This is a genomic window from Candidatus Planktophila limnetica (assembly GCF_002288365.1).
GTDB classification, from domain to species: domain Bacteria; phylum Actinomycetota; class Actinomycetes; order Nanopelagicales; family Nanopelagicaceae; genus Planktophila; species Planktophila limnetica.
Map to the genome: position 1 here is coordinate 169,651 of NZ_CP016782.1, position 226,604 is coordinate 396,254.

At 44.7% G+C, this 226,604-nt stretch carries 243 protein-coding genes, 11 tRNA genes and 2 pseudogenes (2 of these 256 only partly in view); 202 read left to right on the forward strand and 54 right to left on the reverse strand.

Annotation, left to right across the window (positions count from 1 at the left end):
• The 5 genes in view from rsmI to PHILAsVB114_RS00940 are tightly spaced (at most 5 nt apart) and all read left to right on the forward strand, a layout consistent with a single transcriptional unit that may run on beyond the window.
• Positions 1–174, forward strand: partial view of a 16S rRNA (cytidine(1402)-2'-O)-methyltransferase gene (rsmI, locus tag PHILAsVB114_RS00920; protein ID WP_095697542.1) — the final stretch only. 669 nt of this gene lie to the left of the window's left edge; 174 of the gene's 843 nt are visible here — the last part of the coding sequence; the start codon falls outside the window, past its left edge; the stop codon is at positions 172–174.
• Positions 171–1,748 carry a methionine--tRNA ligase gene (metG, locus tag PHILAsVB114_RS00925; RefSeq protein ID WP_095697543.1) on the forward strand — a complete coding sequence of 526 codons (1,578 nt, stop codon included), beginning with the start codon at positions 171–173 and terminating at the stop codon, positions 1,746–1,748. The genes rsmI and metG overlap by 4 nt, the downstream gene beginning before the upstream one ends.
• 5 nt (positions 1,749–1,753) lie before the next feature.
• The gene (locus tag PHILAsVB114_RS00930) at positions 1,754–2,611 is read left to right on the forward strand and encodes a TatD family hydrolase (RefSeq protein ID WP_095697544.1); all 858 of its coding nucleotides are present in this window, start codon (positions 1,754–1,756) and stop codon (positions 2,609–2,611) included.
• Positions 2,608–3,441 (forward strand): 16S rRNA (adenine(1518)-N(6)/adenine(1519)-N(6))-dimethyltransferase RsmA, encoded by an 834-nt coding sequence (gene rsmA, locus PHILAsVB114_RS00935; protein WP_095697545.1) that lies wholly within the window; start codon positions 2,608–2,610, stop codon positions 3,439–3,441. Before PHILAsVB114_RS00930 ends, rsmA begins: the two co-directional genes overlap by 4 nt.
• Position 3,442: 1 nt before the next feature.
• The gene (locus PHILAsVB114_RS00940) at positions 3,443–4,363 is read left to right on the forward strand and encodes a 4-(cytidine 5'-diphospho)-2-C-methyl-D-erythritol kinase (RefSeq protein WP_095697546.1); all 921 of its coding nucleotides are present in this window, start codon (positions 3,443–3,445) and stop codon (positions 4,361–4,363) included.
• Here PHILAsVB114_RS00940 and PHILAsVB114_RS00945 read toward each other — a convergent pair.
• Positions 4,360–4,848, reverse strand: coding sequence for a MarR family winged helix-turn-helix transcriptional regulator (locus PHILAsVB114_RS00945; protein WP_095697547.1), 489 nt, complete (start codon positions 4,846–4,848; stop codon positions 4,360–4,362). The genes PHILAsVB114_RS00940 and PHILAsVB114_RS00945 overlap by 4 nt on opposite strands.
• 95 nt (positions 4,849–4,943) lie before the next feature.
• Between PHILAsVB114_RS00945 and PHILAsVB114_RS00950 the strand changes: the two genes are divergently transcribed.
• The 5 genes from PHILAsVB114_RS00950 (at position 4,944) to pth (ending at position 8,838) form a co-directional block, all read left to right on the forward strand.
• Positions 4,944–5,015 (forward strand) — tRNA-Gln (locus PHILAsVB114_RS00950).
• A 1-nt stretch (position 5,016) separates the two neighbouring features.
• On the forward strand, positions 5,017–6,477 hold the full coding sequence (gene glmU / locus PHILAsVB114_RS00955; protein ID WP_095697548.1) for a bifunctional UDP-N-acetylglucosamine diphosphorylase/glucosamine-1-phosphate N-acetyltransferase GlmU: 1,461 nt from the start codon (positions 5,017–5,019) through the stop codon (positions 6,475–6,477).
• Positions 6,478–6,482: 5 nt separating this feature from the next.
• Positions 6,483–7,463 (forward strand): ribose-phosphate diphosphokinase, encoded by a 981-nt coding sequence (locus tag PHILAsVB114_RS00960; RefSeq protein ID WP_095697549.1) that lies wholly within the window; start codon positions 6,483–6,485, stop codon positions 7,461–7,463.
• A gap of 150 nt (positions 7,464–7,613) precedes the next feature.
• Positions 7,614–8,246, forward strand: a complete 633-nt coding sequence (locus PHILAsVB114_RS00965; protein ID WP_095697550.1) for a 50S ribosomal protein L25/general stress protein Ctc — start codon at positions 7,614–7,616, stop codon at positions 8,244–8,246.
• A 16-nt stretch (positions 8,247–8,262) separates the two neighbouring features.
• Positions 8,263–8,838: an aminoacyl-tRNA hydrolase gene (gene pth, locus PHILAsVB114_RS00970; RefSeq protein ID WP_095697551.1), complete on the forward strand. Its 576-nt coding sequence runs from the start codon at positions 8,263–8,265 to the stop codon at positions 8,836–8,838.
• Between the two features lie 3 nt (positions 8,839–8,841).
• On the opposite strand, the gene ppc is transcribed toward pth, so the two are convergent.
• Positions 8,842–11,553: a phosphoenolpyruvate carboxylase gene (gene ppc, locus PHILAsVB114_RS00975; protein ID WP_095697552.1), complete on the reverse strand. Its 2,712-nt coding sequence runs from the start codon at positions 11,551–11,553 to the stop codon at positions 8,842–8,844.
• Between the two features lie 128 nt (positions 11,554–11,681).
• On the opposite strand from ppc, the gene mfd reads away from it, so the two are divergent.
• The 9 genes from mfd to PHILAsVB114_RS01020 all read left to right on the forward strand — a co-directional run bounded on the left by mfd (position 11,682) and on the right by PHILAsVB114_RS01020 (position 20,508).
• A complete protein-coding gene (gene mfd / locus PHILAsVB114_RS00980) occupies positions 11,682–15,131 on the forward strand; it encodes a transcription-repair coupling factor (RefSeq protein WP_095697553.1) in 3,450 nt (1,149 codons plus the stop codon).
• The gene (locus tag PHILAsVB114_RS00985) at positions 15,128–15,733 is read left to right on the forward strand and encodes a hypothetical protein (RefSeq protein WP_095697554.1); all 606 of its coding nucleotides are present in this window, start codon (positions 15,128–15,130) and stop codon (positions 15,731–15,733) included. The genes mfd and PHILAsVB114_RS00985 overlap by 4 nt, the downstream gene beginning before the upstream one ends.
• A 17-nt stretch (positions 15,734–15,750) precedes the next feature.
• Positions 15,751–16,395, forward strand: a complete 645-nt coding sequence (locus PHILAsVB114_RS00990) for a nucleoside triphosphate pyrophosphohydrolase (RefSeq protein WP_095697555.1) — start codon at positions 15,751–15,753, stop codon at positions 16,393–16,395.
• Positions 16,396–16,433: 38 nt separating this feature from the next.
• On the forward strand, positions 16,434–17,711 hold the full coding sequence (gene eno / locus PHILAsVB114_RS00995; RefSeq protein WP_095697556.1) for a phosphopyruvate hydratase: 1,278 nt from the start codon (positions 16,434–16,436) through the stop codon (positions 17,709–17,711).
• 3 nt (positions 17,712–17,714) lie between these two features.
• A complete protein-coding gene (locus PHILAsVB114_RS01000; RefSeq protein WP_095698640.1) occupies positions 17,715–18,122 on the forward strand; it encodes an FtsB family cell division protein in 408 nt (135 codons plus the stop codon).
• Entirely contained in the window at positions 18,119–18,622 is a 504-nt protein-coding gene (locus PHILAsVB114_RS01005; RefSeq protein WP_236850895.1) for a DUF501 domain-containing protein, read from the forward strand. Before PHILAsVB114_RS01000 ends, PHILAsVB114_RS01005 begins: the two co-directional genes overlap by 4 nt.
• The gene (locus tag PHILAsVB114_RS01010) at positions 18,619–19,533 is read left to right on the forward strand and encodes a Ppx/GppA phosphatase family protein (protein WP_095697557.1); all 915 of its coding nucleotides are present in this window, start codon (positions 18,619–18,621) and stop codon (positions 19,531–19,533) included. The genes PHILAsVB114_RS01005 and PHILAsVB114_RS01010 overlap by 4 nt, the downstream gene beginning before the upstream one ends.
• Before the next feature lie 88 nt (positions 19,534–19,621).
• Positions 19,622–19,694, forward strand: a tRNA-Leu gene (locus PHILAsVB114_RS01015).
• A gap of 37 nt (positions 19,695–19,731) precedes the next feature.
• Entirely contained in the window at positions 19,732–20,508 is a 777-nt protein-coding gene (locus PHILAsVB114_RS01020; RefSeq protein ID WP_095697558.1) for a Bax inhibitor-1/YccA family protein, read from the forward strand.
• A gap of 7 nt (positions 20,509–20,515) precedes the next feature.
• On the opposite strand, the gene PHILAsVB114_RS01025 is transcribed toward PHILAsVB114_RS01020, so the two are convergent.
• Both PHILAsVB114_RS01025 and PHILAsVB114_RS01030 read right to left on the reverse strand, forming a co-directional pair.
• Positions 20,516–21,676, reverse strand: coding sequence for an MFS transporter (locus tag PHILAsVB114_RS01025; protein WP_204246805.1), 1,161 nt, complete (start codon positions 21,674–21,676; stop codon positions 20,516–20,518).
• 66 nt (positions 21,677–21,742) lie between these two features.
• Positions 21,743–23,341 (reverse strand): MDR family MFS transporter, encoded by a 1,599-nt coding sequence (locus PHILAsVB114_RS01030; RefSeq protein WP_095697560.1) that lies wholly within the window; start codon positions 23,339–23,341, stop codon positions 21,743–21,745.
• A gap of 76 nt (positions 23,342–23,417) precedes the next feature.
• Between PHILAsVB114_RS01030 and PHILAsVB114_RS01035 the strand changes: the two genes are divergently transcribed.
• Positions 23,418–24,374 carry an efflux ABC transporter ATPase subunit, DrrA-related gene (locus tag PHILAsVB114_RS01035; RefSeq protein ID WP_095697561.1) on the forward strand — a complete coding sequence of 319 codons (957 nt, stop codon included), beginning with the start codon at positions 23,418–23,420 and terminating at the stop codon, positions 24,372–24,374.
• Complete coding sequence (locus PHILAsVB114_RS01040) at positions 24,371–25,165, forward strand: ABC transporter permease (protein ID WP_095697562.1); 795 nt, start codon at positions 24,371–24,373, stop codon at positions 25,163–25,165. Before PHILAsVB114_RS01035 ends, PHILAsVB114_RS01040 begins: the two co-directional genes overlap by 4 nt.
• On the opposite strand, the gene greA is transcribed toward PHILAsVB114_RS01040, so the two are convergent.
• Together greA and PHILAsVB114_RS01050 are read right to left on the reverse strand one after the other, a co-directional pair.
• Positions 25,162–25,638: a transcription elongation factor GreA gene (greA, locus tag PHILAsVB114_RS01045; protein WP_095697563.1), complete on the reverse strand. Its 477-nt coding sequence runs from the start codon at positions 25,636–25,638 to the stop codon at positions 25,162–25,164. The genes PHILAsVB114_RS01040 and greA overlap by 4 nt on opposite strands.
• Before the next feature lie 44 nt (positions 25,639–25,682).
• Positions 25,683–26,030: a DUF4307 domain-containing protein gene (locus tag PHILAsVB114_RS01050; protein WP_157906132.1), complete on the reverse strand. Its 348-nt coding sequence runs from the start codon at positions 26,028–26,030 to the stop codon at positions 25,683–25,685.
• Positions 26,031–26,115: 85 nt separating this feature from the next.
• On the opposite strand from PHILAsVB114_RS01050, the gene PHILAsVB114_RS06970 reads away from it, so the two are divergent.
• From PHILAsVB114_RS06970 to PHILAsVB114_RS01075, 6 genes are all read left to right on the forward strand, one after another.
• Positions 26,116–26,253 carry a hypothetical protein gene (locus PHILAsVB114_RS06970; RefSeq protein ID WP_204246807.1) on the forward strand — a complete coding sequence of 46 codons (138 nt, stop codon included), beginning with the start codon at positions 26,116–26,118 and terminating at the stop codon, positions 26,251–26,253.
• A gap of 8 nt (positions 26,254–26,261) precedes the next feature.
• A complete protein-coding gene (locus PHILAsVB114_RS01055) occupies positions 26,262–26,954 on the forward strand; it encodes an SURF1 family cytochrome oxidase biogenesis protein (protein ID WP_095697565.1) in 693 nt (230 codons plus the stop codon).
• A gap of 9 nt (positions 26,955–26,963) precedes the next feature.
• Entirely contained in the window at positions 26,964–27,263 is a 300-nt protein-coding gene (locus PHILAsVB114_RS01060) for a DUF3817 domain-containing protein (protein ID WP_095698643.1), read from the forward strand.
• Complete coding sequence (locus PHILAsVB114_RS01065) at positions 27,244–28,041, forward strand: isoprenyl transferase (RefSeq protein WP_095698642.1); 798 nt, start codon at positions 27,244–27,246, stop codon at positions 28,039–28,041. Before PHILAsVB114_RS01060 ends, PHILAsVB114_RS01065 begins: the two co-directional genes overlap by 20 nt.
• Positions 28,042–28,044: 3 nt before the next feature.
• Positions 28,045–29,358 carry an RNA 5'-3' helicase PhoH2 gene (locus PHILAsVB114_RS01070; protein ID WP_095697566.1) on the forward strand — a complete coding sequence of 438 codons (1,314 nt, stop codon included), beginning with the start codon at positions 28,045–28,047 and terminating at the stop codon, positions 29,356–29,358.
• Positions 29,359–29,590: 232 nt separating this feature from the next.
• Positions 29,591–30,172, forward strand: a complete 582-nt coding sequence (locus tag PHILAsVB114_RS01075) for an aggregation-promoting factor C-terminal-like domain-containing protein (RefSeq protein WP_095697567.1) — start codon at positions 29,591–29,593, stop codon at positions 30,170–30,172.
• On the opposite strand, the gene PHILAsVB114_RS01080 is transcribed toward PHILAsVB114_RS01075, so the two are convergent.
• Genes PHILAsVB114_RS01080 through xseA form a run of 3 tightly spaced genes read right to left on the reverse strand, consistent with a single transcriptional unit; the run spans position 30,169 to position 33,250 of the window.
• Complete coding sequence (locus tag PHILAsVB114_RS01080; RefSeq protein WP_095697568.1) at positions 30,169–31,824, reverse strand: fumarate hydratase; 1,656 nt, start codon at positions 31,822–31,824, stop codon at positions 30,169–30,171. The two genes, PHILAsVB114_RS01075 and PHILAsVB114_RS01080, sit on opposite strands and share 4 nt — an antisense overlap.
• Before the next feature lie 2 nt (positions 31,825–31,826).
• Entirely contained in the window at positions 31,827–32,027 is a 201-nt protein-coding gene (locus tag PHILAsVB114_RS01085; protein WP_095697569.1) for an exodeoxyribonuclease VII small subunit, read from the reverse strand.
• A gap of 20 nt (positions 32,028–32,047) precedes the next feature.
• Positions 32,048–33,250, reverse strand: a complete 1,203-nt coding sequence (xseA, locus tag PHILAsVB114_RS01090; protein ID WP_095697570.1) for an exodeoxyribonuclease VII large subunit — start codon at positions 33,248–33,250, stop codon at positions 32,048–32,050.
• Between the two features lie 25 nt (positions 33,251–33,275).
• On the opposite strand from xseA, the gene PHILAsVB114_RS01095 reads away from it, so the two are divergent.
• The 9 genes from PHILAsVB114_RS01095 to PHILAsVB114_RS01135 all read left to right on the forward strand — a co-directional run bounded on the left by PHILAsVB114_RS01095 (position 33,276) and on the right by PHILAsVB114_RS01135 (position 38,372).
• On the forward strand, positions 33,276–34,229 hold the full coding sequence (locus tag PHILAsVB114_RS01095; protein ID WP_095697571.1) for a 4-hydroxy-3-methylbut-2-enyl diphosphate reductase: 954 nt from the start codon (positions 33,276–33,278) through the stop codon (positions 34,227–34,229).
• Positions 34,226–35,176 (forward strand): quinone oxidoreductase family protein, encoded by a 951-nt coding sequence (locus PHILAsVB114_RS01100; RefSeq protein WP_095697572.1) that lies wholly within the window; start codon positions 34,226–34,228, stop codon positions 35,174–35,176. The genes PHILAsVB114_RS01095 and PHILAsVB114_RS01100 overlap by 4 nt, the downstream gene beginning before the upstream one ends.
• A gap of 55 nt (positions 35,177–35,231) precedes the next feature.
• Positions 35,232–35,304, forward strand: a tRNA-Thr gene (locus tag PHILAsVB114_RS01105).
• A 37-nt stretch (positions 35,305–35,341) separates the two neighbouring features.
• Positions 35,342–35,415: transfer RNA gene (locus PHILAsVB114_RS01110), tRNA-Met, on the forward strand.
• A 78-nt stretch (positions 35,416–35,493) separates the two neighbouring features.
• Entirely contained in the window at positions 35,494–35,664 is a 171-nt protein-coding gene (rpmG, locus tag PHILAsVB114_RS01115) for a 50S ribosomal protein L33 (protein ID WP_017955317.1), read from the forward strand.
• Complete coding sequence (locus tag PHILAsVB114_RS01120; RefSeq protein ID WP_095697573.1) at positions 35,664–36,053, forward strand: FAS1-like dehydratase domain-containing protein; 390 nt, start codon at positions 35,664–35,666, stop codon at positions 36,051–36,053. The genes rpmG and PHILAsVB114_RS01120 overlap by 1 nt, the downstream gene beginning before the upstream one ends.
• Complete coding sequence (locus PHILAsVB114_RS01125; protein WP_095697574.1) at positions 36,050–36,451, forward strand: MaoC/PaaZ C-terminal domain-containing protein; 402 nt, start codon at positions 36,050–36,052, stop codon at positions 36,449–36,451. Before PHILAsVB114_RS01120 ends, PHILAsVB114_RS01125 begins: the two co-directional genes overlap by 4 nt.
• A gap of 1 nt (position 36,452) precedes the next feature.
• Complete coding sequence (locus tag PHILAsVB114_RS01130) at positions 36,453–37,343, forward strand: glycosyltransferase family 2 protein (RefSeq protein WP_204246808.1); 891 nt, start codon at positions 36,453–36,455, stop codon at positions 37,341–37,343.
• A gap of 9 nt (positions 37,344–37,352) precedes the next feature.
• Complete coding sequence (locus PHILAsVB114_RS01135) at positions 37,353–38,372, forward strand: UDP-N-acetylmuramate dehydrogenase (RefSeq protein WP_095697575.1); 1,020 nt, start codon at positions 37,353–37,355, stop codon at positions 38,370–38,372.
• Here PHILAsVB114_RS01135 and PHILAsVB114_RS01140 read toward each other — a convergent pair.
• The gene (locus PHILAsVB114_RS01140) at positions 38,359–39,555 is read right to left on the reverse strand and encodes a pyridoxal phosphate-dependent aminotransferase (RefSeq protein WP_095697576.1); all 1,197 of its coding nucleotides are present in this window, start codon (positions 39,553–39,555) and stop codon (positions 38,359–38,361) included. The two genes, PHILAsVB114_RS01135 and PHILAsVB114_RS01140, sit on opposite strands and share 14 nt — an antisense overlap.
• A 125-nt stretch (positions 39,556–39,680) precedes the next feature.
• On the opposite strand from PHILAsVB114_RS01140, the gene PHILAsVB114_RS01145 reads away from it, so the two are divergent.
• The 65 genes and pseudogenes from PHILAsVB114_RS01145 to groL all read left to right on the forward strand — a co-directional run bounded on the left by PHILAsVB114_RS01145 (position 39,681) and on the right by groL (position 90,909).
• A tRNA-Trp gene (locus PHILAsVB114_RS01145) sits at positions 39,681–39,754 on the forward strand.
• 51 nt (positions 39,755–39,805) lie between these two features.
• Positions 39,806–40,027 (forward strand): preprotein translocase subunit SecE, encoded by a 222-nt coding sequence (gene secE / locus PHILAsVB114_RS01150; RefSeq protein ID WP_095697577.1) that lies wholly within the window; start codon positions 39,806–39,808, stop codon positions 40,025–40,027.
• 9 nt (positions 40,028–40,036) lie between these two features.
• Positions 40,037–40,801, forward strand: a complete 765-nt coding sequence (gene nusG, locus PHILAsVB114_RS01155) for a transcription termination/antitermination protein NusG (protein WP_095697578.1) — start codon at positions 40,037–40,039, stop codon at positions 40,799–40,801.
• Positions 40,802–40,847: 46 nt separating this feature from the next.
• Positions 40,848–41,276 carry a 50S ribosomal protein L11 gene (gene rplK, locus PHILAsVB114_RS01160; RefSeq protein WP_095697579.1) on the forward strand — a complete coding sequence of 143 codons (429 nt, stop codon included), beginning with the start codon at positions 40,848–40,850 and terminating at the stop codon, positions 41,274–41,276.
• A 101-nt stretch (positions 41,277–41,377) separates the two neighbouring features.
• Positions 41,378–42,082, forward strand: a complete 705-nt coding sequence (gene rplA / locus PHILAsVB114_RS01165; protein WP_095697580.1) for a 50S ribosomal protein L1 — start codon at positions 41,378–41,380, stop codon at positions 42,080–42,082.
• Between the two features lie 216 nt (positions 42,083–42,298).
• Positions 42,299–42,943, forward strand: coding sequence for a 50S ribosomal protein L10 (rplJ, locus tag PHILAsVB114_RS01170; protein WP_095697581.1), 645 nt, complete (start codon positions 42,299–42,301; stop codon positions 42,941–42,943).
• A gap of 5 nt (positions 42,944–42,948) precedes the next feature.
• Positions 42,949–43,335 carry a 50S ribosomal protein L7/L12 gene (gene rplL, locus PHILAsVB114_RS01175; protein WP_095697582.1) on the forward strand — a complete coding sequence of 129 codons (387 nt, stop codon included), beginning with the start codon at positions 42,949–42,951 and terminating at the stop codon, positions 43,333–43,335.
• Positions 43,336–43,506: 171 nt separating this feature from the next.
• On the forward strand, positions 43,507–46,974 hold the full coding sequence (gene rpoB / locus PHILAsVB114_RS01180; protein ID WP_095697583.1) for a DNA-directed RNA polymerase subunit beta: 3,468 nt from the start codon (positions 43,507–43,509) through the stop codon (positions 46,972–46,974).
• Between the two features lie 14 nt (positions 46,975–46,988).
• A complete protein-coding gene (locus PHILAsVB114_RS01185) occupies positions 46,989–50,801 on the forward strand; it encodes a DNA-directed RNA polymerase subunit beta' (protein ID WP_095697584.1) in 3,813 nt (1,270 codons plus the stop codon).
• A gap of 258 nt (positions 50,802–51,059) precedes the next feature.
• Entirely contained in the window at positions 51,060–51,440 is a 381-nt protein-coding gene (gene rpsL / locus PHILAsVB114_RS01190; RefSeq protein ID WP_095675227.1) for a 30S ribosomal protein S12, read from the forward strand.
• Positions 51,440–51,910 (forward strand): 30S ribosomal protein S7, encoded by a 471-nt coding sequence (gene rpsG, locus PHILAsVB114_RS01195; RefSeq protein WP_095697585.1) that lies wholly within the window; start codon positions 51,440–51,442, stop codon positions 51,908–51,910. Before rpsL ends, rpsG begins: the two co-directional genes overlap by 1 nt.
• Positions 51,911–51,958: 48 nt before the next feature.
• Entirely contained in the window at positions 51,959–54,061 is a 2,103-nt protein-coding gene (fusA, locus tag PHILAsVB114_RS01200) for an elongation factor G (RefSeq protein ID WP_095697586.1), read from the forward strand.
• A gap of 65 nt (positions 54,062–54,126) precedes the next feature.
• Positions 54,127–55,320, forward strand: a complete 1,194-nt coding sequence (gene tuf / locus PHILAsVB114_RS01205; RefSeq protein ID WP_095697587.1) for an elongation factor Tu — start codon at positions 54,127–54,129, stop codon at positions 55,318–55,320.
• 96 nt (positions 55,321–55,416) lie between these two features.
• Complete coding sequence (gene rpsJ / locus PHILAsVB114_RS01210; RefSeq protein WP_009611834.1) at positions 55,417–55,725, forward strand: 30S ribosomal protein S10; 309 nt, start codon at positions 55,417–55,419, stop codon at positions 55,723–55,725.
• Positions 55,726–55,741: 16 nt separating this feature from the next.
• Complete coding sequence (rplC, locus tag PHILAsVB114_RS01215) at positions 55,742–56,434, forward strand: 50S ribosomal protein L3 (protein WP_095697588.1); 693 nt, start codon at positions 55,742–55,744, stop codon at positions 56,432–56,434.
• A 2-nt stretch (positions 56,435–56,436) separates the two neighbouring features.
• Positions 56,437–57,108: a 50S ribosomal protein L4 gene (gene rplD / locus PHILAsVB114_RS01220; RefSeq protein ID WP_095697589.1), complete on the forward strand. Its 672-nt coding sequence runs from the start codon at positions 56,437–56,439 to the stop codon at positions 57,106–57,108.
• Complete coding sequence (gene rplW, locus PHILAsVB114_RS01225; protein WP_095697590.1) at positions 57,105–57,398, forward strand: 50S ribosomal protein L23; 294 nt, start codon at positions 57,105–57,107, stop codon at positions 57,396–57,398. Before rplD ends, rplW begins: the two co-directional genes overlap by 4 nt.
• A gap of 40 nt (positions 57,399–57,438) precedes the next feature.
• Positions 57,439–58,272, forward strand: coding sequence for a 50S ribosomal protein L2 (gene rplB, locus PHILAsVB114_RS01230; protein ID WP_095697591.1), 834 nt, complete (start codon positions 57,439–57,441; stop codon positions 58,270–58,272).
• Between the two features lie 8 nt (positions 58,273–58,280).
• A complete protein-coding gene (gene rpsS / locus PHILAsVB114_RS01235) occupies positions 58,281–58,565 on the forward strand; it encodes a 30S ribosomal protein S19 (protein WP_095697592.1) in 285 nt (94 codons plus the stop codon).
• A 52-nt stretch (positions 58,566–58,617) separates the two neighbouring features.
• Complete coding sequence (gene rplV, locus PHILAsVB114_RS01240) at positions 58,618–58,974, forward strand: 50S ribosomal protein L22 (RefSeq protein WP_204246850.1); 357 nt, start codon at positions 58,618–58,620, stop codon at positions 58,972–58,974.
• Positions 58,974–59,792 carry a 30S ribosomal protein S3 gene (gene rpsC / locus PHILAsVB114_RS01245; RefSeq protein ID WP_095697594.1) on the forward strand — a complete coding sequence of 273 codons (819 nt, stop codon included), beginning with the start codon at positions 58,974–58,976 and terminating at the stop codon, positions 59,790–59,792. The genes rplV and rpsC overlap by 1 nt, the downstream gene beginning before the upstream one ends.
• Positions 59,793–60,206, forward strand: coding sequence for a 50S ribosomal protein L16 (gene rplP, locus PHILAsVB114_RS01250; RefSeq protein ID WP_095697595.1), 414 nt, complete (start codon positions 59,793–59,795; stop codon positions 60,204–60,206).
• The gene (gene rpmC / locus PHILAsVB114_RS01255) at positions 60,207–60,425 is read left to right on the forward strand and encodes a 50S ribosomal protein L29 (RefSeq protein WP_095697596.1); all 219 of its coding nucleotides are present in this window, start codon (positions 60,207–60,209) and stop codon (positions 60,423–60,425) included.
• Entirely contained in the window at positions 60,422–60,691 is a 270-nt protein-coding gene (gene rpsQ, locus PHILAsVB114_RS01260; RefSeq protein WP_095697597.1) for a 30S ribosomal protein S17, read from the forward strand. Before rpmC ends, rpsQ begins: the two co-directional genes overlap by 4 nt.
• Before the next feature lie 9 nt (positions 60,692–60,700).
• Complete coding sequence (gene rplN / locus PHILAsVB114_RS01265) at positions 60,701–61,069, forward strand: 50S ribosomal protein L14 (protein WP_095697598.1); 369 nt, start codon at positions 60,701–60,703, stop codon at positions 61,067–61,069.
• 3 nt (positions 61,070–61,072) lie between these two features.
• Entirely contained in the window at positions 61,073–61,384 is a 312-nt protein-coding gene (gene rplX, locus PHILAsVB114_RS01270; RefSeq protein ID WP_095697599.1) for a 50S ribosomal protein L24, read from the forward strand.
• Positions 61,384–61,941 (forward strand): 50S ribosomal protein L5, encoded by a 558-nt coding sequence (gene rplE / locus PHILAsVB114_RS01275; protein ID WP_095697600.1) that lies wholly within the window; start codon positions 61,384–61,386, stop codon positions 61,939–61,941. Before rplX ends, rplE begins: the two co-directional genes overlap by 1 nt.
• Positions 61,942–61,944: 3 nt before the next feature.
• Positions 61,945–62,130, forward strand: a complete 186-nt coding sequence (locus PHILAsVB114_RS01280) for a type Z 30S ribosomal protein S14 (RefSeq protein ID WP_024542932.1) — start codon at positions 61,945–61,947, stop codon at positions 62,128–62,130.
• A 75-nt stretch (positions 62,131–62,205) separates the two neighbouring features.
• Complete coding sequence (rpsH, locus tag PHILAsVB114_RS01285; RefSeq protein ID WP_095697601.1) at positions 62,206–62,610, forward strand: 30S ribosomal protein S8; 405 nt, start codon at positions 62,206–62,208, stop codon at positions 62,608–62,610.
• A gap of 6 nt (positions 62,611–62,616) precedes the next feature.
• Entirely contained in the window at positions 62,617–63,156 is a 540-nt protein-coding gene (gene rplF / locus PHILAsVB114_RS01290; RefSeq protein WP_095697602.1) for a 50S ribosomal protein L6, read from the forward strand.
• Complete coding sequence (gene rplR, locus PHILAsVB114_RS01295) at positions 63,156–63,533, forward strand: 50S ribosomal protein L18 (RefSeq protein WP_095697603.1); 378 nt, start codon at positions 63,156–63,158, stop codon at positions 63,531–63,533. Before rplF ends, rplR begins: the two co-directional genes overlap by 1 nt.
• Positions 63,533–64,150: a 30S ribosomal protein S5 gene (gene rpsE, locus PHILAsVB114_RS01300; protein ID WP_095697604.1), complete on the forward strand. Its 618-nt coding sequence runs from the start codon at positions 63,533–63,535 to the stop codon at positions 64,148–64,150. The genes rplR and rpsE overlap by 1 nt, the downstream gene beginning before the upstream one ends.
• Positions 64,150–64,332 carry a 50S ribosomal protein L30 gene (rpmD, locus tag PHILAsVB114_RS01305; RefSeq protein ID WP_095697605.1) on the forward strand — a complete coding sequence of 61 codons (183 nt, stop codon included), beginning with the start codon at positions 64,150–64,152 and terminating at the stop codon, positions 64,330–64,332. The genes rpsE and rpmD overlap by 1 nt, the downstream gene beginning before the upstream one ends.
• Before the next feature lie 2 nt (positions 64,333–64,334).
• The gene (gene rplO, locus PHILAsVB114_RS01310; protein ID WP_095697606.1) at positions 64,335–64,775 is read left to right on the forward strand and encodes a 50S ribosomal protein L15; all 441 of its coding nucleotides are present in this window, start codon (positions 64,335–64,337) and stop codon (positions 64,773–64,775) included.
• A 50-nt stretch (positions 64,776–64,825) separates the two neighbouring features.
• Entirely contained in the window at positions 64,826–66,121 is a 1,296-nt protein-coding gene (gene secY, locus PHILAsVB114_RS01315; protein WP_095697607.1) for a preprotein translocase subunit SecY, read from the forward strand.
• Positions 66,121–66,687: an adenylate kinase gene (locus tag PHILAsVB114_RS01320; protein ID WP_095697608.1), complete on the forward strand. Its 567-nt coding sequence runs from the start codon at positions 66,121–66,123 to the stop codon at positions 66,685–66,687. Before secY ends, PHILAsVB114_RS01320 begins: the two co-directional genes overlap by 1 nt.
• An 11-nt stretch (positions 66,688–66,698) precedes the next feature.
• Positions 66,699–67,511, forward strand: coding sequence for a type I methionyl aminopeptidase (gene map, locus PHILAsVB114_RS01325; RefSeq protein ID WP_095697609.1), 813 nt, complete (start codon positions 66,699–66,701; stop codon positions 67,509–67,511).
• A gap of 163 nt (positions 67,512–67,674) precedes the next feature.
• A complete protein-coding gene (gene infA, locus PHILAsVB114_RS01330; RefSeq protein WP_095697610.1) occupies positions 67,675–67,896 on the forward strand; it encodes a translation initiation factor IF-1 in 222 nt (73 codons plus the stop codon).
• Between the two features lie 15 nt (positions 67,897–67,911).
• Positions 67,912–68,025: a 50S ribosomal protein L36 gene (rpmJ, locus tag PHILAsVB114_RS01335; RefSeq protein ID WP_095697611.1), complete on the forward strand. Its 114-nt coding sequence runs from the start codon at positions 67,912–67,914 to the stop codon at positions 68,023–68,025.
• A gap of 124 nt (positions 68,026–68,149) precedes the next feature.
• Positions 68,150–68,527, forward strand: a complete 378-nt coding sequence (rpsM, locus tag PHILAsVB114_RS01340; protein WP_095697612.1) for a 30S ribosomal protein S13 — start codon at positions 68,150–68,152, stop codon at positions 68,525–68,527.
• A complete protein-coding gene (rpsK, locus tag PHILAsVB114_RS01345; protein WP_095697613.1) occupies positions 68,527–68,946 on the forward strand; it encodes a 30S ribosomal protein S11 in 420 nt (139 codons plus the stop codon). The genes rpsM and rpsK overlap by 1 nt, the downstream gene beginning before the upstream one ends.
• Positions 68,947–68,959: 13 nt before the next feature.
• A complete protein-coding gene (gene rpsD / locus PHILAsVB114_RS01350; protein ID WP_095697614.1) occupies positions 68,960–69,586 on the forward strand; it encodes a 30S ribosomal protein S4 in 627 nt (208 codons plus the stop codon).
• Between the two features lie 105 nt (positions 69,587–69,691).
• Positions 69,692–70,705: a DNA-directed RNA polymerase subunit alpha gene (locus tag PHILAsVB114_RS01355; RefSeq protein ID WP_095697615.1), complete on the forward strand. Its 1,014-nt coding sequence runs from the start codon at positions 69,692–69,694 to the stop codon at positions 70,703–70,705.
• A 12-nt stretch (positions 70,706–70,717) separates the two neighbouring features.
• Positions 70,718–71,071: pseudogene (gene rplQ / locus PHILAsVB114_RS01360) on the forward strand (50S ribosomal protein L17); the annotation flags it as partial.
• A 33-nt stretch (positions 71,072–71,104) separates the two neighbouring features.
• Entirely contained in the window at positions 71,105–71,941 is an 837-nt protein-coding gene (gene truA, locus PHILAsVB114_RS01365; protein ID WP_095697617.1) for a tRNA pseudouridine(38-40) synthase TruA, read from the forward strand.
• A complete protein-coding gene (locus tag PHILAsVB114_RS01370; RefSeq protein WP_095697618.1) occupies positions 71,941–73,542 on the forward strand; it encodes an ABC-F family ATP-binding cassette domain-containing protein in 1,602 nt (533 codons plus the stop codon). The genes truA and PHILAsVB114_RS01370 overlap by 1 nt, the downstream gene beginning before the upstream one ends.
• Positions 73,543–73,663: 121 nt before the next feature.
• Positions 73,664–74,116, forward strand: a complete 453-nt coding sequence (rplM, locus tag PHILAsVB114_RS01375; protein ID WP_095697619.1) for a 50S ribosomal protein L13 — start codon at positions 73,664–73,666, stop codon at positions 74,114–74,116.
• Between the two features lie 29 nt (positions 74,117–74,145).
• Positions 74,146–74,634: a 30S ribosomal protein S9 gene (gene rpsI, locus PHILAsVB114_RS01380; protein WP_095697620.1), complete on the forward strand. Its 489-nt coding sequence runs from the start codon at positions 74,146–74,148 to the stop codon at positions 74,632–74,634.
• A 27-nt stretch (positions 74,635–74,661) separates the two neighbouring features.
• Positions 74,662–76,002: a phosphoglucosamine mutase gene (gene glmM, locus PHILAsVB114_RS01385; RefSeq protein ID WP_095697621.1), complete on the forward strand. Its 1,341-nt coding sequence runs from the start codon at positions 74,662–74,664 to the stop codon at positions 76,000–76,002.
• A 4-nt stretch (positions 76,003–76,006) separates the two neighbouring features.
• Complete coding sequence (glmS, locus tag PHILAsVB114_RS01390) at positions 76,007–77,848, forward strand: glutamine--fructose-6-phosphate transaminase (isomerizing) (RefSeq protein WP_095697622.1); 1,842 nt, start codon at positions 76,007–76,009, stop codon at positions 77,846–77,848.
• A gap of 24 nt (positions 77,849–77,872) precedes the next feature.
• Positions 77,873–78,508: a phosphatase PAP2 family protein gene (locus tag PHILAsVB114_RS01395; protein ID WP_095697623.1), complete on the forward strand. Its 636-nt coding sequence runs from the start codon at positions 77,873–77,875 to the stop codon at positions 78,506–78,508.
• A gap of 19 nt (positions 78,509–78,527) precedes the next feature.
• Positions 78,528–78,875 (forward strand): holo-ACP synthase, encoded by a 348-nt coding sequence (locus tag PHILAsVB114_RS01400; protein ID WP_095697624.1) that lies wholly within the window; start codon positions 78,528–78,530, stop codon positions 78,873–78,875.
• Positions 78,872–79,987 carry an alanine racemase gene (gene alr / locus PHILAsVB114_RS01405; protein WP_095697625.1) on the forward strand — a complete coding sequence of 372 codons (1,116 nt, stop codon included), beginning with the start codon at positions 78,872–78,874 and terminating at the stop codon, positions 79,985–79,987. The genes PHILAsVB114_RS01400 and alr overlap by 4 nt, the downstream gene beginning before the upstream one ends.
• Complete coding sequence (locus PHILAsVB114_RS01410; protein ID WP_095697626.1) at positions 79,977–80,741, forward strand: ABC transporter ATP-binding protein; 765 nt, start codon at positions 79,977–79,979, stop codon at positions 80,739–80,741. The genes alr and PHILAsVB114_RS01410 overlap by 11 nt, the downstream gene beginning before the upstream one ends.
• On the forward strand, positions 80,738–81,448 hold the full coding sequence (locus PHILAsVB114_RS01415) for an ABC transporter ATP-binding protein (protein ID WP_095697627.1): 711 nt from the start codon (positions 80,738–80,740) through the stop codon (positions 81,446–81,448). The genes PHILAsVB114_RS01410 and PHILAsVB114_RS01415 overlap by 4 nt, the downstream gene beginning before the upstream one ends.
• Positions 81,449–82,345: a branched-chain amino acid ABC transporter permease gene (locus PHILAsVB114_RS01420; RefSeq protein ID WP_095697628.1), complete on the forward strand. Its 897-nt coding sequence runs from the start codon at positions 81,449–81,451 to the stop codon at positions 82,343–82,345.
• Positions 82,345–83,325, forward strand: a complete 981-nt coding sequence (locus PHILAsVB114_RS01425) for a branched-chain amino acid ABC transporter permease (RefSeq protein ID WP_095697629.1) — start codon at positions 82,345–82,347, stop codon at positions 83,323–83,325. The genes PHILAsVB114_RS01420 and PHILAsVB114_RS01425 overlap by 1 nt, the downstream gene beginning before the upstream one ends.
• 53 nt (positions 83,326–83,378) lie before the next feature.
• Positions 83,379–84,668, forward strand: coding sequence for an ABC transporter substrate-binding protein (locus PHILAsVB114_RS01430; protein ID WP_204246809.1), 1,290 nt, complete (start codon positions 83,379–83,381; stop codon positions 84,666–84,668).
• The gene (locus PHILAsVB114_RS01435; RefSeq protein ID WP_095697631.1) at positions 84,665–86,308 is read left to right on the forward strand and encodes an alpha/beta hydrolase family protein; all 1,644 of its coding nucleotides are present in this window, start codon (positions 84,665–84,667) and stop codon (positions 86,306–86,308) included. Before PHILAsVB114_RS01430 ends, PHILAsVB114_RS01435 begins: the two co-directional genes overlap by 4 nt.
• 72 nt (positions 86,309–86,380) lie before the next feature.
• Positions 86,381–86,821: a tRNA (adenosine(37)-N6)-threonylcarbamoyltransferase complex ATPase subunit type 1 TsaE gene (gene tsaE, locus PHILAsVB114_RS01440; RefSeq protein WP_204246810.1), complete on the forward strand. Its 441-nt coding sequence runs from the start codon at positions 86,381–86,383 to the stop codon at positions 86,819–86,821.
• Positions 86,818–87,378 (forward strand): tRNA (adenosine(37)-N6)-threonylcarbamoyltransferase complex dimerization subunit type 1 TsaB, encoded by a 561-nt coding sequence (gene tsaB / locus PHILAsVB114_RS01445; RefSeq protein WP_095697632.1) that lies wholly within the window; start codon positions 86,818–86,820, stop codon positions 87,376–87,378. Before tsaE ends, tsaB begins: the two co-directional genes overlap by 4 nt.
• Positions 87,378–87,836, forward strand: a complete 459-nt coding sequence (gene rimI, locus PHILAsVB114_RS01450; protein ID WP_095697633.1) for a ribosomal protein S18-alanine N-acetyltransferase — start codon at positions 87,378–87,380, stop codon at positions 87,834–87,836. Before tsaB ends, rimI begins: the two co-directional genes overlap by 1 nt.
• A complete protein-coding gene (gene tsaD, locus PHILAsVB114_RS01455; protein WP_095697634.1) occupies positions 87,833–88,864 on the forward strand; it encodes a tRNA (adenosine(37)-N6)-threonylcarbamoyltransferase complex transferase subunit TsaD in 1,032 nt (343 codons plus the stop codon). Before rimI ends, tsaD begins: the two co-directional genes overlap by 4 nt.
• A 116-nt stretch (positions 88,865–88,980) precedes the next feature.
• Positions 88,981–89,274, forward strand: a complete 294-nt coding sequence (gene groES, locus PHILAsVB114_RS01460; RefSeq protein WP_095697635.1) for a co-chaperone GroES — start codon at positions 88,981–88,983, stop codon at positions 89,272–89,274.
• Entirely contained in the window at positions 89,275–90,909 is a 1,635-nt protein-coding gene (groL, locus tag PHILAsVB114_RS01465) for a chaperonin GroEL (protein WP_095697636.1), read from the forward strand.
• Positions 90,910–90,977: 68 nt separating this feature from the next.
• Here the strand turns inward: groL and PHILAsVB114_RS01470 are convergent, their stop codons facing one another.
• A complete protein-coding gene (locus PHILAsVB114_RS01470) occupies positions 90,978–91,280 on the reverse strand; it encodes a WhiB family transcriptional regulator (RefSeq protein ID WP_095697637.1) in 303 nt (100 codons plus the stop codon).
• A 77-nt stretch (positions 91,281–91,357) separates the two neighbouring features.
• Here PHILAsVB114_RS01470 and PHILAsVB114_RS01475 point away from each other — a divergent pair, with 77 nt between their 5' ends.
• Genes PHILAsVB114_RS01475 through PHILAsVB114_RS01495 form a run of 5 tightly spaced genes read left to right on the forward strand, consistent with a single transcriptional unit; the run spans position 91,358 to position 96,822 of the window.
• Positions 91,358–92,266, forward strand: coding sequence for a MerR family transcriptional regulator (locus PHILAsVB114_RS01475; protein ID WP_095697638.1), 909 nt, complete (start codon positions 91,358–91,360; stop codon positions 92,264–92,266).
• A 56-nt stretch (positions 92,267–92,322) separates the two neighbouring features.
• The gene (guaB, locus tag PHILAsVB114_RS01480; protein WP_095697639.1) at positions 92,323–93,438 is read left to right on the forward strand and encodes an IMP dehydrogenase; all 1,116 of its coding nucleotides are present in this window, start codon (positions 92,323–92,325) and stop codon (positions 93,436–93,438) included.
• 18 nt (positions 93,439–93,456) lie between these two features.
• Positions 93,457–94,569, forward strand: coding sequence for a GuaB3 family IMP dehydrogenase-related protein (locus tag PHILAsVB114_RS01485; protein WP_095697640.1), 1,113 nt, complete (start codon positions 93,457–93,459; stop codon positions 94,567–94,569).
• Positions 94,562–96,112 carry a glutamine-hydrolyzing GMP synthase gene (gene guaA, locus PHILAsVB114_RS01490; protein ID WP_095697641.1) on the forward strand — a complete coding sequence of 517 codons (1,551 nt, stop codon included), beginning with the start codon at positions 94,562–94,564 and terminating at the stop codon, positions 96,110–96,112. Before PHILAsVB114_RS01485 ends, guaA begins: the two co-directional genes overlap by 8 nt.
• 2 nt (positions 96,113–96,114) lie before the next feature.
• On the forward strand, positions 96,115–96,822 hold the full coding sequence (locus PHILAsVB114_RS01495; RefSeq protein WP_236850900.1) for a peptidylprolyl isomerase: 708 nt from the start codon (positions 96,115–96,117) through the stop codon (positions 96,820–96,822).
• Here the strand turns inward: PHILAsVB114_RS01495 and PHILAsVB114_RS01500 are convergent.
• Positions 96,819–97,544 (reverse strand): PIG-L deacetylase family protein, encoded by a 726-nt coding sequence (locus PHILAsVB114_RS01500; protein WP_095697642.1) that lies wholly within the window; start codon positions 97,542–97,544, stop codon positions 96,819–96,821. The two genes, PHILAsVB114_RS01495 and PHILAsVB114_RS01500, sit on opposite strands and share 4 nt — an antisense overlap.
• A 26-nt stretch (positions 97,545–97,570) precedes the next feature.
• Here PHILAsVB114_RS01500 and pcrA point away from each other — a divergent pair, with 26 nt between their 5' ends.
• The 10 genes from pcrA (at position 97,571) to PHILAsVB114_RS01555 (ending at position 109,162) form a co-directional block, all read left to right on the forward strand.
• A complete protein-coding gene (gene pcrA / locus PHILAsVB114_RS01505) occupies positions 97,571–99,817 on the forward strand; it encodes a DNA helicase PcrA (RefSeq protein ID WP_095697643.1) in 2,247 nt (748 codons plus the stop codon).
• A 40-nt stretch (positions 99,818–99,857) separates the two neighbouring features.
• Positions 99,858–101,021: an ADP-forming succinate--CoA ligase subunit beta gene (gene sucC / locus PHILAsVB114_RS01510; protein ID WP_095697644.1), complete on the forward strand. Its 1,164-nt coding sequence runs from the start codon at positions 99,858–99,860 to the stop codon at positions 101,019–101,021.
• Complete coding sequence (gene sucD / locus PHILAsVB114_RS01515) at positions 101,021–101,902, forward strand: succinate--CoA ligase subunit alpha (RefSeq protein ID WP_095697645.1); 882 nt, start codon at positions 101,021–101,023, stop codon at positions 101,900–101,902. The genes sucC and sucD overlap by 1 nt, the downstream gene beginning before the upstream one ends.
• 5 nt (positions 101,903–101,907) lie before the next feature.
• Positions 101,908–103,005, forward strand: a complete 1,098-nt coding sequence (locus PHILAsVB114_RS01520; protein ID WP_095697646.1) for a cell division protein PerM — start codon at positions 101,908–101,910, stop codon at positions 103,003–103,005.
• Complete coding sequence (purN, locus tag PHILAsVB114_RS01525) at positions 103,002–103,577, forward strand: phosphoribosylglycinamide formyltransferase (protein ID WP_095697647.1); 576 nt, start codon at positions 103,002–103,004, stop codon at positions 103,575–103,577. Before PHILAsVB114_RS01520 ends, purN begins: the two co-directional genes overlap by 4 nt.
• The gene (purH, locus tag PHILAsVB114_RS01530; RefSeq protein WP_095697648.1) at positions 103,570–105,111 is read left to right on the forward strand and encodes a bifunctional phosphoribosylaminoimidazolecarboxamide formyltransferase/IMP cyclohydrolase; all 1,542 of its coding nucleotides are present in this window, start codon (positions 103,570–103,572) and stop codon (positions 105,109–105,111) included. The genes purN and purH overlap by 8 nt, the downstream gene beginning before the upstream one ends.
• 19 nt (positions 105,112–105,130) lie before the next feature.
• Positions 105,131–105,970 (forward strand): bifunctional methylenetetrahydrofolate dehydrogenase/methenyltetrahydrofolate cyclohydrolase, encoded by an 840-nt coding sequence (locus tag PHILAsVB114_RS01535; RefSeq protein ID WP_095697649.1) that lies wholly within the window; start codon positions 105,131–105,133, stop codon positions 105,968–105,970.
• Positions 105,971–106,245: 275 nt separating this feature from the next.
• Positions 106,246–107,196, forward strand: a complete 951-nt coding sequence (gene mdh / locus PHILAsVB114_RS01545; protein WP_095697651.1) for a malate dehydrogenase — start codon at positions 106,246–106,248, stop codon at positions 107,194–107,196.
• A 14-nt stretch (positions 107,197–107,210) separates the two neighbouring features.
• A complete protein-coding gene (locus PHILAsVB114_RS01550) occupies positions 107,211–108,425 on the forward strand; it encodes an NADP-dependent isocitrate dehydrogenase (RefSeq protein ID WP_095697652.1) in 1,215 nt (404 codons plus the stop codon).
• Positions 108,426–108,430: 5 nt separating this feature from the next.
• Positions 108,431–109,162, forward strand: coding sequence for a Type 1 glutamine amidotransferase-like domain-containing protein (locus PHILAsVB114_RS01555; protein WP_095697653.1), 732 nt, complete (start codon positions 108,431–108,433; stop codon positions 109,160–109,162).
• A gap of 6 nt (positions 109,163–109,168) precedes the next feature.
• Here the strand turns inward: PHILAsVB114_RS01555 and PHILAsVB114_RS01560 are convergent.
• A pseudogene (locus PHILAsVB114_RS01560) lies at positions 109,169–109,894 on the reverse strand (ABC transporter ATP-binding protein); the annotation flags it as partial.
• 131 nt (positions 109,895–110,025) lie between these two features.
• Here PHILAsVB114_RS01560 and PHILAsVB114_RS01565 point away from each other — a divergent pair.
• From PHILAsVB114_RS01565 to PHILAsVB114_RS01610, 10 genes are all read left to right on the forward strand, one after another.
• The gene (locus PHILAsVB114_RS01565) at positions 110,026–111,321 is read left to right on the forward strand and encodes a hemolysin family protein (protein WP_095697654.1); all 1,296 of its coding nucleotides are present in this window, start codon (positions 110,026–110,028) and stop codon (positions 111,319–111,321) included.
• A gap of 20 nt (positions 111,322–111,341) precedes the next feature.
• The gene (gene trpS / locus PHILAsVB114_RS01570; RefSeq protein ID WP_095697655.1) at positions 111,342–112,340 is read left to right on the forward strand and encodes a tryptophan--tRNA ligase; all 999 of its coding nucleotides are present in this window, start codon (positions 111,342–111,344) and stop codon (positions 112,338–112,340) included.
• Positions 112,341–112,517: 177 nt separating this feature from the next.
• Positions 112,518–113,573 carry a BMP family lipoprotein gene (locus tag PHILAsVB114_RS01575; RefSeq protein WP_095697656.1) on the forward strand — a complete coding sequence of 352 codons (1,056 nt, stop codon included), beginning with the start codon at positions 112,518–112,520 and terminating at the stop codon, positions 113,571–113,573.
• A gap of 132 nt (positions 113,574–113,705) precedes the next feature.
• Complete coding sequence (locus PHILAsVB114_RS01580) at positions 113,706–115,211, forward strand: ABC transporter ATP-binding protein (protein WP_095697657.1); 1,506 nt, start codon at positions 113,706–113,708, stop codon at positions 115,209–115,211.
• Entirely contained in the window at positions 115,211–116,311 is a 1,101-nt protein-coding gene (locus tag PHILAsVB114_RS01585; protein ID WP_095697658.1) for an ABC transporter permease, read from the forward strand. The genes PHILAsVB114_RS01580 and PHILAsVB114_RS01585 overlap by 1 nt, the downstream gene beginning before the upstream one ends.
• 26 nt (positions 116,312–116,337) lie before the next feature.
• Complete coding sequence (locus tag PHILAsVB114_RS01590; protein WP_095698647.1) at positions 116,338–117,561, forward strand: ABC transporter permease; 1,224 nt, start codon at positions 116,338–116,340, stop codon at positions 117,559–117,561.
• Positions 117,562–117,960, forward strand: a complete 399-nt coding sequence (locus PHILAsVB114_RS01595; RefSeq protein ID WP_095697659.1) for a cytidine deaminase — start codon at positions 117,562–117,564, stop codon at positions 117,958–117,960.
• Between the two features lie 6 nt (positions 117,961–117,966).
• Entirely contained in the window at positions 117,967–119,256 is a 1,290-nt protein-coding gene (locus PHILAsVB114_RS01600) for a thymidine phosphorylase (protein ID WP_095697660.1), read from the forward strand.
• Positions 119,257–119,275: 19 nt separating this feature from the next.
• Positions 119,276–120,364, forward strand: coding sequence for an adenosine deaminase (locus tag PHILAsVB114_RS01605; protein WP_236850919.1), 1,089 nt, complete (start codon positions 119,276–119,278; stop codon positions 120,362–120,364).
• Positions 120,365–121,558, forward strand: a complete 1,194-nt coding sequence (locus PHILAsVB114_RS01610; protein WP_095697662.1) for a cytochrome P450 — start codon at positions 120,365–120,367, stop codon at positions 121,556–121,558.
• Here the strand turns inward: PHILAsVB114_RS01610 and PHILAsVB114_RS01615 are convergent.
• The gene (locus tag PHILAsVB114_RS01615; protein WP_157906133.1) at positions 121,522–122,418 is read right to left on the reverse strand and encodes a ribokinase; all 897 of its coding nucleotides are present in this window, start codon (positions 122,416–122,418) and stop codon (positions 121,522–121,524) included. The genes PHILAsVB114_RS01610 and PHILAsVB114_RS01615 overlap by 37 nt on opposite strands.
• Before the next feature lie 23 nt (positions 122,419–122,441).
• On the opposite strand from PHILAsVB114_RS01615, the gene PHILAsVB114_RS01620 reads away from it, so the two are divergent.
• Positions 122,442–123,389 (forward strand): nucleoside hydrolase, encoded by a 948-nt coding sequence (locus PHILAsVB114_RS01620; protein ID WP_095697664.1) that lies wholly within the window; start codon positions 122,442–122,444, stop codon positions 123,387–123,389.
• Here the strand turns inward: PHILAsVB114_RS01620 and PHILAsVB114_RS01625 are convergent, their stop codons facing one another.
• Genes PHILAsVB114_RS01625 through PHILAsVB114_RS01665 form a run of 9 tightly spaced genes read right to left on the reverse strand, consistent with a single transcriptional unit; the run spans position 123,390 to position 133,184 of the window.
• Positions 123,390–124,235 carry an aldehyde dehydrogenase family protein gene (locus PHILAsVB114_RS01625; RefSeq protein ID WP_095697665.1) on the reverse strand — a complete coding sequence of 282 codons (846 nt, stop codon included), beginning with the start codon at positions 124,233–124,235 and terminating at the stop codon, positions 123,390–123,392. It abuts the gene before it with no gap.
• Positions 124,228–125,667 (reverse strand): aldehyde dehydrogenase family protein, encoded by a 1,440-nt coding sequence (locus PHILAsVB114_RS01630; RefSeq protein ID WP_095697666.1) that lies wholly within the window; start codon positions 125,665–125,667, stop codon positions 124,228–124,230. Before PHILAsVB114_RS01630 ends, PHILAsVB114_RS01625 begins: the two co-directional genes overlap by 8 nt.
• A gap of 13 nt (positions 125,668–125,680) precedes the next feature.
• Positions 125,681–126,625 carry a deoxyribose-phosphate aldolase gene (gene deoC, locus PHILAsVB114_RS01635; RefSeq protein WP_095697667.1) on the reverse strand — a complete coding sequence of 315 codons (945 nt, stop codon included), beginning with the start codon at positions 126,623–126,625 and terminating at the stop codon, positions 125,681–125,683.
• A 27-nt stretch (positions 126,626–126,652) separates the two neighbouring features.
• Positions 126,653–128,269: a phospho-sugar mutase gene (locus PHILAsVB114_RS01640; protein WP_095697668.1), complete on the reverse strand. Its 1,617-nt coding sequence runs from the start codon at positions 128,267–128,269 to the stop codon at positions 126,653–126,655.
• A gap of 4 nt (positions 128,270–128,273) precedes the next feature.
• On the reverse strand, positions 128,274–129,104 hold the full coding sequence (locus tag PHILAsVB114_RS01645) for a purine-nucleoside phosphorylase (protein WP_095697669.1): 831 nt from the start codon (positions 129,102–129,104) through the stop codon (positions 128,274–128,276).
• Positions 129,101–130,819, reverse strand: a complete 1,719-nt coding sequence (locus PHILAsVB114_RS01650) for an acetyl/propionyl/methylcrotonyl-CoA carboxylase subunit alpha (RefSeq protein ID WP_095697670.1) — start codon at positions 130,817–130,819, stop codon at positions 129,101–129,103. Before PHILAsVB114_RS01650 ends, PHILAsVB114_RS01645 begins: the two co-directional genes overlap by 4 nt.
• Positions 130,816–131,418, reverse strand: coding sequence for a Maf family protein (locus PHILAsVB114_RS01655; protein WP_095697671.1), 603 nt, complete (start codon positions 131,416–131,418; stop codon positions 130,816–130,818). Before PHILAsVB114_RS01655 ends, PHILAsVB114_RS01650 begins: the two co-directional genes overlap by 4 nt.
• Complete coding sequence (locus PHILAsVB114_RS01660) at positions 131,419–131,616, reverse strand: hypothetical protein (protein ID WP_204246812.1); 198 nt, start codon at positions 131,614–131,616, stop codon at positions 131,419–131,421. It lies immediately after the preceding gene.
• Positions 131,613–133,184 (reverse strand): acyl-CoA carboxylase subunit beta, encoded by a 1,572-nt coding sequence (locus PHILAsVB114_RS01665; protein WP_095697672.1) that lies wholly within the window; start codon positions 133,182–133,184, stop codon positions 131,613–131,615. The genes PHILAsVB114_RS01660 and PHILAsVB114_RS01665 overlap by 4 nt, the downstream gene beginning before the upstream one ends.
• Before the next feature lie 18 nt (positions 133,185–133,202).
• Between PHILAsVB114_RS01665 and PHILAsVB114_RS01670 the strand changes: the two genes are divergently transcribed.
• Genes PHILAsVB114_RS01670 through purE form a run of 3 tightly spaced genes read left to right on the forward strand, consistent with a single transcriptional unit; the run spans position 133,203 to position 135,593 of the window.
• Positions 133,203–133,976 (forward strand): biotin--[acetyl-CoA-carboxylase] ligase, encoded by a 774-nt coding sequence (locus PHILAsVB114_RS01670; RefSeq protein ID WP_157906134.1) that lies wholly within the window; start codon positions 133,203–133,205, stop codon positions 133,974–133,976.
• 5 nt (positions 133,977–133,981) lie between these two features.
• Positions 133,982–135,094: a 5-(carboxyamino)imidazole ribonucleotide synthase gene (locus PHILAsVB114_RS01675; protein WP_095698649.1), complete on the forward strand. Its 1,113-nt coding sequence runs from the start codon at positions 133,982–133,984 to the stop codon at positions 135,092–135,094.
• Positions 135,087–135,593: a 5-(carboxyamino)imidazole ribonucleotide mutase gene (gene purE, locus PHILAsVB114_RS01680; RefSeq protein WP_095697674.1), complete on the forward strand. Its 507-nt coding sequence runs from the start codon at positions 135,087–135,089 to the stop codon at positions 135,591–135,593. The genes PHILAsVB114_RS01675 and purE overlap by 8 nt, the downstream gene beginning before the upstream one ends.
• Here purE and PHILAsVB114_RS01685 read toward each other — a convergent pair whose 3' ends face one another.
• Genes PHILAsVB114_RS01685 through PHILAsVB114_RS01695 form a run of 3 tightly spaced genes read right to left on the reverse strand, consistent with a single transcriptional unit; the run spans position 135,594 to position 138,418 of the window.
• Complete coding sequence (locus PHILAsVB114_RS01685) at positions 135,594–135,953, reverse strand: CoA-binding protein (protein ID WP_095697675.1); 360 nt, start codon at positions 135,951–135,953, stop codon at positions 135,594–135,596. It lies immediately after the preceding gene.
• Positions 135,954–135,984: 31 nt separating this feature from the next.
• A complete protein-coding gene (locus tag PHILAsVB114_RS01690; protein WP_095697676.1) occupies positions 135,985–137,295 on the reverse strand; it encodes a UDP-glucose dehydrogenase family protein in 1,311 nt (436 codons plus the stop codon).
• A gap of 10 nt (positions 137,296–137,305) precedes the next feature.
• Entirely contained in the window at positions 137,306–138,418 is a 1,113-nt protein-coding gene (locus PHILAsVB114_RS01695; RefSeq protein ID WP_095697677.1) for an LCP family protein, read from the reverse strand.
• Between the two features lie 36 nt (positions 138,419–138,454).
• Between PHILAsVB114_RS01695 and PHILAsVB114_RS01700 the strand changes: the two genes are divergently transcribed.
• From PHILAsVB114_RS01700 to PHILAsVB114_RS01715, 4 genes are read left to right on the forward strand one after another with little or no spacing between them, the layout of a single operon-like run.
• Positions 138,455–139,465 (forward strand): glycosyltransferase family 2 protein, encoded by a 1,011-nt coding sequence (locus PHILAsVB114_RS01700; protein ID WP_095697678.1) that lies wholly within the window; start codon positions 138,455–138,457, stop codon positions 139,463–139,465.
• 30 nt (positions 139,466–139,495) lie between these two features.
• Positions 139,496–140,323, forward strand: coding sequence for an ABC transporter permease (locus PHILAsVB114_RS01705; RefSeq protein WP_157906135.1), 828 nt, complete (start codon positions 139,496–139,498; stop codon positions 140,321–140,323).
• Complete coding sequence (locus tag PHILAsVB114_RS01710; RefSeq protein WP_095697680.1) at positions 140,301–141,107, forward strand: ABC transporter ATP-binding protein; 807 nt, start codon at positions 140,301–140,303, stop codon at positions 141,105–141,107. Before PHILAsVB114_RS01705 ends, PHILAsVB114_RS01710 begins: the two co-directional genes overlap by 23 nt.
• A complete protein-coding gene (locus PHILAsVB114_RS01715) occupies positions 141,094–142,341 on the forward strand; it encodes a SpoIID/LytB domain-containing protein (RefSeq protein ID WP_095697681.1) in 1,248 nt (415 codons plus the stop codon). Before PHILAsVB114_RS01710 ends, PHILAsVB114_RS01715 begins: the two co-directional genes overlap by 14 nt.
• Here PHILAsVB114_RS01715 and dapD read toward each other — a convergent pair.
• On the reverse strand, positions 142,338–143,261 hold the full coding sequence (gene dapD / locus PHILAsVB114_RS01720; protein ID WP_095697682.1) for a 2,3,4,5-tetrahydropyridine-2,6-dicarboxylate N-succinyltransferase: 924 nt from the start codon (positions 143,259–143,261) through the stop codon (positions 142,338–142,340). The two genes, PHILAsVB114_RS01715 and dapD, sit on opposite strands and share 4 nt — an antisense overlap.
• A gap of 30 nt (positions 143,262–143,291) precedes the next feature.
• Between dapD and PHILAsVB114_RS01725 the strand changes: the two genes are divergently transcribed.
• From PHILAsVB114_RS01725 to PHILAsVB114_RS01765, 9 genes are all read left to right on the forward strand, one after another.
• A complete protein-coding gene (locus PHILAsVB114_RS01725; protein WP_204246813.1) occupies positions 143,292–143,834 on the forward strand; it encodes an LOG family protein in 543 nt (180 codons plus the stop codon).
• Complete coding sequence (locus PHILAsVB114_RS01730) at positions 143,824–144,273, forward strand: hypothetical protein (protein ID WP_095697683.1); 450 nt, start codon at positions 143,824–143,826, stop codon at positions 144,271–144,273. The genes PHILAsVB114_RS01725 and PHILAsVB114_RS01730 overlap by 11 nt, the downstream gene beginning before the upstream one ends.
• A 62-nt stretch (positions 144,274–144,335) precedes the next feature.
• Positions 144,336–144,527, forward strand: coding sequence for a sigma-70 family RNA polymerase sigma factor (locus PHILAsVB114_RS01735; protein WP_095697684.1), 192 nt, complete (start codon positions 144,336–144,338; stop codon positions 144,525–144,527).
• 94 nt (positions 144,528–144,621) lie between these two features.
• Positions 144,622–144,801 carry a DUF3117 domain-containing protein gene (locus PHILAsVB114_RS01740; RefSeq protein WP_095697685.1) on the forward strand — a complete coding sequence of 60 codons (180 nt, stop codon included), beginning with the start codon at positions 144,622–144,624 and terminating at the stop codon, positions 144,799–144,801.
• A gap of 36 nt (positions 144,802–144,837) precedes the next feature.
• Entirely contained in the window at positions 144,838–146,319 is a 1,482-nt protein-coding gene (locus PHILAsVB114_RS01745; RefSeq protein ID WP_095697686.1) for a leucyl aminopeptidase family protein, read from the forward strand.
• Positions 146,319–146,945, forward strand: coding sequence for an O-methyltransferase (locus PHILAsVB114_RS01750; protein ID WP_095697687.1), 627 nt, complete (start codon positions 146,319–146,321; stop codon positions 146,943–146,945). The genes PHILAsVB114_RS01745 and PHILAsVB114_RS01750 overlap by 1 nt, the downstream gene beginning before the upstream one ends.
• Before the next feature lie 13 nt (positions 146,946–146,958).
• On the forward strand, positions 146,959–148,092 hold the full coding sequence (locus PHILAsVB114_RS01755; protein WP_095697688.1) for a S1C family serine protease: 1,134 nt from the start codon (positions 146,959–146,961) through the stop codon (positions 148,090–148,092).
• Positions 148,093–148,118: 26 nt separating this feature from the next.
• Positions 148,119–148,418 (forward strand): sec-independent translocase, encoded by a 300-nt coding sequence (locus tag PHILAsVB114_RS01760; protein ID WP_095697689.1) that lies wholly within the window; start codon positions 148,119–148,121, stop codon positions 148,416–148,418.
• Positions 148,415–149,536, forward strand: coding sequence for an Mrp/NBP35 family ATP-binding protein (locus PHILAsVB114_RS01765; protein WP_095697690.1), 1,122 nt, complete (start codon positions 148,415–148,417; stop codon positions 149,534–149,536). The genes PHILAsVB114_RS01760 and PHILAsVB114_RS01765 overlap by 4 nt, the downstream gene beginning before the upstream one ends.
• On the opposite strand, the gene PHILAsVB114_RS01770 is transcribed toward PHILAsVB114_RS01765, so the two are convergent.
• Both PHILAsVB114_RS01770 and PHILAsVB114_RS01775 read right to left on the reverse strand, forming a co-directional pair.
• Entirely contained in the window at positions 149,501–150,001 is a 501-nt protein-coding gene (locus tag PHILAsVB114_RS01770; protein ID WP_095697691.1) for a DUF1003 domain-containing protein, read from the reverse strand. The two genes, PHILAsVB114_RS01765 and PHILAsVB114_RS01770, sit on opposite strands and share 36 nt — an antisense overlap.
• Before the next feature lie 2 nt (positions 150,002–150,003).
• A complete protein-coding gene (locus PHILAsVB114_RS01775) occupies positions 150,004–151,311 on the reverse strand; it encodes a magnesium transporter MgtE N-terminal domain-containing protein (protein ID WP_095697692.1) in 1,308 nt (435 codons plus the stop codon).
• Positions 151,312–151,382: 71 nt separating this feature from the next.
• On the opposite strand from PHILAsVB114_RS01775, the gene PHILAsVB114_RS01780 reads away from it, so the two are divergent.
• From PHILAsVB114_RS01780 to PHILAsVB114_RS01800, 5 genes are read left to right on the forward strand one after another with little or no spacing between them, the layout of a single operon-like run.
• A complete protein-coding gene (locus PHILAsVB114_RS01780; RefSeq protein WP_095697693.1) occupies positions 151,383–152,291 on the forward strand; it encodes a DMT family transporter in 909 nt (302 codons plus the stop codon).
• A complete protein-coding gene (locus PHILAsVB114_RS01785) occupies positions 152,284–153,129 on the forward strand; it encodes a PHP domain-containing protein (RefSeq protein WP_095697694.1) in 846 nt (281 codons plus the stop codon). The genes PHILAsVB114_RS01780 and PHILAsVB114_RS01785 overlap by 8 nt, the downstream gene beginning before the upstream one ends.
• A gap of 2 nt (positions 153,130–153,131) precedes the next feature.
• Positions 153,132–153,743: a MarC family protein gene (locus tag PHILAsVB114_RS01790; protein ID WP_095697695.1), complete on the forward strand. Its 612-nt coding sequence runs from the start codon at positions 153,132–153,134 to the stop codon at positions 153,741–153,743.
• Positions 153,740–154,528, forward strand: a complete 789-nt coding sequence (locus tag PHILAsVB114_RS01795) for an oxygenase MpaB family protein (RefSeq protein WP_095697696.1) — start codon at positions 153,740–153,742, stop codon at positions 154,526–154,528. Before PHILAsVB114_RS01790 ends, PHILAsVB114_RS01795 begins: the two co-directional genes overlap by 4 nt.
• Positions 154,525–155,211 carry a ParA family protein gene (locus tag PHILAsVB114_RS01800; RefSeq protein WP_095697697.1) on the forward strand — a complete coding sequence of 229 codons (687 nt, stop codon included), beginning with the start codon at positions 154,525–154,527 and terminating at the stop codon, positions 155,209–155,211. Before PHILAsVB114_RS01795 ends, PHILAsVB114_RS01800 begins: the two co-directional genes overlap by 4 nt.
• On the opposite strand, the gene PHILAsVB114_RS01805 is transcribed toward PHILAsVB114_RS01800, so the two are convergent.
• From PHILAsVB114_RS01805 to PHILAsVB114_RS01815, 3 genes are read right to left on the reverse strand one after another with little or no spacing between them, the layout of a single operon-like run.
• A complete protein-coding gene (locus tag PHILAsVB114_RS01805; protein WP_095697698.1) occupies positions 155,198–156,508 on the reverse strand; it encodes a DEAD/DEAH box helicase in 1,311 nt (436 codons plus the stop codon). The two genes, PHILAsVB114_RS01800 and PHILAsVB114_RS01805, sit on opposite strands and share 14 nt — an antisense overlap.
• Positions 156,509–156,766, reverse strand: coding sequence for a DUF3107 domain-containing protein (locus PHILAsVB114_RS01810; RefSeq protein WP_095697699.1), 258 nt, complete (start codon positions 156,764–156,766; stop codon positions 156,509–156,511).
• A gap of 43 nt (positions 156,767–156,809) precedes the next feature.
• A complete protein-coding gene (locus PHILAsVB114_RS01815) occupies positions 156,810–157,427 on the reverse strand; it encodes a TetR/AcrR family transcriptional regulator (RefSeq protein ID WP_095697700.1) in 618 nt (205 codons plus the stop codon).
• A 96-nt stretch (positions 157,428–157,523) separates the two neighbouring features.
• On the opposite strand from PHILAsVB114_RS01815, the gene moeZ reads away from it, so the two are divergent.
• The 3 genes from moeZ to PHILAsVB114_RS01830 are packed head-to-tail and all read left to right on the forward strand — an operon-like array spanning position 157,524 to position 159,883.
• Positions 157,524–158,705 (forward strand): adenylyltransferase/sulfurtransferase MoeZ, encoded by a 1,182-nt coding sequence (gene moeZ, locus PHILAsVB114_RS01820; protein ID WP_095697701.1) that lies wholly within the window; start codon positions 157,524–157,526, stop codon positions 158,703–158,705.
• The gene (mshB, locus tag PHILAsVB114_RS01825; protein WP_095697702.1) at positions 158,706–159,575 is read left to right on the forward strand and encodes an N-acetyl-1-D-myo-inositol-2-amino-2-deoxy-alpha-D-glucopyranoside deacetylase; all 870 of its coding nucleotides are present in this window, start codon (positions 158,706–158,708) and stop codon (positions 159,573–159,575) included. It begins immediately after the preceding gene.
• Positions 159,572–159,883, forward strand: coding sequence for a hypothetical protein (locus PHILAsVB114_RS01830; protein WP_095697703.1), 312 nt, complete (start codon positions 159,572–159,574; stop codon positions 159,881–159,883). Before mshB ends, PHILAsVB114_RS01830 begins: the two co-directional genes overlap by 4 nt.
• On the opposite strand, the gene cysS is transcribed toward PHILAsVB114_RS01830, so the two are convergent.
• Positions 159,884–161,248 carry a cysteine--tRNA ligase gene (cysS, locus tag PHILAsVB114_RS01835; protein ID WP_095697704.1) on the reverse strand — a complete coding sequence of 455 codons (1,365 nt, stop codon included), beginning with the start codon at positions 161,246–161,248 and terminating at the stop codon, positions 159,884–159,886. It lies immediately after the preceding gene.
• Complete coding sequence (locus PHILAsVB114_RS01840) at positions 161,248–162,204, reverse strand: GNAT family N-acetyltransferase (protein WP_157906136.1); 957 nt, start codon at positions 162,202–162,204, stop codon at positions 161,248–161,250. The genes cysS and PHILAsVB114_RS01840 overlap by 1 nt, the downstream gene beginning before the upstream one ends.
• A 116-nt stretch (positions 162,205–162,320) precedes the next feature.
• Between PHILAsVB114_RS01840 and fdxA the strand changes: the two genes are divergently transcribed.
• From fdxA to secA, 13 genes are all read left to right on the forward strand, one after another.
• On the forward strand, positions 162,321–162,641 hold the full coding sequence (gene fdxA / locus PHILAsVB114_RS01845; RefSeq protein ID WP_095697706.1) for a ferredoxin: 321 nt from the start codon (positions 162,321–162,323) through the stop codon (positions 162,639–162,641).
• A gap of 11 nt (positions 162,642–162,652) precedes the next feature.
• The gene (gene dapC, locus PHILAsVB114_RS01850; protein WP_095697707.1) at positions 162,653–163,723 is read left to right on the forward strand and encodes a succinyldiaminopimelate transaminase; all 1,071 of its coding nucleotides are present in this window, start codon (positions 162,653–162,655) and stop codon (positions 163,721–163,723) included.
• Positions 163,724–164,692, forward strand: coding sequence for a nucleotidyltransferase family protein (locus tag PHILAsVB114_RS01855; RefSeq protein WP_095697708.1), 969 nt, complete (start codon positions 163,724–163,726; stop codon positions 164,690–164,692).
• Positions 164,693–164,822: 130 nt separating this feature from the next.
• Positions 164,823–165,134 (forward strand): WhiB family transcriptional regulator, encoded by a 312-nt coding sequence (locus tag PHILAsVB114_RS01860; RefSeq protein ID WP_204246815.1) that lies wholly within the window; start codon positions 164,823–164,825, stop codon positions 165,132–165,134.
• 39 nt (positions 165,135–165,173) lie between these two features.
• A complete protein-coding gene (locus PHILAsVB114_RS01865; RefSeq protein ID WP_095697709.1) occupies positions 165,174–168,215 on the forward strand; it encodes a glycosyltransferase family 2 protein in 3,042 nt (1,013 codons plus the stop codon).
• Positions 168,212–169,501, forward strand: a complete 1,290-nt coding sequence (locus PHILAsVB114_RS01870; RefSeq protein WP_095697710.1) for a DUF5719 family protein — start codon at positions 168,212–168,214, stop codon at positions 169,499–169,501. The genes PHILAsVB114_RS01865 and PHILAsVB114_RS01870 overlap by 4 nt, the downstream gene beginning before the upstream one ends.
• Before the next feature lie 42 nt (positions 169,502–169,543).
• Complete coding sequence (locus PHILAsVB114_RS01875) at positions 169,544–169,909, forward strand: DUF3499 domain-containing protein (RefSeq protein ID WP_095697711.1); 366 nt, start codon at positions 169,544–169,546, stop codon at positions 169,907–169,909.
• Positions 169,910–169,918: 9 nt separating this feature from the next.
• Positions 169,919–171,283 (forward strand): phosphomannomutase/phosphoglucomutase, encoded by a 1,365-nt coding sequence (locus PHILAsVB114_RS01880; RefSeq protein WP_095697712.1) that lies wholly within the window; start codon positions 169,919–169,921, stop codon positions 171,281–171,283.
• Between the two features lie 126 nt (positions 171,284–171,409).
• Positions 171,410–172,696, forward strand: coding sequence for an adenosylhomocysteinase (gene ahcY, locus PHILAsVB114_RS01885; RefSeq protein WP_095697713.1), 1,287 nt, complete (start codon positions 171,410–171,412; stop codon positions 172,694–172,696).
• Positions 172,696–173,379: an MtrAB system response regulator MtrA gene (gene mtrA, locus PHILAsVB114_RS01890; RefSeq protein WP_095697714.1), complete on the forward strand. Its 684-nt coding sequence runs from the start codon at positions 172,696–172,698 to the stop codon at positions 173,377–173,379. Before ahcY ends, mtrA begins: the two co-directional genes overlap by 1 nt.
• An 11-nt stretch (positions 173,380–173,390) precedes the next feature.
• Positions 173,391–174,935, forward strand: a complete 1,545-nt coding sequence (gene mtrB, locus PHILAsVB114_RS01895) for an MtrAB system histidine kinase MtrB (RefSeq protein WP_204246816.1) — start codon at positions 173,391–173,393, stop codon at positions 174,933–174,935.
• A 195-nt stretch (positions 174,936–175,130) separates the two neighbouring features.
• Complete coding sequence (locus PHILAsVB114_RS01900) at positions 175,131–175,643, forward strand: ComF family protein (RefSeq protein WP_095697716.1); 513 nt, start codon at positions 175,131–175,133, stop codon at positions 175,641–175,643.
• Between the two features lie 47 nt (positions 175,644–175,690).
• Positions 175,691–178,360: a preprotein translocase subunit SecA gene (secA, locus tag PHILAsVB114_RS01905; protein WP_095697717.1), complete on the forward strand. Its 2,670-nt coding sequence runs from the start codon at positions 175,691–175,693 to the stop codon at positions 178,358–178,360.
• Positions 178,361–178,364: 4 nt separating this feature from the next.
• Here the strand turns inward: secA and PHILAsVB114_RS01910 are convergent, their stop codons facing one another.
• Positions 178,365–178,883, reverse strand: coding sequence for an Rv3235 family protein (locus tag PHILAsVB114_RS01910; protein WP_095697718.1), 519 nt, complete (start codon positions 178,881–178,883; stop codon positions 178,365–178,367).
• A gap of 124 nt (positions 178,884–179,007) precedes the next feature.
• On the opposite strand from PHILAsVB114_RS01910, the gene PHILAsVB114_RS01915 reads away from it, so the two are divergent.
• The 4 genes from PHILAsVB114_RS01915 to PHILAsVB114_RS01930 are packed head-to-tail and all read left to right on the forward strand — an operon-like array spanning position 179,008 to position 182,554.
• On the forward strand, positions 179,008–179,607 hold the full coding sequence (locus tag PHILAsVB114_RS01915; RefSeq protein ID WP_157906137.1) for a CpaB family protein: 600 nt from the start codon (positions 179,008–179,010) through the stop codon (positions 179,605–179,607).
• Entirely contained in the window at positions 179,600–180,700 is a 1,101-nt protein-coding gene (locus PHILAsVB114_RS01920) for a division plane positioning ATPase MipZ (RefSeq protein ID WP_095697720.1), read from the forward strand. The genes PHILAsVB114_RS01915 and PHILAsVB114_RS01920 overlap by 8 nt, the downstream gene beginning before the upstream one ends.
• A 19-nt stretch (positions 180,701–180,719) precedes the next feature.
• Positions 180,720–181,085, forward strand: coding sequence for a DUF6912 family protein (locus PHILAsVB114_RS01925; protein ID WP_095697721.1), 366 nt, complete (start codon positions 180,720–180,722; stop codon positions 181,083–181,085).
• Entirely contained in the window at positions 181,085–182,554 is a 1,470-nt protein-coding gene (locus tag PHILAsVB114_RS01930; protein WP_095697722.1) for a sensor histidine kinase, read from the forward strand. The genes PHILAsVB114_RS01925 and PHILAsVB114_RS01930 overlap by 1 nt, the downstream gene beginning before the upstream one ends.
• Here PHILAsVB114_RS01930 and PHILAsVB114_RS01935 read toward each other — a convergent pair.
• Positions 182,551–182,829 carry a WhiB family transcriptional regulator gene (locus PHILAsVB114_RS01935; RefSeq protein WP_095697723.1) on the reverse strand — a complete coding sequence of 93 codons (279 nt, stop codon included), beginning with the start codon at positions 182,827–182,829 and terminating at the stop codon, positions 182,551–182,553. The genes PHILAsVB114_RS01930 and PHILAsVB114_RS01935 overlap by 4 nt on opposite strands.
• Positions 182,830–183,007: 178 nt before the next feature.
• Positions 183,008–183,079: transfer RNA gene (locus PHILAsVB114_RS01940), tRNA-Arg, on the reverse strand.
• A gap of 57 nt (positions 183,080–183,136) precedes the next feature.
• On the opposite strand from PHILAsVB114_RS01940, the gene msrA reads away from it, so the two are divergent.
• From msrA to PHILAsVB114_RS01965, 6 genes are read left to right on the forward strand one after another with little or no spacing between them, the layout of a single operon-like run.
• Entirely contained in the window at positions 183,137–183,667 is a 531-nt protein-coding gene (gene msrA / locus PHILAsVB114_RS01945; protein WP_095697724.1) for a peptide-methionine (S)-S-oxide reductase MsrA, read from the forward strand.
• A complete protein-coding gene (gene msrB / locus PHILAsVB114_RS01950) occupies positions 183,664–184,068 on the forward strand; it encodes a peptide-methionine (R)-S-oxide reductase MsrB (protein WP_095697725.1) in 405 nt (134 codons plus the stop codon). Before msrA ends, msrB begins: the two co-directional genes overlap by 4 nt.
• Before the next feature lie 21 nt (positions 184,069–184,089).
• A complete protein-coding gene (locus tag PHILAsVB114_RS01955) occupies positions 184,090–185,619 on the forward strand; it encodes a phytoene desaturase family protein (protein ID WP_204246817.1) in 1,530 nt (509 codons plus the stop codon).
• A gap of 9 nt (positions 185,620–185,628) precedes the next feature.
• Entirely contained in the window at positions 185,629–186,741 is a 1,113-nt protein-coding gene (locus PHILAsVB114_RS01960; protein WP_095697727.1) for a trans-sulfuration enzyme family protein, read from the forward strand.
• Positions 186,742–186,786: 45 nt separating this feature from the next.
• Positions 186,787–186,936: a hypothetical protein gene (locus PHILAsVB114_RS06975; protein ID WP_204246818.1), complete on the forward strand. Its 150-nt coding sequence runs from the start codon at positions 186,787–186,789 to the stop codon at positions 186,934–186,936.
• Complete coding sequence (locus PHILAsVB114_RS01965) at positions 186,937–187,320, forward strand: hypothetical protein (protein WP_095697728.1); 384 nt, start codon at positions 186,937–186,939, stop codon at positions 187,318–187,320.
• Here PHILAsVB114_RS01965 and PHILAsVB114_RS01970 read toward each other — a convergent pair.
• Complete coding sequence (locus PHILAsVB114_RS01970; RefSeq protein ID WP_236850901.1) at positions 187,317–188,228, reverse strand: TerC family protein; 912 nt, start codon at positions 188,226–188,228, stop codon at positions 187,317–187,319. The genes PHILAsVB114_RS01965 and PHILAsVB114_RS01970 overlap by 4 nt on opposite strands.
• Before the next feature lie 96 nt (positions 188,229–188,324).
• Positions 188,325–188,747: a hypothetical protein gene (locus PHILAsVB114_RS01975; RefSeq protein WP_157906138.1), complete on the reverse strand. Its 423-nt coding sequence runs from the start codon at positions 188,745–188,747 to the stop codon at positions 188,325–188,327.
• 100 nt (positions 188,748–188,847) lie between these two features.
• Between PHILAsVB114_RS01975 and PHILAsVB114_RS01980 the strand changes: the two genes are divergently transcribed.
• The 4 genes from PHILAsVB114_RS01980 to argG are packed head-to-tail and all read left to right on the forward strand — an operon-like array spanning position 188,848 to position 193,283.
• Positions 188,848–189,531, forward strand: coding sequence for a response regulator transcription factor (locus PHILAsVB114_RS01980; RefSeq protein ID WP_095697730.1), 684 nt, complete (start codon positions 188,848–188,850; stop codon positions 189,529–189,531).
• Positions 189,532–189,534: 3 nt separating this feature from the next.
• A complete protein-coding gene (locus PHILAsVB114_RS01985; RefSeq protein ID WP_095697731.1) occupies positions 189,535–190,746 on the forward strand; it encodes a sensor histidine kinase in 1,212 nt (403 codons plus the stop codon).
• A gap of 16 nt (positions 190,747–190,762) precedes the next feature.
• Positions 190,763–191,920: a class I SAM-dependent methyltransferase gene (locus tag PHILAsVB114_RS01990; RefSeq protein WP_095697732.1), complete on the forward strand. Its 1,158-nt coding sequence runs from the start codon at positions 190,763–190,765 to the stop codon at positions 191,918–191,920.
• A 25-nt stretch (positions 191,921–191,945) separates the two neighbouring features.
• The gene (argG, locus tag PHILAsVB114_RS01995; RefSeq protein ID WP_095697733.1) at positions 191,946–193,283 is read left to right on the forward strand and encodes an argininosuccinate synthase; all 1,338 of its coding nucleotides are present in this window, start codon (positions 191,946–191,948) and stop codon (positions 193,281–193,283) included.
• Here argG and PHILAsVB114_RS02000 read toward each other — a convergent pair whose 3' ends face one another.
• Positions 193,284–194,024, reverse strand: a complete 741-nt coding sequence (locus tag PHILAsVB114_RS02000) for a sulfite exporter TauE/SafE family protein (RefSeq protein ID WP_095697734.1) — start codon at positions 194,022–194,024, stop codon at positions 193,284–193,286. It lies immediately after the preceding gene.
• 7 nt (positions 194,025–194,031) lie between these two features.
• Entirely contained in the window at positions 194,032–194,628 is a 597-nt protein-coding gene (locus PHILAsVB114_RS02005) for a DUF4389 domain-containing protein (protein ID WP_095697735.1), read from the reverse strand.
• Between the two features lie 22 nt (positions 194,629–194,650).
• Between PHILAsVB114_RS02005 and PHILAsVB114_RS02010 the strand changes: the two genes are divergently transcribed.
• On the forward strand, positions 194,651–195,265 hold the full coding sequence (locus tag PHILAsVB114_RS02010) for a trimeric intracellular cation channel family protein (protein WP_095697736.1): 615 nt from the start codon (positions 194,651–194,653) through the stop codon (positions 195,263–195,265).
• On the opposite strand, the gene PHILAsVB114_RS02015 is transcribed toward PHILAsVB114_RS02010, so the two are convergent.
• Positions 195,262–196,617 (reverse strand): flavin-containing monooxygenase, encoded by a 1,356-nt coding sequence (locus PHILAsVB114_RS02015; RefSeq protein ID WP_095697737.1) that lies wholly within the window; start codon positions 196,615–196,617, stop codon positions 195,262–195,264. The two genes, PHILAsVB114_RS02010 and PHILAsVB114_RS02015, sit on opposite strands and share 4 nt — an antisense overlap.
• 123 nt (positions 196,618–196,740) lie before the next feature.
• On the opposite strand from PHILAsVB114_RS02015, the gene PHILAsVB114_RS02020 reads away from it, so the two are divergent.
• From PHILAsVB114_RS02020 to PHILAsVB114_RS02035, 4 genes are all read left to right on the forward strand, one after another.
• Positions 196,741–197,628 (forward strand): thiamine pyrophosphate-binding protein, encoded by an 888-nt coding sequence (locus tag PHILAsVB114_RS02020; protein WP_095697738.1) that lies wholly within the window; start codon positions 196,741–196,743, stop codon positions 197,626–197,628.
• Positions 197,625–198,620, forward strand: coding sequence for a transketolase family protein (locus tag PHILAsVB114_RS02025; protein ID WP_095697739.1), 996 nt, complete (start codon positions 197,625–197,627; stop codon positions 198,618–198,620). The genes PHILAsVB114_RS02020 and PHILAsVB114_RS02025 overlap by 4 nt, the downstream gene beginning before the upstream one ends.
• 224 nt (positions 198,621–198,844) lie before the next feature.
• On the forward strand, positions 198,845–199,375 hold the full coding sequence (locus PHILAsVB114_RS06945) for a hypothetical protein (protein ID WP_157906139.1): 531 nt from the start codon (positions 198,845–198,847) through the stop codon (positions 199,373–199,375).
• Positions 199,368–200,297 carry a hypothetical protein gene (locus PHILAsVB114_RS02035; RefSeq protein ID WP_162287116.1) on the forward strand — a complete coding sequence of 310 codons (930 nt, stop codon included), beginning with the start codon at positions 199,368–199,370 and terminating at the stop codon, positions 200,295–200,297. Before PHILAsVB114_RS06945 ends, PHILAsVB114_RS02035 begins: the two co-directional genes overlap by 8 nt.
• A gap of 68 nt (positions 200,298–200,365) precedes the next feature.
• Here PHILAsVB114_RS02035 and PHILAsVB114_RS02040 read toward each other — a convergent pair whose 3' ends face one another.
• From PHILAsVB114_RS02040 to orn, 6 genes are all read right to left on the reverse strand, one after another.
• The gene (locus PHILAsVB114_RS02040) at positions 200,366–201,523 is read right to left on the reverse strand and encodes an exonuclease domain-containing protein (protein WP_095697742.1); all 1,158 of its coding nucleotides are present in this window, start codon (positions 201,521–201,523) and stop codon (positions 200,366–200,368) included.
• 414 nt (positions 201,524–201,937) lie between these two features.
• Positions 201,938–202,690 (reverse strand): tyrosine-type recombinase/integrase, encoded by a 753-nt coding sequence (locus PHILAsVB114_RS02045; RefSeq protein WP_095697743.1) that lies wholly within the window; start codon positions 202,688–202,690, stop codon positions 201,938–201,940.
• Between the two features lie 97 nt (positions 202,691–202,787).
• A tRNA-Lys gene (locus tag PHILAsVB114_RS02050) sits at positions 202,788–202,860 on the reverse strand.
• An 82-nt stretch (positions 202,861–202,942) separates the two neighbouring features.
• Positions 202,943–203,428 (reverse strand): inorganic diphosphatase, encoded by a 486-nt coding sequence (locus tag PHILAsVB114_RS02055; protein WP_157906140.1) that lies wholly within the window; start codon positions 203,426–203,428, stop codon positions 202,943–202,945.
• A 43-nt stretch (positions 203,429–203,471) separates the two neighbouring features.
• Positions 203,472–203,547 (reverse strand) — tRNA-His (locus tag PHILAsVB114_RS02060).
• 15 nt (positions 203,548–203,562) lie between these two features.
• A complete protein-coding gene (gene orn / locus PHILAsVB114_RS02065; RefSeq protein ID WP_095697745.1) occupies positions 203,563–204,165 on the reverse strand; it encodes an oligoribonuclease in 603 nt (200 codons plus the stop codon).
• 111 nt (positions 204,166–204,276) lie between these two features.
• Between orn and pstC the strand changes: the two genes are divergently transcribed.
• The 4 genes from pstC (at position 204,277) to PHILAsVB114_RS02085 (ending at position 208,506) form a co-directional block, all read left to right on the forward strand.
• On the forward strand, positions 204,277–205,251 hold the full coding sequence (pstC, locus tag PHILAsVB114_RS02070; RefSeq protein WP_204246819.1) for a phosphate ABC transporter permease subunit PstC: 975 nt from the start codon (positions 204,277–204,279) through the stop codon (positions 205,249–205,251).
• Complete coding sequence (pstA, locus tag PHILAsVB114_RS02075; protein WP_095697747.1) at positions 205,251–206,306, forward strand: phosphate ABC transporter permease PstA; 1,056 nt, start codon at positions 205,251–205,253, stop codon at positions 206,304–206,306. Before pstC ends, pstA begins: the two co-directional genes overlap by 1 nt.
• Before the next feature lie 56 nt (positions 206,307–206,362).
• A complete protein-coding gene (locus tag PHILAsVB114_RS02080; RefSeq protein ID WP_420021986.1) occupies positions 206,363–207,208 on the forward strand; it encodes a phosphate ABC transporter ATP-binding protein in 846 nt (281 codons plus the stop codon).
• A 116-nt stretch (positions 207,209–207,324) separates the two neighbouring features.
• Positions 207,325–208,506, forward strand: coding sequence for a substrate-binding domain-containing protein (locus tag PHILAsVB114_RS02085; RefSeq protein WP_095697749.1), 1,182 nt, complete (start codon positions 207,325–207,327; stop codon positions 208,504–208,506).
• 58 nt (positions 208,507–208,564) lie between these two features.
• On the opposite strand, the gene PHILAsVB114_RS02090 is transcribed toward PHILAsVB114_RS02085, so the two are convergent.
• Positions 208,565–208,638, reverse strand: a tRNA-Arg gene (locus PHILAsVB114_RS02090).
• Between the two features lie 56 nt (positions 208,639–208,694).
• Between PHILAsVB114_RS02090 and ettA the strand changes: the two genes are divergently transcribed.
• The 4 genes from ettA to PHILAsVB114_RS02110 are packed head-to-tail and all read left to right on the forward strand — an operon-like array spanning position 208,695 to position 212,406.
• Positions 208,695–210,362 carry an energy-dependent translational throttle protein EttA gene (gene ettA, locus PHILAsVB114_RS02095; protein ID WP_095697750.1) on the forward strand — a complete coding sequence of 556 codons (1,668 nt, stop codon included), beginning with the start codon at positions 208,695–208,697 and terminating at the stop codon, positions 210,360–210,362.
• Positions 210,362–210,772 carry an acyl-CoA thioesterase gene (locus tag PHILAsVB114_RS02100; protein WP_095697751.1) on the forward strand — a complete coding sequence of 137 codons (411 nt, stop codon included), beginning with the start codon at positions 210,362–210,364 and terminating at the stop codon, positions 210,770–210,772. The genes ettA and PHILAsVB114_RS02100 overlap by 1 nt, the downstream gene beginning before the upstream one ends.
• 39 nt (positions 210,773–210,811) lie before the next feature.
• A complete protein-coding gene (locus PHILAsVB114_RS02105) occupies positions 210,812–212,038 on the forward strand; it encodes an MFS transporter (RefSeq protein ID WP_095698653.1) in 1,227 nt (408 codons plus the stop codon).
• Positions 212,035–212,406: a globin gene (locus PHILAsVB114_RS02110; protein WP_095697752.1), complete on the forward strand. Its 372-nt coding sequence runs from the start codon at positions 212,035–212,037 to the stop codon at positions 212,404–212,406. Before PHILAsVB114_RS02105 ends, PHILAsVB114_RS02110 begins: the two co-directional genes overlap by 4 nt.
• Here the strand turns inward: PHILAsVB114_RS02110 and PHILAsVB114_RS02115 are convergent.
• Positions 212,394–212,942 (reverse strand): mechanosensitive ion channel family protein, encoded by a 549-nt coding sequence (locus PHILAsVB114_RS02115; protein WP_095697753.1) that lies wholly within the window; start codon positions 212,940–212,942, stop codon positions 212,394–212,396. The genes PHILAsVB114_RS02110 and PHILAsVB114_RS02115 overlap by 13 nt on opposite strands.
• Positions 212,943–213,060: 118 nt before the next feature.
• On the opposite strand from PHILAsVB114_RS02115, the gene PHILAsVB114_RS02120 reads away from it, so the two are divergent.
• Both PHILAsVB114_RS02120 and PHILAsVB114_RS02125 read left to right on the forward strand, forming a co-directional pair.
• Complete coding sequence (locus PHILAsVB114_RS02120; RefSeq protein ID WP_095697754.1) at positions 213,061–213,576, forward strand: HNH endonuclease; 516 nt, start codon at positions 213,061–213,063, stop codon at positions 213,574–213,576.
• A gap of 19 nt (positions 213,577–213,595) precedes the next feature.
• Complete coding sequence (locus PHILAsVB114_RS02125) at positions 213,596–213,799, forward strand: hypothetical protein (RefSeq protein ID WP_095697755.1); 204 nt, start codon at positions 213,596–213,598, stop codon at positions 213,797–213,799.
• On the opposite strand, the gene pepN is transcribed toward PHILAsVB114_RS02125, so the two are convergent.
• Entirely contained in the window at positions 213,800–216,340 is a 2,541-nt protein-coding gene (pepN, locus tag PHILAsVB114_RS02130) for an aminopeptidase N (RefSeq protein ID WP_095697756.1), read from the reverse strand.
• Positions 216,341–216,452: 112 nt separating this feature from the next.
• Between pepN and trmB the strand changes: the two genes are divergently transcribed.
• Complete coding sequence (trmB, locus tag PHILAsVB114_RS02135) at positions 216,453–217,067, forward strand: tRNA (guanosine(46)-N7)-methyltransferase TrmB (protein WP_204246821.1); 615 nt, start codon at positions 216,453–216,455, stop codon at positions 217,065–217,067.
• Here trmB and PHILAsVB114_RS02140 read toward each other — a convergent pair.
• Both PHILAsVB114_RS02140 and PHILAsVB114_RS02145 read right to left on the reverse strand, forming a co-directional pair.
• Positions 217,064–217,519, reverse strand: a complete 456-nt coding sequence (locus PHILAsVB114_RS02140) for a ribose-5-phosphate isomerase (RefSeq protein WP_095697758.1) — start codon at positions 217,517–217,519, stop codon at positions 217,064–217,066. The genes trmB and PHILAsVB114_RS02140 overlap by 4 nt on opposite strands.
• 98 nt (positions 217,520–217,617) lie before the next feature.
• On the reverse strand, positions 217,618–218,244 hold the full coding sequence (locus PHILAsVB114_RS02145) for a hypothetical protein (protein ID WP_204246822.1): 627 nt from the start codon (positions 218,242–218,244) through the stop codon (positions 217,618–217,620).
• A 223-nt stretch (positions 218,245–218,467) separates the two neighbouring features.
• On the opposite strand from PHILAsVB114_RS02145, the gene PHILAsVB114_RS02150 reads away from it, so the two are divergent.
• Positions 218,468–219,457 (forward strand): hypothetical protein, encoded by a 990-nt coding sequence (locus tag PHILAsVB114_RS02150; RefSeq protein WP_095697759.1) that lies wholly within the window; start codon positions 218,468–218,470, stop codon positions 219,455–219,457.
• Between the two features lie 7 nt (positions 219,458–219,464).
• Here PHILAsVB114_RS02150 and PHILAsVB114_RS02155 read toward each other — a convergent pair.
• Positions 219,465–219,538, reverse strand: a tRNA-Gly gene (locus PHILAsVB114_RS02155).
• A 127-nt stretch (positions 219,539–219,665) separates the two neighbouring features.
• Here PHILAsVB114_RS02155 and PHILAsVB114_RS02160 point away from each other — a divergent pair.
• From PHILAsVB114_RS02160 to PHILAsVB114_RS02190, 7 genes are all read left to right on the forward strand, one after another.
• Positions 219,666–219,741, forward strand: a tRNA-Pro gene (locus PHILAsVB114_RS02160).
• Positions 219,742–219,779: 38 nt separating this feature from the next.
• Positions 219,780–221,063 carry a trigger factor gene (tig, locus tag PHILAsVB114_RS02165; RefSeq protein WP_095697760.1) on the forward strand — a complete coding sequence of 428 codons (1,284 nt, stop codon included), beginning with the start codon at positions 219,780–219,782 and terminating at the stop codon, positions 221,061–221,063.
• A 129-nt stretch (positions 221,064–221,192) separates the two neighbouring features.
• Positions 221,193–221,819, forward strand: coding sequence for an ATP-dependent Clp protease proteolytic subunit (locus tag PHILAsVB114_RS02170; protein WP_095697761.1), 627 nt, complete (start codon positions 221,193–221,195; stop codon positions 221,817–221,819).
• Positions 221,819–222,442 carry an ATP-dependent Clp protease proteolytic subunit gene (locus PHILAsVB114_RS02175; RefSeq protein WP_095697762.1) on the forward strand — a complete coding sequence of 208 codons (624 nt, stop codon included), beginning with the start codon at positions 221,819–221,821 and terminating at the stop codon, positions 222,440–222,442. The genes PHILAsVB114_RS02170 and PHILAsVB114_RS02175 overlap by 1 nt, the downstream gene beginning before the upstream one ends.
• Positions 222,443–222,575: 133 nt before the next feature.
• Positions 222,576–223,871, forward strand: coding sequence for an ATP-dependent Clp protease ATP-binding subunit ClpX (gene clpX, locus PHILAsVB114_RS02180; protein WP_095697763.1), 1,296 nt, complete (start codon positions 222,576–222,578; stop codon positions 223,869–223,871).
• Between the two features lie 15 nt (positions 223,872–223,886).
• Entirely contained in the window at positions 223,887–226,475 is a 2,589-nt protein-coding gene (locus PHILAsVB114_RS02185; RefSeq protein WP_095697764.1) for a valine--tRNA ligase, read from the forward strand.
• 3 nt (positions 226,476–226,478) lie between these two features.
• Positions 226,479–226,604 carry the 5' portion of a bifunctional folylpolyglutamate synthase/dihydrofolate synthase gene (locus PHILAsVB114_RS02190; protein WP_095697765.1) on the forward strand. 1,221 nt of this gene lie beyond the right edge of the window, so 126 of the gene's 1,347 nt are visible here — the first part of the coding sequence; the start codon lies at positions 226,479–226,481; its stop codon lies off the right edge, out of view.

A 226,604-nucleotide genomic window follows, 5' to 3' on the forward strand; every position in this document is an offset into this window, starting at 1 on the left:
GCCGAATTAGATGCAAAATCAGTAACGACTGATGCAATGGTTGCGCGAGTTCAAGAGTTTGAATCAGCAGGTATGGATCGCAAGGGCGCTATCGCTGCAGTGGCTGAGGAATTCTCACTTCCTAAGCGTTCAGTTTATGCCGCAGTTGTAGATGCTAATAAGATAGGCAAATGAGCAACGTGAGCGATAAATCCTTCTATCTCACTACACCTATTTACTATGTAAATGATGCGCCACATATTGGTCACGCATACACAACTGTTGCCGGAGATGTTCTTACGCGTTGGCATCGTCAACGCGGTGAATCAGTCTGGTTCTTAACCGGCACTGATGAACATGGGCAAAAAGTCATGCGCACAGCAGAACAAAACAACACTGCTCCACAAGCGTGGGTAGATCGTTTAGTAGCGGATGCTTGGAAGCCGAATTGGGAAGCACTCAATATTGCAAATGATGACTTTATTCGCACCACTGAAAAGCGACATACAGAGCGCGTACAGAAATTTTTACAAGGATTAAAGGATTCAGGACACATTTACTCTGGAAAATATGAAGGCCCATATTGCGTTGGGTTCGAAGAGTTTAAATTACCGGGCGATCTCATTGATTCAAATGGTGAAAAACTCTGTCCGATTCACAGCAAGCCTGTTGAGCTTGTTAATGAAGAGAATTGGTTCTTCAAATTATCAGATTTTACCCAACCACTTCTTGATCACTACAAGAAAAACCCAGATGCATGCCAACCAGAGAGTGCGCGTAATGAGGTTGTTTCTTTCCTTGAAGGCGGAGTTTCCGATCTTTCAATTTCTAGGTCCACATTTGATTGGGGAATTCCAGTTCCGTGGGATACCAAACAAGTTGTCTACGTTTGGTTTGATGCACTTCTAAATTATGCAACCGCTGTTGGACTAACAGATGAACCAGATTCCGATGGTGGCAAGAAGTTTGCACAAACATGGCCCGCAGATGTTCATCTTGTAGGAAAAGATATTTTGCGTTTTCACGCAGTTATTTGGCCAGCGATGTTAATGGCTGCAGGACTTGCAGTTCCGAAGAAGGTTTTTGCACACGGATGGTTACTTGTCGGTGGCGAAAAGATGAGCAAGAGCAAGCTGACCGGTATTGCTCCAAGTGATATTACAAATCACTTTGGTGTGGATGCATTCAGGTATTACTTCTTGCGTGCAATTCCATTTGGAAGCGATGGATCATTTTCATGGGAAGACATGAGCGCTCGTTATACAAGCGAATTAGCTAATGATTTTGGAAACCTAGCTTCACGCCTTGCTGCAATGATTGAGAAATATTGCGATGGAACGCTCCCACAAGTTGCTCATGATAAAACACTTGAGGAAGCGCTATCTCAAACGGTTTCAAAGGCAGATCAAGCAATGTGCGCCCTTGATTTCCAAGGTGGAATTAACGCAATTATGGATTTTTGTAAGCGAGTAAATGGTTATGTGACAGAAAAAGAACCGTGGATTCTTGCAAAAGATCCTGCAAATAAAGTTGTTCTCGAAGAAGTTCTCTACAACACGGCAGAGTCATTACGCGCATTAGCTGTTCTCCTTAATTCTGTAATGCCAACAACGTGTGAGATTTTGTGGCAAAGTCTTGGCGCACCAGATGCGCTCGGTTCTCTTTCCTCACAAAAGATTTCATCAGTTGCCACATGGGGTCAGTTACCAGCCGGTGCTCGCGTTACGAAAACTCCAGTGCTATTTCCACGTCTTGAATCTGCTGAGTAACACCTGTGGCAGATCGTCATAACCGCGACCTCGATCGCACTCTTGCACCACGACCTGAACCATTATTAGTCCCAACTGTTGATGCACATGCTCACTTAGAAATTGTTACTAACGCAGCTCCTGATTCAGAAGAGGTGCGAAAAGTATTAGATGACGCACGAGATGCAGGCGTCGATCGCGTAGTTCAAGTGGGTTATTCAGCAGAGCAATCACAGTGGTGTGTGGACGCAGCCGATCATTGGAAAGGCAGAGTTCTTGCAGCTGTTGCACTGCATCCCAACGAAGCACCTGTTGTAAAAGACCTAGAACACGATTGGTCAATCATTGCAAAGCTTGCTGAGCATCCGCGTGTAAGAGCAATTGGTGAAACAGGATTAGATTATTTTCGCACTCCACCGGAGTTGCGTAAGAGACAACAAGAATCTTTTAAGTGGCATATTGAATTAGCTAAAAAACATAAGAAAGCACTTGTCATCCACGATCGTGACTCACACGATGATGTGCTCTCTGTATTACTTGAAGTTGGTGCACCGGAACAAACAATTTTTCACTGTTTTTCAGGTGATTTAGAGATGGCAAAAATTTGTATAGAGCGTGGCTACATACTCTCCTTTGCAGGCACCGTAACATTTAAGAACGCGCCGCAATTGCGTGAAGCAGTAAAGATTGTGCCTGCAGATCAATTATTGGTTGAAACAGATTCGCCATTCTTAGCTCCATCACCACACCGCGGGGCCTTAAATACACCTGCGCAGATTGCAAATATTGTTAGAGCTATGGCTGATGAGAGAAATGTTAGCGATGCCGAACTCGCCACAACTCTTAGCAATAATGCAGAACGTATTTTTGGTTCATTCGTATGACACTGCTCGGTGCAGCACAAATTCGTGAGTTAGCAGAAGAACTAGGAATTAAACCTGCTAAATCACTCGGGCAAAACTTTGTGATTGATGCCAATGTCTGCAGAAAAATAGTTCGCATCGCTGGCGTGACAAGTTCTGATGTTGCTCTAGAAATTGGACCTGGATTGGGTTCACTCACCCTTGCCCTACTTGAAGAAGCTAAATCAGTTATCGCAGTTGAAATTGATGAACGTTTAGCGACCCGATTGCCACAAACTGTTGAAACGCATAATCAAAGTACTGCGGCGTTTAGAGTTATTCATCAGGATGCATTGCAACTTCAATCACTTCCTGAATCGCCAACAGTTCTAGTGGCTAATTTGCCTTACAACGTTTCAGTTCCTGTCTTGCTACGTATGTTAGAAATATTTCCAACACTTAAATCCGGTGTTGTTATGGTGCAGGCAGAAGTGGCAGATCGATTAGCCGCAAAGCCTGGGACAAAAGAATATGGAATACCTTCTGTTAAAGCCGCGTGGTGGGCAGATCTCGGTGGCGCAGGGTCGATTTCGCGTTCAGTTTTTTGGCCAGTGCCAGGTGTTGATTCAAAGTTAGTTTCATTTACGCGCCACCAACCATTGGGTGATGAGGAGTTACGAAAGAAAGTTTTCATTTTAATTGATGCTGCCTTTGCTCAACGCAGGAAAATGTTGCGCTCAGCTCTTTCGAGTATTTACGGTTCCTCAGGGGCGGCAGAAGAAGTTCTAAATAAAGCAGGAATCGATCCGACACTTAGAGGCGAATCACTCTTAGTTAATGATTTTTGTACAATTGCACGATTAGGGTTTTAACGTGCCAATTCGATCTGTGACCGTAAGAGTGCCTGCAAAAGTTAACTTGCAACTATCGGTTGGCCCACGCGAATTAGATGGATATCACCAGCTCGTAACTGTCTTTCAAGCAATCTCAATTTTTGATGATGTGATTATAAAAATTGCTGAGCCAGGATCAGGTATTCATCTAACTATTACTGGGGATCAGACTCATGGCGTTCCAACAGATGCCACAAATTTAGTCGTGCAAGCCGCCGAACTTATTGCGCAAAAGTTTGAAATAGATATTGACGCCCACATAGAAGTTAAGAAATCTATCCCTGTTGCAGGTGGAATGGCAGGCGGTAGCGCTGATGCGGCTGCGGCCATCGTTGCAATAGATGAGTTATATAACTTAGACATGACACGAGATGAGATGCATGAGATTGCAGCGCAGTTAGGAAGCGATGTTCCATTTCTTCTCAGTGGCGGTACTGCAATTGGACAAGGCAGGGGCGATCAACTTACTGCAGCACTTTCGCGCGGCACTTATCACTGGGTTTTAGCACTTTCTAGCGTTGGACTTTCAACGCCAGCGATTTACAGCGAGTGTGATCGATTACGCCAAGGATTAGATATCAGTGAGCCACAAATTAGTGATGCGCTGATGCAAGCACTCTTAGCCGCTGATCCAAAAGGTGTTGGAAATTTACTAGTAAATGATTTACAACCTGCTGCGTGTTCTCTTCGACCTGCACTTCGTTTAATTCTAGATGTCGGACAAGAATATGGAGCACTCGGTGCAATTGTTTCTGGGTCTGGTCCAACAGTTGCATTCTTGGTATCAGATGAAGAACATGGTTTGGATTTAGCAGTTGCGCTCAGTGCATCCGGTGTTGTCGGAAGTGTTACACGAGCGTTTGGCCCAGTTCATGGAGCCAAAGTTATTGAGTCACATTAAATTTCATCTTCAAATTGAGCAGCAATAACGCTGAGCAATCGAGCAAGTTCTTTCTTTTCATCACTTGTTAATGGGGCTAAAAAGTTTCTTTCGCGATCTAAGAGTTCTTCCATTGCAGCATCTACTGCTCGCACGCCTGCTTTTGTCAGAGTTACCAGTGAACCGCGACCATCTGCGGGATCTTGCTTTCGAGTAATAAGTTCTAACTCTTCAAGGCGGTCTAATCGATTTGTCATCGTTCCGCTTGTCACCAAAGTTTCTTGCATGAGTTGACTCGGTGAAAGTTGATATGGCGCACCTGCGCGACGAAGTGAAGCTAATACATCAAAGCCCCATGTATCTAAATCAGCGAATGCATTACGTCTTTCAATATCTAAGTGTCGAGAAATTCGAGTGATACGGCTGAGGACTCCAAGTGGTGATAAATCCAGATCTGGACGCTGTGCCTTCCAAGCGGCGATGAGGCGATCTACTTCATCACGCATTTTCGCCCCACTTTCTAAAAGTATTTATTAAAATTTCTCGCGTGAGGCAACTTTAGTGGTCGAAAGTACTGGTGCGGATAAGGGAGAATATGGGTTCCGCCATTGTGTAGTGGCTAGCACATGGGCCTTTGAAGCCCAGGGTCCAGGATCGATACCTGGTGGCGGAGCATGACGCCACCAAAGGGCACAGACTCATCACTTGAGTGCGCGATTATCCTTGCCGCCGGCGAAGGAACGCGTATGAAATCTTCGCTGCCAAAAGTTTTACATGAAGTTGCTGGTCGCACATTAGTCGGACATGTTTTACACGCAGTACAAGGTTTATCTCCTCAACAGATAAGAGTCGTCGTTGGTTCAGGACGTGAAAAAGTTGAAGAACATATTGCAGCAATTTCGCCGAAAGCCGTAACTGTGTTTCAAGAAAAGCGCGGCGGCACGGGGCATGCAACACAACTGGCGCTCGCTGGAATTTCACCAAAAGGCTCTGTACTTGTATTAGCTGGAGATACTCCACTGCTCACAACACAATCACTTTCACAACTTATTTCATTTCACCACAACGGTGGGTTTAGTGCATCTGTTATGACAGCAGAGCATCCAGATCCCACCGGGTATGGCCGAATTATTCGAGCCGATGATGGCTCACTTCTTCGCATCGTAGAAGAAAAAGATGCAACGGATGCTGACAAAATAATCTTTGAAGTAAATTCTGGGGTTTATATCTTCGATGGAGCGTTACTCGCTTCGGCAATAACAAAGCTCACGGCAAATAATTCTCAAGGCGAACTCTATTTAACTGATGTTCTAGAGATCATGCGCCAAGCAGGTGGGGAAGTCGCAGCCGCCCTTATCGATGATTACGTCGAAACTCTTGGTGTTAACGATCGCGAACAGCTAGCTGAAAGTGGAGCATATTTACGCGATCGAATTAATAGCGACCTCATGCGAGCTGGGGTGACAATTACAGATCCAACAACAACGTGGATTGATGCAACTGCCACTATTGAAAGTGATGTAACTATTTATCCAGGAACAGCAATACTTGGAAATACAACTATTAAATCTGGCGCCATTATTGGCCCACGCACAACACTGGAATCCTGCACAGTCCTTGAAGGCGCTCGTGTTGTCGAATCTAATTGCCATGAAGCAGTTATTGGGAAAGATGCGCAGGTTGGCCCTTATTCATACTTACGTAAAGGGACAAAACTTGGCAGCGGATCAAAAGCAGGTGCCTTTGTTGAAATCAAGAATTCAACAGTGGGCGATGGCTCAAAAGTTCCACATCTTTCATATGTGGGGGATGCAAAAATTGGTGAAGGCACCAATATCGGGGCTGCAACAGTCTTTGTTAATTACGATGGCGTGGAAAAGCATGAAACTATCGTTGGAGATCATGTCCGAATCGGAAGCGATTCGATGTTGATTGCACCAGTGACAATTGGTGATGGGGCATACACAGCAGCGGGTTCTGTAATTTCTGAAGATGTCCCACCTGGAGCAATTGGAGTTGGTAGATCACGCCAGCGAAATGTCTTAGGCTGGGTCTTGCGTAAACGTTCTGGCACAAAATCTGCCGAAGCTGCTGCGCGTCACGCTGGCAGTGAAAACGGACATAAGAGAGGCTAAGCCCCATGAGCGAACTCCGGCTAGCATCTGAAAAACGGTTAAGACTATTTTCAGGCCGCGGATTTCCGGAGTTAGCAGAAGCAGTCGCACAAGAACTCGGTGTTCCAATTACACCAACGTCTGCTTATGACTTTGCAAATGGCGAAATATTTGTTCGCTTCGAAGAGAGTGTTCGTGGATGCGATGCATTCGTATTGCAGTCTCACTCTGCTCCAGTAAATAAACAAATCATGGAACAACTCATCATGGTTGATGCACTCAAGCGCGCATCCGCAAAACGAATCACAGTTGTCGCACCTTTTTATGGTTACGCACGTCAGGATAAGAAGCACCGCGGACGCGAACCTATTTCTGCGCGATTGATGGCAGATTTATTTAAGGCAGCTGGCGCCGATCGATTGATGGTTGTAGATCTTCACACATCACAAATTCAAGGTTTCTTTGACGGACCAGTGGATCACTTATTCGCACTTCCAATGCTTGCAGATTACGTTGGATCTAAAGTTGATCGCTCACGACTAACAATTGTTTCTCCAGACTCTGGACGAGTTCGCGTGGCAGAACGTTGGTCTGATTTACTCGGTGGATGTCCAATCGCTTTTATTCACAAAACCCGTGATCCACGCATTCCAAATGAATCAATCGTCGGACGTGTCGTCGGAGATGTTGAAGGTCAAACCTGCGTTGTAATTGATGACATGATCGATACTGCGGGCACAATTACTAAAGCAGTGGACGCACTCTTTGAAGCAGGTGCTAAAGAAGTCATCATTGCAGCAACTCACGCAGTTCTTTCAGGACCTGCAATTGAAAGACTGAGAAATTCTCGCGCAAGTGAAGTCGTTGTCACTAATACTCTGCCAATAACAGAGGAGCAAAAATTCGATAACCTCACAGTTCTCTCGATTGCACCGCTTCTTGGTCGCGCAATCCGAGAGGTCTTCGAAGATGGATCTGTTACCAGCCTCTTTGATGGCCATTCATAAGCGCGATTTGCCAGAGCAGATAATCCTTCGCTAATCTTTACCTCGTTCCGGCGAGGGTTTTTAACTTCCGTTATCGACGGTGCAGGTAAATGCTCCTGCTGGGACTTTTGTGAAGTAACCGAAAGTTTTACCTAACAGGGAGAAATTAAAATGGCTGAGATCACCATCAACGGAATTCGTCGTACTGAATTCGGTAAAGGCGCATCACGTCGTGCACGTCGCGATGGATTAGTTCCAGCTGTGATCTATGGTCACGGAGAGAAGCCATCTCACATCACTCTTCCAGCACGCGAATTAGGCGTTGCACTTAAAACTTCAAACGTACTTCTAGACATTGTTGTAGATGGCAAAACTGAACTCACACTTCCTAAAGCAATTGTTCGCCATCCAATCAAATTAACTCTTGATCACATTGACCTAGTCATTGTTCGTCGTGGTGAAAAAGTTGTTGTATCTGTTCCAGTTCACGCAACTGGTGAATACGATCGCGATGGAATTCTTGAGCACGTTAACAACACAATTGAAGTTGAGACAGAAGCAACTTCTATTCCTTCTCACCTTGACCTCGATATTGCAGGTTTGGTTGCGGGTACATCTAAGTACGCAGCAGATGTAGTTCTTCCAGCAGGAGTAGTACTAATTTCTGATCCTAAGATGATCGTGGTTCACCTATCAGAGCGTTCAACAGCAGTTGAAGAAGTTGTTGTTCCTGCAGCAGATGCTGCTGCTCCAGCTGAAGGCGCACCTGCAGCAGATGCTTCTGCTGAGAAGAAGGATGCTTAACCACTAACCTTTAGTCATGGTTTGGTTAGTAATTGGACTCGGTAATCCGGGTCCAGAGTATGCAGCAACTCGCCACAACGTTGGCCAGATGGTTGTTGACGAGCTAGCCAAACGTTATAAAGTTAAATGGTCTTCACATAAATCACGCAATGATGTTGCTGCTTTCAAAATTGGTGTGGGCGAGAATGCACAATCAGTAATCATTGCAAAATCAAAGAGTTATATGAATGAAACTGGTGGACCTGCAAAGGCGCTGGCATCTTTTTATAAAGTAGAACCTGATCACATAATCGCCTTACATGATGAATTAGATATTGCGTATTCAACAATTCGCTCAAAACTAGCCGGTGGCGATAATGGTCACAATGGTCTGAAATCTATGACATCGGCTTTCGGTAGCGCTGATTACTTCAGAGTCCGCTTAGGTATCGGTCGTCCTATGGGTTCACAAGATCCTGCAGACTTTGTCTTAAAGGCATTTTCTGTCGCTGAGAAAAAAACTCTGCCAGAATTTATAGATCGTGGATGTGATGTGGTTGAGTCCTTAATTACCAATGGCTTAGAAGAAACGCAATCACGCTTTAATAGCTAAGAATCAACCTGTATTTCGAAGGCCTGCTGCGACGCCATTAATTGTTAACAAGAGAGCACGTTGCAACATGGGATCAACTTCACCATCATGATCGCGTACCCGCTCGAGCAAATTGACCTGAAGTAGATGCAAAGGCGCAAGATAGGCATCGCGCACCTGAAGAGTACGGGCCAAAATCGGTTGATCTCCCAAGAGAGAGTCTTTCTTAGTTACTTTAAGGATTTCTTCACAGGTTAATTTAAACTCTTCTGCGATTACATCTAAGAAGTGATGTAACTCTTTTGGAACAAGTGCTTGGACATAACGCTTTGCCATCTCTAAATCAGTCTTTGCTAAGGTCATCTCAACGTTGCTAATAAATGTGTGGAAGAAGTGCCAGTTGGCCAGCATCTCTTGAATAACATCTGATTTGCCCGCTTCACGTGCTGCTTTTAATCCGCTGCCAACGCCAAACCAACCAGGAACAATTTGGCGAGATTGAGTCCAACCAAATACCCACGGAATTGCGCGCAAACTATCTAATCCGCCGGCGGCATCAGGACGTCTTGATGGTCTAGAACCCAACATCATTTCACCGAGTTGTTCAACAGGAGTTGATGCATAGAAATAAGCCGGTAAATCTGGATGATCAATTAAGGAGCGGTAGCGAGTAAAAGAATTCTCACTGATCAGTTCCATGCATGAATTCCACTTATCCAAACTCTCTTGGCTTTGACGTGGTGCGCGGTTTAGAACTGTGGCTTCAAGGGATGCTGCAAGCATCAACTCAATGTTTTCGCGAGCAAGAGATGCCAAAGCGTACTTATCGCTAATGACTTCGCCTTGTTCAGTCATTTTAATTTGTCCATCAATTGATCCCCATGGCAGAGCAACGAGTGCGTCATAGGTTGGACCACCACCGCGACCAACAGAGCCACCGCGACCATGAAATAGTCGTAACTTAACGCCGTGCTTGATTGCGACATCTCGCAACTTGCGTTGTGCTCTGTGAATTTCCCACTGGCTAGTTGCGATACCCGCATCCTTATTTGAATCGGAATAACCCAACATAATTTCTTGTAGATTTCCACGAAGCTCTACGATCTTTCTGTATCCAGGATCACTCAGCAAAGTTTCCAGAATTTCACCTGACGCGCGCAATTCGGCAACAGTTTCAAGCAGTGGAGCAAAACCAATTACCGCTGTGTTTGCAGATAGATTTACAAGTCCGGTTTGTTTAGCTAAAACAACTGCGGCTAACAAATCATCAGAACCCTTCGTCATGGAAACTATGTACGTTTCAATGGATTCTGGTCCAAAGCGTTTAACGATTTCAAAGATAGCATTAAAAGTATCTAGGGTTTTTTGAGCACGTTCATCACACTTCCCAAAATCTAAGTTCTTTGATGACGCAAGCTCACTTGCAAGCACAGCGAAACGCTCTTGATGATTCTTGCTCTTATATGAATCACCCAATGCAAAAGCGAGTGTGTGGTGATGTGCATCAGAGTGCTCACGAACATCAAGAGTTGCATGTGTAAGACCAAAGGCTGAAACCGTACGCATTGTTCGCTCAAGTAATCCAGTTGCCATAAGTTCTCCGCGATTTTCCAGTAATGAATCGCGCATCAAAGCAAGGTCTGCCAATAGTTCTGCGGTGCTGTTGTAATCGCGATGCGCAACGTGTGCGCCACCCGATGCATGACGATTACGAGTAAAACCAAGACGATGCACAATTGCAGTTGCTTTCAAACGATATGGCTCTTGAACATTTAAGCGTTTAAAGCGCTCTTCAAACTCTGGAATATGTTTGAGATCTTCTTCCACGGAATCTAATAGCGCTTTGTTCACACCGGTGATGCGGGTTGAAACAGAGAGCATCTGACGCAATTCATCCATTGCTGCAATAGTTACTCGAATCGCATGACCAACTTGTAACAACATTGCAGACTCTGTAACCGAGGCGGTGATGTTTGGATTTCCATCACGGTCTCCACCGATCCAACTTCCGAATGAAAGTGGACGAGCATCGAGTGGTAGATCCACCCCAAGTCGTTTGATTTCATTCTTAAAATCACTAAGCACTTCAGGAATTGTTAATTTGAACAAATCATCGAGGTAATACAGCGCATTCATCGCTTCATCTAGTGGCTCTGGGCGCCCCACACGTAGTTCATCGGTTTGCCATAACACGTCGATAATTTCGGCTAATTGAGTACGTTGCGCAGGAGTACTTGGTTCATCGAGAAGTTTTGCAACCCGGCCTAATTTGTTCAACAAAGAACGTCTGGCAGCTTCAGTTGGGTGAGCAGTAAATACTGGTCGCACCATTAATTCATTAATCCAGCGCGTTACATCTTCTGTTGAAAATTCATGTCCGGCTAATTTGGCACTTTGCGCGGCAGCGATTTTATCTACTGCTTTTGCCATCCAAGATCCACCTTGTGCTCTGGCATCGGCTAGAACTCTTGCACGGTGAACTTGTTCTGCAACGTTAGCTAAATTGAAATATGTACTAAAGGCACGAACGAGTTGCACGGATTGATCTATAGATAAAGTTGATAAGAGTTCGTCTCCGCCACCATCTTTAACTGCCTTGCGAACTGCTTCTACTAATTCAAGTAAATCTTGTCCTTCTTGGCGAACGAGTGATTCACCTAGTAAGTCACCGAGTTTTCGAACATCGGCGCGCAAACCAGTGCCATCATTGCCGATGGCAGCTGCGTAATCTTGCATAGTCACTGGCTAATCATGGCAGGTTCACCTGCCTTAGACTTGCCCCATTAAGCCCCCTCCGGTTCCACGGAGTTGGGGCCTAAGGCGTTTTCTCAATAGTTGATACGGCAATAGATAAGGAGGCACAAATGAAACTTATCCGCGATGTTCTTGCAGCAGATGCGCATATCTGCGATGCACTTGAATCCAAAAAACGCATCATTGCGCCGACTTCATTGCACCCATTTCTTGCATCAATTCGAGCAGCCGAGCGACCACTTTTAATTGTCACAAGCTCCAGCAGATCAAGTGAAGATTTAGTAAATGATCTCAGAGAATTACATGATGAAGTATTTGAATTTCCTGCCTGGGAAACTTTGCCACACGAGCGTTTAAGCCCTCGCAGTGACACTGTTGCACAACGCATCGCAACCTTAATTAAACTCAAGGAAAACAAAGCCCACAATCCGATTGTCGTTACTCCAGTGCGCGGACTTATTCATCGAATAATCAATTCTCTAGCCCAAACACCAGTGCGCCAATTAGCAGTGGGCATGCAATGCGATCTCAAAGATCTGATTAATCATTTAGGAGAACTGGCATACCAACGCACTGATTTGGTCGAACGTCGTGGAGAATTTGCGGTCCGCGGTGGCATCGTTGATGTGTTCCTTCCATTAGCAAATCAACCCGTTCGTATTGATTTCTTTGGTGATGAAATAGAAGACATTAGTTTCTTCGATGTTGCAGGACAACGCACAACTGGTGTTGCTACTGACAGTATAAAAATATTGCCATGTCGCGAGTTGCTACTCACTCCTGCAGTGCAAGCCAAGGCACGAGCCTTGATCAACGATTTTCCACAGGCATCTGAAATATTGGAAAAGTTATCAGAGGGCATTGCATCAGAAGGAATGGAGTCATTCATTCCGCTCTTGGTTGATTCAACTGAAAGTATTTTAGATCGCATGCCATCGAATACCGAAATAATTTTTATAGATGAAGAAAGAATTAGATCTAGAGCCGCAGATCTTCTAGCTACGAATGAAGAGTTTTATTTGGCTTCATGGCTTAACGCTGCAAGCGGTGGTGTGACACCACTACACAGTGGCGATGGCACATATATGCAGTGGGATGAGTTGAACGCAGAAATAGATAAAAACGGATTGCAACAACGAAGTTTTAACGTTTTCGGAAGTGATTTGGATAAAGAGTCAGTGTTCATAGAAGCACAAGCGATTGATCCTTTGCGAGGCAATACCGAGCGATTAGTAGATGAGTTTCGAAGCGCAGCAGATGCTGGGCAAACTTTAATTTTTGCAGCTCACGGTCATGGAATGCACGAGCGATATTCGAATCTTTTTAGAAGTGCTGAAATATCTGTTCGAGTTGTTACCTCCACAATTGCCTATGGTTTTAGCGTGCCATCTACACGGATTCTTTTCATTAGTGAGCGAGATTTATCTGGCAGCAAAGGTGCAATTAATAACACCGAAAAACTGCCATCAAAGCGTAAGACTGCTATCGATCCACTGGAATTAAAAGCAGGCGATTTTGTTGTGCACGAACAACACGGCATTGGTAGATATATCGAATTAGTTTCAAGAAGTGTTGCAGGAGTAACTCGTGAATATCTGGTTCTTGAATACGCATCTGCCAAACGCGGGCAACCAGGAGATCGAATCTTTGTTCCCACAGATTCTCTCGAGCAAGTAAGTAAATATGTGGGTGGTGAAACTCCAACTGTTCACCGAATCGGAAGTGGTGAATGGCAAAAGGCTAAGGGTCGGGCGCGTAAAGCTGTGCGTCAAATTGCTGGAGAACTTATTCGTTTATATGCCGCTCGCACTTCTTCTCCTGGTTTTGCATTCTCACCTGACACGCCGTGGCAACGCGAACTAGAAGATTCCTTTGCATATATCGAAACTCCAGATCAGCTCTCAACAATTAATGAAGTTAAAGCAGATATGGAACGTCCATACCCGATGGATCGAATTGTTTGTGGCGATGTGGGATATGGAAAGACTGAGATTGCAATCCGCGCTGCATTTAAAGCTGTGCAAGATGGTAAGCAAGTTGCAGTTTTGGTTCCAACTACATTGCTTGTGCAGCAACATACAAAGACATTCATCGAGCGATATTCCGGATTTCCAATCAAGGTCGCCGGACTATCTCGATTTAACACCGCAAAGGAGAGCAAAGAAATTTTGGCAGGTATGGAAGCCGGAGCCCTTGATGTGGTTGTTGGCACCCATCGAATTCTTTCTAATGATGTGCGCTTTAAGGATTTAGGATTAGTCGTCGTCGATGAAGAACAACGCTTTGGCGTTGAACAGAAAGAATCCCTTAAGAAACTGCGCACAACCGTGGATGTTTTAGCGATGTCCGCAACGCCAATTCCTCGAACCTTAGAGATGGCTGTTACAGGTATTCGTGAGATGTCCACGATTACAACTCCACCGGAAGAGCGCCATCCAATTTTGACTTACGTAGGAGCGCGCGATGATGCACAAATAACCGCTGCAATCCATCGTGAGTTGTTGCGAGATGGTCAGATTTTTTATATTCACAATCGAGTTGAATCAATTGATCAAGCGGCACAAAAACTACAAACACTTGTACCTGAAGCACGTATTCGTATCGCGCACGGTCAGATGAGTGAAGGCGCACTTGAAGATGTGATTCTTGCTTTTTGGAATAGAGATTTCGATGTTTTGGTGTGTACGACAATTGTTGAAAGTGGTTTAGATATCGCAAATGCCAACACGTTGATTGTGGAACGTGCTGATCTCTTTGGGCTCTCTCAGCTTCATCAACTTCGTGGTCGTGTTGGTCGTGGACGCGAACGTGCTTACGCATACTTCCTATTTCCACCAGATCAACCATTAAGTGAGTTAGCACATGATCGACTTAAAACCATTGCTGCCAACACCGAACTCGGTGCAGGTATGCGCGTTGCACTTAAGGACCTTGAAATTCGTGGAGCAGGAAATTTACTAGGTGGTGAACAATCAGGTCACATTGCTGACGTTGGGTTTGATTTATACATGCGCATGGTTGGTGAAGCAGTACATGAGTACAAATCTGGAATAATTGAAACTTCAGAACCAAACCATGAATGTAAAGTGGAATTGCCAATTAACGCTCATCTAGATGCTGCCTATGTAACGGGTGAGCGTTTGCGCTTAGATCTTTATCGTCGACTAGCAGATGTTCGAAACCGCGAAGATGTTGATGCGATAGAAGAAGAGTTGATGGATCGCTTCGGTGCACTTCCACAAGAAGCACAGACGCTTCTAGGTGTTGCCGCACTTCGTGCTTTTGCAAAGAGCATTTCATTGCGCGAAGTTGTTGCCCAAGGAAAATTTGTACGACTATCGCCCATAAGTTTGCCTGAATCGAAACAAATAACATTGGCTCGCTTGTATCCAGGATCACTCTATAAATCGGCATCATCAACGGTTTTAGTGGCTTTGCCCAAGAGCTCTGCGTGGAATCCGTCAGAAAGTACTGCTCCGATAGTGGATACTTCTCTTCTGGCTTGGGTAACACAGGTAGTTACCGAATTGGCACCAACGTCGAAAGGCAGTTCATCGTGAAAAAAGTTATTTCAATTGCGGCAGTTTCAGCAGCTCTATTGCTCACTGGTTGTTCGCAAGTTAGTTCAGCTGCCACCGTTGGATCAATCAAAATTGCTCAGGCAACTGTTCAAACGAGCATCGATGACATTATGGCTGAACGAGATACGGTCGACACCTCACAAATGCAATTGGCAACCGGGGAAGAACTTAACCGTGCACAAATGCGCTTTCATATTCTGACTGAGTTATTAATCGAAATAGGAACAAAAGTTAAAATAACTGTTTCTAAGGCAGAGATTGATACACGTCGTGCAAGCATTACAGAACAAGTCGGCGGACCAACAGGATTACCAGCTGCCCTTGTGGGTGCTGGAATTGCTGCAAAAGATTTTGATCAATACTTGCAAGGCATCATCATTGCTGAAAAATTAGGTCAAGCGTTGCAGGCAACAGGTGTAGCTGAAGATCAAATTGGTGCAGCTATTCAAAAATTAGTGGTTGATACAGCCAATGAGAAAAAAGTAACAGTTAATCCACGCTTCGGAGTCTGGGATTCTGCAACTGCAGATGTTGTACCTGCTGATTCAGCAGGATCTGCTGTCACTCCTTCTAACAAGTAAAAATCCGCGGTGACGGTATGAGCACTTCATACTTGCAACGTTTAGTTGAGGTGATGGATCAACTGCGTTCACCTGGTGGTTGCCCTTGGGATGCAGAGCAGACTCATGAGTCATTGATCAAGTACCTACTTGAAGAGTCCTATGAATTCATTGACACTGTCGCTGAATCAGATCGCAGTGGAATGCGCGAGGAACTTGGCGATGTTTTGTTACAGGTTTACTTCCACTCTCGCATCGCACAAGATCATCCAACCGATCCATTTTCTATCGAAGATGTGGCGAAGGTAATTACTGAAAAACTCATCAGCAGACACCCACATGTCTTTGGAGATACAAAAGTAAGTGGCAGCGATGAAGTAGTTGCGAATTGGGAAGAGATAAAAGCGGCGGAAAAGGGGCGCACATCTGCATTAGATGGGGTTGCAATCTCACAACCTGCTCTGTCCTTAATCAATAAGTTGCTCTATCGCGCAGAAAAATATGGCGTAGAAATAGACATGCCAACCTATCCTGAGAGTTTGCCGGCAACTTCTGAATCTGTTGGCAGTGCACTTCTTGCAGTAATTTCATGGGCGCACAAGAACGGAATAGATCCTGAAGATGCGCTACGTATGCAGAGCAAGCAAATAATGCGTGAGATTGCGCAGCAAGAGGCGCGGTAGGATTAGGCATTGCAACAACGAATTTAGAGGAGAATTAAGTGGCACTTATTGAAGCACTCGGTGCTCGTGAAATTCTTGATTCCCGTGGAAACCCAACGGTTGAAGTTGAAATTCAATTAGAAGATGGAACACAAGCTCGTGCTGCTGTTCCAAGTGGTGCATCAACTGGTGCCTTTGAAGCATCTGAACTTCGTGATGGTGGAAAAAGATATTTAGGAAAAGGCGTTGAAAAAGCGGTTGCATTCGTTAATGGAGAAATTGCCGCTGCAGTGATTGGATTAGATGCTCAAGATCAGCGCTTAGTAGATAGTGAAATGATCGCACTAGATGGAACACCAAATAAATCACGTCTCGGTGCTAATTCAATTCTCGGTGTCTCACTTGCAGTAGCAAAAGCACAAGCAGAAAGTGCCGACCTTTCACTATTTCGTTATTTAGGTGGACCTGACGCGCACCTTTTGCCTGTTCCAATGATGAATATTTTAAATGGTGGAGCACACGCTGATACAAATGTAGATATTCAAGAGTTTATGGTTGCTCCAATTGGCGCAGAAACATTTCGCGAATCACTTCGTTGGGGCGCAGAGATTTATCACGCACTTAAATCAGTGTTGAAAAAGCGTGGACTGGCAACAAGTGTTGGCGATGAGGGTGGTTTTGCTCCAAACCTAGAGAGCAACCGCGCAGCCCTTGACTTAATTATTGAAGCAATTACTTTGGCTGGATTTAAGCCAGGAAAAGAAATCGGACTTGCAATGGATGTTGCGGCCACAGAGTTTCATGAAAATGGCAAATATAAATTTGAAGGTTCAACAAAAACCTCTGAAGAAATGATTGCTTATTACACCTCTCTAGTAGACGCCTATCCACTTGTTTCTATTGAAGATCCACTGGATGAAGAGGATTGGGCGGGCTGGGCTTTGATGACTGAATCCCTCGGAAAACGCGTTCAAATTGTTGGAGATGACTTGTTTGTTACGAACCCAGTTCGATTGAAAAAGGGTATTGATTCCAACACTGCAAACGCACTTTTGGTTAAGGTCAATCAAATTGGAACACTCACAGAAACTCTCGATGCTGTAGATATGGCACATCGTGCGGATTACCGCAGCATGCTCAGTCACCGCTCAGGTGAAACCGAAGACACCACAATTGCAGATCTTGCAGTTGCAACTAATTGCGGACAGATTAAAACTGGTGCACCAGCACGCACTGAACGCGTTGCTAAATACAACCAGTTATTGCGTATTGAAGAAGAACTTGATGATGCTGCGGTTTATGCAGGTCGCGCGGCTTTCCCGCGATTTAAGGGATAAGTGATGGCACGACGTCGTCGATTAAATTTTAATAAACGACGCGGTAATAGTCGTGTGCTAACTCTTGCAACCATTCTTTTTTTGATGGCTTTAACTATTGCGCCACCAATAAAGCATTACTTCACTCAACGCGCTCAAATAAGTGCGCTTAAATCACAAGTTGAAAGTAACAATGAAGCACTCGAGCAGGCGCGCAAAGAGTTATTAATGTGGAGAGATCCCGAATATGTTAAATCTCAGGCACGTGAACGTCTGCACTTTGTCCTACCCGGTGAGCGTCAATACATTGTTACTGATTCAGCGGGACAGTACACAGAAGAAAGTGGCACAACCGTTGCAAGCAAGATTCCAGATGGACAACCTTGGTATGCGCGAATGATTGCATCGATTACGGAAACTCGAAATCAGTGAAAGATGTTCAATCCCGCGATCTTGATTGCATCCAATTTCAATTAGGTCGCACTCCAAGAGATGTGCATGCAATTGGTTACAGGTGTCCATGTTCAATGCCAGCAGTTGTGCAGACGCCTCCGCGACTCAGTGATGGCACACCATTTCCAACTTTCTACTATGCAACGTGTCCACGACTTACCGGTGCAATCTCTACTCTTGAATCATCAGGATTAATGGCAGAGATGAATGATCGCTTAGCCACTGACGCTGATTTAGCTGCTGCTTATGCAAGTGCACATAAGGCTTACTTAGCAGATCGCGACGCCCTGGGAATAGTTGTTGATGAAGTTGAAGGTATTTCTGCGGGTGGAATGCCTGATCGTGTGAAGTGTTTGCACTCACTCGTTGCACACTCACTCAGTGCTGGCCCAGGTGTGAATCCCCTAGGAGATGAAGCGTTAAGTAAATTGCCACAGTGGTGGATTGAAAATCCGTGTAATTCGGAGATGGATGCATGAGAGTTGCAGCAATAGATTGTGGAACAAATTCAATTAGATTATTAATTGCAGATATTGAAGGAACAAATTTTCGAGAAATTTATCGCACAATGGAGATTGTGCGACTTGGTCAGGGAGTCGACCAGACCAAGGCTTTTCATCCAGATGCCATTGCACGCACCCTTGCGGCGGTAGATTCATTTGCACAAGAGATTTCAAAGCGTGGAGTAGAGAAGATTCGTTTCTGTGCAACTAGTGCCACACGCGATGCCACAAATAGAGAGATATTTATAGATGGCGTGAAGCAGCGTCTAGGAATCGAACCTGAAGTTATTTCAGGAGAAGAAGAAGCAAAGCTCTCATTTATTGGCGCTACAAAAGAGTTTGCTGCAGATCAAGCACCATTTTTAGTCGTTGATATCGGTGGGGGATCTACCGAGTTTGTTTTCGGGCACTCTGACGTTGAATTCGCAAAGAGCGTGAACATTGGATGCGTGCGAATGACAGAGCGAAATATTCACTCGGATCCACCAAAATCTGAAGAAATCGAAAATACTCGAAATGACATTCAAGAAGCAATAGCGTTAGCTGCAACAATCGTTCCAATTACAAAAGCCAAAACTCTTATTGCTGTTGCTGGCACTGCAACTTCGGTGGCAGCAAGTGCATTAGAACTCGAGCAATACGACCGTCACTTAATTCACCTTGCCCGCGTTAGTGCTGAACAGACACACTTAGTTGCACTGAAATTTGAAAAAATGAATGCAGAGCAAAGATCTCATGTTGGTTTTTTACACCCGGGCCGTGCTGATGTGTTCGCTGCTGGTTCACTTGTTCTTTCAGAAATCATGAAGGCCACAGGGGCCACAGAATTTGTGGCATCCGAATCTGATATTTTGGACGGAATCGCCTGGTCTTTGGCCAGAAACTAAGGGGAATAAACCCCGAGCACTCCCTGTTTTATAAGTGGTTTCTGCGCTTGGGAAAACGGGTAGATTTGCCTACGTTGTAAAAAACGTGGCCCCTGTAGCCCAATGGCAGAGGCAGAGGACTTAAAATCCTTCCAGTGTGGGTTCGACCCCCACCGGGGGCACGAGCACTTACAAATACAAAAAGGAGAGCCACAAGTTATGCAAAGTTCAAACCCAGTACTGAACCGGTCATTTAAAAATCCGGGTTATGCAGCGGTTGATCCAAATAAACTTGAAGAAATCTATAACGCGCCGGCGGCATCATCTGCACGCACTGGTCGCATGACAATGGATGATGTTATTACTCGCACAGGAATGCTTCTTGCAGTTTTAGTTGCTGCAGGCGCAGTTTCATGGACACTAAATCTTGGTGGTGGAGTAGTTCTCATTTCACTTCTTGCAGGCTTCGCTCTTGCAATGGTCAATACATTTAGCAAAACAATTCGACCAGCTTTAATTCTTGCTTATGCTGGCGTGCAGGGCATCGCACTCGGTGCAATCAGCCACGTTCTTAACAGCGCTTATCCTGGAATTGCTGGACAAGCAGTTATGGGAACAATTTGTGCATTCGTAGGCATGCTCGTTGCTTATCGCAGTGGACGCATTCGTGTGACACCAAAGTTTACAAAGATGCTTATTGGCGCAGCAATGGGATATTTGTTGTTAGGTCTTGTCAGCATGATTGGTTCATTCGCTGGTCTGGGTGGCGGACTTGGACTCTTTGGAATTTCAGGTGTCGGTCCAATGATTGCTATTGCCGGCGTTGCACTTGCTAGCTTTTTCTTGATTTTAGATTTTGATGCGATTGAAAAGGGAGTTGCAGCAGCAGCCCCAGAGCAAGAGTCATGGCGAGCAGCCTTCGGACTTATGGTCACAATCGTCTGGCTCTATATGGAAATCTTGCGACTTCTATCTATTTTGCGTGGTCGCGACTAAATACAAATTACTTACTAGATTGCCCGAGATGCGAAGTGCGCGTCTCGGGCAATTTTGTTGCCACAGCAATTACTAAGAAGACAAGTAATGCACTAATTGCGAATGTTGCTCTGAAACCATAATGATCGGCGATGAAGCCAAGTGCTATTGGCGCAATCATTGCGCCAGCATCTCCAGACATTTGATAGAGCGCAATTACTTGCCCGCCCTTGCCTCTTAATACGTCGCCAACAATTGCTGCTGGAGTTGTTGAAAGAAAAGCCGAACCAAAGGCGCCAACAAACATAGAGAGTAGAAAGATCCAAGGATGAAAGGTGAGAACGAGAAGAACAACTGAGGTTCCAAGCAGTATGAGACCTGAGATAGCAGAGAATTTTCGACCACGCTTATCTGAAAGCCCTCCGGCTTTGAGTAAAAAAAGCCCTTGAACTACAGCTGAAATTGTAAAACCAACTCCAATAAATCCTGCAGATGATTTCATGTCTTCAACCATAAATAGTGGCAATACCGAACGACTCATCCCGAAGAGAACCCACGCTGTTACAAAAGAGATCATCAGTGCAATCACATAAGGCTTCATAGCTAGTGCATCACGGATTGATGTTTTAACAACAATAGATTTTTCTGTCGGTCTGGCAGCTAGAACAGAGTTACGAAGTAAGAAGCCACCGGCGACACTAGCAACTACAAGCAGAGCGGCATAAACAAGAAGAGGCGCTCTCAAAGAAATTGCAGTTAAAAACCCACCAATGACAGGCCCAGCCATCATGCCGACTAAGAAACTTCCGTTATATAAAGATTGTGCACGTGCCCGCTGATCATCGCTGACGGCGCGCAAAAGCATTGAACCTGCAGCAACAGAGAACATTGAAGAACCGAGTCCACCCGCAGCTCTAAAAATTAATAACTGTTCGTATGACTGAGCAAGCGCTGCGGCAAAAGAGGAGAGGGCAACGAATGCGATACCGACGGTAAAGACCAATCGCTCACCAAATTTATCAACGAATTTTCCAGAGATTAGTCCTGAAGCAAAGCGAGCAAGGGCAAATGCAGAAATGATCGAACCCACTTGAGCATTATTAACACCAAAAGATTTAGCAAAGAGTGGAATAGTCGGTGCGATAATTCCGAATCCAACTGCTACAAAAAATGAAGCAAAGACAAGCACACCAACCTCTCGCGGAAACTCCGCAAAAGGGTTGGTGAAGCCATTCTTAAACTTATTAGTCAATTGTTATCCGACTGCTTCGCCAGCGGCTTCTTCACGAGCGGCTGCATAATCTTTGTTTGTGCGAAGAGGTACTTCTCGAAGCATTAGAGCAAAGATAATTCCAAGAGCTGTAACAGGAGCTGCAGCAAGGAAAACCACGTGGAAAGAGTTCACAAATGCATCGAGTGCGGTGTTCTGTACAACTACTGGAAGATCTTTGAGAACTGCCGTATTTGAAGAAAGTTGCTTTAATTTTTCTGGGTCGAAACCGGAAACCGCGGATGGATTTGTAGCAGCCAGCTCGGTAAAACCTGATTGTAAATAATGAGTTACACGATTTGTCAGAATACTTCCAAATAGTGCGGTACCGAAAACGCTACCGAGTGATCTAAAGAATGTATTCGAACTTGTTGCAACACCCATATCTTTAAAATCTACAGAGTTTTGAAGCGCAATAACAATTGTTTGCATTGAAAGCCCAAGCCCTGCGCCGACCAGAATTGAAAAAATCGATAACTGCCAGAACGGTGTTTCGCGAGTGAGTGTGACCATAAGCAAAATACCAATGGTCATCAGGGTTGTTCCCATAACTGGGAATTTCTTATACTTACCAGATTTTGAAATTGCTTTTCCACTAAAGATTGAAGTTGAAACAATTCCGAGCATGAGAGGAATTAATTTAAGCCCTGCTTCAGTAGCAGAAGCTCCCTTAACTACCTGTAAGTACAGAGGCAACATGACAATAGCCCCGAACATTCCTGCGCCAATAACTGCACCCAAAATAGAGGTTAATGTGAACGTGTGATTTTTAAATAGCTCAAGCGGCAAGATTGGTTCTTGTGCTTTTGATTCCCAGTAGATGAAGAGAATTACAAGCACGATACCTGCAATGAAGTAAGCAATAGTTCGTGAATCTAACCAACCATGTTCTGGCCCGTAAATTGAAACGGTAAGGAGAATTGAAACTGTTGCAGCAACCATGAGAAGAGCGCCGAGATAATCGATTTTATGCTCGCGCTTAACTTTTGGAATATGAAGCACTGCAGAAGTAATAAGCAGCGCAGCAATTCCAAATGGCAAGTTAATATAGAAAATCCACCGCCATCCAGTGATACCAAGAATGGTTGCGTGATCAGAGAAAAAACCACCAAGTAGTGGACCGGCAACGGAAGAAAGTCCCCACACTGCACCGAAATAACCTTGATAGCGACCACGTTCACGTGGAGGAACGATGTCTCCGATAATCACAAATGTCAGTGCCATTAATCCACCAGCACCAAGACCTTGAAGTGCACGAGTTGCGATGAGCTGGGTCATATCTTGTGAAGCACCAGCTAAGAATGATCCGATAAGAAAAGTAACAATTGCGAATTGGAAAACAACGCGTCTTCCATAAATGTCAGAGATTTTTCCGTACAAAGGCGTTGAAGCTGTTGAGGTCAATAAGTAAGCAGTGACAACCCATGTGTAATGGTTTAAACCATTGAAATCTTCGACAATACTCTTTAGCGCCGTAGAGACAATGGTTTGATCGAGTGCTGCAAGGAGTAGGCCGGTCATTAGCCCACCAAGGATGACCATAATTTCGCGGTGTGTATGTTCTTTCGTCGGAGCATTGCTCATTTAAAAGCCTTTCAAATCATTATTTACATTGCTTTGTATGTGGCAAAGTCATCTGCAATAGCGGTAAGTTTACTCCGTGAAATCAGTAATCGCGGACAATCTGGTGAAGACCTATAACAAAGGTAATGTGAAAGCACTTGATGGTTTGAGCCTTGATGTTGAAGAAGGCACTGTTTTAAGCGTGCTTGGTCCAAATGGTGCTGGTAAAACTACAACTGTGAGAATTCTTGCAACGCTGCTCACTCCCAATTCCGGAAGCGCAACAGTGGGCGGAATCGATGTAATTAAGCATCCTGAAAAAGTTCGGCAGATTATTGGACTTTCAGGCCAGTATGCAGCAGTAGATGAAACGTTGACCGGCTGGGATAACTTAGTCATGTTCGGTCGTTTGTATCACTTGAATAAAAAAGCAGCTATTAAACGTGCAGATGAATTACTAGAGCGATTTTCTTTAACTGATAGTGCAAAGCGGCCGATCAAAACTTATTCGGGCGGAATGCGTCGCCGCTTGGATTTAGCAGCATCACTGATTGTGCAACCTAAAGTTTTATTTCTAGATGAACCAACGACTGGATTGGATCCTCGTGGTCGTCAGGAAATGTGGGGCGTCATTGAAGAGTTAGTTAAAGGCGGAGTGACCTTACTTTTGACAACCCAGTACTTGGAAGAAGCAGATCAACTTGCAGATGACATTGTTGTTATTGACCATGGAAAAGTTATTGCGCGTGGCACATCAGATGCCCTAAAGAGAGAGGTCGGCGGAGAGCGCTTAGAAGTTGTTGTTGATCACGCAGACATATCCAAGACTTTAGAAATAGTTGCTCGCGTCAGCGGAAATAAAGCAAGCCTGGATGAAGGACTTCGCAGAATTTCAGCACCTGTCTCAACAGGCTCCATGGCGCTGATGGAAGTATTGCGTTCTATGGACTCTGAAGGAATACACGCCCTCGATGTTGGTTTAAAGCGTCCATCCCTTGATGATGTATTTATGTCTCTTACTGGTCATGCTGCAGAAGTAGAGGAAGTGAAATAATGAACGCCATTAGCGATTCAATAGTTATTACAAAGCGCCAACTACTTCAGTTGGCTCGCGTTCCTGAAGTTTTAATCTTTTCAACAATTCAGCCGGTGATGTTTGTTTTACTCTTTAGATATGTATTTGGTGGCTCCATTGAAACAGGACAACCAGGTGGTTACGTTCAACTCTTAATGCCTGGAATCTTTGTGCAGACAGTAGCCTTTACATTGGCTGCAACAGCTTCTGGTCTTGCAGAAGATATGAAAAAGGGTTTAATAGATCGATTTAGATCACTTCCAATCGCGCGTTCTGCTCTCATCCTTGGGCGAACACTCGGTGATTCATTACTTAACATCGTCGTACTTGCCGTGATGGGTATTGCAGGTTTCGTTGTGGGATGGCGTCCAACCTCTGGCGTATTTAGCATTATTTTGGCCTTTTTGTTCTTACTATTTTTTGGTTACGCACTTTCATGGGTTGGTATTTACATTGGTCTTTCCGCACGAGATGCGCGCGTAGTTCAAAACGTAAGCTTCTTGGTTACTTTCCCATTAACATTTTTATCAAATGCTTTCGCGCCAACAACGGGAATGCCAAGACCACTTCAATACGTGGCAGAATGGAATCCAGTTTCAACGATGGTTGCTGCTTGTCGCCAACTCTTTGGACTTGAAAATGAATTTGGCGCGACGGCAGGATCGTTTCCCAGTGAGAATCCGCTGACGATGTCACTTATTTATATGGCAATAATTATGATTATTTTTGTGCCGATGAGTGTGAAGAAATATCAGAACGCGAGTAATTAAGAGTAATTCTCTGCGTGCTTGATTTGAACTGAAATAGTTTTTCCATTGGGTGCGGTATATGAAACGTTTTCTCCAACTTTGGCGCCCATCACAGCAGAGCCAAGTGGAGATTTCTCGCTATAAACATCTAGGTCACCGGATGCAATCTCGCGCGAACCGAGTAGAAATTTAGTTTCATCTCCAGCCACAATTGCTGTGACAACCATTCCCGCACCAACGACACCATCGGCGCTAGCCGGTGGAGTTCCGATGTGAGCATTTTCTAACATCTGCTTGAGCTGACGAATACGCGCTTCAATTTTGCCTTGCTCATCACGTGCAGCGTGGTAGCCACCATTTTCTTTTAAGTCACCTTCGGCGCGTGCTGCTTCAATTTTTTTAATAATTTCTGTGCGCGCTTCGCCTTCAAGGTGCGCCAATTCAGCAGCTAAACGATCAGCTGCTTCTTGGGTGAGCCACGTCTGAGTAGTCATAAGGGGAGTAACGGTAGCGAATGCTCCAGTAATTGTGAATTGAGTTATTTCACTCGGCAGCGTGCAACGATCGCTGTGGCTGCAGCGCTACGCGTAGGAACCTCTGTAATGCGTTCGAATTTTGCAAGGCCAGGGGTGATTTCATCCTCGATTTCGCCCACGATATTTTTCTTAATATCTCTTGCCTGCAATGTGCAGGTAGCCGCAGAGCTTGCATCATTTCGTTGAACTGCGTATCTGATTGAAACCTTTTCATCAGAGAGCACGGAGAAAGAAATAAGTGTGGTTCGAAACTCGGGTTTTGCTTGATACAAACCTGCCCAGAAAATCCAGATGATTCCGACAATGGCAATAAGTGTTGCGGGCAACTTCCATCCTTTAGATGCTCGCACCCCATACCTATCCTCGTATGAGAATTCTGAGGACCCCGTTGAATTCATGTGCACAGATTATCGTGGAAAGTGAGAGGATTTATACATGCAAAAAAGTGTTGATATGGGCCTTGCAGGCTCTCTAACGATGATTTTCTTAACAGTTGCGGTCGTGTTATTACTTCGCAATTTCTACAAACGATTTAACAGATTACAAAAAAGTAAAGACGAAGAACAGAGTTAAATTCTCCTGTGGTTAAGAAGTTTTTTGAGTACACAGCCCTTGTTCTTATCGCTGCGGTTTTTGTTGGACTCGGGTTATGGCAATTAGATCGAGCACGCGATTTAAAGATCATTCTCAATGCTCCGGCCCCTGCGATAACAGCGCCGGTGGCGCTACAAGTTCTTGCCAAACCACGCACTGCCCTAGACACCGCAGTAGATAGCAAAACAATTAGTGCCTCTGGTTTCTATGTGGCAAATTTTAAAGCTCCCAATCAAGTAGATGGCACAGGTGTTGTCAATGATTGGGAAGTTGCACTGATGCAAGTCGATACGACTGCGGCAATATTGGTAGTTCGTGGTTTGTGGTCAGAGCGATTAAATGAGCCACAACTTTCAATGTCGAATCGAATAGAACTGACTGGAATATTGCGAGCACATCAAAATGAAGATCGAGCGCTGAACTCTGCCGGTGTGATTTCCAGACTTGATAGCAGCGTCATCGTTGGGCTGACAGATCTAGATCTCTATGACGGATATGTCATAGCAGTGGATGAAAAATTACGTGATGGTGATATTTCTCGAGCACGAGTAACGCCAGAGATGCGGACTGCTCGAATACCTGGCTTTTATTGGCAACATATTTCATATGTTGTAGTTTGGTGGCTCATGGCGGCGGTGGTTCTTTACCTTCCGATATATCGTCGTAGAGTTGCGCACTAGGAGGCAAATATGAGCGGTGTATTAATGCGATTTAGAGTGATGGCGATTATTGCTGGAGTTATGTCACTTCTCTTATGGTTTGGCTATATGCCTGCTAAATACCTGCTTGATAATCCATCACTTGTAGATCTCGTGCGATGGGTACCAATAGTTCATGGCTATCTCTATCCAATTTATATTTTGACTGCAATCCAGTTTGCAGCGGTGGCACGTTTTCCACTCAAGCGCATGATTGGATTTATCTTGGCCGGAACTCTTCCAGTTGCTTCTCTGATTGCGGAGCGCCGTGTTGTTAAGCAGTTCTCGTAAATTAATTAAATCTGCACTCTATCCACTCTATGAGTGGAGACTTGTTCGTGCTCTAGATTTTTCGCAAACCCCACACCACGTCGGTGTAATTCTGGATGGAAACAGGCGATGGGCAAAAGCCAATCAATTAGATTCAACAGATATTGGTGTCACAAATTCATCCAGAGGTCACCGAGCGGGCGCTGAAAAGATTATTGAATTCTTAGGCTGGTGTGATGAAGCAGAAGTTCGTGTTGTCACTCTATGGCTGCTTTCAACAGATAATTTCAAAAGGTCAGAAGAAGAACTAGAAGCGCTGCTTCGAATCATCGGTGAAACAGTCGATGCCCTGGCTGCCACAAAGCGTTGGAACATCAAGGCTGTGGGAGCGCTGGATTTGCTGCCAGAGTGGTTAGCCAAGAAGTTAACTGATCTCAAACCATTTAGAAACGATGGCGTGGAAGTAAATGTGGCAATTAGTTATGGTGGGCGTCGAGAAATTGTTGATGCGGTAAAAACATACTTACAAACCAGCGCCGATCAAGGCAAGAGCTTGAGTGATGCCACAGCGGCTTTGGACTCAGATGAAATTTCCAAGTACTTATACACCGCAGGCCAACCAGATCCTGAGTTAATAATTAGAACATCTGGTGAACAAAGACTCGGTGGCTTCTTGTTGTGGCAGAGCGCACTTTCTGAGTACTACTTTTGTGAAGCTTATTGGCCAGACTTTCGTCGTGTCGATTTTTTTAGAGCCCTCAGAGCCTATTCTTTGCGACATAGGCGATTCGGGGGATAACGATTGACTGCTAGTAACAAAGGGCGAAAGACATATGTTCTAGATACCAGCGTATTACTTGCAGACCCGGGGGCCCTGGCTCGCTTTGCCGAACATGAAGTTGTAGTTCCCATCACTGTTATTGGTGAGTTAGAAACAAAACGCGATCATCCTGAATTGGGATATTTTGCGCGTGCAGCACTTCGCTCACTCGATGACATTCGCTTGAAATACGGTCGTCTCGATCAAGAAATTAAAATTAATGCAGAGGGCGGAACTCTCTCAGTTGAGTTAAACCACACAGACCTGAGCTCAATGCCTCACGGATTCTTACGGGATGGCACAAATGATTCACGCATTCTGGCTATTGCAAAAAACTTGATGTCAGATGGCAAAGACGTCGTTCTAGTCACAAAAGATTTGCCACTTCGTGTGAAGGCATCTTCAGTCGGCGTTGAAGCAGAAGAGTATTTAGCCGAATTAGTTTCAAATAGTGGCTGGACTGGGATCGTTGAACTCAGTGTTGGCTCAGGTGTGATTGATGATTTATATGCATCAGATTTTGCCGATCACGAAGAAGCGCATTCGTTGCCAATTCATACAGGCGTTGTCCTTCACTCTGATCGCGCCAGCGCCCTTGCCAGAGTGACACCAGATAAAAGATTGCAATTAGTCCGTGGAGATCGCACCGCCTTTGGGCTACATGGCAGAAGCGCCGAACAGAGAATTGCGTTGGATTTATTACTCGATCCTGAAATCGGAATTATCTCCATGGGTGGTCGAGCCGGTACCGGAAAATCCGCGCTCGCATTATGTGCCGGACTTGAAGCGGTCATGGAGCGAAGGGCTCACAAGAAGATTGTGATATTTCGCCCCCTCTATCCAGTTGGTGGCCAAGAGTTGGGATATCTACCTGGCAGTGAAGGCGAAAAAATGTCGCCGTGGGCCCAAGCTGTCTTTGACACTCTCGGCGCCCTGGTTAGCCAACCGATTATTGATGAAATCATTTCAAGAGGTTTAATTGAAGTGCTGCCTTTGACCCATATTCGCGGTCGCTCACTGCATGACTCATTTGTGATCGTCGATGAAGCCCAATCACTAGAACGCGGAGTCTTGCTCACCGTGCTCTCTCGAATCGGACAGGGCTCAAGAGTTGTACTAACCCACGATGTTGGACAGCGAGATAACCTTCGAGTCGGCCGCCACGACGGAGTCGTCGCAGTAGTTGAGACTTTAAAGGGCCATCCGCTCTTTGCCCACGTGACGCTGACCCGCTCAGAGCGCTCAGCGATTGCAGCCCTGGTCACAGAAATGCTGGAAGGTCCGATTTCTAGCTAAAGTTTAATCTCACACTCACATTTGCGACATTTCGGACTTTCCCAGCGCTGACCTGCGCTTTTACTTATCCCCACCTTGCGACTTTTATATGAATTTGCGACTCACGCCCGTATTAAGTTGCTCGACTCACCCCTACAAGACACTCTAAAGCCATTCCCCTTGGCATCGAGCCCTGAAATTTTCAGGGCCTTAGGCGCTGCGGGTAGAAATCGAGACAGGTAAGGAGGGCGTCATGAGAAAGACAATGCTTGCGATCTGGGCAAGTGTGGCGACCCTACTTTTCGTTACCAGCGCTCAACCAACTGCCTATGGTCTTGAATTTCCGATGACCACCAGACTTGTTCTTCCGGAATCGCCAGCGGCGACTCCTTTATTAGTCGCCGTTCCTTCAACTGCGACCTCTATCTCGGCTTCCCTGACTTCGGCCCTGGATTCCAGACGGACAGTTTTTTCACATGAGATCGCCTTGGTTTCGGCCAAGAGTCTTTTCATAGAAGCTGCTCGCGAACCAAACGGGGCTAAGCGAATTGCCAAAGAGATGATGGCCTCTGAATATGGCTGGGGCGAGAATCAATACACATGCCTTAATCGCCTATGGACAAAAGAGAGTCACTGGAATTACAAGGCACGTAACCCTCGTTCAGGTGCACACGGAATTGCCCAAGCCCTTCCTGCTACGAAGATGGAAAAAGTCGGAGCAGATTGGCGAACAAATCCAGTTACCCAAATTCAGTGGGGATTACTTTATATTTCAGAACGCTATGGCACACCTTGCGCGGCCTTTAGCAAATGGCGCAGAAGTAACTACTACTAAAGCGGCTTCTTTCCGATTGTTAGCGGCTTAGAAGTTTCTGCAAAAAAATCATTTCCTTTATCGTCAACAACAATAAATGCTGGAAAATCAACGACATCAATTTTCCAGACTGCTTCCATACCTAACTCTTCATAATCCAGGACTTCAACTTTTTTAATGCAATCTTGAGCAAGTCTGGCAGCAGGTCCGCCAATAGAACCAAGATAAAAACCACCGTGCTCTTTACACGCATTGGTCACAGGCAGCGAGCGATTTCCTTTTGCCAACATGACATATGAACCACCGCGTGATTGGAAATACTCGACGTATGAATCCATACGGCCAGCAGTTGTCGGACCAAAAGATCCCGATGCATATCCGGCAGGAGTCTTTGCGGGGCCGGCGTAATACACAGCAAAATCTTTTAGGTAAGAAGGCATCGGCGCGCCAGCATCCATCGCCTCTTTAATCTTTGCATGCGCTAAATCGCGCGCCACAACAAGGGTTCCAGAGAGTGATAGTCGAGTCTTTACTGGGTGCTTGGATAACTCTGCACGGATTTTTTCCATTGGTTGATTAAGGTCGATGTTTACAACACCATCGTTGAGATGTTCATCGTGAGTATCGGGTAAGAAGCGAGCAGGATCTCGCTCCATTTCCTCAATGAAAACGCCCTCTTTAGTGATCTTCGCTTTTGCTTGGCGGTCTGCAGAACAAGAGACAGCTATTGCGATTGGCAGTGATGCACCATGTCGCGGTAATCGCACAACTCGAACGTCGTGACAAAAGTACTTTCCACCAAATTGTGCACCGATTCCTAATGTGCGAGTGAGTTCGAGAACTTGTTTTTCTAATTCAATATCTCTAAATCCATGGCCTGTTTTGGCATCTCCTGAAGTAGGTAGTGAATCCAAGTAATGCGTGCTTGCTAACTTTGCTGTCTTGAGAGTGTGCTCGGCGCTAGTGCCACCAATAACAATTGCAAGGTGATACGGAGGACAAGCCGCAGTTCCAATTGAACGAAGTTTTTCATCCAGCCATGTCATAAAGCTTGCAGGATTAAGCACTGCTTTGGTTTCTTGATACAAAAATGATTTATTGGCGCTTCCGCCACCTTTGGCAATAAACAAAAAGTTGTATTCATCTGGGTGATCGCTATCGGCCATGATTTCAATCTGTGCGGGCAAGTTATTGCCTGTGTTTTTCTCTTCCCAGGTAGTAACTGGAGCAAGTTGTGAATAGCGAAGATTCAAAGTTGTAAAGGCGTTATAGATTCCCTTTGAAATAACCTCTTCATCTTTACTCTGCGTAAAAACATTTTGTCCTTTTTTGGCCATGACAAGTGCGGTACCTGTGTCTTGGCACATAGGCAAAATTCCACCTGCAGAGATATTGGCATTCTTCAAAAGATCTAAGGCCACGAAACGATCATTGGGAGAGCTCTCTGGGTCTTTTAAAATACTTGCTAATTGCTCGAGATGCTCAGTGCGCAAATAATGTGAAATATCGTGCATCGCAGTTGAAGTCAGCGCTTCAATAGCTTCTGGTGCGATTGTAAGGATTTCTCGGTTGCCAATTTTTTCTGTGGAAACCCCAGCAGTGCCTAAATTGCGGTACTTAGTTGAATCTTTTCCAAGTGGCAATAAATCACTATATGAAAAATCAGGTGCCATTTTTATTCTGCTTTGGGTTTCGCAGCGCTTAACTTTTTACGCGCACCATCTAGCCACTCTTGGCATATTCCAGCTAACTCTTCGCCACGCTCCCATAACTTCAGTGACTCTTCCAAGGTTGCGCTTCCGGCTTCGAGCAAGGAAACAACTTGCGCTAACTCTTCGCGCGCTGCTTCATAGGAAAGCTTTTTCTCCGTAGCCATGTGATAAATGTACTCCTTGCTTATTTATCTGTAACTGTGGCGTTGGTCTCGCCGGCTGCAAGTCGCAAGCGAAGTTTTTGACCAAATTTCAAACTCTTGGCATCTCGAGCTATCGAGCCATCTTCTAATTGCACAACTGAATAACCGCGATCCAAAGTCGCTTGAGGCGATAGCGCTCTGACGCGAGCCCGAACGTGTGTGAGATCTTCGGCTGCAAGAGTTAATCGAGATGTGAAACTGCGAACGCTGCGATCTCGTAATCCAGAAACTATTTCTTCGCGGCTCGTCACAATCACCATGGGATCACGCAAAACTGGGCGATTAGTTAAATTCTCAATTCGCGATGTTTCAAGGTCAAGGTGGGAGAGTATGAATCGCTTGGCCCGATCGCGCAGCGCTTTGATTAATTCAATCTCTTCTGCAATATCTGGAACGACTCTCTTTGCCGCATCTGTCGGCGTTGAGGCACGAACATCTGCCACTAGGTCTAAAAGCGGTGAATCCTTTTCGTGACCAATCGCGCTGACAATCGGTGTAATGCACGAGGCTGCAAGACGTACTAATGATTCATCACTAAAGGGAAGTAAATCTTCAAAGGAACCACCACCGCGCGTAATGATGATGACATCAACATCTGCCATTGCTTCTAATTCAGATAAGGCTGCAGAAACTTCAACAACTGCAGCAGCGCCTTGCACTGTTACTTCACGAATTTCAAATTCAACAGATGGCCAGCGGCGTTTGGCGTTTTCAACAACATCTTTTTCGGCATCAGTATTTCGACCGCAAATCAAACCAATTTTCTTTGGAAGCAACGGAAGCGCAACTTTTCGTTCGAGTGCGAAGAGCCCCTCACTTGCCAGCAGAGTTTTCAACTCTTCTAAACGAGCCATTAGTTCACCTATTCCAACCTGACGAATTTCACGAGCGGAAAGAGTCAGTGATCCATTTTTTGTGTACCACGATGCTTTGGCATACATAACGACTCGTGCATTTTGTGGCAGTGGTGAAACGCTAGACAAAACTGATTTATGACACATGACAGAGATGCTCATATCAACACTTGTGTCTCTAAGGCGCATGAAAGCCATGCCACCACTACGTTCATTGAGTTCAGAGATTTCGCCTTCAATCCAAATTGCTCCGAGGCGATCTACATAATCTTTGATTGCTTCAGTGACCACGCGCACTGGCGCTGGAGACTCACTTGAAGTTTCGAACATGAGGCGAGCCTAATAGACTGCGCCTATGGCCAAGAGAATTCTCCTTGCTGCGCCGCGCGGTTATTGCGCAGGCGTTGACCGCGCCGTTATTACTGTTGAAAAAGCTCTCGAACTTTATGGGGCACCCGTTTATGTTCGTAAAGAAATTGTCCATAACAAACACGTTGTTTCAACACTAGAAGCCCGTGGTGCAATATTTGTTAACGAAACTGATGAAGTGCCAGAAGGTAAAACTGTGGTTTTTTCGGCGCACGGTGTATCTCCAGCAGTACACGAACAAGCAGCATCTCGAAGTCTAAAAACTATTGATGCCACATGCCCGCTTGTGACCAAAGTCCACAACGAAGCAAAACGATTTGCATCAGAAGATGCCGAAATTTTATTAATTGGCCATCACGGCCATGAAGAAGTTGAAGGAACTGCTGGAGAAGCAGTTGGAAAAGTTAAAATTGTTGATGGATTAGATGGTGCCAGAACTGTGCAACCTACCCCTGGAAAAAAACTTGTGTGGTTGTCACAAACAACTCTCAGTGTCGATGAAACACTAGAAACAGTAAAAATACTCAAAGAGCGCTTTCCAGAAATTTCAGATCCACCCAGTGATGACATTTGTTATGCCACACAAAATCGACAAGAAGCGATCAAGGAAATTGCTCCACAATCTGATCTTGTCATCGTTGTGGGTTCTCAAAACTCTTCTAACTCAGTTCGCCTAGCTGAAGTGGCACTTGAATACGGCGCAAAAGTTTCACACCTGGTTGATTTTGCTCAAGAAATACAGGAACACTGGCTAAATGGTGTGGAAACAATTGGTCTCACAAGTGGAGCATCCGTTCCAGAGATCCTTGTCAAAGATGTTCTCGCGTTTTTATCTGAACGTGGATTTAACGATGTGCAAACCATTACTGCAAAAGAAGAGACGCTACTTTTTTCTTTACCCCCTGAGCTTCGTAAAGACCTCAAAGCAGCAGGAAAGTGAAAGCAATTCAGATCACCTCTTTTGGTGGTCCAGAAGTAATGTCCATTAGCGAAATCGCTGATCCGATTGCTGGTGCTCATGAAGAGTTAATTGATGTCTCTTCTATAGGAATTAACTATGCAGACACTCATCAAATCGAAAACGGTTACTTAGCACCACAAAAACTTCCACTGATTCCAGGACTTGAAGTTGTCGGGACAACACGGAGTGGACGAAGAGTTTTGGCATCTGTGAGCGGCGGGGGATATGCACAAAAAGCTCTTGCCAATAAAGCAGTAATGATTGATATTCCAGATGGTGTTTCTGATGCTCAAGCGCTGTGCATGTTAGTTCAAGGCACAACCGCGTGGCATATCTTAAAAACTGTTGGCCACGTCAAAGCTGGCGAAAGCGTTGTCATCCATGCTGCCGCTGGTGGTGTTGGAACGATTGCAATTCAATTAGCAAAAATGTGGGGCGCAAAAGTTATTGCAGTTACGTCATCATCTGAAAAATCAGCACTTGCAACAAAACTTGGCGCAGACGCTGTTGTGGATGCAACATCGCAGAATTTGGCAGCGGACATGCTCGCTGCAAACGGTGGCAAGCCAGTGGATTTAGTACTCGAAATGGTTGGCGGGAAAACACTTGATGCATCCTTAGAAATATTGGCACCATTCGGGCGCTTGATTACCTATGGCAATGCCTCTCGCACAGCTGCAAAAGAGATTAATCCAGGATCTCTCATGGGTGGAACAAAGACCATCACCGGATTTTGGTTGGCACATTGTTTTGGCAACAAGGCGTTACTCAACGATGTCATCGAAGAATTATTCGCACTCGTTCTTAGTGGAAAATTAAAACCAGTTGTCGGTGCAACATTTGGATTGAGCCAAGCCCGCCAAGCACATGAAGCGATGCTTGCACGTCAGACAATGGGAAAAATTACCCTCGACCCTGCGTTGTAAACGCTCTCTTTTTCATTTTTTGCACGTGAGGTTGTACGCTCACACTTCTACCACTGCCCCCCTAGCTCAGTTGGTAGAGCGTTTCCATGGTAAGGAAAAGGTCACCGGTCCGATTCCGGTGGGGGGCTCGAACATGAAATAATAAAGATGTAGAAATACATCTAAGGCGGGGTAGCTCAGCTTGGTAGAGCAAGCGGCTCATAATCGCTGTGTCGTGGGTTCAAATCCCGCCTCCGCTACTAGTAGTTCAGCGTTAATTTCGTAACGCGAAGGGCCTCAGGTAATCTGAGCCCCTCAATCGATGAAGGAGTAAGACCATGGCAAGTAAGAGCGCGGACGTTCGTCCAAAGATCACCATGGCATGCGTTGATTGCAAAGAACGTAATTACATTACAAAGAAGAACCGCCGCAACGATCCAGACCGCATGGAACTTAAGAAGTTCTGTCCACGTTGCAAATCTTCAACACTTCACCGCGAAACTCGTTAATGCTCAATCCCGATAGCGTCGGGCGCACCTTCGCGGGTGTAGATGTCATCACAGTTACCCAAGAAGAAATTAACGCCTTCGCTGCCGTTATTGGTGAAAAAAATACATCCGTTGCGCCGCCAACATTTTCAATCAGAATTTCACTTCGGGAGTTTGAAAGTATTTTGACCAAACCTGAGATTGGATTGGATTGGACTCGTCTGGTCCATGGCGATCAGAAATTCGAAATATTTCGTCCCATTGTCGCAGGGGATTGTTTGAGCACATCGGCAACTATTGAAAACTATAGAGTCGCAGCAGGAAATGAAATTGTGACTGTTCGCTCCGATTTATTCAGCGGCGCTGAAAAAGTTGTTTCATCGTGGTCAACTCTGGTGGTCCGAGCATGATTGAAGTGGGCGCAACAATTGCATCACACCAATTCGATATTGATAGGGCATTGCTGAAGCAATATGCCGATGCAAGTGGTGACCAAAACCCGATTCACCAAGATGAAGCTTTCGCTAAATCTGTTGGTCTTGCCGATGTCATCGCTCATGGAATGTTGACCATGGCACTTGCTGGAAAATACATCAGCGATTGGGCAGGCGGTCCACAGAATGTAAAAGAGTTTTCTGCGCGATTTATAAAACCTGTGATTGTTCCTGCAGGAAAAAGCGTTGATCTCACTGTCTCTGCAACTGTTATAGAAGTTACTAGCGCAGGTGTTCGACTTGAAATCTCAGCAACATCTGCAGGAGTAAAAGTATTAGGAATGGCCAAAGCATTCGTAGAGCAAGGAAATTAAAGTGAGTGCGCCAGAGAAATTGCACGAACTTGGTAGAGCCAGACAAGAAGCCCGGGCAGATAAGAATTTTGCACTAGCCGATCAACTTCGAGATCAAATTGCGCAAGGCGGATATGAAATTGTTGATGTGGCAGGTGGCTTTGAATTACATGAAAAGTCTTTAGTAATCACGATTGCTGACATTGGAAAACTGAAGAATTTACCTAAATCTGCACACCAAATCACGGTGGCAATTATTGTCAATGGATTCCATGAGGATGCAATCAAAAGCATTACTGCCATCAAAGAACATAGTTCTGCAGAGATTGTTGTCCTGGCAACCCAACCCGCCAAAGATTTAGGTGTTGTTGTTGATTCTCACACACATGTTTTTTACTTAGAAAAAGATCCAGGATGGGGCGAATGCGCAAATGCACTTCTTAAAATTGCATCCACACCGTATGTGGTCATTATGGATCCATCCACCACATTTACCGGTGATGCAATTACTCCAGTGTTGGAAGAATTAAATAAAAAAGAGTTTGTAGCAGTTGGGTGGCGCGGGGGATTAGTAAACATTGAAGATCAGTGGCGCAGTGTCGATGATAAAGGCGCAGGAGAAGTCGATGTTTTATTCTCATATTTCTTTGCACTCGATAAAGATGCCGCCCTTGCAGCCGGTGGTTTTAATGTTCGAGCAATTTATTACCGAAATGCAGATATGGAGTTTTCACTTCGATTAAAGCACGCAGCGGGCCGATTATTACAAATGGATTTACCACTGGTGCAAGGACGCCATCATGGTTATTACGACACTGAAGAGAGTTTCCGTGATGCACAATCAAAGAAGAATTATGATCGCATTCTCGAGCGCTTCCGGGGTAAAGAAGCAATTCTTAGCCCTCGTCGGTAACCTTTACCTATGGCTGAGTTATCTGATTACACATCATTGCGTGTGGGTGGTCCTGCCAAGAAATTCATAGAAGTTTCTAGTGAAAAAGAAATAATTGAGGCAATAGAAGGCGCGGCAGATTCTCCTATTTTAATTATGGGCGCTGGCACAAACATGTTGGTTAGCGATGACGGATTTGCAGGAACTGTGATCCGAATTTCAAATAACAAAATAGAAGCAGAAGTCGATGCGTGCAGTGGTGCAACCCTGACAATTGGCGCAGGTGAAAACTGGGATGAATTTGTAAAAACAACCATCTCTCGCGGTTTTGCAGGACTTGAAACTCTCAGTGGAATTCCGGGCACAGTTGGCGCTGCGCCCATTCAAAACATTGGCGCCTACGGTCATGAAGTCAGCGAATTTATTACACGAGTGCGAACCTATGACCGCCAAGTAAAAGCATTAAAGACTTTTACAAACCAAGAGTGCGAATTTTCTTATCGCAACTCTCATTTCAAAGCCCACCCTGGCAGATATGTTGTGCTTGACGTTGCTTTTCAATTACGAATTGGTGAAGTTACAACGCCAATTACTTACATTGAATTAGCTAGTGCTCTTGGAATATCAGTGGGTGAAAAGAGTTCGGTGGTTACGTGCCGCGAAAAGGTTCTAGAACTTCGATCACGCAAAGGAATGTTGTTATCAGATAGCGACCACGACTCGTGGTCTGCAGGTTCTTTTTTCACAAATCCCATTGTGAGCGCAGAAGTTGCCGCGCAACTTCCACTAGATGCACCACGGTGGCCACAAACAGATGGACGCGTAAAAACTTCTGCTGCATGGTTAATTGAGCACTCAGGAATAACAAAGGGTCAATCAATTGGCGGTGCGCGAATTTCTACAAAGCACGTATTAGCTTTAACAAATAGTGGAGGAGCCAAAGCTTCAGAGATTGCAGCACTTGCAAAATTAGCTCAAGAAAAAGTTAAAGCAACATTTAATATTGCCCTGGAACCTGAAGTGAATTTAGTTGGGCTTAACCTTCTGTAAGTAATTTCTTAATTCGCCCAATTCCTTCAACAATGTCTTCATCGCCTAGAGCGTATGAAAAGCGCAGATAACCAGAAGGTCCAAAGGCTTCTCCAGGCACTGCAGCAACTTCTACTTCATCCAAAATTATGGTTGCTAATTCAGCCGAAGTTTTAGCAACTTTGCCGCGAATTGTTTTACCTAATGCACCTTTAACTGATGGATAGACATAGAAAGCACCTGTTGGCATGGGGCATTGGAAACCGGGAACATCATTGAGCAGACCGACGATTAATTTGCGCCTGCGATCAAATGCTTCTCCCATTTTGTGAACAGCTGAAAGATCGCCAGTTAGGGCTGCGATTGCTGCGCGTTGTGAAACATTTGAAACATTTGAAGTCAGATGCGATTGCAGGTTGGTCGCGGCTTTGATGACATCTTTAGGTCCGATCATCCAACCCACACGCCAACCAGTCATTGCATATGTCTTTGCAACTCCGTTGATAATAATTGTTGAATCTGCAAGTCCAGGTACTACTACAGGCATACTGGGTGCTTTTGCACCGTCATACAAGAGATGTTCATAAATTTCATCAGCAATAATCCAAATATTATTTTTAAGCGCCCATTCACCAATTGCTTTTACTTGCTCAGGTGAATAGACAGATCCTGTTGGGTTAGATGGAGAACAAAAAAGAAGTGCCTTAGTTTTTGGTGTGCGCGCAGCCTCAAGTTGTTCTACAGAGACCAAATAGTTTTGAGATTCATCTGCAAAGACTTCGACGGTTTTGCCGCCAGCTAATTTGATGCACTCGGGATACGTTGTCCAAAATGGTGATGGAAGAATTACTTCATCGCCTGGATCAATAATTGTTGCAAATGCTTGGTAGACAGATTGCTTTCCACCATTTGTTACAAGAACTTGATCGGCAGTAATTACGTAATTTGAATCACGCTTTGTTTTAGCAACGATTGCATCGCGCAATTCTGGTAATCCAGGAGTTGGTGTGTAACGATGATTTGCAGCAACACCTGCAGCACTAGCAGCGGCTGCAACAATGTAATCAGGAGTAGGAAAATCAGGTTCGCCTGCACCAAAACCAATAACCGGACGACCAGCGGCCTTGAGTGCTTTGGCTTTTGCATCAACTGCAAGCGTGGCTGATTCAGCAATTGCTGCGATTCGGCTGGAAATTCTGCTCATAGGGGTAAGTCTGCCCTATGAGCCCTCATGCTCATGCGCGAGTTAGACCTAAGTGCATCTGTGCGTCTACACTTCTGCACTCACGAGGATTTGGTAATTCCTATGGTTTCGCCATGCTCTCGCGAAGGGCAGTAGCTCAATTGGCTAGAGTTGCCGTCTCCAAAGCGGCCGGTTGGGGGTTCGAGTCCCTCCTGCCCTGCACAGTTTTAAAGAGTTCTACTAAATATGAAACGAAGAGAAAGGAACGCAGATGAGTGAAGATCTAAAAGAAGCCGAGAAGCTCGGTCCATTTGCGCGCCTTGGACTTTATTACCGTCAAATTGTTTCTGAACTTCGTAAAGTTGTTTGGCCTACACGTAATCAACTCACAACCTATACGGCTGTGGTTTTGGTTTTCGTATCCTTTGTCATCGCAGTTGTCTCTGTCCTTGATCTCATACTCACAAAAATCGTTTTTTGGGTTTTTGGGTAAGGAAAAAATATGAGCGATGACCAGAATTTAAATACGGCGCAGCCTGATGCTTTTGAAGCAGCGCTCGCGCAATCAGCTACTGACCTTGCAACCCCACAGGTTGAAGAAGTCATCGAAGAAGTAATTACAACAACTACTTCTTCAGATTCAGATGTCGCACTCGCCTCCGATGAAGATGGCGATATCGAATCAGATGAGAATGATCCCAATGCAGAGTTTCGCCGCGCCCTTCGCGTTGCACCTGGTGATTGGTATGTAGTCCACTCTTATGCAGGATATGAGAAGAAGGTAAAGGGCAACCTCCAGAACCGAATTCAGTCACTGAATATGGAAGATTACATTTTCCAAATTGAAGTACCTGAAGAAGAAGTGATGGAAATAAAGAACGGCCAGCGCAAGCAAGTAAAGCGCAATATTTATCCAGGCTATGTTCTAGTTCGCCTTGATCTCACTGATGAATCATGGTCTGCAGTACGTAACACTCCTGGAGTAACAGGTTTCGTTGGAAATGCTCATCACCCAAGTCCTTTAAGTCTTGATGAAGTAGAAAAGATTTTGGCACCACGTCCGAAGAAGGCTTCAGACAAACTAGATATTCGAGTCGTTGATTTCGAAGTAGGCGAGTCAGTCACCGTTATGGATGGCCCATTTGCAACTCTTCCAGCATCAATTTCAGAGATCATGCCAGAGCAGGCAAAGCTGAAGGTATTGGTATCAATCTTTGGACGCGAAACTCCGGTTGAGCTTTCATTCCACCAAGTACAAAAGATTTAATTTCCACGATTTATAAATAACGAGAAACGAAAAAAGAGGAAAAGAAATGGCACCAAAGAAGAAGGTAACTGGATTCATCAAGTTGCAGATCCAGGCTGGAGCGGCAACACCTGCTCCACCAGTAGGTCCTGCCCTTGGTCAGCACGGTGTCAACATCATGGAGTTCGTTAAGGCATATAACGCTGCAACGGAATCTCAAAAGGGTCAGATCATTCCGGTAGAAATTACTGTCTACGAAGATCGCTCTTTCGACTTCATCACAAAGACTCCTCCAGCATCACGCCTTATCTTGAAGGCAGCAGGAATCGAAAAGGGTTCAGCTATTCCTCACAAGAATAAAGTTGCAAATATTTCTATGTCTCAGGTGCAAGAAATTGCAAAGACAAAGATGGCAGATCTCAATGCAAACGATATTGATGCAGCAAGCAAGATCATCGCTGGCACAGCTCGTTCAATGGGAATCACTGTCGGATAACTAACTTTCTCTTTCTCATGGTGAGAAAGAGATGTGGGAGAACCTCGCTGGTTCGCTAACCACAACCGCTAACTCTTAGAAATAAGAGAAAGAAGGATGAAATGAAGCGCTCAAAGAAGTACATCGCAGCGGCTGCAAAGGTTGATGCAGATCGTCTTTACACACCGCTAGAGGCAGTAACACTTGTCCGCGAAACATCGACAACTAAGTACGACTCAACAATTGATGTTGCACTCTGCCTTGGTGTTGACCCAAAGAAAGCAGATCAAGCAATTCGCTCGACAGTAAACCTTCCTCACGGAACTGGTAAAACTTCTCGAGTACTTGTATTTGCAAACGGAGAACGTGCCGATGAAGCACGCGCTGCCGGTGCTGACATTGTTGGTGGAGACGAACTCATCGATGAAGTGTCAAAGGGACGTTTAGATTTCGATGCAGTTGTTGCAACACCAGATCTCATGGGTAAGGTCGGTCGTCTCGGTAAAGTTTTGGGACCACGTAACTTGATGCCAAACCCAAAGACCGGAACTGTTACAACAGATGTGACAAAGGCTGTTAAGGACATCAAGGGTGGAAAAGTTGAATTCCGTATTGATAAGAATTCAAACCTTCACTTCATTATTGGTAAAGCATCATTTACTGCTCAACAACTTGCAGAGAACTACGCAGCAGCACTAGATGAAATTAACCGCTCAAAGCCAAACTCTTCCAAGGGTCGCTTTATTAAGCGCGCTGTAGTTTCAACAACGATGGGACCTGGAATCAACGTAGATCCAAACCTCGTTCGCGAAGCAGTGGCTCAATAAGAACAGAATAAATTTGACGGGGGCGGGCCGAAAGGCCTACCCTCGCCATATAACCAAAGACCGCAGGTCTTGAAACTTCCACAAGAAGTTTCGCTAAATGAGTGAAAACTCAGCCCGCGTAGGTGTGAACGTTAACCCGTGCGCTCCTATGCGTTCGGGTTTTTTACATTTAGCGGCTGTTATTGCACAACCTACGTACCAGGAAAGGTGAACCGAATGGCTCGCCCAGATAAAACAGCAGCAGTTGCTGAACTGACGGAAGACTTCCGTACAGCTACCGCAACTGTTCTCACCGAATATCGCGGTCTAACCGTGACTTCGATGAAAAAGTTACGTCGTGCACTTGGCGCAGATACAAAGTATTCAGTAGTCAAGAACACTCTTACAAAGATTGCAGCAAAAGATGCTGGCGTTGATCTCTCAGCAGATCTACTAGCTGGACCATCAGCAATTGCATTCATCAAGGGTGACCCAATCGCAGCAGCAAAGAGCATGCGTGATTTTGCTAAAGAAAATCCACTACTAATTATCAAGGGTGGAATTTACGAAGGCAAAGCAATCACGCCTAAAGAGCTTATGGAACTCGCAAATCTTGAATCACGCGAAGTTCTATTGGCCAAGCTTGCTGGCGCAATGAAGGGCTCATTCGCAAAAGCAGCTCGCATTATTGATGCACTACGTATCAAGATGGAAGCAGGCGCACCAGCTCCTGCAGTTACCGAAGTTGCGGCACCAGTTGCCGAAGCACCAGTTGCGGAAGCAGCACCAGTTGCTGAAGCTGTAACAGAAACTGCTCCAGAAGCAGTAACCGAAGAAGTAACAACCCCAGAAGCAACACCTGAAACAGAAGAGAAGGAATAACGAACATGGCAAAGCTCAACACACAAGACCTATTGGCACAGTTTAAAGAAATGACATTGGTCGAGCTCTCAGAGTTCGTTAAGTCATTCGAAACTGAATTCGATGTAACAGCAGCAGCACCAGTAGCAGTTGCAGCAGCAGGTGGCGCAGCCGCCGGCGGTGCAGCAGATGGCGCACAAGATGAGTTCACAATCATTCTTGAAAACGCTGGTTCACAGAAGATTGCAGTGATCAAGGAAGTTCGTGCACTTAACTCAGCACTTGGCTTGAAAGAAGCCAAGGATCTAGTTGATGCAACTCCAGCAACACTTCTTGAGAAGGCAAACAAGGAGACAGCGGACAAGGCAAAGGCAGCTCTAGAAGCAGCTGGCGCAACGGTCACAATCAAGTAACTTCTTCACAAAAAGACCCTTCGGCTATTGCCGGGGGGTCTTTTTGCTGTATAAGCACCCGGTTGGACAGGTGCGGGGGTGGGGCGATACCCTTCGCGTTCGCACAAAAACTTCTATGGTCAGGGCATATAGCGGCTGAGACCTAATAGTTGTGCGTTTCCGCAAAACTGTCTGGAAGGACATCTCTTGGCCGCGAAGAAAAGTTCAGTAGCTCCCCGCCGAATCTCTTTTGCAAAGATTCGCGAACCACTCGAAGTTCCAAATCTTCTAGCACTGCAAGTTGAAAGTGTTGACTGGCTTCTCGGTAACGAAAAGTGGCGTGCACGTCTATCAACTGCAGAAGCAACCAATCGTGGAGAAATTCCAACGACATCTGGTCTAGAAGAAATCTTTGAAGAGATCTCACCAATTGAAGACTTCCAAGGATCAATGAGTCTTTCATTCCGTGATCACCGCTTCGAGCCACCAAAGTTTTCAGTTGAAGAGTGCAAAGAGCGCGATACAACTTATTCGCAACCACTATTTTTAACAGCAGAGTTTACAAATAACATCACTGGTGAAATTAAGTCTCAAACAGTATTCATGGGCGACTTCCCAGTTATGACTCCTCGCGGAACATTCGTAATTAACGGAACAGAGCGCGTTGTTGTTTCACAGCTAGTTCGTTCACCTGGAGTTTATTTCGAACGCACAATTGAAAAAACTTCAGATAAAGATATTTTCTCTTCAAAGATTATTCCAAGCCGCGGTGCTTGGCTTGAATTTGAAGTAGATAAGAAAGATCTTGTTGGCGTACGTATCGATCGTAAGCGCAAGCAATCAGTAACAGTTTTCCTTAAGGCACTTGGTTGGACTGCAGAACAAATTCGTGAAGAGTTTGGCGAGTTCGAATCAATGATGGCAACTCTTGAAAAAGATACTGTCAATACACAAGATGAAGCGTTGCTAGATATTTATCGCAAGCTTCGTCCAGGTGAGCCACCAACAAAGGAAGCTGCACAAAACCTCATTGAAAACCTTTACTTCAATCCAAAGCGTTATGACTTGGCTAAGGTCGGTCGCTTTAAGGTTAATAAGAAGTTAGGTCTTGACCTTGCACTCGATGCGTCCCTTCTAAGCATTTCTGACATCGTCGCAACACTTCGCTATTTAGTAGCGCTGCACCGTGGCGATCTGACTATGGAATATGGCCGCGAAGTTCGCGTAGAAAAGGACGATATCGATCACTTCGGTAACCGTCGTCTACGTACTGTTGGAGAATTAATTCAAAACCAAGTACGTATTGGTCTCTCACGTATGGAACGCGTTGTTCGCGAACGTATGACTACGCAAGATGTCGAAGCGATTACGCCACAGACACTTATTAATATCCGTCCAGTAGTTGCATCAATTAAGGAGTTCTTCGGAACTTCTCAATTGTCACAGTTCATGGATCAGACAAACCCATTGTCAGGACTTACACACAAGCGCCGTCTTTCAGCACTTGGACCTGGTGGTTTATCTCGTGACCGTGCGGGCTTTGAAGTTCGCGACGTTCACCCATCTCACTACGGTCGCATGTGTCCAATTGAAACTCCTGAAGGACCAAACATTGGTCTTATTGGTTCACTTGCAACTTATGGTCGCGTAACAGCTTTCGGATTTATCGAAACTCCTTATCGCAAAGTTGTTAAGGGTCGCGTTACAGATCAAGTTGATTACCTAACAGCTGATGAAGAAGATGAGCACATCATTGCTCAGGCAAATGCTCCATTAACTGAAGACAGTCACTTTGCTGAAACGCGCGTACTCGTTCGTCGTCGTGGTGGAGAAGTTGAATACATCCACGGTGATGAAGTTGATTACATGGACGTTTCACCGCGCCAAATGGTTTCTGTTGCAACTGCAATGATTCCATTCCTTGAGCACGATGATGCTAACCGTGCGTTGATGGGCTCTAACATGATGCGTCAATCTGTTCCATTGATGCGCTCTGAAGCCCCACTAATTGGTACTGGCATGGAGTTCCGTGCAGCAGTTGATGCTGGCGATGTTGTTACAGCAACTAAGGCTGGTGTTGTTACAGAAGTTTCTGCTGACGAAGTTAAGGTCATGGCAGATGATTCGACATACCAAACTTATTCACTTGCTAAATTCCGTCGTTCAAACCAAGGCACTTCATACAACCAACGCGTTGTTGTTTCTGAAGGTCAAAAGGTTGAATTTGGCTCAGTAATCGCTGATGGTCCATGTACCGATAGCGGTGAAATGGCTCTCGGTAAGAACTTGCTCGTGGCATTTATGTCATGGGAAGGCCATAACTACGAAGATGCGATTATCTTGTCGCAGCGCCTAGTTCAAGACGATGTTCTTACTTCAATTCACATTGAAGAGTATGAAGTTGATGCTCGCGATACCAAGCTCGGTGCCGAAGAGATCACACGCGATATTCCAAACGTTTCAGAAGAAGTTCTGGCAGACCTAGATGAGCGCGGAATTATCCGCATCGGCGCCGATGTTGTACCTGGCGATATCTTGGTTGGAAAAGTTACACCTAAGGGTGAAACAGAACTGACTCCAGAAGAGCGTTTGCTTCGCGCAATCTTTGGTGAGAAGGCTCGCGAAGTTCGCGATACATCTCTTAAGGTGCCACACGGTGAATCAGGAAAAGTTATTGATGTAAAGGTTGTGGAGTCTTCAGAAGATTTCGAACTCGGAGCAGGCATTAACCAACTTGTTCGCGTATACGTTGCACAAAAGCGCAAGATTCAAGATGGTGACAAGCTCGCTGGTCGCCACGGTAACAAGGGTGTTATTTCAAAGATTCTTCCGCAAGAAGACATGCCATTTCTTGAAGATGGAACTCCTGTTGACGTAATTCTTAATCCACTCGGTGTACCTGGACGTATGAACGTTGGTCAGGTATTAGAAATGCACCTCGGTTGGGTTGCAAAGACTGGTTGGGATCTCAGCGGAATTGATCAGGCTTGGCAGAAGCACCTTAAAGACATTGGCGCAGAAAAGGGTGCACCAGGAACAAATCTTGCAACACCTGTTTTCGATGGTGCACTTGAAGATGAAATCACTGGTCTGCTTTCAAGCACACTTCCAAACCGTGATGGAGTTCAACTAGTTGGTAAAAGCGGAAAGGCTAAGTTATTTGATGGCCGTTCCGGTGAGCCATACCCAACTCCAATTTCAGTTGGATACATGTACATCTTGAAGCTGCACCACTTAGTAGATGACAAGATTCACGCTCGTTCTACTGGTCCATACTCAATGATTACGCAACAACCATTGGGCGGTAAGGCTCAATTCGGTGGTCAGCGCTTTGGTGAAATGGAAGTGTGGGCACTGGAAGCTTATGGCGCCGCATACACACTCCAAGAATTACTCACAATTAAATCTGATGACGTGCTTGGTCGCGTAAAGGTTTATGAAGCAATCGTTAAGGGTGAAAACATTCCTGAACCTGGAATTCCAGAATCATTCAAGGTTCTTATTAAGGAAATGCAATCACTATGTCTCAATGTGGAAGTTCTCTCTTCAGAAGGTGTAGCAATTGAAATGCGCGACACTGATGAAGAAGTATTCCGTGCCGCCGAAGAGCTAGGTATCAACTTGTCACGAGTTGAGCCAAGCAGTGTTGAAGAAGTCTGAGAGGGAAAATAACTATGTTAGATGTTAACTTCTTTGATGAATTGCGAATTGGTTTAGCTTCGGCTGACCACATCCGTGAGTGGTCATTTGGCGAAGTAAAGAAGCCAGAGACAATTAACTACCGCACACTAAAGCCTGAAAAGGATGGACTCTTTGACGAGAAGATCTTCGGACCAACTCGTGACTGGGAATGTTATTGCGGTAAGTACAAGCGCGTGCGCTTCAAGGGAATTATCTGCGAACGTTGCGGTGTTGAAGTTACTCGCGCAAAGGTACGTCGCGAACGTATGGGACACATCGAACTTGCTGCTCCAGTAACACATATCTGGTACTTCAAGGGTGTTCCATCACGTCTTGGATATTTACTAGACCTTGCACCTAAGGATCTAGAAAAAGTAATTTACTTTGCTGCCTACATGATCACAGAAGTTGATAAAGAGGCTCGCGAAGAAGATATGCCACAACTTGAAAAGAAGTTGGCAAATGATCGCAAGAAGATTGAAACACGTCGCGATAACGATCTAGACGTTCGCACCAAAAAGCTCGAGGCAGATATTGCTGAACTCGAGTCAGAAGATGCGAAGTCAGATGTAAAGCGAAAAGTACGCGAGAGTGCTGAGCGCGAACTCAAGGGACTTCGTGATCGTTCAGAGCGCGAACTCAATCGTTTAGAAGATGTGTGGACTCGCTTTAAAAACCTTAAGGTTCAAGATCTCGAAGGTGATGAAAACCTTTACCGCGAAATGCGTGATCGTTATGGAATGTATTTCAAGGGAGATATGGGCGCGGCTGCAATTAAGAAGCGCCTTGAAACTTTCGATCTTGAAACTGAGTACAAGATTCTTACCGATCTTTCTGAGAACGGAAAAGGCGCAAAGAAGACTCGCGCTATCAAGCGTCTAAAGGTCGTTAATGCATTCATGACAACAAGTAACCACCCAGCATCAATGGTTCTTGATTGCGTTCCAGTTATTCCGCCTGATCTACGTCCGATGGTTCAACTAGATGGTGGTCGTTTTGCGACTTCAGATCTCAACGATCTTTACCGTCGTGTTATTAACCGCAACAACCGTTTGAAGCGTCTTGCTGATCTCGGTGCACCAGAAATTATCGTTAACAATGAAAAGCGCATGCTTCAAGAAGCAGTTGACGCACTCTTTGATAACGGTCGTCGTGGACGTCCAGTAACAGGTCCAGGAAACCGTGCACTTAAATCACTTTCAGACATGCTCAAGGGTAAGCAAGGACGTTTCCGTCAGAACTTGCTCGGTAAGCGCGTTGATTATTCAGGTCGTTCTGTAATTGTTGTTGGCCCACAGTTGAAGTTACATCAGTGTGGTCTTCCAAAGCAGATGGCACTGGAACTCTTTAAGCCATTCGTAATGAAGCGTCTTGTTGACCTTAACCACGCGCAGAACATTAAATCTGCAAAGCGCATGGTTGAACGTGCTCGTCCAGTTGTGTGGGATGTTCTAGAAGAAGTTATTGCAGAACACCCTGTACTACTTAACCGTGCACCAACCCTGCACCGTCTAGGTATTCAAGCTTTTGAACCACAATTGGTTGAAGGTAAAGCAATTCAGATTCACCCACTCGTATGTACAGCATTTAACGCTGACTTCGACGGTGACCAGATGGCTGTTCACTTGCCGCTATCTGCTGAAGCGCAGGCCGAAGCACGTATCTTGATGTTGTCTTCAAACAACATTTTATCTCCTGCTAATGGTCGTCCAATTACTACACCAACACAGGACATGGTTCTTGGTCTTTATTGGCTCACAATGGAGCGCGAAGCAGAACTCGGCGAAGGCCGCGCATTCTCTTCAGTTGCTGAAGCAATCATGGCTCATGATCAGCACACAGTTTCATTGCAAGCAAAGGTAAAGATTCGCCTATCTACAACGGGTCAAACTCTTTCTACAACTGTTGGTCGCGCATTGTTTAATGAAGCGCTTCCTGCAGATTTTCGTTTCGTAGATGTTGACGTAACAAAGAAGCAACTAGGACAAATCGTTGACGAACTCGCTGAGTTCTATCCAAAGGTTGTCGTTGCTGAAACTCTCGATGCACTGAAGTCACTTGGTTTCCACTGGGCATCACGCGCCGGTGCAACTATTGGTATCGAAGATGTTGTTACACCTCCTCGTAAACTTGAAATTCTTGAAACCTATGAAACACAGGCTGACAAGGTTCAATCACAATACGAAAAGGGACTCATCACAGATGACGAGCGCCGTCAAGAACTCATTGAGATCTGGACAAAGGCAACAGCTGAAGTTGGTAAAGAGATGGAAGAAAACTTCCCTCGCGTCAATCCAGTGTGGATGATGGTTACTTCAGGTGCTCGTGGAAATATGATGCAGATTCGTCAGATCGCAGGTATGCGCGGACTTGTCGCTAACCCAAAGGGTGAAATTATTCCTCGCCCAATTAAGTCAAACTTCCGCGAAGGTCTTTCTGTACTTGAGTACTTCATTTCTACTCACGGTGCACGTAAGGGTCTTGCAGATACAGCGCTTCGTACCGCTGACTCTGGTTACCTCACACGTCGTCTCTGCGACGTTGCACAAGATGTAATTATTCGTGAAGAAGATTGCGGTACTGATCGCGGTCTAGTTCTTCCAATTGCATCTCGTCAACAATCAGGTGGACTTGTAAAGCATGATCACGTTGAAACATCTGTATACGGTCGAACCCTTGCTGATGACATCGAAGTTGATGGCAAAGTAATTGCAACTGCTGGTACAGATCTTGGTGATCGCGTTATCGCAGCACTTGTTGAAGCAGGCGTGGACGAAGTAAAGATTCGCTCAGTTCTTACTTGCGATAGCAAGGTCGGACAGTGCGCAGCTTGCTACGGTCGCTCACTTGCATCAGGTCAACTCGTTGCAGTTGGTGAAGCAGTCGGAATCATTGCAGCACAATCAATCGGTGAACCAGGTACACAGCTAACAATGCGTACCTTCCACACTGGTGGTGTTGCAGGAGATGACATCACTCACGGTCTTCCACGTATCGTTGAACTCTTCGAAGCACGCACACCTAAGGGTGTTGCACCAATTGCAGAAACCGCGGGTGTTGTTTCATTCCGTGAAGATGCAAAGGGCAAGAAGATCATCGTTACACCAGATGATGGTGGCGAAGAAGTTGCTTACCCAATTACACGTCGTCAGAAGTTACTTGTTGAAGAAGGTTCACGCGTTGATGTCGGCCAGAAGATGGTTGTCGGTGCGATTGATCCAAAGCAGGTACTTCGTATTCTTGGACCACGTGCAACTCAAGTTCACTTGGTAAATGAAATTCAATCTGTATACCGCTCACAAGGTGTAGGTATTCACGATAAGCACATCGAAGTAATTGTTCGTCAAATGCTCAAGCGCATTACAGTGCTTGAAGCAGGCGATGCTGATCTACTTCCAGGTGAACTCGTTGAACGCGGTCGCTTTGAGACAGAAAACCGTCGCGTTGTCACAACTGGTGGCAAGGCAGCATCTGGTCGTCCAGAACTTATGGGAATCACGAAGGCGTCCCTTGCAACTGAGTCATGGTTATCAGCTGCTTCCTTCCAAGAAACCACTCGAGTTCTAACCGATGCGGCCCTGTCTGAGAAGAGCGATCCACTTCTTGGCCTCAAGGAGAACGTCATCATCGGTAAGTTGATCCCAGCTGGAACCGGTCTTGCTCGTTACCGCAATATCCGAGTTGAGCCAACGGAAGAAGCAAAGGCAGCGGTTTATGCGGCCTATGACGAGTATGACTTCACACCATTTGAGTCAGCCGGCTCAGGTGAAGCAGTTCGCCTCGATGAAGTAGAGGTTCCTCGCTAAGTAGGGCCGAACCTCTTAAAAATAAGTATCGGCGTGTCGAAACGGGCTCTTTTACTCCATCAGGAGTAGAAGGGCCCGTTTTGACCTAATCGCCCCCGCTCAGATACCTTTCTCCTCTGCTCATTTTTGAGCGCTTGATGACGTGCCCTGATTAGAAATTTTCAGTTCACAACTGCAGTTTGGGTGCAACACACCCGAGCGCGTGGGTCGTTCATTAAGCGTAATAAATTGAAGTAGTAACGAATGGAGAAGATGTAAGTGCCAACAATTCAACAGCTAGTTCGACGTGGTCGTGCAGAAAAGACTACGAAGACAAGCACACCTGCGTTAAAGGGTTCACCTCAACGTCGTGGTGTTTGCACACGTGTTTATACAACAACACCTAAGAAGCCAAACTCTGCGCTTCGTAAAGTTGCACGTGTTCGTCTAACTAGCGGTATGGAAATTACTGCATACATCCCTGGCGAAGGTCACAACTTGCAAGAGCACTCCATTGTTCTTGTACGTGGCGGTCGTGTTAAGGATCTTCCTGGAGTTCGTTACAAAATTATTCGCGGTTCACTCGATACACAAGGTGTAAAAAATCGTAAGCAATCACGTTCGCGTTACGGTGCCAAGAGAGAGAAGAAGGCTTCCTAATGCCACGTAAAGGTCCTGCAGTAAAGACTCCTGTAATTTCTGATCCTGTTTACAACTCACCAGTTGTTACATCACTGATTAACAAACTTCTTTTGCACGGTAAGCGTTCAACAGCTGAAGCAATTGTTTATGGTGCTCTTGAAGGATGCCGCGAAAAAACTCAAGTAGATCCAATTATTACTTTGAAGCGCGCACTTGAAAACATCAAGCCAGCAGTTGAAGTTCGCTCACGTCGTGTGGGTGGAGCAACGTATCAAGTACCGGTTGAAGTTAAAGCTGGTCGCTCAACAACTTTGGCACTTCGCTGGTTAGTTGATTTCTCTCGCCTACGTCGCGAGAAGTCAATGGCAGAGCGTCTGCAAAATGAATTAATCGATGCAAGCAATGGCCTTGGCGCCGCTGTTAAGCGTCGCGAAGATACTCACAAAATGGCAGAAGCAAACAAGGCGTTTGCTCACTACCGCTGGTAACACTTAACTAAAAAGACGAATTAGACCCGACGAGAAGAGGAACACTAAGTGGCCGCAGAGAACATCGACCTAGCCAAGGTTCGCAACATTGGAATCATGGCTCACATCGACGCGGGCAAAACTACAACCACTGAGCGCATCCTTTTTTACACCGGTATCAATTACAAAATTGGTGAAGTCCACGAAGGCGCAGCAACGATGGACTGGATGGAGCAAGAGCAAGAGCGCGGTATCACTATTACATCTGCGGCTACTACTTGTATGTGGCACGACCATCTGATCAACATTATTGACACACCTGGTCACGTTGACTTCACAGTAGAAGTAGAACGTTCACTTCGTGTTCTAGATGGAGCAGTTGCAGTATTCGATGGTGTTGCAGGTGTGGAGCCACAATCAGAAACAGTATGGCGCCAAGCAGATCGTTATTCAGTTCCTCGTATTTGTTTTATTAATAAGTTAGACCGCACAGGTGCAAACTTTGATATGTGCGTTGGCATGATTAAGTCTCGTCTTAATGCTGTTGCACTAGTTCTTCAGATTCCAATTGGCAACGAAGCTGACTTCCTCGGAGTTGTAGATCTCATTGCGATGAAGGCACTTGTTTGGCCAGGAGAAACTAAGAAGGGTGAGGATTACCTCGTAGAAGAAATCCCAGCGAATCTTTTGGAAAAGGCAAAGCAAGCTCGTCACGAAATGATTGAAACTCTTGCTGAAAATGATGACACAGTCATGGAGAAGTACCTTGAAGGTATTGACCCAACTGAAGATGAAATTATTGCCGGTATCCGTCGCGCAACACTTGCAGCAAAACTCACACCAGTTCTTACAGGTTCTGCATTTAAGAACAAGGGTGTTCAGCCAATGCTTGATGCTGTTACTCGTTATCTTCCAAGCCCACTCGATGTTGAAGCAATCGTGGGAACAGATATGGATGACAAGACAATCGAAATCAAGCGCTATCCAAAGAATGACGAACCATTCTCAGCACTTGCATTTAAAATCATGTCAGATCCACACCTTGGAAAACTTACATTTATTCGTGTGTACTCAGGTGTTCTTGAAACTGGCTCATCAATTCTGAACTCAACTAAGGATCGCAAAGAACGTATCGGAAAGATTTATCAGATGCACGCAAACAAGCGCGAAGAACGCGACTCTGTTGGTGCTGGAATGATCGTGGCAGTGATGGGTCTTAAGGACACCACAACGGGTGAAACACTCTGTGACACTGCAAAGCCAGTAATCCTTGAATCAATGGATTTCCCAGCACCAGTTATCTCTGTGGCTATTGAACCTAAGACAAAGGGTGACCAAGAAAAACTCGGCGTTGCTATTCAGCGTCTGTCAGAAGAAGATCCAACATTTCACGTTAAAACTGATGAAGAAACTGGTCAGACAATCATCGCTGGTATGGGTGAATTACACCTTGAAATTCTTGTAGACCGTATGCGTCGCGAATTTAAAGTCGAAGCTAACGTTGGTAAGCCACAAGTTGCTTACCGCGAAACACTTCGTAAGGCTGTTGCGCGTCACGATTACACACACAAAAAGCAGACTGGTGGTTCTGGACAGTTTGCAAAGATTCAGATTGCAATCGAACCTCTTCCAACTGGTGTTGTTGAAGGTGGTTACGAATTCGTAAACAAGATCACTGGTGGTCGCGTTCCACGCGAGTACATCCCATCTGTTGATCAAGGGTGCCAAGAAGCAATGACCTCAGGTCCTCTTGCTGGTTACCCACTCACTGATGTACGCGTAAGTCTTCTTGATGGCGCTTATCACGATGTTGACTCATCGGAATTGGCCTTCAAGATTGCTGGTATCGCAGCATTTAAGGAAGCAGCAAAACTTGCTGATCCTGCGATTCTCGAACCAGTTATGAAAGTCGAAGTTATTACCCCTGAAGACTTCATGGGTGATGTCATCGGCGATATCAACAGTCGTCGTGGTCAAATCCAGGCCATGGACGAGCGGTCAGGTGCCCGCGTTGTTAGGGCGCTAGTTCCGTTGTCAGAGATGTTCGGCTATGTCGGAGATCTCCGCTCCAGAACACAAGGTCGCGCGAGCTACAGCATGGAGTTCGATTCGTATGCAGAAGTACCAGGCAACGTAGCGAAGGAAATCATTGCAAAAGTTCGTGGCGAATAACCCTACAAACTAACAAAAGCACAAACCCTAATAACTAAGCACTAGTAAACGAAAGAGGAACCAAAATGGCAAAGGCCAAGTTCGAGCGCACAAAGCCGCACGTAAACATCGGCACCATCGGTCACATTGACCACGGTAAGACAACTCTTACTGCGGCAATTTCCAAGGTGTTGCACGACAAGTTTCCAACACTGAATGCAGCTACTGCATTCTCAGATATCGATAAGGCTCCTGAAGAGCGTCAACGCGGTATTACAATCTCTATTGCTCACATCGAGTATCAAACAGAGAAGCGTCACTACGCACACGTTGACTGCCCAGGTCACGCTGACTACATCAAAAACATGATCACTGGTGCTGCACAGATGGATGGAGCAATCCTCGTCGTTGCCGCAACAGATGGTCCAATGCCACAGACAAAGGAGCACGTTCTCCTTGCACGTCAAGTAGGCGTTCCTTCAATCGTTGTTGCACTTAATAAGAGCGACATGGTTGATGACGAAGAAATTCTTGAACTCGTTGAAATGGAAGTTCGCGAACTTCTCAGCAAGTACGAGTTCCCAGGCGATGACACTCCAATCGTTCGCATCTCAGCGCTAAAGGCTCTTGAAGGAGACGCAGCATGGGGCGAGAAGATTATGGAACTAATGGACGCGGTTGATTCATTTATTCCACAACCAGCTCGTGAAATTGACAAGCCATTCCTTATGCCAGTTGAAGACGTTTTCACAATCACAGGTCGTGGAACTGTTATCACTGGTCGTATCGAGCGCGGCGTTGTTAAGGTCAACGAAGAAGTTGAAATCGTTGGTATCCGTGTTGACGCACAAAAGACAACTGTTACAGGTGTTGAAATGTTCCGTAAGTTGCTCGATGAAGGTCAAGCAGGCGAGAACGTTGGTCTATTGCTTCGCGGTCTAAAGCGTGAAGATGTAGAGCGTGGTCAGGTTGTTTGCAAGCCTGGTTCAATCACACCTCACACAGAGTTCGATGCATCTGCATACATCCTTTCAAAGGATGAAGGCGGTCGTCACACTCCATTCTTTAATAACTACCGTCCACAGTTCTACTTCCGTACAACTGACGTAACTGGCGTAGTAACACTTCCTTCAGGTACAGAAATGGTTATGCCTGGCGATAACACTGAGATGGCTGTTCAGCTCATCCAGCCAATCGCTATGGAAGAAGGCCTTCGCTTCGCAATCCGCGAAGGTGGCCGCACAGTAGGTGCAGGTCGCGTTACAAAGATCAAGAAGTAAATCTTGTAAGCCCGGCGGCGTAAAAAACCGCCGGGCAATCAAGGAAAAGTTTGACAATTAAATTTAAGCAGTATTACGAGATAAGAGGAGAAGCACATGGCGGGACAGAAGATCCGCATTCGACTCAAGGCATATGACCATGAGGTGATTGACACTTCAGCGAAGAAAATCGTTGAAACTGTTGAGCGCACTGGTGCAACTGTCGCGGGTCCGGTACCGCTACCCACAGAGAAGAACACGTACTGCGTGATTCGCTCTCCTCACAAATATAAGGACAGCCGCGAGCACTTCGAGATGCGCACACATAAGCGCCTCATCGACATCATCGACCCAACTCCTAAAACAGTTGATTCATTGATGCGTCTTGATTTGCCAGCTGGCGTCGACATCGAGATCAAGCTCTAAGGAAAGGACGATAACCATGAATTACACAACTCAAGCAAGCGGATCGTCCATCAAGGGCGTTCTCGGTAAGAAGCTTGGAATGACACAGGTTTTTGATGCGAACAACAAAATGGTTCCAGTAACCGTTGTTGAAGCAGGACCATGCGTTGTTACACAGATTCGTACTCCTGAAAAAGATGGATATTCAGCAGTTCAAATCGCATACGGCGCAATTGATCCTAAGAAAGTTACAAAGCCATTAGCTGGTCACTTTGCAAAAGCTGGCGTAACACCACGTCGCAGTGTTGCTGAACTTCGCACACTCTCTGCTGGTAATTACACAGTTGGACAAGAACTCGGTGCAACTGTGTTTGCCGCCGGAGAAATTGTTGATGCAACAGGAACAAGCATTGGTAAAGGAACTGCTGGTGTAATGAAGCGCCACAACTTCGGCGGTATTGGTGCATCACACGGTGTAGACCGTAAGCACCGCATGCCAGGTTCTATTGGTGCATGTTCAACACCAGGTCGCGTTTTCAAAGGTATGCGCATGGCTGGTCGTATGGGTGGAGAGCGCGTTACAACGCAAAATCTTCTTGTGCACTCAGTTGATGCAGAGCGCAATTTGCTACTCATTAAGGGATCAGTTCCTGGTTCAGATGGCTCACTTGTATTTATTCGCTCAGCTGCAAAGCATGCAGTATTTGAGACAGTAAAGGCTGGTGCATAACCATGACACTATCTATTGATGTAAAGAATTCATCTGGCGCAAAGGTTGGTTCTGTTGATCTTCCTGCAGACATCTTTGACGCACAGACAAATATTCCTTTGATCCACCAAGTTGTGACCGCACAACTTGCTGCTGCACGCCAAGGTACTCAGAAGTCAAAGAACCGTGGTGAAGTAAGCGGTGGTGGTAAGAAGCCATTTAAGCAAAAGGGAACAGGTCGCGCTCGTCAGGGTTCTTCACGTTCACCTAACCAAATCGGTGGCGGTACTGCACACGCAGTTCGTCCACGTAAGTATTTCCAACGCACACCAAAGAAGATGATTGCTGCAGCACTTCGCGGCGTTCTCTCTGATCGTGCACGTAACTCACGTATTCACGTACTTGATTCAGTATCAAATGCAGCATCAACTAAGTCTGCAATTGCCGCTGTTCGCCAATTTAGTGATCGTAAGAATTTGCTTGTAGTTGTAGCTCGCACAGAAGATCTTGCTTGGCGTTCACTTCGTAACGCTGATGACATGCACCTTCTTGTGCCTGATCAACTCAATGCATATGACGTACTAAAAAGCGATGACATTGTCTTCTCTGAAGCTGCGATGAAAGCTTTCCTCAACGGTCCTGCTAAAGGCAAGAGCGCAACAGCAGTTGCACGTGAAAGTGAGGTCTCAGCATGAAAGAGCACCGCGAAGTACTTCTAGCACCTGTTGTCTCTGAAAAGAGTTATGGATTGCTTGATGAAAACAAGTACACATTTATTGTTGCTCCAGATTCCAACAAGACTGAAATCAAGATTGCAGTCGAGAAGGTATTTGGCGTAAAAGTTGTCAGCGTTAACACCATGAACCGTCAGGGCAAGAATAAGAAGACCCGTTTCGGTGATGGAAAGCGTAAAGACACTAAGCGCGCAATTGTGCAGGTAGCAGCTGGCGACCGTATCGACATCTTTGGAGGCCCAGTTTCGTAAGGGCAACCTTATGAAACTAGGGATCTAGAAAAGGACCATCATGGCACTTCGTAAATTAAAGCCAACGACCCCGGGTCAACGCGGCGCATCTGTTCCAGATTTCGCTGAATTAACTCGTTCGACTCCAGAGAAGTCACTCGTACGTCCAATTCACTCAAAGGGTGGACGTAACGCATCAGGTCGCATCACCGTTCGCCACCAAGGTGGCGGTCACAAGCGTGCGTTCCGTCTAATCGATTTCATTCGTAATGATAAAGATGGTGTGCCAGCAAAGGTCGCACACATTGAATACGATCCAAATCGCACAGCGCGTATTGCACTTCTTCACTATGCAGATGGAGAAAAGCGTTACATCATCGCGCCAAATAAACTTGAGCAAGGTGCAACAATTGAAAACGGTCCAAAGGCCGATATCAAACCTGGAAACAACTTGCCTCTTCGTAACATCCCAGTAGGTACTGTCGTTCACGCAATTGAACTTCGTCCAGGAGGCGGCGCAAAGATTGCTCGTTCAGCAGGTGCAAGTGTTCAACTCGTTGCTAAAGAAGGTGCGTACGCGCAACTTCGTATGCCATCAGGTGAAATTCGCAACGTTGATGTTCGCTGTCGTGCAACTGTTGGTGAAGTTGGAAACGCAGAACAATCCAACATCAACTACGGAAAAGCTGGACGTATGCGTTGGAAGGGCAAGCGCCCATCTGTTCGCGGTGTTGTTATGAACCCTGTTGATCACCCACACGGTGGTGGTGAAGGTAAGACTTCTGGTGGACGTCACCCAGTGACTCCATGGGGTCAACCTGAAGGCCGCACTCGTAAGAAGAAAGCATCAGATTCAATGATCGTCCGTCGTCGCAAGTCGAATAAGAAGCGGTAGGAGCCCTAATGCCACGTAGTTTAAAGAAGGGTCCATTCGTTGATGGACATCTACTCAAGAAAGTAGATGCTCAAAATTCAGCGAATACCAAGAACGTGATCAAGACATGGTCACGCCGCTCAATGATCATTCCTTCAATGATCGGACACACCATCGCTGTACACGATGGTCGCAAGCACATTCCTGTATTCGTAACTGATGCAATGATCGGTCACAAGCTTGGTGAGTTCTCACCAACTCGTACTTTCCGTGGTCACATCAAGGGTGAAGATCGGAAGGCTACTCGTGCCTAATACAACTGATAAAGCTGTTACACCAGCGGCTCCAACGACACCTTCGGATGTGTTGATTGCTCGTGCAATTTTGCGCGACATTCGCCACACACCACAGAAGGCTCGTCGTATCGTCAATCTCATTCGTGGGCAACGCGCTGATGAAGCACTCTCAATTTTAAAGTTCGCACCACAAGCTGCAGGACAAGATGTGTACACACTTCTTGCTTCCGCTATTGCTAACGCAAAGCAGAAGAACCCAGCAATTCGTGATGCATCTGAACTCTGGGTCGTTGAAGCACTAGTTGATGAGGGACGCACAATGAAGCGTTTTCGTCCACGTGCTCAAGGTCGCGGTTTCAGAATTCTTAAGCGAAGCAGCCACATTTCAGTTGCTGTTTCAGATAACAAGAAGGGAGCGACCAAGTAATGGGTCAAAAAGTAAACCCACACGGCTTCCGTCTTGGAATTACCACTGAGTTCAAATCACGTTGGTATGCAGACAAGTTGTACAAGGATTATGTAAAAGAGGACGTTGAAATTCGTCGTCTTATGCAAAAGGGCATGGAGCGCGCAGGCGTTTCACGCATCGAAATCGAGCGCACACGCGATCGTGTTCGTATCGACCTTTACACAGCGCGTCCAGGAATTGTTATTGGTCGTCGCGGACAAGAAGCAGATCTTCTTCGTCAACGTCTTGAGAAGTTAACTGGCAAGCAAGTTCAGTTAAACATTCTTGAAGTTAAAAACCCTGAAATTGATGCACAACTTGTTGCACAAGGAATTGCAGAGCAGTTAGCTGCTCGTGTTTCTTTCCGTCGTGCAATGCGTAAGTCAATGCAGACAGCGATGAAAGCTGGAGCACAAGGTATTCGTGTTCAGTGCGGTGGACGTCTTGGTGGAGCAGAAATGTCTCGCTCAGAGTTCTATCGTGAAGGCCGCGTTCCTTTGCACACACTTCGTGCAGATATTGATTACGGTTTCTACGAAGCGCACACAACATTTGGTCGTCTTGGCGTAAAGGTCTGGATCTACAAGGGTGAAGTAATTCAATCTCGTACAGAACGCGCTGCTGAAGCACTTGCTGCAGCGCGCGCTCCAAAACCAGAGCGTCGCGGACCTCGCACCCCACGTGCACCACGCGGTGAAGTAACACGTTCTAATGTCAACGATGCAGCTCCTGTTTCAGATTCAGCAGTTGCAACTCTTGAAGCACCAGTTGCTGGTAGCGAAGGAGGCGAGGCATAAATGTTAATTCCACGTCGCGTTAAGCACCGTAAGCAGCACCACCCTTCACGTAAGGGACCTGCAAAGGGCGGAACAGTTGTTGCCTTTGGTGACTACGGTATTCAAGCACTTGCACCTGCTTACGTAACAAACCGTCAGATTGAAGCAGCACGTATTGCTATGACTCGTTACATCAAGCGTGGTGGAAAGGTATGGATCAATATTTATCCAGACCGTCCACTAACAAAGAAGCCTGCTGAAACTCGTATGGGTTCCGGTAAGGGATCTCCTGAATGGTGGATCGCAAACGTAAAGCCAGGGCGCATTATGTTTGAAATTTCTGGTGTTACAGAAGCAATCGCTAATGAAGCTATGCGTCTTGCTATTCACAAGCTTCCAATGAAGTGTCGTGTTGTTCGTCGTGAGGAGGCATAAATGGCTACTACAAATACAAATGAAGTATTACGCCAATTATCAGCAGATGAGTTAAGTGCGAAGTTGCGTGAAGCAAAGGAAGAACTTTTCAACCTTCGTTTCCAAGCAGCGACAGGACAACTCGAAAGCCATGGCCGACTCGGCGCGGTACGCAAAGAGATCGCTCGCATCTACACGATCGTTCGCGAACGTGAACTAGGAATCGGAGGCGCAGCATGAGCGCAGTAAAAGACGATCGCGGTTCACGTAAGACTCGCGAAGGAATTGTTGTTAGCGACAAGATGGATAAGACCATCTCTGTTGAAGTTTCAGATCGTGTTAAGCACGGTCTGTATTCAAAAGTTATGAGCCGTTCAAGCAAACTGAAGGCACATGATGAGAAGAATGAAGCTGGTCTCGGTGATCGCGTATTGATCATGGAAACTCGCCCAATTTCTTCAACTAAGCGCTGGCGTTTAGTTCAAATTATCGAGAAAGCTAAGTAGGAGGAAAAAATGATTCAACAAGAGTCGCGCCTTCGCGTGGCGGATAACACTGGAGCTAAAGAGCTTCTCTGTATTCGCGTACTCGGTGGCTCCTCCCGACGTTATGCCGGTATCGGAGACATCATCGTCTGTTCCGTTAAGGATGCAATTCCTGGCGGACAAGTAAAGAAGGGTGAAGTCGTTAAGGCTGTCATCGTTCGTACAGTTAAGGAACGTCGTCGTCCAGATGGTTCTTACATCAAATTTGATGAGAACGCAGCAGTAATTTTGAAAGCAGATGGCGAACCACGCGGAACTCGTATCTTCGGACCGGTTGCACGTGAACTTCGCGATAAGCGCTTCATGAAAATTATTTCCCTTGCTCCGGAGGTGTTATAAAAAATGGCAAAGATTAAGAAATCTGACTCTGTTTTGGTAATCGCCGGAAAAGATAAGGGCGTTACAGGAAAAGTTATCGATGTACTCGGTGACCGCATCCTCGTTGAAGGTGTTGCTCGCGTAAAGCGTCACACAAAAGAGCAGACTGGTGAGCGCGGCGTAAAAGTTGGCGGAATCATCACTGTTGAATCTTCAATTCACATTTCAAATGTCATGGTTGTTGATGCAGATGGCAAGGCATCACGCCTTGGCTCTCGCAAGAACGATGACGGCAAAAATGTACGCATCTCGCGTCGTACCGGAAAGGACATCTAATGTCGACGACACTTGATGTACGTCTAAAGTCTCGCTATCGCAGTGAAATTGCGCCAGCATTAAAAGCACAATTCGGTTTCAAAAACCCTATGCAGATCCCAACACTCGTAAAGATTGTTGTGAACATGGGTGTTGGTGACGCTGCTCGTGACTCAAAGCTCATCGAAGGCGCAGTACGCGACTTAACAATTATTACTGGCCAAAAGCCACAAGTAACTAAGTCACGTAAATCAATCGCACAATTTAAGTTGCGTGAAGGCCAGCCAATCGGCGCCCACGTAACAATTCGTGGCGATCGTATGTGGGAGTTTGCAGATCGTCTGCTTTCAATCTCTCTTCCACGTATCCGCGACTTCCGTGGTCTTTCACCAAAACAATTTGATGGCAAGGGAAATTACACATTCGGTCTTACCGAACAAGTTGTATTCCCTGAAATCGAACAAGACAAAGTTGATCGTCCGCGCGGTATGGACATCACCATTGTTACTACAGCTAAAAACGATGACGAAGGTCGTGCACTTCTTAAAGCGCTCGGTTTTCCATTCAGGGAGGCATAAGAGATGGCAAAGACATCGCTGAAGGTAAAAGCAGCTCGCAAACCTAAATTTAAGGTGCGCGGCTATACCCGTTGCCAGCGCTGTGGTCGTCCACACGCTGTCTACCAAAAGTTCGGCATCTGCCGTATCTGCTTCCGCGAAATGGCACACCGCGGTGAACTTCCTGGCATCACAAAAGCTAGCTGGTAATTTTTTAATCCAACAACTACGAAGTAGGTCCATTAGATAAATGGAAACCAATTCGAGAAAGGCCACAGGCCACGTATGACAATGACAGATCCGATCGCAGACATGTTGGCACGTCTGCGCAACGCGAACTCTGCCTACCACGATGCGGTTTCAATGCCGTCATCATCGGTAAAGGTTCGTATCGCAGCAATCCTTCAAGAAGAGGGTTTTATTGCTGGATATCGCGTTGATTCAAATGCAAATGGCGTAGGCAAGACATTAGTTCTTGACCTTAAGTTCGGCACTAACCGCGAACGTTCAATCGCAGGTCTTCGCCGAGTTTCAAAGCCAGGACTTCGCGTATACGCAAAGTCAACTGCACTTCCAAAAGTTCTTGGGGGTCTGGGCGTTGCAATCATCTCAACATCATCAGGTTTGTTAACTGATAAGCAAGCTAACAAGAAGGGCGTAGGCGGAGAAGTTCTCGCTTACGTATGGTAATCACAGATGTCACGTATTGGACGTATGCCAATTACCGTTCCTAGCGGTGTTGAAATAACAATTTCTGGTCAGAACGTTGCAGTGAAGGGACCTAAAGGTTCACTTGCACTAAACGTTGCTGAGCCAATTCGAGTCTCACAAGAGGGAAGCGTCATCACAGTGGCTCGCCCAAATGAAGAGCGCATTACTCGTTCACTTCACGGTCTATCTCGCACACTCGTTGCTAATTTGATTGAAGGCGTAACCAATGGTTACACACTCTCAATTGACATCGTTGGTGTTGGTTACCGCGTTGCTGAAAAGGGTAAAGATCTTGAGTTCCAACTCGGTTACAGCCACGTAATTAATTTCCCTGCACCAGCAGGAATTACATTCAAGGTTGAATCACCAACAAAGTTGTTTATCTCAGGAATTGATAAGCAGCAGGTTGGCGAAACTGCCGCAAAGATTAAAAAGCTTCGCAAGGCTGATCCTTACAAGGGCAAGGGCTTGCGACTCACAGGCGAAGTTGTTCGCCGTAAGCAAGGAAAGACAGGTAAGAAGTAATGGCTATCGGTGTAAAGGTCCGTAAAGGTTCGGCAACAAATGCTCGCGCCCGTCGTCACTTCCGAGTGCGCAAGAAGGTCTCCGGAACTTCTGCTCGCCCACGTCTAGTTGTGTCTCGCTCTGCTCGTCACTTATTCGTGCAGATCGTTGATGACTCAACTGCAAAAACTCTTGCTTATGCATCAACCATGGAAGCAGATCTTCGCAACGACAAAGGTGATAAGACTTCAAAGTCTCGCCAAGTTGGTGTGTTAATTGCTAAGCGTGGAAAAGAAGCAGGCGTTTCTACCGTTGTCTTTGACCGCGGTGGCAATAAATATCACGGTCGTATCGCAGCTCTTGCAGATAGTGCACGAGAGAATGGATTGGAGTTCTAATGGCTATTGATCCAACCTCAGCACCATCAACTGGTGGTAATGCACCAGGTAAAGGTGGTCGCGAACGTCGTGAACGTCGTGATGATCGTCAACAAGAGAAGAGCCCATACACAGAGCGCGTGGTTTTCATTAACCGCGTATCTAAAGTTGTAAAGGGTGGTCGTCGCTTCTCATTCACAGCACTAGTTGTTGTGGGAGATCAGAACGGAACTGTCGGAATTGGTTATGGAAAATCTAAGGAAGTTCCACAAGCCATTGCTAAGGCAGTAGAAGAAGCAAAGAAATCTTTTTTCGTTGTTCCTCGTATTCAAGGAACAGTTCCTCACCCAGTTCAAGGTGAAACTGCAGCAGGCGTTGTTCTACTTCGCCCAGCTAGCCCAGGTACCGGAGTTATTGCCGGTGGCCCAGTGCGTGCGGTACTTGAATGTGCAGGAATCACTGACGTTCTTACAAAATCACTCGGATCAAATAACGCAATCAACATGGTTCACGCAACCGTTGCTGCGCTAAAGATGCTTGAGTCACCAGCAGCAATTGCTGCCCGTCGTGGTCGTCCGCTCGAAGATGTTGCACCAGCTGCAATTATTCGTGCATCACAGATAACAGTAGGTGCCTAATGCCACGTTTGAAAGTTACTCAAGTACGTTCAAAGGTTGGCAATAAGCCAGAACTTCGCGAAACACTTCGCTCTCTTGGACTTAAGAGAATTAACGATGTTGTTGTCAAAGAAGATCGTCCAGAAATTCGTGGCATGGTTTACGCCGTTCGCCACTTGATCAAGGTTGAGGAGGTTGAATAAAGATGACACTAAAACTTCATCATCTTCGTCCAGCCCCTGGTGCTAAGAAAGCTAAGACTCGTAAGGGTCGCGGTGAAGCATCAAAGGGTAAGACTGCTGGTCGTGGTGGCAAGGGAACTCGCGCCCGTAACCAGGTTCGTGCAGGTTTCGAAGGTGGACAACTACCTTTGGTAATGCGCTTACCTAAGTTGCGCGGATTTAAAAACCCAGCACGCGTTGAATACCAAGCTGTCAATGTTTCTACAATTAATGCTCTCTATCCAAAGGGTGGAGATGTATCAGTTGCAGATCTCATTGCAAAGGGTGCAGTTCGCGACAGCCTTCCTGTAAAGGTTCTAGGCAATGGCGAAATTTCAGTCAAAGTAAATGTGATCGCACATGGATTCTCTGGTTCAGCAATTGAAAAGATTGCTGCAGCAGGCGGATCTACTAAGACTCTGTAATTGAACTAGTAATTAAATTAGAGATTGATTAGGAAGAGGGAGAAAATCTGATGCTTTCAGCATTCGGTATGGCCTTTAAGACCCCTGAACTACGAAAGAAGATTTTCTTCACTCTTTCAATCATGGCTCTATTTCGTTTTGGTTCTGTTGTTCCAACCCCAGGTGTTTCATACACAAACGTTCAACAGTGCCTTACTCAGGTTCAATCTGGTGGGCTCTTTGGGTTGATTAACCTTTTCAGCGGTGGAGCGCTCTTGCAGTTATCTGTATTCGCACTCGGCATCATGCCTTACATCACCAGCTCAATTATTATTCAACTCTTAACAGTTGTTATCCCTCGCTTTGAAGCACTTAAGGCTGAAGGACAATCTGGAACAGCAAAACTTACTCAGTACACACGTTATTTAACTATCGGTCTTGCGATTTTGCAGTCAACTGGCTTGATTGCAGTTGCACGCACACCTGGTCGTTTAATCTCTGGTTGCGATCTAGCAATCATTCCTGATACTTCATGGCAGCGAATTCTGACAATGATCTTTGTTATGACAGCTGGAACATCAGTAATCATGTGGCTTGGAGAATTAATCACAGATCGTGGTGTTGGTAACGGTATGTCCATCCTTATCTTCACATCTATTGCAGCTGGTTTCCCTGGAAACTTGTGGAGCATCAGATTACAAAAGGGTCTATTTGCTTTCATCTTCGTAATTTCAGTGGGAATTTTGATTATTGCAGCCGTTGTTTTCGTGGAGCAAGCACAGCGACGTATTCCAGTTCAATACGCAAAGCGCATGGTTGGACGTCAAAGCTACGGTGGAACAAGTACGTATATTCCAATTAAGGTAAACCAAGCTGGCGTTATTCCAGTGATCTTTGCATCTTCACTTCTTTATATTCCATCGCTGGTCGTGAACTTCACCAATAGCCAGGCTGGTTGGGCTGTATGGATTAGCCGTAACTTTGTTACTGGCGATCATCCAATTTATATTGCAACCTATGCCGCGCTTATTATTTTCTTCACATACTTCTATGTGGCAATCACATTTAATCCAGATGAGGTTGCAGATAATATGAAGAAGTACGGTGGTTTCGTTCCTGGAATCCGTGCAGGCCGTCCAACATCTGAATATTTACAATATGTTCTTTCACGTATTACTGCCCCAGGTTCACTTTACTTAGCACTTGTTGCAGTAATTCCAATCGGTGCTCTTATTCTCTTTGGTGCAACACAGAACTTCCCATTCGGAGGTACTGCGATCTTGATCGTGGTCGGTGTTGGTTTAGATACTGCAAAGCAGATTGAAAGCCAGTTGCAGCAACGTTCATATGAGGGGTTCTTGCGCTAATGCGTTTAGTCCTGGTTGGACCACCAGGTGCGGGTAAAGGTACGCAGGCACAATTCCTCTCCAAGCACTACTTAATTCCACATATTTCAACGGGCGATATTTTTCGTGCCAATTTAAAAGCTGGCACACCACTGGGCGTAGAAGCGCAAAAATTTATGGATGCTGGCGAATTAGTTCCAGATTCAGTAACAAATGAAATGGTTAAAGATCGCCTGACACATGCCGACACAGCAAATGGGTTTTTACTAGATGGTTTTCCAAGAAATGTGGCACAAGCACAAGTACTTTCAATTATTTTGACGGAAAAGAAGACACCGCTAGATGCTGTCCTTGAACTTAAAATCGATGATTCAGAGATTGTTGCGCGTTTGAATAATCGCAGAAGTGTTGAATCTCGAGCCGATGATGCCGAGGAAGTAATTGTTCATCGCCTGAATGTCTATCACGAGCAGACAGCGCCGATTATTGATTATTACCGCACCGAAGGATCACTGATCACAATTAGTGCAACGGGCGCAGTTGATGAAATTACAACACGCGCCATCACTGCTCTCGGCAACAAATAAGTAGTACGCACATGGCAATTCAAATTAAAAGCCTTGATGAGTTAAAAATCATGCGACAAGCAGGGTTATTAGTCGCACACACTCTAGATTTGATGCGCGAGTCAATAAAAGTTGGAATGCGCACCGATGCCATTGATGCGATAGCAGCTGCAAATATTAAGCGAGGCGGCGCAACATCTAATTTCAAGGGCTATCACGGCTATCCCGCAACAATTTGTATTTCACTCAATGAAGAAATTGTTCACGGCATTCCGGGGGATCGAATAATTGAAGATGGCGACGTTGTTTCAATAGATTGCGGAGCAATAATTAATGGCTGGCATGGAGATGCGGCTTTTTCAGTAATTGTTGGAAAGGCAAATCCAGAAGATCAAAAGATGCTCGATGTCTGCGAAGAGTCAATGTGGCGTGGTATTGCAGCGGGAAAATCTGGCGCACGATTAAGTGATATTGGTTATGCAATTGAGCAATATATTAATTCGCAAGGGCGTTACGGAATTTTGCAAGAGTACGGTGGCCACGGAATTGGCACAGAGATGCATCAAGAGCCGCATGTTCTAAACTTTGGCAAGGCCGGCAACGGACCAGAGATAACTCCAGGATTTGCACTGGCCATCGAGCCGATGATTACTCGTGGAAGTGCGAAGACTCGGGTACTCGCAGATGAGTGGACAGTTGTTTCACAAGATAATTCACGTGGTGCACACTTTGAAAACTCTTATGCAATTGCACCTGATGGAAAACCTTTTGTTCTTACCGCCATCGATGGGGGCCGGGCTAAGTTAGCCAGCCTTGGCGTTGAGATCAGCTCACTACTTTCCTAGGCTCAAGGGCGGGGAAAAACCCCAAAAACCTTGAAAGATCTATGCGTGAATAGCAAGATTTCTACCCAGATTAGGGGTATAACCCCGGATTTCCCTTAGTGGGGGCAGTGCCTTTAGACTGCACCTTCGCACTCCATGCATTAATAGAGAAGTAGGTACACGCTTGGCAAGTAAAGATGGTGCAATCGAAATCGAAGGCACTGTTGCCGAAGCACTACCTAACGCGATGTTTCGCGTGGAGCTTACGAATGGGCACAAAATTCTTGGGCACATCAGCGGAAAAATGCGAAAGAACTACATTCGTATTTTGCCCGGTGACCGTGTCATCGTTGAATTAAGTCCATATGACCTCACCCGAGGTCGAATTGTCTTCCGTCACAAGTAATTAGGAGCAGTAATAATGAAGGTACAACCAAGCGTTAAGAAGATTTGCGATAAGTGCAAAGTCATTCGACGCAAAGGTCGTGTCATGGTTATCTGCGAAAACTTGCGACACAAACAACGTCAGGGATAAATCCCTAACGAACAAAACGCGTTGTGCGACTTTCTAATTAGAAATTAATTAGCAAGACCTCTGGACCGGTAGGCCAGAGAACAGCATGACGGAGGACCTTCCGGATTAAAGAAATGGCATAAACATGGCACGTCTTGTTGGTGTCGATCTTCCCCGCGAAAAGCGCGTAGAGGTCGCACTTACCTATATCTTCGGAATGGGTTTAACCCGTTCTCAAAAAACACTAGCCGCAACTGGCATTAGTCCAGATACTCGCGTTAAGGATCTCCAAGAGCCTGAGCTTGCAAAGCTACGCGAATACATTGAGGCAAACTTCAAGATTGAAGGCGATCTTCGCCGTGAAATCTCCGGTGACATCCGTCGCAAAGTTGAAATTCAAAGCTACCAAGGCATTCGTCACCGTAAGGGACTTCCTGTTCGTGGTCAGCGCACACATACAAATGCACGTACTCGCAAGGGTCCACGTAAAGCAATTGCAGGTAAGAAGAAGGTGACTAAGTAATGGCCGCTCCTAAAGCAAAGACTGCTGCTCCAGTAAAGGGCAAAGTCAAAACGCGTAAGAAAGAAAAGAAGAATGTTGCTGTTGGAAATGCTTACATTAAGAGCACTTTCAATAACACAATCATCTCTATTACTGACACAACAGGCGCTGTTATCTCTTGGGCTTCATCTGGCCAAGTTGGTTTCAAGGGTTCACGTAAGTCCACTCCTTTCGCCGCGCAGCTAGCAGCAGAATCAGCAGCTCGTCGCGCACAAGAGCACGGACTTAAGAAAGTTGATGTTTTCGTTAAGGGTCCTGGTTCAGGACGCGAAACTGCAATCCGTTCATTGCAAGCAGCTGGTTTGGAAGTTGGTGCCATCTCTGATGTAACACCTGCTCCACACAATGGCTGCCGCCCAACCAAACCACGTAGAGTTTAAGGAGGAATAGAAAATGGCTCGTTATACCGGAGCAGACTGCAAGCGTTGCCGTCGCGAAAAAGTAAAACTATTCCTTAAGGGATCTAAGTGCGATGGACCAAAGTGTCCGATCGAATCACGCCCATATCCACCAGGACAACATGGTCGTGGCCGTGCCAAGGAATCTGAGTACCTATTACAGATGCGCGAAAAGCAAAAGTGCGCACGTATTTACGGTGTTCTCGAAAAGCAATTCCGTGGATATTACGAAGAAGCAAACCGCAAGCAGGGCAAGACTGGTGAAAACCTTCTTGTGTTTCTTGAAACTCGTCTAGATAACGTCGTCTTCCGCGCTGGCTTTGCAAAGAGCCGCGACATGGCACGCCAACTAGTTCGTCACGGACACTTCGTTGTTAATGGCAAGAAGGTAAACATTCCTTCATATCGCGTATCTGCGATGGACATCATCGATGTTCTTCCAAAGTCACTCGATCTCACACCATTTATTGTGGCAAGTGCTGAACTTGGTGAGAAATCTGTTCCTGCATGGATGGAGGTTGTTGGTTCGCAAATGCGCATCATCATTCACTCAGTTCCTGCTCGCGCAGTTATCGACACCCAAATTCAGGAGCAGTTGATCGTTGAACTTTATTCCAAGTAATTTTTAAAAGTTTAACGGCCCCCCTGGCTGTTAAACACCCGCACGATCGCAGTACCAAACAGGAGATCAAATAGAGGTTCTCCGAGAGAAGAAAGAGGAGCAACAGTGCTAATTGCACAACGTCCCACCCTCAGTGAAGAAGTAGTATCCGAAAATCGTTCACGATTCATTATTGAACCGCTTGAACCAGGTTTTGGTTACACACTCGGCAACAGCATGCGCCGTACATTGCTTTCATCTATTCCAGGTGCAGCAGTGACAAGCATTCGAGTCGCTGGAGCACTCCATGAGTTCACCACTCTTGAAGGAATTAAAGAAGATCTCACAGATATCGTTTTGAATATCAAGAACTTGGTTCTTTCATCAGATAACGATGAGCCAAGCGTTCTATATATTCGCAAATCAGGTGCTGGAAGCGTTACTGGAGCAGATATTGCAGTGCCAACAGGCGTTGCAGTTCACAATCCAGAGCTTCACCTTGCAACTCTTAATGGAAAAGCAAACCTTGAAATCGAACTCACAGTAGAGCGCGGTCGTGGTTATGTAACTGCTGTTCAGAATAAGCAAGCAGGAGCAGAAATTGGTCGCATTCCTGTTGACTCAATTTATTCTCCAGTTCTTAAGGTCACATACAAAGTTGAAGCAACTCGCGTTGAACAGCGCACAGACTTCGATCGTCTAGTCGTTGATGTTGAAACAAAGCCATCAATGAAGCCACGTGATGCTGTTGCATCAGCTGGAAAGACACTTGTAGAACTCTTCGGTCTTGCTCGTGAACTAAATGTTGACGCAGAAGGAATCGAAATGGGACCTTCCGTGATGGATGCAGCACTTGCTGCAGATCTTGCTCTTCCAATTGAAGATCTCGATCTCACAGTTCGTTCATACAATTGCTTAAAGCGTGAAGGTATTCACACTGTCGGTGAACTTGTTAACCGTTCAGAAGCTGACCTTCTAGATATCCGCAACTTTGGTTCAAAGTCCATCGATGAGGTCAAGGCAAAGCTTGTCTCAATGGGAATGTCTCTTAAGGACAGCCCAGCTGGATTTGATCCAACGAAGCACCAAAACTACAACGCAGCAGTTGACGATGATTTCGTCGATGCAGATCAGGCCTAGGAGAAATAACTCATGCCAAAACCAACTAAAGGTCCTCGTCTGGGCAGCGGCCCATCACACGAGCGTCTCATCCTAGGAACACTTGCAGAGCAATTGTTCGAGCACGGAAAGATCACAACTACTGAAGCAAAGGCGAAGCGTCTTCGTCCACTTGCTGAAAAGTTAATTACCTTTGCAAAAAAGGGTGATCTTGCAGCTCGTCGCCAAGTTATGGCAACAATTGCAAACAAGGGCGTTGTACATACGTTGTTTACTGAAATTGGTCCACGTTTCGTTGCACGCAACGGTGGATATACACGTATTACAAAGATCGGACCACGTAAGGGCGATAACGCACCTATGGCGGTTATCGAAGTATTAACTGAGAAAGATAACTAAGCACTAGCTTTCTTTACTCTTATGACTGAACCCACTCTCTATCCCGAGAGTGGGTTTCGTCGTTTACGGATAGATCTGGCTTATGACGGAACTAATTTCGCAGGGTGGGCAAAACAACCAGATCAACGCACAGTTCAAGAGTGCCTTGAAGAATCCCTTGGAAAAATTTCACAAATTAGCCCAGAAACAATTGTTGCCGGCCGCACTGATGCAGGAGTACACGCCACAGGACAAGTAATTCACGTGGATCTTCCGGAAAACCTTTCACTCGATGATTTGGTTTATAAACTCAATCGGCTCTTAGACCAAGATATTCGTGTCCACAAAATTAGTCTTGCGCCAGAAGCATTTCATGCACGCTTTTCAGCGCTTCGTCGTAAATACAGATACAAAATTCTCGATGACAATCGAGTGCTAGATCCTCTTGCTCGACTAGATGTTGCAACGTGGTATCGAGCATTAGATGTTGATGTAATGAATAAAACTAGTCAGCTCTTGCTGGGCAAACACGACTTTGCTGCCTTTTGTAAGTTTCGAGAGGGCGCAACCACGGTTCGCACATTAGAAAAATATGAGTGGATGCGTAACGCTGATGGCTTTCTTGTTGCAGATATTGTGGCCGACGCGTTCTGCTATTCAATGGTGCGAAATCTTGTTGGCGCTGTTGTTTGTGTTGCAGATGGACGATTTGATCCGCAATGGATTCAAGGAGTTCTCAATAACAAAGAGCGCGTCTCTGATTCTTTAGTTTTTCCTGCTCGAGGTCTAACGCTGTATCAAGTGGATTACCCAAATGATGAAGATCTCTTAGAGCGAGCCAAAGAATCCATCGCTCGTTGCAATGAAGAGAATAATTAATGGGACATATTGATGTCAGCGGAGTTGAATTCGCTTTATCTGATGGACGAGTACTTCTTAATGATGTTTCATTTAGAGTTGGAGATGGAGCCAAAGTCGCATTAATCGGTGCAAATGGTTCTGGTAAAACAACTTTGCTAAAAATGATTTCAGGTGACCTGCTTCCAGATGATGGAAGCGTTGCAATTACTGGTGGTCTAGGTGTTATGCGCCAGTTCATTGGTTCTGTGAGAGATGAATCAACGGTTCGCGATCTTCTAATCTCCGTTGCGCCACCAAGGATTAGAGATGCAGCAGCTCTTGTTAAAAAAACTGAAGAGTTAATGAATTCGCGCAACACTGAAAAAGACCAGATGAATTACGCCCAAGCAATAATTGATTGGGGCGATGCTGGCGGATATGACAGCGAAGTTATTTGGGATTTATGTTGCACAGAAGCACTTGGTAAATCTTTTGATTCAGTCGCTGATCGTCAGGTAAATACTCTTTCTGGTGGCGAACAGAAAAAATTAGTTTTACGAGCACTCCTTGAAGGACCAGATGAGGTGCTGCTCCTGGATGAACCAGATAACTATTTAGATGTTCCCTCCAAGCGATGGCTTGAAGAAGTTATTTCATCAACAAAGAAGACAGTTTTGTTTGTGAGCCACGATCGAGAACTTCTTGAACGTACTGCTACTCGAATCGTTACTCTCGAACAAGGTATTAGTGGAAACACAACGTGGGTGCATGGCGGAAAATTCTCAACCTGGCACGATGCACGCAAAGCACGTAATGCACGTTTTGCTGAAATATTGCTGCGATGGGAAGAAGAACACCAACGACTAAAAGACCTTGTTCGCACACTGCAAGTTCAAGCTGCAAATAGCCCAGACATGGCATCAAAGTATCGAGCAATGCAGACTCGTTTGCGCAAGTTTGAAGAGGTGGGACCACCGGAGGCACCACCTATCGAGCAAGATGTCAGAGTTGGCTTACGTGGTGGTCGTACCGGATTACGTGCACTTACTTTTGAAAATCTTGCAATTGAAAACCTTACAGAGCCATTTAATTTCGAAGTATTTTTTGGTGATCGCATTGCAGTACTAGGCAAAAATGGCACTGGTAAATCACATTTCTTGCGACTAATTTCTGGAGATAGCAACGTGAAATACACCGGAAATTTTAAGGTAGGCGCTCGTGTGGAAATTGGTTATTTTGCCCAGACACATGCCCACCCAGAGTTTGAAAGTAAGACTCTTCTTGAAATTTTGTGGCAGACATATTCATTGCAATTAGGGCCTGCAAAAAGCGTTTTACGAAAGTATGAAATACATGATCAAGCAGAGCAAAAATTTTCATCACTCTCTGGTGGACAGCAAGCACGTTTTCAAGTCTTACTACTTGAGCTCTCGGGTTCAACTTTGTTGTTATTAGATGAGCCCACAGATAACTTAGATTTAGCCAGCGCTGAAAGTTTGGAACGAGCACTAGATGAATATGAAGGAAGTGTTATTTCAGTAACGCATGATCGATGGTTCACCCGAGGATTCACTCGCTTCTTAGTTTTTGGAGCCAATGGCGCTGTTTATGAGAGCCCAGAGCCTGTTTTTGAGCATTGAATATGGGGCAAAAGGCCATTTTGACCCTACGCGAGCGCGCAGGTACCCTTTACCTCTTGCGCCTGTTCAAGGGCGCAGCACACAGGATTTAAAAGCGATATAAAAGAGAGAAGTGAAGAGCATGCGTACATATAGTCCAAAGGCTGGCGATGCAGTGCGTAATTGGCACATCATCGACGCACAAGATGTCGTTTTGGGACGTCTTGCAAGTCATGCTGCAGTTCTTCTTCGCGGTAAGCACAAAGCAACATTCGCGCCACACATGGACATGGGCGATTTCGTAGTTGTCATCAATGCCGAAAAAATTGTGCTCACTGGTCAAAAAGTTAAGCAAAAGTATTCACATATGCACTCTGGTTTCCCAGGTGGTTTAACATCAACTGTTTACGGCGAATTGATTGAAAAACACCCAACTCGCGCTGTTGAAAAAGCGATCAAGGGAATGTTGCCAAAGAATCGTCTTGGTCGTGCAATGTCAGCAAAGCTCAAGGTTTATGCAGGTGCTGAGCACCCACATGCAGCACAAGCACCAAAGCCATACGTATTCACCCAAGTTTCACAAATCATCAAGTAATCGCCGAAGAAAAAAGGGAAAAATAATTCATGTCTGAAAATACATTCGTTGACGAAGTTGATGAGAACGAGATTCCAACTTCGTACACATCAGCAACACCTGCTCCAGCGACAAACCGTCCTGCACTAACAGGACCTGGCGGCGGAGTCGGTCGTCGTAAGGAAGCTGTTGCACGCGTTCGCCTAGTTCCAGGAACAGGCCGCTGGGTTGTTAACGGAAAGACACTTGAGAATTACTTCCCAAATAAAGTTCACCAACAATCAGTTTCAGAACCATTTCGCACAGTAGGTGCTGAAGGCGCATATGATGTTTTTGCTCGCATCAATGGTGGTGGAGTTTCAGGTCAAGCTGGTGCACTACGTCTAGGCGTTGCACGCTCCCTTAATGAAATTGATGCAGAAGCACACCGTCCAGCACTTAAGAAAGCTGGATTCCTTTCACGCGATGCACGTGTGATTGAACGTAAGAAGTACGGTCTTAAGAAAGCACGTAAGCGTTCTCAATACAGCAAGCGCTAATTTCTATCGTATTTGGAGGCAATCTCCGTGGCCCTATTCGGCACTGATGGAATTCGTGGCTTAGCAAATGTTGATCTCACGGCTGAATTAGCACTAGATGTTGCTGTTGCTGCCGCCCATATTTTGGTTGAATCCTTAGGCGATAAAAGTAAACGTCCACACGCAATTGTTGGGCAAGACTCTCGTGCATCTGGTGAATTCCTTGAAGCAGCAGTTGTTGCAGGTTTAACTAGTGCTGGCGTTGATGTTTATCGCGTGGGCGTATTACCGACTCCTGCAATTGCATTTTTGGTTGCAGAAAGTGGCGCAGATCTAGGCGTCATGATTTCAGCATCACATAATCCTGCTCCAGATAATGGAATTAAATTATTTGCTCGCGGCGGAGAAAAACTCCCAGATTCACTAGAAGCTGCAATCGAAGCGCGAATGGGTGAACCGTGGCAACGTCCAACAGGTGCCCACGTTGGTCGCGTAATTGAAGATGCCAGCGCTCGCGAAAAATACATTGCGCACTTACTCAATAGCCTTGATGTCTCACTAGCAGGAATAAAGGTTGTCGTTGATTGCGCCAATGGCGCAGCCTCATTTGTGGCACCTATGGCGCTAGAAAAAGCGGGGGCAACAGTTATTGCTATCGCCAACAAACCAGATGGTCTCAATATCAACGATGGTGTTGGTTCGACTCACTTAGATTTTCTGCGAGATGCGGTACTCAAGAACAAAGCTGATATCGGAATTGCCCACGATGGCGATGCTGATCGTTGTCTTGCCATCGATGCTGCTGGAAATGTAATTGATGGCGATTTCATTTTGGCGATCTTGGCGCAAGGGTTTAAATCTCGTGGAAAGCTCAATGAAGCAACTGTTGTGGCAACCGTTATGAGCAATCTTGGTTTTCTTATCGCGATGAAAGATGCCGGAATAAATGTTGTGAAAACTGCAGTGGGTGATCGTTACGTACTAGAAAACATGCTGGAAAATAAATACACATTAGGTGGCGAACAATCTGGCCACATTATTATGCGCGAATTCGCCGGCACGGGGGACGGACTTCTCACCGCGCTCCAACTAATTGCAGAGATGGCTCGTTCGAAGAAATCTCTTCAAGAGCTCTCAAAAATTATGAATCGATTCCCACAAGTGTTAATAAATGTTTCGGGAGTTGCAAAAGAAAAACTTGATTCATCGACAGCAATAAAAGCAGCAGTTGCCAAGTATGAAGCAGAACTAGGTGATGCCGGGCGAATTCTTTTGCGCGCATCTGGTACAGAATCACTTGTTCGAGTCATGGTTGAAGCTCAAAGTGATAATATCGCCAAAGAAATTGCAGAAAAACTTGCCGCAGTTGTTAAAGAAGAATTGAGGTAGGCACGTGTGCGGAATTGTGGGTTACACAGGGCCACACAATGCAATCACGCCCTTAATCGAAGGATTACGTCGCCTGGAATATCGCGGCTATGACTCTGCCGGTATTGCACTGGGCACACCGAATAAGTTATTCATTGAAAAACGTGCAGGCAAACTAAATAATTTGGAACAATCACTTTCATCAATTCCAACCGCACGTTCAGGAATTGGCCATACGCGCTGGGCAACCCACGGTGGCCCAACAGATAGCAACGCGCATCCTCATGTTGATAACGATGGAAAATTAGCAGTCATTCACAATGGAATTATCGAAAATTATGCTGAACTAAAAGCAGTGCTTGAAAGCAAGGGCCACACTTTTTCTTCAGATACTGACACCGAATCTGTGGCTCACCTGCTCAGTGATTTAAGAAAAAAACATGGTGGAGATTTATCTGCTGCAATGCGTGAGGCAGTTAAGTCTTTACGTGGATCATTTACATTAGTTGCAATTCATGCCGATACTCCAGATGTGATTGTTGGAGTCCGTCGAAACTCACCACTGGTTGTGGGCTTAGGCAAGAATGAAAACTTTATGGCATCCGATGTTGCAGCCTTCATTGAGCACACAAAGCGTGCAATCGAATTGGGACAAGATCAGGTTGTGACTCTGACACCCACAACGGTTTCAATCACAGATTTAGATGGCAAAACCGTTACCCCAAAAGAGTATGAAATAACGTGGGATGCGAGTGCGGCGCAAAAAGGTGGATTCGCGCACTTTATGCTTAAAGAAATCTTTGAACAACCTAAAGCTGTAGCAGATACCTTGATTGCGCGGCTTAGTGATAATAAGCAGATAGTGCTCGATGAGATTGCCTTAACTGCTGCAGAGATTAAGTCACTAGAAAAAATTGTTGTTATTGCCTGCGGTACTGCCTATCACGCAGGAATGATTGCAAAGTATGCGATTGAAAAATGGGCAAAAATTTCAGTAGAAGTTGAAATCGCCAGTGAGTATCGCTACAGAGATCCAATAATTAATAAGAACACACTGGTCATCGCCATCTCGCAATCTGGTGAAACGATGGATACGTTGATGGCGCTTCGCCATGCAAAGGCTGCAGGTGCTCGAATTCTTGCAATCTGTAATACAAATAGTTCAACAATTCCACGTGAGTCAGATGCTGTGATTTATACCCACGCTGGCCCAGAAATTGCAGTTGCCTCAACAAAGGCTCTGCTGACTCAAATTGTGGCTGTGTATCTCATTGGCTTGCACTTGGCTCAAGTTCGATCACAACTTACTGATGATCAAGTTGCCGATCTTTACAATGAAATGCTTGAGCTACCAGGAAAGATTGAGCAGATCCTTGAAACTGTCGAACCGCTACGTGCGCTTACAAGAAAATTTGCTGATGCAAACACCATTTTATTTCTCGGCAGAAACATCGGTTATCCAGTTGCGCTAGAAGGTGCGCTGAAGTTAAAAGAGCTGGCATACATTCACGCAGAAGGTTTTGCAGGTGGTGAACTCAAGCATGGGCCTATTGCATTGATTGATTCAGTTTCGGCCACTCCAGTCATTGCGATTTTGCCTGCAGGCCATGAACACTCACTCGATGAAAAAATGGCGAGCAATATTCAAGAGGTCAAAGCGCGTGGTGCAAGAGTTATTGTGATTGCAGAAGAAGGTGCCAATGTTGTCGGTGCCGAATATGTCATTCGTATCCCTGTGACAAATCCGCTCTTTCAACCAATTCTTGCAACTGTGCCACTACAAGTCTTTGCTTATGAAATCGCAGTTGCTCGCGGAAGCGATGTAGATCAGCCACGCAATCTGGCTAAATCTGTAACGGTGGAATAAGTGCCTTCAATACGCAGAGAACAAATGTTTCGTGCAGTGAAGTGGTCAACCCTATTTTTTGTCGGATTTATCGTTGTCACCCAACAGGTAATAACAAATGGTCCACTGATTGCTTTAGATGCACGAATTGCAAACGCAAAGAGAGTCGATTTCCCAACGTGGATAGATTTTATCCTGATGCGAATCGATGATCTAGGACTGCGTGGCTTAACGGCTAGCGCGCTTATGATTGCCGCAATTTATATTGCACGACGTTTTAAAACATGGAGACCACTTAATTTGGCGATACTTTCAATCATTGCGCTTAACTTAATTGTTGGACTTGCTAAGTTATTAATTGGTAGAACAAAACCTCAACTCAATGTCGATCTAATTTATGCAGGTGGCCTTTCATATCCAAGCGGTCATGCTTCTAATGCGATTCTTTCGTGGGGAGTACTTGCTTATTTAATTTATAGATATGCCCACGTGGATCGTTATCGTGGGCGTCTTGCTAGCGCTGGAGTAGCACTCATTTCACTGAGCGTATGTGTGGTTTCCCTCATTAGAAATACTCACTGGCTCTCAGACTTAGTCGGTGGATTATTTATTGGCGCAGCCTTACTCGTTATGGTCATCGCAATCGATCGCTTTGTAAAATCTAATAGCCAACTCTCGTAGTTCTTATTACTATTGCCAAATGATTGAGGGCGTGGGAATCGATGTAGTAAACATCGATCGTTTCAAGGAATCCCTAGAGCGAACACCTGGATTAAGTGAGAAGTTATTTACCGAATCAGAGCGAACAAAAAACGTTCAATCTCTTGCTGCGCGTTTTGCAGCCAAAGAAGCACTTGCAAAAGCTCTCAGTGTTGGGCACGGATTACAGTGGCATGAAGCCGAAGTAATCAATCTAGAAAATGGCAAACCAGAGTTTTTATTCCGTGGTGAAATTGCAGATCTAATAAGTGGATCACGGGTGCATCTCTCGTTGTCACACGATGGAGGCATTGCCTCGGCAATAGTTGTTATTGAGGAAAAAGCATGAGTGATCGCGCAGAATTTCTCATAGATCTGAGTGCGCTCAGCACAAACATCGCACGGTTAAAAAAAGAGTGTGGCGTGGATGTGTTGGCCGTTGTAAAGGCAGATGCATACGGGCACGGTCTTATTCGCGTTTCACATGCTGCGCTCAAAGCAGGTGCATCGTGGTTAGGTGTTGCACTACTAGAAGAAGCAATCACTCTTCGAGAAAATGGCGTTGAAGCACCAATTCTTGCCTGGCTTGTTTCACCTGGTTCTGATTTTGATTCTGCAATCACCCACAATATTGATATTGGCGTTTCAAGTATTAAGGGATTACGCGAGATAAGTGAATCTGCAAAGAGAGCGGGCAAGAAAGCTCGCATCCATATCGAAGTAGATACTGGAATGAGTCGTGGGGGATTCTTAGATGAGTGGAAAGATTTACCCACAGAAGATTTTTCTCAGGTTGATGTAATAGGAATCTTTTCTCACTTTGCTCGGGCAGATGAACCAGGTGAGCAACAAAATATCGATCAAATTCAGCGCTTTCAGCAGATGGTGCAAGAGCTTGGCGATATTGGAATAAACCCACCAATAAAGCACTTAGCAAATTCGGCTGCAACGATGAAAGATTCACCTTCCTACTTCACAATGGTTCGAGTTGGAATTGCTATGTATGGGTTGACTCCAGATCTCACACATTTAGGAACAAGTAAAGATTTGGGATTGCGCCCGGTAGGACAATTGCGAGCAAAACTTCATCTTGTTAAAAGCGTTCCAGCGCATTCACCTGTTGGCTATGGTGCAAGTGCAATGACGCAATCAGATACAAAATTAGGCGTTGTTGCAATTGGATATGCCGACGGAATTCCTCGCATTGCACAAGGCGCGGGAGTTTTTTTCAAGGGTAAGAAAGCTCCAATAATTGGTCGAGTTTCCATGGATCAATTTGTTGTAGACCTGGGTTCTGATAGCACGGCGCAGTCAGGGGATTGGGTAATAGTTTTTGGTGATGGTTCTCATGGCGAATACACCGCAGATGATTGGGGACGCGCAAGTTCGAGCATAAATTATGAGATTGTCACCCGAATTGGGCCACGTGTGCCTAGAATCTACCAATCTCATGAGTACTAATTCACAGTTATTAAGCATTAAAGACCTCTCGATATCTTTCGGAGGTCTCAAAGCGCTTAACAAAGTATCAATTGAGATCAATAAAAATGAAATCATCGGATTAATCGGTCCAAATGGTGCGGGTAAGACAACTTTATTTAATGCCCTCTCTGGACTGGTAGAAATTGATAGCGGTGTTCTAGAAATTAATGGAACACAGCACGAATGGCCAAAACCGTATGAATTAATTGATCTTGGAATATCTCGCACACTTCAAGGAGTTGGACTCTTTCCTGAGTTAACTGTTTTAGAAAATGTGATGATTGGAGGGTCTAACTTTGCCCGCAGTGGATTAATCTCGGCAGCCCTTGGATTAAGTGCAAAAGATGAATCGAAGTTAAAAGCGCGCGCAATGACAGCTCTCGAGCGTGTCTATGCAACGGGCTTAGCAAATCGCCGCGCAGACACACTCGATTATCCAGTGACCAAAAGAGTTGCTCTTGCACGAGCACTCATAAGCGAACCTAAAATTTTATTACTTGATGAACCTGCTGGCGGATTAGGTCCACAAGATATTGAGTGGATGAACTCATTGATTCATAATCTTTCATCTCAGTGCTCAGTAATTTTGGTAGAACATCACATGGATGTTGTTATGTCAGTGTGTAACCGACTCTATGTACTAAATTTCGGTCAAGTAATCGCATCGGGCGATGTTGAATCGGTTAGACGCAATCCAGATGTTGTTGCCGCATACCTTGGAGCGCACGCATGACTCTCATCGTAGAAAATCTCACAATTGATCACGGTGCTATACGTGCGATTAATTCAGTCTCATTTACTGTTCCGACAGGTAATTTGGCTGCGGTTATCGGTGCAAACGGTGCTGGAAAAACAACTCTGCTGCGCGGCCTATCTGGACTAAAAGATATTAAATCTGGACGAGCCACGTGGAATGGTGAATCAATTGTTGGTAAGCGCCCAGAGAATTTAGCCCGTGCAGGAATCATGCACGTTTCAGATGGTAAATCAGTTATCGCAGAGCTCACCGTTAAAGAAAATTTGGCATTAACTGGGCTTTGGCGCAAGGACAAAAAAGATGTTGCTGCGGCTACCGAGGAAGTTCTTTCACTTTTTCCAATTTTGGGTGAACGTATGTCTCAATCTGGTGGATCACTCTCTGGTGGGGAACGTCAGATGTTGGCAATCGGACGAGCCCTTGTTGCACGTCCTCAATTACTGCTTCTGGATGAACCTTCACTTGGTCTTGCACCACTGATTATTGATCAGATATTTAAGACCATTAGAAAATTTGTCACGACCATGAATCTCACAGTTGTTCTTGTAGAACAAAATGCAATGGGCGCACTTGCCATTGCCGATGAAGGAGTCGTCCTCAATCTAGGAAGTGTTGTTGCCGTTGATCGCGCAGAGAATTTACTTAAAGACCCAGCAGTGCGCACTGCTTACTTGGGGTATTAAATGATAAAACTAATCACAGCAATTCTGACGGCTCTGACTACCGGAGCAATTTATGCGTTGATGTCGACAGCACTTGTTCTTGTCTGGCGATCAACTCGAATCATTAACTTTGCCCAGGCCGGTCAAGCAGTCCTCTCTACTTATATTGGATATGAAATTACGGTGCGCACCGGATCATTTTGGGTGGGCGTAGTTGCTGCGATGATTTTTGGTGCACTGCTGGGAGCAGTCATCGACAGATTCTTCATGCGACCAATTTTTAAGAGAATTCAAAGTGGACCAATTTTGATGATTGCACCTGTTGTTGCAACCCTAGGTTTACTTGGAATTATTCAGGCAATCATTGGGTTTAAGTGGGGATTGACCTATCAATCACTTGCAGCGCCAGTTTCTACTGATGGATACACGCTATTTGGCCGGGTAATCGCATTTAGTCCATTTAATCTTTTGGTAGTTGTCTTCGCAACTATAAGCATGCTGCTACTAACTCTGCTATTTCAAAAGACAAATATTGGTTTAGCACTTCGAGCATCTGCGCATTCACCAGAGATCGCAAGATTATCTGGAATTAAAGTTGATTTCATCAGAACTCTTGGCTGGGCTCTTGCAGGCGCAGCTGGTGGATTAGCTGGAATGCTCTACATACCTTCTTCTTATCTCTATCCAAATGCGATGGATGTATTGCTCGTATTTGGTTTCGTTGCTGCAGTAATTGGCGGGCTTGAGAGTTTATTTGGAGCAGTCGCAGGTGCGATGCTTCTGGGATTCGCAATTAGTTTTGCGACAAGTTACGTCAGTGAAAAACTGGTTTTCCCAATGGCTTTCATCATGCTAATTGTGGTTCTATTAATTAGACCGGCAGGATTATTTTCAAAGAAGAAGGGTCGGCGAGATTGATGCTAAAACTGACCCCTTCCAAGAAACGAACAATTTTCTTCATTGCAATTGGCTGGGCTTTGTTGTTAATTGGCGATCGCATTGGAGAATTGCGCCAGTATCAAGGTTCCTTCGTCGCGATGTATGCGTTAGCAATTGCTTCAATCATTTTGCTCACTGGTTATTCTGGTCAACTCTCTTTAGGCCATAGTGCCTTGATGGCCGTAGGTGCATACGCCGGTGCTCTCTCGATTAATAACTTGCATTTACATCCCGCTATTGCGCTAGTAATTGCAACATTTGTTGCAGGAATATTTGGACTTCTTCTCGGATTTGGTGTTGCTCGATTATCAGGACCTTATTTAGCAGGAACAACTCTGGCACTTGCAGTTTCATTACCAACGTTGGCCAATCAGTTTCCAATTCTTGGCGGTGAGCAAGGAGTTGTATTCGATGTCGGTTTGCCACCTGCACGTTTTGGCGAAAACTTTTCTCAATACAAGTGGTTTTTCTGGATTTCTTGCCTTGCAGTATTAATAATGCTCTGGCTTATTTCTAATTTTGTTTCCTCACGATATGGACGCACCTTCCGAGCGATTCGAGATAACGAAACGGCAGCGTCTCTGGCAGGACTCAATACCGGGCGCCTTAAGGTCCTGGCCTTTGCCATTAGTTCAGGAATGGCTGGGCTGGCCGGAGGACTGCTGGTAATGCTCATAAGCGGGGTTTCACCCAGCGCTTTTCCCCTCAGCCTCTCATTTTCTTTGCTGACGGGCGCTGTAGTTACTGGCGTGTATAGCCTCCGAGGTGTGATGCTAGGGGGGTTGGTTTTGGTGGCAATCCCTGAGATCGCCGATTCACTCGTTACCCGAATCGGAGGTTCTGAAGGATTCACCGCAACCTTGCCTGGTTTCTTGGTAAGTGCACTGCTGATCTTGGCAGTGCTATTTGCACCAAACGGACCAGGAACGCTTTTGCACAGTATTAAAAAGCACCATTAAGTAAGAACCCTCAGATAACACACGGAAGGAAATACATGATCAGAAATACTCGCATGAAACGTTTCTCAATCGTTTCAGCGGTAGTCGCACTCGGAGCAATGGTATTTACCGCGCTTCCTGCACAAGCTGCCGAACCAGGTCTGACTTCGTCAGAAATCAAGCTAGGAATTTCTACGCCACTCACAGGAACAGCAGCCCTTTCTTACGGCAAAGTTCCTGGTGCGATGAAGGCTTATTTCGACTTCATCAATGCAAATGGTGGAGTGTACGGTCGCAAAATTAAGTTAGTAGTTCGCGACGACAAATACCTTCCTACATTGGCTGCTACACAGACAACCAACCTCGTTCTCAAGGATGGCGTTTTCGCTCTAGTTGCAGCTCTTGGAACTGCAACGCACTCAAAGGCATACGCAGCGGCATCACTTGCAGCAAAGAAAGTGCCTGATCTATTTGTAAATACAGGATTTAGTGGATTTGGCAATCAAGCCAAGTACCCAACCACATTTACAGTTCTTCCAAGCTATGCGATGGAAGCAAAAATTATTTCTAAGTTCGTCAAGGACAAGTTCCCAGGACAAGCAGTTGCCCTCGTAGCTCAAGATGATGAATTTGGCGTAGATGGCGTAAACGGATTTGCTGCAGGTTCTCTAACACTTGCATCAAAGACTTTATACCCACAGAGTTCTATGACAGATGCTCGTGCGAAGGCTCTAATCACTGGATTAAGTGCTATTCCAGGAAAGCCAGTTGTCATCCTCTTTGGAACAACAGATGTAACAGCACTGATTTTCAAAGCAGCTGAATCTCTCAACCTAGTAAGCAAATTTACTTGGATCGCAGGTTCTGTTGGTGGAGATGCCAACACGCTTCTAGCACTCGGTGTAAAGGCAACAACTATCGATGGCGCAATTGCAGCTAGCTTCTTTCCTGACGCAAAAGATACAACTGATGAATACGTCAAGGAATTTAGCAAGATCAATGCCAAGTACAACCCTGGAGTCTCATTCGACAACGTGGTTCTACAAGGCATGAACTCAGCGATGCTTACAGTGCAAGCACTACGTGCAGCAGGTAAGAATCTGACACGTGCTGGGCTCATCAAGGCAATTGAAAATAAGGGAGCAACATTTGCGAGTGCAGCACTTGTTCCTCTCAACTACTCAGCCACCAGCCACATTGGTTATAACGGTTACTGGATGGGTCAACTCAACGCAAAGGGTGAGTTGAAGCCATACGGCGGAACATTGTCAGTTGTCACAACGGACTCAACAAATGGTCCGATTACACCTTCAACGTATAAGCGCTCTTCAATTCCTAAGAATGGGATACCAACAAACTCATGAAAAATATGAAAATCACTAAGGGCTTTTCAGCGCTACTAGTCACAGCACTGGTTACAACCATTGCAGTTGTAACACCATCAGCTGCGCAGGCAAACACAACCTGTACTAAGGAAGTATTTGCACCTTCAACAGGTGGAAGTGACGTCAAGTATCAAAAGTGCACAGGTACAGATTGGCAAGGATCTAAGTACGAAATTCGCATGCCTTCTAAATTTAACGGCATGATGTATTTGTACAGTCACGGTATTCGTGGAAACCACAACATGCCGAAGGTTCCTGTAATTAGACCTAATGGTTACGTAGTAGATATGTCACCAGAAGTTGCACCAGGACGCACAGCAAATGACCAACAATTGATGGCTGAAGAGCTATTGAAGCAGGGCTACGCAGTTGCAGGGTCTGGTGTCTCAACACAGGGATGGTCAGTTCCAGAAGCAGTCGATGCAAACCTTGCTCTCATCATTGAAGCTCGTGAGAAGTTCCCAAAGATTAAGAAGATTGTTTCTTGGGGAGACTCACTTGGTGGTCACATTTCTCAATCACTATCCGAGCAATATGACGTCATTGATGCTGTAGCAAATCTGCACATGGCAGGTTCTGCTGATTCTCAATACACATATGCAAATGACTTCTTGTGGATGTTTAAGACATTCTTTGATCCAACAATCAAGGGAAATGGCTATTCATCTGGAACAACTGGATACATGGAGTACATGGGAGATATCACAAAGGTATTAACAGCCTTTGGAACTATTCAGGCAGCTATTGGAGCCAACCCACTTGCACCAGCATGGCCAGCAAGTTCTACAGCTCCCGCAGCACTTAAGGGAATTCCAGTTCGAAGTGCAGTACTTCTAGTTGGATTACTTGCAGGCGTTCCAGTGCAGTCAAATACTTATGACGCATCATCTGGTCCAGCAGGTCCACTTGAAACTTCATTTGGACTAGCAATTAGCCCAGCACTTGGTGTCTTTGAAAATGCTTTCACAGCACTTGCACTCGCACTGATTGGAAACTATGACGCAGAACTTCGCTGTGGTGGAACAATTTTCGATAACACCACAACTGATTACGCTGCACGTCTTGGCGACAATGGCGATGTTTATGCTGCTGGTCTCAGCGGCAAGACAGCAACAGCTGGAATGTTGGCTTATCTCAATAAGCTCAACCCAGCTGCACCACGCGTAAAGGGCAATCCTGCTGCAATTAATTGCATCAAGAATGAACAAGCAAATTACACAGGTGCTGTAACAGTTCCAACAATTACAATCTCTCAGACTGCTGATCAAGTGACTCCAGCTGGATTCATTCAGAACTTCAAAGAGTTGTATGCATCTAATGTTGCAGCAGGTACTGCCAAGCCAGGCAACCTGCTAAATATTTGGAACAAGCCACCAGATACATATACAAAGTTTGATGCTGCTGGAAAGCCGATTACACCGGCTGTACCAACAACTGGCACAAGCCACTTTATGTATACCAATAAGGACCTTCTAATCATCGCCAAGATGCTTGCAACTGCAGGCAAGACTGGCAAGTTGCCTTCAGTAGCAAGTGCTAAGGCAGCATTTAAGAAGAACCCAAATATATTCATTGATCCAGATTACAAACCTGAATTGATGTTTGCTGATCGCAAATAACTAGCGATTCAATCGCAAAGGGCCCCAGTGAACCTGGGGCCCTTTGCTTTTGACGCTAAACTTTCGACAATCATGAAAAAGATAGCCAGCGCAACAGAGATGCACGAACTCGGTGCAAAAATTGGTGCCCAGTTGCAAGCTGGTGATTTGATTTTGCTTAACGGTGATCTCGGTGCTGGCAAAACAGTTTTAGTACAAGGCATTGCACAAGCACTTGATATTGAAGGTGTCACTTCTCCAACATTTGTTATTTCTAAGGTTTACCAAGCCCGGCTGCCACTAATTCACGTTGATGTCTATCGCCTATTGGATTCTGGTAAAGCTGCTCTGTTTTTAGATGATCTCGATTTAGATACCGACCGAGAAAATTGCGTCACAGTCATTGAATGGGGCGCAGCGGAATCTGCAAGGCTTTCGGATCAAAGATTAGAAATAACAATTGATCGAAGTGATGAAGTTCGAAAAGTCTCATTTAATTGCGTGGGCCAGCGATGGGCAGGATTTTCAGTATGAGTGCGGTATTGGCAATAGATACATCTACATCTCGCACCTCAGTCGGACTACTAACCAATAACAAATTAATTTGGTCAGCCCATGAAGATGGCGCAACCGCTCATGGCGAAGCACTTCCGCGATTAGTACACAAAGCGCTGGAAATTAATAATGAAATATCTCAGGTAATTGTTGGAATGGGACCTGGACCATACACAGGTTTGCGTGCAGGAATTTCATTTGCACAAGCATTTGCATGGGCTAGAAACATAGAAGTTTCAGGTTTTTGTTCACTCGATGCCATCGCCTGCACAGCTCCTGAATACATTGCCGCAACCGATGCGCGTCGTAAAGAAATTTACTGGGCAAAATACATTGACGGCAAGAGAGTTGATGGACCGCACGTTAATGTGCCAGCAGAAGTAAGCGGCGCCGTATTTGTTGGCGAAGGAGCACACAAGTACGGATTATGCGCAGAAGCAACGTATCCAGATGTGTCTGTATTTCATTTACTCGCACGCGTGGAACTTCCAATGTATTTACGTCGTCCCGACGCCGTGCCGACGTTGGAGCGATAATGGATATTTCATATCGCGAAGTGATGCCATTAGATCTTCCAGTATTGGTTTCAATGGAGCGCACTTTATTTTCTGATGCCCCTTGGTCAATGGGTCAGTTCAAAGAAGAGTTTTCTGGAATTCCAAAGACTCGTTATTTCGTAGTAGCCCTAGATTCAGATAAACAGATTGTTGGTTATGCAGGTGTCATGGTTGTTGCATCCGGTGTGGATGCTGATGTTCTAACAGTTGCCGTTCTTCCCGAAGCACGCAGACGTGGCATTGCTCGTCACTTCATGGATTCGCTGGAAAAGTGGTCATCAATGCGCGTTGCCCCATCGATGATGCTTGAAGTAGGTGTGAATAACTCATCTGCAATAGCACTCTATGAATCAATAGGTTATTTAATTATCAATACCCGCAAAAACTATTACGGTCCGGGCCTTGATGCTCATGTCATGAAAAAGGTGTTGTCATGAGTGCACCCCTTGTACTTGGAATCGAAACATCGTGTGATGAAACTGCGATTGGAATCGTTAAAGGTCGCACATTATTAGCAAATGAAATTGCATCTAGCGTGCAAGAACATGCACGCTTTGGTGGCGTTGTTCCAGAAATCGCCAGCCGCGCGCATTTAGAAGCAATGATTCCGGCGCTAGATCGCGCCCTAAAAACTGCCAAAGTTTCGCTTAAAGATATTGACGCTGTTGCAGTGACAGCTGGTCCTGGGCTAGTCGGTGCGCTATTGGTTGGAACATCAACGGCTGCGGCAATTGCGCTAGCCCTTGATAAACCACTCTTTGGCGTTAATCATTTAGCTGCCCATATCAGTGTTGATTACTTAACTCACGATAATCCACTTGATCCAACGATTGCGCTACTTGTTAGCGGTGGGCACTCATCTATTTTGCAAATCAATGACATCACATCTTCTGTCACATCTTTAGGTTCGACAATGGATGACGCCGCCGGTGAAGCATTCGATAAAATTGCACGTGTCATGGGATTAGGTTTTCCTGGGGGACCAGCAGTAGATCTTGAAGCAAAAAGTGGAGATGCCAATGCAATTAATTTTCCACGCGGATTAACGCAAGCCGAAGATTGGCGCACACGTCCCTATGATTTTTCATTCTCAGGACTTAAGACAGCAGTTGCCCGCTATTTAGAATCAACACCTCAATACAAACGTGCAGATGTTGCCGCTTCTTTTCAAGAAGCAATTGTCGATGTGCTTGTGCAAAAATCACTTGCTGCTTGTGCGGCTACTGGTATCGAATCTTTAGTGATCGCTGGTGGAGTCGCTGCTAATTCACGGCTTCGAGAATTAGCCGAAGAGCGATGCGAAAAAGCTGGAGTGAAATTGCGGATTCCTTCACCATTGCTCTGCACCGATAACGGAGCGATGGTTGCAGCCCTTGGTTCACTTATGAGCAGTGCGGGACGCGCAGCCTCAGCCATTGATTTGGCAGCCTCATCCAGCCTTTCGGTCACGACTGTAAGGGTTTAGCCTCCTAATTTGCGCACGGTCAATAGCCACCCGTATTCTTGGCGTTAGCACTCAAGGGTCGAGTCTGCTAATTGCGGCTCTAGACCCATCCGTCGGAAAATAAAGGAGTAATACCCATGGCTGTTGCCATTAAGCCGCTTGAGGATCGAATTGTCGTAAAGGCCAATGAGGCTGAAACAACTACTGCATCAGGTCTTGTTATCCCAGATACAGCAAAAGAGAAGCCACAAGAAGGCACTGTTATAGCTGTTGGGCCAGGTCGCTTTGATGATGGCGTTCGCGTTCCTATGGATGTCAAAGTTGGCGATGTAGTTCTTTATAGCAAGTACGGCGGAACAGAAGTTAAGTACAACAACGAAGAGTACTTAGTTCTATCTGCTCGTGACATTCTCGCTGTTATCGAGAAGTAAATGGGAAAGATTCTAGATTTCGACGAGCATGCTCGTCGTGCGATGGAACGTGGCGTCAACATTCTTGCTGACACCGTCAAGGTAACGCTGGGACCCAAGGGTCGAAACGTTGTTATCTCTAAGGCCTATGGCGCTCCAACTATTACAAATGATGGCGTAACAATCGCCAAAGAAATTGAATTATCTGATCCAGCTGAAAACATGGGCGCACAGCTCGTTAAGGAAGTTGCTACCAAGACCAACGATGTCGCTGGTGATGGAACAACAACTGCGACAGTTCTTGCTCAGGCAATGGTTAAAGAAGGACTACGTAACCTTGCAGCTGGCGCGCAACCTATGGATCTTAAACTCGGCATTGAAGCCGCAGTTGCTGCAGTATCTGAACGCCTTCGCGCAAATGCCACTGTCGTCAATGACAAGGCACAGATTGCAGATGTTGCAACAATTTCAGCACAAGATCGCAGCATCGGAGACCTCATCGCAGAAGCGATGGATAAGGTCGGCAAAGATGGCGTGATCACAGTTGAAGAAGCATCAACTACTGCACTCGAACTCGAATTCACAGAGGGTATGCAATTTGATAAGGGTTACATCTCTCCATACTTCGTAACAGATCAAGATCGCATGGAAGCAGTTCTAGAAGATGCTTATGTGTTGATCGTTGGAAATAAGATTTCAGCGCTCGCAGACTTGCTTCCAATTCTTGAAAAAATTGCACAGGCTTCAAAGCCATTATTAATCATTGCTGAAGACGTTGAAGGAGAAGCTCTTTCTACTCTGGTCGTAAACCGCATGCGTGGTGTATTTGCTTCGGCTGCAGTTAAAGCACCTGGCTTTGGAGATCGTCGCAAAGCGATGCTCGAAGACATTGCAATTCTGACCGGTGGAACTGTTATCTCAGCAGAAGTTGGAATGAAGCTAGATCAAATCGGAATCGAATCACTTGGTAAGGCTCGTCGCATAGTAATTTCTAAGGATGCCACCACGATTGTCGATGGCTCTGGAGATAAGAAACTTGTTGCAGCTCGTGTACAAGAAATCCGTAATGAATTAGCCACCACAGATTCTGAATGGGATCGCGGCAAGCTTCAAGAGCGCGTTGCAAAACTCGCCGGTGGAGTCTGCGTAATCAAAGTTGGCGCACATACAGAAGTAGAGCTCAAGGAGAAAAAGCACCGCCTTGAAGATGCTATTTCAGCTACTCGCGCAGCAGTTGAAGAAGGAATCGTTATCGGAGGAGGCGCAGCACTTGTGCACGCAGCCGATTCACTCGAAGGCGATCTTGGATTTACTGGCGATAAAGCAGTTGGCGTGCGTCTTGTTCGCAAAGCATGCGATGAACCACTTCGCTGGATTGCAGAAAATGCAGGACTTGAAGGCTACGTAGTTGTAGCAAAGGTTCGCGCAATGAAAGCACACGAAGGATTTAATGCTGCAACTGATGTCTATGGCGATCTTGCAAAAGATGGTGTCATCGATCCAGTCAAAGTAACTCGCTCTGCTCTTGCAAATGCTGCATCAATTGCGGCAATGTTTATTACAACAGAGGCGATTGTCTATGAGCGTCCAGCAGATCAAGCACCTGATGCTGGCGGCCAAGGTCATTCACATGGCCCAGGTGGACACTCACATTAAGTAAATAGATTAGGTTGAAATAAAAAACCCCTTCGCATTACGCGAAGGGGTTTTTTATTTCTAATTATTTAAGAAGCGTGAGAAACCTCTTTTGTAATTTCTTTTCCGATAATCGCTAAGCGATCATCTTCAGAAAGACCGCCCCAAATTCCGTACGGCTCTTGCACTGCCAGTGCATGTGCGCGGCAAGCAGCAAGAACTGGGCAGCTTGCACAGACAGCTTTGGCCGCATTTTCACGGTTGCGACGGCGGGGGCCACGTTCTCCATCAGGGTGGAAAAACATTTCTGATGGCATGGTGCGGCATGAACCCTCGTATTGCCACTCCCAATGATCTGCGATCGGTTGGGGTAAACGTGAAATTTCAGCCACACAGGTACCGTACAACCGTTGCATAGGTTGTTCAAGTATCGGCTCGTAATAATCGCCCAAAAGGGGCGTTCCAAGTGGTGAGTTGGCTCTCATCACGCCACGATAAGCCTGTGGAAGAGCTTCTAACCGTTGCAGCCGTGGCTAGACGCCTTGGCGTTGCCCCAGCGACTCTTCGAACGTGGGCCAGACGTTATGGCCTGGGCCCAACAGATCACGAGAGTGGTTGCCACCGTCGATACAGCGCACAAGATTTAGCAAAGTTAACAACGATGCGTCGTTTGATCATTGCAGGCATGCCTCCGGCAGAAGCGGCAGCAAAAGCATTAACAGATCGAAGTCATGTCACATTACAAAAAATGGTTGATGGTTTTTCTGATCGACCTGATTCAGTCGAGATTTTACTAAGTGCTGCATTAGCACTTGATAAGAACTTTATTGAACGAGCGCTGCGCAATGACATTGATAAAAATGGCGTTATTCACTCATGGCAGGAAGTTATCGTGCCTGTCCTTGTTTCACTCGGCAAAATGTGGAAAGAAACAGGAGAAGGAATTGAAATCGAACACTTCTTCTCAGAAATCCTAAAAACTGTTTTACGCGAACGTGCATCAAAAATTACAAGCCCAATTAATCCGCGTCCAGTACTGGTTGCATCCGTTGGAGAAGAGATGCACTCACTTGCGATTCACGCTTTAGAAGCAGCTCTTGCCGAACGAAATATTGAGTGCCATTTCCTCGGAGCCAGAACACCTTTTGCAGCCCTTGAAGCAATGGTCGAAAAATTCGCGCCGCCAGCAATTTTCTTGTGGGCGCAATTAATTGAAAATGCCGACCCAACTTATTTCAGAGATCTACCCACCGTTCGGCCAGCACCACGAATTCTTTTGGGTGGACCCGGATGGAGCGAAAGTGATTGCGCACATATGACTAAAACCCCTGATTTGAACTTCGCATGCGAGGAAATCACGCGGGCTGTAGGGGCATAAAGCACCGATAGACTCTGACCTTCTTACATAGCGTCTAATGGTGAAGGAGGGCAGCGATGAGTAGCGATACTGAGAAAATCGCAATGCTCGGCCTGACTTATGACGATGTTTTACTTCTGCCGGATGCTTCTGAAGTTGTTCCCAGTGAAGTAAATACAGGTACATGGCTCACTCGAACAATTTCGCTTTCTGTTCCTTTAGTTTCATCTGCAATGGATACCGTGACTGAATCTGCAATGGCAATTGCAATGGCAAAAGCTGGTGGAATCGGCATCATTCATAGAAATTTACCAATTGAAGAACAAGTCGCTCACGTTAAATTAGTAAAAAATGTTGGGCTTGCAGGAGCTGCAGTTGGTGTGGGCGATGACGGCTTTAATCGCGCACAAGCTTTAATTGAAGCCGGAGTAGATGTTGTAGTCGTTGACACAGCACATGGTCACCATCGCGCGGTGTTAGATGCGATCACTCGTATTAAGAAATTCTCTCCTACCACTCAGGTAATTGGCGGAAACGTTGCAACACGTGCAGGTGCTCAAGCACTTATTAATGCCGGCGCCGATGCTGTAAAAGTTGGAGTGGGACCAGGTTCGATTTGCACTACTCGAGTTGTTGCAGGAGTTGGTGTTCCACAAATTACAGCAATCATGGAAGCAAGTAAGGCGTGTGCAAAAGCTGGCATTCCACTTATTGCAGATGGTGGATTGCAGTATTCGGGAGACATCGTTAAAGCAATAGTTGCCGGAGCGCACTCAGTAATGCTTGGTTCATTACTTGCAGGATGCGATGAATCTCCAGGAGAGCTCATTGAAATTGATGGACGCAAATATAAGTCCTATCGCGGAATGGGTTCCCTTGGCGCGATGCAATCTCGCGGAGATAAAAAATCGTATTCAAAGGATCGCTACATGCAAGATGATGTACTTTCAGAAGATAAATTAGTTCCAGAGGGCATCGAAGGAAAAGTTTCATACAGTGGATCGGCTGCAGATGTTGTGCACCAATTAGTTGGTGGATTGCGCTCTGGTATGGGATATGCAGGAGCGCCAGATATTGAAACACTTCGACGTGAAGGTCGACTGATTCAAATTACTGCAGCCGGTTTACAAGAGAGCCATCCGCACGATGTTTTCCACGTTGCAGATGCCCCTAATTATTCGCAGAAGAACTAAGGCACCGAAAGGATCATCATGAGCGATATTGAAATAGCTCCCGGCAAGAGAGCCCGTCTGGCTTATTCTTTTGACGATATTGCCATCGTTCCAAGCCGGCGCACACGCGATCCATTGGAAGTTTCAACATCATGGCAAATTGATGCGTATAAATTTGATTTGCCAATGATGGCTGCTCCAATGGATTCAGTTGTCTCACCAGATACCGCAATCGCAATTGGAAATCTGGGCGGACTCGGAGTTCTTAACCTGGAAGGTTTGTGGACTCGCTATGAAGATCCTCGAATTCCACTGGGTGAAATTGCGTCCATGCCTGATAAGCATGCAACCAAACGTATGCAAGAAATTTATCTAGAACCAATCAAGCCAGAGTTGATTAAAGAACGAATTAAAACAATTAGAGATGCCGGCGTGACAGTTGCTGCATCTCTTTCACCAGCGCGCACTGCTGAATTACACAAAGCAGTTATTGATGCCGGTGTAGATATTTTCGTCATTCGTGGAACCACCGTAAGTGCTGAGCATGTGGCTGATGAAAGTGAAGCACTTAATCTAAAGAAGTTTATTTACGAACTAGATGTTCCAGTAATTGTTGGCGGCGTTGCAACTGCAACTGGTGCTTTGCACTTAATGCGCGCAGGAGCTGCGGGTGTCCTAGTTGGATTTGGTGGCGGATCTGCGCACACAACACGAAAAGTATTAGGTATTGAAGTTCCTATGGCATCTGCAGTTGCAGAAGTTGCATCCGCACGTCGTGAGTATTTAGATGAATCAGGTGGACGCTACGTTCACGTTATTGCAGATGGTTCCGTTGGACGAAGTGGTGATATTGCTAAAGCAATTGCATGTGGCGCCGATGCGGTAATGATGGGTTCACCTCTTGCAAAAGCCTCAGAGGCACCAGGACTTGGTTGGCACTGGGGATCAGAGGCACACCACCCAGAACTTCCACGCGGTGAAAGAGTTGCAGTTGGAACTTCTGGAACATTGCAAGAAATTCTGCTTGGACCTTCACATGCAGCCGATGGGTCAATGAATCTATTTGGCGCGCTACGTCGTGCGATGGCAACTACTGGTTATTCAGATGTTAAATCTTTCCAGCGAGTAGAAGTACTTATACATCGTGCCTAATCCTCACGGAGTTTTGGTTGTTGATTTTGGTGCGCAATACGCGCAACTCATCGCACGCCGAGTCCGTGAAGCAGATATTTATTCAGAGATAGTTCCATCATCGATTACTGCTGCCCAAGTTAGTGCTAAAAATCCTGAAGCAATCATTCTCTCTGGTGGGCCATCGAGTGTGTATGCAGAAAATGCACCATCTGTAGACTCTGCAATCTTTGCTTTAAACATTCCGATTTTCGGTATTTGTTACGGTTTCCAAGCAATGGCAGCTGCCCTTGGTGGCGTTGTTAGCCAGACAGGTAAATCTGAGTTTGGACGTACGCAATTAAAAGTTAGTGCTGGATCAAAAGTATTTGCATCATTGCCAACAGAGCAACGAGTATGGATGTCACACGGGGATGCTGTAACTGAAGCACCATGTGGATTTAGCGTGACGGCGAGTACGAGTGATACATCAATTGCAGCATTTGAAAGTGCGAATGCACAGCTATCGGGCGTTCAATTTCATCCGGAAGTATTGCATTCAGAGCACGGACAAGAGATTCTAAAGAACTGGCTTGTAAACATTGCTAAGTGTTCTCCAACATGGACAACAGCAAATATTGCACAGACAGAAATTGAAAAAGCTAAAAAACAGATTGGAAGTAAAAGAGTAATTTGCGGACTTTCAGGTGGCGTCGATTCAGCTGTTGCTGCTGCAATCATTCAAAAAGCGGTTGGCAATCAACTTACATGCGTCTTTGTAGACCATGGATTGCTTCGAAGCGGTGAATCAGAACAAGTTCAAAGAGATTTTGTTGCATCTACTGGTGTAAATCTTGTTGTTGTGGACGCCGTAGATCAATTCTTAGATGCTCTCAAAGGCGTTAGCGATCCTGAAACGAAACGAAAGATTATAGGACGCGAATTTATAAGATCTTTTGAAAAAGCTGCCCGCGATATTGCAAGTGGTGGGGAAGTCGAATTCTTGGTTCAAGGAACTCTTTATCCCGATGTTGTTGAATCAGGTGGCGGCACAGGGACAGCAAATATCAAATCGCATCACAACGTTGGTGGATTACCTGATGATCTTAAATTTAGTTTGGTTGAACCACTGCGCGCACTCTTTAAAGATGAGGTTCGAAACGTTGGTATTGAATTAGGGTTGCCCGAAGAAATTGTGTGGCGCCAACCATTTCCAGGTCCTGGTCTAGGCATTCGAATTATCGGAGAAGTAAACAGGGATCGTTTGGAAATTTTGCGGGCTGCAGATCTCATCGCTCGTGAAGAATTAAAAGCAGCAGGGTTAGATAGAGATATTTGGCAGTGCCCAGTTATTTTGTTAGCAGAAGTGAGAAGCGTGGGCGTGCAAGGAGATGGACGCACCTATGGTCACCCAATCGTTTTGCGTCCAGTCTCTAGTGAAGATGCCATGACTGCGGATTGGTCACGAGTTCCCTATGAAGTTCTTGAGAAGATTTCGACACGAATTACTAATGAGGTGCGCGAAGTAAATCGAGTCGTGTTAGATGTAACCAGTAAACCGCCAGCAACGATCGAGTGGGAGTAAAAATGTCACGCTTTAAAAAGGTTTCGGTAATGCTGCTAGCGATGGTTGCAATATCTTTAACAGGATGCGGTAGCAACAGCAGTACCGATAGTGCTGATAGTGCTGACCCAATCAAAGAGGAAGCCTCACAATCTGCTCCATCCTCAGCCGATGGAGTTACCTGCACTGAAACAAAAGCGAGTGGCCATGATCCAAAAGAGATTCCAACTCCATCTGAAGTACTAACTAAATTTCCAAAAACCTTCACCCTTGTTACCAATTGTGGCAATATTGTGATTAGCACTGTCGGATCAAAGGCACCATTTACGATGACATCAATTGCAGCTCTTGCAAAGGGCGGTTACTACGATGAGTCACTCTGTCATCGATTAACAACGCAAGGATTATTTGTTTTGCAGTGTGGAGATCCAACAGCAACAGGAAGTGGCGGACCACAATTCACATACCCTGATGAAAATTTGCCAGAAAATACTGACAATAATTATCCAGAAGGCAGTGTTGCAATGGCTAACTCAGGTCCTAATACAAATGGAAGTCAATTTTTCTTGGTTTATGCCGACACAACGCTTGCACCTAGTTACACAATGTGGGGGACCATCACGTCGGGTCTAGATATTGTAAAAGCGATTGCTAAGGCTGGTGCAGAAGGTGGCGCAGCCGATGGTAAACCAGCTAGAACTATTGCAATCCAGAAGGTGTTAGTAAATTAATTTGTATTTACTATTTTAAACGCTTCAGCAAGTCGTCCTTCAGCAAATCCGGCTGCAGCTGCATTTCGTCCGCCCCATTCGCGAACCATTTTGTCTAAATCTGGATTGTGAGATGTTTGAGACGCATGAGCATGAAGCGCTTTCATTTTAAGATCAAAAGTTTCAGTAACATCAACAAAGTGATCAGGATGCGCAAACCCCATCACCCATACTTCACGAACTCTCCACGGTTTTAGGTTTTCTTTTTCTAATAAATCTGTGAAGGCAAAGGGATTACGCGCATCCGGATAGACAGCTTGAATTGCTGCTTCACCAGCGGCAAGGTGATCTGGATGGCTAGCGCCAATTCTTTCCCAATTGCGTTCTGGGCTCTGGCACAGCATTCGGTCTGGTCGCACGCGGCGAATTTGGCGCACGATATCTTTTCGAAGTGCAATCGTTGATTCAAGGTGACCATCTACATAATTTAAAAACGTAATATCTGTAACGCCAATTACTGCTCCTGCTTCGCGTTGTTCACGCTGGCGAACTTCTGGCATATCTTCTTTAGCGATACCGGATTCTTCTCCGCCTTGATCTCCGTTTGTGCAGAACACGTATGAAACTTGTATTCCTTTTTTAACCCACTGTGCAATGGTTCCTGATGCTCCAAAATCTGAATCATCTGGGTGGGCGTTAATAACAAGTACGCGCTTGATTTCGCTATCGGCGATCGGTTCCATATCGCAAGCCTAATAGACTCACCGCCATGGAAAGTACCGACCCCTTACTAGAAGGGCTTAATCCGCAACAGCAAGCAGCTGTTATTCATAGCGGCGGTCCACTTCTTGTAGTCGCAGGTGCTGGTTCTGGAAAAACTCGCGTTCTTACTCGCAGAATTGCATATCTCATGGCCCGACGTGGTGTCGCTCCATATGAAATATTGGCAATTACTTTTACAAATAAAGCAGCGGGTGAAATGAAAGATCGCGTTGGCGCTTTAGTTGGCCCTGTTGCTAAATCTATGTGGGTCTCCACATTTCACTCAGCCTGTGTTCGCCTACTGAGGCAAGAGGCAGTGCGATTAGGTTATGGGAATTCATTTAGCATTTATGACTCAGCAGATAGTTTGCGCCTCATTACCATTGTTGCAAAAGAGCTCAACTTGGATCCCAAGCGTTATCCCGCTCGCCAATTTCAATCCATTATCTCCAATGCAAAAAATGAACTCATGGGTCCACATGACTACGTCAATGCAACTAAGAATCAATTTGAAGAAGTTGTGGCAGATGTTTACAGTATTTATCAACGTAGATTGCAACAGGCCAATGCCATGGATTTTGATGACCTGATTCTAAAAACAGTCGAAGTTTTACAAAAGTATCCTGAAGCCAAGGCTCGATTGCGTTCACGTTTTAAGCACGTCTTAGTCGATGAGTATCAGGACACAAATCATGCTCAATACATATTGGTTAAGGAGTTGGTGGGAAATGCTCAGGAAGACTTGCCACCAGCTGAGTTATGCGTTGTTGGTGATGCTGACCAATCAATTTATGGTTTCCGTGGCGCAACGATTCGAAATATCTTGCAATTCGAATTGGATTACCCAAATGCCACAACAGTCTTACTCGAACAAAATTATCGTTCCACACAAAATATTCTTTCAGCAGCGAACGCGGTAATTACAAAAAATGAGAGTCGCAAAGAGAAGAATTTGTGGTCCGAGGAAGGCGCTGGTGCTCCACTAGTTGGTTATGTCGCAGAGTCCGAACACGATGAAGCAGAATTTGTAAAAGATGAAATTCGCGAACTGCAACGAAGCGGTCAATCTGAGCCAGGGGACACTGCAATTTTTTATCGCACCAACGCGCAATCCCGTGTTTTCGAAGAAGTCTTCATGCGTTCTGCGCTGCCATACAAAGTAGTGGGTGGGCTCCGCTTCTATGAGCGAAAAGAAATTAAAGATCTCTTGGCTTACTTACGCGTCTTGGCGAATCCAGAAGATGAGATATCGCTTCGAAGAGTTATTAATGTTCCAAAGCGCGGAATTGGCGATCGCGCAATTGAGTGTGTGGATTTGCATGCGCAAACAAATAATCTTTCATTCTGGAGTGGCTTGTCTCAATGTGATCAAGCACCCGGGATGCCAAATCGTGCGGCACAATCTGTCAAAGAGTTTGTATCTATGATGATTGCACTTCGCACATTGGTTGAGGCTAAGACTCGACCTTCTGTAATTATCGAAGCAATTCTTGAACAATCCGGATTACTTGCAGAGCTATCTTCGAGTACCGATCCACAAGATGAGGTGCGGGTTGAAAACCTTAAAGAACTCGTAGCTGTTTCCATGGAGTATGAAGAAAGACCATTTGACGAACTCGGCGAAGATGAAGAAATCTCACTTGCAGGTTTCTTAGAAAAAGTTTCACTAGTTGCAGATGCAGATGAAATTCCAGAAGGCGAAGACCATGGTGGCGTCGTAACGCTTATGACACTTCACACTGCAAAAGGTTTGGAATTTCCCACTGTCTTTCTCACAGGAATGGAAGATGGAATCTTTCCGCACTCACGAACATTGGGTGAGAAAGATGAGATAGAAGAAGAACGTCGCTTGGCTTATGTCGGACTTACTCGCGCAGAAAAAAGACTTTATATATCTCGCGCCGAATATCGATCATCATGGGGATCGCCAACATATAACCCTGCTTCACGTTTTCTAGATGAAATTCCAGAAGGAGTTATCGAGTGGCGAAATCAAGGTGGAACGTCATCATCGCTTTCTCCATCTCTGACACGTAAACCACGAGTTGCAACAACGGCGCCACCTCGGGCAACAGGAAAGAAAAGCACTGCAATGCAATTGGCAGTGGGTGAGCGTGTGTCACATGACACATTCGGACTCGGAACTGTTGTGGCTATTGCAGGTGAAGGAGATAAGTCTGAAGCCACCATAAACTTCGGACAGTACGGTGAGAAGCGATTACTGCTGCGATATGCACCAGTTGAGAAGCTCTAGTATTAGCAAATACTTTTTTTCGATATGACTGGAGTTTTTCGTGGATCTCTTTGAATACCAAGCTCGAGATCTCTTTGAAAAATATGGACTTCCTGTCCTGCCTGCTGCAATAGCAACTACTTCAGAACAAGCTCATGATGCTGCAGCAAAAATTGGTGGCAAAGTAGTTGTTAAAGCCCAGGTAAAAGTCGGCGGTCGTGGCAAAGCTGGCGGTGTAAAAGTTGCAGCCGATGCTGATGATGCAAAAGAAAAAGCTAGCGCAATACTTGGAATGGATATCAAAGGTCACACAGTTCGAACCGTGATGATTGCCCAAGCTGCGCCCATAGATTCTGAATACTATTTAGCAATTTTATTAGATCGTTCAAACCGTACTTTCTTAGTTATGGCCTCAGTTTCTGGTGGAATGGATATTGAAGAAGTTGCACACACTGCTCCAGAAAAACTTGCCAAAATCCCAGTGGATGCAAATAGAGGAATCACAGCGGCTAAGGCGAAAGAAATTATCGCTGCAGCAGCTTTTCCTGCTGACATTGCTTCACAAGTCGAAGAAGTGTTATTAACCCTCTGGAAAGTTTTTCAATCCGAAGACGCCACACTTGTGGAGATTAATCCGTTGGTAAAAACTGTTGATGGAAAAATCATTGCCCTAGATGGCAAAGTAACTTTAGATGACAATGCTGGATTTAGACATCTAGATCACGAAGCACTTATAGATCACGCGCAAGCAAATGCGTTAGAAGCTGCCGCAAAAGAGAAGGATCTCAATTACGTAAAACTTGATGGCCAAGTTGGAATTATTGGTAATGGCGCTGGACTCGTTATGAGCACCCTCGATGTCGTTGCATACGCTGGTGAAAAATTTGGCGGAGTACGCCCGGCGAACTTCTTAGACATTGGTGGTGGAGCATCCGCGCAAGTGATGGCAGATGGGCTTTCAATTATCTTGGGTGATACCGATGTGAAGAGTGTTTTTGTTAATGTATTTGGTGGAATTACAGCCTGTGACGCAGTTGCAAATGGAATTGTTCAGGCGCTCGAATTACTTGGCCCCAAAGCTACAAAGCCAATCGTTGTTCGCTTAGATGGAAATAACGTTATTGAAGGTCGCGCAATATTAAAAGCTGCCGCTCATCCACTTATTGAGCAAGTAGACACCATGGATGGTGCAGCAAATCGTGCTGCGGAATTGGCGGCTAAGTAATGTCTATTTTCATAAATGAAAAAAGTGTTGTGATCGTTCAAGGAATGACGGGCGCTGAAGGAACAAAACACACAAAGCGGATGCTCGCATCTGGCACAAAAATTGTTGGTGGCGTGACACCTGGCAAAGGTGGTCAAAGTGTTGATATTGATGGACACACATTGCCAGTTTTTAATACTGTTGCAGAAGCCATGAGCGCAACGGGTGCAAACACTTCAGTTGTATTTGTTCCACCAAAATTTGCAAAAGCAGCCGTTATCGATGCAATTGATGCGGCTATGCCACTTGTTGTTGTCATCACTGAAGGAATTCCTGTTCATGATTCGGCGAGTTTTTATGCTCATGCACAAAGTAAAGGAACCACACGAATTATCGGACCAAATTGTCCTGGGCTCATTAGTCCCGGTAAATCAAATGTTGGGATTATTCCTGCAGACATTACCAAGAGCGGACCAATTGGTTTAGTTTCAAAATCAGGAACATTGACGTATCAAATGATGTATGAACTGCGCGATATTGGTTTTAGCACCGCTGTCGGAATTGGCGGAGATCCAGTTATAGGAACAACTCATATTGATTGCTTGCGCGCGTTTCAAGATGATCCCGATACACAAGCAATTGTGATGATCGGTGAAATTGGTGGCGACGCCGAAGAGCGCGCGGCTGCATTCATTAGCGAATATGTCACGAAACCAGTCGTAGGTTATGTAGCAGGATTTACAGCTCCTGAAGGCAAAACAATGGGACATGCCGGTGCAATAGTTTCTGGATCTTCAGGAACGGCGCAAGGTAAGAAAGATGCACTTGAAGCTGCTGGGGTCAAAGTTGGCAAAACACCAAGTGCGAGCGCGCAATTAATGCGCGCAATATTGGGGCGCTGATTCTGATGTTTCAACGTGTCCTGTGGGTCTCGTTGTCACAAGTTCTTCGTAGCATCGCACTTGTATTGCTTCCTATTTCATTTTTAACTCTGATTGCATGGGCAACAGCCGGAAGCATCACCGGAAATACTTCAGATCCAATTCGCGCAGCGATGTGGGTCTGGTTGGGTATTCATCACATCCCATTTTCATTAAGCCTGCCACCTGCAGCCGTTGAAGGTTATCTTTCATATTTGCCGCTGGGAGCGTTGCTCTTTCCATTTTTGGCAATTAGAAGTTCATTTTCACGTGTTGTTGAAAAACTGGATAAAGAAACTCATTTAGTAAATATCGCCCGTGTTCATTTCACAATAATCTACTGCCTTATCGCTGAGCTCTTAATACTTGCCTCAAAGACAGATGCAATTCGTCCAGTTTGGTATGTAGCAATTGCAATTCTAATTCCGGCCGTTTATCTCACAACATTAACAGTGGGTAAATCAGTCACACTTACCCAACCTTTAAGCTTTGGCACACGCATAGTTGCGCTACTTCTGGGCGTTAGCGCATTATTTCTGGCACTTTCACTCTTCATTCATGTTTCAACAGTCAGGGACTTAATAACTGTTTTGCGGCCAGGAGTCTTTGGTGGGTTCTTACTCCTGTTGATAAACATTGTGTATTTACCAAATGCAGCCGTTTCATCGATGGCATATTTAAGTGGCACAGGCTTTGGGGTTGGAAGCAATACCTTGGTTTCCCCACTAGAACATAGCGTGGCACAAATCCCAGCTCTGCCGATTCTTGGAGCACTCCCAAGTACTGAACACCCACAATTTTTATTTTCAATATTCTTCTTTGTAATGGCCGGCGCGCTATTAGCAAGTTGGACAATTACCTTAAGTACTAGGATTTTGTGGCAGAGTTATTTTGTAACTCTTTCGCTCATTTTCCTTCTTACTTTTTTTGCAAGTGGATCTTTGCTCACAGAAGAGATGTCAGCAGTTGGTCCTTCATTATGGAAATTTCCCCTCAGCGTTGCAATTGAAATGGGAATAGGTATTGCCTTGGCGATATTTATTCCGCAAATATCGCTACCTACTCGCAAGGCAAAAATAAAGTGAGCAAAAGCATTCTGATTCTGGCATCAGGCACAGGTTCGCTAGCGCAGGCAATAATTGTGGCAACGCAGAGCGGACAAATTTCGGGAAACGTTATCGGCGTCTTAACAGATCAACCAGAGGCGCAAGTTGTTGCAAAGTGCGCCGTATTAGAAGTTCCAATAATTACCCACCCTATGAATAGTGATCGTAAAAGTTGGGATGAAGAACTTTTTTTGATTACGCAATCACTGAACCCCGCACTTGTCGTCAGCGCTGGGTTTATGCGAATTCTGGCACCTGAATTTGTTTCAACATTTAAGGTGATTAATAGTCATCCTGCTCTTTTGCCAAATTTTCCTGGTGCCCATGCGGTTCGAGATGCGTTAGCAGCGAAGGCAGCAGTAACGGGGGCAACAATTCATTGGGTTGATGCGGGCATGGATACTGGAAAAGTTATTGCCCAGCGTGAGGTGCCGGTGCTCGAAGGTGACACCGAAGCACTTTTGCATGAGCGCATTAAGATTGTTGAACGCGGTCTCATCGTTGCGACCATTTCAGATTTGTTGGCATCAATGGAGAATAATCATGAGTGATCGCAAAAAAATTCGCAGGGCACTCATTAGCGTTTATGACAAGAGCCGTTTAGAAGAAATTGGCAAGGCTCTTAGTGCAGCCGGCATTCAAATAGTTTCAACAGGATCAACGGCAAAAACACTTGCTGCAGCAGGCGTTAAAGTAACTGAAGTAAGTACCGTCACTGGATTTCCAGAAATTATGGGCGGAAGAGTCAAAACTTTGCACCCAATAATTCACTCTGGAATTCTTGCAGATCAAAATAATCCTGAACATGTTTCTGCAATCAAGGATTTAGGTATCGAAGCATTTGATCTTGTAATTATCAATCTATATCCATTCGCAGAAACAATTGCATCCGGTGCATCGTTTGAAGAAAGCATTGAACAAATCGATATTGGTGGTCCATCAATGCTGCGGGGAGCTGCAAAAAATCATGGTTCAGTCGGTGTTATCTGCAAAACAGATCAATATGATCACTTAATTACTGCAATTGCTGCAGGTGGCTTTAGTGCACAAGAGCGTCAGAGTTTGGCCTTAGAAGTTTTTAGAACAACTGCCGAATATGACTTAACTATTGCTAACTGGCTTGGTCAAAATCAGAATTCGGTTTTGCCAGAGTGGTTTGGAAGAATCTTCAAGCAAGAAAATATCTTGCGATATGGGGAGAATCCGCATCAGGCTGCAGCAATTTATAGTGGTGGTCCAGCAGGAATAGTTGAATCAAAACAATTACATGGCAAAGAAATGTCATTTAACAATTACACCGATGCAGATGCCGCATGGCGCGCCGCGTTTGATCACACAGAACCATGTGTGGCAATAATCAAGCACGCAAACCCATGTGGAATTGCAATTGGAAAAGACATTGCAACTGCTTATTCAAAGGCACATGAATGTGATCCGGTTTCGGCATTCGGGGGAGTTGTGGCTGCCAATCGAATTGTTAGCACAGAAATGGCGCAAGCACTATCAGAGATATTCACAGAAGTTGTAATCGCACCGGGTTATGAAAGTGGGGCACTGGAAATTCTCTGTCAGAAACCTTCCATACGTATTGTGCAATGTGATGTAACAACATTAAATGCAATTGAAATGCGGACTGTAAGCGGCGGTATTTTGTTACAAGAGTTAGATGCGATTGATGCTCCCGGGGATTTGCCGTCATCGTGGAAGTTGGTCGCAGGGCCACGTGTATCTCCTGAAACTTTGAAGGATCTTGAATTTGCCTGGCGCGCAGTTCGTGCAGTTAAAAGCAACGCAATTTTGCTGGCAAAAGATGGAGCAAGTGTTGGTGTTGGTATGGGTCAGGTAAATCGAGTTGATAGCGCCGAACTTGCGGTAAAGCGCGCAGGTAATCGCGCTGTGGGAAGTGTTGCTTCCAGTGATGCTTTTTTCCCATTTGCCGATGGGTTACAAATATTGATTGCCGCAGGAATTTCTGCAGTTGTTTCACCAGGTGGAAGTGTTCGAGACGAAGAGGTTATTGCAGCGGCAGAGCAGGCTGGAATCAGCTTGTATTTCACCGGCACACGTCATTTCTCACATGCATAAATTCCAATAAGATAAGAACATGAGCGCAACTATTCTCGATGGCAAGGCTTTAGCTGCAACAATTAAAAAAGATTTAGCTGTGCGAGTTATTGAATTAAAGAAAAAAGGAATCACACCAGGACTGGGAACAGTTTTAGTTGGCGATGACCCTGGTTCACATTCATATGTTGGCGGCAAGCATCGTGATTGCCAAGAAGTCGGAGTCACATCAATTCGTGTTGACCTTCCAGCTTCTGCCTCACAAGCAGATATTCTGGCAGCAATTAAAGATCTCAATAATGCAAAAGAGTGCACTGGTTATATTGTGCAATTGCCTATGCCAAAAGGAATTGATACACAGGCAATTCTTGAGGCGATTGATCCAGCAAAAGATGCCGATGGATTGCACCCAATGAACTTAGGAAGATTAGTAGCTGGATATGACGCACCACTTCCGTGTACACCTCGAGGAATTGTTGCTCTGCTACAGCATTACAACGTTTCACTTAAAGGAGCTGAAGTCACTGTTATTGGTCGCGGACTAACAGTTGGCCGTCCCCTTGGTTTGTTACTTACACGCAAACAAGAAAATGCAACCGTAACGTTGACTCACACGGGCACTAAAGATTTAGGACTACATACTCGCAATGCAGACATTGTTGTCGCAGCTATCGGTCAGGCACATTTTCTTAATGCATCAATGATTAAAGCCGGAGCAGCAGTTATTGATGTTGGAATTTCACGAACAGATGCAGGATTACTTGGAGATGTTCACCCAGATGTAATGGATAAAGCTGGATTTGTTGCACCGATGCCAGGTGGAGTCGGCCCGATGACACGAGCAATGCTAGTTACGAATGTTGTAGACGCGTGTTCTTAGATTCGCGAATAATTAAAATCGCTAGTTACGCATTGGTTGTGGTTGGCGTTATTTTGGGTGCCCTGAGTTTTGTCCGATCCGGATCGCTTCTTATTGCCTTAGGAACATTGGGAATTGCATTTCCTGCACGGCACGTACGTACAATTGAGTTCTATTTCCCCGTGGCAATTGCAGTCGGACTCTTCGTCCTGGCAATTTCACTGCCGCATGGGTTGTAGAGTTGTCTTGATATCAAGGCATTATTTCCACCAAATATTGAAAGAAGGATGCAATCCATGGCTGGCAAAGTAACCGTCGTTGGCGCAGGTTTTTATGGTTCAACAACTGCAATGCGATTGGCTGAGTACAACATCTTTGACACGGTTGTATTAACTGACATCCTTGAAGGAAAGCCAGAAGGTTTGGCATTAGATATGAATCAATCTCGCTCGATTGAGGGATTTGAAACTAAAGTTATTGGTGCAACCACAACTGCTGATGGTGCCGGTTATGAAGCAACTGCAAATTCTGATGTTGTCATCATTACTGCTGGATTACCTCGCAAACCTGGCATGAGTCGAATGGATCTCATCGGAGTAAATGCTGGAATTGTTCGAGGGGTTGCCAAAAATATCGCAAAGCATTCACCCAAGGCAGTCATAATCGTGGTTTCAAATCCACTCGATGAAATGACAGCGTTAACGCAAATTGCTACAGCTTTTCCTTATAACCGCGTAATGGGTCAAGCAGGCATGCTTGATACTGCGCGCTTTACAGATTTTGTTGCTGAAAAACTCAATGTTTCTGTCTCTTCTGTAAAGACATTAACTCTGGGTTCACATGGCGAAACGATGGTCCCAGTTCCAAGTCGCTGCACAGTTGGCGGCGTTGCGCTGAGTCAGAAATTATCGCAAGCAGAGATTGATGAACTAGTTGATCGCACAAGAAATGGTGGCGCAGAAGTTGTTGCACTACTTAAAACAGGTTCTGCTTATTACGCGCCATCAGCAGCTGCAGCGCGCATGGCAAAAGCTGTAATCGAAGACTCTGGAGCAACCATGCCTGTGTGTGCATGGGTTGATGGCGAGTACGGAATATCTGGTGTTTATCTTGGCGTTGAAGCTCAGATTGGCCGCGACGGTATTAAGAAGGTTGTTGAAACTAAACTTACTGATAGCGAATTAGCGGCGCTAAAAGTTGCTGCCGAAGCAGTTCGTGCAAAACAAGCAGACGTACTAACACTCTAAGGGGAGCGCAGAGCATGTCCAAGATCAAAGTTGAAGGAACTGTCGTTGAATTAGATGGCGATGAAATGACTCGCATCATTTGGCAGTTCATTAAAGATTCGTTGATCCTTCCTTATCTAGATGTAAATCTTGAATATTACGATCTGGGTATGGAAAACCGCGATGCAACAGATGATCAAGTAACTATTGACTCAGCGCGGGCAATTCAAAAGCACGGAGTTGGAATTAAATGTGCAACCATCACGCCAGATGAAGCTCGTGTTGAAGAATTTGGCTTGAAGAAAATGTGGAAATCTCCAAATGGAACAATCCGTAATATTTTAGGTGGCGTAATTTTTCGCGAACCAATCATTATTAGTAACGTTCCGCGCTTGGTTCCTCACTGGACCAAGCCAATTGTTATAGGTCGCCATGCATTTGGCGATCAATATAAAGCCACAGATTTTAAAGTTCCAGGACCGGGAAAACTCACTCTTTCATTTGTTCCAGAAGATGGTTCAGCTCCCATGGAATTTAACGTATTTGATTTTCCTGCTGCAGGTGTTGCAATGGGCATGTACAACCTTGATGATTCAATTCGTGACTTCGCTCGAGCATCACTGAATTACGGTTTGAATCGAAAATACCCAGTTTATCTCTCAACTAAGAACACAATTCTTAAAGCATACGATGGACGCTTTAAAGATATTTTCGAAGAGATTTACCAAGCAGAGTTTAAATCAGCATTTGATGCTGCTGGTATTTGGTATGAACACCGTTTAATCGATGACATGGTGGCAATGTCACTTCGAATGGAAGGTGGTTATGTCTGGGCTTGCAAAAACTATGACGGAGATGTTCAGTCAGACACCGTTGCTCAAGGCTATGGCTCACTTGGATTAATGACATCAGTGTTGATGACACCAGATGGCAAAATAGTTGAATCAGAAGCTGCGCATGGAACAGTTACACGTCACTATCGCGATCATCAAGCAGGTAAGGCAACATCTACAAATCCAATAGCATCGATTTTTGCATGGACTCGCGGACTTGCTCACCGAGCAAAATTAGATAGCAACAAAGAGTTAGCTCAATTCTGCGAAACTCTGGAACGTGTATGTGTTCAAACCGTTGAGCAAGGAAAGATGACAAAAGACTTGTCACTTTTGATTTCTAAGGATGCGCCATGGCAGACCACACAGGAGTTCCTCAATTCAATTGATGAAAACCTCAAGAAGGCAATGGCTTAATCTTTATGAATTCCGAGCGGGGTGCGCTAGCACTTGTTGGCTCAGGTGAGTACTTAATCCAGATGCAAGAGATTGAATCTGATCTGTTGCAACGTGCTATTTCTAAAGGCAAGTCCAATACGTATATACAAATTCCTACGGGGGCCGGCCTTGAAAGTGCTGATCGAATTGAATTCTGGAAAGAACGCGGAGCCGCACAAGCCAAACGAATAGGCGCCCAATGCCGATTCCTACCAATATTAAGTAGAGAAGATGCCTTTAAGGAAGAGTACATCTCTGAAATTTCTAATGCTGGATTGATTTATTTTTCAGGCGGCGATCCTGGTTACATCACCGAAGTATTTAATCAAACTCCACTCTGGGAAAAAATCAGAAGTGAGTTTAATTCAGGAACTTCACTTGCCGGATGTTCAGCTGGTGCGATGGCCTTTGGTTCAAAAATAGTTGGTATCAGAAAATCACATGCTCAAAGTGGTCTTGGATTGATTTCTAATATTGAAGTAATTCCGCATTACGACAAATTTCTCGGATGGGTTCCAGATCGAATTGCATCAATTGCACTAAGAAGTGATGAAGGTGCGTACTTAATTGGAATAGATGAAGACACAGCACTTGTCCTTACTGATACATGGCAAGTTCAGGGCCGTGCAAAAGTCCATGTTCTTAGAGGACTAGAAAATTCACCACACACATTTACAAGCGGTGAAGAGATTGCCTTAGTTCAGAATTTTACGTGATTATGAATTCAAGGGTGCTACACCAATAAAATCTGCGACAAAAGCATTTGCTGGATTGTCATACAGATTTTGAGGTGTATCGACTTGCTGAAGGACTCCATCTTTTAGCACCGCCACACGATCACCCATTGTCATAGCTTCTACTTGATCATGGGTTACGTAGACAGTAGTAATCCCTAAACGACGTTGTAGCGCTGCAATCTGAGTGCGAGTTGCAACGCGCAATTTTGCATCTAAATTTGAGAGTGGTTCGTCCATGAGAAATACCTGTGGTTCGCGAACAATCGCGCGCCCCATTGCAACTCTTTGACGTTGTCCACCAGATAATGCCTTTGGTTTACGATCTAAGAATTCTTCAAGATCGAGCAGCTTTGCGGCTTCTAGGACTCTGCGCTCACGCTCTTCTTTTGCAATTCCTGCAATCTTTAGAGCGAAACCCATATTTTCTGCAACACTCATGTGTGGATATAAAGCATATGATTGAAAAACCATTGCGACATCGCGATCTTTTGGAGCAACATCTGTGACATCTATGCCACCGATTAATATGCGCCCGCTATCAACTTCTTCTAATCCGGCAAGCATTCGAAGTACTGTTGATTTACCGCACCCTGAAGGTCCGACAAGAACTAAGAATTCGCCATCTTTAACTTCAAGAGTTAAATTATTTACAGCCGGAGTTGTTGAACCGGGATAAATACGTGAAGCTTTTTCAAATGTAACTGTTGCCATGAGAGATTTCTCCTTCTCCGGGCAGGTACGTGCCCGACGATCCGAGGATGAAGGTGATGAGCCCGGTTGGACCCAACGTAGGTAAGTTTAGCGGGTATAGACAAAGCACATTCCTGTAGAGTTGCACCCTTATGGAGCCCCACTCGTTCGGCGGATTAATCGCAGCCTTATTTACAATTGCAGGTCTGATACTCCTAGGTTCTCTCTTTGTCGCAGCTGAAATTGCTCTTATCTCACTTCGCGAAAGCCAAATTCGACAATTGGCAACTAAGGGTAAACGTGGAAAGCGCGTCGCTTTACTCTCAGAAAACCCGAATAGATTTTTAGCGGCAGTTCAGGTTGGTATAACGCTGTGTGGATTTTTATCCGCTGCTTTGGGTGCCGAAAAGCTTGGAGACTATGTAATTCCATGGCTTGAAAGTCTGGGAGTTAACGACTCACTTAGTTCGATCACATCACTAATCGGTGTAACTATCATCATCGCTTATTTCTCATTAGTCTTTGGTGAGCTCGTTCCAAAGCGTTTAGCACTATTTCGTACAGAACAGATTTCTCTTGCACTTGCTCCAATAATTGAAGTCGTAGCAGTGCTTTTCCGACCAATTATTTGGTTGCTCTCACACTCGACAAACGCTGTTGTTCGAATTTTTGGTGTTGATCCAAAAGAGCAGCGCACCGCAATGTCTGAAGAAGAATTGTTGGATTTAGTCGCAGGCCACGCTGCATTAACTGATGAAGAACGTGACATCGTTGAAGAAGTATTTAACGCATCCGAAAAACAAATCCATGAACTCATGGTGCCCCGCACAGAAGTCGATTTCATGGATGCATCGCTGACTATTTCGAAAGCAATTGCTCTCGCAGTTGATAAGGCTCACTCTCGTTACCCAGTTGTCCGTGGCTCTACGGATGAAGTAATTGGATTTATTCACGTGCGTGATTTGCTGGACACATCTTTGGTATCAACTGGTGGCAAAGTACAAGAGCTAGTCAGAAATATTATGTTTATGCCGGGCACAAAAGGCGTTCTGCCTGCATTGACTGAAATGCGTAATCAAAGACAACACCTTGCAATTGTTCTGGATGAATACGGTGGAACTGACGGAATTATTACTATGGAAGATCTCGTTGAATGTCTTGTTGGAGACATTCGAGATGAGTATGACTCTGATGACATGGAAGTTCAGATTGAGTCGCATACGGGAGATTTTGAAGTTGATGGACTTATTTCGATTGAAGACTTGCGCGAACAAACTGGCCTTGAAATTCCAGAAGGTCCATATGAAACTGCGAGTGGATTTGTGATGCACGTCCTTGGTCGAATTCCAGCATTAAATGATGTTGTCAGCATTAATGGATTAAGAATCACGGTTTTAACGCTAGAAGGTAAGCGAGCAGGTCAACTATTGATCTCTCAAAACGCCTAGTCCGTGCGAGAATTAAGACCATGAGCACAAAGCGAGTTTTGTCAGGCATTCAGCCAACAAGTGACTCCTTTCACCTTGGAAATTATCTTGGCGCCGTTAAGCAATGGGTTGAATTACAAGATGGTCACGATGCTTTTTATTGCATCGTCGATCTACATGCATTAACTGTTGAAACAGATCCTGCATTAATGCGTAAGAGAACCTTGGTTTCTGCGGCCCAATTGTTGGCACTTGGAATCTCACCTGAAAAATCTACGCTCTTTGTGCAATCACACGTTCCAGAACATAATCAATTGGCATGGGTCATGGAGTGCATTACAGGATTTGGTGAAGCAAGCCGAATGACTCAATTTAAGGATCGAAGTGCAAAAGGCGGAACTGATTCAACAAAAGTTGGAGTGTTCACTTACCCAATGTTGATGGCTGCAGATATTTTGTTATACCAAGCAGATTTAGTTCCAGTCGGTGAAGATCAACGTCAACATATTGAACTTACGAGAGATTTAGCAGAGCGATTTAATTCACGTTATGGAGCTACTTTTAATATTCCCTCAGGATTCATCCTTAAGCAAGGTGCCAAAATTTATGATTTGCAAAACCCAACTGCAAAAATGAGTAAGTCTTCTGATTCAGTCTCTGGGCTTATCGAAATCCTTGATTCTCCCGAAATTAATGCAAAGAAGATTAAGTCAGCAGTTACTGATGCTGGGCGAGAGATAAAATTTGATGAAAAAGAAAAACCTGGAGTGAGTAATTTATTAACAATTCACAGCGCGCTATCAGGTCAAAAGATCTCTGATCTAGAAAATCACTTTTCAGGTAAAGGTTATGGCGACCTTAAAGGTGAAGTAGCCGATGTAGTAGTGGAATATCTCAAACCAATTAGAGAGAAAACCCTTGAATTGTTATCTGATGAGGCGCATCTGCTGGCAATGCTCTCCAAAGGGGCGGCAAAGGCCCATGAAGTCTCATCCACAACCCTTGCTAAGACCTACTCCAACTTAGGTTTGGTGCGCTAAGTAGCGTAAGAGTTTCAACGTAAGGTTGAGAGTTTTTTATAAAACTTTGTTCAGAAACGGCGCCCCGTGAATTCCTAATATTTTTGTGTTTCTGGCTGTAAAAATACTAGGCTCACCCATAACGACAACCCTTGGTTATATGTAGAAAACATACAACTGGGACCCCTTGGAGGAAAATTGAAGAAGTCAATTCGTATTGCGGCACTCGTCGCAGCTGCAACTCTCGCTGCTGGTGCACTCGTTGCTCCAACTGCAAATGCAGCAACCAAAGTAAAGGCAGCAATTGCCTATGACATCGGTGGACGTGGCGATAAGTCATTCAATGACTCAGCCGCAGCCGGTCTAGACAGAGCTAAGAAGACTTTAGGCGCAACAGTTAAAGAAGTAACAGTTACACAAGGAACTGATTCAGAGCGCGAAGACAAACTACGTCTTCTTGCAAAAGCTGGATATAACCCAATCGTCGCAGTTGGTTTCCTCTATGCAGGACCACTGAAGAAGGTTGCAACAGAATTTCCAAAGATCCAATTCGCAATCGTTGATGATTCATCAGTTGCACTTCCAAACGTTTCATCACTCGTATTCGCTGAAGAGCAGGGTTCATACCTTGCTGGCGTAGCTGCTGCTCTTGCATCAGTAACTGGTGAAATCGGATACATCGGCGGCGTACGTATTCCACTACTTCAGAAGTTTGAAGCTGGATTCGTTGCAGGTGTAAAGGCAACAGATAAGAACGCAACAGTTGACGTTAAGTACGTTACAGAGCCACCTGACTTCGGTGGATTCAATGACCCTGCTAAAGCAAAGGTTATTGCGAACGGAATGATCGATAAGGGTATCGATGTTATTTACTCAGCAGCAGGCGGTTCAGGTGCGGGTAACTTCGCAGCTGCAGTTGATTCTGCTAAGTACGGTAACAAGGTATGGACTATCGGTGTTGACTCTGATCAGTACCTGACAGCATCAGCAGCAGAACAGAAGAACATGCTTACATCAATGCTAAAGCGCGTTGACAATGCTGTTTATGACGTTCTTGCAGCAGCAAGTGCTGGCAAGAAGGTTAATGATGCACTAGGTGGCGGAGCATTTGGCCGTACCTATGGCTTGAAGCTTGGTGGAGTTGGAGTTTCATACTCTGGCGGATACATCAACAAGTACAAGTCAAAGATTGATGCAGCTGCTAAGGCAATTACTGCTGGAAAAATTAAGGTACCAACAACTCCAGCGAAGTAATTTCAAGCAGTAAATCTGTAAAAACTTAATAAAAGTAGTGGCGCTCGGTCCGAAAGTGGAGTTAGATTCACTTGTAGGACCGGGCGCTTCTCTTTAACGGTAGTGAACCAAAATGAATAGGAGACTTTTGTAGTGGCGATAGCAGTTGAGCTTCGACATATAAGCAAAAGATTTCCAGGGGTAGTCGCAAATAAAGACGTCTCCATCAAGGTTGAATCTGGATCAGTTCACGCGCTCATTGGTGAAAATGGTGCTGGAAAATCAACTGTTATGAAAATTTTGTATGGAATGCAACGCCCGGATAGTGGCGAAATTTTGGTTGCGGGAAAAACAGTGCACTTTAAGAAACCTGCAGATTCCATTGATGCTGGAATCGGGATGGTCCACCAACATTTTATGCTCGCTGATAATTTTACAGTGTTAGAAAATATCGTTCTTGGATATGAACCATCACATGGTGGAGTTATAGATTTTAATCAAGCACGAATAAAGATTAATGAAATGGCTGCGGCCTATGGCCTCACCGTGGATCCTGATGCTCTTGTGGCAGATTTAGGCGTTGGCCAACGCCAACGTGTGGAAATTCTCAAGGTTTTGTATCGCGGAGCAAAAATTCTGATCTTTGATGAACCAACTGCGGTTCTAGTCCCACAAGAAGTTGATGAACTCTTCCAGGCGCTGCAAGGTCTGCGCAAAGAAGGTTTAACAGTTATTTTCATTACTCATAAGCTTGATGAAGTTTTACGTGTAGCAGATGACGTCACAGTAATCCGAGCTGGATCCACAGTTGCTGAAGTAAAAGCTTCTGGAGTAAATGCTAAAAAATTAGCTGAATTGATGGTTGGAAGTGAGTTGCCTTCACCAGAAATTCATGGAAGCGCAAAGAGAAATGAAGTCACACTTTCACTAAAGAATCTAACTGTTGCCGCTGAGTCTGGTGCGCGAAATCTAGTAACTGATGTGAGTTTTACTCTGCATGCCGGTGAAGTACTTGGAATTGCAGGTGTTGAAGGAAATGGTCAGAGTGAATTAATTGAGGCAATACTTGGTTTACGTGATTACACGGGCACTGTAGTTTTTAAAGGTGAACCACTTGATAGTGAATCAGTTTCTGATCGTCGAGATATGGGCATTGGCTTTATTCCCGAAGATCGCCAACGTCAGGCGCTCTTAATGGCATCTCCATTGTGGGAGAACAGAATTTTGGGACATCAGCGCGGAAAGCCAGTTATGAATGGTGTACGCATTGATCGCAAAGCAACAATGGCTGACACGATTCGAATCATGCAAGAGTTTGATGTTCGAGCTCCGGGTCCAGATACTTTGGCACTTGCCCTTTCAGGGGGAAACCAACAAAAATTTATTGTCGGTCGCGAAATGAGTGGATCGCCATCATTGCTTTTGGCATCACACCCAACACGTGGCGTAGATGTTGGTGCGCAAGCCGCTATTTGGAATGAATTACGTGCAGCGCGCGAAAAAGGAATGGCAATTGTTTTAATTAGCGCCGACCTCGAAGAACTCATTGGTTTATCTGATCGATTGGTTGTGATGCTTCGTGGATCAGTCACCGCCGAATTAGATCCTGCAAAGACGACTCCAGAAAAACTCGGTTCTGCAATGACAGGTGCGGCGTAATGAGATTCAAACCTGGCAAAATCGCACTTTCTATCGCAGCTCCAGTTTTTGCTACCGTCTTTAGTTTGGCTGTTTCAAGTGCATCTTTACTGGCAACAAATAAATCACCTCGCGAAGCTTTTGCAATCATGTGGGAATTTGGTTCTGGCGCGGGATCATTAATGGAAGCTGTAAATCTTGCCACCTCTTATTACATCGCTGCGATTGCAATTGCTCTGACATTTAGAGCCGGATTATTTAATATCGGCGTCGAAGGTCAGCTTCGCTTGGGCTCGCTCTTTGCTGCCTATTTCGGAGCAATGATTGCGTTGCCACCGGTGCTGCACATCGCTGCAATATTTTTCATTGCAATGTTTGTCGGAGGATTATGGGCTGCAATCGCGGCCTATATGAAAGTAAAGCGTGGTGTGAGTGAAGTTATTTCAACAATCATGCTTAACAGTATTGCTGGTGGATTATCTGCATACCTGCTCTCAAAACACTTTATGGTCAAAGTTGAAGGCAGCAATGACTTAGCGACTAAACCACTTGCACCTAGCGGACAATTCCCGGATTTAATGCCGGTGCTCAAAAAACTTGGAGTCGAAGAACAGCCTGGTGGCGGCGTTTACGGAATGTTGATCATCGCGATAGTTTTAGGAATCGGATTCTGGTTTGTTGTTAATCGCACCAGGTTTGGTTTTGAATTGCGATCAACTGGTATGAATCCGATTGCAGCGCGAGTCAGTGGTGTTGATTCAAAGAAGATGACTTTTATTGCACTCGTTGCAAGTGGCGCGATAGCCGGTCTTGCGGGTTTGCCAACATTGCTAGGTGATACTCACAGTTACACATTAGGTTTCCGCGGTGGCGTTGGTTTTACGGCCATTGCAATTGCACTGCTAGGTCGCAACTCGGCTGTAGGAATGGCAATTAGTGCTTTGTTATTTGGTTTCTTGGAAGTAGCTTCGCGAACACTAGAACTGATTGATATCGCACCAGAGACTTATGTGATTATGCAGGGTTCAATTTTACTTAGCGCTGTTATTGCATACGAAGTAGTTCGCCGATACCAGCTCACACTTCAAAGTCAGGCTTTTGCTAAGGAAGGTGACAAGTAGTGTTAGAAAAAGGAAAGCTTTCAGGCATGCGCCGCATAATTGTGATTTTCTTTGGGATAATTGCGATACTTTCAATCATCCGAATTGCAACAGGTGCATCAGATTTAACGAGCGTTGGTACCGCAAAGGCTGCACTCTTACTTTCAGTTCCGATTGTTTTGGCAGCCCTGGGTGGTTTATTTGCTGAACGTGCAGGAGTTGTAAACATTGGTCTTGAAGGCATGATGATCATGGGTGCATGGGCTGGTGGATTTATTGGAAGCATGCACGGCCCATGGATGGGATTAGTAGGAGCAATTATTTTTGGGGCAGTTGGTGCTTTGGTGCACGCTGTTGCAACAATTACATTTGGTGTTGACCATGTGGTCTCTGGTGTTGCCATCAATATTATTGCCGCCGGTTTAGTTCGATACATCTCAACAATCCTGGCTCAAGGTGGATCCTGGCCAGGACCATCACAATCACCAGATGTTGAACCAATTGGGCAAAATGGATTACCAATTCTTTCGGCCGGAAAGTATTTTGGTTGGCAAAGTCCTGATTTGCTTGGTGCAATAGGTGAAAAGAATTGGTTCTTGATTTCAGATATTTCTCGAGTGCTACGCGGATTAACGGGCGAACTTTCTTACGTAACAATGATTGCAGTTGCCCTTGTTCCGCTGAGCTATTTCATCTTGTGGAAGACATCATTTGGATTGCGTCTGCGCAGCACAGGTGAATCACCAATTGCTGCTGAATCACTCGGTGTAAATGTTTATGCAATGAAATATTGGGGAGTTTTACTCTCTGGTGGATTTGCAGGTCTTGGTGGCGGATTCTTAGCAATCGTTGCAGCAAATCACTATCAGGAGAATCAAATAGGCGGCCGCGGATATATTGGATTAGCTGCAATGCTCTTTGGTAATTGGCGTCCAGGCGGATTATTTGCAGGTGCTGCGCTCTTTGGATTTGCCGATGCGCTACAACTGCGAGACTCCACCGCAATTCATGCGCTACTTCTTCTAATTGTTGCATTCTTACTCTTCGCATCATGGCGATCATTTAAGAAGGCGAAAATGATTGGCGGATTAGTAGCCCTTGCAGTTGCTGCATTTTTTGCCTGGTTCTTTATAGCCTTCGATGAACTTCCTGGTCAGCTAGTTACGATGACACCTTACTTAGCAACATTGATTGTCTTATCTTTTGCTTCACAACGATTACGAGGGCCTGCCGCTGCAGGATTCCCATATAGACGTGGTGGATTGAAATAAATGACACTGACTCCTGATTGGCAACTCTTACATTCAACTGCAATTGCTGCGAGTAAAAAAGCGTATGCACCATATTCAAATTTTCCGGTGGGTGTTGCAGGTTTGGTCAATGATGGACGAATTATCAGTGGCTGTAACGTTGAAAATGCGAGTTACGGACTTGGATTGTGCGCGGAATGCAGCATGACATCAGAGCTAGTAATGAGTGGCGGCGGCCGTTTGGTTGCTGTTCTGTGTGTTGATGCACAAGGTGATTACTTGGCCCCGTGCGGACGATGCAGGCAACTCTTATTCGAACATGGTGGCAATGAGTTACTACTTATGACACCTGATGGACCTATGAAAATGTCTACGATTTTGCCTTGGGCATTTGGTCCTGATGATTTAGATCGTAAATAGTTTTAGATGAGTGCGTTAGAACCCTTTTCGGCAGTAGAAATCATTGCTGCTAAACGCGATAAAGCAGTTCTCACAAATCCACAGATCGATTGGGTAATCGATGCATATACACGTGGAGCAGTTGCCGATGAACAAATGTCTGCATTGTTGATGGCAATTTTACTTAATGGAATGAATTCACAAGAAATATCTCGCTGGACTAATGCCATGATAAATAGCGGTGAGAAAATGAATTGGTCAATGCTTGATCGTCCCACAGTAGATAAACACTCAACAGGAGGAGTTGGTGACAAAATAACTTTGCCATTAGCGCCCCTTGTTGCAGCATGTGGTGCTGCGGTTCCACAATTATCTGGACGTGGATTGGGTCATACTGGTGGCACATTAGATAAGTTAGAAGCGATTGCAGGCTGGCAAGCATCTCTTAGCAATGAAAAAATGCTACAAGTTTTGCAAGAGTGTGGAGCGGTTATTTGCGCCGCAGGTGCTGGTTTGGCTCCGGCGGATAAAAAGTTGTATGCACTACGTGATGTGACTGCAACGGTTGAAGCAATTCCACTTATTGCATCATCGATTATGAGTAAGAAAATCGCAGAAGGTACGAGTGCGCTGGTTCTAGATGTTAAAACTGGCTCTGGTGCATTTATGAGCGATCCATTAAAGGCTCGTGAATTAGCACAAACAATGGTTGGCCTTGGAAAAGACGCTGGAGTAAAAACTCTTGCGTTGGTAACTGCGATGGATGTTCCCCTTGGCCTTACAGCTGGAAATGCACTGGAAGTTCGGGAATCACTAGAAGTTCTAGCAGGCGGCGGTCCAGCAGATGTTGTGGAGTTAACAATTATTTTTGCCCGTGAGATGTTGGAACTCGTTGGCATTAAAGGAAAAGATCCCGAGCGTGCTCTTAAAGATGGTTCTGCAATGGATGTGTGGCGAAAAATGATTAGCGCTCAGGGCGGAAATCCAGATGCACCGCTGCCGGTTGCAAAAGAGAAATTAACAATATCTGCCGATGCAAGCGGCACCGTTTTGTCTATGGATGCAATGTCAGTTGGTGTGGCTGCTTGGCGCTTAGGAGCAGGGCGCTCACGTCAAGGAGAGAGTGTGCAATCTGGCGCTGGAATCGAAATTCATAAGAAACCTGGCGAAAAGATCGTCGCAGGAGAGCCTTTGTATACCCTTCATACCGATACGCCTGAACGATTTGCACGAGCGCAGGAAGTACTAGAAGGTAGTGTTGCAATTGGTAGCACAGATGTGAAGCGACTTCCGCTTATCGTGGAACGAATTAATTGAAATTGGTGAAAAAGTGAGTATGCAAAGTATTCCAACGATCGAGCAGATTAAACGTGTTCCAAAGGTTTTATTACACGATCACTTAGATGGTGGATTACGCCCACAAACAATTATTGATATCGCTAAGAAAATTGGATACACCGCTCTACCCACAGATAATGCAGAAGAATTAGGCGAATGGTTTCGTGAATCGTGCGATTCTGGATCTTTGGTGCGCTACCTAGAAACTTTTAGTCACACCATCGCAGTCATGCAAACCCGAGAAAATATTATTCAAGTTGCGCGTGAATGCGCACTCGACCTTGCTCGAGACGGAGTTGTCTACGCTGAAGTTCGAGGAGCGCCCGAGCTATTTACTGAGCAGGGACTCTCACTCGATGACGTTATCCAAGCAACTTTAGATGGCTATCGCGAAGGTGAAGAGTTGGCACGTAAAGAAGGATTCACAATTCGCGTGCAATCTCTCTTATGTGGAATGCGACAAAATAATCGATCTCAAGAAGTTGCCGAATTAGCAGTTAAGTATCGCGATAAAGGTGTTGTGGGATTTGATATCGCAGGCCCTGAAGATGGCTTCCCACCTTCTAATCAACAAAGCACATTTGAGTATCTTCGTCGTGAAGATGCACACTTTACAATTCACGCCGGTGAAGCCTACGGACTGCCATCTATTTGGGAAGCTATTCAATTATGTGGAGCAGAACGCCTAGGTCACGGCGTAAGAATTATTGATGACATTGACGTAAGCAGCGGCGAACCTAAATTAGGTCAACTCGCTTCATATATTCGTGACCGAAGAATTCCACTAGAACTCTGTCCAACATCGAATTTACAAACGGGGGCTGCGAAAAATATTGAGCAGCATCCCATTGGAATTTTGGCAAAACTGCGCTTTCGAGTAACGCTAAATACGGATAATCGCTTAATGAGCCAAACTTCCATGACTCATGAAATGACAGAAGTAGTTCGGGCATTTAAGTGGGATTTCGCTGATTTACAAAGAATTACAATTAATGGGATGAAGAGTGCATTCATTCCTTACCCAGAGCGGCTAGAAATAATCGAAAAGATTATTAAGCCAGGATATGCAGCGATTGCATCTGAATAAATGATTGATTTTCTAGACAAAGACTTCATAGAAAATCCATATCCAGCGCTTGAACAATTACGGGCAGAAGGTAAACCCATCTGGCATGAGGGTGTTCAGATGTATCTGGCAGCTAGATACGAGGATGCAAATGAAGTATTGCGAACCAAATCTTTAGGACGTATTTTTAAGCCGAAAGATCCCGAATTTGAATGGGATGTATTTAACTGGTTACACGCTGATTCAATTCTAGATAGTGAACCACCTAAACACACTCGCTTGCGTTCACTGGTTGCCAAAGCATTTAATCGAAACAAAATCGAAAGCCAGCGCCCTGCCATAGAAAAAATCACTAATGAGTTACTGGACGCTATTGAGGTAAAAATTCACGCTGGACAGACTTTTGATGTCATCGCAGATTACGCGGAGCCACTTCCAGTAAAAGTCATCGCTGCTTTATTGGGATTTCCGCAGGAAGATGAGTATTTGTTAAGGCCGTGGTCTCAATCAATAGTAAAGATGTATGAAGTTAATCCAACTCTTGAACATCAAAACGAAGCCAAAGAAGCTGCAAGAGAGTTTGCTGATTATGTTCATGGACTAATGCTGGATCGCAAGAAGAATCCAGGCACTGATTTAATCAGCGACCTGGCCGCAGTTGAAGAGAGCGGTGAAAAGTTAAGTGCCCACGAATTAGTAGCCACGTGCATTCTTTTACTAAACGCCGGCCATGAAGCAAGTGTTAATGCTTTTGGAAATGGAATGGTTGCTGCACTCTCACGTCCTGATCAAGCAGCGTTACTGCGCACCCGAGCGCGCGAGATTGCAGAAAGTGCAGTTGAAGAATTCTTACGTTTTGATGCTCCGCTTCATCTATTTGAGCGAACTGCGACAGCCGATACAACCATCGGGGGAGTAATAGTTAAAGAAGGTCAAAAAATTGCATCCTTGTTGGGCTCTGCTAACCGTGATGAAAAAATCTTTGAACGTTCAAATGAGATGGATCTCTTGCGAAATCCCAACCCACACATTGGTTTTGGTGCAGGTATACATTTTTGCCTAGGAGGCCCACTTGCTCGTCTTGAAATGGGAATTTCTTTACCGGCTCTTTTTGAAAGATTTAAAGATATTGAATTAGCAAGTACTCCAAAGCGACGTCCAACTTTTGTTTTACGTGGTTATGAAAGTGTTGAAATTTCAGCTGCACGTGGATAAGAAGATTGCGCGCCTTTTCTTGTCACGCTAATTGATGCAATACGACAAGCAAATTGAGCCGCTGAGGATGGATCTAATCCACGACCGAGTGCATATGAAAAGGATCCTATAAAGCAATCGCCAGCACCAGTGGTGTCAACTGCATTAACTGACTCTGTCGGAATTCGTGTAATTGTTCCTGATTCCGAAATAAGAATTGCACCAGCGCTTCCCACAGTGATTACAGAGTTCTTCCCTTCTCGAAACTTCTCTAGATTAAAGCTCTCTGGAGCAGATCCAGTAAATTGCTTGAACTCCACCTCATTGGGAATTAACCAATCTGTAACTTCTAATAACTCAGCACTTAACTCTTCAAAAGGAGCAGGATTCAAAATCGTTGTACACCCACGCTCTTTGGCTGCTTTAAATGCAGCTGTTGTGACAGCTTGTGGAATTTCGCACTGCCCAATAACTATCGAAAGTTCTGGAATAGAGTTGATGGCACCCACCGCATGCTTGGCGTTAAAGTCATGATTAGCACCTGAGACAACAATAATTCTATTTTCACCTGATTTATCTACCCAAATATGTGCAACACCTGTTGGCAATTCTGAAATTTTTACGAACTCTGAATTGATTTTTTGGCTGGTGAAATTTTCTTTGTAGGATTTTCCGAAGAGATCATCTCCGATGCTGCCAACCATATAAACATCAGCACCAGCTAGGGCTGCCATGACTGCTTGGTTCGCACCTTTTCCACCAAAGCCGGTTGCAAATAGATTTCCGAAAAGGGTTTGCCCGGGTGTCGGTAAAACGTCTGCATAACAAGTCAGATCCATGCAGGTACTGCCTACTATTGCGATCACTGGTGCTTTGGCCACGAAATAGATAATAGGCTAACTCCATGAATTCCACACCAGTAATACTTGATGTAGATACAGGAATCGATGATGCCTTTGCGATTTTATTCGCTGCCCGTCATCCATCAATAAAATTACTTGGGGTTACGTGTGTGGATGGAAATACAAATGTTGCCCAAGTTGTGGCAAATACACTTCAAGTACTAGATGCTGCTGGGGCTGGCGATATTCCTGTTGCTCGCGGGGCGATACGACCACTTCTTGGACAATCTCAATACGCTGAATATGTTCATGGTGAAGATGGAATGGGTGACTTAGGTTTACCGCCATCTCGTAGAAGTGTTGACTCTCGATCTGCAATCGAACTACTTCGCGATTTAGTTGATCAATCTAAAGAACCCGTGACACTAGTTCCACTAGCACCGCTGACAAATATTGCGTTGTTCTTGCGAGCATTTCCCGAGAGCGCAAAAAAACTTAAGCGAATTGTTCTCATGGGCGGTTCTGCATCAGCAGGAAATGCAACACCTGCCGCAGAATTTAACGTCTGGCATGATCCAGAAGCTGCCGCCATTGTTTTCCAAAGTGGTATTCCGATCACAATGTATGGCCTTGATGTTTTTATGCGTCCATGTGTAAGTGCTGAAGAAGCCGCAAAACTTTCTAAGTCATCAGATCCGTGTGCGCAATTTGCGGCACGATTGATAAGTGCATTTATTGAGCGCATTGGCTCACCGGTTACATTGGGTGATTATGGAGCGGTAGCAAGTGTTATTGCACCTGAATTAATCACAACTGAGAGATTTGATGTAGTAGTTGATACTTCTTCAGGTCCAGCTAGAGGTCAAACGATTGTTGATCGCAGACCAGCACTTGAATTAGAAATAGAACCACTTCGCTTAGAAAATGCAGCCAAAGTCGATGTCACCTTAGATTTAGATGTTGAGGCAATGCGCCAGCTGTGGCTTAAAACTATTGATCCGAATTTCTAATTACACACCGATTGGGTGCCAGACAGTCTTTGACTCCATGAAAGCCAAGATTCGCCCAGGTGTAGCAACTTCTTTGAAAGCGTGAATTCGCTTTAAATTTTGTGCTCCAGCGACTTTTACTTCAGCAACCAATTTAGAATCTAATCCGGTGATATCTAGGCCATCAATATCCATATGAGATGCAAACCAAGGCGCTAATTCTGCAGTTTTTCCTGTCAAAATATTTACAACTCCAGCGGGTACATCACTAGTTGCAATCACTTCTGCAAGGCTCATTGCAGGAAGCGGAGCACTTTCACTGGCAAGTGCGATGACCGTGTTACCACTTGCAATAATTGGTGCAATTCCTGCGATAAAGCCAAGCAGTGCTGATTTCTTTGGAGCAATAAAACCAACAACACCGAGTGCTTCTGGAATCGTGAAGTTGTAATAAGGGCCAGCAACAGGGTTTGTGGCACCATCTAGTGCGCTGATTTTATCTGTCCAACCCGCATACCAAACAAGCAGATCGATACTTGCTTCAACTTCATCACTCGCCTTTTTCGCGGCAACGCCCGTGAGTTCTGAAATTTCAGAGATGAATTGTTCGCGGCGACCTTCTAGCATTTCTGCAATGCGATAAAGAATTTGTCCGCGGTTGTAGGCAGTTGCTTGAGACCAACCACTTTGAGCAGAGCGTGCCGCAACAACTGCGTCCTTAAGATCTTTACGCGAAGCCATACATGGGTTTGCAATGAAAACTCCTTTAGAGTTTTTCACTTCATATGTACGGCCAGATTCAGTGCGTGGGAAAGCCCCACCAATGAATAACTTGTAAGTTTTCTTCACATCAATGCGCTTACTCATATGAAACTCCTTTGAGATAAGCAGTTAAGCCGTGGCGACCACCTTCGCGACCCCAGCCAGACTCTTTGTAACCACCGAAGGGACTTGTTGGGTCAAATTTATTAAATGTATTTGCCCAAACAACTCCGGCCTTTAACTTTTGGGAAGCCCAGAGAATCTTTGAACCTTTCTCACTCCAGATACCTGCAGAAAGTCCGAAAGGAGTGTTATTTGCCTTATCAATTCCTTCTTGCGGAGTACGAAATGTGAGTACTGATAAAACTGGACCAAATATTTCTTCACGCGCAATTCGATGAGATTGCGTGACACCGGTAAATATTGTTGGAGCAAACCAGAAGCCTTTATTTGGCAGAGCACATTCAGGGCTCCAGCGTTGCGCACCCTCTGCATCTCCGGCAAGGGAGAGCTCCTTAATTATCTCTAACTGCGCGCGTGAATTAATAGCGCCTAAATCAGTGTTTTTATCGAGCGGATCTCCCACACGAATCTTTTCCATGCGCTTTTGCAACTTCTTAATAAATTCATCAGAAATACTCTCTTGAATTACAAGTCGTGATCCAGCGCAGCACACATGTCCTTGATTAAAGAAAATTCCATTGACAATTCCTTCTACGCTTTCATCAATCGCAGCATCTTCAAAGACGACATTTGCAGCTTTGCCACCTAGTTCTAAGGTCACACTCTTTGAAGTTCCGGCAACAGCTTGAGCAATGATCTTTCCAACTTCAGTAGATCCTGTGAATGCGATTTTGCTTATGCCTGGGTGGTTAACAATTAACGCACCTGTTGAACCATCTCCAGTGACGATATTTACAACACCTGCTGGTAATCCAGCTTGCTCACATACTTCTGCAAAGAGCAGAGCTGTCAGTGAAGTGGTCTCCGCCGGCTTTAGAACTACAGTGTTTCCAGTTGCAAGGGCAGGGGCAATTTTCCAAGCAAGCATAAGCAAAGGAAAATTCCAAGGAATAATCTGACCGACGACTCCGTGTGCTTTTGTTTTTGTACCAACACCTGCAAATTCAAGTTTATCAGCCCACCCTGCATGATAGAAAAAGTGCGCAGCGGCAAGAGGCACGTCAACATCACGAGATTCTCTAATTGGTTTTCCATTATCCAAACTTTCCAGCACAGCAAATTCACGAGCGCGCTCTTGCAATATGCGCGCGATTCTAAATAAATACTTACCACGTTCACGGCCTGAAAGTTTTGACCAGTGAGCATCTAGAGCTTTCTTGGCAGCTTTGACTGCTGCATCAACATCTTTTTTGCTGCCTAGAGCGATTGAGCTAAGAACTTCTTCAGTAGCAGGATTAATTGTTGGAAAATGTTTTTCTCCGGCTACAAATTTTCCACCGATGTAATGCCCATATTTAGGCTTAATGGAGACGCTGGCGCGTGATTCCGGCGCCGGTGCATATTCGAATGTCATGCGAAATTCTCCATTAATCGATCGTTACGTACTGAGGGCTAGCGTAGTAGCCATCATCCATTTTCATACGCTGCATCAATAGGTCATTAAGCAGTGCGCTAGCACCAATTCTAAATAGCTTTGGAGTTAGCCATTCAGGACCTGCAGTCTCATTTACGAGCACTAGTTGTTTGATCGCATCCTTGGTATTTCGGATGCCACCAGCTGGTTTAACTCCAATTCGCACTCCAGCCATCTCATAAAAGTCTCGAACTGCCTCAAGCATCACAAGCACAACTGGTGGTGTTGCCGCTGGAGCAATTTTACCGGTAGAAGTTTTGATGAAATCTGCGCCAGCGAGCATTGCTAAGTAGGAAGCTTTTCGAACATTGTCATATGTGACAAGTTCTCCTGTTTCAAAGATAACTTTAAGGTGGGCTTTGTCCCCGCATATTTCTTTGATAGCAACTATTTCATTGAAAACTTCAATATATTTTCCAGACAAAAAAGCCCCACGGTCAATGACCATATCTATTTCTGCAGCACCTGCGGCAATCGCATCCTTCGTATCTTGAATTTTAACTTCCATAGAAGCACGTCCAGATGGGAAAGCAGTTGAAACCGCTGCAACAGGAACATGTGTGCCACCAATTAAATCCAGATGAGTTCGCGCAATAGAGACCATGTCGTTATAGACGCAGACTGCTCCCACACTTGGAACGCTGAGATCTGTTGGATCTGGGCGAACTGCTTTTGCACATAATGCTTGCACTTTGCCTTGTGTGTCAGCACCTTCAAGTGTTGTTAAATCAACCATAGATATCGCGGTATCAATTGCCCAGCGCTTGCTAGTTGTTTTAATGCTTCTAGTTGCAAGCATTGCTGCGCGACTATCGGCGCCGACGGCATCAACGCCGGGCAAATCAGTAAGAAATTTCCGAAGTGAGGTGTCAGTTCCATCGGTGAGGCCGTAATACATCTCGCACCTCATCCAATCTCTCGGTTGTTAAGAAAGCAATTCTCTCAGTGAAGGGCGCAATTGTTCAAGTAGCGAATGCGCAATTGATTTATCTGAAGTGACTATTTCAACGTAGCACTTGATTTTTGGCTCTGTTCCACTTGGGCGAATAATGATCCGAATATTGTTTTCAAGCACAAATCGCAGACCATCGGTTGGGGGCAACGCATTACGAGGTTTTGATAAATCATCAGAAGACAAAACTTTAAATCCTGAAATTTCACTCAGAGGATGCGCCCTTAATTTGCTCATGATGACTGCAATAGAAGATATATCTGCAACACGGATAGAAATTTGCTCAGTCGCATGAAAACCATAGACAGCCCAAATTTCATCTAAGAAATCTAAAAGAGTCTTTCCTTGGCCATGTAAATCTGTAGCTATTTGAGCAATAGATAGGGCAGCAGATATTCCATCTTTATCATTGACAGTCGTTGCATCAACGCAAAACCCAATTGCTTCTTCGTATCCAAATGCAAGATGTGGAATTTTTGCAATGTATTTAAAGCCAGTTAAGGTTTCTTGAAAATCTAATCCATGGTGTGCTGCTATTTTGGAGAGAATTGAGGAGGAAACTATTGAGTTAGCTAAAGTTCCTGATTTAGTGTTTCGTGCAATTGATTCACCCAATATCGCGCCAATTTCATCACCCCGAAGAGCTCTCCAAGTTGCGTCACGATCCTTTACCGCGATTGAACAACGGTCAGCATCTGGGTCATTGGCAATTACTAAATCTGCATCAAATGTTTGGGCAGTTTCAAATGCTAAATCTAAAGCACCGACTTCTTCAGGATTAGGAAATGCAAGCGTTGGAAAATCTGGATCAGGTTGTGCCTGAGCTGCAACAAGAATTAATGAAGGAAAACCCGCACGATGAAAAACGCGTTGCAATGTCTTTGTTCCGACTCCATGCATTGCGGTATAAACAATTTTTAGATCTCCAGGACGCGGTGCTAATACTTTAGTTCGATCGACATATTTTTCTACGATATCTTCGCTGAGAATTTCCCATGTGTGCGCTCGTGGAATTGAACTCAAGCTCTCTATTTTCTCAATTTCAGCTGATATTTCTTTGTCAGCAGGGGAGATGATTTGTGAACCACGATAGTTCACTCCATCAACAGTTCCGCCTAAGTAAACCTTGTAACCGTTATCACTTCCCGGATTATGGCTAGCCGTAATCATAATTCCCACGTCAGTACCTAATTCGTTGATAGCAAATGCTAAAACTGGAGTTGGTAGGGGTCGTGGCAATACAAAAACCTTAAAACCGGCGCCGGCAAATATTTGAGCACTTAACTCTTCAAAGACATTAGATCCATGCCGTGCATCTCTTCCAATGACAACTGAAGTAAGTGATCGAGCTTTCATATATTGCACAATGCCAGCTGCTGTTCGTCCAACTACGGCTTGATTCATACATGAAGGACCTGGACCTAGTGGGCCACGCAAACCTGCAGTGCCAAATTGCAGGAAACCCGAGAAATATTTTCGAAGAGTAATTTCATCGCCTGATTCAATGAGCGCAATTAATTGTGCAGCAGTAACAGGATCGGGGTCATCTGCGACCCATGCTCTTACTTCAGTTAAAAGTTTTGAATCCATAAACTTAGAGTAACTTCGGAATAACTTCCTTGAGAAGAGTTCCCATGCGAGTTGCTGCAGCCTTTCCAGCAGCTATCACTTCTTCGTGATTGAGTTTTTCACCTGTGACACCTGCAGCAGCATTTGTTACCAAAGAAATGCCAAGAACTTCGGCTCCGAGAGCATGAGCCGCGATTGCTTCAGGGACTGTGGACATGCCAACTAAATCTGCACCCAGTGCTCTCATCATCAAAATTTCCGCAGGTGTTTCATACGTTGGCCCGCGCCAATGAACATAGACACCCTCAGCTAAGGAGTTATCGGCAGCTTTTACAATTGCTCTAATACGTTTGCTATATAAATCTGTGAGATCAACAAAATGCGCACCAATTAGGGGAGAGGTAGCAGTAAGTGAAATATGGTCTCGAATAAGAACTGGTTGGCCAACTGAATAACTCGTGTTGATGCCACCGCACGCATTTGTAAGGATGACGACTTTGCAGCCTGCTTTAACCGCTGTTCTGACGCCATGAACTACTGGCTCGATTCCTTTGCCTTCATATAAATGTGTGCGGCCAAGAAATACGAGTGCACGCAGGATTTTATCTCCGCTTTTAATTGAGTAGGAACGAATTTTTCCAGAATGACCCTCAACTGCTGGAGGTAGAAAGCCTGTAATTTCATCAGCGTTACATTCAAAATCTGGTGAACCCAAAACTGAAACTGCATCGACCCAACCTGAGCCCATAACTAGTGCAATGTCGTGGGAGAGCACACCTGTTCGTTTTGCAATTTCAGATGCTGCTTGCTCTGCAGCCTTTAGCGGATCGCTATAAAGCAGTTGGTTACTTGTCATGCATCAATAATGTCACAAAGTGTGCTGCCACTTGAAACTGTTTCGCCAAGAATTGCACTCAGATTTGCGATTACTCCATCTCGATGCGCGCTCAACGGCTGCTCCATTTTCATCGCTTCTAAGACGACTATTAATTCACCAGCTACAACCTTCTGACCTTCTTTAACGCTTACTTTTACAACAGTTCCTTGCATCGGGCTTGTTACTGCAGTACCGGTTGATGCACCACTTGCGCCCTCTTTTGCACGGTGGCGCTTGTGGACAGGTTCGGGAGCATGAACAAATATCTCAAAACGTTTTCCATTGACTTCTGTGACTAACTGTTCTGGGGCTGCATGTGTTTGAGATCCAAGTGCCGATTGTGCAAATGGTGGAATCTCGTTTTTAAACTCATTTTCGATATAGCTTGTGTAGATACCAAAATTTTCAGTAAAGGCAGGATCTTCCATAATTGCACGGTGAAATGGAATAGCTGTTGCTAATCCACCAACAATAAATTCAGATAACGCGCGCCTTGCCCGCTGAACTGCTTCTTCTCGCGTAGCACCAGTAACGATTAACTTTGCTAAGAGTGAGTCAAAGTTTCCACCAATTGTGTCGCCATTTTTAAAACCTGCATCTACTCGAACACCAGGACCCGTTGGTATCTGCCATTGTGTAATGCGACCTGGAGCGGGCAAGAATGAGCGTCCTGGATCTTCTCCGTTAATACGAAATTCAAATGAGTGCGCACGAATTTCTGGATCATCAAAACCTAGATCTTCACCCATTGCGATTCTAAATTGTTGGCGAACTAGGTCAATTCCAGTTACTTCTTCACTGACAGGATGCTCTACCTGAAGGCGTGTATTGACTTCTAGGAAGGAAATTGTTCCATCTGCGCCAATGAGGAATTCACATGTTCCAGCTCCGATGTAGCCGGCTTCTTTCATAATCGCTTTACTTGATCGGTAAAGCTCCTCGATTAGTTTTTCACTCAAAAATGGTGCAGGAGCTTCTTCAACTAGTTTTTGGTGACGTCGCTGCAAAGAACAATCTCGAGTACTAACAACGACTGCATGCCCGCTCTTATCAACTAGTACTTGCGTTTCTACGTGACGCGGTTTATCTAGGTAGCGCTCAACAAAACATTCACCACGACCAAAGCCAGCTATCGCTTCTCGAACAGCCGATGCATACGCCTCAGGAATTTCTTCCAGTGTGTGTGCAATTTTTAAACCGCGACCGCCACCACCATGTGCAGCTTTTATGGCAACAGGCAATCCATGTTCTTTGGCGAATGCAATGATTTCATCAGCATTTTCAACGGGATCTGCCGTTCCGGCAACAAGTGGAGCGCCAGCTTTTGCAGCAATTTTACGTGCTGAAACTTTATCTCCGAGTGCCTTAATTGCAGAAGGTGGTGGACCAATCCATGTTAATCCGGCATCGATAACGCTCTGTGCGAATAGGGCGTTTTCAGATAAAAAACCGTATCCAGGATGGACTGCATCAGCCCCAGATTCTTTTGCAACTTCAATAATTCTTGGAATATTCAAATAGGTTGATACTGCAGATGTGCCACCTAGCGCATACGCATGTGTCGCCATTTGTGCGTGCATTGAATTTCGATCTTCATCAGAATAAATCGCAACACTTTCAAGACCATGATCTTGGCACGCTCTAATTACGCGCACGGCAATTTCGCCGCGATTGGCTATGAGTACACGCTTCATTTCATCAACTTTACTTCTGGCCAGCTATATCCCAATTGAGTCATTGCACTTCTTAAAAATGGCATTGAGATGCCAACCACGTTTGTGTAGTCACCTTCGATTGATGGAATAAACGGAGAGCTAAATCCGTCGAGTGTAAAACCACCAGCAACATGTAGAGGTTCACCAGATTCGATGTAATCATCAATTTCAGCATCGGTCATATCTGTGAAAGTTACCTTGGTTGTAATTCGATCACTAATTTCTCGTTCTTGCTCCGTATCGATTACGCAATGACCTGTGTGCAGATATCCAGATTTTCCACGCACTCTTTGTGCTCGTTCCTTAGCAACGTGCGCCGTACCCGGCTTGCCAAGTGATTGACCTTCAAATTCAAATGTTGAGTCACATCCAATAATGATTGCAGGGTAGTTAACTTGCTCACGAACTGTGTGGGCCTTGGTAATTGCCAAAGCAATGACCATATCTTCAGGTGTCATTGCATTGAAAAAATCAGTTTCTTCATCGACGTTACTGACCATAATCGTGGGCTTAAGGCCGGCTGACTCTAATAGTCGGCGCCTTGAAGCTGATTGTGAAGCAAGGACAAGCGTTGGCATTTAGTTATTTCGTCCTGGCCCAAATTTAATGTGCTGTGGCAAAGCCGAGCGCAATACAGGTTTTGCCCAGACACTTCGCTTTACAACTGGTTTGAGCACTTCATGTTTGTGGTGGGACATCGCAAATTTAATAGCAGCTAATTCATCTGAAGTTGGATTTCCAAGCACGATGTCATATTTCACTTTGTTTGGGGTCATAGTGGAATGTTTCCGTGCTTTCGTGGAGGCAATGTGTCTCTCTTAGTTTTTAGAGTTCTAAATGCCTTTGTGATGTATTCACGACTTTGATTTGGTTCGATGACAGCATCAATGAATCCACGCTCTGCTGCAAGGTATGGATTTGCCAGTGTCTCGTTATATTCAGTGATCAATTCAGCACGTGCCTTATCTGGATCTTTAGCCTCACTGATTTCGCTTCTGTACAAAATATTTACCGCACCTTGTGCACCCATCACGGCAATTTCAGCTGTTGGCCAAGCTAAATTAATGTCGGCTCCAATATATTTTGAACCCATAACGATGTAAGCACCGCCGTATGCCTTTCGGGTAATTAAAGTAACCATTGGAACTGAAGCTTCTGCATATGCATACAATAATTTGGCACCGCGTCTAATGATTCCGTTCCACTCTTGTTCTGTGCCAGGCAAGAATCCAGGTACATCTACCAAGGTTAAAATGGGAATATTGAATGCGTCACAAAAACGCACAAATCTCGCCGCTTTTTCACTTGAATCAATATCTAATGTTCCTGCTAATTGATTTGGTTGGTTAGCAATAATGCCTACGGATTCACCTTCAATTCGTCCGAAACCAACAACGATATTTGGGGCAAAAAGTGCGTGCACTTCAAGAAATTCTGCTTCATCTAGAATCGCAGTAACCACACTCTTCATGTCATACGGTTGATTTTGGCTATCTGGAATCAATGCATCCAGAGCAAGATCTGAAGATTTCTTATCTAAAGTTTCTGTTGGTGGTAAATGCGGTGCACCATCCATATTATTACTTGGAAGATATGAAAGCAGTGCCTTTACATAATCAATCGCGTCATCTTCACTCTGAGCTAAGTAGTGGGCGTTACCACTTTTAGTGTTATGTGTGCGTGCTCCACCAAGTTCTTCCATGCCAACATCTTCACCAGTGACAGTCTTAATCACTTCAGGACCGGTAATAAACATATGAGAGGTTTCATTGACCATGACAGTGAAATCTGTCAGCGCTGGTGAATAGGCAGCGCCACCGGCGCATGGTCCAAGAATGAGTGATATCTGTGGAATTACTCCAGATGATCGAGTGTTTAATCTAAATATTCGCCCGTAACCACTGAGCGATGCAACACCTTCTTGAATACGTGCCCCACCTGAATCACTAATTCCAATGAGTGGAATTCCATTCTTTAAAGCGAACTCGGCAATCTTGACCATCTTCTCAGCAAAAACTTCTCCGAGACTTCCGCCCATCACCGTAAAGTCTTGTGAAAAAAGTGCAACGGAGCGAGCATCCACAGTTCCAAATCCAATAACAACGCCATCACCGTATGGTCGATTTTCCTGCATTCCAAAATTAGTAGAACGGTGACGTGCAAATTCATCGAGTTCGGTAAATGAACCTGGGTCTACGAGTTTTTCAATCCGCTCGCGCGCGGTCATCTTTCCTTTAGCGTGCTGCTTTTCGATGGCTCGTGCCGAGCCAGCATGAACGGCTTCATCTAAACGATTACGAAGATCCTGAATTTTTCCGGCAGTTGTATGCAGATCACGGTCCATACCCCTACGGTACTAGCCGTGGGCAATGAATTGCATCGTGCGGCACTACGCGAATCAGAACTGCACGCAGATCTTTCTCCTTACTGGCGAGTAAGCGTGGTTGATGTCACTGGATCTACGCAAAATGATTTGGCAGAGAGCATCTATGCAGATACTGCGCACGATGGAGATGTATTAGTTGCAAATTATCAACGTGAAGGCAGAGGAAGACTTGATCGTGAATTTATCGCAGCGCCCTCATCCGCACTTTTATTTTCACTCTACAAAAAAGTTACACGCCCTCGCAGTGAGTGGAATTTCATAGCGCTACTAACGGCACTCGCTATTACAGATGCGCTCGCTGAACTTGATGCTAATGTGAAGTTCAACGTGAAGTGGCCAAATGATATTTTAGTAAAAGAGAAAAAAATTGCAGGACTTTTGTGTCAAGCAGTAGATAGCGGAGTAATAGTTGGTGTGGGATTAAATGTATCTATGCAAGAAGAAGAACTTCCTGTGGCATCTGCTACATCCTTATTTCTTGAAAATTACTCCGAGCTCGATCGCAATGAGATCCTAAAAAGAATTCTTCAGAATTTTGAAAAGAATTTTACTATCTGGCAAAAGCAGGGAAGTGCTGCTTTTATCTCGCCATACCAACAACAGTGTTCCTCACTTAACCGAGACATCCAGATTATCTCGCCAACAGGAGAGTCAACGGCTGCTGTGGCAACGGGTATCTCTGCACTGGGAGAACTAATACTTAGCAGCGGAGCGCTCGTGAATTCCGGAGATGTGCTTCATCTAAGATGACTGCTGTGAAATCTGAATTCCCGGTTGTAGGAGTAATTGGTGCGGGCCAACTCGCACGAATGATGATTGCTCCCGCAACGGCGCTTGGGATTAAATTATTACCATTTGCATCAAGTGCCAGTGATAGCGCTGCTCAAATTACTCCGTGCATCATTGGGGACTACACAGATCTTGATGCAGTAAAGAAGTTTGCAGAATTATGCGATGTGGTTACTTTCGAACACGAACTTATTCCACTGAGCGTAATCAAAGCGCTGGAAAGTGCAGGAGTCACAGTTCGTCCATCGTCAGATTCCTTTATTTATTCACAAGATAAAGAAGCAATGCGCAAGAAACTCGCACACTTTAATTCACCCCGGAGCCAAGTTGTATCCACAAGTTCAGAAGTGAGCGAATATCCTGTCATCGCTAAGGCGATCTCTGGTGGGTATGACGGCCGCGGAGTCTGGAAAGTTAGCTCACCAGATGAATTGCAAGCATTATTGAGAAATAATCCGAAACTACTTATTGAAGAACTCATTGATTTTGATTACGAAATCGCAGTCATGGTTGCCAGGTCACCACATGCTCAGGCAACCTCATGGTCGCCTACTCAAACAATTCAAAGCGATGGAATTTGCACGATGACAATTACACCTGTTCCAGAGATGCGCAATGATCTGCGTGAGAAAGCCCAAAAAATAGCGCTAGAGATCGCTGCAGAAGTTAAATTAGTTGGAGTTATGGCCGTTGAAATGTTTGTTAAAGGTGATGAATTATTTATTAATGAACTTGCAATGCGTCCTCATAATTCAGGACACTGGACAATCGAAGGATCAAGAACGAGCCAATTCGAACAGCACCTACGTGCAATTCTTGATCTTCCACTGGGGGACCCAGCAATGACGCAAGATTTTGCCGTCATGGGAAATATCTTAGGTAAGAATAAAACTGACATGTATCGACCCTATTTACACCTCATGGCTAGAAATCCATCTCTGAAATTTCATATGTACGCAAAAGAAGTCCGACCTGGGCGCAAAATCGGCCACGTTAACATTATTGGAAAAGACCTCGTAGAATTACGAACAGAGATCGAGCACGCGGTTGATTACATGAGCGGAGAAATTGATGAGTGATGTAGCGATCATCATGGGCTCTGACTCCGATTGGCCGATTATGGAAGAAGCAGCCAAAACTTTAGAAAAATTCTCAATAAAATATTCTGCAGAAGTTTTATCTGCACACCGCATGCCTACTGAAATGGTTGAGTTTGCTCAGGGTGCGCAATCTGCTGGATATAAAGTCATTATTGCTGGAGCCGGTGGCGCAGCACATTTACCAGGAATGGTTGCATCGCTGACCACGTTGCCAGTTATTGGTGTTCCTATTTCCCTAAAGAATTTAGATGGAATGGATTCACTTCTTTCAATAGTCCAAATGCCTACTGGGATTCCAGTTGCAACAGTGGCAATTGATAACGCGGCAAATGCTGCAATACTTGCTGCAAGAATTTTAGGAATTAGCGATGCATCAATTTCACAAAAAGTTGCCTCAGAACTCAAAGCGCTTAACGAAGTGGCCAAAGAAAAAGGTGCAAGTTTACAAAGTCGACGAAATCAGAAAACTGGTTTTTAACTAACCTTTGTTGTACTCAATAGCAGGGCATCTATCCATAATTGCAACTAGCCCAGCTGCCTCTGCTCTATCAACTCCTTGCTGATCTATTACTCCCAGCTGTAACCAGATGGCTTTGGCTCCGATTGCAATTGCGCGATCAACATTTCGGCTGACTAACTCTGAATTGATAAAGAAATCTACGACGTCTACTTTCTGGGGGATCTCCTCAAGGGAGGCATAACCTTTTTCGCCGTGCACTGTTTCAGCTTTTGGATGGACAGGAATAATTGTGTGACCTTTTTGCTTGAGTAGCGCAGCAACCGAGAATGCGGCTCGATCAGGATTATTGCTTAAACCAAGAATTGCCCACGTTTTCAACTGCAGAACGTTTTCAATTTCTTCTTGGGTATTAATCAGACCGACCTAACGCATGAAACTTCCAACCAGCAGAGCGCCACTTGTCGCGATCGAGTGCATTTCTGCCATCTATAACTATTTTTTTCTTAACTAGTGCTGCTAAAGCATTTGGATCTAATTCTCGATATTCGCGCCATTCCGTTAGGTGCAAAATCAAATCTGAATCCTTTACACACTCCTGAACATTTGCGGCAAAACCCAATTTTGGGAAGCGTTTACGAGCATTTTCAATGGCCTTTGGATCGTGAACTACAACAGATGCACCAGCTGCTTGTAATTGTGCAGCGATATCTAATGCAGGGGAATCTCGAACATCATCGCTATCAGGTTTAAATGCTGCACCAAGCACAGCGATTTTGTATGAAGTGAGGTCATCTGTGAGTTCGGCACGTACAACATCTATAACGCGTTGGCGGGCACGTAAATTGATTGCATCAATTTCACGCAGAAATTCGAGTGCTTGCTTTGCACCTAATTCTTCAGCACGTGCCATGAAGGCACGAATATCTTTAGGAAGACAACCGCCACCAAAACCAATTCCGGCTTGCAAGAAGCGATTTCCAATTCGTGGGTCATAACCAATTGCTTTAGCGAGCACCGTTACATCGCCACCGGCCGCTTCGCATACTTCAGCCATTGCATTAATAAAAGAGATCTTGGTCGCGAGGAAAGAATTAGCTGCAACTTTTACTAACTCTGAAGTTGGAAGATCTGCCCTGATCCACGGCGTGCCCAAATCAATTATTGGTTTATAAACTTCTTTTAGTATTTCTTCTGCGCGGTCATTGGCGACACCTACAACTAAGCGATTCGGAGTGAGCGTATCTTCCACAGCAAATCCTTCTCGTAGGAATTCTGGGTTCCATGCCAAGTCGGCTTGCGGTGCGCTCTGCGCTAGTTGCTCACGCAAACCTTGCGCAGTTCCAACTGGAACAGTTGATTTTCCAACAACGAGAGAACCTTTTTTCAGGTGAGGAGCTATCCCTTGAACTGCAGATTTAACATAGGTCAGATCTGCAGCCAATCCATCTTTGCTCTGTGGAGTACCAACACAAATGAAATGGACGTCAGCATCGGCGACTGCTGAGAAATCTGTGGTGAAAGTTAGTCGACCTGTTTTAATCTCGCTAGCTAATAATGTGTCCAGCCCAGGTTCATAAAAAGGTAGTTCACCTTTAGATAACATCGCAATTTTTTCAGGGTCAGTATCAACACCTATAACTTCGAATCCAAGGGATGACATGCATGCGGCGTGAGTAGCGCCCAAATATCCGCAACCAACCACAGAGAGTTTTAGTGCCATAGTCGTGATTCTATTTCAGTTCTCCGCATGGATTTTCATCAGCGGTACGTGTCTTGAATTTATCAATCAACGTTGTCTTTGGTTTTTCTGTACTAGAAGCGCTTGGTGAGGGGGTTACCTCATCGACTATCGATAGGTCATCACGTAATCTTTGAAAAAGTTCAGGCGCAAGTACTGGATCCCACGTGACAACCGAACCAACGCCAGGTTCGTAGGCATTTACATTTCCGAGAGGCACAGTCAATGTTCGAACTTTACTTGCGGATAGATTTTTTAATTGCTTAGCCAATGTAATCAGATCTGATTCATTGAGACCAGAATCCATCTTCACTGTTGCAATTGCCGCATTAAAGAAATTAACGAGTTTAATCGGATTGAGCAAGACTCCGGTGCTTGTGGCTTTTCTAAGAACTGAACTCATAAATTGTTGCTGACGTTGCATACGTCCAATATCGCCACGTCCGTCAAAGTCTCTTGTACGAACATATTTCAGGGATTCAACTCCATTGAGTGTATGTACTCCAGCCGCCAAGACCAAGTGACTCTGTGGGTCATCAATATCTTTTTTTGTACACACTTCGATGCCACCGAGTGCATCAACAATTCCAGCAAACCCAGCAAAGCTAACTTCAATGTAATGATCAATACGTAATTGCGTCGCCAACTCAACAGTTTCAATTAAAAGTGGTGCTCCACCCCAGGCAAAAGCAGCATTAATTTTAGATTTGCTCACACCAATATCTTTAGTTCCATCCGTACTTCGATGAGCCGGGATAGTTACCAGTGAATCTCTAGGTAATGAAATGATCATTGCCTTATCTCGAGCCTTACTAATATGAACAAGCAACATCGTGTCAGAGCGACCACCCGCAGCCGTTTTAGTACTACCAACTCGCAACAATTTCATCTGTGCTCTTGTTAAGCCTTCTCGTGTATCTGAACCGACCAGCAAATAATTCAAAGCAGTCGAAGATTTTTCTGGTCGTGAATCTAATTTTCCAAATACATCGATTCGCTTGATAGATCCACTTACCTGTCCAAGGCCCAGCCACGAGATTGCAGATACAAGTACAACGCTGACTGATAAAACAGTAAGGGTTCGAATTCCTCGCGTAGTATTCACGGGTAGAGCGTACTTGGACGATAGCGTGTAGGGGTTATGGCGACATCAGGAATTGAGTTATCTCTCTCACCGGGATCACAGTTGCCCGCTGTTTCTGTCGTACTCCCAGTCCTAAATGAAGAATTACATTTAGCAAATGCTGTTCAATCCATTCTTTCTCAAGATTATGCGGGAGAGCTAGAAATCATTTTGGCACTAGGCCCCTCCAAAGATAAAACTAATGAGATAGCAGAACGGTTGGCATCAGCAGATAAGAGAATTTTGCTGGTGAAGAACCCGAGCGGCAGAACTGCAGCGGGATTAAATCTGGCCTTAAACAAATCAACTAATCCTGTAATTGTCAGAGTTGATGCACATGCACAAATTCAACAAAACTATATTTCACTTGCAATCGAAATAATGAAATCTAGTGGCGCAGTAAATGTCGGTGGAATCATGGGTGCACAAGGCGTTTCAATCTTTGAAAAAGCTGTTGCCCGAGCCATGCGCAGTCCGTTAGGCGTGGGTGCATCGAGATTTCACACAGGCGGTGAGTCAGGATATGTCGATACGGTTTATCTCGGAGTATTTCTTCGCGCTGCAGTTATTGCACTGGGCGGTTTCGATGAGAGATTTATCCGGGCACAAGATTGGGAATTAAATTACCGCTTACGCCAAGCAGGAGGAAAGATATTTTTTGATCCTCGATTACACGTTATTTATCGCCCACGTTCATCAGTGAAAGCTTTAGCAAAACAGTATTTTGAGTACGGAAGATGGCGCAGAGTTGTTTCTCGCAGACATAAGGGAACGATTAATTATCGTTATTTAGCGCCACCTTTTTCATTAGTTACAGCCTTGATGTCAATTGTTTTGGCATTGACATTGAATAAATTATTTATTATTCCAGCGGCCATTTATGGAATTTTCTTAATACTGGCATCGTTACTAACAGGCAAAGGAATTACTGAAAGAATTCTTTTGCCAATCGTTTTGTTCACTATGCAGATGTCGTGGGGCCTTGGATTTCTCACATCACCCAAGACTCTTGCTCCTTCAGAACGCTGAGAAAGTACTGGCTGATGTAGCCTGTACTCCGTGAACACGCCATTGCAGGTATACGAACCATTTAGAGCAGGCCTGCCACCACTTCGTAAATATTGGCGTTCACTATGGGCTCGCAGAACTTTTATTTCGGAATATTCTCGATCTGAATTGCGAGAGCAGCACTTCGATTCAATCTTTGGACAACTCTGGCTTGTTCTAAATCCACTGATGCTTTCAGCAGTTTATTTCTTGTTGATTGTCATCATTGGCGGCTCAGGTGGATCGATTCGATACGGGCATCTCACAGCCAGTCTTTTTCTCTTTTATTTAGTTAGCAATAGCTTAAGCGGGGGAGTTAAATCCGTAACTGCTGGACAACGATTGATTCTTAACACAGCCTTTCCACGGATGATGTTGCCTATCTCTGCAACAGTTATTGCGTTTTTTAAATTTATTCCAACCTTGCTGGTCTTCATGATCATGCGAACATTGCTCAGCTTGCCTTTTGGTTGGGAAATGTTGTGGTCAATTCCAATAATTCTAATTGCGCTGATTTTTTCTTTAGGTGTAGCTATTCTTATTTCAACAGTAAATGTGTATTTCCGAGACATTGCAAGCTTTTTGCCTTATCTGACCAGAACTTTTCTTTACTTGTCTCCAATTCTTTATGAAGCATCAGCACTTAAACCTGAATTCAGGGTGTTCCAATACTTTAACCCACTATTTTCGATTCTAGAATCCTGGTCTTTATCCATCGTGCATGCACAAACTCCTCAGCTATCTAGCATGCTCACTGCACTTGCTTGGGCGTTAGGTGTTTTACTTGTTGGAACTTATTTCTTCTTATCTAGGGAGCGTGAGTTCGCTGTCCGCCTCTAACGCAATTCATAAAACAGGTGACCTTGCTGTTTCAGTTCAAAACTTAGGTCTTACTTACACAACTGCTATCGATCGCAGGCCAACACTTAAGGCACGAGTTAAAGCAGTAGGTCGCGGTACAAAACAAACTCGCGTTGTTCAAGCTTTGGAAAATGTAAATCTGGATGTCACATACGGCCAAGTGCTCGGTGTGATCGGCACAAATGGAGCTGGTAAATCCTCTCTGATGCGCACAATCGCTGGAATTATTCCGCCATCAACTGGTCGCATTGAAGTATTTGGAAGTGTGAGCACATTGTTGGCCCTTGGAGTTGGATTTAATCCTTCCTTATCCGGTCGAGCAAATGTTTATTTGGGCGGCTTGGCCGCAGGAATGACTCGAAAAGAAATTGAATATCACTTTGATGAAATTGCAGAATTTTCTGAGTTAGGCGATGCCATAGATGCTCCTATGCGTACATATTCTTCTGGAATGTATGCACGACTTGGATTCTCAGTTGCTGCAACAGTTCAGCCAGACATTTTAATTGTTGATGAAGCGCTCAGTACGGGAGATGCGCACTTTAAAGAAAAAAGCTTTAACAGAATTAAAGAGCTACGAAGCGAAGATCGTGCGTTGATATTAGTAAGCCACGCCATGGGTACGCTGCGCGAAATTTGTAACGACGTAGCCTGGTTACATAAAGGCAAACTCGTTACACGCGGAAATCCGAACCAAGTTATTGATGAGTATCAAGAATTCTTGCATCTAGGAAAGAGCTCTGCAATTGATGAGGATTTCTAAAACCCTCTTAGTAATCTTTACACTCCTGCTTTCGATTACTCCTGCCAAAGCAATTGAAGTTCCAGCAACATTTAATTTTCAAGGAACCGGATATGGGCATGGAGTGGGTTTAAGCCAAATCGGAGCACGCGGTAAAGCACTAGCTGGAGAATCAGCGAATTCAATACTTTCATATTATTACTCTGGTACTCAGATTGTTTCGCTCTCCGATAATCAGAACATTCGGGTCAACATTGGGCACTTGCTGCCACAAGCAACACTTAAGTCTGGTGTCCAAGGTTCTGTACTTAATCTATATGTAGGCGATGTTGGCGAAGACCTCCTTGCAATTCCCGCCGCATCTCTCACATCAAAATCTGGTATTTCATTTATTCAACAAGGCTCGAAAGTTTCTGCCTATATTGTTACGGGAAAAAACTCTCAACTAATTGGAACAAGTCCAACATGGAGTACTCGTTGGTCAGGCACGCGTTATTTGGAAGGTGCGCCATCAACTGTTTCATTAAAAGTAAATTCAAAGAGCGTGAAATACAGATACGGCCAAATTCAAGTTAAATCCGTGAAAGCACCAATAATTGGTCACAGAATGGAAATCACAAACACTGTTCGAATTCATGATGAGTATCTCTTTGGAATCAGTGAAGTTCCTTCATCGTGGCCAACGCAAGCTTTAATTGCGCAGGGCATCGCTTCTAGGTCCTATGCATTAAGTAAAGTTGGAATACCAAAGCGAGCGTGTGACTGTAATGTCTATAACAATATTTCAGATCAAGCATTTGTAGGTATTTCAAAAGAAATCGAACCCATTTATGGGCCAATGTGGAAAGCCGCTGTCCAAGCTAGCTCGACATCTGAAAGTACAGGCGAAGTGATTACATTAAATAACTTACCTATCACGGCGTTTTTTACCTCATCTAGTGGAGGGCAAACAGAAACAAGTGTGAACGCATGGGGCCAAGAAAGAAGTTTTACTACTAGCGTTGCCGATCCTTATAGCCAAGACCCTGTACTTAACCCTCGGTTTTTCACATGGAATCGTGCCTTAGATCAGGCAATTCTTGCAAAAGCATTCTTACTCATAGATGTTGTCTCACTAAGCATTAATTCTCGAAATACCACCGGAACTGTTGCCACAATTACAGCAACATCTAGCGATGGAAAAACTTCTACATTACGTGGAGAAACTTTTAGAAGCAGAACGCAATTGCCATCTGCATGGTTTAACTTAATTTAATTAGAGTGTAAAACTGAGTTCAATCCGCCCCATGAACCACTTCGCATAATTGCCTCAAGGCAGCCATCGAGTGAGTTACGTCTAAACAAAAGATCATTGGCCCCCGATAACGTAGAGGCTTTAACTATTTCGCCATCAGGCAATCTAACTTTTGCAGCAGCTGTTATATATGTTCCTGCTTCAATTACACAGTTATTACCAAGTGAAATGCCAAGTCCAGAGTTTGCACCGAGTAGACACTTTTCTCCTACAGAAATAATTTCTTTTCCACCACCGCTAAGAGTGCCCATGATTGATGCCCCGCCGCCAACATCGGTTCCATCACCAACTACTACTCCAGCTGATATGCGTCCTTCAACCATTGACGTTCCAAGGGTTCCGGCATTGAAATTAACAAATCCTTCATGCATAACAGTTGTGCCTGAAGATAGGTGAGCACCGAGTCGAACTCGATCGGCATCGGCAATGCGTACTCCTGATGGAATGACGTAATCAACCATTCGTGGGAATTTATCAACAGCTAAAACAGTTATCGCGCCATATTTTTGCTTGAGCTTTGCACGTGTGATTTCGAAATTTTCAACAGGACATGGTCCAACGGAAGTCCAGACCACATTATTTAGAATTGCAAAGATGCCATCAACATTCGCACCGTGAGGTTTAATCACTCGATGAGAAAACAAGTGGAGTCGAAGGTAGGCATCACTAACAGATTCGGGCGCTTTATCTAAATCAATTTCAAGTGAGACAACTTCACGCTTTACTCCGCGGATCTCATCAACACCTGCGAGGGCGGAAAGGAATGGAAGAACTGGGTTTGAAAGATTTCCCAACATCGGTTCTGGAAACCAGGTATCCAAAACGGCTCCGCTGAGAGAAATCGTTGCGAGACCGTGACCCGATGCTATGCGTTGTGACATGGGCTAAGCGTAACGCCTATTCTTGCGTCCATGCCATTGCGAATTTCTGTCTATTGCTCATCTTCTCCAACGATTGATAAGAAATATCAAGAGTTAGCATTCGAACTCGGAGAAGCAATAGGCGCGCGTTCTTGGAATCTAGTTTCCGGTGGTGGACACATTTCAATGATGGGCGCAGTTGCGCGTGGAGTAAGAAAATCTGGCGGCCACACCATTGGCGTAATTCCACAATTACTCGTAGATATTGAATTTGCCGATAAAGATAGCCATGAACTTCAGGTGGTTGGATCGATGCGTGAGCGCAAAGGCAGGATTGAAGAGTTAGGTGATGCATTTATTGCATTACCTGGCGGCCTCGGAACCCTAGAAGAGTTATTTGAAATATGGGTTGGGCGTTTCTTAAATTTTCACCAAAAACCAGTGGTCGTTCTTGATCCATTTGGTTTGTATGACCCACTTAAAACGTTGATAGATCATCTAGAAGTCGAAGGCTTTGTGAAACCTGGTCAACGTGAGTTACTACATTGGTGCACAACAATCGATCAAGCATTGGACATTTGTGGTGGCCGATAATTACATTGCTTTAACACTTACATTACCTTGCGATGCCCAACGCGCATGGTATGAAATAACTGATTGGAATAAGCAAGGCAAGTGGATGCTACAAACATCTGTGTGGCTAACTTCTGAAATTGAAAGTGGACCCGGTACCGAGATTGCGGCATTTACTGGTCCATTTCATAAATTTTTTCCGCGATTAAAATTTCTCGGAGTTTTAGACACCATGGTCGTGACTAACTGGCAACCACCATTTATATGCGATGTTTTACATACGGGTAAAATTATTAAAGGCACTGGAAGATTTGAAGTAGTTGCAATAAATGATCAGAAATCTCAATTTAATTGGTCAGAAATCATCTGGGCGCCACGTGCAATATTTTTGATACTTAAACCTGCTCTCTACGTTGGAGTATGGATTTCTCTGCGTAGATTCGCTCGAACTCTTAGATAACTCTCACGATAAGTTGGCTATATGCGGGGGATTGCTGCCCGTCTGCACAGTAAACTTGGCGTATGAGCGAACCCAAAACTTTGTCAGAAGTTCTGTCTTCGCTGCCGGAGGAAGAAAGAATTATTTTGACGATGCATTATTTGCGGTCAATGTCACCGAGTGAGATTGCTCAAAAATTGGGCGTTCCTGAGCGCTCTGTTACGGCTGTGATCGCCATTGGAAAGGCCCGCCTGAGCAAAACTCTGGGTTTATAAGCCTGCTTTCTCGATTTCATATATTCGCTCTAAATACGAGATACTTCTCCTCTTACAGAACACTCTTCGATTTATTTCCCTAAGGAGTCTCCAGATGGCAGCTATGAAACCCCGCACTGGTGATGGTCCTATGGAGGTCACAAAAGAGGCTCGCTCACTCGTGATGCGTATTCCTCTTGAAGGCGGCGGACGTCTCGTAGTTGAAATGAATGCAGAGGAAGCTAATAACCTCAGCGCTGCATTACATGCCGCAGTTTCCCTCGTCAAGAAATAAGACGCATTTCTACCTTTTTTAGTTAGCCTTTGCGCTATGCCTTACGCCCAACTCAATAGCATCGAACCTTCGCTAGAAGACATTGTCAGCGCAGATGCGATTGCAGTTGGATTTGTTAAGTCCGAAGACTCCACATTTGAATTAGTTGGCAACATCAACGCGATATCTACAATCGAAAAATTCTTTGACATTGATCTCATTGATGAAATTTCATTCTTTCAACCTGGTGGCAAAGCTGGAGAAATTCTAGAAATTCCAATTAGCCAGAAGGCAACAAAGGCAGATCGAGTTTTCGTTATTGGTTTAGGCGATCAGAGTAGGCAATCTCATCGACTAGCAGCAGCAAGCCTTGGAAGAAAATTACGCGGCAAGAAGATAACTGTTTCAACTTTACTCGCGACAGACTCTGCAGATATTAGAGCCCACGCTATTTCGGTGGTTCTGGGTGCCTACACATGGACACTCAAAAGTGACTCCACTTCAGATCAACCAACATTTAATATTGTGAGTAAAGACGAAAAGATAATTCGTAGAGCCGAAGTTATTGCTTACTCCGTTTGTCGCGCTCGCGACTTAGTCCACACGCCTTCGAATATCAAAAATCCTTTGTGGATGGCTAATCAGGCACAAAAGGTTGCCAAAGAAGGCAAACTTTCAATCAAAGTTTTAGCGGGCAAAGAGCTTGCTCAATTTGGCGGGTTACGAGCAGTTGGTAACTCTTCCCCCAAGCCAGGACCGCGATTTATTCAAATAACTTATTCACCAAAGTCAACTGGTAAACGAATTGCCCACGTAGTTCTTGTGGGTAAAGGAATCACATTTGATACCGGTGGTGTTTCACTCAAACGTCCATACGATCTGATGATGGCAATGAAGAGTGATATGGCTGGCGCAGCTGCAGTTCTAAATGTTGTTGGCGCGTTGCCAGAATTAAAACCACGCGTCAAAGTCACAGCTTTATTGATGTGTGCAGAAAATGCTCTCTCTGGAACTTCACAACGCCCCAGTGATGTTATTACTCACTACGGCGGCACCACCGTAGAAGTACTAGATACCGATGCTGAAGGTCGTTTGGTTTTAGCTGACGGATTGGCATATGCGGATGCAAAACTCAATCCAGATTATCTAATAGACATTGCAACGCTAACGGGTTCGGCAACACTCGGACTTGGGCGCCAATATGGTGCCATGTACACACGTGATCGTGCTCTAGCATCTGAGTTAGTTGCTGTCGGTGAATCATCTGGAGATCGTTTGTGGCACATGCCGCTCATTGATGATTACCAAGATTCACTCGAAAGTGACATTGCAGATTTTAATCACACGGCAGATAAAGGTGATTACTCTGCTGGCTCTGTTACGGCTGCACTGTTCTTAGAAAAATTCACTGGAAAAAGAAAATGGGTTCATTTAGATGTTGCAGGAACTGCGCGTAGCGAAAGTGATGCAGGAGAGTCACCAAAAGGTGGCACAGGATTTGGTGTTCGCGTTCTCATTGATTGGATTATGAGTTTATGATGAAAATTGATCCACATACTTACGCAGAAGGATTCATTTCAGAAGATGAATTCCAAATTCGTGCCAGAGCGCGAGGCGTTGAAGTTGGGGCTAAAGATGCCTCAACGGGCGTTGGTTCTTTTCTTCGCGCACTTGCTCACCAACTCTCAGCACAATCAGTAGTTGAAGTAGGAACAGGTTCTGGGGTCGGAAGTCTGTGGTTGCTGGGCGGAATGATTACAAGTGGCACCCTGACTTCTATTGATGATGAAACAGAGCATTCAAGAATTGCGCGTATTGCCATGCAGGATGCAGACATTGCACCATCTCGCTACAGACTTATAACTAATTCAATTATGGATGTGATGACTAAGTTAACTGATCGTGCATATGACTTAGTTGTGTTGCGTCACAATCCTGAAGATTTGACATACACAGTGGAAGAGGCGCATCGAATACTACGTAGCGGTGGAGTAATGGTTATCGATGGATTCTTTGGTGGTGGCAAAGTTAGTGATCCGTCACAGCGAGATCCGCGAACAATTGCCCTGCGCGAAGCTGGTAAATCTGTGAAGGGTGCCACAGATCTTTGGGTAAGCACACTCATTACCGTTGGCGATGGTTTGTTAATCGCAACAAAGTTGTAGCAAGATAGGTGCTATGAGTTTTCTTTCCCGAAAATCGCGTGCTCGAGATGATGCACCTTGGTGGAACTCTCAGGATTTTTCACAATCGCGCAGAGGCGTGAGTCCAGGCTCTGTTGTTGTACTGGCCATCATTGCCGGAATAGTTGGTGGCGTACTCGGAATTAATGCAACTGGTGGATTCTTTGGTGGCAATGCAAATCTAGTTTCTGCAACTAACGCCGTTGAACGCAAACCAGATTCAGTCGCTGGTTTAGCAAATAGAGTCCTGCCATCAGTAGTTTCTATAACCACAGGGTCAGGAAGTAGTGGTTCAGGATTTATTATTGATAGTTCTGGTTTTATTCTCACGAATAACCATGTTGTTGAGCAAGCAGCACTCTCTAAAGCAAAAATTATTGTCACCCTCAACAATGGTGAAGAGTTTGAAAGCAAAATTGTTGGTAGAGATGCATCATATGATTTAGCGGTTCTGAAGATTCTTGCAACTGGATTGCCAGCACTTCAATTTGGCGATAGTGATAAAGTCGCTGTGGGCGATGCTGTTATTGCAATTGGATCACCGCTTGGTCTATCTGGCACAGTTACATTAGGAATTATTAGTGCAAAAGATAGAGCTGTAACAGCTGGTGGAACCGCCGGTGAAAACTCATTTATCAACGCGCTGCAGACAGATGCTGCGATTAATCCAGGAAATTCTGGTGGTCCACTCATTGACACAACAGGAGCAGTAATCGGAGTTAACTCCGCAATTGCAACACTTAGTGGTGCATCGACTAGTCAGGCTGGATCAATTGGATTGGGTTTTGCGATTCCAATAAATCAAGCAAGAAAAACTGCAGATCAATTGATTAAGACTGGAAAAGCTTCTTACCCTGTTATGGGAGTTTCAATTGATATGAATTTTGCTGGACCAGGTGCGAAAGTGACTACTGCTGATGGAGCAATTCTTCCTGGTGGTCCTGCGCAGAAAGCAGGATTGCAACCCGGAGATCTCATTATCGAATTTGCAGGTAAGACAATAAATAATGGTGATGAACTCATTGTTGCTATCAGATCAAAAAATATTGGTGATCGAGTTGAGATCAAGTACAAACGCGGCAGTAGCACACGCACAGCAACGGTCGTTCTCGCTGCTGGCAAGAACTAATCAGAAACAACCACTAGGCTAAAAACATGATTTTTGGGATAGGTCCAGGCGAATTCATTGGGCTGGCGTTAATCGCAATTATCTTTGTAGGACCAGAACGCTTACCTAAGTTTTCCTCCGATGCTGCAAAGTTCTTAAAAAAAGTAAAGAATTTAGCCAATACAGCAACTGCGGAATTACGTGAAAACCTTGGACCGGGATTCGAAGATTTACAGCCATCAGATTTGAATCCAAAAACTTTCATTAAAAAGCAATTGGCAGGTGCACTCGATGAAGACAAGCCAAAAACATCGGCACAACCTAAAATTGATCCGGATTTGCTATGACCATCATTGAATCAATACATGCAGCTCTAGCAACTGTAGAAGATCCAGAAATTCATCGCCCACTTCCTGATTTAGGAATGGTTGAATCTGTTCAAGTCGACGCAGGAATTGCTCAACTCAAGATTTTGCTCACGATTTCGGGCTGTCCAATGCAAGATCGTTTACGCAGCGACATTTCAAAAGCAGTTATGGCTGTTGAAACTATCTCCTCCGTTGAAATTACCTTTGGTGTGATGAATGAAGAGCAACGTGGAAACCTGAAATCTTTATTACGCAATGGTCGCGAAAAAATAATTCCATTTGCTCAGCCAGAATCTCTTACACGAGTAATCGGAATTGCATCTGGTAAAGGGGGAGTTGGAAAATCTTCGCTCACCGTTAACTTGGCAGTAGCAGCAGCCCAAAAAGGCTTGCGCGTAGGAATATTAGACGCTGATGTTTACGGTCACTCTGTACCAAGATTGATGGGTTTAATCGGTCAACGTCCCACAGCCATTGATCAAATGTTTATTCCACTGGAGTCATATGGCGTAAAAGTTGTTTCCATGGAGATGTTCAAACCAGAACGTTCAGACGCTGTTGCATATCGAGGACCACTTTTGCATAAGGTTTTAGAACAATTGCTCTCAGATGCATACTGGGGTGATTTAGATTTGTTACTTATTGATTTACCACCAGGAACTGGTGATCTTGCAATTTCATTAGGCCAACTCATTCCAACTTCAGAAATTCTTGTTGTTACAACGCCACAAATTGCTGCCGCAGAAGTTGCTGAACGAGCTGGTCGTATTGCCCATCAAATTAAGCAACATCTTGTAGGCGTAATTGAAAATATGTCTGACTTTCCGTGCCCTAACTGTGACGACATGATTTCTTTATTTGGCTCTGGTGGCGGAGAAGAAACAGCAAAGAGACTCTCAGAATTAGCAGGAATTAATGTGGCATTACTTGGAAAGGTTCCATTCAGTCCTGATTTGCGTACTGGTGGAGATAACGGTGCACCTGTAGTTGTTCAATATCCTGAAAGTGCTGCAGCTAAATCAATCATTGCAATTGTGGATCAATTAGTAGTTAGAAAGAAATCACTTCTCGGTGTCAGGCTGGGTGTTTCCACGTAATTCTTTGAGAACTTCTTCGAGCATGTCACCAAGTTCATTGCGCAAGAAATCTCTCGTAGCAACTTCACCTAAAGCATTGCGAAGGCTCGCAAGTTCACGAGTGAGATATTCAGTATCTGCAATTGAGCGCTCATTGCGAGCACGATCTTCACTTACTTGAATTCGATCTCGATCTGCTTGGCGATTTTGTGCAAGCAGAATGAGAGGCGCAGCATAAGAAGCTTGTAGTGACAAGATCAGAGTTAAAAAGATAAATGGGAAATCGTCAAAGCGAAGATCAACTGGAGCAAAGGCGTTCCACAAAACCCAACTCAATACAAAGACAGTCATATATACCAAGAACCCTGCAGTTCCTAGGAAACGTGCAAATCGTTCTGATAAGCGACCAAATGCTTCAGGATCAAAGTTTGGACGAAGTGTGCGACCTGCCTCACGAGGAGTATCTAAACGGTTGTTGCGTGCCATTTTTATCTCTCGCTCTCTTCTGTATTGATTAATTCTTCATGCTCTAGAACATTTACTGTCTTTGAATTATCACGATGATCATGACGCCAGTTTTCTGGCAACAAGTGATCGAGTACGTCATCAACTGTTACTGCGCCTAACAAACGCTCGTTTGCATCGACTACTGGCAGCGATAACAAGTTATAACTAGCTAAGTATGACGAAACTTCATTCAGTGATGCTTGGGGATTTAATCCTTGAGTATCAGTATCAACCATTGATCCTAAAAGCCTAGATGGGGCCTCGCGCAATAGGCGTTGATAATGTGCAATTCCAATAAATCTGCCAGTAGGAGTTTCTAGTGGAGCACGGCAGATAAATACTTGTGAGGCAAGGGCTGGCGAGATTTCACTCTGTCGAACTGCAGCCAGTGCTTCTGCCACAGTGTTATCTGCAGTCATCACAATTGGTTCTGTTGTCATCATGCCGCCTGCTGTGTAATCCTCGTAATTCATTAAGCGACGAACGTCTTCAGCATCTTCTGGCTCCATTAATTCAAGAAGTGCCTGCGCGCGCTCTTGCCCAACTTCACGGAGCAAGTCGGCAGCATCATCTGGATCCATTTCACCTAAAACATCGGCGGCGCGTTCACCTTCTAGTTCTGCTAACAATTCAACGCGCTCTGCTTCATCCATTTCTTCAAGCACATCTGCCAGACGTTCATCATTGAGTGCACGTGCAACTTCAACGCGACGCTTTGGTGCCAAGTCGTGCATAACGGTTGCAAGGTCAGCAGCTCGAAGTGTGCTCAGAGTTGCAAGTAAGTTTGCAACCCCTTGGTTGTGTTCAGAAGTTGCAAAGCCTGAAACTTCTTCCCACGTAACTGTTGAGGTGGCTCCTTTACGGCGCAATCCTGTGCCGCGACGCATGACGTGTACTCGCGTGATGAGCCAATCACCAGTTCGGTTTTGTTCCATGCCCATATCTTCAACAACAACTTTTTCTCCAGTTTCGACCAGCGAAATGGAGCGATCAAGCATTTCTCCTAGAACTAAAACTTCGCCAGTGCGAGATTCGAAACGACGCATGTTAAGTAGGCCAGTGATAATTACTGTTCCACTTTCAATTGATGTCACACGTGTAATTGGTACAAAAACTCTACGACGTAGTGGAACTTCAACTACTAAACCTAAAATTCTTGGTGGTTGATTATTGGCACGCAGGGTCGCCAAAGCATCTCGCACCTTTCCTACTGGATCACCATTTGGATCAAAGACCGCGGTACCTGCAAGACGGGCGAGAAATACTCGATTAATCAAGTTTCCGCTCATGGGCTAAGGGTAACGCGTCAAAGGACCTCGATGCTTTCGCTTAAATTCTATGAAATAGATACTTTTGCCCTATGCCAGAGCAGAAGTCCCTCATCAATAGTCATACAGCTATGCCTGGCCGCAAAGATTTAATTCGCCTTGGTATTGGAATTATTGGAATTGGAGTTTCCGGTCCACTCATTGCTCTGAGCACAATGCCTGTCGTTACTTTAATTTTTTGGCGAAATCTTGGAGGGGCCTTAGTTATTGCTCCATTCGCTTATAAGCATCGCAAGAATCGTGATGCAATGCCATGGGCGGTATTAGGAGGATTCGTTCTGGCTATGCATTTCATCGCATTCTTTTTAGCAATGCGCCTGACAACAGTTGCAGCAGGCACAGCACTTGTTGCCCTGCAACCAATATTTGCAGCTTTGTTTCTACGCATCAGAGGTGGACATATTCCATCTCGTGCATGGTTAGGAATGGTTGTCAGCTTTTCTGGGGTGCTCTTAATTTCTGGGGTGGATTTAACTATTTCTTTGCGATCATTTGCAGGAGATGTTGCAGCAATAATTTCTGCAGCCCTTGCAGCAATTTATGTGCTCATTGGATCCAAGGCGCAACAGAGCCTGGAAACCAGCTCGTATACAGCAATTTGTTATGCAACGTGTGCGTTAACAGCATTGCCGATTATGTTAATTGGTGGATTCAAAATTTGGAACTTTAGTGGCAACGAATGGTGGCTGGTCATTGGCTTGATAGTTTTTGCTCAATTACTTGGTCATAACATGTTCAACTCTGCTTTAAAGAGAGTTTCACCCGCTGTTGTCTCGCTCATTATTTTCTTTGAAGTTCCCGTTGCTTCAGTTCTGGCTATTTGGTGGTTAAATCAAACTCCACCTATTGCGATCTTGCCAGGCATTATTTTGATTCTTGGTGGATGCGCATTAGTTGTTTTGCGTACTCGTCCTTTAAAGGCGGAACTCTTACATGATTGATTTACATACACACACAAATTGCAGCGATGGAACCGATTCACCCGCCCAGCTTGTTAATAAAGCAATCGCAGAAGGATTAACAGTGCTGGCGCTAACAGATCACGACACTACTTCCGGGTGGGAGAGTGCACAAAAGACTCTGCGCGGAGATTTATCACTAGCACTTGGCGCTGAAATTTCTTGTCTGACAAATGATGGAATTAGTGTGCACATGTTGGGTTTACTCTTCGATGGCGCACATAGTCAGATGCAAGAAATGCTGGAAAATACCCGAGATGGCCGTATTCCACGAGCACTTAAGATTATTGAATTACTCAATGCTGGCGGGATAAAAATTTCAATAGAAGATGTCGAATCAGTAAAGCCTGCGGGTGCAACGCTAGGCAGGCCACATATCGCTGATGCACTCGTTAAAAACGGAGTTGTCTCTTCACGAGATGAAGCATTTACAGATTTACTTCATAACAATTCGCCATATTACGTGGCACATCTTGCGCCCACACCAGAGGATGCAATTTCCATGATTCGAAGTGCTGGTGGAGTTGCAGTAATTGCACATCCTTTTGCTTCGCTTCGTGGAAAAGTACTCTCAGCTGCAGATTTTTTGCCACTAAAAATTGCAGGCTTAAACGGCATTGAAGTTAATCATCGAGACCACAGCAATGATGAGCGCAGCGCTTTGGCAGATATCGCTCGTGAATTGGATTTAGTTATTACTGGTGCAAGTGACTATCACGGAACTGGAAAACTTAATTCATTAGGCGAAAACCATACCCATCAGGGACAATGGGAACGTCTTGAATCAGAGGCGGATAAGCGAAGGGTCATCAGAGCATGAACATGGGCGAAATCACCGCCGTAACATTTGCACTGCAAGCTTTCGTAACTCTCTTTGTCATCATGGATCCACCTGGTGCGACACCAATTTTTCTAGGATTAGTCTCTGATAAATCTCCTGCCACGCGCCGCAAACTCGCATGGCAAGCAGCAGCGGTTTCATTCGTTGTAATCACCACATTCGCACTCTTTGGTCGCCTTGTACTTTCTTACTTAAATATTTCACTTGAATCACTTCAAGCAGCAGGGGGTCTTTTGTTGCTAATTGTGTCCCTTGAATTGTTAATGGGCGGACGACCAGGTTCAGAAAATCGCAAATCAAATAACATTGCATTAGTTCCCCTGGGCACCCCTTTACTTGCGGGACCAGGTGCAATCGTTGCAACGATGATTTATGTACAAAAAATAGAAAATGTTGGACAAGGAATTGGACTAGCTGTTGCTGTAATTGCTGTTCACCTTGCGATAGCGATTACTTTGATGGCTTCAACAACCATTCTTAAGGTAATTAAAGATACTGGCGTAAATCTTGTTGCCAGCATCGCAGGTCTATTACTAGCAGCAATCGCAATTCAAATGATTGCAGATGCAATAAAGGCATTCACTGCAGCATGAGTTCAGAATTTGGCTTGTTTTCACCCCAGAGCGTTGTATGGAAAATTCACAGTGATCCATCAATGGTTGTTGGCGGAATCAGAGCACTCTTACAGCAAGCGTTGCATCCCGTTGCCATGGATGGCGTAGCGAAGAACTCAAATTTTCGTGAAGATACTTGGGGTAGATTGCAACGAACCGGAGATTACGTTGCAACATTGAGTTTTGCTCCACGCAAAGACGCAGAAGCCCTTGCAGCAAGAGTGCGTTCTGTTCATACAAAATTAGGCCTTGATGATCCACATCTACTTTTGTGGGTGCATATGGCACTGGTTGATTCATTCTTAGATGTTGCAATTCGCTCTGGAATGCCATTAGCCCCACAAGATCAAGATCAATACATAAAAGAAATGGTTGATTTTGCTCGTTTAGTAGGAATTAATCCCGAAACAGTTCCATCAAACAGAGAAGAACTTAAATTATATTTTGAAAATATTGCACCAGAGCTTTATGCCAGTGATGATGCAAAACGTGTAGCACTATTTCTCACCTTTCCTCCGATGCCAAATACCATTCGATTTGCGACTCCAGCAGCACCTGCGTGGGCATCTCTCAGCGCTTTGGCAACAGCAGCTCTTCCACTATGGGCTCGCAAACTTTATGCAATTCCATCGTTACCAGGCCAAGATGTACTTACAAATGCTGCGCTAACTGCAACTCGTTCAACGCTAAAACTCGTACCCGAAAACATTTTTCAGCCACCTATTCTCAAGCAAGCCCTCATTAGGTGGGGGGTTGCTTCATGATTTCAGTTATTGCCGTAGCTAACATTTCTGGTGGAACCTATAAGAGCACGACTGCGCACTCACTCGCAGTTGCAAGTGTTGAATACGGAAAGAAAGTCTTGTTAATTGATTTAGATCCCAGGTCAGAATTAACCTTTGTTTTAGGTTATGAAAAAGCAAGAGAAACAATCACTGATTTGCTACAAGGCAAAACGCTTTCACAGAGCAATGACATCACAACTGCTGAAAGATTTGATTTCATTGGCGCAGACTCAAGACTCGCCTCATTTAATGACACGAAAGCGCTTAAAATATTTTTGACTTCTTTAGCAGTTAGCTACGATGTTGTAATCATTGACACACCAGCTCAGATTGATTCACGGCTGGCTATGGCACTCGTTGCCGCAGATGCTTTGGTTGTTCCAACAAGTGCATCGATTCACAGTCTGCGCGGAGCAATTAGTACTTTAAAAGTTGATTCTGCAGCTAAAAAATTCATACTTGCCATTGATGGATTTGGAGCAGATCAGGCAAAACTCTTTGAAAATGCCATCTTGCTTGATGCACACATTCCAATTGCATCAGATATTGATGCAGCCACTTCGCAAAAGCGCAGCGTGCTTTCTACAGATAAGAGTTCAGATTTTGCTGAAGCGTACCGAGAAGCGGCATACAGCCTTCTCGAGCACCTTAATCATTTTTAAATTTCTTAGTTCGAGTACGTTCACGTTTTTCCGTCATCCGTTCAACTTTAGGTGGTGCATCAACCTTTACAGTTTTTGCTTTAACCATTCGCCCATTTGAGCCAGCAGGAATTTTCATTACTTCATAGAGATGTTCTGAAGATGAGTATGTTTCTTCTGGTTCTGGTAAACCAAGCTTGAGAGCCATATCAATCATCTTCCAGCGAGCCAATTCGTCCCAATCAACAAAAGTGACTGCGATTCCGTGGGCGCCTGCACGTGCAGTACGTCCAATTCTATGAACGTATGTTTTCTCGTCCTCTGGGCACTGATAATTAATTACGTGAGTAATTCCATCAATATCAATTCCGCGCGCCGCAACATCGGTAGCAACAAGCACATCTGTTTTACCCGCCTTGAAGTCATTGAGTGCTTTCTCTCGGGCAGTTTGAGCAAGATCTCCATGAATGGTCGCAGATCTAAATCCTCGTTCGAGTAGATCATCTGCTGTCTTTTGGCATGTTCGTTTAGTGCGACAAAAAACGATTGTGGGACCACGACCATCTGCTTGCAGGATTCGTGCCAACATCTCAATTTTATCCATTGCATGTGCACGATAAACATGCTGCTCAATTTTTGAAACTACAGCGCCTTCATCTTCATTATCTTGCGTGCGAATGTGAATTGGTTGATTCATAAATCGGCGTGCAAGGCTCAGAATATCTCCAGGCATAGTCGCTGAAAAAAGCATTGTTTGCGAACGTTTTGGTGTGCTTGTAAAAATCTTTTCAACATCTGGCAAGAAACCAAGGTCGAGCATCTCATCTGCTTCATCTAAGACAAGTCGTGAAACTTCTTTGAGTTTAAGGTGTCCTTGGCGATATAGGTCTAATAGTCGTCCAGGAGTGCCAACAACAATTTCGATACCTGCGCTGAGTGAATCTATTTGTGGTTCGAATGCTCGTCCGCCGTAGACGGCTAACGTTCTAATTCCACGATTATTTGCTAATTCATCAATGTCTTTTGCAACTTGAATACATAGTTCGCGAGTGGGTACAACAACTAATACTTGAGGTGCACCTTTATGTTCCAGTCCTTGCCACTCTGAGTCATTTGGTGCGATGACTCGTTCAATCAGAGGGATACCAAATGCAAGTGTTTTTCCAGTACCAGTTTTGGCTTGGCCAATGACATCACCATCTGCGAGCGCAATTGGTAAAACCATTTCCTGGATGGGAAAAGGCGAAGCAAAACCATGCTCCTTAAGAGCAGCCTTTGTTTCTTGGCGAAGTGGAAGGTCTTCGAAAGTTAGTGACACTTATTGGGCGCCGAAACCGACACGACGATCGGTTTGTTCGCCAATTTCTACGTAACCAATTTTGTCTGCAGGAACCATCACGACCCGACCGCGAATATCTTCCAGAGTTAAAGCTTCACCTGATTTAAGGGCTGCATTCACAGCGCCTTGAATTTCGGCAGCTCCGAGTTCGCTCTCAAAATTTAAATCTGAATTTACGTTAGTTACAGAGATTCGAACCTGAACTTTTTTAGCGCTATCGCTTTTCTTTGTACTCATAGTTGCTAATCCTACCGATTAAATACCATGTGGGTTTCCTCAATTATTTGCTGGGAAAGCCTGAAATTCCTCGCCACATGAGATTTTCAACTAAATCCACGGCTTGCTGACGGGTTAATTTGCTATCGCGCTCTAGCCAATGACGAGCAGTAACTTGTGCGCTACCGATTAAACCAACGCCTAGCAACATGGCAACTTCTTTAGGTAGACCGGTATCGAGGGAAATGATCGCACTCACGGCTGCAGCGCAGTCATAAGTCATGCGATTAAGCCTTTCAGCAACTGAGGGTTCAACACTCATGTCGCTTTCAAAGAGCAGACGAAATGCTTCGCCTTCACTTTCGATGAATCCAAAATAAGCATCGACTGTAGCGCGTACTCGGTTTGCGTTATCTGGCGTGGATGAAATTGCTTTTTGGATTTCATAAACAAGTGAATCGATATGAAGATCTAAAACTGCTAAATAAAGTTCTAACTTAGATGGAAAGTGCTGATATAAAACTGGCTTGCTTACTCCCGCACGATCTGCAATTTCATCCATTGCGGCAGAGTGATATCCGGCAGCAGTGAAAACTTCGAGGGCGGCAGATAGCAAAAGCGCACGGCGTTCATCGCGTGGTAAGCGAGGTTTGTTATCTCGCAGATTGGCTGAAGTACTCATCACGGCTAATCGTAGAGGCAAAAGCCTTCAAATTGGCAGTGCTCTCCTGAGTACGGCAGAATAAGCGCATTGTCGTACTCCACATTCAGGACGGTTATGAATATCCCACCATTGGTTGATAAAGGTCGCGCACTCACAGTTGATGAAGTGCGTCGATACAGCCGTCACCTAATAATTCCTGATGTGGCAATGGCAGGCCAGCAACGATTGATGAACGCAAAAGTACTCTGCGTTGGCGCCGGAGGACTTGGCTCTCCTGCACTTATGTATCTTGCAGCCGCAGGTGTTGGCACACTCGGTATCGTCGAATTCGACACTGTCGATGAATCAAATTTACAACGACAAATTATTCATGGACAAAGTGATATTGGAAAGAGCAAGGCAATTTCTGCAAAAGAGAAAATTGCAGAGATCAACCCAAATGTGAATGTAATCGTGCATGAGCTTCGCCTAGATACTGACAATGTTATGGAGATATTTTCACAATACGATCTCATCGTTGATGGCACGGACAATTTCGCAACCCGTTACTTAGTAAACGATGCATGCGTGTTGTTAAAAAAGCCATATGTATGGGGTTCGATTTATCGCTTCGACGGACAAGCAAGTGTTTTCTGGGCTGAATACGGTCCTTGCTACCGTTGTTTATATCCAGAACCACCACCACCTGGCATGGTTCCAAGTTGTGCCGAAGGTGGAGTGCTCGGTGTTCTCTGTGCGTCCATTGGATCTATTCAAACCACTGAGGCAATTAAATTAATTGCTGGAATTGGCGAACCACTAATTGGCCAACTAATGATTTATGACGCACTCGAAATGTCATATCGAAAGATTAAAGTGCGCAAAGATCCCAAGTGTCCATTGTGCAGCGACAAACCAACACAAACCACATTGTTGCCAGATTACGAAGCTTTCTGTGGAGTTCTCTCCGATGCAGCAGAAGTAGCCGTTAAGGATTCGACAATTTCAGTTACCGAACTCAAAGCAAAGATTGATAATAATGACAAGTTCCTACTTATTGATGTGCGCGAACCAAGTGAGTTTGAGATAGTGAAAATTCCAGGTGCGGTATTAATTCCTAAGCAGGGTTTCTTAGATGGAAGCGCTCTGGCTGGCTTGCCACAAGATAAGCCAATCATTCTGCACTGCAAATCTGGCGTGCGCTCGGCAGAGTGCTTGGCGATCCTTAAGAGTGCTGGATTTGCAGATGCGACACACGTCAGCGGCGGAGTTGTTGCTTGGGCCAAACAAATTGATACCTCTTTGCCGGTGTACTAAGTGCTAGATAGTTACAAAGGCTTTCGCTTACTTTTAGTGCACGCACATCCTGATGATGAAACCATTAATAATGGCGCAACAATGGCAATGTATGCAGACCTTGGAGCGCAAGTAACACTTGTTACCTGTACGCGCGGGGAAGAAGGCGAAGTTTTAATCTCAGATTTAAGCCACCTAGCAAGTACTCACACCGATTCACTCGGTGAGCATCGCGAGATCGAACTCAAAGATGCAATGGATGCACTTGGCATTAGTGATTTTCGTTTTCTCGGTGACAAATCAGTTAAGTTTCGAGATAGCGGCATGATGGGCACAGAACCAAATAACCGTCCGGATGTTTTTTGGCAAGCAGATTTAGATGGCGCTTCAGCGCATCTAGTCAAAGTTATTGAGGAAGTTAAGCCTCACGTACTAGTTACATATGATGAAATCGGGGGATATGGCCACCCAGATCACATTCAAGCCCATCGTGTGGCAATGAGGGCAAGTGAATTAGCGCAATGGAAAATTTCTAAAATTTATTGGAATGCAATGCCAAAATCTGTTTTAGCTGAAGGTATAGCAAAGATGAGAGAAATCGGATCAGATTTCTTTGGGGCCGACAATGTTGATGATCTCCCATTTGCTAAAGACGATGCGCTTGTGACAGCAATGATTGATGGAACAACTTATGTTGACCTAAAGATGAAGGCCATGGCTGCTCACGCAACCCAAATTGAATTAGATGGTCCATTTTTCGCACTCTCAAATAATCTTGGACAACAAGTGTGGGGCCACGAGTATTACTCACTTGTCCATGGCAAAAAGAGTGAACCATTTGATGCCAATGGTCGAGAGACAGATTTATTTGCTGGAGTAACCCAGGCATGAAGTTTATTTATTCAGCTGCGCTTGGAATTTTGGCGGGAATCGCAGCAGTTTTGCTTCATGTTTTTTATCCACCAATTGGTTTGGTTCTGGCACTTGTTGGTTCTGCAGCAACTATTTGGGCCATTGGTCGTCAATTCGGGGCAAGAAAATACAAATTGGTTGCATCCCTTGCATGGGGATTTATTCTCTGGCGGGCATCAACATTTGGCGTTGGAAACGAACTATTAGTTCAGGGCAATGCTCAAGGCAGCGCACTTGTATTTTTAGGACTCATATCTTTATTTATTGTTATGGCAATGCCCGCGTAACTAGCGCCAGCTCCAACTTTGTCCTGAAGAAGAATCTGAAATCTCTAAGCCTGCATTTTCAAGTCGCACACGTAAATCATCACTCAGAGCCCAATTCTTGGCAGATCGCGCGGACTCGCGTTGGGCTAAGAGATCTATTAACTCTGGTGTGAGTTCTTGAACTTCTTGTGTGCGTGAAAGTTCGAGACCAAGCACCTGATCTGCAAAGAGGAATGCATTAGCTTTTTGGGCATCAGTTAAATTGTTATCTTTTTCAACGCTACGTAGGTAGGTGGTTACTCGAGGGGTATCTAAATCATTTTCAAGGACAGCCAGAATCGTTGAATCAATTTCAATACTCCGGGAAGCACCCCAGATGGCAATTTTGGTGCGCCAACGTTTGATTGTGTCGTGGGCTGCCGAAATTGATTGCCACGATAAATCCATCTGTGATCTGTAACGATTTTCAAGAAAACATAAACGCAAGGCAAGTGGATCAAATCCCTTTGCGATTACATCATCTAGAAGCACAACATTTCCAGCACTCTTTGACATTTTTCGACCTTCAAACAAAAGGTGTTCGCCGTGAACCCAGAGATCCACACTTTCGTTTCCGGTAATCGAATTTGATTGTGCGCGCTCGTTTTCGTGATGTGGAAAACGTAAATCGATTCCACCCACATGAACATTGATGTGGCCGTGCAAAAACTTTAATGACATTGCAGAACATTCAATGTGCCAACCTGGAAAACCAGGCCCCCATGGTGAATCCCAGACCATGGCTTTTCTATCTCCGGCAGGTTTCCACAGCGACCAATCAGCATGAAACTTTTTCACTCCATCTTCCACGTATTCATAGCGGTGGCCAGGCTTGAGTGATTCCAATCGGTTGCCACTGATGTGCCCGTATCCAGGAAAAGATTGTGCGTCGAAATAAACAGTTCCATCTTCACCAACATAGGCAGCGCCTTTAAGAATTAGCGCTGAAATCATTTCAAGCATGAGCTCAATTGACTCACTCGCACGTGGATATTTTTGTGCAGGAACAATATTTAAATTCGCAAGATCTATGTGAAAACGCTCTTCGTATTTGCGCGCAATGTCGAATGGATCAATCTTCTCTTTCTTAGATTGCTCAAGCATTTTATCTTCTTGAAAATCATCAGACATATGTCCTACATCTGTAATATTTTGAATCATTTCAACGCTCAGCCCGCTTAAACGAATCGTGCGAGCGATGAGATCACTTAATAAGAATGTGCGTAAATTGCCGACATGAGCATCGCGATAAACCGTGGGCCCACAGCAGTACATAGTGACCACCCCGTTAAGGGAGGTAATCGCACTCGGTTTGCGGGAGAAAGTGTCATAAATGGATAGGACCATCAGCAGCACTCCTGGGAAATTAAGTTTAAAGTTTTTTGATAGCAGCGATACACATATTCGTGATGAAATGAAAAACCAAGGGATGAATAAAGGTGGATCGCAATAGTATTTTTCGAATCTACCTGGAGCACAGATTTTTTTATTCCTGCCTCAAAGGATGCGCCAAGAAGTGCGTTCACAACTAACTTACTGACTCCTTGGCCGCGATAGTTAGGTTCGACAAAAACTCGCGAAAGAGCGCTCCAGCCATCTGCATGCGAGGTGCGGCCAACGCCAATGAGTTTTTCACCGTCGAAGACAGATGCATAGAGAGCGGGATATGCGCGCATGAGGTCAGCAACGCCGTGATCTTCTTGTAAGGCAAGCCACTCATCATCGAATGATTCTGAAATGGAAAGTGTAAATTGAGATTTACTCAGATCGCGGTGTGCGATATCGGCAACCATGACGTGCGCGCGAACCTTTTCAATCCAACCGTTATCAAAAAGTTTTGAATCTAATTCTTGATACGTTGGAAGAGGAATAGCAAAAGTAGGAACCAGTCCCGCCTTTTCATAATGCGCAATTACATGTGCAATTGCTTCATCAATTTCTTGTGGCGGCTCACCATAAGGAGCTTTTCCGCGAGGCAAAACCGAGTTAGCTCGCATCGTGAATTTTCCAGATGTTCGCAATAACCATTTTCCAAATAATTCCTGTGTAAGCGGTGGCCACGTGGCGGTCAATACATTTTCTAGTTCTTCAATGCGCAATGAAAGTGGAGCGCCATGTCCGGCTAGATGCGTAATCTCTTCTATGACTTTATAAACAGCAATCTTTTCGCGATCAAATTCAATGAGTTCACCGTGTCGATTACGAAGAGTATTTTCGGACTCCAAATATCCAACCAGGTCCCGAAATCCACCTTCGGGATCATGGAAGCGAATACTGACTCGCGCGCCAATAGGAGCCTTCATAGGTGTAACGATAATCGCCCACGCCAAAGTCGCGAGTTACAGGCGCTTCGCATTACAATCGCGCTATAGAAATGGCTACTTAAGCCACATGAATGAGTTTCAAGGAGGCCAAGCTCGTGACATATGTGATTGCCCAACCATGTATCGATGTGAAGGACAAGTCCTGCATCGAAGAGTGTCCAGTGGACTGCATTTATGAAGGCAATCGCATGTTGTACATCCAGCCAGATGAGTGCGTTGACTGTGGCGCGTGCGAGCCTGTGTGCCCTGTTGAAGCAATTTATTATGAGGATGATGTTCCAGGCCCATGGAAAGACTTTCAAAAAGTTAATAGTGAGTTTTTCGTAGAACTTGGTTCACCTGGTGGCGCTGCCAAAGTTGGCCCAACTAGTACAGATCACGCCGACGTCATTGCTGCTGCAGCAAAGAGCGAGTAAAGGCGCGTGCACTGAAACTTCCTGATTTTCCGTGGGATGCATTAGCGCCCTTTGGAGATCTAGCACGTCAACACCCTGCAGGAATTATTGATCTATCCCAAGGAACTCCGGTAGATCCAACTCCAGATTTTATTCAGGAATCTTTATCCGAACATTCAAATTCTCCGAGTTACCCACTGACAGCCGGAACGCCGCAATTACGCGAAGCGATTAAAAAGTGGGCAGCAAAGAATTTAGGTGCCACGGGCGAATTCGATGTTTTGCCATTAATTGGATCTAAGGAATTTGTTGCATGGCTACCAACTTTTCTGCAATCCAAAAAAGTGATAATTCCGAAAATTGCTTATCCCACTTATAACGTTGGAGCAATTCTTGCAGGAGCCGAAGCAATTACAGTTGATCTTGATACCCAACAGTGGCCACAGGCAGATTTAGCGTGGATTAATTCACCATCTAATCCCACTGGTCGAGTCCATACAGAAGCCGAACTTAAGTCTGCTATTGAATATTCTAGAAAAAACAATACTCCAGTGGTCTCTGACGAATGTTATTTGGAGTTTGGTGACTCCGTAACGCCCACTTCAATTTTAAATTACACCCAAGGAAACAATTCAAATATTTTGGCTGTTCTTTCACTCTCTAAACGATCTTCAATGGCCGGGTATCGAGCAGCCTTTGTTGTTGGTGATTCAGAATTAATTAGGAAGATACTTGAAATTAGAAAACATGCAGGAATGATGGTGGCACTTCCAATTCAGCACGCCATGATTGCAGCCCTTGGGGATTCAAATCACGTAAGCGAACAACGTGCTCGCTATAACACTCGTCGCAAAACTTTGTCACCAGCTCTGCAATCAATTGGTTTCACAATCGAACACTCAGAAGCGGGGCTCTATATCTGGTGTACACGAGGCGAAGATGCCTGGAAATCAGTTGAAGCGCTCGCGAAATTAGGAATTTTAGTAACACCCGGAATTTTTTATGGAGCAGATGGTTCACAGCACGTTCGTATTGCAATGACAGCTACAGATGCTGCCATTGCAGATGCAGCTGCGCGCATTACATCTTCACAGGCGCAATAGATGACTCTAGGAATTCTTCTCGTAGGCGGAATGGGCACGCGCCTGATGCCTTTGACTCGCGATACTCCTAAGCCGATGCTTCCAATCGCAGGTTTACCAGTAACAGAACATCAATTAATGGCTGCAAAGCGTGCAGGTGTTACAACTATCGTCTTGGCTACTTCGTATTTATCAGAAATTTTCACACCCTATTTTGGCGATGGATCACGATGGGGAATCAATATTGCCTATGCAGTGGAAGAGACTCCACTTGGCACAGGCGGTGCAATCAAAAATGCTGCTGCAGCATTAAATCTTCCAGCAGGTTCTGATGAACCAATCGTTATTTTCAACGGCGATGTTTTAAGTTCGCATAATTTGGCCAAGCAAATACAAGAACATATTGCGCATAAAGCAGATGTAACACTGCACTTAACCCATGTAGCAGATGCCAGGGCCTATGGCTGTGTCCCAGTTGATGAAAATGGGCGAGTAACTGCATTCTTAGAAAAAATGGAAAATCCAATTACCAACACAATAAACGCGGGTTCTTACGTTTTTCATCCATCTGTCATTGACACAATCACAGCCAATACTGTGGTCAGCGTTGAACGAGATGTATTTCCTGCACTGGTCGCAGCCGGTAAGAAAATTTATGGCTACGTTGAGGATTCATATTGGCTCGATATCGGAACACCGGCAGCACTGCTTGCAGGATCACAGCATTTAGTGGGGGCAGATTTCAAGGTAGCTGCGACATCTCAGATTGCACCTACGGCCCAATTAAGTGAAGGCACCAGCGTGGGGCAGGGATGCACAATTGAAGGTGGCGTCGTAATTCGTGGCAGCATCATTTGCGCCGATGTACACATTGGTGCGGGGTCAGAGGTTGTAAATAGTTTTATTGCATCAGGTACTCGCGTTGCAGCCAATACGAAAATTATTGGAAATTACTATTCAAATGAGTTAATTTCGCCCTTAAATCTTTAAATTTTCTGTATTTCACGCTCAATAGTGCCTGCCTCGGACTTGACTTACAGGGATTACAAGCGTGTAATTCTCTTCTAGTAGGCCACATCCATGAGGGATGAAGCCATGAATTACAAGGAGAATCGACACTATGCCGATCCGCCCACAAGATTCACAGAAGCAGGCACCTACTTCCCCTCTTAGCTCCGGCCCAATCATTCAACTCATCTCTGGTGAGAGCGTTGAGTTGTCGTGGCAAGAACGCGCACTCTGCGCACAAACAGACCCAGAAGCATTTTTCCCAGAAAAAGGCGGATCAACTCGCGAAGCAAAGCGAGTCTGTCTCTCATGTGATGTGCGTTCACAATGTTTGGAATACGCACTGGCTCATGATGAACGTTTCGGAATTTGGGGCGGACTTTCAGAACGTGAACGCCGCCGTCTGAAGCGCCGTCCTGCTTAATCGCGCTCGCGCGATCCTGAACGAAAAACAGGTTTGCTTATGGCTGTAACAGCCGCAGAAGATTTACGACACGTAAGCGCAATTCTTGTCGTACATGATGGTGCGTTGTGGTTACCACAAGTAGTTGCATCATTGACTTCGCAAAATCGTTTGATTAATCAAATTCTTGCAGTAGATACTGGTTCAACTGATTCATCAGTGGCACTACTTAAAGGTGCAAAAATTCCAGTGCTTTCTCTTGATCGCGAATCAGGTTTTGGTGATGCGATTTGGGCAGCGATTCAAACATTGCCAGCACCCACTTCGCCAGAAAATGAATGGCTATGGATTTTGCATGATGACTGTGCAATGCATCCAGAAGCTTTGGAGAAGTTACTTGAAGCGCTGGAGCAAAAACCACAAGCGATTATGGCTGGTCCAAAATTATTGGGATGGCACGACAAATCACACTTACTTGAAATTGGTATCAGCATTGCATCCGATGGCGCTCGCTGGACCGGACTTGAACCACGCGAATATGACCAAGGACAGCACGATGGAGTTCACGATGTTCTTGCAGTAAGTACCGCAGGCGCCTTGGTTCGCCGTGATGTTTTTGTTGAACTTGGCGGTTTCGATCCTAATCTTTCACTCTTTAGAGATGATGTTGATTTTGGTTGGCGCGCAAGAGTTGCCGGACACTCAGTCATTGCAGTCAGTGAAGCTAAAGGTTTTCATGCACAAGCTGCAGCATCTGAGCGAAGATCAGCTGATGTGAAGGAAGCTTTTTTGCACCGTCCACTTTTACTTGATCGCAGAAACGCCGCTTATGTTTTGCTCGTCAATTCTTCATGGTGGATGTTGCCATGGGTTGTTTTGCAATTACTTGGTTCGGCTACGGCTCGCGCCATTGGATTCTTACTTGCAAAGTTACCGGGATATGCAAGTGATGAACTACTTGCTTTAGCAACTCTTGTTATTCACCCACGTGAACTAGCAAGTGCCCGTAAGTTTAGAAAATCTCACAGACTCTTATCTGCTCGCGCAGTAAAGGAGTTCATTCCGCACCGTCGTCATCAACTTCGGGCGGGAGTCGAAAGATTATTTGATTCAATTCGAAGTACATTGCTTCCGACAGTGGAGCAAACAAGCACTGCCCTTGATCCATTAAATGAAGATGAAGATTTATTAACTCCTGCCACAACTGGGCGTTGGTGGACAATATTTAAACAACCTAAAGCCCTTGCAGGTTTTGCTATTTTGATTTTGATTGCAATTTGGTCACGGCATAGATACGGCCCCTTAGTTGGCGCAGCACTTGTGCAAACACCTGAAGGTGCTAGAGATTTGTGGCGGATGTATTTTGAATCATGGCATCAAATCGGAATGGGAACTGATCAGAGCGCGCCAGCATGGATTGCTGTAGTTGCACTTGGTTCAACGATTTTATTTGGAAAAGCTAGCCTCTTTATTTCACTTCTCTTCTTCCTAGCTCCACTGATTTTTATGCTTGCCAGTTTTAGGCTCTTTGCAAGAATAACTTCACACAATTGGTTACGGGTCACGGCAAGTTTCTTATACGCAATTTCACCAGTGGCAGTAGCCAGCATCAACTCAGGTCGATTAGGAACCGTCGTAACCCTCATGCTCTTGCCTTATATCGGCTTGCTGATAAGTGATTGGCTCACCATTGAACACTCTTCATGGAGAAAGATTTTTCTTTTATCCTTAGTACTCTCTATTTCCTTCATGTTTTCGATGCAAGTTTTTGCCTATGTCCTAGTTGCTACGCTCATAATTTCAATTATCGATTTTGTTAAATATGGAAATATTCGTTACTTCCACCAACGACTCGCACGGCGTCTGACTCTAGTGATCGCACCACTTCTTGTTGCAATTCCTTGGTCAATTCAAACTATACTTAACCCAAAGAATCTTTTGCTCGAACCAGGTTTAGCTATTGCAGGTGGTGGACCTAATTTTGCATTGATTGCTAATCCTGGTGGCACTGGTGCTTTGCCATGGTGGTCACTGAGTCCAGTTTCGCTAGTACTTTTTGTGGCGCTTTTTTCTTCCACTAAAGCACGAGTTATTTCTTATTTTGGAAGCGGCGCACTCGCTGCGGCTGTGCTCATCGGTTCACTCTCTATTTCTGGCCATGGTAATTCATCACCAGTTCGCACATGGACTGGTTCACTCATATCAATTGCAACTATCTGTTCGGTAGCCGCTGGAATTTTAGTTTTAGATCGGTTGCGCGAAGTTCTGGTTGTGACAAATTTTCATTATCGCCACATTCTCGCTGGCTTACTCGTCATCGTCACAACACTCTATTCAGTCTCAACAATTTCTTGGCTTGTAACAGCAGGCGCCGATTCACCGATGCGAGCAACTGATTCTAAAATTTTGCCAGCATTTCTTGGAGTTGAAGATGGCGTTAAAACACTAGTTCTGCGTCAAGTGAAAATTAATGACGTTAACACCATGCAATATTTTCTCGCTCGAAGCCATGATGTTCTCTTGGGAGAACCTGACATTTCACCACCAGAATCACCAGCAGTAACTAACGCCATTAAAGAAATTGCCGATGGCACTGGAATTTCTGCCTCTAAAGTTCTTGGTCGCCATGGAATTAAGTATGTTTTTGCAAAGAGTCCAACGAATAAGGAAGTAGTTCGAACTATTGATGGCCTTGGTGGGTTCGTCCGAGCATCTGCCACTGGCGCTGGAATCGTTTGGAAAGTTAGCAATGCTTATAGTCGGATCAATTTCATAGACACAAGTGGAAAAGTTTCCGAAATCTTAAGTACGAGTGTGGGATCGCGCACACAGATCTACTCACCAGGAACAATTCTGCTCACTGATTCTTACAGCAAATATTGGAAAGTGTTCCAAAATGGACAGACACTTGAACGAACAAAAGATGAAAATGGGTTTACGCAATTTAGTGTTACAGAACCAGGAGAAATTTCACTGCTCCATGATGGAACCAATCGTCGTGGCTTGTTATCGTTGCAATTTATCTTTCTTGTGACTCTCATTGTCCTTGCTGCGCCAGCAGGGCGCAGGCGTCGAGAAATGTCAGAAAGTGAGCTGACATGAAATTAAGAAGGTTTTTCATAATTGTCATTACTTTGGGCTTACTTATTGGCGCATCAAATACATTGAGTGGATCAATTTCTGGTCAGCAGTTTTCGACGAGTTATCCATCTGTGGTCTGTCCTTCAACTGGCACTTCTTTAACATCTCAAGTTTCTGTGGGTTCACAAGATACGAAGATTCGTCGAGTTGGTTCAACATCTGCAAAATTTGTAAAATCTCGCGCTCTTCGTTTCCCCGTTCCCACCGATCCAATTCTTGTTGATGCGCAGGGCATTACACCGATTGTTTGGCAGAGTCGGCCAGGATCGTGGGCTGGCGGAACTATTTGTTCTGATCCAGCTGCAAGCCAATGGTTTGTTGGCGGTTCAGCCGATATCTCTGCTCGCGGAAAATTAATTCTTGTAAATAGCGGACTCAGTGAATCAGTTGCAGATGTTTTCATTTGGAGTGGAACATCTGCTGCCAGCACTAAAGCGATTACTGTGAAAGCAAATTCATTTGAGGCAGTGGGACTTGATTCACTCGCACCTGGTGAATCTTCCATAGTGGTTCGAGTAGTTTCTAGATCTGGTCGGTTGAATGCATACATGGTCGATGAACGAGGAAAAGGCCTTCGTGCGTTAGGCGGAGATTTGGTAAGTCCGGGTATTGCGCCAGCGAAGCAAATTTACATTCCTGCAATTCCTCTTCAACCAAAAGTTAAGAATGCACCAGCGCAACAACTGCGGTTATTGGCGCCGGGGGATGCCGATGCAAATATAAGCGTTGAAGTTATATCTGGAGATGGACGTTTCACACCTGTTGGCTTTAATGAGATTTTACTTAAAAAAGGTCAGGTGATGAATTTTTCATTATCACCAAAAGTGAGTTCATCGGTATATGGAATAAGAATTGAATCTGATGAACCAATTGTTGCCGGAGTCTTTGCCAATGTTGGAAAAGATTTCGTCTGGAGTTCTTCCGTTCCGCCCTTGAGCCCCCTCACCATTGCCCTGACCGGGATGTCACCAATATTAGTTTTCATAGGTGAGCGCATCAATGTGGATCTCGAACTCGGGGTTGCCGGTGGGAAAAAGCTTCGTAAAACTATTAATGCAAGCGACATCGCTTTCTGGCGGGTTCCTGATAATGCTCGGAATTTAACCTTCTTACGAGTAAGTGCCAACACCTACGGTTCCGCTCTGCAAGCATCAGTAAATGGCTTTGGGTCAATTCCATTAATAGCGGGAAGCGTTCTGACAAAATCGGCCATCCCTACTGCAAACATTCGCGTTTTAAATCCCTGATAATCCCAAGTTTTTAGTACACACCCCACTAATCTTGTATGCATGAGTACACGATATGGGCGCGCATGTTCGCGAACGAGTTGTCGTCTCACTGCAACTATGACTTTGACCTATAACTACGCAGACTCAACTGCAGTACTTGGTCCACTTGCAACTTTTTCCGAACCACATGCATATGACTTATGTGAAAAACATGGAGAGCGTCTCACTGTTCCAAATGGTTGGAATGTTATTAAGGCATCTATCAATTCACACGATAACGGCCCGACTCACGATGATTTAATGGCAATCGCGGATGCGGTTCGTGAAGTGGGATCAAAAGAAATTAGCACTCAGAGCCCACAGAGCAGCGCTAGCGCTGCAACATCACTCGGTCGTAGAGGACACTTGCGCGCAGTTCCGTCCTAGACTTAGCACATGGGTTCGGCTGAAATTCCAAATATTTTTAAAGCGTATGACATACGCGGTTTAGTTGGTACGCAGTTAACTCCTGATTTTGCATTTGTAACAGGTGCGGCATTTGCTCGATTTATCATTCAAGAACGTGAACCTGGAACAGTTCTTATTGGTGAGGATATGCGCACTTCTTCACCTGAACTCGCTGATGCATTCTCAGCAGGAGTTACATCTCATGGCTTAGATGTAATCCGTCTAGGCCTTGCATCGACAGATATGTTGTATTTCGCAGCTGGAAAATTAAACATGCCGGGTGCCATGTTTACAGCTAGCCATAATCCTTCTGAATACAATGGAATTAAGTTATGCCTCAGCGGTGCCAGACCTATCGGGAAAGAATCTGGTTTGCTCACAATAGAAAATTTCGTTCGATCAGGCTCTCCAGTCTCTTTTGGAAACATCGGAAAAGAGAGCGCCCGCAATGTTCTCTCAGATTACGTTAAACATTTGCACACCCTTGTGGATGTATCGGCAATTAGAAAACTAAAAATAGTTATCGATGCAGGAAATGGCATGGCCGGATACACAGCCCCAGCCATTTTTGAAGGTTTAAATCTAGAGATAATTCCTATGTTTTTTGAACTTGATGGATCATTTCCAAACCATGAAGCCAATCCAATTGATCCTAAAAACCTTAAAGATTTGCAAAAAGCTGTCAAAAAACACGGAGCAGACCTTGGCCTAGCTTTCGATGGCGATGCCGATCGGTGCTTCTTGGTGGATGAAAATGGGGCAACGGTCAATCCTTCTGACCTAACAGCGCTTATTGCCCAGCGCGAACTAAAAATTCATCCTGGATCTTCAATTATATATAATCTCATTTCATCGCGATCAGTTGCGGAAGTTATAGAAGATAATGGGGGCGTAGCTCTTCGATCACGCGTTGGACACTCATACATTAAAGCGATGATGGCGCAGAGCGGTGCAGTTTTTGGCGGCGAACATTCAGGACATTTTTATTTCAAAGAGTTTTGGAAAGCAGATTCAGGGGCACTTGCAGCCCTTCATGCGATTGCAGCCCTTGGAACTTCTAAGGGATCACTTTCAAAGTTGCTTAAACCGTATCAACGATATGTTTCAAGTGGTGAAATAAATTCAAAAGTTAAAGATGCCCAAAAAGCCATGAGCATTATTGAACAAAAATATGCAGAGCAAGCCGATGTGAGCATCGACCACCTTGATGGCCTGACCATCAATGGTGATACCTGGTGGTTTAACCTGCGCCCCTCAAACACTGAGCCGCTACTTCGACTCAACGTTGAAGCAAAGGACCGTGCCCGCATGGAAAAAATCAAAGATGAGGTACTCGCCACAGTTAGAAAATGAGAGCCTGAGTTCTCACTTTCTAAGCAATGGCAGTAACCTAAGCCACTAGCAACCTAACACTGTAGAGCCCTACCCCTTAGGTCACGTCTAATTCATACAAGTACTTAACCTAAAAGGAGAACGTTCGTGAATTCACCAGTGACAGCAACAATTCCACGCCATGACATTGCAGATGCATCACTTGCTGCAGAAGGTCGCAAGCGCATTGAATGGGCAGAGCGCAACATGCCAGTGCTTGCACAGATCCGTGCCCGCTTTGAAAAATCACAACCATTTACTGGCGTGCGAATTGCAGCATGCATGCACGTCACAACAGAGACAGCAAATTTAATGCGCGTGCTTAAAGCAGGTGGCGCAGAAATTGCTCTGTGTGCTTCTAATCCTCTTTCTACACAAGATGACACAGCTGCAGCACTCGTTCACGAATACGGAATTAGCGTATTTGCTCGTAACGCTGTTGATCGCGATGGTTACTACTCACACATCAACGCAGCACTAGATATTGAACCGCATCAAGTATTTGACGATGGTTGCGATCTTGTTAATACATTGCACACCACTCGTAAAGAACTTATCGGCAATATTGCTGGTGGTTGCGAAGAAACAACTACGGGTGTTATTCGCCTCAATCAGATGGCAAAAGATGGCGCACTTCAGTTCCCAATGATTGCCGTCAATGACACTGACACAAAGCATATGTTTGATAATCGCTACGGCACTGGTCAATCAACTCTTGACGCAGTTTTCCGCGCAACAAATTTCTTACTCGCAGGTCGCGTATTAGTCGTTGCTGGATTTGGATATTGCGGTAAGGGTGTTGCAGAACGTGCAAAGGGTATGGGCGCAGATGTAGTTATTACCGAAATTGATCCCACAAAGGCACTTGATGCGATGATGCAGGGATTCCGAGTTATGCCAATGGCAGATGCTGCAAAAATCGGTGATGTATTTATTACTGTCACTGGAAACCGCGATGTATTACGTGATGAGCACTTTGCCGTCATGAAAGATGGCGCAATCATGGCTAACTCAGGTCACTTTGATATCGAAATCGATGTTGCATGGCTTGAGCAAAATGCTAAGAAAAAGAATGCAAAAATGCGTCACCAGACTGATGAATATGTTTTATCAGATGGTCGCCGCTTGCTTCTCATCGCTGAAGGTCGTCTTGTTAATCTTGGCGCCGCAGAAGGACATCCTGCATCAGTAATGGATATGTCATTTTCAGATCAAGCACTCACAGCCGAATACCTGGTTAAGGAAGCAATGAATCTCGAGCCAGGTGTTCACACAGTTCCTACATATATTGATAAGGAAGTTGCAAGTCTTAAACTTCAAAGCATGGGCGGAAAAATTGACGTTCTTACTCCTGCACAAGATATGTACTTGAACTCTTGGGAGCACGGAAGCTAATGACCTTGGTATTGGTCGTCGATGACGACCAGGACCTAGCAGAGATGCTTGGCATTGTTTTAAATGGTGCCGGAATAGATGTTGATTTAGTAAGCAGAGGTGACGAAGCTCTGGAGGTATTTAGAAATAATCCTCCAGACTTAGTCCTTCTAGATGTAATGCTTCCAGGATTAGATGGAATTGAAGTTTGCAAACAAATACGCGCCGAATCTATGGTGCCAATCGTGATGCTCTCAGCAAAGGGAGATACTCATGATGTTGTTCGCGGGTTAGAAGCTGGCGCCGATGATTACATGGTTAAACCCTTTCGCCACCAAAGTGAGCTAGTCGCAAGGATTAAAACTCGCCTACGTAAAACAAACACTGATATTGCTGGACTGCTTAAAATTTCAGATTTATCAATTGATTTTAACGCTCATGAAGTAAGCAGAGCGGGCAAAGTTATCGCCCTCACTCGTCTGGAATTTGATCTTCTAGTTGCACTTGCTCGCGAACCCGGAAGAGTTTTTAGTAGAGATGCGCTCTTGAGCGAAGTATGGGGTTACAGACACTCAACTGATACACGGTTGGTTAACGTGCACGTACAAAGACTGCGCGCCAAAATTGAACATGATCCTGAACATCCTGAAATAGTTTTAACCGTTCGTGGCGTTGGGTATAAAGCAGGAAATCAAAGTAAGTAGCGATGGGCTCAATGACTAATCGCCTGAGAACTTCCTTAGCATTGAGAGTCTTGCTCTCAACAATTCTTCTTTCATCTGCCGTTATTTGGCTCTCAGGGTCTATTTTAAATTCCCGAGTAGCCGCGGATGTAAAACAGGTAAACCTTGATTCATCGATCAACGAAGCCCGTTCAACAATTGTGAGTGCGCGATATAGATTAATTCTTGCCAAAAGTGGTTCACAAAAAGAGGTAGATGAACTCATTGGAGAAATTCTCAGCGCAGCAACAACTGTCGGCGCCCGTGCAAGTGGACGTGAGCTTGCATTGTTAAGAGGCCCAATGGCAAACCCATCCGAAAAAGACTTTACGACAACTTCAAATCTTGTAGATCCTGGATCTTTGCCAGAGAAATTCCGTGAAAAGGTACGAAGTACATCAGAGCTGCATTGGAGTTACATCACCATTAAATATGCAGGATCTTTGCAAGTCCCCGCAATTGCGGTAGGCGACATAGTTTCTATTCCAAGATCTGGAAAATATGAACTGTATTTATTATTTCCTTTAACAAATCAGAATAAAACTTTGAGTTTAATTTCGCGCTCTATTATTTTAGTAGACGTAGCGCTGGTATTTCTGATCGGGTTAATTACGTGGTTAGTTGCGCGTCAGGTAGTCAGGCCAGTACGTGAGGCAGCGCGTGTGGCTGAAAAATTCACATCAGGAGATTTTAACCAACGAATGAAAGTCACCCGTAAAGATGAAATTGCAACCCTTGGGCTTTCATTTAATGAAATGGCTGCCTCGATTCAACAACAAATCATGCGGCTAGAAAACCTTTCACGCGTGCAACAACGATTTGTTTCTGACGTTTCTCACGAACTAAGGACGCCACTGACGACTTTGCGTATGGCATCTGAAGTGATTTATTCATCACGCAGCTCTTTTGATCCACAGGTTGCACGAAGCGCCGAATTACTCATTGGCAATATCGATCGATTCGAACGTTTACTCGAAGACCTATTAGAAGTCAGCCGATTTGATGCTGAAGTAGCTGTTCTTGAACCTGTTGATTTCAATCTAATCTCCCTGATCAATGGGTGTATTAATGATTTAGATTTGGTTGCAAAGGAAAAGGGCACACAGATAATTTTCACGCCATATAGTCAAGATTTATCAATCAACGCCGATGTTCGGCGTGTAGAACGAATATTGCGAAATTTATTTAACAATGCGATTGATCACGCAGATTCAAAGCCAATAAACGTGCAAGTGGAATACAACGATAATGATGTCGCCCTTGCAGTGCGAGATCATGGCATTGGGATGGATGAAAATTCACTTCTGCGCATATTTGATCGTTTCTGGCGCGCAGATCCGTCGCGTTCTCGAATTCGTGGCGGCACAGGACTTGGTCTTTCCATTGCGCTAGAAGATGCTCGCTTGCATGATGGAGAGCTCGAAGTGTGGGCGCGTCCAGATAAAGGCGCTCACTTTGTTTTGACTCTGCCACGAGTTGCTGGCAATCAGATTCAATCTCGCTTAATTCGCTTGGAACCAAAAGATATATCGATTTAAATATCCACAATCTTCATAAATCTTTAAAGTTAGATGTGTGGCTTTTGCCATCATAAAGCAGTGCTTAAACCTAACTCATTAAGTGAGATTTTATTTCCATCTCGCTGTTTTGGATGTCGAGCTTTGGGTCCAACTATTTGCTCTAAATGCAGATCACTCTGGAATCCACATCTCTATCGAAGCACATTAGATTCAATGCATGTTTACTCTGCAGTTCTGTATTCACCAGTTGCAAAGCGCATAATACTTTCGGCAAAAGAAAATGGGATCAAAGCAGCAGATGAACTAATCATTGAGGCACTGAGGCATTCTTTACATTTACTATCACGAGATTTTGAATTGGGAATACTTGTTCCCGCACCATCTCGGAAGAGTTCAAATCGAAAAAGGGGTAGAGATTTTCTCTCCGAGATCACGCATTCAATTGCTCAAAGTGAATCACTTGAAAGTATGGACTTGTTGATTCATACGAGAAGGGTAAGAGATCAATCAGGGCTCAGTGCCCATGACCGTAGTGAAAATATTTATCAAGCATTAGCGATTAACAGGAATAAACTGCCCGGACTTGGAGTTGATACTGATGTGATTCTTGTCGATGACTTGCTCACAACGGGTGCAACACTTCTTGAAGCCCGACGGGCTCTGAAAGTGCGTGGGATTAGGGTGATAGCGGCAATTACTGCCTGCCTCTCGCCACCGCTAAGATAACCCAGTTACTTAGACCGGACGCTTTAAACCTTTGAAAGGGTGATTCGATGCCAGCCTTTTTTGATCGCATTCTGCGCGCGGGCGAAGGTCGAATCCTTAAAGATCTCAGCAAATTAGTTGTTCAAATTAATGCGCAAGAATCTCGAATGATCGCAATGAGCGATGACGAACTGCGCGAGCAAACTCAAACTTTTAAGAATCGTTACACACAAGGCGAAACTCTCGACCAGTTACTTCCAGAAGCATTTGCTGCGGTGCGAGAAGCTGCAAAACGAACTCTTGGACAACGTCACTATGACGTTCAACTTATGGGTGGAGCCGCACTACATCGCGGAAACATTGCTGAAATGCGAACCGGTGAAGGTAAAACTCTTGTTGCAACTCTTCCCTCATATCTCAATGCACTGGCAGGTCGCGGTGTTCACGTCGTAACTGTCAATGACTATTTAGCAGAGCGCGATAGCGAATGGATGGGACGTGTCCATAGATTCCTTGGCTTAAATGTCGGAGTAATTCTTGCAAACATGACACCCGCAGAGCGTCGCGAGGCATATGGCGCAGATATTACATATGGCACAAATAATGAATTTGGTTTTGATTATCTACGTGACAACATGGCATGGAATATGGTTGATTGTGTACACAGAGATCATTACTTCGCTGTAGTTGACGAAGTTGACTCTATTTTAATTGATGAAGCAAGAACTCCTCTGATTATTAGCGGACCTGCTGATAAAGCAACCAAGTGGTATATGGAATTTAGCCAAATTTCACAAAAACTTGAACGTGGTCGCCACTATGAAGTAGATGAAAAAAAGCGCACCGTTGGAATTCTTGAAGAAGGTGTGACTCAAGTAGAACAGCTACTTAAGATCGAAAATCTTTACGAAGCAGCCAATACACCGATGATTGGCTACCTCAATAACTCAATTCGCGCTAAAGAGCTCTTCAAGCGCGATAAAGATTATGTTGTTATGAATGGTGAACTACTAATCGTTGATGAACACACAGGCCGTATTCTTGCCGGACGTCGCTATAGCGAAGGTATGCACCAAGCTCTAGAAGCTAAAGAACGTATTGAGATCCAAGATGAAAATCAGACTTTGGCGACAATTACTCTTCAGAATTACTTCCGCTTATACGAAAAACTTTCAGGTATGACTGGTACAGCGATGACTGAGGCTTCTGAATTTCATCAGATCTACAAGCTCGGTGTAGTGCCTATTCCTACGAACCGCTCCATGGTTCGAATTGATCAAGCAGATTTAGTTTATAAATCAGAAGAAGGAAAATTTGCGGCAGTGACTGCAGATATTGTGCAGCGCCATCGCAAAGGTCAGCCAGTCCTGGTTGGAACTGTTAGTGTTGAAAAATCTGAAGAGTTATCGGCCTTGCTTAAGAAAAATGGAGTGCCTCACGAAGTTCTCAATGCAAAACATCACGAACGTGAAGCAGCAATTATTGCAAGAGCAGGTGTTGTCGGAGCTGTAACAGTTGCTACCAATATGGCAGGACGCGGTACCGACATTATGCTCGGCGGTAATCCAGAATTTATGGCTGACTTTGAATTACAACGTAAGGGATTATCTCCAGTTGATAATCCACAAGAGTATGAAGCAGCTTGGCCAGATGAAATAGCAAAGCAAAAGGCTGCTGTTTCAAAAGGACATGATGAAGTAAGCGAACTTGGTGGGCTCTATGTTCTCGGAACTGAGCGCCACGAATCACGGCGCATCGATAATCAGTTGCGTGGACGATCTGGTCGCCAAGGCGATCCAGGTGAGTCTCGTTTCTACCTCTCATTACAAGATGAACTCATGCGCAGATTTAATTCAGGCTTGGTTGAACGTTTCTTATCAGCTGCTGGAATTCCAGATGATGCACCGATTGAATCAAAGATGGTTTCCAATGCGATTCGTTCGGCTCAGACGCAAGTAGAAGCTCAGAACTTTGAAATCCGTAAGAACGTTTTAAAATATGACGATGTCATGAATCGCCAACGCGAAGTAATTTATGGTGAACGCCGCCTTGTATTAGAAGGCAAAGACATTAAGGATCAAGTTGCTGAATTCATGGGCGAAACCTTGGATGCTTACGTTGATGCCGCGACAGCAGAAGGATTCGCTGAAGATTGGGATCTAGAAAAACTCTGGACAGCCTTAAAAGTGATTTATCCAGTCTCATTTACAGTTGAAGAAATTGAAAAAGAAGTTGGTTCCCGAGCAGGACTAGATTCTGATTTTTTACGCACTCGAATTCAAGATGATGTGAGCGCCGCGTATCAAAAACGTGAAGAGAGCCTAGGTACTGAAGTAATGCGTGAGTTAGAGCGCAAAGTTTTGCTCTCGGTCCTTGATCGCAAATGGCGTGAGCATCTCTATGAGATGGATTATTTGCAAGAAGGAATTGGGCTTCGTGCTATGGCACAACGTGACCCACTCGTTGAATACCAGCGTGAAGGTTTCGATCTTTTCACAGCCATGATGGATGCAATTAAAGAAGAGATTGCTAGTTATTTGTTTAACATCGAAGTTCAAGTTGAAGGTGGAAACAAGGTTCAAGCAAAAGGTCTAGAACAACCAGAGGCACCAGCAGCAGCGCTTAAGTACACCGCAGCTGATGAAGATGGTGTTACACGTTCAACAGATGTTTCCAGAAATGGACCATGTCCTTGCGGGTCGGGTAAGAAATTCAAACGTTGCCACGGCGCCGCTTAATTTCTTAAAGTAAGTCCAAAGCAGTACATAGCCAACGATTATCAACACCTTCAAATCGAACTGATAACGCGCGCAAACGTTCTCCGAATCTAACTGTCACCACAGATTCACAAATGCCATCTAAGGGTTCGCTTTGATGAATTGTTCGAAGTTTTCCTACCTCTTTAAATGTTCCAGCGCGAGCGTGTAATTCAGTGAAAATTTTTCGATGACACATGCGAGTTAATTGCGAAGGTGAACGACGCCCAGCCCAGATCTCAAGAACACTGACAACAAAGCGCATGGTCCACTCGTGTAACTCTGGCAGATCACTTGCAGAAGTTGGTTGTGGTGAGAAATCAGGATCGAATTCATCATCAAAAGTTGAAGGAATTAAGTAAAGCCGAGCCTTTTGTTTTTCATGCTCTTCTACAATTGGTCGAAATATTTCCAACATCGGGTGTTGCCAATCTTCGGCTTCACAACTAGAAACTTGCGCATAAGTAACGGGTTTGATTAATGAAATGCTCTCTAAGGTTGTCATAAGCTGAGATTGGCTCAGATGTGCAGGGGGTGAAACAGATAAAGAGATGAATGCCAACTCATCAAAAAGTATGAGTGTGGAGTACTGATGGATGCGATTCTTTTCTAGCGTTGAGTACCTTCCTATGGCCAACTACAAAAAATCATCACGCGGACGTTTAGTTCTAGCAATCACCCTCATCGCTGCCTCGCTTATCAGCGCTTTTATATTTTCTTCCCTAGCAAATCAAAAAACTAACATGATTGTCTCCACAACTTTCTTATTACCTGGACATCAAATAATTGAAAGCGACCTCACTCAGATTCAGGTTGCACTCGGAGAAGTCGCAGATAATTACGTAAGTGATACATCACAAATTGTGGGCACCTTCACACAAGTTAGAATTGAAGCTCATGAGTTGATTTCAAAGAGTGCAATCGCATCGCAATCTGAAGCGATTTCATTGAGTTCTGTTCCACTCAGTATTCGATCAGCCGATGCCCCTGATGGACTCAGTCCAGGTGTCGCAGTTGATATTTACTGGGTTCAAGATGACACAAATGCTGAGATGCAACTAATTCCAGAGTTAGTTGTTGTGGGCGCGCATGTTCTTGCGATAACTAAGAGTGGTTCAAACTTTGGAAGTGAAATTGGTTTAACCGTGGCCGTGAGCTCTGAAGATGTGCTCTTACTTCTTGGTGCAACATCTCAAGGTCGCGTGGTACTTGTGAGCGCTCATGGCTGAAATTGCACTGCCCGTCATAGTCACCGCAATTTCTAACCCTGATCAAGAAAGTTTCATCGCCGCGACCTTGTTTACACAAGGGTGGAGTGTCATTCATAGGGCAGTAGATTTTGAATCTCTTGTTGAATTCGCTACTCACCATCAAGAACAAGCTAGTACCGCGCTTTTACTGTATTCACCTGACTTAAACGATTTTGACCCCATAGCATTTCAAACGCTCTCATTAAGGTTTCGACAAATAATTGGATTCGCTTCATCGACTACCGTGCGTAGCGACGATGATTCGTTGCATGAGATTCCAGCAACAGCTCCACAACTGGCGACATTTATCCGCGGTTATGTGAGGTCGCCGTTGATTAGAAAACTTAAGCCATTGATTCAACCCGAAAAGCGAGCACGTGTCATTGCAATTTCATCGGCAGGATCATGCACAGGTGCAAGCACTGTAGCTATTAATTTAGCCTATGAATTAAGTTTACAATCAAAGAAAATCTTGCTCATTGATGCGAATTTAGCTGATTCAAATATTGCAGTGTATTTAGATCAAAGAAATCTCGTTGACGAGGAGTTATGGAGGCTCTCATCACCCTTTCTTTATGTGAAAGAATTAACACGTCAAAGAATTAGCGAATTTGATTCGTTTATTGAAAAAGCAAACCTTGAATTTGACTTCATAATCCTAGATATTGGAAGAATCAATGATCTGTCTTCACAGTTATCGGATAGACGAGCAGATTCATTGGTTATTACATGGGTGGGAGATCATGCTGATGATTTATGGATCATTGCTAGACCCGATCGAATTGGACAGGTGCGCTTTAAGAAAGTTACATCAATTCTTAATAGAACCTCACTCACTTCTTCAGTAACTTTCATACTTAACATGCGTTCGAATGGACGAAAGGGACAAGAAGAAGAGAAAGCATTTCTAGCAATAGCTACGACTCATAAAGCCCAGCATTTATATGTTCTACCTGCCGATGCCCGAAACACGGCAGAGTCTTCACAATCTCGGGGCACTCTTGCCGAGGTCAATGAACGAGGAATTCTGCGAAAAGCGTTGGCCGCCATCGCAAGTGAAATGATTTCATAAACTCTTATACCCTTAGCCCATGCGTGCATATCTGCCTTTGACGATTGATGAAGTCAAGGATTTTTATCTTCAAAAAACCTTCGCACCTGAAATTATTTATGCTCCAACCATTAAATTCATCACTGCTAACCCAGAGCTAGATGAAGAAGAAGCTGAGTATGAAATTTCAATGATTGCAGCCCGGGCATCTGGTGGATTTGTCATCGCAGTTGAATTAGCTGAAAAAGAAGTTTTTCAACATAATGAGGAAACCATTGAGATACTTAATGAAATTATCTGGGAAAACGTTGAAGCACTCTTTGAATATGACTCAGTCGAGGATGAATTAACGTGGTATGCAACGCAGGAGATTGGCGATTATTTACAATCCGTAGGTAGCAAGTAATGGCTCGCCTGGAAGATCTTGTTCACGGCAGATCACCGCTTACCGGCCAACATATTCATCGAATTCAAGAACTTGTTGCAGATTGGCAACTATTAGCCGATTTATCTTTTGCGGATTTAGTTCTCTGGGTTCCGCTGCGTAAAGATTTCAAAAGCTGGCCAACTGGATACGTTGCAGTCGCTCACATCCGTCCAACAACTGCGGCAACTATTTTTTCTCACGATGTAATAGGCGATGAAATCGAGTGGGGATCGAAACCACTGATTGACCAAGCTCTTTCACATGGTGAAATTATTAGAGATTCAGAGCCAGAATTAGATGGCGAAATAATGATAAAAGTTGAAACAGTGCCAGTGATATTTGAATCTCAAGTAATCGCTGTTATTTCTCGACATAGAAGTGCAGAGTCAATGCGAACTCCAAGCCGCCTTGAACTCAATTACCGAGAAATTGCACACAAGTTATATGCCATGGTTTGCGAGGCAACGTTCCCATATCCAGGTGCTCATGAATACCTAGATCCCGCACCACGTGTTGGAGATGGATTAATTAGATTAGATGTCAACGGAGTTACTTCTTTTGCAAGCCCGAATGCACGTTCTGCATATAACAGACTTGGATGGGATAACGATCTTGAGGGCTTTAACCTCGGGGAAATCAGTGAAAAACTAAATAAGAATAATCATGATGCTGATGATCACGGATTACGAAGTCGTCTCAGCGGTAAGAATTTACAACGTGCTGAGTGTGAAAATGATGGGGGAACAATTGATTTAATTGTGCTGCCACTCTTGGCAAAGGGAGATCGCATCGGAGCGATTGTTTTGATTCAAAATGTCACCGAATTGCGCCGCCGCGAACGTGTAATTGTGACTAAGGATGTAACAATTAAAGAGATCCATCATCGAGTAAAAAACAATCTACAGACAGTATCTGCGCTACTGCGATTACAAGCACGACGCATTGAAGATCCCAGCGCCAGTGCAGCCCTTGATGAAGCAGTACGTCGCATTGCATCTATTGCCTTGGTTCACGAAACGCTTTCAACTAGCTCAGAGGCAAGTGTTGCCTTTGATCAAGTATTAGATTCACTTATTACCCATGCCTTAGATTTAAGCCCCCGAATGAGTGAGTTAAAAATTACTCGTACCGGAGAAATTTCATCCCTTGATCCCCGTATTGCAACACCGCTTGCCTTAGTAATCACAGAGTTAATTCATAATGCACTCGAGCATGGTTTGGCTACAAAAGGCTCTGGGTTACACATAACCATCAACCGATCAAGCAAAGATTGCGTTATTGAGGTTTCAGATGATGGCGTTGGCTTGCCTAGCGATTTTGACTTTAATACATCATCTAATTTAGGACTTCAGATTGTAAGAACCCTGACAGAAAATGAGTTAAAGGGTTCTATCGAGTTAAAATCAACACAAAATTCAACTGTTGCAAAACTTACTTTTCCGCTTTAAGCAGGATTATTTATTTGATTCTGCTCTTGCAGACGGGCGCGATTTCTAGCAGCACGGCGCTTGAGTGCACGACGTTCATCTTCTGAGAGTCCGCCCCACACGCCAGCATCTTGACCACTTTCTAGCGCCCAAGCCAAGCAAGGTTCTTTAACAATGCAGCGGTTACAAACTTTTTTTGCTTCTTCAATTTGCGTAATTGCTGGTCCAGTGTTTCCAACAGGAAAGAAGAGCTCTGGATCCTCATCTCGACAAGCAGATTGATGACGCCAATCCATGACAGATCCATCCTTTCCACATGAGAAATTTTCGAAAATTACTAAATACGAGGCATTAATGCCATCGCAACGCGTTAATTATCTCGTGTATTCATTACTTAAACAAGGATGTACGGCAAAAGATTTCTGTGAATTAGGTGATTTAAGTCGCCATCTATCTCGATTGATTGCTTATGCGTGCCCCCGGCAGGAATCGAACCTGCGCACCAGCCTTCGGAGGGCTGTGCTCTATCCCCTGAGCTACGGGGGCGCATACGCAAGGTTATCAGCGCGTGCATGAACACAAGCGAGGTGCGAGAATTCAGAGATGAGCGCACAGATCGCATATTTTGCAACTGGATGTTTTTGGGGTGCCGAAAAACGATTCTGGAATTTAGATGGAGTTATCCAAACAAGCGTTGGTTACATGGGCGGAACGATTGCCAATCCATCGTATGAATTAGTCTGCACAGGCAGAACTGGACATACAGAGGCGGTCAAAGTTTCATTTGATCCGAGCAAGATTTCTTATTCACGGTTATTAAAAGAATTCTGGGAGATGCATGATCCAACCTCGATGGATCGGCAAGGAAATGACATAGGTTCGCAATACAGAAGTGCGATTTTTACGACATCAGATGAACAAAGAGATGAAGTCCAAAAATCTCTAAGTATTTATCAGAGCGCACTGGATGCGAACTCCATTGGCAAAATTGTTACTCAAGTTTTGCCAGCGAGTGAGCACGAGTATTTTGAAGCTGAGGGGTATCACCAGCGCTATCTAGAGAAGAACCCAAATGGGTATGACTGCCACTCAAGCACAGGTGTGAATTTTCCAGAGACTGCCGTGAATGCATGAGTAAGAAAATTGAAATTGATGAGGCTGCACTTAAAGCACAGTTAGACCCACTTTCATATGAAGTACTGCGAAAGGGTGCAACTGAACGACCATTTATAGGCGAGTACACCGATACCGAAACTATGGGTGTTTATAAGTGCAAGGCGTGCCAATCTGAATTATTTAGAAGTGAAACAAAGTTTCATTCAGGATGCGGGTGGCCGAGTTTTTATGCACCAACTGAAAATGATGCGGTCACACTTATTGAAGATCGCTCCCTTGCCCCTCGCGTCAGAACTGAAGTGCGATGCGCCGCTTGCGACTCACATCTTGGACATGTTTTTGAAGGCGAAGGTTTTGATACACCGACAGATCAACGTTGGTGTATTAACTCTGTTTCACTCATTCTTGAATCAAAGTAAATTGAGAAATACAGTTCAATTATGAAATATGACGTCATTGTCATGGGCGCAGGTCACAATGGTTTAGTAGCCGCGGCCTACCTGGCAAAGGCCGGCAAAAGTGTTCTCATGCTAGAAGCTGCCCAAGAAATTGGTGGAGCAACGGCAAGTGTTCGAGCATTTACAGAATATGACGCACTACTTTCTCGCTATTCATATCTAGTAGCACTTTTGCCAGATCAAATTGTTAAAGATTTAGGTTTGAACTTTAAAACTATTTCACGAGAAGTTTCCTCTTTTACGCCTTACAAAAAAGATGGCAGAGATCTAGGTTTACATATTTCTAGAGTGTGGGATAAGCAAACCGAAGAGTCATTTATCGAACTCACTGGTTCTTCAGATGAAGGTATTGCATGGCAGAAGTTCTATTCTGAGGTAGAAAAGTTCGCACAAAAAATGGCACCAACTTTTCTAGAACCACTGCGCACCAGAAGTCAGATGAAAGCATTGATTGCCCAAGATAAAACGTGGGAATATCTGGTTGAAAAGCCAATGGCGCAGATTATTGGCTCCACTTTTAAAGATGATCTAGTTCAAGGCGTCGTGTTAACAGATGCACTGATTGGAACATTTGTTTCGGCTAATTCGATCCAGGCAAATATTTGTTTTTTGTATCACCTCATGGGAAATGGCACAGGGGAGTGGAAAGTTCCACATGGAGGAATGGTTGCACTCGTCAACGAATTAGAGCGAGTTGTTCGATCCCATGGTGTTGACATCAAGACAAATTCTGAAATAACAAAGATTTCAACAGATGCGCATGGAGTCACGGTGCAGACGGTGATGGGGGAGAGTTTTACAGCCGAATATCTCTTGAGTAATGCTGCGCCAGCACACTTAGATCGCCTTCGTGGAAAGAACAGTGAAAGCTCGCTATCTGGATCACAGCTAAAAATTAATATGTTGCTTCGAAAATTGCCGCGCTTAAAATCCGGGGCAGACCCAGCGAGAGCTTTTTCAGGAACTTTTCATATTAACGAGAGTTATTCAGAGTTAGAAGATGCCTATGTCACTGCTAAAAATGGTGAGATACCGAAGCATGCTCCATCAGAAATGTATTGTCACACTCTTACTGATCCAAGTATTTTAAGCGAAGAATTAGCGCACAAGGGTTTTCATACTCTTACTCTCTTTGGTTTACACACCCCTGCAGAGTTGTTTGAAAAAGATCCTGAAGCGGCTAAAAAAGTTGCAGCCCAGCGCTGCCTGGATGCGCTTAATTCATATTTGCTCGATCCAATCGAAAGTGTGCTTGCTCTTAATAGTGATGGATCAATGTGCATTGAAATTAAGAGTCCATTAGACCTTGAAAAAGATGTGCGCTTACCTGGAGGCAATATTTTTCATCGAGATTTAACTTTTCCATTCAAAGAAGAGGAGAGCTCTCAAATCTGGGGTGTGGAAACTGATGATCCACGAATCCTTATCTGCGGAGCAGGTGCGCAACGCGGAGGCGGAGTCAGCGGAATACCTGGACATAATGCTGCCATGGCAGTGCTTGCAAAGGGTTAGGCTTAACACATGAGCGATCCCAAGTTAAGTCCAGAGACGATAGCGATTTCAGCTGGACGTCCTGCAGTTAAAAAAGATGGATCACTTAATCCAGATATTTCTTTGAGTTCTACATATCACGCCGGCGGAACTGTTGGTTATGGTCGCTCAGGAAATGAAACGTGGAGCGCTCTTGAAAGTGCGATTAGCGAATTAGAAGGCGGACAGACCCTTGCATTCGCATCGGGTAATGCTGCAATTAGCGCTGTCTTTGCATTGCTACCAATTGGTGCACCAGTTGTGGCATCTGATCAGGGATATAGCGGAACAATGGCGATGCTTACATCTTTTCAAGAAAGCGGTCGCTTAGAAGTTCGATTTGTAGATATCGCTAATACTGATGCAGTTATTGCTGCAATGAGTGGGGCTGCATTTCTCTGGCTTGAATCACCAACTAATCCAGGACTAGAAGTTGCCGATATGCCAACTCTGATAGTTGCAGCGCGTAATTTAAGTGTTGGAGTTGGTGTTGATAACACTTTTGCAACTCCACTGATTCAAAATCCATTGCAAATGGGCGCAGACATCGTTATGCACTCTGTAACAAAGTATTTTGCTGGCCACAGTGATGTGCTTATGGGATCGCTTTCAACAAAGATCCCAGAACTGCACTCACGTCTTCAAGAAATACGAAAAATTCATGGTGGCGTTCCAGGCCCGTATGAGGCATGGCTTGCACTTCGCGGACTGCGCACATTCCCATTGCGCTTTGAATGCGCCCAGCGCAACGCCCTTGAATTGGCAAAGCGCTTAAGTAAGCACCCAGCTATTTCCAGAGTTCGATACCCCGGCTTACCCGAAGATTCACAGCACGCGCGAGCTAAGAGTTTCATGCGCGGTTTTGGTGCGGTCGTTTCATTTGAAGTTAAGGATGGCCCTGAAAAAGCAGATCGAATCTGTGAAAGTTCAGAGTTAATAACCCATGCAACAAGCTTGGGCGGGATCGAAAGTTTGTGGGAACGCCGCAGACGTTGGCCAGCCGAGAGCAAGCTGACCCCTGAAAACCTTATTCGCTTATCTGTTGGCTGTGAAAATGTTGAGGATTTGTGGCGAGATATTGAGCAGGCGTTTACCAACTCGTAATATTTAAATGGTGCAAAAGTAGAAAAAGAAGAGTATTTTTAGCATATGTTCAAAGCCATTCGACGACTAGCCGCAGCAATCGCTGTTGGCCTTTTGGCGTTCAAGGCTGTTGCATCCTTCTTATCGTGGGTTGAACGCCAAGAAGATTCCACAGCAGAAGCGTGGATTGATGAAGACGAATTTGAAGACGCGTAAGTGAGTACCGCGCAATACATCCCAGGTTCTTGCAATATTGGTAAAGGCGAAATTCGACAACGACAAATCGTTGCACTTATTGGTTTAGCAATTTCTATCTCATCACTTATCGCACTTATTTCAACTAGTGCACCTCGGGGAGCACGTCTAGGAATTTTCATTCCGCTAGCCGTTGCAAGTATCGGTTGGGTTCAGTCTCGAAAGAAGTTTTGCTTAGCCTATGGATTTATGGGCACATTTAACTTTGGAAAACTCGGTCAACTCTCCAAAGTTGCAGATAGTGCAAGCAGAGCCGCAGATAGAAAAACTGCACTCAGCATTCTGATTCAATCGGGTGCATATGCAGTGGTTGGCACTGCAATAATTTACTTGTTACCGCTTTAAACTATTTCGCTTCCATCTTTACGAGTTGCTGTAAGGCTGGCAACTGTCGTAATTGTTAATGCGGTAACAATAAATCCTAAGCTCACAGCCAGTGGAACGTGAGGAATCTCAATTCCTGCAACATCATGTACTCCCACTGAATGGAGTGCTTCGAAGATCATCTTTACGCCAATAAATCCGAGAATTGCAGATAAGCCCAAGGATAGATAAACCAAGCGCGCGATCAGTCCTTGGAGCAAGAAGTAGAGCTGACGAAGACCCATCAGAGCAAAAATATTTGCTGTCGCAACAATGTATGGATCTCGAGTGATACCAAAGATTGCAGGGATTGAGTCGAGTGCGAATACAAGATCGGTCACACCTAAGGAAATAAGTGCGATGGTAAATGTACTCGCACCTTTGCTCTTTAGGTATGTTTCGACTTTGCTCTCTTTTATCTCTTCGTCATGACCACTTTCGCGCACGAGCTGAATCGCTGTGAAGATAAGGAAAGCTCCGAAGAGGAAAAACACACTTTGGAAGCGAGAAATAATTGCAGCACCTGCTGCGATAAATCCACCGCGTAACACTAAAGCAATGATGATTCCTAGAAGAAGTACTAGTTGCTGCTTCTTAGAATCAATCTTTAGACGTGAAAGAATAATTACAAAGACAAAGATGTTATCTACAGAGAGTGCATATTCAGTGAGCCAGCCTGCAAAGAATTCAGGGCGGGCCGTAGGTGAATCAACCCAGTTTGGCATCAGAATTCCAAAGGCAATTGCGGCGCTGACATAAATCACAGTCCAGATCGCAGACTCAGTAATTGTGGTCTCTTTGTTGCGGCGCAAAATTGCCATCATCAAGTCAAAGGCTATGACGAGTGAAAGGATTCCTATTGTTGTCACCCAAACGGTTGTAGATTCCAATTACTTAACCTTTTCTTCTAGTTGTTTCATACTTCTATGAACGTCTGCAGAGATTACCTCAAATTTAAGCAATTCTCTTTCCTTAAATAGGTGTGGCTATGGCTTCAATTCTTTTCGTCGCTCCATAGGAGGCGTAGGAAGTGGACCTAAGGCAGCAAGTGCGGCATCTCGAAGTAGAACGGCAGATATTCGAGCTTTTTTCAAAGTATTCATAACAACCATTTTTTGTTCTGCAGTTGCTGCGTTAGCAAGAGCAATTTTCGCATCATTTGTTGCTTTTCTAATTGTTGCCTTAAAAATTTCATTTATTTCTTCACGAGCTTCTTCACGAGCTTGCATTGCAGCCTTGTAAGCATCTTTTTCAAAGTTAAATTTCTCTTTAGCGTTTTTAAATTCTAATTTAGCCGCAGGTTTAGGTTTCAAACGATCATCTTCTGCTAACGCTGGGTTGAGATTGGAAATACAAAGGGCAGCACTCATAAGAGTTGCTAATCCGATACGGACGGCGCTAGTTGCCATGGGCAAAAGTGTAGGAGAAATCTTTGTGAACCTTCTGTGAGATGCTGAGAAAACGCCCAAAGTTAGATACAGATTAGCGTTGATGTGCAAAGGTATAGCCATGGCTCCCCAAATTATGGTCGTAGACGATGAAGCAGGTGTTCGCGAATTAGTGTGCGATGCCTTACGCATTGCAGGATTTGAGACCCTACAAGCAAGTGATGGCATGTCAGCTCTCACTGCACTACGAACCGCTAAGCCGGACTTGCTGATTATCGATATCAATATGCCATTGATGGATGGTTTTGATTTAGTCGAGCGCTTGCGCTCTCAAAATGATTTAACTCCCGTGCTTATGCTTTCGGCCAGAAGTGATCGAGCAGACATCACACGCGGTTTGTCCTTGGGCGCCGATGATTATGTAACAAAACCTTTTGGACTAGAAGAGTTATTACTTCGCGTCAAAGCAATTCTGCGCAGAACTTCAAAGGTATCTGCAACAGCTACAACACTTTCATGCGGTCCAATCACGCTCAATGAAGAGATTCATCAAGTAACATTTAATGCAGACGTTGTTGAACTTTCGCCAACAGAGTTTCGATTACTGGCCATTTTGCTCGAGAACAAAGGTCGCGTTCTATCTAAATCGGTCCTCTTAGATGATGTATGGGGCATAACTTTTGAATCTGAAACCAGCGTTGTCGATACCTACATCTCATATTTGCGCAAGAAACTACATCGCGATGGATTCGATGGCATTAAGACAATCCGAGGAGTTGGATTTCAAATATTGGAACCAAAGTAGCTGATGAATCAAAGATTCCGGGTTGCCTTTTTTTCTCTCCTCATCACGACATTGGTATCCCTTGGAATCGGTGGATTTGCTCTGCAAGATTCCCATAATGCTGCAATTCGCCAAGTTGATTCACGACTAAATTTTGTCATTCAAACGGCACTGCAAAATCAAAGTGATTTATTAAACGCTGCTTTGTTCGCACTCGATGCCGGAAGAATTGACGCATCGATTGTTCTTGTGACTCCACGGGGTGAACCGATTTCATTAACTGAGGCGTCACAGCGATTTGATGTGGATACATCGATTAAAAACATTACATCTTCGGTCATTCGAGCTATTTCTATTAACTCTAAAAATCCTTATCGAATGCGTTCGATCCCTCTTCCAGAAGAAGAATTCCTAGTTGTTGCCATTTCAACTGCGGACTTGGAAAGTGATTGGCGCGAAAATATCGCTCGACTCTTAGTATTCCTCTTCTTTGCCAATTCACTTGCGATCGCTCTTTCTTTCTTACTCTTGCGTAACAATTCTCGAAAGCTTGAGCAACAATCATTACTTCGCATGCAAAGATTTCTCAGTGACGCGGCCCATGAGTTAAGAACTCCGCTGACTGTCATAAAAGGGTATTCAGAGTTACTAGGTGCGCACAAAATTGAGACAAAGCAAGATCAAGAAAAGGCATTTGCCCGAGTAGATCACGAAGTAAAGCGAATGGAATCGCTCATAAACGACTTGCTGCTCAGTGCAGAACTCAATGAAGCAACCCACCTTGATTTCGAGTCATATGACATTTCTTCAGAACTTCGCACTCACCTTCGCGACTTTGAAATACTTTCACCAGATCGCACGATCGAAAATTTCATAGAACCGGGGCTCCAGATTAAAGCTTCTGGAGATCATATAGATCGCATGATTCAAAACATTTTTTCAAATATAAGACGCCATACTCCATCGATTGCACCAGTTAGCGTGCAACTCAAAAGCAAGGGTAAAGAAGTCCAGTTACGTATTGAAGATGGAGGTCCGGGTCTACCCGATGATGCTTATAACAAAGCAAGTTATGAGTTTGAGCGTTTTGATCGCTCTCGTTCACGCGATTCCGGTGGCAGTGGACTTGGGTTAAGCATCATTGCTGCAATTGTTAAGGAACACTCAGGAAGCATTTCTTTATCGAAAAGCGCTCTCGGTGGACTCGCAATTTACATACAACTACCAATTAAATAAGCATTACACTTGAGCAATGTCGCTCGAGCTCGCATTCGCTAAAGCCACAGAATTAATTAGCGATCAGAATAATTTTGTTCGTGCAGTGCTCTCAGGGCGTCGCAGAAATATGCAGACAGAGTACGAACGTATCGATATTCGCCCAGTTCAACTTAAAGACGGCTTGAGATTACAACTTATCTTGAGCGAGGAAAAGCAAGATACAACTAAAAACATTGGCATCGATGCTGACAAGATCCTTGAATTACTCAATAGTGGCTATGCAAATGTCTTAGTTGAATTCACAACAGGTTCTTATTCATTGCGAATCACCAAAAAAGGAGAAGCTCTGATTCATGAAGCCAAAGGAGTCTTTGAACGCTCTGTAAGCCATGACAGAACAAAAGAGAGATTGCTAGATGCCAGTGATCCGTTCTTAATCGAAGTGGGAATATCTGATCACAAAGGATCTATAAAGCCCTCGATGCAAGATAAGTATCGTCAGGTTGAAGAGTTTCTAAGAATTCTTGAACCGGCTTTACCTGAGAAAAAAGAGAAACTTTCTATTGTTGACCTCGGTTGTGGTCATGCGTATTTAACCTTTGCAACGCATCAGTACTTACGCAAGTCAGGCATTGATGCGCACGTCATAGGTATTGATGTTCGCGAGAATTCGCGAGATAGAAACAACGCAATTGCAAAAAAACTAGGAATAACGGATTCCATAGAATTTCGCGCTGAAGAGATTTCTGAGACGAAAATTGAATCTGCAGATATTGCAATCGCGTTACATGCCTGCGACACCGCCACAGATGATGCAATTGCATGGGGCGTCCAGCATGGCGTGCAGCTTCTATTAATTGCACCGTGTTGTCATCACGATTTACAGGTACAGATACAAGATATCCCTGAGCCATGGCCAATGCTTACTCGCCATGGAATTATGCGAGAGCGCCTTGGAGATTTACTTACTGATTCATTTCGAACTCAGATTTTAAAGTTACTTGGATATCGAGTAGATGCTATTGAATTTGTTGGGGGAGAGCACACGCCTAGAAACCTAATGATCCGCGCTACAAAAACTGGCGCAAAACCAGAGCCCGTAGATATTGCTAGATATAAAGAAATGCTTGCGCAGTGGAATGTGAACCCCGCCCTTGCACAGCGCCTCGCAAAAGAATTAGGCGCAATCTAGTCCGCCTCACCGTTAGACTTCACGCATGTCCAAAGTCCTCGCATCATTGCCAGTTGGTGAAAAAGTTGGCATTGCATTCTCTGGTGGTTTAGATACATCAGTTGCTGTTGCTTGGATGCGCGAAAAGGGTGCCATACCTTGCACATACACCGCAGATCTTGGTCAATATGACGAACCAGATATCGACAGTGTTCCTGATCGTGCTAAACAATATGGCGCAGAAATTTCTCGACTAGTTGATTGCAAAGAAGCACTTGTTGAAGAAGGTTTTGCAGCCATTGCATGCGGCGCCTTTCATATTCGCTCCGGTGGAAAACAATATTTCAATACCACTCCGCTTGGCCGCGCAGTTACGGGAACATTACTTGTGCGCGCAATGCTTCAAGATGGCGTGGATATTTGGGGCGATGGGTCAACATATAAAGGCAATGACATTGAGCGCTTTTATCGCTATGGATTACTTGCTAATCCAAATCTAAGAATTTATAAGCCATGGTTGGACGCAGACTTCGTGCAAGAACTCGGCGGACGCAAGGAAATGTCAGAGTGGTTAGTTGAGCACAAACTTCCCTATCGCGACAGTATTGAAAAAGCGTATTCAACCGATGCCAATATTTTAGGTGCAACTCACGAAGCCAAAACTTTAGAAAACCTTGATGTATCCCTAGAAACAGTAGAACCAATCATGGGTGTTCGTTATTGGAATCCAAAAGTTGAAATCAAGAGCGAAGATGTAGTCATTGAATTCGTACAAGGTCGACCACATTCAATTAATGGAAAAACCTTTAAATCATCCGTTGATCTAATTCATGAAGCCAACACCGTTGGTGGTCGTCACGGCCTTGGCATGAGCGATCAAATTGAAAATAGAATAATTGAGGCAAAGAGTCGCGGAATTTATGAGGCTCCAGGAATGGCGCTTCTATTTATTGCATACGAGCGTTTGATTACAGCCATTCATAATGAAGACACCATTGCGAACTATCACGCAGAAGGTCGCAGACTAGGACGCCTACTTTATGAAGGTCGCTGGATAGATCCACAAGCGTTGATGATGCGTGAATCCTTACAACGCTGGGTTGCATCTGCTGTGACTGGAAAAGTTACATTGCGACTTCGTCGTGGAGATGATTTTTCAATCATTAATACAGAAGGTCCTGGCTTTAGTTATCACCCAGAAAAGCTTTCAATGGAGCGCACAGAAAATGCAGCTTTTGGTCCAACAGATCGAATAGGGCAATTAACTATGCGCAATTTAGATATCGAAGATACTCGCGAGAAACTTGAGCTCTATCGCAACCAAGGACAACTAGGTGGCGGTCACTTTAAGTTAATTAGCGAAATCGAATCTGGCGATAAGTAATTAGAAATTAAGGGCGAATTTAAGCCCGGCAATTATTAACACCGCACCTAGTGCACGCTTTACACCCACTGAAGAAAATCGAGAAATACCAAGACGAGTACCTATGAGTGCTCCGATAATTACTGCGCCAAGAAATAGAGGCAATGTCTCTGGCAATTCAGAGGTCGATCTGTAATTACCTAAAAGCCCGGCAACAGAATTAACAAAAATGAAGGCTGCCACGGTTCCACTGGCTTGTTTAACGTGATTCCAACCAAGCCAAATAATCAGCGGTGAAAGAAAGATTCCGCCACCAGTACCAGTGATACCTGCGAGGAATCCGATGGATGCGCCCATCACTATTGCCAGTAAGTAATTAACGGGCGTTAATTCACGATCTCGAGATGCGGCTAAAAAGATAAACCGAAGTCCAGAGAGAATCAGCAGAACTCCCACAATCGGTTTATAGATTTCGCTAGGCAGATTTATATGTCCACCAAGGAATGCGGCGGGTATTGCACCGAAACTCAAAACAAAAAAGAGTTTCTTATCAAAGTACTTATTACGGATATAGCGCATGCTTGCATAAGCAGAAACTGCGATGTTAAGAGTCAATGCAGTTGGTCTGATGACCGTGGTTTGAAGATTAAACAGAGCCATGATGGCGATATATGCCGAGGAACCAGCATGGCCCACAGATGTATAAAGAACTGCGCCAAAGAATAAGCAGAGCGCAATTACTAGGTTAGTTAATTCGAGCACTTAACTCCTATAAAGAAAATGAAGGGTATTCATCCGTGACTAGGATAATTGCATACCCATAGATTCGATTCCAGTATTGGCTCACACGAACAATGATGTCGGCGCAGGTTTGCGGCATTGATCCCGTGAATAAAATGTTAAACCAAGCCAGCAGCAACATGATGAAACCGTAAATAGAGTAAACAATTCCTACGATATATAAAGGAATGGCTAAGAACCACTTAACTAATGGAAGCCCGCGGCTCAGAGTTTTTCCACCATCTACTTCTGGATAGGTAATTCGAACAACACCGCTTTCTTCGATAGATGGATATTCATCAGTCAGCAGAGCGATATATGCCCAGACACGATTAACAAGTCCAAAGAGTGCTTTGTTAAAGGTCAAGACATAACTTGGGTACACGCCACGAAATAGAAGAGCAAGGATGACAGGCAAAATTAATAGTCCGTAGGTCTGCATAGGGTTATCACTGAAGAACGTTTCAATAGAGAAAGATGAGACAAACATAAAGACTGGAAAGGCAATAACGACCCGGGCAAAAGCTGTGGCGCGATCACGGTTATCTAGTTGGACTTGGAATGAAGTTTCTATTTGGTTGCTCATGTTCGTACTCTACTATTGAGACATGGATTTGCTTCACGGGCTCGATTTACTCTCCACCTTTGTATTTGCTTTGGTTGGAGCGCGTGTAGCAGCTGATAAAGGTTTGGATTACGGCGGCATCGCATTTATAGCTGCAATTGCATCTGTTTCAGGTGGAACTCTCAGAAACGTATTTCTTGGCCTTAAACCGATTTGGATTACAGATCCATCAATTATCACCGCTGTAATTCTCGCTGTTTTCATCACGCTTGTACTTAGACGAGTAACTCATATCGGCAAAACCTTGTTGGTAATGGACACATTTGGATTGGCGATTGCAACAATCTCTGGAACACAGTTAGCGTTCGAGCAAAACATTGATTGGTACAGCGCAATCCTTTTAGGCGTAATAACGGCAGTCACTGGTGGGTTATTGAGAGATGTCCTCTGTCAGCTCGAACCTGTGTTGCTACACCGCGAAACAATTGGAACATCATCGTTAATGGGTGCAATTACATTTGTTGTGCTTACAGAACTAAGTGCTGCAAATAGCATTAGTGCGATTTTGGCCGGAAGTGTTGTAGTACTGACACGGGTGCTTTCAATCCGTTTTGATCTACATCTACCTAAGTTCAGTTCAAAGAGCAGAGATAATTAATTTATTTTTGAAAAATCCTTATAACGTTTTGCATTACCTACAGGCGGATTTCCAATATTCACACCAGCCTGCTTGAGCTCTTTCTTGAGTTCACTGCGGAAAGTGTGGAAATCAACTTCCATGGCATGACGTTGGCCTGGACCAAAATCAAAGTGCCTATTGTTTAACTCATGATCAATCGCAGCCTTCATATCTTTTGGCCGTTGATATTTACCAAGAATTTCTAGGCACGCTAATTTGGCTTGATAGTCGGCAAGTGGCCAGATACAACCGATAGGTTGAAACAGACCGATGAAGTAAAGATTTTTGTGTTTTTCATGCATCATCTTTTTATAAAGCGGAATCTGCACTAAACCCTTAAAATTAATTAATTCCTCATTAAAGAATGGGAAAGTAGTCCAATACCCTGTTGCGGCACAGATGATGTCGAAATCCTTCCTTGTGCCATCTAAGAATTCAACTGTTAAACCGTTCCACGATTTGATTGCAGGCATCGGTTTAATACGACCATGCCTAATGAAATCCATTAAATCTGAATTTAATGTCGGGTGAGTATTGAGTGGCAGAGTTGTGTTTTCAGGAAGGCCATATCGACTATATGGACCTTGAATAAGTCGAACGAGAGTCTTTAAACCGTATTGACGCAATTTCTTGGGTAGCCACTTACTTCTAGCTGCAAAAACATCACCTGGTTGTCCGAATATGAATTTAGGAAAGAACCACTGTGGGCTTCGCATAGACATGTGAACTGTCTTAGTCGCACGAGAAGCTTCAACTGAGATATCACACGCTGAATTACCGGCACCAATTACAAGCACCTGCTTATCACGCCAACTTTCATCGACACCCTTAAAGTCATGCGAGTGCAAGAACTTGCCTGTGTATTCACCGGGATAGGTTGGATACTTTGGCACATTGTGGTGACCATTTGAAACCATTAAATAATCGAATACTTCAGTTTTTTCAACTCCAGAGTTATCAATAAAAGTAACTGACCAACCATTTGCACCTACGGGCTTTGCATCAATAACCGTGTGATCAAACTTAACTCTGTCCAAAACTCCAAAATGTCGGGCGTAAGATTCAAAGTAATTTTGGAGCTGCACGTGACTTGGATAATCCGGAAATGAACTTGGCATTGGGTAGTCTTCAAACTCTGACCAGGTTTTGGAGCTAATTAAGAAAGTATTCTCATAAACACTTGAGTGACCGGTTTTAGAGTTAAAAACCCAGTTTCCGCCTACTTTGTCATTTTTTTCAAAGACGATTACGTCTAGTCCATTTTGAATGCAATTCTTAGCAGCCGTGATTCCACTTGGCCCGGCGCCGATGACACATACCCGATTACCCATTGAATAATTATGGACTAAAACCTACGACGAATGCGAGGGACTCGAAAATACTGTTGTGCTGGCTCTAACGCTCTTAATGTAGAGTTCTGAACGTGATGTAAGCGGTTCAAATGGGAGAGCGCAATGACGAATAAGAGCGCGGCAGAAGTTGCTCGTGATATTCGCGTCTCTGCAGCGCGTTGGACTATTCGTGCAAATGGTGGATATCTAGCCCAAGCGTGTGGATCGGCTGAAATCTTTGCTTCTTTGTATTGCAATGTTCTAGACCTGGGCCCAAGTAAGGGGCCGATGCAACCTCCAAAATTTGTAAGCGTTCCAAATAAATCGCGCCAAGAAATTAATGGCGAACTCTGGCTCGGTGAAGGACCAGATCTTCTTGTTCTTTCTCCTGCCCACTATGGCACTGCGCAGTATTGCGCACTCGTTTCAATTGGTCGCCTCGATGAGAGTGCACTTATTAGCGAGAGCAGTGATGGCGGGCTACTAGAACTAATTGCAGCAGAACACTCACCGGGTGTTGTTGTATCTGCCGGTTCACTTGCAACAGCTCTGGGTATAAGCGTTGGTCGCGCGATGGCGCGTCGCCTACAGAAAAAGGCTGGCGATATCTGGGTATTTCTCTCTGATGGCGAATTGCAAGAAGGTGCCACATGGGAATCACTTCAACTTGCAAGTGCCGAAGCACTAACGAATCTCAAAGTAATCGTGGATATCAACGGCATGCAAGTAGATGGTCCAATGAAGGAGATCATGCCGATAGAACCAATCGGAGATAAGTTCGCAGCATTTGGATGGCAAGTCTTTGAAGTAGATGGCAACGATGTCGATGCAATTACAGCAGCGTGCAAGAAAGCTCAGAGTTCAGATAAGCCTGTTGCAATCTTGTGTCGAACAAAGCCATGGACAGGATTTACCTTCTTAAAAAAGCGGTGGGATGATAAAAAACTTCACTTCATCCGATTAACAGAATCAGAGCGCGATGACCTTGAGAAAGAGATGGCCACCAAATGAACGAGATTATCTCAAAGCCATTTGCAGCAGCACTTGTCGAGCACGGCAAGAAACATAAAGATGTCGTTGTCATCACCAATGATTTAACTGCCAGCTGCGAAGCTGATGAATTTGCAGCAGCTTTTCCAGATCGTGCATTTAAAGGTGGAATGGCTGAACAAAATCTTGCCCTGACTCTCTCTGGTTTTGCACGCGAGGGTATGCGCCCGATCTATCCAAGCTTTGCAGTCTTCACAACGCGCAGACCTTACGAACAGATTGCGCTTTCTATTGCTTATCCAAACTTGCCTGTTCGCCTCGTTGGGTTTCTCCCAGGTCTTACAACCCCAGGAGGTGTTTCACACCAAGCAATCGATGACATCGGTTTGATGAAACAACTTCCTAATATGACCGTCATCGAAGCATCTGATGCCAGCGATATGTCATCGATTCTTGAACAGACGTATTTAATTGATGGACCTGTCTATATAAGAGCCCTGCGCGGCCTTGTTCCCAAACTGCACCAGAACCCAATTTCTATCGGCCAATCACGAGAGATCTTTCAAGGCGGCAAAGTACTTGTGCTTGTCAGTGGCTCACTAACAGCTGCTGCAATCAATGTTGTTTCTGAACTAAGAAAAGAATTTGCTGATCTTGCGCTGATTAACATCAATACCATCAAGCCATTTGGAGATCCGCACCTCTTTGCACAAATTAAAGCGGCGCAGACCGTTATTACATATGAAAATCACCTCGTAACAAGCGGGCTTGCAAGTGAAGTTGCTATGCACCTTGCACAAAATCCTGGACCACGATTGATTCCTGTTGGTATCAACGACACCTTCACCCACGGTGGTGGACTTGATTACTTATTAAACTTCTATGGCATCGACGCGGAAGCTCTGAAGAACGCTATTTATGTTGCCTATGGCAAGGCTGGCACATCAACGAAGAGTTCAGATCACATCGGTGGCAAGATTGAACTTAATAAAGGTGTTGCTGAAGGGCTGTAAAAACCTACGTGGGTTGTGAGGGACTCGAACCCCCGACCCGGTGATTAAGAGTGGGTCAGGCAAATATCGCTAACGCTCTATCTTGCCTCACCTCACTTACAAGACTCGCTTACGCTCGCTATGTAAGTCACCTGCTCTACCAACTGTCCTTCACATCCAAATTTACCCAATATCTGCTGAGAAAACAATGTAAAAGCACTCAGTTCTGCAAGTACATTTACCCTATGAATTTCTTTATAGGCATAAAAAAACTAATGCCTAAGATAATCATCACCTGTTCAGTTCTACTGTTCCTAACTTCCTGCTCCAGTAATTCAGACACAATTTCAAGCACCTCGGAACCAGTTGTTGGTCCTAGCGCTTCCCCTTTCAAGAAGCCTCCAAGTTTTGCCGCCTTTCAAACTTGCTTTCCTCAAACTGCAATTAACGACTTAAAAAGGATTTTAGAGGACGTAAATGAAGGAATGCTTTCAATTCAAGATTTAGCAGAACCTCTAATGCAAGTTTCAACTGCCGCTGGGTTATCCCGAATGCTTCTGGATGGGGCTGATGTTTACCAGAAGTATCCAGAATTAGGAGAAGTCATACCGGAAAATAAAATGTCCGATTATCTTTCGATTATGAGTAAGGAAGAAATATTTTTCGCAAAGATAAGAGTAAAACTCATTGATTCAGAAACATTAAATTTAGAAGTTCTAAATCAAGAAATTGATTTCCTATCAAATTATTTGCGCCCATTCTGCAAAATTGATTAAGAAGAGTAATGCCATCCGCTTACTAGTGAAAGGTGACCAAATGAAAGTTCAATTCAATACAAAATTTCTTGCAGCCCTTGGCACTGCTCTTTGGACGTGGCATCTTTTTGCTCCAAATTCACTGGGGGGAAATCTGAATTATTTCACACAGGACTTCAAGTTCTCATATTTACTTGATGGGCTTATTTGGGATGCAACAATTTTCATCCTTTTAGGATTAATCATCTCAATGACAATTCCAAATCAAAGAATATTGTGGCTAGAACTTGGGTTGATTACGAGTTACTTTGGAAAATTGGTAGTTTTCTTTATCCAAGATTTATCCATTCAAACTTGGGTTTTATTTGGCGGATTCCTTTGTTATCTGGCTCATTTCGTACTGTCAACTGATATCAAATTATTTTTCAGAAAAGGTAATGAATTAGTAGATAGAATTATTTCATATGTTGCACTTATTCCTTTGGCATTGTTGATAATAAGTTGGGCTTTACCTTTCACTAAAACAACGTATCAAACTAATGGTCAAATGACATTTAAAGGTACTGGAACTGATACCTTTATTGAGACGTGTTGTACCGCCTTTGAAACTGGTTGGCAAAACAATGTAATTGCAATTTTTAGATTCGTATCAATTTTGTTTTTTCTCTTGCTTATTATTCTTGGGTTTAATATAAGTAAAACTGTTTTTATTCCTGCTTTATATTTTAGTACGTACAGTGTTGCTATTTGGATTTCTGGCTGGGGCCAGCAACCTGCTGAACCGTTTTCAGAGTGGACTCAGGAATTGATTGATAAGTATCTACTCACAATAAAAGTTACTGGAATGCTTGGTGGATTTTTATATACATTTGCTTTGATTGCACTATTCGTCATTTTCTTGTTTCCAAGCGTGATTTCGGACAGAAAGAAAATCAGCGATTGAATAAGCGAACGAATCAACTGACTGATTGATTATCAGTAGGGCTTGTACTTATATGTCAACAAAAAACTTTATAACAAATCTAAGAATTCAATAACAGAAATCACTGTTATTCCATAATCTCTGGCTTTCTTAGTTTTACCGGACATGGAAGATTTATCTGCCGCCACTAGTAAGTCACAAGTTTTCTTAGTCACACTTGACACAGGTACTAAGCCGGCCTTGATTGCAAATGACTCTAAAGTTTCTCTTGATAACTCCTCTCCATTTTTTCCAATTGCAGTTCCTGTGAAGCAAACCTTCAGACCAGGTTTTAAGGCCATCTGACTTCCGGTTACATCAGATTCTGTAGGTTGGTTATAGACAAGGCCTAACGTACTTGCCGCTTTTTCTATAAGCGCTTGCTCGGTTACAGAAACGTAACTGTCTCTCTTTGCTGCTGCGATTATCTGATTGAGAAACGCATCGTGAATCTCGTTCTGCTTATTTGCTGCGATACCTAGTGTCTGAGCCCATCCGTTTAGATAATTCAATTCATCCGCAGTTATCTCAAAGTCACTCATTACGGACGATAAAGCGTCCCAGTAGGAAAGTTCAGGACCAGTCTCCTTTGATTGGCCGAGGCCATGAATGATTCGGCGAAGGTTTTGTTGACCTGGTTTATGGTCTGCGGACATCGCTGCCCGTGAGACTAGTTGTGGAGATTTTGCCTGTGTGTCATGGAGAACTGAAATTGGAGTCAAACCCCTTTGATTGGCTGTAGCTTCTTGGAAGACCTTCAAAAAGATTAATGCCGTAGCCCGTGCATCAGTGAGGGCACGGTGGGCTGAAACATTTGTAATCCCATATTCCTGACACGCCATTTCCAATTTAAGTTTTGTGGCCTGTAAAGTACAAAAGCCTGAACCCAGGTCTATTTCTTTTTTTATTCTTGAAAATTCTTGCTCTAGCATCCTTTGGTCAAAGGACAGATTATGCGCAACTATGAATGTTCCATTGATAAGCCTTGATAATTCTGAACTAATTTCCTCGAATGTAGGAGCTAAAGATACGAGTTCGGGAGTTATGCCGTGAATATTTGAATTCGCGATATCTCGTTCCGGATTGATTAAGGTTTCCCATTCCTGGACGATTTCACTTCCTTCAACAAGTACCACAGCAATTTCTACTACGCGGTCTTTTTTCCCAAAACCAGTAGTTTCCGTATCGATAACCGCAAATCTTTCCATTTGCGTAATCTACTCCCGGGCTACGTGGATGAGAAGGGCTATGACCCTAGGTAGTTAAATTTGAGCGTGTGCTAAATAAATAGAGCCTCTTCTAAATTTTTTCGTACAAAAGCACTCAGTCAAATACCCTCAGTGCCGTACGACAGTACGGACAGTTTTTCATATGATGTTGTTTACCAAAAGTTCACACAAAAAAGTGTTCGTTTAGCCTGTTTGAACGGATTAATACATATAGAGGCTATTTATTTTTAGCAAATTCATAGCCTGGAATTTGCTCAGTCAGTAGATTCAGTACTGCGCAAATCTATAGAAGATTTGCGTTACAGAAATCTGTACAACTGGTTACTGACTGCCTCTATCTATATTGACATGGGATACCTATGCCAAAATTGGCGGCTTTGAGCAAAGGCAAAACTATAAATTTTTCAGATACTTTTCCAGGGCCACTCCTGCATCATCAATCTCACTGTCCAGCACTGAGGTGTATACCTTGAGAGTCATTAGTGGGTCGGAATGTCCAAGTAATTTCTGAGCGGTGGTTACGTGAATTCCTTGTGTCTTAAGTAGGTAGGCATATGTCCTTCTAAAACTATGGACAGTGACACCGTGCTTATTTGCGCACTGCTGCAGAGGCTTGTAACTAAGAGGAAGTTGCTTGAAATGTCCGAGGTAAGGAACCTTTCTCACACTCGACTTGGATTTACAGGGACCATTGACAGTTTTGTGTACGAATACAAAGCCATCTCGAATATCCATCTCTCGAAGGGCAGCAGCTTCTGACCATCTCAATCCGTGAAGGGCTAAGAATCTAATCTGTTCGTTATACCGACCCCAATCCAACGCATCCACATCTTCCCAAGGCAAGAACTTTTTATCTGCTACTTGGATAGGTGCAGTCCGCAATCCTTCAGCAGGATTGGCAGAGGAAACTTTATAAATCCGTGCTTCTCGGTACAGGGTTTTAACCAACATTAAACAGTGACGAGCAGTTTGTGGCGGAAGTGAAATCAACTTTTGTTGAAGCACAACAGAGTCCACATCATCGAGGCTCATAAGCCCGATGACGGGCGCTAAATGGCGCTTATAGAGTCGCTTGTAATCGTGCAGAGTCTTTGGTCGAACATTCAAAACGTTCCAGGCAGTCTCTGCCCATTCATTTACTAACATTGAAATTACCTTCCCTAAAGGAAGGACCTACTGATTCATACTCACCAAGTCATTGACTAAAAGTAAGTATTTCTTCAGAGCCACTTACGCTCCTAAGTGGGTTGTGAGGGACTCGAACCCCCGACCCGGTGATTAAGAGTCACCTGCTCTACCAACTGAGCTAACAACCCATTTGAAGTGGGTGACTTCAAATGCTTGGCAGACCCTATCAGCGCGTGGACTGTAATTACCACTTGCTGATAAGCGCCTTATTTAATGTGAATCCTGATATCTCTTATATGACGCGTTGATTTCAAGCTCTGCGGCGTCGTGGCCAACCCATTCTCCGCCGTGGACTTCTTTGCCTGGTTCTAGGGTTTTATAGACTTCAAAGAAGTGCTTAATTTCTTCTAATTCATACATCGGAACATCTTTAAGATCAGTCAAACTTGATTTGCGGATATCACCGGCTGCAACACAGAGAAGTTTGTCATCGCCACCTTTTTCATCAGTCATACGAAACATTCCGATGACTCGACATGAAACAACACAGCCAGGAAATGTTGGTTCATCGAGCATGACTAGCGCATCGAGTGGATCGCCATCATTTGAGAGTGTGTTTTTCACGAAACCATAATCATGTGGAAAGCGAGTTGCTGTGAAGAGCATTCGATCGAGTCGAACTTCTCCTGTGCGATGATCGATTTCATATTTGTTGCGACTACCTGCAGGAATTTCTACAACGACATCGAATATCACGGTGGCGCTCCTTAAAGTGTAATTAATGCAGGACAAGAAATAGTGGGGTGAGCGACGGGGCTCGAACCCGCGACATCCCGGACCACAACCGGGTGCTCTACCAGCTGAGCTACGCCCACCATGAGGTGCTAATACTACCCGCCAATGCGATCGGCTATCTCCTTTAATTGTGCGGACTCTGGGCCAGGGGCTGCAACAAATACTGCTTCTCGGTAGTACTTCAACTCAGCAATCGAATCTTTAATGTCGCCAAGGGCGCGATGATTGCCTGTCTTTGCAGGGGCTGCGAAATAAACTCGCGGAAACCAACGGCGTGATAACTCTTTAACCGAAGACACATCGATGGTGCGATAGTGCAAGAAGTTATTTAACGCGGGCATATCGCGGGTGATAAATGAGCGATCAACGCTTACAGAGTTTCCAGCCAGTGGCGACTTACCTTCGGCAGCTCCTGATGCAATCAGGTATGCAAGCACTTGTGCTTGCGCATCGGCCACAGAAATTCCTTGAGGGATCTCGGTGATTAATCCGGAAGCAGTGTGCATATCTGTTACGTATTCATTCATCGCAGCCAACTGCGCATCAGTTGCTTTGATGACAACGTCTACTCCATCGCCGATAACGTTGAGTTCGCTATCGGTGACAAGGACGGCAATTTCGACCAAAACGTCTTTTTCGAGGTCTAGGCCCGTCATCTCACAATCAATCCAGATCAGATGCGGGTGCTCAAGTGCCATTGGGCAAATGTATCGGCCGCAGCGCTGATCGGCCTTAATTTCACCACCCGTTCACCTTCTCGTAACCATCCATCTGCCCATTTTCTCTGGAGAAATAGCATTATCACCCTCGTGAACACATCCGCACCGACCTTGCCGCCAAAGCGCGAGATCACCACGGTCCCACGATTTTCGGACAAAGTTTTTCGCGGAATTGTTACAGCTGGTGGTTTATCTTCGCTAGTTATTCTCGCACTTATTGCATTTTTCTTAGTTTATAACGGTATAGATGTTTTTAGATCTGAGGGCTTAAAATTCTTAACTGGTTTTGATTGGATAGATGCTTCAACTGAAGAAGGATTACTTGCGCAATATGGAGTTGGCGCAATGTTATATGGAACATTAGTAATTGGCTTTTTAGCTGTTTTATTCGGTGTTCCAATTGCAGTTGGAGCCGCACTATTTCTTTCTTACTATGCACCTGATTGGATTAAGAAGCCAATGGTTGTCGTAGTTGACGTAATGGCTGCGATTCCTTCAGTCGTATTTGGCTTGTGGGGATTTTTCATTTTGATGCCACACGCCGAATACTGGGCGAAACTTCTACATAAATATTTTAGTTTTATCCCATTTTTTGACATGCCTGCACCGGCGTATTCGAGATCTCCATTTATTGCAGGACTCGTCCTTGCGATCATGATTATTCCAATTGTTACTTCAATCTCCCGTGAAATATTTGCGCAGACGCCGCTGGATCGAATTCAAGCTGCATACGCACTCGGTGCCACAAAGTGGTCAATGATAAAAGCAGTTGTATTTCCATATGGCGCTGGTGGAATCGTTGGTGGAGCAATGCTCGGCTTAGGTCGTGCACTTGGCGAAACTGTGGCTGTGTATACGGTACTCAACCTCGTTTATGACATTCGTATCGAAGTATTGCTCAGCGCAGGTGGTTCAGTTGCATCGATGATTGTGAATAAATTTGGTGAAGCAGACGCTCCTGAATTAAGAGCTTTGATGGCGGCAGGCTTTGTTTTATTCCTGGTCACACTTCTCGTCAACTTCATTGCAAACATTATTATCAATAGAACAGCGAGAAAGGGCTGATGTCGATTTCACTCGCACCAGAGGTTCTTCCTAAGAAACCGTGGCAGCCAACTTTTAAGAGAGTTCTGCCTGATTTATTTGGCGCTTTACTTACTGCGCTCAGCACTGTTCTGATCGTCGCAATAACGCCACTTAAAGGAAAACTTGGTTTTTCTCTTACTTTAATTGCCATGGCACTCGTCTTCTCTGTGCTGATTAGTGGAATCAGAAAAGATAAGAAAGCAGCATTTAACTCTGTGAGTACTGTCTTTGTATATATCGCAGCAACTTTCGTTTTAATCCCGCTATTTTCAATTTTGTATGAGATTTATTCTCGCGGAGTAGGTGCCCTGACATGGGGAATTTTTACAAAAGATATGTCTCTCTCATCAGCAGATGCTCCGGTCTCCGAAGGCGGACTCTTACACGCGATTATTGGCACCTTGTATTTAGTTGCAATTGCAACGCTTATCAGTGCACCAATTGGTTTGCTTACCGCGCTTTACATCGTTGAAGTAAAGGGCAGGGCAGCAGGATTGGTGCGATTCTTTGTTCAAGCAATGAGCGGGGTTCCTTCAATCGTTGCAGGTCTATTTATTTATGCGGTTTGGATGATTGGCTTGGGCAATAGCTATAACGCAGGTGCTGGCGCAGCTGCACTTGCAATCTTGATGATTCCAACAGTGGCGCGCACCTCTGAAGAAGTATTAAAACTTATACCTTCGGATTTGCGCGAAGCAGGTTTGGCTCTTGGCGCAACACAATGGCGCACTGTTGCCATGATTATTCTTCCTGCAGCTCGCAGTGGATTGATCACAGCCATCATCCTTGGAATTGCACGAGTTGCTGGTGAAACAGCACCGCTATTACTCACTATTGGTGGAGCCGATGCAATTAACTTGAATCCATTTAGTGGAAATAGTTCGGCGCTGCCTTACTACGTCTGGAAAAACCTGTCACTCGGTAACCCAGAGTCAATTGAACGCGCATGGGCGGGCGTTATGGTCTTGATGCTCCTCGTCTTCGTATTCTTCACCTTGGCGAGATACTTCAGTGGCAAGAGGGCGGGACGTTGATGTCAATATCGAATGAATCTGAAAAATTTAATGAGAAGAATCAATCGGAGGAAAAAATGAATGATGTCCACGTGAGTTCATTGGCTGATGTTGCCACTAGTCATGCGAGCAAAAAACAGCCAGGCACAGCTGTTCTGGGCACTGGTTTAGAAGCTCGCGGAGTACACGCTTGGTTTGGAAAGAAGCACGTTCTTGAAGATATTTCTCTTGATTTCTTTCCTGGAACAGTAACAGCGCTCATCGGTCCATCTGGTTGTGGAAAATCTACTTTTATTCGAATCCTAAACAGAATGCATGAATTCATTCCAACAGCTGCCCTTGCCGGAGAGGTCTTGCTGGAAGGAAAAGATATTTATGAATCCGGAACAGATGTAACAAAGATTCGGTTGCGCATCGGCATGGTTTTTCAAAAGCCCAACCCTTTTCCTTCGATGACTATTAAAGAGAACGTTCTTTCTGGCCTGCGCTTAGCACAGCTAAAGGTTTCTGGTGAAGATGAGTTACTCGAAAGTTGTTTACGTCGCGCAGGATTGTGGGAGGAAGTAAAGGATCGTTTAGGCGAATACGGTGGAGCTCTCTCTGGTGGACAACAACAACGCCTCTGCATTGCACGTTCACTCGCCGTAAATCCACAGGTGTTACTCATGGATGAGCCATGTTCGGCACTTGACCCTGGTTCAACTCTTCGCATCGAAGAGACTATTCGCGAGCTCTCATCGACCATGACAATCGTTATCGTTACTCACAACATGCAGCAAGCAGCACGAGTCTCTGATTACACGGGCTTCTTTTTATCCGATGGTGGTCCTGGACGCTTGATTGAGAGCGCACCGACATCTCAGATTTTCTCTAATCCAAAAGAGAAGCGAACAGAGGATTACGTAACAGGTCGATTCGGCTAATTTGATTCACCAATTGTTTACTTAACCTACACAATTTGTTTGCCTGAAAAAGCCTCTCTGTTGGTGACGTGTGAATACTTTTTACTCACACGTAGTTCTCACTTATGGAGGAATAGATGAAATCTCGCAAGAGACTGACAGTCGTAGCAATCGCTACATCATTTTTATTCGTATCGGCTTCCCCAGCTTTTGCAGGTTCGATAAATGGCAGCGGTGCCACATTTGCGGCTCCGCTTGTAGATGCATGTAAGGGTGACTTTACAAAAGACACTGGTCACACAGTTAACTATTCTGGTGGCGGATCCGGTAAGGGTCGCTCAGATTTCACCGGCAACCTCGTTGATTTTGCCAACTCAGATGCACCGTATTCTTCAGGCGCACCAGCTAACTTAATCTACGCACCTGTGTACGCAGCGCCAATTGCAATTATGTATAACTTGCCAACTATCAAGGAGCCAATTTATTTGAGCCCAGCTTCAGTTGCAAAGATTTTTTCTGGCTACATCACAAACTGGGATGCACCAGAAATCGCAGCTGATAACGAGCGTGTTGTGACGACTCCAATCTTCGAAACAAAGAAGATCACAACAACAAACAAGGGTAAAAAAGTAACTAAGACTGTTCCTGTTCTTGATTCAAAAGGAAAGCCAAAGATCAAGAGCTACAGCACAAAGACAATCAACATTGATCTTCCAAAGCAACAGATCACAGTCTGGTACCGCACAGATTCATCAGGAACATCTGAAAACTTCACACGCTTCCTCAAGGGTGCAAATGCCACAAACCCAGATACTCGTATCTGGCCTAAGGCACAGAACACAACATTTGCTAATGGAACACCAAATAACATCTCAACATTCTTTAACTTCCAAGGTGCTTCAGGTTCAGCAGCGATTTCAGCTGGTGTGGCTGGCAAAGTTGGTTCAATCACATACAGCGAATTGAGCTATGCAACTGATAACAAGTTGCCAGTAGCTTTCATTCAAAATGCAAATGGTGAGTTTGTAGGACCTGATGCAGCTGGTACGTCAACTTTCCTTGGTGGCGGAACAATTAACGACAATGGAACAGTTTCAGTGGACTTTGTAAAGAAGATTCCTGGTGCATATCCAATCGGTACAACTTCCTATGCTTTGGCTTATTCATCTGGCAAGAGCGCAGAGAAGCAGCAAGTTGTTGCCTCTTTCCTAACATATATGTTAGAAAAGTGTGCATCAAAGTACCCAGAAAAGGGCTTTGCACAAATCACTGGTCCACTTGCAACTAAGGCAAAAGAGCAGATTGCAAAGATCAAGTAATTAATCAGTAATATAAATATCCCGGCATCTAATATCGATGCCGGGATATTTTTTATTGCGTGCCTGGCAGGAATCGAACCTGCGACAACCCGCTTAGAAGGCGGGTGCTCTATCCGACTGAGCTACAGGCACCTGTGGTGCTCTAACAGGGCTAAGTCTACCGATAAGAACTAGTAAGGTTTCGTCCTATGGCTGAGTTCATTTACACGATGAAGAAGGCGCGTAAAGCGCACGGCGAAAAAGTAATTCTTGATGACGTCACACTCATGTTTTTACCTGGCGCCAAGATCGGCGTTGTTGGTCCAAACGGTGCCGGTAAATCAACTGTCTTGCAGATTATGGCTGGATTGCAGCAACCATCAAATGGTGAAGCATTTTTAACTCCTGGTTACACCGTCGGAATCTTGTTACAAGAGCCAGTTCTGGATGAAACAAAAACCGTTCTTGAAAATGTTCAAGAAGGCGTTGCCGAAACAATTGCTTTGCTCAATCGATTTAACGCCGTCTCTGATGAGATGGCTAGCCCTGATGCTGATTACGACAAGTTATTAGCTGAAATGGGAACACTGCAAGAACAACTCGATCACCGCAATGCGTGGGATTTAGATTCACAGCTTGAGCAAGCGATGGATGCACTTCGCTGCCCGGCACCTGATGCTGATGTGAAGATTTTATCTGGCGGAGAAAAGCGCCGGGTTGCACTATGTAAATTACTTTTGCAAGCACCTGACTTATTACTCTTAGATGAACCAACAAACCACTTGGACGCCGAATCTGTTTTGTGGCTCGAACAACACCTCAACAAGTATCCAGGCGCCGTTGTAGCGATTACTCACGATAGATACTTCTTGGACAACGTTGCACAATGGATTCTCGAACTCGATCGTGGTCGTGCTTATCCTTACGAAGGCAATTACACGACCTATCTTGAAACAAAGTCGGCTCGTCTTAAAGTTGAAGGTCAAAAAGATGCAAAGCGCGCAAAGCGTCTGGCTGAAGAACTTGATTGGGTTCGACAAAATGCAAAGGGACGCCAGACAAAGTCCAAAGCACGTCTTGCTCGCTATGAAGAGATGGCGGCAGAAGCTGACAAGATGCGCAAACTAGATTTCGAAGAGATCCAGATTCCACCTGGACCACGTCTTGGAAATGTTGTCGTTGAAGTTGAGCACCTTTCTAAAGGCTTCGGTGATCGTTTACTCATCGATGATCTTTCATTTACTCTGCCACGTAACGGAATCGTTGGTGTTATTGGACCCAACGGTGCGGGTAAAACAACCCTCTTTAAAACAATTATGGGAATGGAAGCTGCAGATAGTGGCAGTGTAAAAGTTGGAGAGACTGTAAAGATTTCTTACGTCGATCAGTCACGCGGTGGAATTGATCCTAAGAAATCTCTTTGGGAAGTTGTCTCCGACGGTCTTGATTTCATCAAGGTTGGACAAGTTGAAATGCCATCTCGCGCATATGTCTCTGCATTTGGATTTAAGGGTCCGGATCAACAAAAAGCTGCAGGTGTTTTATCAGGTGGTGAACGCAACCGTTTAAATCTTGCACTGACTCTTAAGTTAGGTGGAAACCTGTTACTACTGGATGAGCCAACGAATGACTTAGATGTGGAAACACTTGGTTCATTAGAAAACGCGCTCCTTGAATTTCCAGGATGCGCAGTGGTTGTCTCTCACGATCGTTGGTTTCTTGACCGCATTACTACGCATATTTTGGCTTACGAAGGTGACTCAAAGTGGTTCTGGTTTGAAGGAAACTTTGATTCATATGAAAAGAACAAGATCGAACGACTCGGTGTCGATGCTGCTCGTCCACATCGCGTGACGTATCGAAAGCTCACACGCTAATGCGCCACAGTGCAAAAGTTCACGTGCGCTGGGATGACCTCGATGCATTTGGCCATATCAATAACGCCGCATACTTAGTTTTTGTCCAAGAAGCACGCGCGGATTTCACATGGTTTACCCGTGAAAAAGCGGGCAAGAAACCATTACTTGCCGACATGGTTGTTGCACGCGCCGAAATCGATTACATCGAACCAATCTATGACGGTGGCATGGAAATCGAATGCCAAATTTGGATCACTCGGATTGGTAATGCATCTTTTGAGATGGAGTACGAACTTATTCATAAGGGCGTTATTCGCGCACGTGTGAAAACAACACAGGTGGCTGTTTCAATTGAAACAAAGAAATCTCGTCCGCTCAGCGATGAAGAACGTGAATTTTTAAGTGAGTACCTCGAGGAAACCAAGTAATTGAGTAAGAAAAAGATCCTGCACCCAGCATGGATCGCTATGGGCGTTACATTCGTAACGCTGGCAATTACTGCCGGATTTAGAAGTGCTTCATCTGTACTGATAATTCCACTAGAAGACTCTTTTGGTTGGGGACGCGAACAAGTTTCTTTAGCAGTTGCAATAAACGTACTTGTATATGGCTTGGTAGCACCTTTTGCCGCAGCCCTCATGGAACGCTTTGGAATACGCAGAGTTGTTATGTCAGCTCTGCTATCTGTCAGCGCAGGTGCCGGACTTACTATTTTCATGAACGCGCCTTGGCAACTCATGGCTCTGTGGGGCTTCGTAGTTGGTGCAAGCACTGGCTCGCTTGCCCTTGTCTTTGCAGCAACTGTTGCCAATCGTTGGTTCGTTGAAAAACGCGGAATTGTTATCGGTGTATTAACTGCTAGCTCTGCAACCGGACAGCTGATTTTCTTACCGGGACTTTCAAGAATTGCAGAAGTTAATGGCTGGAAGAGTGTTTCTTTAACAATTACATTTGTGGCCCTCGCTTTGCTCCCTCTTGTGTGGTTATTTCTAAAGGAGCGCCCACAAGATGTTGGTGTTCTTCCTTATGGCGCCCCAGATAACTGGCAGCCACCAGCCAAGAGCTCAATGAGCGCTGGGGCATTAGCAATTGACACTCTCAAGCAAGCAAGTAAGAAAAAAGATTTCTGGTATTTGTTTGGCTCTTTCTTTGTTTGTGGTCTTTCAACCAATGGATTAATCGGAACACATTTCATTCCCGCGGCCCATGATCACGGAATGGGAACTACAACAGCAGCAAGTCTTCTGGCTCTGGTTGGAGTTTTTGACCTTGTGGGAACTATCGCTTCAGGTTGGCTTACAGATAAATATGATCCACGTAAGTTGCTCTTCTTTTACTATGGATTTAGAGGATTATCACTTCTTCTTCTGCCATCGATTTTGTTTGCATCCATTCATCCTTCAACACTGGTTTTTGTGATTTTCTATGGTCTTGATTGGGTTGCAACAGTTCCACCAACGATCATGCTCTGTCGCACAATTCTTGGACCAGAACGCGCAACGGTTGTCTATGGGTGGGTTTTCGTTGCTCATCAAATTGGTGGCGCCATTGCTGCCTTTGGAGCGGCTGTATTACGCGTTCAATTTGGGGATTATGCAATTGCTTTCTATATCAGCGCGGTTTTGTGTTTAATCACTTCATACTTTGTTCTGCAAATTGCAAAAGGCCAATCTCGCGAGGCAATTACTACATGAGCACCATCTATGACGAAATTGGCAGTGAAGCATTTGAGCAATTAGTTTCACATTTTTACGCACTCGTTTCAATTAATCCCGTCATTGCACCTATGTATCCAAAAGATGATTTACATGGCGCAGCCCTTCGCTTGAAAATGTTCCTGGAGCAATATTGGGGCGGACCGACAACATATACAGAAGAGCGTGGACACCCGCGTCTTCGTATGCGTCACGCAGAGTTTCACATTGACACAAAAGCTCGCGATGAGTGGCTATCGTGCATGAGAGAAGCAGTTGCTGATTTAAAGATTCGCGAAGATCTAAAGATCCAGTTGTGGGAGTATCTTGAAATGGCAGCCAATGCCATGGTCAATCAACCAGATTGAGAAAGATTTCCAACCTTTAAGATTTCACCATTTCGTAAATACCAGAGCGTTCCTTGTGTATCGCGAATGGTTGTAATTCTTAATCCTACTTTTTCAACAGTGCCCTTAACATCTAGAACATCAACTAAGTCACCGACTCCGTATTGATCTTCAATGAGCATGAAGATTCCAGAGAGAATATCGCGCACCAAAGTTTGCGCACCGAGTCCGAGGGCAACACCTATAACACCGGCGGAAGCAATGATTGGTCCTAAGTTAAATCCGAATTCACCGAGAATCATTGCAACGGCTAGTACCCAAATAATTGCGTTTAATGTGCTGGATAAAACAGTTCCCGTCGTGCGCGCTCTTTCTTTTTGACGTGAAACGGAATTTGTCGGACCCGGTACTAAATCAGCTGTCGCCAATCGAGTCATCGCTCGATCTATGGCACGGCCGCCGAAATATTGAGTAAATAGCGCACCTGCAATGACCAGCAAAATTCGCAAGGGGGAACCGCTAAACCACTGCCATATTTGTTGAAAACTCTCGCTCATAAATCACACTCTAACGAAATTGACATAAGAAATTTACTCAGAAATACCCCCTTATTGATACCTTTTAAGGCAAGATAAACCAATCGGCGCGGGCCACGCGCTGAGAATCGGAGAACAGATGTTGCGGACCTTGGTCTTAAATGCCACCTACGAACCACTGGGTGTTATTTCAGATCGTCGCGCTCTCATTCTCTGCCTCAACTCCAGAGCAACAATGGTTGAAGATTCTGGGACGGTTTTGCGCTATTCATCCGGAGAAATCGCGCTTCCATCAGTTATTAGATTAAATAAATTTGTTCGCATTCCATATCGCCATTCAGTGCCGCTTTCACGTCGGGCAATATTTGCTCGTGACGGGGGACGCTGTGTTTATTGTGCGGCGCCTGCAACATCTATTGATCATGTGATTCCACGCAGCCGTGGCGGTGCTCACAATTGGGAAAACGTTGTTTCTGCATGTCATCGATGCAATCACACCAAGGCAGATAAGCCATTAAAGGACTTGGGATGGCGTTTGCGCACACTTCCACGCGAACCTGTTGGTGCGGCATGGAGAATTCTTGGAACGGGTCGTACGGATAAGACGTGGTTGCCATACCTCGAACCATTTGGTGTGGCAGCAGCAACTGCCTAAATAACTTAGACTTACCTATATGTTGAACAACTTAGTTTCAGGCTTGTCCATGATCAATCAAGAAGATGGAACGATTCCTGGTCCAGCTTTAAGCGCTCTTGAAACAGTGATTACTTTCGTAATTGTTCCAACCGCGCTCTTTCTGGTTATTTCACTTATTGCCTATGCAGCAACTGCTGACCGAAAGAAGAGTGAAAAATCAGTTATTACTCATATTGAGTAATTAAGCATCCTTGGATTGAGCACGCAATGATCGTGCAAGTCCATCTCGACCTTCAATAATCACACGGCGCAGTGCGCTCGGTGCATCTTTGCCAGTGGCATCGATCCACTTTTGAGCTTTGGCCAAAGTTTCTTCACTGACTACAAAGCTTGGAAACAGCATGGTCGCTGTGGTTTCTGCGATTTCATAACCCGCAGTCGTCCACAGGTCGATCAAAATCGCAAAGTACTGATCTACAAATGGAGTCAGTAATTCAGATTGCATGGCAACGTTAAAGCCACGGCAGGTGTATGAGTGGATTGTGTTGCTCAATTTTTCTGAAGTTACTGCTGTGAATGCTCTTTCTTTCGCCGCAGCAGTTGGGATAGCAGCGTGAGCGAGTGCTCCGTATTGCTTTCCGTGAGCTGTGTTGTCCTTTGCAACTTCTGCATCAATATCTACTGGCCCAAGTAGTCCACGCTTTATGGCGCAGATCACAAGGTGCCAACGGATCTCAGCATCAACTGTTAAGCCCTTAACGCTGCCATTTAGAATTTCTAGAATCTCTCTGCCTTGTGCATCAGTTGCTGCTGATTCAGCAAAAGCACGTGCAAATGAAAGTTGGTGATCACTTGCCGCAGGTGCGGCCTTAAGGAATCCATGAAGAGCATCAGAAACTGTTGCGCGCAGTGCGGCGCGGTGGGAAGGCGCTGCATATAACCAAATAGCTGTCTCAATGTTTGTATTCGTTGCAGAGACTATGGAGATATCACTTTCTGTGCCAAGTGCGTTCAGTGCTATTGCTATGTAATCAGATGCGCTGAGTTCGCCATCTCGCACTGAATCCCATAGAGAAGCCCAAATCAGAGAGCGGGCCAAAGGTTCTTTTAAGCCACCAAGATGTGATTTCAGTGTGGCAATGGAGCGATCATCAAAGCGAAGTTTTGCATATGACAAGTCGCCATCATTGATTAAAACCAAATCTGCTTGCTTCTCACCCTTGAGTTCGACCACTTCAGTCATTGCGCCTGCAACATCTAGAGCAACACTTTTTCTCTTAACAAGTGAATCTCCGGCGATATCAAAGAGTGCAACGCGCAGACGGTGTGGACGCAATTCTTTTGATCCAACAGGCATCGTTGGCGCCTCTTGCTTAATTGCTAATTTCTTATACACACCTGACTCAATTTCAATCTCAGGACGCAATGTATTTACACCTGCAGTCTGTAACCACGTGGCGGCCCATGGCTTGAGATCGCGGCCACTTGTGGCTTCTAGTTCGACCATAAGGTCATTTAGAGTTGTATTTTTAAAGGCGTGCTTTGTGAAGTAGATACGTAAGCCCTTAATGAAATTTTCACGGCCAACGTGCTCAACTAATTGCTGAAGCACAGATGCACCCTTTGCATATGAAATTCCATCGAAGTTTGTCTTCACATCTTCAAGGTCTTTCATCTCTGTGGCAATCGGGTGAGTAGTTGAAAGCTGATCTTGGCGATATGCCCAGTTCTTGCGCAGGGCGTTGAATTCAGTCCATGCATTTGTGTATTGAGTTGCTTCACTGGTTGCCATATACGAAGCCCATTCAGCGAATGATTCGTTGAGCCACAAATCTTCCCACCACGCCATGGTGACAAGATCGCCAAACCACATGTGCGCCATTTCATGCAAAATTGTGCTGGCACGACCGAGATGCTTGCTTTCGGTCACTTTACTTCTAAAGATCAAAACATCTTCATGGAAAGTTACGCAACCAACATTTTCCATTGCGCCCCAGTTGTATTCAGCGACAGCAAGTTGATCGTATTTTCCAAATGGATAGGCCAGACCGAAGGTCTTTTCAAAGTAGGCAAATCCTTGCTTTGTTACCTTAAAAATATTGTCAGCATCTACGTGCTTAAAAAATGATTTACGGGCATAGATTCCAAGTGGAATTATTTTCTCACCCACGTATTCATCTTTAACGTACTGATAGGCACCGGCCACAATCGCTGTGACATATGTTGAAATAATCTGTGACTCTTTGAATTGAGTTAATTTGGAGTCAGAACCCACATCAGTAACTGAATCGATGTCGTAGTTTGAAATTACTTCCCAGTGTTTTGGTGTAATCGCACTAATTGTAAATGTGGCCTTTTGATCTGGTTGATCAAAACAGGCATACATCTGTCGTGCATCTCCTGTTTCAAACTGGGTATAGAGATAGACCTCGTTATCTGCAGGATCTACGAATCGGTGTAAGCCTTCGCCTGTATTTGAATAGTTCGCTTCGATTTCAAGGAATAATTCATTCTCGGCTGCAAGTGCTGGCAGGTGGATTGTTTCTCCGTCGTAATCTTTTACTTCAAAGGCAACGCCATTTAACTTAGCTGAGAGAACGCGCTTTCCGACAGCGTCAATAAATGTGCTCGCTCCAGGCTTTAGTCCAGAGAATTTCACAGTCGTTTTAGCAATAAAAGTTTCAGCACTTGTTGTGAGATCTAGATCAATTCGATAACTATGGGTTTTAACCAGGGTAGAGCGTGTAGATGCTTCATCGCGGGTCAGATTTACTCCTGGCACAAGAACTCCTCATAATCTTTATCGTGTGTGATTTCAGGTTGATATCTAAGCATGTAAGAGTTACCCAGTGGAACGTCAAGGGATTAAGAGCTTTCGCTTACGCGGCAAACGGATGACTCGAGCACAAAATGCGGCTCTTGTGCGTTCCTGGGATCAATTTGGAATTATTGCCGGTACTTCAATTGATATCGATCACTTATTTCCATCAGCGAAAGAAGTAATCGTCGAAATCGGATTTGGCATGGGCGATGCCACGGCCGAAATAGCCAAAGCCCACCCCGACAATGGATACATCGCCATCGAGGTACATCCGCCAGGAATCGGAAAATTACTATCGCTGATAGAAGAACATGAATTAAGCAATGTGCGCATCATCGAAGGCGATGCAATCGAAATCCTTGAAACAATGTTTGCCGATCACAGCATTAATGGTTTTCACTTGTTTTTCCCAGATCCATGGCCAAAGATGAAACATAACAAGCGGCGCATTGTGAACGCTGAATTTCTAGCCTTAATTCATCTCAAACTTAAAGCCAGCGGTTATATAAATATCGCAACGGATTGGGTTGCCTACGCGGAGTCGATACAAGCAGTCTTTGCAGGATCCACGCTATTTACTGGGGGAGAAGTTTCCAGGCCCACATGGCGTCCCTATACAAAATTTGAAGGCAAAGGATTAGATAAAGATCACCGAATCAGCGATTTTCATTACCAAGTGAAAGATTAAATAGAACCCTTAGTTTCGAAATTTGATACTTGACCAATGCGGCGGATATGGCGCTGATCATTGCTAAAAGGCGTTGCCAAAAATGCATCAATAAGTTCTTTGCATACATCGATTGAGTGCATGCGCCCACCGATTGCAATCACATTTGCATCATTGTGCTCACGGGCTAATTTTGCTGTCTCAACACTCCAGACCAGTGCAGCCCGAATTCCCTTAACTTTATTAGCCGCCATCTGTTCGCCATTACCCGAACCACCCAGCACAATTCCAAAGGAACCTTTTTCGCTAGCAACTGCTTGCGCCGCTGGAATGCAAAAAACTGGGTAATCATCGAGAGCGTCATATTCGTGTGGTCCATGATCGATGACATCGTGACCAGAACTCTTTAAGTGCTCGATGAGAGAATTCTTTAATTCAAGGCCTGCATGATCGCTTCCGATGTGTACGCGCATGGCGAAATACTCTCATGCACAGAGGCACAAAACGAAAGACCCGCCACTAATTTCTTAGTAGCGGGTCTTTCTTACCCGTAAGGAGGAGATACGAATATTTAGTTAGAAGGTGTTGCTAGAGGAGCAGGTGCTGGCATTAATCCACCGTGCTTGCCTTTGCCCTTTACTTCGTTGATTTCTTCGCTCACGTGTGCGAGAAGAGCAGCTTTCAAGGTTGTGGCTTGTGCAGCAGTTATTTTTCCAGCAGCAAGACGAGCGTCAATCTTCTTTGAATGCTCAGCAACGAGAGCTGCAATTAATGCATCTTTCTTTGAGCCCGCAATTGCGGCAAGAGTTTCTCCTGCTTGCAATCGTGACTTAATTGTTGCTGAATCGATTCCAAGAATCGATGAGATCAATGCATCCTTGGCTGCGCGCTCCGGACTCATCGCCTTTGCAGGGCGATTAGCTTTTGCAGTCTCGGCCGCAGCAAGTGCTGCTGCCTTAATTGCATCTGCTTGAACCTGAGTGATCGTTCCCTTGGTGACTAAACCAGAAAGCAGGCTGTCTAGTGCGGCAGCTGGCCCGCCTATCCCACGTGCGTTAGCACTAGGTTGCGAAACTTTTGTAATTGATTTTGTTACAACAGTTCGCGATGTCTTCGAAGCTGCGTTAGCAACTCCTAAACTTCCGGCTGTTAGTGCAACAGTTGTTAACACAACAGTTGCAATTGTTCTCTTTGACATTTACTGCCCCTTCGTCCCGTAAGAACTCTGTTAACGACCCCACGTCATTAACTAGTCGTAATAAACCCTCCTAAGTTAAAAAACAACGGCGAGAATCCTGTGGGGTCTATGTGAGTTTTTCCCGCAAGTGCCACCTCTCTCACATCGCCGGTATAGGGGTAGTCCTATATCGGTGAAGTATTTATGCGCACAGACTTGGAATCTCTACGAAAGGAAAGTCCCCATGAAAAGCTATAAGGCTTTCAACAGAGTTTTTGCAATTATGTGCGTTCTTACACTTTTTGCTGTTCAGCCAGGTTTTGCAGCCACGAAATCCGTCATCAAAATAAAGTCTGCAGGCCGAACAGCGAATTCAATTCCAAACACAATACTCAACGGCATAACAGCACCTATTAAAACTATTGGCATCAATGGTGATTTCTATATTGATACAAAGAACTTAAACATCTATGGCCCTAAGAAAAACAACATGTGGCCTGCTGCAATTTCACTGCGCGGAACAGCAGGAATCGCGGGAACTGATGGAAAGTCTGGAACCCCAGGTGTTGCAGGATCTGATGGAAAAACAGTGACAAATACATCAACAGTTTCTGGAACTGCAGGTGCCACAGGTTCAACTGGTGCAACGGGATTAACAGGTGCAGCTGGATCAAATGGCGCAGCAGGTGAAACAGGTGCAGCGGGTGCATCAGGAAGTGCTGGCCCAGCGGGACCAACTGGACCAGCAGGTAGTACAGGTGCAACTGGGGCAACTGGGGCGGCGGGTGTTGATGGATCGCCTGGAGTTGCAGGAGTCACTTCAATTTCTAGTAATCAATTTACATTTGTAAACACTTTGACAGGCATCCCTGGCTCAAGCGCTATTTCCAACAGCTTCGGAGCATTATCGGCCCACAAAAAGTATTTGGTTCATATTGTAATTTCAGCCGTAACGTCATCGTCCGTTGACATTCCAACTACTTTAAATTTGGTTGTCACGACAACAGCCGGTGCCGTACCCAGTTCATTGTGGTTTTTTACAGCAGCAGGAAAGAGATTTGTTTCACCAACGACTAAATTCACCCAAAACATTTTTGCAGATCTGATTATTGACGGAACCTTAATAGATTCAGGTTTTGACTTAATTGCCACGGTAACTGCAACTGAAAATTTAGCGGCGACATTAACCTTGGTTGGCTACTTCACGCTCACCGAAGTTGGTTCTATTACTTAAGAAACTATGGAGCGGGTGACCGGGATCGAACCGGCATGGCCAGCTTGGAAGGCTGGGGCTCTACCATTGAGCTACACCCGCATTTTTGATGCAGTTTTTGTGCTGGGCTTAGATTACCTCTGCCGCAGTACGGTTATCGAATCGGGGCTAACGTTATCGCCTCGGTTAGCAAGGGTGAAAATCTCCTCTAGACTCACCACTTGCGCCTCGGGGCGTAGCGTAGTGGCTAGCGCGCCTGCTTTGGGAGCAGGAGATCGGGAGTTCGAATCTCCCCGCCCCGACCATAACTTTTAATTTAATACTTATATAAAAGGAGTACTTCGTGAAGAGCACGGTAGAAACACTCTCTCCAACCCGTGTTCGTTTAGATATCGAAGTGCCGTATTCAGAGCTCACACAACATGTTTCTGATGCGTATAAGAAAGTTGCATCACAAGTAAATATCCCAGGGTTTCGTAAAGGAAAAATTCCGGCATCAATGATTGATCAACGCGTGGGTCGCGGAACTGTCATGGATGAAGCAATTAACTCAGCGCTGCCAGAGTTCTATGGCAAAGCAGCTCGTGAGCACACAGTTCTAGTTATTGGTCGCCCAACTGTTGATGTGAAAGAGTTTGTAGATAACGAGAAGTTAGTTTTCACCGTTGAAGTAGATGTGCGCCCAGAGGTGAAGTTGCCAGATTTTTCTAAGATTGAAATCAAGGTCGATGATGTCGTTATCACCGATACAGATATCACTGAGCAGGTCGACGAATTACGCGCTCGCTTTGGCACTTTAAATACTGTTGAGCGTGCAATTAAGAGCGGTGATTTTCCAACGCTAGATCTCTCGGCTCGCATTAATGGCGAAGAGGTAGATGGCGGTCAGGCATCTGATATTTCATATGAAGTTGGTTCTAATCGCATGATTGATGGACTCGATGAAGTACTTGTTGGAATGAGTGCGGGGGATAAGAAAGATTTTCAAACGCAATTAGTAGGACAAGCAGCTGGTGAAAAAGGCGTTGTGGAAGTTGTAGTTAAAACTGTTAAAGAGCGCGAATTGCCAGCGATGGATGATGCTTTCGCAAAGCTGGCATCAGAGTTTGATACGTTGGCAGAACTCAAAGCAGATTTTGCTACACGCCTTGAGCGCGTGAAGAAGATGGAACAAGGCGCACAAGCACGCGATTTGCTCGTTGAAAAATTACTTGCAGAAACTGAAATCCCAGTTCCTGATCTCCTTGTTGACGAAGAAGTAAATGAGCACCTCTCCGGTGAGGGTCGCCTGGAAGATGCCGAACACCGCGCAGAAGTTGATGGTCAGGTTCGATCATCTCTGAAATCTGATTTCTTACTCGATGCAATCGTGAAGGCAGAAGAAGTTCAGGTCACAGAAGTAGAACTGACTGAGTATTTAGTTCGCACATCACAGCGTTATGGAATGGCTCCAGAACAATTTGCGCAAGAGTTGCAAAAAGCTGGGCAGATTCAACAACTCGTTGCAGAAGTTGCTCGCGCCAAAGCACTCGCTGGTGTTCTCTCTCGTATCTCAATAAAAGATGCATCGGGTGCAGCAATTGATCTTGAAGCCCTTGCTCCAAAGCCAGCACCTGCCGTCGAGTAATCTCTGCGCTCTGAGCGAACATGAGCGCTTTCACGCGCTTTATTGCAGTAATTGGGAAGCATTTTTGTGCTGACATTGTTAAGGTCACTACAGGAGAAATAAATATCAGGAGGATCTCACGTGGAGCACATGAAAGCGCAGACACCGCAGATAGTTGCGCAAGCATCACCAGCATCAATGGGTGGACTAGATGAACAGGTTTACAGTCGTTTGCTCCGTGAACGAATTATTTTTCTAGCAGGTCAAGTTGAAGACAACATGGCAAATGCTATTTGCGCACAGATTCTTTTACTCGCCGCAGAAGATACAGAAAAAGACATCTACCTTTATATCAATTCACCAGGTGGATCCATCACAGCAGGTATGGCCATTTATGACACGATGCAATTCGTTAAAAACGATGTAGCAACTGTTGCAATGGGAATGGCTGCATCAATGGGTCAATTCTTGCTAACAGCTGGTGCTCCAGGAAAACGTTATGCACTTCCAAATGCACGCATCTTGATGCACCAACCACTCGGTGGCATCGGTGGAACTGCAACAGATATTCGTATTCAAGCTGAGAACATGGCAGCAATTAAGAAAAAGATGGCAGAACTCATTGCTCATCACACTGGTCAAAGCGTTGAGAAAATTACTGCAGATTCAGATCGTGATCGCTGGTTTACAGCTGAAGAAGCCAAGGAATATGGCTTTGTGGATCAAATCGCACAATCAGAAGGTCAAGTTTCCGGCAATGCAGGAAAGGCTAAATAATGAATAACATTCCAGAGATTACAAATCGCTACGTTCTTCCAACAATTGAAGAAAAAACTGCGTATGGATTTAAGCGTTTAGATCCATATACAAAGTTATTTGAAGAGCGCATTATTTTCCTTGGCCAACCAATTGATGACACTGTTGCAAACGATGTTATGGCGCAGTTGTTAACTCTTGAATCAATGGATCCAGATCGCGACATCATGATTTACATCAACTCACCTGGTGGCTCCTTTACAGCGCTGACAGCAATTTATGACACGATGCAATTCGTGCGCCCAGATGTCATGACAATTTGTCTTGGCCAAGCAGCATCTGCTGCAGCTGTTCTGCTGGCAGGGGGTGCAAAAGGCAAGCGCTATGCACTTGAAAATTCTCGCATCATGATTCATCAACCATCTTCTGAAGGTGGCGGACAAGCATCTGATATCGAAATTCAAGCTCGCGAAATTCTGCGCATGCGCACACTTCTTGAAGAGTTAATCTCTCGTCACTCAACTCGCTCACCTGCAGAAATTGCCGCAGATATCGAACGTGACAAGATTCTTACATCTGCAGAAGCAGTCGAGTACGGACTTATCGATCAGGTTCTAGCGAGTCGTAAAGCAAAGGCTAAGTAAGAACTTTTTCGCATAATTATTCTCTCGGCGAACAAAGTAGACCTTCTTTATCCCGCGTATTCACACGCCTTCAATCTATTCTTATCTCTTAGACGTTCCCAAAAACTTCCCCCAATGGGAACAAAGGAGTGAAATGACACGCATCGGCGAGACTAGCGATCTGCTGAAATGTTCCTTCTGCGGTAAAACTCAGAAGCAAGTCAAGAAATTAATTGCCGGCCCAGGTGTTTACATCTGCGATGAGTGCATTGAACTCTGTAATGAAATCATTATCGAAGAGCTTGCAGAGGCAGGAACCCTCGGACTTACCGAACTTCCAAAGCCTGCTGAAATTTTTGAATTCCTAGATCAATATGTCATCGGTCAAGATCGTGCAAAGAAATCACTTTCAGTTGCCGTCTATAACCATTACAAGCGCGTGCAATCAGGGGATTCAAAGCGCGAAGAATCTATTGAATTAGCAAAGAGCAATATTTTGCTCCTTGGCCCAACTGGCTGCGGTAAAACTCTTATGGCGCAAACTCTTGCTCGCATGCTCAACGTTCCATTCGCAATTGCTGATGCAACGGCTTTAACTGAAGCAGGCTATGTCGGAGAAGATGTTGAAAACATTTTGCTTAAGCTTTTGCAAGCCGCAGATTACGATGTGAAAAAGGCTGAAACAGGAATTATTTATATCGATGAAATCGATAAGGTTGCGCGCAAATCTGAAAACCCATCTATTACTCGCGATGTTTCCGGTGAAGGTGTTCAGCAAGCACTTCTAAAAATCCTAGAAGGAACTGTTGCATCTGTTCCACCACAAGGCGGACGCAAGCACCCACATCAAGAATTTATTCAAATCGATACAACAAATGTTCTCTTTATTGTTGGTGGAGCATTCGCTGGTCTAGAAAAGATTATTGAAAGCCGCAGCGGATCTGCAGGTGTTGGGTTTAATGCAACACTTCAGAGCGAAGCAGTGAAAAACCGCCGTGATATTTTCTCAGATGTCATGCCAGAGGATTTATTGAAGTTTGGAATGATTCCAGAGTTCATTGGCCGTCTTCCAGTTATCACAAGCGTTGAAAATCTAGATAAGCCTGCACTGATGCAGATTCTTACCGAACCAAAGAACGCTTTGGTCAAGCAATACCAACGCCTCTTTGATATTGACGATGTGGAACTTGAAATCACACCGGAAGCCCTCGATGCAATTGCAGAGCTTGCTCTTAAGCGCGGAACAGGTGCTCGCGGGCTTCGTGCAATTCTTGAAAGCGTTCTACTTGGTGTGATGTATGACGTTCCAAGTCGCGCAGATATTGCAAAGGTGATTTTGACCCACGAATGCATTAGCGATGGTGGCGCTCCAACTTTGATTGCTCGCACAGGTGACATTCCTAAAAGGGGTGCACGTCGCGATAAAGGTCAAGAAGAGAAGAGCGCATAATCTAGACTGCTCCACATGAGTCAGTCAGACCGCGAACTCGCATCGACCTTTGTACCGGCCGATATCGAAGCGCCACTGTATGAAAAGTGGGTGAAGGCTGGCTATTTCACGGCGGATGCAAAATCAGATAAACCGCCATACACAATTGTTATTCCACCACCGAATGTCACAGGTGTTTTACACATTGGTCACGCACTCGATCACACATTGCAAGATGTACTCATTCGCATGAAGCGAATGAAAGGTTTTGAAGCGTTGTGGTTACCTGGAATGGATCACGCCGGCATTGCAACGCAAAACGTTGTAGAAAAACAACTGGCTGCAGATGGTAAATCTCGTCACGATCTAGGGCGCGAAGAATTTGTTAAAAAAGTTTGGAAGTGGAAGGCCGAATCCGGCGGAGCAATTCTGGATCAGATGAAAAGACTCGGTGACAGCGCTGATTGGTCCCGTGAAGCTTTCACTATGGATGAGAATTTATCTAAAGCAGTACTAACTATTTTTAAGAAACTCTATGACGCAGATTTGATTTATCGAGCCGAGAGAATCATTAACTGGTGCCCTCGATGCTTAACAGCCTTATCCGATATCGAAGTTGAACACCAAGATATTGATGGCGAATTTGTTCAGATAACTTATGGCGATCCTGGCGAAACTCAAATAAGTATTGCAACAACTCGACCAGAGACAATGCTGGGCGATGGCGCAGTTGCAGTTAATCCAGATGACCCACGCTATAAGGATTTAGTGGGCAAGCAAGTAAAGCTTCCATACGTCAATCGAATGATTCCAATTATCGCCGATGAATTAGTGGATCCAGAGTTTGGAACAGGTGCGGTTAAAGTTACTGCGGCTCATGATCCAAATGACTTTGAAATGGCGATGCGCCATAACATTCCAATGGTTGTCATCATGAATGAGCACGGTGTTATGTCAGGAACGAATACTCAATTCGATGGCATGGACAGATTTGCTGCGCGCAAAGCAGTTGTTGAACAACTCCGCGCAGATGGTCGAATTGGTTGGGAAAAACGTCCTTATTCTCACTCAGTTGGTCACTGCCAACGCTGCGCAACAATTGTTGAACCACGTTTATCTTTGCAATGGTTCGTCAAAGTTGCACCACTTGCTAAAGCTGCAGCGGACGCGGTTCGAGATGGACGCGTCAAGATTGAACCTAAAGAAATGGAACCGCGTTACTTTGAGTGGGTAGATAACATGCACGACTGGTGTATCTCCAGACAATTGTGGTGGGGTCATAGAATTCCTGTTTGGTATGGACCTAATGGTGAAGTCGTAGTTGTTGGTGCAGATGAAAAAACACCAAGTGGATACACGCAAGATCCAGATGTTTTAGATACATGGTTCTCATCTGCACTCTGGCCATTTTCAACACTTGGATGGCCAGCAGAGAGTGATGATCTAAAGAAGTTTTATCCAACAAGTGTTCTCGTTACAGGTTATGACATTCTCTTCTTCTGGGTTGCTCGCATGATGCTATTTGGTTTATTTGCAATGGATGGCAAACAACCTTTTCACACTATTGCACTTCATGGTTTAGTACGCGATCAATTTGGAAAGAAGATGTCTAAGAGCCGCGGAAACACAATTGACCCAATTGAATTTATGGATAAGTACGGCGCCGATGCTCTGCGCTTTACATTGGCACGCGGTGCTAATCCTGGAAAAGACCAAGCACTTGCCGAAGATTGGGTTGGCGGATCACGAAATTTTGCTACAAAACTATGGAATGCAACGCGCTTTGCAATGATCAATGGCGCAACTACTCAGGGCGAACTTCCTGTCACAGCATCGCTTAATGGAATAGATAAGTGGATTCTTTCAAGACTCTCAGAGACAATTTCAGAAGTCGATGGGCTCTTAGAGTCATACGAATTTGCCCGGGCATGTGATCGTATTTATCACTTCGCTTGGGATGACCTCTGCGATTGGTATCTCGAACTTTCTAAGGAGAGCTTTGCATCTGGAGATGCTAAAAATTCGCAACGTGTATTAGGTCACGTGCTAGATCAACTATTGCGATTGATGCATCCAGTTATGCCATTTCTGACCGAACAACTCTGGACAACTCTGACCGGGGGAGAATCCCTTGTGATTGCCCAGTGGCCGATCGCAAATCCATCTCACATTGATAAGAAGAACGAAAAAATTATTATAAGTATTCAAGAAGTAATTACCGAAGTACGACGATTCAGAAATGATCAAGGAATCAAGACGTCAGCCAAGATTCCGGGACGCTTCATCGCACCAGCAGAATTTGCCCCCTATGAAAGTGCGATGCGTTTTGTTTTAAAGCTTGAAGCATCTGAATTCACACCAAGTGCTAACTTACAAATTGGTTTAGTCAAAGCTGAATTCGATCTGACCGGAACCATTGACGTGACAGCAGAACGTGCGCGGCTGACTAAAGATTTGGCTACAGCTAAGAAGGATTTAGAAACTGCGAATGTAAAGCTTAATAACCAAGGCTTTATGGCTAAAGCACCCGCCGAAGTTGTTGTTGAAATCAAAGAGCGCCTTACCAAGACAAGTGCTGATATTGAGCGAATAACTTCACAACTAAATTCGCTGCCGGCTAAATAATTAATGAGCGCAGACGATAACGCACGTGTAGATGCAATCGAGCAGGCGTTGCTTGCACGATGGCCTGAAACACGAATTTCGCCAACACTTGATCGAATTGCTGCATTGACAGACATTCTTGGTTCGCCT

Excerpts from the sequence above, each read along its gene's own strand:
- PHILAsVB114_RS01125 (WP_095697574.1), top strand. The coding sequence starts at position 36,050 with ATGATTGAAGTGGGCGCAACAATTGCATCACACCAATTCGATATTGAT.
- purH (WP_095697648.1), top strand. The coding sequence starts at position 103,570 with ATGAGTGATCGCAAAAAAATTCGCAGGGCACTCATTAGCGTTTATGAC.
- mdh (WP_095697651.1), top strand. The coding sequence starts at position 106,246 with ATGGCTGGCAAAGTAACCGTCGTTGGCGCAGGTTTTTATGGTTCAACA.
- msrA (WP_095697724.1), top strand. The coding sequence starts at position 183,137 with ATGAGCGCACAGATCGCATATTTTGCAACTGGATGTTTTTGGGGTGCC.
- PHILAsVB114_RS01960 (WP_095697727.1), top strand. The coding sequence starts at position 185,629 with ATGAGCGATCCCAAGTTAAGTCCAGAGACGATAGCGATTTCAGCTGGA.
- pcrA (WP_095697643.1), top strand. The coding sequence starts at position 97,571 with ATGGAAAGTACCGACCCCTTACTAGAAGGGCTTAATCCGCAACAGCAA.
- alr (WP_095697625.1), top strand. The coding sequence starts at position 78,872 with ATGAGTGATCGCGCAGAATTTCTCATAGATCTGAGTGCGCTCAGCACA.
- PHILAsVB114_RS01625 (WP_095697665.1), bottom strand. The coding sequence starts at position 124,235 with ATGAGTAAGCGCATTGATGTGAAGAAAACTTACAAGTTATTCATTGGT.
- PHILAsVB114_RS01920 (WP_095697720.1), top strand. The coding sequence starts at position 179,600 with ATGGCTGAAATTGCACTGCCCGTCATAGTCACCGCAATTTCTAACCCT.
- PHILAsVB114_RS01280 (WP_024542932.1), top strand. The coding sequence starts at position 61,945 with ATGGCAAAGACATCGCTGAAGGTAAAAGCAGCTCGCAAACCTAAATTT.
- PHILAsVB114_RS01500 (WP_095697642.1), bottom strand. The coding sequence starts at position 97,544 with ATGGAACCGATCGCCGATAGCGAAATCAAGCGCGTACTTGTTATTAAC.
- PHILAsVB114_RS01735 (WP_095697684.1), top strand. The coding sequence starts at position 144,336 with ATGAGCGAACCCAAAACTTTGTCAGAAGTTCTGTCTTCGCTGCCGGAG.
- PHILAsVB114_RS01595 (WP_095697659.1), top strand. The coding sequence starts at position 117,562 with ATGACACTGACTCCTGATTGGCAACTCTTACATTCAACTGCAATTGCT.
- glmU (WP_095697548.1), top strand. The coding sequence starts at position 5,017 with ATGACGCCACCAAAGGGCACAGACTCATCACTTGAGTGCGCGATTATC.
- rplF (WP_095697602.1), top strand. The coding sequence starts at position 62,617 with ATGTCACGTATTGGACGTATGCCAATTACCGTTCCTAGCGGTGTTGAA.
- truA (WP_095697617.1), top strand. The coding sequence starts at position 71,105 with ATGACTGAACCCACTCTCTATCCCGAGAGTGGGTTTCGTCGTTTACGG.
- PHILAsVB114_RS01410 (WP_095697626.1), top strand. The coding sequence starts at position 79,977 with ATGAGTACTAATTCACAGTTATTAAGCATTAAAGACCTCTCGATATCT.
- deoC (WP_095697667.1), bottom strand. The coding sequence starts at position 126,625 with ATGTATTACGGCCTCACCGATGGAACTGACACCTCACTTCGGAAATTT.
- secA (WP_095697717.1), top strand. The coding sequence starts at position 175,691 with ATGCCAGCCTTTTTTGATCGCATTCTGCGCGCGGGCGAAGGTCGAATC.
- PHILAsVB114_RS01830 (WP_095697703.1), top strand. The coding sequence starts at position 159,572 with ATGAAGTTTATTTATTCAGCTGCGCTTGGAATTTTGGCGGGAATCGCA.
- PHILAsVB114_RS01755 (WP_095697688.1), top strand. The coding sequence starts at position 146,959 with ATGAGTTTTCTTTCCCGAAAATCGCGTGCTCGAGATGATGCACCTTGG.
- PHILAsVB114_RS01740 (WP_095697685.1), top strand. The coding sequence starts at position 144,622 with ATGGCAGCTATGAAACCCCGCACTGGTGATGGTCCTATGGAGGTCACA.
- PHILAsVB114_RS01135 (WP_095697575.1), top strand. The coding sequence starts at position 37,353 with ATGGCTGAGTTATCTGATTACACATCATTGCGTGTGGGTGGTCCTGCC.
- rpmC (WP_095697596.1), top strand. The coding sequence starts at position 60,207 with ATGGCTACTACAAATACAAATGAAGTATTACGCCAATTATCAGCAGAT.
- PHILAsVB114_RS01485 (WP_095697640.1), top strand. The coding sequence starts at position 93,457 with ATGAGCGATATTGAAATAGCTCCCGGCAAGAGAGCCCGTCTGGCTTAT.
- guaB (WP_095697639.1), top strand. The coding sequence starts at position 92,323 with ATGAGTAGCGATACTGAGAAAATCGCAATGCTCGGCCTGACTTATGAC.
- PHILAsVB114_RS01120 (WP_095697573.1), top strand. The coding sequence starts at position 35,664 with ATGCTCAATCCCGATAGCGTCGGGCGCACCTTCGCGGGTGTAGATGTC.
- rplL (WP_095697582.1), top strand. The coding sequence starts at position 42,949 with ATGGCAAAGCTCAACACACAAGACCTATTGGCACAGTTTAAAGAAATG.
- PHILAsVB114_RS01320 (WP_095697608.1), top strand. The coding sequence starts at position 66,121 with ATGCGTTTAGTCCTGGTTGGACCACCAGGTGCGGGTAAAGGTACGCAG.
- rplX (WP_095697599.1), top strand. The coding sequence starts at position 61,073 with ATGGCAAAGATTAAGAAATCTGACTCTGTTTTGGTAATCGCCGGAAAA.
- PHILAsVB114_RS02015 (WP_095697737.1), bottom strand. The coding sequence starts at position 196,617 with ATGGGTAATCGGGTATGTGTCATCGGCGCCGGGCCAAGTGGAATCACG.
- groES (WP_095697635.1), top strand. The coding sequence starts at position 88,981 with ATGGCTGTTGCCATTAAGCCGCTTGAGGATCGAATTGTCGTAAAGGCC.
- metG (WP_095697543.1), top strand. The coding sequence starts at position 171 with ATGAGCAACGTGAGCGATAAATCCTTCTATCTCACTACACCTATTTAC.
- rplA (WP_095697580.1), top strand. The coding sequence starts at position 41,378 with ATGAAGCGCTCAAAGAAGTACATCGCAGCGGCTGCAAAGGTTGATGCA.
- PHILAsVB114_RS02040 (WP_095697742.1), bottom strand. The coding sequence starts at position 201,523 with ATGGAAAGATTTGCGGTTATCGATACGGAAACTACTGGTTTTGGGAAA.
- ppc (WP_095697552.1), bottom strand. The coding sequence starts at position 11,553 with ATGCAAGATTACGCAGCTGCCATCGGCAATGATGGCACTGGTTTGCGC.
- PHILAsVB114_RS01760 (WP_095697689.1), top strand. The coding sequence starts at position 148,119 with ATGATTTTTGGGATAGGTCCAGGCGAATTCATTGGGCTGGCGTTAATC.
- PHILAsVB114_RS01660 (WP_204246812.1), bottom strand. The coding sequence starts at position 131,616 with ATGACCCCAAACAAAGTGAAATATGACATCGTGCTTGGAAATCCAACT.
- PHILAsVB114_RS00990 (WP_095697555.1), top strand. The coding sequence starts at position 15,751 with ATGAGCACTTCATACTTGCAACGTTTAGTTGAGGTGATGGATCAACTG.
- rplK (WP_095697579.1), top strand. The coding sequence starts at position 40,848 with ATGGCACCAAAGAAGAAGGTAACTGGATTCATCAAGTTGCAGATCCAG.
- PHILAsVB114_RS01810 (WP_095697699.1), bottom strand. The coding sequence starts at position 156,766 with ATGAGTACAAAGAAAAGCGATAGCGCTAAAAAAGTTCAGGTTCGAATC.
- PHILAsVB114_RS01565 (WP_095697654.1), top strand. The coding sequence starts at position 110,026 with ATGGAGCCCCACTCGTTCGGCGGATTAATCGCAGCCTTATTTACAATT.
- PHILAsVB114_RS01665 (WP_095697672.1), bottom strand. The coding sequence starts at position 133,184 with ATGGACCGTGATCTGCATACAACTGCCGGAAAAATTCAGGATCTTCGT.
- trpS (WP_095697655.1), top strand. The coding sequence starts at position 111,342 with ATGAGCACAAAGCGAGTTTTGTCAGGCATTCAGCCAACAAGTGACTCC.
- PHILAsVB114_RS01610 (WP_095697662.1), top strand. The coding sequence starts at position 120,365 with ATGATTGATTTTCTAGACAAAGACTTCATAGAAAATCCATATCCAGCG.
- PHILAsVB114_RS00945 (WP_095697547.1), bottom strand. The coding sequence starts at position 4,848 with ATGCGTGATGAAGTAGATCGCCTCATCGCCGCTTGGAAGGCACAGCGT.
- PHILAsVB114_RS02140 (WP_095697758.1), bottom strand. The coding sequence starts at position 217,519 with ATGCGCGTACACATCGGAAGCGATCATGCAGGCCTTGAATTAAAGAAT.
- PHILAsVB114_RS01430 (WP_204246809.1), top strand. The coding sequence starts at position 83,379 with ATGAAACGTTTCTCAATCGTTTCAGCGGTAGTCGCACTCGGAGCAATG.
- rplM (WP_095697619.1), top strand. The coding sequence starts at position 73,664 with ATGCGTACATATAGTCCAAAGGCTGGCGATGCAGTGCGTAATTGGCAC.
- PHILAsVB114_RS01975 (WP_157906138.1), bottom strand. The coding sequence starts at position 188,747 with ATGGCAACTAGCGCCGTCCGTATCGGATTAGCAACTCTTATGAGTGCT.
- mfd (WP_095697553.1), top strand. The coding sequence starts at position 11,682 with ATGAAACTTATCCGCGATGTTCTTGCAGCAGATGCGCATATCTGCGAT.
- PHILAsVB114_RS01925 (WP_095697721.1), top strand. The coding sequence starts at position 180,720 with ATGCGTGCATATCTGCCTTTGACGATTGATGAAGTCAAGGATTTTTAT.
- PHILAsVB114_RS01520 (WP_095697646.1), top strand. The coding sequence starts at position 101,908 with ATGTTTCAACGTGTCCTGTGGGTCTCGTTGTCACAAGTTCTTCGTAGC.
- PHILAsVB114_RS02145 (WP_204246822.1), bottom strand. The coding sequence starts at position 218,244 with ATGTCAAAGAGAACAATTGCAACTGTTGTGTTAACAACTGTTGCACTA.
- cysS (WP_095697704.1), bottom strand. The coding sequence starts at position 161,248 with ATGGTCCTATCCATTTATGACACTTTCTCCCGCAAACCGAGTGCGATT.
- PHILAsVB114_RS02120 (WP_095697754.1), top strand. The coding sequence starts at position 213,061 with ATGTTGCGGACCTTGGTCTTAAATGCCACCTACGAACCACTGGGTGTT.
- rpsQ (WP_095697597.1), top strand. The coding sequence starts at position 60,422 with ATGAGCGCAGTAAAAGACGATCGCGGTTCACGTAAGACTCGCGAAGGA.
- PHILAsVB114_RS01930 (WP_095697722.1), top strand. The coding sequence starts at position 181,085 with ATGGCTCGCCTGGAAGATCTTGTTCACGGCAGATCACCGCTTACCGGC.
- PHILAsVB114_RS01815 (WP_095697700.1), bottom strand. The coding sequence starts at position 157,427 with ATGAGTACTTCAGCCAATCTGCGAGATAACAAACCTCGCTTACCACGC.
- rplW (WP_095697590.1), top strand. The coding sequence starts at position 57,105 with ATGAAAGAGCACCGCGAAGTACTTCTAGCACCTGTTGTCTCTGAAAAG.
- PHILAsVB114_RS01800 (WP_095697697.1), top strand. The coding sequence starts at position 154,525 with ATGATTTCAGTTATTGCCGTAGCTAACATTTCTGGTGGAACCTATAAG.
- PHILAsVB114_RS02185 (WP_095697764.1), top strand. The coding sequence starts at position 223,887 with ATGAGTCAGTCAGACCGCGAACTCGCATCGACCTTTGTACCGGCCGAT.
- PHILAsVB114_RS06945 (WP_157906139.1), top strand. The coding sequence starts at position 198,845 with ATGAATTTCTTTATAGGCATAAAAAAACTAATGCCTAAGATAATCATC.
- PHILAsVB114_RS01140 (WP_095697576.1), bottom strand. The coding sequence starts at position 39,555 with ATGAGCAGAATTTCCAGCCGAATCGCAGCAATTGCTGAATCAGCCACG.
- PHILAsVB114_RS02045 (WP_095697743.1), bottom strand. The coding sequence starts at position 202,690 with ATGTTAGTAAATGAATGGGCAGAGACTGCCTGGAACGTTTTGAATGTT.
- pth (WP_095697551.1), top strand. The coding sequence starts at position 8,263 with ATGGTTTGGTTAGTAATTGGACTCGGTAATCCGGGTCCAGAGTATGCA.
- rpsD (WP_095697614.1), top strand. The coding sequence starts at position 68,960 with ATGGCTCGTTATACCGGAGCAGACTGCAAGCGTTGCCGTCGCGAAAAA.
- rpsM (WP_095697612.1), top strand. The coding sequence starts at position 68,150 with ATGGCACGTCTTGTTGGTGTCGATCTTCCCCGCGAAAAGCGCGTAGAG.
- PHILAsVB114_RS01880 (WP_095697712.1), top strand. The coding sequence starts at position 169,919 with ATGGGTTCGGCTGAAATTCCAAATATTTTTAAAGCGTATGACATACGC.
- PHILAsVB114_RS01425 (WP_095697629.1), top strand. The coding sequence starts at position 82,345 with ATGCTAAAACTGACCCCTTCCAAGAAACGAACAATTTTCTTCATTGCA.
- rpmG (WP_017955317.1), top strand. The coding sequence starts at position 35,494 with ATGGCAAGTAAGAGCGCGGACGTTCGTCCAAAGATCACCATGGCATGC.
- PHILAsVB114_RS02110 (WP_095697752.1), top strand. The coding sequence starts at position 212,035 with ATGAGCACCATCTATGACGAAATTGGCAGTGAAGCATTTGAGCAATTA.
- rplP (WP_095697595.1), top strand. The coding sequence starts at position 59,793 with ATGTTAATTCCACGTCGCGTTAAGCACCGTAAGCAGCACCACCCTTCA.
- PHILAsVB114_RS02025 (WP_095697739.1), top strand. The coding sequence starts at position 197,625 with ATGAACGAGATTATCTCAAAGCCATTTGCAGCAGCACTTGTCGAGCAC.
- PHILAsVB114_RS01765 (WP_095697690.1), top strand. The coding sequence starts at position 148,415 with ATGACCATCATTGAATCAATACATGCAGCTCTAGCAACTGTAGAAGAT.
- sucD (WP_095697645.1), top strand. The coding sequence starts at position 101,021 with ATGTCTATTTTCATAAATGAAAAAAGTGTTGTGATCGTTCAAGGAATG.
- rplJ (WP_095697581.1), top strand. The coding sequence starts at position 42,299 with ATGGCTCGCCCAGATAAAACAGCAGCAGTTGCTGAACTGACGGAAGAC.
- moeZ (WP_095697701.1), top strand. The coding sequence starts at position 157,524 with ATGAATATCCCACCATTGGTTGATAAAGGTCGCGCACTCACAGTTGAT.
- PHILAsVB114_RS01415 (WP_095697627.1), top strand. The coding sequence starts at position 80,738 with ATGACTCTCATCGTAGAAAATCTCACAATTGATCACGGTGCTATACGT.
- PHILAsVB114_RS02085 (WP_095697749.1), top strand. The coding sequence starts at position 207,325 with ATGAAATCTCGCAAGAGACTGACAGTCGTAGCAATCGCTACATCATTT.
- map (WP_095697609.1), top strand. The coding sequence starts at position 66,699 with ATGGCAATTCAAATTAAAAGCCTTGATGAGTTAAAAATCATGCGACAA.
- PHILAsVB114_RS02170 (WP_095697761.1), top strand. The coding sequence starts at position 221,193 with ATGAAAGCGCAGACACCGCAGATAGTTGCGCAAGCATCACCAGCATCA.
- nusG (WP_095697578.1), top strand. The coding sequence starts at position 40,037 with ATGAGCGATGACCAGAATTTAAATACGGCGCAGCCTGATGCTTTTGAA.
- PHILAsVB114_RS01700 (WP_095697678.1), top strand. The coding sequence starts at position 138,455 with ATGGCGACATCAGGAATTGAGTTATCTCTCTCACCGGGATCACAGTTG.
- tsaB (WP_095697632.1), top strand. The coding sequence starts at position 86,818 with ATGAGTGCGGTATTGGCAATAGATACATCTACATCTCGCACCTCAGTC.
- PHILAsVB114_RS01870 (WP_095697710.1), top strand. The coding sequence starts at position 168,212 with ATGAAATTAAGAAGGTTTTTCATAATTGTCATTACTTTGGGCTTACTT.
- rplC (WP_095697588.1), top strand. The coding sequence starts at position 55,742 with ATGAATTACACAACTCAAGCAAGCGGATCGTCCATCAAGGGCGTTCTC.
- PHILAsVB114_RS00965 (WP_095697550.1), top strand. The coding sequence starts at position 7,614 with ATGGCTGAGATCACCATCAACGGAATTCGTCGTACTGAATTCGGTAAA.
- PHILAsVB114_RS01020 (WP_095697558.1), top strand. The coding sequence starts at position 19,732 with ATGCAAAGTTCAAACCCAGTACTGAACCGGTCATTTAAAAATCCGGGT.
- msrB (WP_095697725.1), top strand. The coding sequence starts at position 183,664 with ATGAGTAAGAAAATTGAAATTGATGAGGCTGCACTTAAAGCACAGTTA.
- PHILAsVB114_RS01400 (WP_095697624.1), top strand. The coding sequence starts at position 78,528 with ATGATTGAGGGCGTGGGAATCGATGTAGTAAACATCGATCGTTTCAAG.
- PHILAsVB114_RS01795 (WP_095697696.1), top strand. The coding sequence starts at position 153,740 with ATGAGTTCAGAATTTGGCTTGTTTTCACCCCAGAGCGTTGTATGGAAA.
- PHILAsVB114_RS01630 (WP_095697666.1), bottom strand. The coding sequence starts at position 125,667 with ATGACATTCGAATATGCACCGGCGCCGGAATCACGCGCCAGCGTCTCC.
- rpsH (WP_095697601.1), top strand. The coding sequence starts at position 62,206 with ATGACAATGACAGATCCGATCGCAGACATGTTGGCACGTCTGCGCAAC.
- PHILAsVB114_RS01910 (WP_095697718.1), bottom strand. The coding sequence starts at position 178,883 with ATGACAACCTTAGAGAGCATTTCATTAATCAAACCCGTTACTTATGCG.
- PHILAsVB114_RS00960 (WP_095697549.1), top strand. The coding sequence starts at position 6,483 with ATGAGCGAACTCCGGCTAGCATCTGAAAAACGGTTAAGACTATTTTCA.
- PHILAsVB114_RS02080 (WP_420021986.1), top strand. The coding sequence starts at position 206,363 with ATGAATGATGTCCACGTGAGTTCATTGGCTGATGTTGCCACTAGTCAT.
- PHILAsVB114_RS01395 (WP_095697623.1), top strand. The coding sequence starts at position 77,873 with ATGTTTCGTGCAGTGAAGTGGTCAACCCTATTTTTTGTCGGATTTATC.
- trmB (WP_204246821.1), top strand. The coding sequence starts at position 216,453 with ATGACTCGAGCACAAAATGCGGCTCTTGTGCGTTCCTGGGATCAATTT.
- PHILAsVB114_RS02125 (WP_095697755.1), top strand. The coding sequence starts at position 213,596 with ATGTTGAACAACTTAGTTTCAGGCTTGTCCATGATCAATCAAGAAGAT.
- PHILAsVB114_RS01420 (WP_095697628.1), top strand. The coding sequence starts at position 81,449 with ATGATAAAACTAATCACAGCAATTCTGACGGCTCTGACTACCGGAGCA.
- PHILAsVB114_RS01955 (WP_204246817.1), top strand. The coding sequence starts at position 184,090 with ATGAAATATGACGTCATTGTCATGGGCGCAGGTCACAATGGTTTAGTA.
- PHILAsVB114_RS01620 (WP_095697664.1), top strand. The coding sequence starts at position 122,442 with ATGAATTCCACACCAGTAATACTTGATGTAGATACAGGAATCGATGAT.
- PHILAsVB114_RS01900 (WP_095697716.1), top strand. The coding sequence starts at position 175,131 with ATGCATGTTTACTCTGCAGTTCTGTATTCACCAGTTGCAAAGCGCATA.
- ettA (WP_095697750.1), top strand. The coding sequence starts at position 208,695 with ATGGCTGAGTTCATTTACACGATGAAGAAGGCGCGTAAAGCGCACGGC.
- rplD (WP_095697589.1), top strand. The coding sequence starts at position 56,437 with ATGACACTATCTATTGATGTAAAGAATTCATCTGGCGCAAAGGTTGGT.
- greA (WP_095697563.1), bottom strand. The coding sequence starts at position 25,638 with ATGACTACTCAGACGTGGCTCACCCAAGAAGCAGCTGATCGTTTAGCT.
- PHILAsVB114_RS01865 (WP_095697709.1), top strand. The coding sequence starts at position 165,174 with ATGGCTGTAACAGCCGCAGAAGATTTACGACACGTAAGCGCAATTCTT.
- PHILAsVB114_RS01985 (WP_095697731.1), top strand. The coding sequence starts at position 189,535 with ATGAATCAAAGATTCCGGGTTGCCTTTTTTTCTCTCCTCATCACGACA.
- argG (WP_095697733.1), top strand. The coding sequence starts at position 191,946 with ATGTCCAAAGTCCTCGCATCATTGCCAGTTGGTGAAAAAGTTGGCATT.
- PHILAsVB114_RS01750 (WP_095697687.1), top strand. The coding sequence starts at position 146,319 with ATGAAAATTGATCCACATACTTACGCAGAAGGATTCATTTCAGAAGAT.
- rplE (WP_095697600.1), top strand. The coding sequence starts at position 61,384 with ATGTCGACGACACTTGATGTACGTCTAAAGTCTCGCTATCGCAGTGAA.
- mtrB (WP_204246816.1), top strand. The coding sequence starts at position 173,391 with ATGACTAATCGCCTGAGAACTTCCTTAGCATTGAGAGTCTTGCTCTCA.
- tuf (WP_095697587.1), top strand. The coding sequence starts at position 54,127 with ATGGCAAAGGCCAAGTTCGAGCGCACAAAGCCGCACGTAAACATCGGC.
- rpsS (WP_095697592.1), top strand. The coding sequence starts at position 58,281 with ATGCCACGTAGTTTAAAGAAGGGTCCATTCGTTGATGGACATCTACTC.
- PHILAsVB114_RS01605 (WP_236850919.1), top strand. The coding sequence starts at position 119,276 with ATGCAAAGTATTCCAACGATCGAGCAGATTAAACGTGTTCCAAAGGTT.
- dapD (WP_095697682.1), bottom strand. The coding sequence starts at position 143,261 with ATGTCACAACGCATAGCATCGGGTCACGGTCTCGCAACGATTTCTCTC.
- rpsC (WP_095697594.1), top strand. The coding sequence starts at position 58,974 with ATGGGTCAAAAAGTAAACCCACACGGCTTCCGTCTTGGAATTACCACT.
- PHILAsVB114_RS02150 (WP_095697759.1), top strand. The coding sequence starts at position 218,468 with ATGAAAAGCTATAAGGCTTTCAACAGAGTTTTTGCAATTATGTGCGTT.
- PHILAsVB114_RS01990 (WP_095697732.1), top strand. The coding sequence starts at position 190,763 with ATGTCGCTCGAGCTCGCATTCGCTAAAGCCACAGAATTAATTAGCGAT.
- rpsG (WP_095697585.1), top strand. The coding sequence starts at position 51,440 with ATGCCACGTAAAGGTCCTGCAGTAAAGACTCCTGTAATTTCTGATCCT.
- PHILAsVB114_RS01000 (WP_095698640.1), top strand. The coding sequence starts at position 17,715 with ATGGCACGACGTCGTCGATTAAATTTTAATAAACGACGCGGTAATAGT.
- PHILAsVB114_RS01770 (WP_095697691.1), bottom strand. The coding sequence starts at position 150,001 with ATGGCACGCAACAACCGTTTAGATACTCCTCGTGAGGCAGGTCGCACA.
- rsmA (WP_095697545.1), top strand. The coding sequence starts at position 2,608 with ATGACACTGCTCGGTGCAGCACAAATTCGTGAGTTAGCAGAAGAACTA.
- PHILAsVB114_RS01840 (WP_157906136.1), bottom strand. The coding sequence starts at position 162,204 with ATGAAGGCTCCTATTGGCGCGCGAGTCAGTATTCGCTTCCATGATCCC.
- PHILAsVB114_RS01085 (WP_095697569.1), bottom strand. The coding sequence starts at position 32,027 with ATGGCTACGGAGAAAAAGCTTTCCTATGAAGCAGCGCGCGAAGAGTTA.
- PHILAsVB114_RS01590 (WP_095698647.1), top strand. The coding sequence starts at position 116,338 with ATGCGCCGCATAATTGTGATTTTCTTTGGGATAATTGCGATACTTTCA.
- PHILAsVB114_RS01725 (WP_204246813.1), top strand. The coding sequence starts at position 143,292 with ATGCCATTGCGAATTTCTGTCTATTGCTCATCTTCTCCAACGATTGAT.
- PHILAsVB114_RS01075 (WP_095697567.1), top strand. The coding sequence starts at position 29,591 with ATGAGAAAGACAATGCTTGCGATCTGGGCAAGTGTGGCGACCCTACTT.
- PHILAsVB114_RS01655 (WP_095697671.1), bottom strand. The coding sequence starts at position 131,418 with ATGCCAACGCTTGTCCTTGCTTCACAATCAGCTTCAAGGCGCCGACTA.
- tsaD (WP_095697634.1), top strand. The coding sequence starts at position 87,833 with ATGAGTGCACCCCTTGTACTTGGAATCGAAACATCGTGTGATGAAACT.
- rpsE (WP_095697604.1), top strand. The coding sequence starts at position 63,533 with ATGGCTATTGATCCAACCTCAGCACCATCAACTGGTGGTAATGCACCA.
- rplB (WP_095697591.1), top strand. The coding sequence starts at position 57,439 with ATGGCACTTCGTAAATTAAAGCCAACGACCCCGGGTCAACGCGGCGCA.
- clpX (WP_095697763.1), top strand. The coding sequence starts at position 222,576 with ATGACACGCATCGGCGAGACTAGCGATCTGCTGAAATGTTCCTTCTGC.
- PHILAsVB114_RS01060 (WP_095698643.1), top strand. The coding sequence starts at position 26,964 with ATGAGCGGTGTATTAATGCGATTTAGAGTGATGGCGATTATTGCTGGA.
- PHILAsVB114_RS01645 (WP_095697669.1), bottom strand. The coding sequence starts at position 129,104 with ATGACAAGTAACCAACTGCTTTATAGCGATCCGCTAAAGGCTGCAGAG.
- PHILAsVB114_RS01435 (WP_095697631.1), top strand. The coding sequence starts at position 84,665 with ATGAAAAATATGAAAATCACTAAGGGCTTTTCAGCGCTACTAGTCACA.
- PHILAsVB114_RS06975 (WP_204246818.1), top strand. The coding sequence starts at position 186,787 with ATGTTCAAAGCCATTCGACGACTAGCCGCAGCAATCGCTGTTGGCCTT.
- PHILAsVB114_RS01095 (WP_095697571.1), top strand. The coding sequence starts at position 33,276 with ATGGCCAAGAGAATTCTCCTTGCTGCGCCGCGCGGTTATTGCGCAGGC.
- PHILAsVB114_RS01935 (WP_095697723.1), bottom strand. The coding sequence starts at position 182,829 with ATGGATTGGCGTCATCAATCTGCTTGTCGAGATGAGGATCCAGAGCTC.
- rpmJ (WP_095697611.1), top strand. The coding sequence starts at position 67,912 with ATGAAGGTACAACCAAGCGTTAAGAAGATTTGCGATAAGTGCAAAGTC.
- PHILAsVB114_RS02020 (WP_095697738.1), top strand. The coding sequence starts at position 196,741 with ATGACGAATAAGAGCGCGGCAGAAGTTGCTCGTGATATTCGCGTCTCT.
- PHILAsVB114_RS01370 (WP_095697618.1), top strand. The coding sequence starts at position 71,941 with ATGGGACATATTGATGTCAGCGGAGTTGAATTCGCTTTATCTGATGGA.
- PHILAsVB114_RS06970 (WP_204246807.1), top strand. The coding sequence starts at position 26,116 with ATGCAAAAAAGTGTTGATATGGGCCTTGCAGGCTCTCTAACGATGATT.
- rpsK (WP_095697613.1), top strand. The coding sequence starts at position 68,527 with ATGGCCGCTCCTAAAGCAAAGACTGCTGCTCCAGTAAAGGGCAAAGTC.
- PHILAsVB114_RS01875 (WP_095697711.1), top strand. The coding sequence starts at position 169,544 with ATGAGTACACGATATGGGCGCGCATGTTCGCGAACGAGTTGTCGTCTC.
- PHILAsVB114_RS02010 (WP_095697736.1), top strand. The coding sequence starts at position 194,651 with ATGGATTTGCTTCACGGGCTCGATTTACTCTCCACCTTTGTATTTGCT.
- PHILAsVB114_RS01585 (WP_095697658.1), top strand. The coding sequence starts at position 115,211 with ATGAGATTCAAACCTGGCAAAATCGCACTTTCTATCGCAGCTCCAGTT.
- orn (WP_095697745.1), bottom strand. The coding sequence starts at position 204,165 with ATGGCACTTGAGCACCCGCATCTGATCTGGATTGATTGTGAGATGACG.
- PHILAsVB114_RS01745 (WP_095697686.1), top strand. The coding sequence starts at position 144,838 with ATGCCTTACGCCCAACTCAATAGCATCGAACCTTCGCTAGAAGACATT.
- PHILAsVB114_RS01080 (WP_095697568.1), bottom strand. The coding sequence starts at position 31,824 with ATGGCACCTGATTTTTCATATAGTGATTTATTGCCACTTGGAAAAGAT.
- PHILAsVB114_RS01650 (WP_095697670.1), bottom strand. The coding sequence starts at position 130,819 with ATGAAGCGTGTACTCATAGCCAATCGCGGCGAAATTGCCGTGCGCGTA.
- PHILAsVB114_RS01790 (WP_095697695.1), top strand. The coding sequence starts at position 153,132 with ATGGGCGAAATCACCGCCGTAACATTTGCACTGCAAGCTTTCGTAACT.
- PHILAsVB114_RS02100 (WP_095697751.1), top strand. The coding sequence starts at position 210,362 with ATGCGCCACAGTGCAAAAGTTCACGTGCGCTGGGATGACCTCGATGCA.
- PHILAsVB114_RS01550 (WP_095697652.1), top strand. The coding sequence starts at position 107,211 with ATGTCCAAGATCAAAGTTGAAGGAACTGTCGTTGAATTAGATGGCGAT.
- PHILAsVB114_RS01600 (WP_095697660.1), top strand. The coding sequence starts at position 117,967 with ATGAGTGCGTTAGAACCCTTTTCGGCAGTAGAAATCATTGCTGCTAAA.
- PHILAsVB114_RS02115 (WP_095697753.1), bottom strand. The coding sequence starts at position 212,942 with ATGAGCGAGAGTTTTCAACAAATATGGCAGTGGTTTAGCGGTTCCCCC.
- PHILAsVB114_RS01780 (WP_095697693.1), top strand. The coding sequence starts at position 151,383 with ATGCCAGAGCAGAAGTCCCTCATCAATAGTCATACAGCTATGCCTGGC.
- PHILAsVB114_RS01185 (WP_095697584.1), top strand. The coding sequence starts at position 46,989 with ATGTTAGATGTTAACTTCTTTGATGAATTGCGAATTGGTTTAGCTTCG.
- PHILAsVB114_RS01915 (WP_157906137.1), top strand. The coding sequence starts at position 179,008 with ATGGCCAACTACAAAAAATCATCACGCGGACGTTTAGTTCTAGCAATC.
- PHILAsVB114_RS01010 (WP_095697557.1), top strand. The coding sequence starts at position 18,619 with ATGAGAGTTGCAGCAATAGATTGTGGAACAAATTCAATTAGATTATTA.
- rplO (WP_095697606.1), top strand. The coding sequence starts at position 64,335 with ATGACACTAAAACTTCATCATCTTCGTCCAGCCCCTGGTGCTAAGAAA.
- xseA (WP_095697570.1), bottom strand. The coding sequence starts at position 33,250 with ATGTTCGAAACTTCAAGTGAGTCTCCAGCGCCAGTGCGCGTGGTCACT.
- PHILAsVB114_RS02005 (WP_095697735.1), bottom strand. The coding sequence starts at position 194,628 with ATGAGCAACCAAATAGAAACTTCATTCCAAGTCCAACTAGATAACCGT.
- PHILAsVB114_RS01860 (WP_204246815.1), top strand. The coding sequence starts at position 164,823 with ATGCCGATCCGCCCACAAGATTCACAGAAGCAGGCACCTACTTCCCCT.
- PHILAsVB114_RS01980 (WP_095697730.1), top strand. The coding sequence starts at position 188,848 with ATGGCTCCCCAAATTATGGTCGTAGACGATGAAGCAGGTGTTCGCGAA.
- PHILAsVB114_RS02105 (WP_095698653.1), top strand. The coding sequence starts at position 210,812 with ATGGGCGTTACATTCGTAACGCTGGCAATTACTGCCGGATTTAGAAGT.
- groL (WP_095697636.1), top strand. The coding sequence starts at position 89,275 with ATGGGAAAGATTCTAGATTTCGACGAGCATGCTCGTCGTGCGATGGAA.
- rimI (WP_095697633.1), top strand. The coding sequence starts at position 87,378 with ATGGATATTTCATATCGCGAAGTGATGCCATTAGATCTTCCAGTATTG.
- PHILAsVB114_RS01775 (WP_095697692.1), bottom strand. The coding sequence starts at position 151,311 with ATGAGCGGAAACTTGATTAATCGAGTATTTCTCGCCCGTCTTGCAGGT.
- rplN (WP_095697598.1), top strand. The coding sequence starts at position 60,701 with ATGATTCAACAAGAGTCGCGCCTTCGCGTGGCGGATAACACTGGAGCT.
- rplR (WP_095697603.1), top strand. The coding sequence starts at position 63,156 with ATGGCTATCGGTGTAAAGGTCCGTAAAGGTTCGGCAACAAATGCTCGC.
- PHILAsVB114_RS01535 (WP_095697649.1), top strand. The coding sequence starts at position 105,131 with ATGAGCGCAACTATTCTCGATGGCAAGGCTTTAGCTGCAACAATTAAA.
- PHILAsVB114_RS01855 (WP_095697708.1), top strand. The coding sequence starts at position 163,724 with ATGACTCTAGGAATTCTTCTCGTAGGCGGAATGGGCACGCGCCTGATG.
- tsaE (WP_204246810.1), top strand. The coding sequence starts at position 86,381 with ATGAAAAAGATAGCCAGCGCAACAGAGATGCACGAACTCGGTGCAAAA.
- PHILAsVB114_RS02175 (WP_095697762.1), top strand. The coding sequence starts at position 221,819 with ATGAATAACATTCCAGAGATTACAAATCGCTACGTTCTTCCAACAATT.
- mtrA (WP_095697714.1), top strand. The coding sequence starts at position 172,696 with ATGACCTTGGTATTGGTCGTCGATGACGACCAGGACCTAGCAGAGATG.
- PHILAsVB114_RS01715 (WP_095697681.1), top strand. The coding sequence starts at position 141,094 with ATGAGGATTTCTAAAACCCTCTTAGTAATCTTTACACTCCTGCTTTCG.
- PHILAsVB114_RS01640 (WP_095697668.1), bottom strand. The coding sequence starts at position 128,269 with ATGGATTCAAAACTTTTAACTGAAGTAAGAGCATGGGTCGCAGATGAC.
- PHILAsVB114_RS01690 (WP_095697676.1), bottom strand. The coding sequence starts at position 137,295 with ATGGCACTAAAACTCTCTGTGGTTGGTTGCGGATATTTGGGCGCTACT.
- secY (WP_095697607.1), top strand. The coding sequence starts at position 64,826 with ATGCTTTCAGCATTCGGTATGGCCTTTAAGACCCCTGAACTACGAAAG.
- PHILAsVB114_RS01030 (WP_095697560.1), bottom strand. The coding sequence starts at position 23,341 with ATGAGCAATGCTCCGACGAAAGAACATACACACCGCGAAATTATGGTC.
- PHILAsVB114_RS01785 (WP_095697694.1), top strand. The coding sequence starts at position 152,284 with ATGATTGATTTACATACACACACAAATTGCAGCGATGGAACCGATTCA.
- secE (WP_095697577.1), top strand. The coding sequence starts at position 39,806 with ATGAGTGAAGATCTAAAAGAAGCCGAGAAGCTCGGTCCATTTGCGCGC.
- rpmD (WP_095697605.1), top strand. The coding sequence starts at position 64,150 with ATGCCACGTTTGAAAGTTACTCAAGTACGTTCAAAGGTTGGCAATAAG.
- rpsJ (WP_009611834.1), top strand. The coding sequence starts at position 55,417 with ATGGCGGGACAGAAGATCCGCATTCGACTCAAGGCATATGACCATGAG.
- PHILAsVB114_RS01495 (WP_236850900.1), top strand. The coding sequence starts at position 96,115 with ATGTCACGCTTTAAAAAGGTTTCGGTAATGCTGCTAGCGATGGTTGCA.
- PHILAsVB114_RS01555 (WP_095697653.1), top strand. The coding sequence starts at position 108,431 with ATGAATTCCGAGCGGGGTGCGCTAGCACTTGTTGGCTCAGGTGAGTAC.
- purE (WP_095697674.1), top strand. The coding sequence starts at position 135,087 with ATGAGTGATGTAGCGATCATCATGGGCTCTGACTCCGATTGGCCGATT.
- rpsI (WP_095697620.1), top strand. The coding sequence starts at position 74,146 with ATGTCTGAAAATACATTCGTTGACGAAGTTGATGAGAACGAGATTCCA.
- pstA (WP_095697747.1), top strand. The coding sequence starts at position 205,251 with ATGTCGATTTCACTCGCACCAGAGGTTCTTCCTAAGAAACCGTGGCAG.